Raw genomic sequence first — 230,686 nt, 5'->3', positions numbered from 1 at the left:
GGAAGGTCGGCGGGGCGATGACGTCGGGGTGTCCGGCCGCCTTGGCCGCCTCCTGGTCGCGGTAGATCGGGTTGTCGTCGCCGATCGCGTCCGCGAACTCGCGGATCTTCACCCGGCTGACCTCGTACGGCTCGCTCGGCGGGAAGGTTCGCCCGATGTAGTCACGGTTGAGTGCCATGCAATCCCGTCCCTCCGGGTGGATCGTGGTGGGGTGCGCCCGTCTCCGGACGGACGCTAACAGGACGACGTACAGCCCGCCCTCGGACTCACCGGCGAGGACGGGCTGATCAAGTCGGGGCAAGCGTGCGAAGAAGCGGCCACGCCGCGTACCTCCACGGCCCGGGTTCCCGGGTGCGGACGGTGGTTTCCGGCCCTTCGGAGAGGCGGGACCACGCCGTCCGGACGTCGGCTAGCGGGTCTCCCGGTGCGGACGGTGCGTACGGCAGTTGGGGCAGTACTTCTTGATCTCAAGGCGGTCCGGGTCGTTGCGCCGGTTCTTCCGCGTGATGTAGTTGCGGTGCTTGCACTCCTGGCAGGCCAGCGTGATCTTCGGCCGGACGTCGGTGGCAGCCACGATGGAGTGCCTTTCTGGGCTAGGGACAAAGGGACTTTCGGACGTCGTCCACCCTGTTGGGCGGGCGGCGAATCGACCCAGGCCTGCCCACCTCCGGTGGAGGTGAGAGACTTGGGTAGTAGCGAGGGCCGGACTTGAACCGGCGACACAGCGATTATGAGCCGCTTGCTCTGCCTGACTGAGCTACCCCGCCGTGATGGTCGGTGTGGACCGGAATGCAAGGATACCGGATGTCCACCGAACCCCGGAAACACGAAAACCCGGGATCATGATCGGGAATCGGCTTCGAGGGCTCCCCGAACCGTGCCTCAGGTTACCGGGTGCGCCGATGACCTGCGAAACGTCCCACTGGAACCGGTGGGACCGTACCACAGGGCCTGGTATGGAGCGAATCGGGCCGCTCGGGCCCCGGTGACGACGAAGGCCGCCGTCCCGATCGGATGGCGGCCGTGATGTCGTGAGCCCCTTTACGGAATCGAACCGTAGACCTTCTCCTTACCATGGAGACGCTCTGCCGACTGAGCTAAAGGGGCCTGCGTCGTTCGCGCAGTGAAACCATACACGCCCCGAGCAGATGGCGCGAACTCGTTCAGAGCCGTCGAAGGTTGCGACCGTCATCGCTGGTCAGCCCCGAAGGTTGCGGGCAATGCGGCCGGGATGGCCGATGCGGGGTTCACCTTTCCGCCCGCTGTGCCATGGTGATCATTCATGGCGCTCCTACACCTCGTCGACCAGATCGTCTGGGCCGCCGTCACCGAGGACAGGTCCTTCGGCGACCTCCTACCGCAGCTCATGGAGGCGTCCAAGACGGCGCCGCCCGCCGAGATGAACGACGCGATGCCGCGCATGGCGGAGGGCATCGCCGAGGCCCCCGCGAACCTCGCCGGCTGGCTCGCCATCATCTCCGGCGCCTGGATCGAGACCGGGGCCGACCCCGTCATCGCGGGCCTCGCCGTCGTCCAGCGGATCACCGATGTGATCTCCGGGGCGCTGACGTTCGCCAACGCCTGGGAGGAGGCCGCCGGGGGGAAACCACCACCCGACATGCACGAGGAAAAGCCTTCCCAGCACATCTTCGACACCATCACGCCGAGGCTCGGGGAGCGCGCGGTCGGCGCGATGCTGGCGTGGTTCGCGCTGCCGCAGTTCACGATGGCGGGGTGCACCGTCCTGCAGATGGCGCCGTCGATCCGCGCCGGACTCGCCGACCGCGACTTCCGCGCCCTCGCCGCCGGGGAGGCCGCCGAGTACCTGCCGCAGATGGACCACTTCCACGCGTTGCTGCGTGTCCTGGACGACGAGCGGCTCCTCGTCCTCGACCGCGAGAGCCGCAAGGGTTGGACGGTCACCATCGGCGGCATCGGCGACAACTTCCAACTGCACATCCTCCTCGCGGGCGCCCTCATCGGACGACCGGACGGCCTTCCCGGAGACCGCCCCGCCCCCGAGATCGTCGCCTGTTTCCTGGACGCCGACGTCCCGCCCGGACCGCCCGTGATCTCCAGCCCGTGGAACCTCGTGGACGCGCACGGTGAGTGGATCTGGAACGAGGGTGTGCCCGCCGACATCCCGGTCGTCAACGGGACCCGTGTCATCGTCATCGACCCGCCGTCCTACGAGCGGTCGTTCCCCGCCGGGCGGCGCTTCCCGCTGATGCCCGCCACCCTTCAGGTCAACGCCGACCACCTTCCCGAGAACCTCGCCGGCTGGTGGCAGCACATCGCCCCCGCCAAACATTAGAAACGGACGAGGACCGCCGTGGCGTCGTCGTACCGCTTCCCCCGGACACCTGTCGCCGAGGCCTCCGCCTCCCTGGTCCTTCTGACGAGCTCGCGCGGCCCCTCCTCATCGAGAAACTGGAGCAGTTCGTCCCACTCCAACAACCCGAACCGCTCCACCAGCCTGGACGCGCCGTCGCTCAACACCGCCGCCCGTCTCAGCCCCGCGACCGGCACCTCCCCGGTCAGCCCCTCGTACGCGGCCTCCGGTTTCGTGCTCGCGACCCAGAACCCGCCCGGGCTGTTGCGCGACCTCCGCACGCCTTCGAGGGTGTAACTGGGCAGATGATCGACCCGGTCGTCCCGGAACACCCGAACCTCACCGACATCGATCACAATGGGCGAGTCGGCCAGGACGAACCACTCCACCACCTCTCCTCGGCGCCGCAGCAGCGACACCGTCGCCGACGGGCTGTCCGGGTTCTGGAGATCGCACGTGCCCGTGTGCGCCTCCCCCGTCTCCTTGATCGCCTCGGCCACCAGGTCGGGCAGCGGCTTGCCGTCCTCCAGGGCCAGCAGCGCGGCGATCCACCCACCGAGCCTGCGCACCAGCCACGCCGGATCGTGCCGGCACCCGCTCTCCACCCCCGCGGGGGCGGTCGCCCCGTCCAGCAGCACGACCCACCCGGGGCCCGCCGCGACGAAGTCCTCGTTCTCCCGTCCCGGCGTCGCCTCACTCACATAACTCACCTGCACACAAGCAGGTCTACCTCTTCAACCGTCGCGCCGGGACGCGCTCAACCGAATCCGTCGAACACTTCAGCGCGCCCGAGCCTTCAAAATGCCGATCATTCGTCGGAGCACTTCGGCCTGTGCGGGGGGCATCTCGTCCAGCCACCGATGGTCCAGGTCGTGCCCGACCGCCAGCGCCGCCATGTCCTTCGGCACCTCGTCAGCAAGGTCCTTCGCGATCTCGGCGATTCGCGGGTCGTTCGTCGACGCGTCCGCTATCTCGTCCATGCGCGCATAGATCTGGGCGATGCGCTCCCGTGCCTCACCGAAGGGCCGCATCATCTCCACGAACTCGTCCCGTTCAGCTTCCCCGACCTTCGTGTCGACCAAGGCGAGCAGGTCCCGATCGAACTCCCCGAACCGCGACCCGCGCGGCAACCCCCGCAGCACCTCCGCCATTTCGGGCGACACCGCCGAGTCGGGGGTCAGATCCGCCTCGTCCAGCAACCGGGCCAGCCGTTCCCGTCGCGCCCTGATCGCCTTTTCCTCCGCGGCCAGATCGGCGTCCAACGCGACCAGGACCTCCCGCAGCTCCCGACCCCGATCACCGGCGAGGACCTCGCGGACCTCGTCCAGCGCCAGCCCCAACTCCACCAGCCTGCGCACCCGCGCGAGCAGGACGGCGTCCCGCAACCGATAATCCCGATACCCGTTACCGAGCCGCTCCGGCTCGGGCATCAGCCCCAGCTGGTGGTAGTGCCGCACGGTCCGGGTCGAGACCCCGACCAGCGCGGCCAGTTCACCGATCCGCATACCCCACACCATGCCACGGCGTCACGGCCAAGCCCCGCTCAAACGACAACGGACGCAATGGCGACGAACAACTCCTCTCCACTCTCAAGCTGGACGCTGAACATGCCCGTCTCGCCTTCCACGACCTCCGCCCGAACGGCCCCGGGAAAGTCCCCGGCCGCCCCCAACAGATAATCCCGAAGCTCGACGATCGTCTCCCTACCCACAACTCCTCCGTATCGCCGTCAGGGACGCTCTTCCGATAGCGGCTCGCGCGAGTTCCGCTTCGCTCGGTTCCTCAGCGTCGCGGGTCATTCGGCCACTCTCGCAGCCAGGCGCTCCCCTCGTACACCCGCCAACCGACTCGCCGCGTCCCTTTGTCGGAGACGAGTGCCACCATGAGCCGCATGACAGAGCAGGACGATCTACTGAGCAGGGTCGCCGCCCGCGCGAGGCAAGAATCCGGTGCCGCGCTCACCCCCGCCACCCCCGAGCAGATCAAGGAAGCCGAAACCTCACTGGGCTTCTCACTGCCTCCCCTGCTGGCACGGCTCTACCAGGAAGTCGGCAACGGCGGTTTCGGCCCCGACTACCAACTCCTGCCGCTGATCGCCTCGGAAGGTCAGACCGCCGTCAGCACCTACCACGCGGAACAGGCACCCCATCAGTGGCCGACGGGTGTCCTCCCCATCCTCCACTGGGGCTGCGCCATGTACGCGGCCGTCGACTGCACCGTCCCCCAAGCACCCGTCCTGCTCTTCGAACCCAACGTTATAGCGGAAGACAACTGGAGCGACGCGTGGTTCCTGGACGCGGACAACCTCTCCCACTGGCTACGCACCTGGCTCTCCGGAAAAGCCTGGTACTTGGACGAGGAAATGACAGGCGAAGGCTACTCAGCCCCCCAACCATGGCCCCAAGCCAAACACCGCCTGACCTAAAACAGCCCCGACCTCAACCGCCGCTTACGAACACAGAGCGTTCCCGTCACAGCACTATCAACCCTTCATGCGTACAGGGATCGTCAGCGGTCAGGAGTGCGGATCCCGCCCGCCGCTCGCCTCGATGAGCCAGTACAAGGAACCCGTCCCGAACGGCCACCCGGTAGTGGCGACGTCGATCCAGCCCGCTCCAGAAGCCTCGATCCCCGCGTCCCACCACCACCAACTTCGATCGTTTCCCCCACCGTCGGCCGTGGGATCGAAGCAGTACAACCAATCCGACAGCCTCCAGGGCCCCTCACAGGCCGCCCGCTTCTCCTCTGGCGTGAGCGCACGCCACCACGCCATCCACCTCGCGTTCTCCTCGGACGCATCAAGGCCTGCCCCCTCGCCCGGTTCCAGGTCCTCGGACGCGCAACGCTCAATGAACTCGGCGGGAACCACCTCGGTCCACACATCGTCGTCTTCAGGCCACGATTCGACCCGCCCCAACACGGCCGCGAGCGTCTTCCGCGCCACCGCCAAGACCGCCTCCGGGTCTTCAGCCTCGAAGACAACACGCACCAGAAAGGCACGTTCATCAGCCGACGGCCCCGACCAGATCCGCCGCAGTTCCCCCTCGTCCACCACACGCCCGAGTCTCGATGAAAACTCCACCAAACCGCAGCTCGTTAAATCGGAATCCTTCGAGACCTATCTCGGGGCTCGCCGTCCAGGTGGCCAACAGGTTCACAGCCCCAACGCCCTACCTGCGTGACCTGCTAGATCTCGTGATGAAGGACTGTCAGCGCCGAGGCGCCGGAGCAGTGTCGGCGACACTCACCTTCAACAGCGCCGAAGCCGTCAGCACGCTCCCCACGGGCGTCTTGAGGGGGCCGGAGTCGACGACGGTCCGCTCTCCCAGGTACTGATACGTCCGGGGATCAAAGATGTACTCCTCCCGGACGCCCATCGCCTTGATGGTCATGGCCGCCGCGAGCAGCGGGACGACCACCCGTCGGGGCAGCGGAAATCCACGCCGAACGGGCCGCGAGTCGGCGATGGCCGCCATCAGCCGGGCCTCCTCGACCCGCAGATCGTCCGCCTCAGGCTGCGGAACTTCCGCGCGCAGCCGCTCCACCATGGTCATCTCATCCACGAACGGACTCCTCGACAATCGGTGACATGGGATTGATGTCGCCGAGCTCCTTGCGCAGCCTGGCCCGAACGCGGTTGATCCGAGACCGCACGGTCCCGATTCGCACGCCCAGTGCCTGTGCGGTCTCCTGATCGCCCTACGACTGCGGCATCTACGCGCCACCGCATATGCCCGTCCAGACTTCGCAGAGCGAGCCGAGCAGACCCAGACCGGTGACTCGTCCGCTTTCATGTCGGCAGATGCCGCCATCCCCGGTTGGACGGAACGCACGGGCAGCATTCGTTGAGTTACCGGGGTTGAGTTGCACGCTACGGCTCTCGGTCAGATCGGCGGCCTACCGAGTGACGCCTTCGACGCCCTGGTGAGCAGGCTCGTAGACGTCACCGAACGTCCCTGGGACGCCATGGCGATCTCCACTGGCCCCCGCTTCACGCACACTCAAGCCTCTAACCGGTCGACCACCCACGGCGACGTCTGGGCCGCGACTCGGGCACTGGCCTTCACACCGGAACAGGTCGACTCCCCCCTGGCGCGGCGACCGTACGACCTTCGGCACGCGGGGTCTCGCTCTGACTCAACTCTGGGGTTCCGGCAACCGAGGTCGCCGAACGGGCGGGCCATAGCGTCAAGGTCCTGTTGCGGGTCTACGCGAAGTGCATCCTGGGCCAGCATGACCGGGCGAATCAGCGAATCGACGATGCGCTCGACGACTGATCCGACCTGCCCTCTAGGGGCTTCGGTATATGCCGGAGCCCCTTCGCCGTTCCTGACGCGAGCTGCGGGAACACACCCGGACCATTCCGCGCATATTCCGGGGATCAGTGACATCCGGTGGCTTCTGGCTGCGTGCGGGGGGGAGCTTGGGACGCGAACGGCCCCTGACCGTTGGCGCAGGTCAGAGGCCGTTCTGCGTGGGGTGGCGGGTGCAGGGTTCGAACCTGCGTAGGCTAAGCCGACGGATTTACAGTCCGCTCCCATTGGCCACTCGGGCAACCCGCCTTGGTGTCGCTGGTGCGACGGCATGGAAAGGATAGCGGACGGGGGGCGTGGGTGTGACATCGAGGTGGGGGGTCGGGCGCTAGGCTCTCTGGACCGCGAACGTTGCTGCTGAGGGGATGTGTGTTCGGTGGCTGATGCCAGCTTCGACATTGTGAGCAAGCTCGACCGGCAGGAGGTCGACAACGCTCTGAATCAGGCCGCCAAGGAGGTGGCGAACCGGTTCGACTTCCGGAACGTGGACGCTGGGATCAAGTGGTCGGGGGAGTCGATCGAGATCCAGGCGAACACGGAGGAGCGGGCGAACGCGGTGCTCGACGTGTTGAAGGACAAGCTCGTGAAGCGGGGGATCTCGCTGAAGGCGATCGACGCGGGCGAGCCGAAGTTGTCGGGGAAGGTGCACAAGCTGGGGGTGGGGCTGAAGGAGGGCATCGCCCAGGAGGACGCGAAGAAGATCGGCAAGATCGTCCGGGACGAGGGGCCGAAGGGCGTCAAGGTGCAGATCCAGGGGGACGAGCTGCGGGTCAGCTCGAAGAAGAAGGATGACCTGCAGGCGGTGATCGCACTGCTCAAGGGCAAGGATCTCGATGTGGCGCTGCAGTTCGTGAACTACAGGTAGGGCGCGTAACGCCTGGGAGCGCGCCGGCCCCATCCCCCGCAGAAGGTGGCCGGCGCGCTCTCTTGTCTTATGACGCGGCCTCGTCGGGGATGGTTCGCTCGAATTCGTCCATGTCGCGGGCGAGGGTGGTGAGGTCGAGGTCCAGGACGCGGGCCAGGGCGGCGACGGTGAAGAACGCGGGGACGGCGATGGCGCCGCGTTCGATCTTGCGGAGGGTGTCCAAGGAGATGCCGGCCTCGGCGGCGACGGCGGCGGCCGGGCGGAGGCCGCGGGCGGCGCGGAGGACCTGGCCGAGGGCCTTGCCGCGGTCGCGTTGTTCGGCGGTGAGTGGGGTACGGACCATGCGAAGCATTGTAATACTGGTATTAAAATCTTCCGCATGGTGACCTATCGGACCCCACGGGAGTGGGAGCGGATGCGGGACGCGGGGCGGGTCGTCGCCCGGGTTCTGGCGAGTGTGCGGGACGCGGCGGAGCCCGGTGTGCCGTTCGAGGAGTTGGACGTGGTGGCCGCGCGGGTGCTGAAGGAGCACGGTGCCACGTCGCCGTTTCTGCACTACAAGCCCGCTTGGGCGCCGGTTCCGTATCCGGCGAATATCTGTGTGTCGGTGAACGAGGTTGTTGTTCATGGGATTCCGCGCGGGGGTGTGCTGCGGGACGGGGACGTGTTGAGTGTTGATGCCGGGGCGCGGGTCGGGGGGTACTGCGGGGACTCGGCGATCACGTTCATGGTGGGGAGAAGCGATGCGGCGGGGCTGCGGCTGATCGAGACGGCTCGGCTTGCTCTGGAGCGGGGTATCGCGGCGGCCCTGCCGGGGAATCGGATGGGGGACGTCGCGGCCGCGATCGAGGAGACGGTGCGGGCGGGCGGTTACGGCATCGCGGACGGGTCGGGGGGCCATGGGATCGGGACGGAGATGCACGAGGATCCGCCGGTGCCCAACAAGGGGCGGCGGGGGCGCGGGCTGAAGCTCAGGGAAGGGCTGACGATCGCGATCGAGCCCATGGTCACCGAAGGGGGAAGGGATGAGACCGGGCTGCTGGCGGACGGCTGGTCGGTCGTGACCGTGGACGGCGGCAGGGCCGCCCACGTGGAGCATTCCGTGGCGGTGACGGGTGATGGGCCGGTGATCCTGACGGCGCCCTAGCGGTGGCCCGCCATGCGTTCCAGGCGGGCGATCCGGTCGGCGGTCGGGGGGTGGGTGGAGAACAACCTCCCGATCCCGGCGCCGGTGAACGGGTTGGCGATCATCAGGGAGCTGGTGGTGGCGAGTTCGGGGTCCTGCGGCAGCGGCATCGCCCGGGTGCCCGCGTCGATCTTGCGGAGGGCGGAGGCGAGGGCGAGGGGGTCGCCGGTGAGGCGGGCTCCGGCGGCGTCGGCGGAGTATTCGCGGGTGCGGCTGATCGCCATCTGGACGACCATGGCGGCGACCGGGCCGAGGATCATCATCAGCAGCGCGCCGAGCAGGCCGGGGCCCTCGTCGTCGTCGGAACGGCCGAGCGGAATGAAGATCGCCAGATGGGACAGGCAGGTGATCACGGTGGCGATGGCGGCGGCGACGGACGAGATGAGGATGTCGCGGTTGTAGACGTGCGACAGTTCGTGGCCGAGGACGGCGCGCAGTTCCCGTTCGTCCAGCATCAGCAGGATGCCGCGGGTGCAGCAGACGGCGGCGTTACGCGGGTTGCGTCCGGTGGCGAACGCGTTGGGCTGCCGGGTCTCGGAGACGTAGAGGCGCGGCATCGGCTGGTGGGCGGAGGTCGCCAGTTCCCGGACGATCCGGTACAGCATCGGTGCCTCGACCTCGCCGACCGGATGGGCCCGCATCGAACGCAACGCGATCCGGTCGCTGAAGACGTAGGCGACCCCGTTGGTGACGAGCGCGATGAGCAACGCGATCGTCAGCCCGGCACCGCCGCCGATCAACCAACCGGCGGCGAGCATCAACGCCGACAGGCTGGCGATCAGCACTGCCGTTTTGACGCCGTTGAACTGCACTTCCGATGCCTCCCCGTCGACTCCGGCATGAACATCAACGGTTTGACCTGGGTGAACGTTCCCACTAGGTGGCGTGTGACACCGTCTGTAGGACGATTTGCGGGGCCGCCGAGAGTACAAGCGCCGCGGTGGAAGTGGCGATGACCGCGGCGCGGACGGGCAGTCCGGGCACCGGATCGTAGGACGGGCCGGGCGCCGGGGTGAACAACCGGACGGCCCACAGCAGGTAGTAGTACAGGCCGATCACCGTGTTGATCGCCATAACGACGGCCAGCCAGGTGACGTCGCCGGCGACGGTGGCGCGGAACACGACGACCTTGGCGAACAGGCCCATCACGCCGGGCGGGAGTCCGGCGAGGCAGATGAGGAAGAAGGCGAGCGCGGCGGCGACGGCGGGGCTGCGGCGGGCGAGGCCGCGGTAGTCGTCGAGGGTGTCCCAGGACGGGCTGAGCGGCGCGTCGCGGCGGCGGAAGCCGATCACGACGGCGAACGCGCCGAGGTTCATGACGGCGTACAGGGCGACGTAGGCGGTGGTGGCGGCGACGGCCTCGGGCAGCCGGTCGTCGCCGACCGCCAGCGGCGCCAGCATGTACCCGGACTGGGCGACCGACGACCAGGCCAGCAGGCGGATGGCGGTGCGTTGGCGCAGGGCGACGAGGTTGCCGACGGTCATGGTGAGGGCGGCGATGACGGCGATCGTCGGGCCCCACACGTGCGCGTACGCGGGCAGGCCGAGCGCCAGGACGATCGCGAGGCCCGCGAAACCGGCGGCCTTCGACACGACGGACAGGAACGCGGCGACGGGCAGCGGCGACCCCTGGTAGACGTCCGGGGCCCAGAAGTGGAACGGGACGGCCGCGACCTTGAACGCGAACCCGGCGAGGACGAGCACGGACCCGGCGGTGGCGACCGGGTCGAGGTCGGACGGCAGCCGGGAGAGGGCGGGGGCGATCCGGTCCAGGTGCATGGCGCCGGTCGCGCCGTACACGAGGCTGATCCCGAACAGCATGACGGCGGTGGACACGACGGAGACGAGGAACAGTTTCAACGCGGCCTCGGACGCCGTCCCGTCGTAGCGGCGCAGCGCGGACAGCGCGAACACCGGGAGGGACAGGGTCTCCAGCGCGACGAGGAGGAGGACGAGGTCGCGGGCGGCGACGAGGGCGAGCGCGCCGATGACGGCGGCGAGCAGCAGGAAGTGGTACTCCCCCACCGGCATCTTCGAGTCGGTGATCTCCTGGAGGGACAGCAGCACGACGACGACGGCGGCGCCGAGCACGATGCCCTGGAACAGGAGCGTGAAGTCGTCGGCGACATAGGAGCAGGAACGGGGGCCGTCGCCGCGCAGGCCGTCCGGGACGCAGAACGTGGCGCGCCGGTCGCCGGTCGCGAGCGCGATGACGGCGAGCAGCGCGACGGCGAGGGAACCGCCGCTGAGCAGGGACAGGACGCGGCGGGGCGCGTCGAACGCGTCGGCGAGCAGCAGTCCGATCGCGGCGACGGCGAGGATCAGCGGCGGCGCGATCGCCGCGTAGTCGATGCTCTGGATCATCAGCCGCCTCCGAACAGGGCGCGGACGGGTCCGGTGGTCACGTCCAGCAGCGTCTTCGGCCACAGCCCGACCAGCAGCGTCAGCGCGATCAGCGGCACCCAGGCGGCGTACTCCTGCACGGACACGGCGGCTGCGGGGGCACGTTCGGGGGCGGTGCCGTCGGACGGGCCGTGGGTGAGTTTGGACAGCATCCGCAGGAAGTACGCGGCGGTCAGCACCGCGCCGAGCGCCGCGACGGCCATGAACGTCACGAACGTCTCGCGCGGCAGGTCGGCGTGCGGACGGTACGCGCCGAGCAGCGCCAGCATCTCCCCCCAGAACCCGGCGAGGCCGGGGAGCCCGAGGGACGCGACGGACGCGAACGTCAGGATCGACGCCAGTCGCGGGGACGTGCCGAGCATCCCGCCGCCGAGGGCGTTCATGTCGGCGGTGCCCCAGCGTTCCTTGACGGACCCGGCGAGGAAGAACAGCAGGCTGGTGATCAGGCCGTGCGCGATGTTGCCGAACAGGGCGGCGTTGACGCCGACGGGGGTGAGGGTCGCGATGCCGAGCAGGACGAAGCCCATGTGCCCCACGGACGAGTAGGCGATCATCCGTTTCAGGTCGCGTTGCGCGAGGCAGGCGAGGGCGCCGTAGACGATTCCGATGACGGCGAGGAGGCCGAGCCAGGGCGCCCAGAACTGCGCGCCGTCGGGGGCGAGCGGCAGCGCCACCCGGACGAGCCCGTACGTGCCCATCTTCAGCAGCACCCCGGCGAGCAGCACGGACCCGACGGTCGGGGCCTCGGTGTGCGCGTCGGGCAGCCAGGTGTGCAGCGGCCACATCGGCGCCTTCACCGCGAACCCGAGGCCCATCAGCGCGAACGCCGTGACCTGGAGGCCGTGCGACAGCCCGGACCCGTGCCGCGCGGCGAGCTCGGTCATGTCGAGCGTGCCCGCGTGCGCGCCGACGAGCAGCATCCCGGCGAGGAGCAGGCCGGAGCCGAGCAGCGTGTAGAGGATGAACTTGTGGGCGGCGGCGCGGCGTCCCGTCCCGCCCCACAGCATGATCACCGCGTACATGGGGATCAGGACTGTCTCGAAGAAGACGAAGAACAGCACGAGGTCGAGCGCGACGAACGTGCCGATCATCCCGATCTCCAGGACGAGCAGCAGCGCGGTCAGCAGCCGGATCCGGCCGCCTCCGGGCGGGTGGCGCAGCGTGTAGAGGAAGCACAGGAACGTCAGCAGCGCCGTCAGGACGACGAGCGGAAGGGAGATCCCGTCGACGCCGAGGTGGAAGCGCAGCCCGATCGCGGGCGCCCACGCGCGGTCGACCCGCATCTGCATGCGGGACGTGGCGCCGAAGTCGAACGCCGTCATCGCGGAGATCGCGACGAGCAGCGTCGCGCCGGACACGGCCGTTCCGAACATCCGGACGGCGACGTCGGTGCGCAGGAACCGGTTCGCGGGCACGAGCATCGCCAGCGCCCCGGCCAGCGGGATCGCCATCATCAGCACGAAGATCACAGGAAGATCACCACCCCGGCGACGATGACGACGACTCCGGCGAGCAGTCCGGTCAGGTAGTTCTGCACGTTGCCGTTCTGCGGGAAGCGGATCCGCCCGCCGAGCCAGGTCGCGCCCCGTCCGGAACCGACCACGGCGGCGTCGACCTGGCGGCGGTCGAACGTCACGACGTACCGCGCCAGGGCCCGGATCGGCCGGACGATCACCAGCGCGTACAGCTCGTCGACGTAGAAGGCCCGCGCGAACACCGGACGGGCCCGTCCGAGCACGCGTGCGGGGTCGGCGGCCGGGTCACCGTTCCAGACGAGGAACGCTGCGCCCGCCCCGACCACGACCAGCAGGAAACTCACCGACGCGGCACCCACGTGCGGGCGCAGTTCCGCCGCCCCGAGCCCGAAGAAGCCGAGGATCGCGGCGGGGACGGCCAGGACCGCGACCGTCCACGACATCAGCCTGGACGGTTCACGGATCTCGTACGAGCCGCGCTGCTCGCCGAAGAACGTCATCAGCCACGCCCGCATCGCGTACGCCGCCGTCAACGCGACCGTCAGCAACAACCCCAGATAGACCAGCCACGCGACCCCGCCCGGCAGGTTCACGACCTGCCCGTCCGGATCGACGTCCAGTGCGTACAGCCCGGGAGTTGAACCTGGCGGTGTCACTGCCGCCGACGCGACGGCGGATTCGCCGCCGTGGAGGGCGGCGTGCTGGGCGGCTTCGATGACGGAGTCCTTGCTGAACCAGCCGCTGAGCGGTGGGACGCCCGCGAGCGCGGCGAGGCCGACCGTCATCGACCAGAATGTGATGGGCATGCCGCGCCGGAGCCCGCCGTAGTGCGCGAGCATGTTCGAGCCCGCCACGACGATCACGCATCCGGCGGAGAGGAACAGCAGGGCCTTGAACGCGCCGTGGGTGAGCAGGTGGAAGATCGCGGCGGTGTCGGCGCCGACCGCGAGCCCGGCGGCCATCACGGCGAGCTGGCTGATCGTCGAGTACGCCAGGACGCGTTTGAGGTCGTCCTGCGCCAGCGCCGCGAGCGCCGACCCGACCATGGAGACCACGGCGACGACGCCGAGGACGACCAGCGAGGTCGGGGCCTCGACGAACACCTCGTGCAGCCGCGCGACGACGTACACGCCGGCCGCGACCATCGTGGCCGCGTGGATGAGGGCGCTGATCGGGGTGGGGCCGGCCATCGCGTCCGGGAGCCAGGTGTGCAGCGGGAACTGGGCGCTCTTGCCCGCGACTCCGGCGAGGAGCAGCAGCGTAGCCGCCGTCGCCGTCGCGGCGGACAGCTCGTCGACGTTCCGCAGGATCTCGTCGATCTCGAACGTGCCCGCGCCGACGCCGAGCACCAGCACGCCGAGGAGGAACCCGACGTCGCCGAGCCGCGTGACCAGGAACGCCTTGACCGCCGCCCGCGAGTTCGCCCGGTCCTCCCAGTGGTGGCCGATCAGGAAGTACGAGCAGATGCCCATGACCTCCCAGCCCGCGTACAGGACGAGGAGGTCGCCGGAGTAGACGACCAGCAGCATCGCGGCCGTGAACAGCGACACGAACGCCGCGTAGGACGAGTACCGCCGGTCGCCTTTCAGATAGGCGACCGAGTACACGTGGACGGCGAGCGCGACACAGCAGACCATGAGGCCGACGAAGGCGGACAGCCAGTCCACCTGCAACCCGACCTCGATCAGCACCGAACCGGTCTCGATCAGCGTGAGCGAACCGGTCCGTTCGTCCACGTCCTGCCACGCGACGAACGCGACGATCGCGGCGAGGACGAGCGAGACGGCGATCGGCAGGCACGCGATCAGCGCGGGGCCGTTGCGGAGCGGCGGGGTGTCCGTGCCGGAACGTCCGCCGAGGAGGCGGGTCAGGGACGGCCCGAGCAGCATCCCCGCGAACGCGCCGAGGAACGGCAGCAGGACGACCAGCGAGGCGAGCCAGATCACGGCGCCGCCTCCTCGACCGCCCCGGCCTTCTCGCCCCCGGGCTCGGGCTGCGGACCGGCCTCCAGGGCCGCCGGACGGGTCGAGTCCTCCGCCAGGGCGCGGAGGCGGTCGACGTCCACCATCCGCCGGTTCCGGTACACCAGCAGGACGATCGCCAGACCGAGCCCGATCTCCGCCGCCGCGATCACGATGGTGAACAGCGTGAGGACCTGCCCGCCGTGCAACCGGTCCCGGTACCAGATGTCGAACGTGACGAGGTTGAGGTTCACCGCGTTCAACATCAGCTCGACCGACATCAGGACGAGGATGGCGTTGCGGCGCGCCAGCACCCCGTACACGCCGACGGAGAACAGCAGCGCTGCGACGATCGTCGGGTAGGCGAGATGCATCAGCCGCCGCCTTCCTCGTCCGGCCGTGTGCCCTGCCGGGCTTCGGACTCGGGGCGCGCCCGGATGTCGGAGCGGGACAGCACGATGGCGCCGATCAGCGACGCGAGCAGCAGCACCGACAGCACCTCGAACGGCAGCACCCAGGTCCGGAACACCGCCGCGCCGAGTTCCTCGGCGGACCCGCCGCCGTCCCGCAGCGGCATCCGCTCGTCCCGGAAGCCCATGACCATCACGGTGACCAGGACGGCGGCGGTGGCGACGGCGACGGCAGCCGCGGCCCACCGGTTGCCGGAGTCGAGGTCGGTGGACTCGCCGATCGGCGCCCGCGTCAGCATGATCCCGAACAGCAGCAGCACGACCACCGCGCCGACGTAGATCAGCACCTGTACCCAGGCGACGAACTCCGCGGTGAGGACGAGGTAGCCGCCCGCGAGCGCACCGAACGACACCACCAGCCACAGCGCCGCGTGGACGAGGTTGCGCGTCGTCACCACCAGGATCGCGGACCCGACGGCGACGACGCCGAGCAGCGTGAACACGACCTCCGGGCCGCTCATGTCCGTCCCCCGCGCGGGGGGCGGGCGCCGCGGGCCGCCGCCTTCTCCGCCGCGGCCACCTCCTTCGGCGGCTCGGCGGACGGGTCGTGCGCCTGCGGCGGCGGGACCGTCCACATCCACTCCCGCAGCCGTTCCTTCTCGTGCGTCAGCTCCGCGATGTCGTACTCGGCGTACTCGAACTCCGGTGACCAGAACAGCGCGTCGAACGGGCACGCCTCGATGCAGATCCCGCAGTACATGCAGAGCGCGAAGTCGATGGCGAAACGGTCGAGGACATTGCGGGTCCGGGCCCGTCCACCGCCCTCGGCGGGCAGGGTCTCCTTGTGCGAGTCGATGTAGATGCACCAGTCGGGACACTCACGGGCGCACAGCATGCAGACGGTGCAGTTCTCCTCGAACAGCGCGATGACGCCCCTGCTGCGCGGAGGGAGGTCAGGCTGCACTTCTGGGTATTGACGCGTTATGGAACGCCGCGTCATCGTTCGCAACGTGACCGCCAGCCCCTTGGCCAGCCCGCCTCCTGGTAGCCGTCCCACGCGCCCCATGATTGCGCAGGATCGTCTCCGGGGGAACGCGGTGGGTGCCGCGTTCGTCGAACCATACGTAGAACCTGTGGGTGGCGCCGGGTTCAGGGGGAGGGACAGCGGGTGAATCCGCATGGAGACCATCTCGGGCGTCGGCCCACGCCCCATCCGTTGGGCGACGTGTGGCAGCCGCCGTTCCCGCGGTCGCCGTTCCAGCCGATGTCCCCCGTTCCGCCGCCTCCCGTGCCCGCGCGGCCAGAGGATACGGCGCGCAGTTTCCTGTGGGCGTCGGTGCCCCTCATCACCCTGGGGTACGGGACGCCGTTCTCGTTCCTCTACGCGGCGATCCGGCAGAAGTCGGTGGGCCTCGGCGTGACCGCGGCCGGGTACGGCGCCGGGACGGCCACCGTCCTGATGCTGATGCAGTTGGGCAGCCCGGTGTTCTTCGTCCTCGCCGGATTCATCGCGATCATGCTGTGGATCGCGGGCACCGCCCACGCGTTCGCCGTCCGGACGTCGGTGTTCCCGCGGGGCGTGCCGCGCAGCCGCCTCAACGAGCACGCCGTCAAGATCGCCAAGTATCGGCGGGAGCTGCGCGAGCAGGCCCGCGCGCTGGCCGCCGAGGACCCGGCGCTCGCCCGCGAGTTGCGGATCGGCCGTCCCGACATGCCCCGCACCTACGACGACGGCGGTCTCGTGGACGTCAACTCCGCGCCGCCGCAGATCCTCGCCGCGCTGCCCGGCATGAAGCCCGAGTTCGTGGAGCGCATCGTCCGCCGCCGCGAGGAGCAGGGCGGTTTCGTGTCCGCCGAGGAGATGGCGGTGGACGCCGACCTCCCGCCGGACGTCCTCCCCGCGATGGCCGAGTTCACCCTCTTCCTGAGGTGACGCCCCGGGCCCTCAGAGGACGACCTTCAGCACGCCGGTGAGGGCGAGCTGCGCCAGCGACAGCGGCACCAGCCACGCCCAGGCGAGTTTCTGCAACTGGTCCTCGCGCATCCGCGGATAGCTGACCCGCAGCCAGATCACGCAGAACGCCAGCGCGCCGACCTTGAGCATCGTCCAGAGCCAGCCGAGTTCGGTGTCGAGGAACGGGCCCTTCCAGCCGCCGAGGAACAGCACGGCCGTCAGCCCGCACAGCACGACGATCCCGGCGTACTCGGCCAGCAGGAACAGCGCGAACCGCAGCCCGCCGTACTCCGTGTACGGGCCGAAGATGATCTCGGAGTCGGCGACCGGCATGTCGAACGGCGGGCGGCGCAGCTCGGCGAGGCCCGCGACGAAGAACACCACGGCCCCGACCGCCTGCCACGGCAGCCACCACCAGCGCCACTCCTCCACGACGCCCTGGAGCGACAGGGTGCCCGCCGCCATCGCCACCGACGAAGCCGCGAACACCATCGGCAGCTCGTACGACATCAGCTGTGCCGCGACCCGCATCCCGCCGAGCAGGGAGTACTTGTTCGCGCTCGCCCAGCCCGCCATGATCGCGCCGATGACGCCGACGCCCATCACGGCCAGCGCGAAGAAGATCCCGGGCCCGAGGTCGAGGGCGACCTGCCCGCCGGGCCCGATCGGGATCACGAGCAGGACCAGCAGATACGGGACGAGCGCCACGCCGGGGGCGAGTTTGAACACCCACTGGTCGGCGTCGCGCGGGACGACGTCCTCCTTCTGCGCGAACTTCACACCGTCGGCGACGAGCTGCGCCCAACCGTGGAAGCCGCCCGCGTACATCGGGCCGAGACGGCCCTGCATGTGGGCCATGACCTTGTGCTCGGCCTGCCCGATCAGCAGCGGCAGCAGCGCGAACGCGGCGGCGACCAGCGCCAGCTTGACGACGACCTCAAGCATGGGGACCCCAGTCATCCGGCACGCCGGGCGGGCGGACACGGCGGCGGCTCGGCGCGCCGTGCCCCGACTCGCCCGGTTCCTTGGCGCCCGGCCACGGCTTCGCGACGCGGGCGGCGAGCACGAAGTCCTTGCGGAGCGGGTGGCCTTCGAACCCGTCCGGGAGCAGCAGCGGGACGAGGTTCGGATGGCCCTCGAACAGCACCCCGAACATCTCGGACGTCTCCCGTTCGTGCCATTCGGCCCCCCGGTACACGCCGGTGGCCGTGGGCAGCACGGGCGCCCGCTTCGGAACACGCGTCCGGATCAGCAGATGGTGGCGGCGTTCCAGCGAGTACACGTGGACGACGACGGCGAAGCCCTCGTCGAGTTCGTCCACGCCGGTCAGCCAGTCGAAGTAGCCGCAGGACAGGTCGTCGCGGGCGAAGGTCAGCGCGTCCAGCCAGTGCTCGGGCGGCACACCGACGGCGCGGCCGCCGAACGTCTCCTCCGTGGTGATCTCGTCGCCGAAACGGGCCGTCCACGCCTCGGTCAGGGCCTGCGCGGCCGGTTCGGGGCTCACCGGTCGCGTCCGATCTCGTCGTCGTGGCCGTCTTCGGCCAACCCCGGGATGATCGACGGATCGTGCTCGTTCCGGTCGGCACGGTCGGGCGTCCCCTCGTCCTCGACAGGTGGGACGGGCTGGGTGACGTCCTCGGTCGGACGGACCACCGGCGTCTCCCGCGTCGGCGCTTCGGCCGTGCTCTCCTCCGCGGGCGGCTCTTCGGCGGGCGACTCGTCGGCGAGCGGTGGCGGCAGCGGCCGGGTCTCGCCCGCGTCCGGAGGCGGCTGGACGGGACGGCGCAGCACCGTGGCCGAGAGCGGACGCGGCGCGGGCGGCGGAGCGACCGGTTCGCCCCCCACCCCGTTCGACGGGGCGTACCGGTCGCCGAGCGACTCACCGGCGATCTTGTCCTGGAGGCGGACGATGCCGTGCAGCAGCGCCTCGGGACGCGGCGGGCAGCCCGGCACGTACACGTCCACCGGGATGATCTGGTCGACGCCCTTCGTCACGCAGTACGAGTCCCAGTACGGCCCGCCGCAGTTGGAGCAGGCGCCGAACGAGATGACGTACTTCGGTTCGGGCATCTGCTCGTAGAGGCGGCGGACGGCGGGCGCCATCTTGTCGCTGACGGTGCCGGAGACGACCATGAGATCGGCCTGCCGGGGGCCGGGCGCGAACGGGATGACACCGAGCCGGATGAAGTCGTGCCGGCTCATCGACGTCGCGATGAACTCGATGGCGCAGCAGGCCAGGCCGAAGTTGAAGACCCACAGCGAGTAGCGGCGGCCCCAGTTGAGCACGAACTTGACGGGCTTCGGCGCCAGCCGCGACAGCGGTCCCACGCTCGGCGGCGGTAGATCGATGGTGCCCACGAGAGCATTGTTACAGTCCCGCGCGGTCTGGGCAGAGGCCCGGCCGGATCAATCCGAACCGGCTCGGATCGCCGGACCGGGTCAGACCCAGGACAGCACGCCCTTCTTGCCCGCGTAGGCCAGGCCCGCGGCGAGGAACGCGAGGAAGACGAACATCTCGCCGAGCGTCGTGGCCCCGTAGCCGGGCGCGGAGAACACCGTCGCCCAGGGGAAGAGGAAGACCGCGTCCACGGCGAACACGACGTACAGGTAGGCGAAGACGTAGTACCGGACGTACGAGTGCGCCCAGTTCTCCCCGACGGGGTCGACGCCGCACTCGTAGGTCGTGAGCTTCTCGGCGGTGGGACGGTGCGGACGCAGCATCCGGTTCGCGGTGAGGCCGCCGCCGACGATTCCCGCGCCGACGAGGAGGAGTACGACAACAACGACATACGTGTCGAAATAGTTATGCACCGAAACCTCCTCGCCTGCGTCAGACCAAGTATCCCCGCTCAACGGCGTCCGGGGGAGTGTGACCATGTACCTCCACATCGGAGGCGCGCGATGTCACGGTTTTACTGCACACTAGGTTAGGCATTGGGGTCAGTTGACCTGGAAGGACGTGACCAGATGAGCAACCCTCCACCGCCACCGGGGTGGGAGAACCCGGGCGGTGCCTCCTGGCCGCCTCCACCCCCGCCCGCAGGTCCGGGCGGACCGGGCGTCCCCGGTGATCCGGGGGGCGTGGGAGGCCCGGGCGGACCGCCTCCGCCCGGAGGTTTCGGCGGGCCCGGAACACCCCCGCCGTTCTTTCCGCCGCCGCCCGGCGCCCCGATGGGCCCGGGAATGCCGCCGCCGCGGCGCGGTGGCGGCGGCGCGCTGATCGCGGCGCTGCTCGGCGGTGGCCTGGTGATCCTGGTCATCATCGGCGTCGTGGTGTTCGTCATCGCCGCGAACGGCGGCAAGACGCCGGAGGAGAAGCTGACCGCCGCGGCGACCAGCATGTCCGCGGCCCGCGCCGTCGGGCTCAAGGGCACCCTCGGCGGCACCGGAACGCTGACCGGTGAGCTGAACGTCACCCGCGGCGGCCGCGCGACCGGACCCGTCACCTGGAACGGCGACCGCGTCACCATCCTGTCCACGGACGGCAAGCTGTTCGTGAAGGCCGACCAGACCTACTGGAAGCGGGAGATCTCCGGCAGCGACGAGGCGTTCTACCTCACCTCGGGTGAGCAGTGGGGTCGCCTGGACGCCGACGAACTCAACATCGATTTCAAGCAGCAGCTGTCCCCCACGGCGCTGGCGAGCGCGATCCGCTCCGCGCGGACGTCGCGGATCAAGCCGCTGAAGACGACCTGGCAGGGCGAGAAGGCGCTGAAGTTCAGCACGTTCTCGTCCACCATCTACATCAGCGACGAGGACGACGCGGAGCTGCTGCGCTACGAGGCCACCACCCCGCGCGTGCGGGTGGACGTGACCCCGAAGAGCGCGGGCGACGCCTCGTCCATCGTCTCGCAGATGCGGACGAGCATCGGCGAGCTGAAGGACTCCTTCAACGGCTCGGCGCAGCCGAGGGTCGCCGAGTGGAAGCGCGGCGGCTGCAACGGCGACGCCGGCTGCACGGTCGAGGCGAAGATCCGTCCGCCGTACGACGTGGACACGCCCGTCACGATCGACGTCCGGTTCCGGATCACCGCCGGCACGCTGACCGGCCGTGACCTGGGCGACTGCACGACCCGGATCACGATCAGCAGCTCCCTCCCGCAGTGGGCGAGCTGCCGGGTCACCAGCGCCGCCTGGCGGAGCTGGGCCAAGGGCACGGGCGGAACGTTCTACAAGCACGCCTCCTACAAGGTGATCGGCGCCACGCCCGAAGAGGTGTCGGCGATGCAGAACGGGCTCGACAGCGAGTAACCCGACAGCGGATCGGACACCACAGGCCCGGCGGCGCCGCCCCCCGACGTGGGGGTGGCACCGCCGGGCACCCTTATGCTCAAGGAGCGCCCTCCACGGCCGACGGCTTCCCCTTATGCCGCAGAGCATCCGCCGGCCTACCCCCGGGGAGGACGCCGTCGACATCCCCTGCCTGGTGCCTGACGGTCGGGTCCGATGCGCGGACCCCGGAAGTGAGCAGAGTGATCCCCAGTGAGCGCTGAACAGGACGGGCCGTCACCGGCCCACTCCCCACCGCCGCCCGAGGCCGGCCCCCCGTTCCCGCCCTACCTCCAGCCCCCACCCCCGGGCACGGGAGCCGGGAACCCGATGCCAGGCCCGGGCCCAGAGCTGGGACCAACCACAGCACCGGGGACAGGAGCGGGAGCAGCGTCGGGCATGGGGGCGGCTTCAGAGACGGGACGAACAACGGGCCCGAACCCAGTTATCGGACCGGGCCCGGGACCAAACGCAGCACCAAGACCAGGGGCAGTGCCGGGCATGGGCGCGGCTCCAGGGACAGGACGAACAACGGGCCCGAACCCAGTTATCGGACCGGGCCCGGGACCAAGGCCAGCACCAGGGCCGGGACCAGGACTAGGAGCGCCGGGACCAGGAGCGGCTCCAGGAACGGGATCAACGACAGGACCGAACCCGGTTCTCGGGCCGCGAGCGGGGACAGGGCCGAACACGGTGCCGAGCACCGGGCGGGTGCCTGGTGCGGGAGTCGGGTCGGGTCTGGGCGTGTGGGCCGGTACGCGGAAGGGGCGGCTGGCGATCGTGGCGGGAGCGGCGGCCGTCACGGTGATCGTGGGCGCGGTGGTGGCCGTGGCGCTGTCCGGCGACGAGGAGCCGGCCGACAGGCCGGTGTCGCCGACGCGGGCCGCGGCGCCGCCCGCGTGGTCCGCCGCGGCGGGCCGGTGGCTCAGGTCCGGGACGGGCATGCGCTACGACGGGACCATGACCGTGGGCGGCAGGCCCGTCCAGGCGCATCTGCGCGTCACCCCGGCGGGCTCGGCGACGGGCACGCTCACGGCGGGTGTGCTGAGGGCGGACGTCGTCGCGGTCGACGGCGTCACCTACCTCAAGGCGGGCCCGGTGTTCTGGCGCGACTACATCGGAGAGACGCGCCACCCGGACTACTACGCCGGACGGTGGTCCAAGGCGCCAGCGTCCCTACCCGGCTTCGACATCCCGGGCGTTCTCGGCCCGAAGGCCATCACCGAGGCGCTCACCAGGGCGTCGGCGAAGGCGCCCACGGAGGACGTGAACGGCGTCCCGGCGTACCGGGTCGAGACGGCGGGCGCCGGTTACCTGCTGTCGAAGGCCGCGCCGCACCGGCTGCTGTCCGTGCGGCCCGCCGGGCGGCACGCGCCGAGGTTCGCGGCGGCGCCGGTGGTCGCGCCGGGGACGTTGTTCGCCGAGCTGCGCCCGCGCGTCGCCGGACTCGGCGGCGCCGCCGACCCGGGGCTGCGGTTCCAACCCGGGAGGTTGACGTTCCACAACTGCGACCGCAACACCAACGGCTGTACCGTGAGCGTCCCGGCCACACTGTCATCGCCTTCCGGCAAGGTGCCGTCCGGCGCGCGGGCGGCGCTGCGGGCCTCCATCACGTCCCAGGGCAGGCCGCTCGGGGCGTGCCGGACGTCGGAACCGGTCACGGCCGGCCAGTCCCTGACGCTGCGCTGCACGGTCACGAGCGGGCTGTGGCGCCGCTGGGTGCGCAGGGCCCTCGACAACCCCGGCTCCTACCCGTACGAGGCGACGGCGCACGTCATCGGGGAGGCGGTGGGTGTGAAGGACGTCCCGAAGCTGCTCTCCCTCGTCGACCGTGAGCGCCGTGCCGTCCTCAGGGCGAAGTCGCGGACGCCGGGGCCCACCGGGGCGTCGCGACCGGACGCCGCGCGGTCCGCGCCCCCGCCCAGTCCGTAGAACGGACCGGCTCGGACGTGCGGGGCGGTGCCGTCCACGGAAAATCGGGCTGACTACACTCAAGATGTGAACCTCACGCCCCCGGGGAGCCACGGCTCCTCGACCATCCCTGCGCGTCGGCTGGTCAGACGGCTGCACGTCGACCTGTGCCGACAGCGCAGCTCCCTGTGTTCCGAGTGAACTGAGGACCCGTTCAGGTCGTACCACCGGGTAGGACCTGCCCGAATCCACGAGACCCGCGTGAACCCCGCACCGAAGTGATACGTCTTGCTTTTACGGGGTCACGACCTCCCTGGAAGCGGGACGTCACATGACGGGCGGAACGGCGGCCGCGGTCCATGCCTCCCATGACCGGCGGCCACCGAGCGACGGACGACGCGGGCCCCACCCTGCCGTCGTCTCGGTGAGCAGTCCGTTCCCGATAACACCATCCGATCCCGGACATACCATGAAGGTAAGCCTAAGTAGCATCACGATCCTGGGTGCCTCCCCCAGGACGGGTGCTGCGCGTCGAGGAGGTCTTCCTCTGTGACCAAACAGGTCCAGCAGCTCGACCGCGTCATCATCCGTTTCGCCGGTGACTCCGGCGACGGCATGCAGCTGACCGGCGACCGCTTCACCCAGGAGACCGCGGCGTTCGGAAACGACCTGTCGACGTTGCCGAACTTCCCGGCCGAAATCCGCGCCCCCGCCGGGACCCTCCCCGGCGTGTCCAGCTTCCAACTGCACTTCGCCGACCACGACATCCTCACCCCGGGCGACGCGCCCAACGTCCTGGTCGCGATGAATCCCGCCGCCCTCAAGGCCAACCTCGGGGACCTCCCCCGCGGGGCGGACCTCATCGTCAACACCGACGAGTTCACCAAGCGCAACCTCGCGAAGGTCGGCTACGCGGCCAGCCCCGTCGAGGACGACTCGCTCGCCGAGTACCGCGTGCACGCGCTGCCGCTCACCTCGATGACGGTCACCGCGCTCGCCGGCTTCGACATCTCGAAGAAGGACGCCGAACGCGCCAAGAACATGTTCGCGCTCGGGCTGCTGTCCTGGCTGTACCACCGTCCCACCGAGGGGACGGTCTCCTTCCTGGAGAAGAAGTTCGCCTCCAAGCCCGAGATCATGAAGGCGAACCTCGCGGCGTTCCAGGCGGGCTGGTCCTACGGCGAGACGACCGAGGCGTTCTCGGTGCAGTACGAGATCAAGCCCGCCGAGCACGAACCGGGCCTGTACCGCAACATCACCGGGAACCTCGCGCTGGCGTACGGGCTGGTCGCCGCCGGTGTGCAGAGCGGGCTGCCGATCTTCCTCGGCTCGTACCCGATCACCCCGGCGTCCGACATCCTGCACGAGATCTCCAAGCACAAGAAGTTCGGGGTGCGAACGTTCCAGGCCGAGGACGAGATCGCCGCCGTGGGCGCCGCGCTCGGCGCCTCGTTCGGCGGGTCCCTCGGCGTCACCACGACGTCCGGCCCGGGGATCGCGCTGAAGAGCGAGACGATCGGCCTCGGCGTCGCGACCGAGCTTCCGCTGCTGGTCATCGACGTGCAGCGGGCCGGGCCCTCCACCGGTATGCCGACCAAGACGGAGCAGGCCGACCTGTTGCAGGCCATGTACGGCCGCAACGGCGAGGCACCCGTCCCGGTCGTCGCGCCGCAGTCCCCGTCCGACTGCTTCGACGCGGCGTTGGAGGCGGCCCGTATCGCGGTGAAGTACCGCACGCCCGTCATCGTGCTGTCGGACGGCTACCTCGCCAACGGCTCCGAGCCGTGGCGGCTGCCGGACGTCGCGTCCCTCCCGAAGATCGAGCCGGGTTTCGCGGCGCCGTCCGACGAGGAGTTCCAGCCGTTCCGGCGCGACCCCGACACGCTCGCCCGGCCGTGGGCCGTCCCCGGCACCGAGGGCCTGGAGCACCGGATCGGCGGCCTGGAGAAGGCCGACGGCTCCGGCAACATCTCCTACGATCCCGCCAACCACGACCACATGGTCCGGATCCGGCAGGCCAAGGTGGACGGGATCGCGAACGACATCGCCCCGCTCGCGGTGGACGACCCGTCCGGCGCGGCGCGTGTGCTCGTGCTCGGCTGGGGCGGCACGTACGGCGCGATCTCCGCGGCCGTCCGCCGCGTCCGCGCGACCGGGCAGCCGGTCGCGCAGGCCCACCTGCGCCACCTCAACCCGTTCCCCGCGAACCTGGCCGAGGTGCTGCGCGCCTACGACAAGGTCGTCGTCCCGGAGATCAACCTCGGCCAGCTCGCGCTGCTGCTGCGGGGCCGGTTCCTCGTCGACGTGATCGGCTACAACCAGGTCCGCGGACTGCCCTTCAAGGCCGAAGAGCTCCAGGGCGTCATCCAGGAAGTGATCGACAGTGAGTGACAACGGCTCGACAGACGGCGCGACGAACGGGAACGGGAACGGCGCCGTGAACGGCGGTGCCGAGGGGAACGGGAGGTCGCTGCTCTCGCTGGTCCCGAAGACCGACGTGAAGCAGACCCTGAAGGACTTCAAGACCGACCAGGAGGTGCGCTGGTGCCCCGGGTGCGGTGACTACGCGATCCTCGCGGCCGTCCAGGCGTTCCTGCCCGAGCTCGGGCTGCGCCGGGAGAACATCACGTTCGTCTCCGGCATCGGCTGCTCGTCGCGGTTCCCGTACTACATGAACACCTACGGGTTCCACTCGATCCACGGCCGCGCGCCCGCGATCGCGACGGGGCTCGCGACGTCCCGTCCGGACCTGTCGGTGTGGGTGGTGACGGGGGACGGCGACGCGCTGTCCATCGGCGGCAACCACCTGATCCACGCGCTGCGCCGCAACGTCAACCTGAAGATCCTGCTGTTCAACAACCGCATCTACGGGCTGACGAAGGGCCAGTACTCCCCCACGTCGGAACTCGGCAAGATCACCAAGTCGACGCCGATGGGTTCGCTGGACGCCCCGTTCAACCCGCTGTCGCTGGCGATCGGCGCGGAGGGCACGTTCGTCGCCCGGACCATCGACTCCGACCGCAAGCACCTCCAGTCGGTGCTGCGGGCCGCCGCGCAGCACCGCGGGACGGCGCTCGTCGAGATCTACCAGAACTGCAACATCTTCAACGACAACGCGTTCGAGCCGTTGAAGGACGCGTCGGTCCGCGACGACGTCACCGTCCGGCTGGAACACGGCGAGCCGATCGTGTTCGGCGCCGCGCGGGACAAGGCGCTGCGCAGGTCCGCGTCCGGCTCGTTCGAGGTCGTGCGGGTCGCGGACGTCGACCCGGCCGAGATCGCCGTGCACGACGCCCACAACCCCGACCCGTCGATGGCGTTCGCGCTGTCGCGGCTCGACCAGCCGGCGTTCACGCACACCCCGATCGGCATCTTCCGCGACGTGGACCGTCCGTCCTACGACGAGCTGATGCAGGGGCAGCTCGACGAGGCCGCCGCGACGCAGGGCGCGGGCGACCTCGCCGCCCTCCTCGGCAGCGGCGACACCTGGCGGATCGACTGACGCCACCTTCGTCGCGGCCCGGTCCCGGTTCGTCCGGGGCCGGGCCGGTCTCGTCGCGACCGCATTGAGGCGCCCCGAACAGGGCACGAATCCTCTCGTGTGGGGGCCGGTGCGGGACGGCGCCGCGTCCTGAAAGACTGTCGGGACAACGCGACCGGGAGGTGACGATGAGGACCAATCCGCGGCGCAACAAGGGCCGTCGGCGCAAAAAGGACGCCGCGTCGCCTCCCCCTTCCCTACCGGCCGTGGACCCGGCCCAACCGCCCTACCAGCCACCTGCGGCGACTCAGCCGCCCGGCCCCAAACAGCCGCCCGGCGCAAAGCAACCCCCCGGCCCAAAGCAACCCCCCGGCGCCATGCAGCCGCCCGGACCCGTGCAACCACCCGGACCCGTGCAACCACCCAAACGGGTGCGACCACCGGGCGTCGTCCCCCCTCCCGGCGCGGCCCGCCGACCGGTGACACCGACGGCCGTCCTCCCCACGGCCCCACCCACGGGAACCAAGCCCACCGGCCCGGCGCCGACCACACGTCCCATGGCGCCTCCCTCCACGGCCGCCGAGGAGGCGGCGCGGCGGCGCGAGCGGTTGGCGGAGCGGCGGCGCGCGGCGGCGGAGGCGAAGCGGAACCGGGCGGCGCTGCGGGAGCGGCGGCCCCGCCCCTACGGCGCGGCCGTGCCGCCCGCCACGGCCGCCGACCAGCACCGTTCGGCCCTGCTGGTCATGGTGTTGACGCTGGGACTGCTGATCGCGACCGTCGCGGTGACCGGCGCGCTGATCGCCTCCTCGATGCGAACGCGACCGGTGACCCTGGCGGCGCCGCTCCAGATCTATCCCGTCACGCAGGCGACGCCTGGGCAGTGCCCGACCGGGACGCGGGGCATCACCGGGCAGTTCGGCGCGGGGCCGATGTGCTACCGGTTGGCGCAGGGCATCGCGATCCACAAGGTCGCGGACATGCGCGTCCAGAAGTCGCGGATGCGGCAGGGCGGCTACGACGTCGCGGTCACCCTCAGGACGGTCGACCGCGCCGCGTTCGCCGACCTGACCCGCGCCACGGTCGGCCGCGACCTCGCCTTCGTCGTCCGGAACCGGCTCATCACACTCCCCCGAGTCGACATGGCGATCAACGACGGCAAGATCGTCGTGACCGGCCCACCCGACCGCGCGTCCGCCAACCGCCTGATCCGCGCCCTCAAGGGCCGTTGAGCGGGGCGGCCTCGTCCTCCCGGCGGAGCCGTTCGCGTTGGTCAGGGGTGGGGGATCAGCCTTAGGGGGTGGTAGGGAGTGCGGCCTGAGGAGGCGGCGACCATCAGGCCGGGCGGGGCGGGGAGGATGTGTGCGCGGGAGTCGTTCCAGCGGGACGGAACGACCGCCGACGTGCGTTCCTTGCCCGTGGACGGGTCGAACGAGCGCAGTTGAAGCGTGCTCACGTGGGACGTGAGCGTGAAGACGTTCGTACCGTCGAAGGCGATGGCCGCGATCGTGTTACGGCTTTTCTCGCTGGTCCACAGCAGGCGGCCGTCGCTGAGGCGGTAGCCCACCAGGGTGTATCCGCCCGCTTCGGCGCGGGCGACGGCGACGAGGGTGTCGCGGGCGACGACGATCTTCCGGGTCGGGACCGCCGACACGAACGCCCGGTCGTGGGTGTCGATGATCCGGTCGGGGTCGTCGGTGGGGACGGTCGCGGTGACGCGGCCCTGGACGTCCAACGCCATCAGAGATTTCCTGCCCCGGGTGTCGGACTCGCGCACCGCGACCACCAGCGGGGCGACGTTGGCGAGGTCGACGGTGGCATTGCCGACCACCTGGAGGTCCGTCTTCCACAACTCGCGTCCGGTCGCCGGGTCGAGGGCGCGGACGAACTGGCTGAAGCCGACCGGCGGCATGCGGGGGTCACCCGGCCGGGTGCAGCGCTCCCCCACGAGGATCTGGGTGGGCGTCCCGGCCACCCACTGAAAGGCGCAGCCGTCGAGCTTGTGCTCCGACCGCCAGAGCGTCTTGCCGTCGCGGACGGTGAAGCCCCCGATGGTGTCGTTCGTCCGGTAGACGCCCGTGGTTCCGGCGATGGCGAGGGAGTCGGCCTCCTTGTCGAGCGACGGGCGGCCCGCCGGGAGGGTCAGGGTCCAGAGCGACCTGCCGGTGGCGGTGTCGATCGCGTTGATCGAGGCGCACTGGCCGGAGCCGGGTTCGTGGGCGATCAGTCCGATGCCCTGGTCGGCCGTCCGGGTCATGGCGCAGAGGGTGTCGCGGCGGGGCAGGACGGAGTGCCATGCCCGCCTGCCGGTTCCGGCGGCGTAGGCGGTGAGGCCGTCGAAGGTGCCCCGCACCACGAGGTCACCGGAGACCCAGATGCCCTCGGTGTCGGTGTCGGAGCCCCGGTCGTGCGGCGCCGACCAGGCGAACTTCAGCGTCGGCCCGTGAACGACGTCGAACAGGAGCCAGCCGGGGTAGACGCAGACAGCCGCCGCGACCAGTCCGGCGATCCAGGCATGGCGCCGCGCCTTGTACAGCGTGTAGCAGGCCAGCGGTACGAGGATCATCAGCGGAAGGAAGGACAGGGCGAAGATCAGGCCCCAGTGGTTGGGGCAGGGGCCGCGCCGCGTCCCGCAGGAGCCGCCGGACTCGGCGCCGAGCGCCATGAAGTCCCTGACCAGCAGGGTCAGCAGCAGCCCGCAGACGGCCGCCGCGACCCACCCGACGACCGCGAACCTGATCGCGCTCGGTCGCCTCTTCTTCTGCTTCTTCTGCGCACGCGTCATCCCCGCCGCCCCTCCCACCCACCTGACCAGCGACGGGAGTATCGCATGAAGACGTAAAGATCACATGGTTACCGGCAAATCGCCGAACGACGGAACTATCGGCTGAGGGAGCCGCCCGGCGGGCTCACGCCGTCCTGCACGGCTTCGGGGACGTCGTTCCGCGTGACCGGCTTTCCGCGTAGAGGGTGTTCCTTCATGGCGAGGACGGCGAGGAAGCCGACGACGGCGATGGGGATTCCGGCCAGGAAGACGGTTTCCAGGGAGCTGGTGAAGGCTTCTCGGACGATGTCCTTGACGGTTTCGGGGAGTTGTTGGATCTCGGCCGGGGAACCGCGCAGGGCGTCGTCGGAGGAGCCGGGAATTCCGGCGGCGCGGAAGCCGGAGGCGATTTCCGAAGTGACCCGGTTCGTAAGGATCGCTCCGAAGGCGGCGACGCCCATCGCGCCGCCGAGGTTGCGGAAGAACGAGACGCCCGACGTCGTGGACGCCAGGTCGGCGGGCGCGGCGGCGTTCTGCGCGGCGAGGATGAGGATCTGCAAGGTCAGGCCCATGCCGATGCCGAGGACGGCGAGGTCCACGCCGATGAGCGTGTTCGAGGAGTCGGTGTGCAGCCGTGACAGCAGGAACATCGCGATGCCGATGCACAGCGTCCCGACCACCGGGAAGATCTTGTAGCGGCCGGTCCGGGTCACGATCTGGCCGGAGCCGGTGGCGGTGATCAGCATGCCGATGACCAGCGGCAGCGTCATCAAGCCTGAGGCCGTGGGGCTCATGCCCTTGACGATCTGGAGGTACTGCGGGACGTAGATCAGCACGCCGAACATGGCCGTGCCGATGCAGATCGAGCCGAGTGAGGCGAGCACGAAAGTCCGGTTGCGGAACAGCCAGGGCGGCAGGATCGGGTCGCGGGCGCCGCGTTCGGCGACGACCGCGAGCAGGAGGAGCGCGACGGTGACGCCGACCAGCGTGTACGTCCAGGCGGAGTGCCACGGGAACTGCTTGCCGCCCATGGACAGCAGCAGCATCAGGACGGCGGCGCCGCCGGTGATCGTGACGGCGCCGAAGACGTCGACGCGGGTGTCGCGGCGCACTCTCGGCAGCGTCAGGACGCGTTGGATGACGAAGAACGCGATGACGGCGAGCGGCACGCAGACGTAGAAGCACCAGCGCCAGCCGAGCGCGTCGGCGTCCACGATGAAGCCGCCGACCAGGGGCCCGGCGACGGTCGCGACGCCGAACACGGCGCCGATGAAGCCCGCGTAGCGGCCACGCTGCCGGGGCTCGACCACGTCCCCGAGGATCACCTGGGAGAGCGCGGACAGGCCGCCGGCGCCGAGGCCCTGGCCAGCGCGGGCCGCGATGAGCTGGCCGATGTTCTGGGACAGCCCCGCGCCGATCGAGGCGACCACGAAGAGCAGCAGGGCGGTCTGGAACATCAGTTTGCGGCCCGCGATGTCCGACAGCTTCCCCCACAGCGGGGTGGACGCGGTCATGGTCAGCAGGGACGCGCTCGCCACCCAGGACAGTCTGTCCTGACCGCCGAGGTCGCCGACGATCGTCGGCAGCGCCGTCGCGATGACCGAGTTGGACAGCATCGCGGTCAGCATCGCCATCATCAGGCCGGAGAGGAGCTTCAAGATCTGGCGGTTCGTGTACCGCGGCGCGGTTCCTACCGGGTCGTACGCCGCCACGCTCGCCTGAGCCACCCTGCCCCCATGGTTACCTGTGCTTTGCATGTATATTATGTAGACGCTTGTTTACTCCGCAACCCGGCCGGGCTGGACACCGAGGCTGACCGGTCGTCAGGATGTGACGATGCAGGTCAAGGACGAGACCGAGCACATCCGGCCGAAACGCGACCGGGAGGCGACCCGGCGGCGCATCCTGGCCGCCGCCCGCGACCTGTTCGGCGAGCACGGCTACGACGGCGTCACGGTCCGCATGATCGCGGCGCGGGCCGAGGCGAACATGGCGCTGGTCAACCGGTACTTCGGTTCCAAGGCGGCGCTGTTCGGCGAGGTCCTGGCCGGGGAGTCCACGCTGCGCGAGGTCGTCGCCGGCGATCCGGACGGTCTGCCCCGCCGGCTCGCCGAGCACTTCGTCCGGCAGACCGACCAGCGGTGCGGCACCCCCATCTCGCGGATGCTGGACCGGTCGGCCGGACATCCCGAGGTCAAGGAGATCCTGCTCCGCCATCTGGAGGACGTCTTCGTCGGGCCGCTGGTCGCGCAGCTGGACGGCCCGGACGCCCGCGCCCGAGCGCTCCTGGCGGGCACGGTCCTCATGGGCGTCGGCTCCGTCCGCCGCGTCCTCGGCCTCGACGATCTGCGCGCCGCCGACCCGGCGGAGCTCACCGACCGACTCACCACCATGTTCACCGCCGCGCTCGCCGCGCCCTCCGACCGCTGAGACCTTCCGGCTCCCTCCCCTGACCCGGCACCCGGGTGACCCAGCAAAGGAACGCATCGTGACGGAGGATCTGCACTGGCTGTCGGCGGTCGAGGCCGTCCGGCGGCTACGCGACGGTGATCTGAAGCTCGCCGATTACGTCGAGGCGCTCCTCGACCGGACCGAGCGGCTCGCCCGGCTCAACACCTACATCACCCACGAGCCCGACCTCGTCCGGCGATCGCTGACCGACCGGCCCGGCCCCCTGTACGGGCTGCCGTTCGCGCTCAAGGACATCGTCGACACCGCCGACCTGCCCACCACCGCCGCCACCCCCGCCCTCCGCGCCTGGCGGCCGCGGCGCGACGCGCCCATCGCCCGGGCGCTACGGGACGCGGGCGGCACGCTCATGGGCAAGCAGGCCCTCGGCGAGCTGTCGTTCGGGATGACCGGGAACAACCCCGCCTACGGGATCGTCCGCAACCCCTACGGTGACGACCACATTCCCGGTGGCAGCAGCGGTGGCACCGCCGCCGGTGTCGGCGCCGGCCTCGTTCCCGCCGCCATCGGCGCCGACACCGGGGGGTCCTGCCGCATTCCCGCCGCCCTGTGCGGCTGCGTCGGCTTCCGTCCCACCCACGGACGCTACGACGGGCGCGGCGTCATCCCCATCTCCGCCACCCGCGACACCCTCGGTCCGCTCGCTCGATCAGTGGCGGACGTCCGCCTCATCGACCGCATCTGCGCACCCGGTACAGCCGACTCTGAGCCGCGGACCGTTGAGCTGGCCGGTCTGCGGCTCGGGGTGCCGCGTGGGTTCTTCTACGACGATCTGGATCCCGACGTCGCTGCGGCCACCGAGAACGCCCTGTCGGTGCTCGCCGCACGGGGTGCGGTGTTGGTGGAGCAGGACCTTCCTGACCTGGAGCGGCTGAACGAACTGGTCGACCTTCCAGTGGTGCTGTACGAGGTGGGACGGGAGTTGTCGGCCTACCTGTATCAGCACGCCGCGCCGTTGACGTTGCGGGAGTTGGTCGACCAGGTAGCCATCCCCCGGGTCAAGGAGACACTCGAATCCGTCCTGGACAAGGACTGGGTGTCGGGCGCCGAGTACCGGGAGGCCCTCATCGTGCATCGTCCGGCGCTTCGCGCGGCCTACGCCCGCTACTTCGCCGAGCACGATGTGAGCGCCCTCGTGGTGCCGACGACGCCGCTGCCCGCTCGTCCACACCGTCCCATCGGGGAGGACCGCACGGTCGAACTCAACGGCAGGCCGGTGGACACCTTCCTCACCTACATCCGCAACACGAACGCGTCGAGCAGCGCGGGACTGCCGTGCCTGTCGATCCCGTCGGGGACGTCCCGCGACGGGCTGCCGATCGGACTGGAGATCGTCGGACCCGACTCGTCCGACGGGCGCCTGCTGGCCATCGGCGAGGCGATCGAGGCCGTCCTGCCGCCGCTGCCGCGACCGCGCCTCTGAGACCCGGCCCGGACTTCGGGACGGCGACGGTATGGCGGGCCGGGACCGGGAGGGGAGATCCCGGCCCGCCATGGCTGCCGCCCGCCGGCGACGGGGCCTGTGGCCAACTGCGCCCCCGCGTCAGTCGGGCCCCACGGGGAAGTGGCTCACCGTTCGCCGTACCGGGATTTCGGGTCGTTTCCCGGTACGGCAACGAAGCTAGCGGGGGGTGCCTTACCGATCGCTAACCGGAAAGAAGGCTTCCTGTTAGCCGATCATGTCCTCGGAGGTCAGCCGTTCCTCCACGGAGGAGTGGCCCGCGGCGTCGTCGATCCGGTCGAACAGCTCGCGTGCCTCCGTCCAGCTGGTGCGGGCCGCCTCGTGGTCGCCCGCGGCGGCGTACGCGTCGCCGAGGGTGCGCAGGGTCCGGGCGAGGAACGGGATCCACCCGCGGGTCCGCCAGACCTTGACCGCGCGTTCGAGGCACTCGACGGCCTCCGGCACGTCGCCCTCCGCCAGGTTCAACTCGCCGAGCACGCTCAGCGCGTCGGCGAGGTGGTGGCGGAAGTTGCCCGCCTGACTATAGGTGAGCGCCAGGTCGAGGGTCGACCGGGCCCGGCCGTCCCCGGTCGCGATGAACAGCCTGGCGAGGTAGAGCAGCGAGAACGTCTCCAAATAGCGGTCACCGAGGTTCCGCGCCATCATGATCGACTCGTCCAGCAGCTCCTTGCCGCCGACGAGGTCGCCGCACAGGGCGCGGGCGGCGCCGAGGAACTGCACCATCGTCGCGGTCTGCCGCGGGTTGCCGAGCTCCGCCGCGACGACCCGGGCCTGCTCCACGCATTTCAGGGCGTCGTGCGGGTTGCCCTCGCCGTAGGCGACGGCCATGACGTGCAGGGCCCGCACCTGCCCCCCGGCGTAGTCCGCGTCGCGTGCGACGCGGAGGGCGCGCTCCGCCATGGCCAGCGCCTCGGCCTGCTCGCCCGCGGCGACCTGCGCCCACACCATCGCCACCATCGCGTCGGCGATCCCGACCGGATCGTTCTGCTCGGTGAACAGGTCGAGGAGCAGGACGGCGAGCCTGCGCATACGGCCCATCGCCGGGGCGGACCCGGTGTTGGACGACCAGGTGGTGACCTCCAGCAGCCCGCGCAGAACCACGGCCGCGCCGCGCCTGTTGTTCGTCTCCCGGCACAGCTTCAGCGCCGCCTTGTGGATGTGGCGCCAGTCGTCGTACAGGCCGCGGACGTCGCAGTACTTCTCCATGGACGTGGCCAGGTCCCACGCGTAGTCCGTCAGCCGCAGCTCGCAGGCCTGACCGACTTCGGCCACCAGCGCGGCCCGTTCGGCGTCGAACCACTTCATCGGGTCCGCGAGCAGCCGTGACGTGACGGCGCCCGGCGGTGACCAGCGTGGCGCGGGGCCGTGGATCGCGGCGTAGCAGGGCCCGGGGACGTGCTCGGCGGCCTCCTCGGCGAGCGCCAGCCAGCCGCCGAGGGCCCGCCGCAGCGCCGCCGCGCGCTGCGGCGCGGAATCGTCGCGTTCGGCCAGCTCACGCGCGTACAGGCGGAGCAGATCGTGCAGCCTGTACCTGAGCTGCCCGGTCGCGTCCAGACCGGTGACGCCCACCAGGTGCGCGTCGATCAGCGTCTCCAGATGCCCCTGCGCCTCGTGCATGGGACGTTCGAGGAGGGCGGCGACCGTCCAGCACGCGAAGTCGGGGGCGTCGAGCAGCCCCATCAGCCGGAACGCGCGCCGGGTCTCCGCGGGCAGCAGCCGGTAGCTCATCTCGAACCCGGCCCGCACCTCCAGGTCACCGGCGACGAGTTCGTCGAGGCGGCTGCGCTCCTCCCGCAGGATCTCGGCGAGGCGCGACAGCGTCCAGTGGCCGCGGCCCAGCAGCCGGGCCGCGGCGATGCGCACCGCCAGCGGCACCTGACCGCACAGCCGGGCGATCTCCACCGCGGCCTCCGGTTCTGCCGCGACGCGCTGCTCGCCGATGATGTTGGTGATCAGCTGGACGGCCTGCGCGGACGGCAGCACGTCGAGGTTGAGCGGTTTGGCGCCCTCCAGCCCGATGAGGGCGTTGCGGCTGGTGATGAGCACGGCCGCGTCCGCGGTGCCGGGCAGCAGCGGGCGCACCTGGCGTTCGTCGGCGGCGTTGTCGAGCACGACGAGGACCTTGTTCCCGGCGAGGCGGCTGCGGTAGAGCGCGACCCGTTCGTCCAGGGACGGCGGGATGCCCGCCCCGGACATGCCGAGCGTGCGCAGGAACCGGCCGAGCAGCTCCCCCGGGTCGGCGGGGGTCACCGAGTCGCCGTGCAGGTTCGCGTACAGCTGCCCGTCCGGGAAGAAGTTCGCCACCTGGTGGGCGACGTGCACGGCCATCGTGGTCTTGCCGACCCCGCCCATGCCCGCGACGGTGGCGACGGCGACCGTCCGGTGCGGGGGCGTGCCGCCGCCTCCTATGAGGATCTCGGCCAGCTCCACCACCTCGGCGCTCCGGCCGGTGAAGTCGGGAATGTCGGGCGGAAGTTGGGCGGGTGGCGGGACCGGCACCGGGGGCCCGGGGTCGGCTTCCGCCTCCTCGACCGTGCGGGTGGCGGACAGGACCCGCAGGTGCGCGCGCTGGACGTCCTCGCTCGGTTCGACGCCGAGTTCGGCGGAGAGATGCTCGCTGAGCCTGCGGTACGTCTGAAGGGCCTCCGCCGGACGTCCGCTCGCCGTCAGCAGGTCGATGAGCGCGGCGTGCAGCGGCTCGTCGAACGGGAGCTCCGCGCTCAGCGCGCCGACCGCCTGGACCGCGCCCTCCGGGGTGCCCGCCTCCATGGCCGCGGCGGCGAAGTCCATGGCGGTCCGCCGGATCTCCTCCTCGATGCCGCGGACGAGCGCGTCCTCCCGGTCGATGCGCGACAGGCCCGCCAGGAGCGGCCCCCGACGTTCCGCGAACGCCGACGACAGCGTCCGGTACAGGCGGTCCGGCTCGGTCAGCCCGCGGGCCTCCTCGGCGAGCGAGAGGAACCGGCCGATGTCGGAGCGGTCCGCCGTGCAGTGCAGGAGGTAGCCGTCCTGGTAGCGGATCTCGATCCGGCACGACCGACCGGAATCGAGCCGGGTCAGCCACTTGCGCAGCCGTGACACGCCGACGTGGACGGACTCGCGGCTGGTCTCGCCCGCGCGGTCCGTCCAGACCAGCTCGGTGAGCCGACCGGTCGTCAACGGCTCTCCCCGTGCCAGGAGCAGCACCCCGAGCAGCCCTTGCAGGACGGGCGAACGCGGCGGCGCGACGGCGACCCCACCGACGCTGACCGCCAGCGGCCCGAGGACCCGGAAGAACACACCTTCCGTTGTCATGTCTTCCACACCCCCGTCGAACACGGCTCAGACGCCCCTCATAACGAGCCCTTCATGGAACCGATTTGATCGGCTGAACCAACAGGCCGCCCAGGACGGCCACGACGGCCGCCAAGAGGAACAGCGCGGCGTAACCGCCGATGTGGACGCTGCCCGCGGCGACGACCGGCGCGATCGCGACCGCGCTGCTCCCCGCCATGTTCATCAGTCCGAGGTTCTTGCCCCGGTCGTCGTCGCCGCGCAGGAGCTGCGTGGCGAGCGCCTGGTCGACGGCGAGGTAGGCGCCGTATCCCCCGCCGAGCGCGGCGGCCGCGACGACGGCCACCGCCCAGGTCGACACCAGCCCCATGGCCGTCAGACCCGCGGCCATGAGCATCGCGGCGAAGATCACGAACGCCTTGCGCCGGCCGACCCGGTCGGAGGCGCGCCCGACCAGGAGACCGACCACGACGATTCCGGCGGTGAACATCAGGCTGAGCACGGCCACTCCCTGTGCCGGGTCACCCACCTTGATCTCGTCCCGGAGAAAATACAGCAGATAGACCGTGGCCAGCGACGTAGCGAACTGGGCCGCGAACCGGCCCGCGCAGGCCCAGCCGAAGTCGGGGCCGAGGGACGCCAGGTGCGGCGCCCACCCGCGAGCGGGCGACGTCCGGACCGGGACGTCCCGCCCGATCAGGGCGTACGGCACCGCGAGCACGACGACCAGTGCACCGACCAGCAGGTAGCCGACCCGGACCGAGACACCGGACACCAGCAGCGTCCCGAGGACGAGCCCGACCGGCTGCGCGAACCCGACGACGGCGAACACCGTCCCGCGCCGGTCGACCGGGACCCGGTCCGAGACCACCGCGAACAGCGCCGCGGAGATGCCGCCCACCCCACCGTGGACGAGCACCCAGCACAGGCCGACGCCGACGAGCGACGTCTGCCAGGGAAGGAGAAGAAGAGCGACGGCGCATAAACCGGAACCGCCGACCGCCCATGACCGGCGTTTCCCGAACCGCCAGGTGGTCCGGTCGGAGAGAGCGCCGACGAAGGGCCCGCTCAGCGCCGCCGCCACGGCGCCGACGGTGGTCACCACACCCATCGCCCAGACCTTCTGCCCCGGGGCGATCGCCTCGATCTGGCTGGGCAACAGGACCTGCGCGGACGCGAGAAGCCCGACCCACATTCCAAGGGTGACCGCGAACAACGCCAGCACCCACCGATGAGGGGGTGGCGCCAAAGTCGGGGCCCTTGTGGGGGGAGACGGCCTTACAGCAAGGGGTTCATCCATTGCGAGTCCACGGATCCCGTAACCTCGGCATGGTGGGCAGGCCTACGTGGCCCACAAGGTAGCACAAATAGGCCCAACCACCCCTTACCTGACCACCCAGAGTCAAGGGTTGTGGTCATGCCGTCCGAGCGGACCCCCGCGTCCCGCTCGTCGACGTTCTCCCAGGCCACCACGGCACCGCCCATAACCACACATGAAGAACATCCGGCACTGTTCGGGACGCCGCCGCCCGGCCGCACCTCCCCAACCGCCACACGCGCAGACCGAATCATCGCGCGTGCGGACGGCACGCTCTCCCCGTCCAGTCGGCGGCAAGAAAAGCCGAGAAGCTGTCGGATCGACCTGCCACCCGTTCGTCTAGGGGGTGAGATGCCGGACGCGTCAGGAGCGTGTGAGGGAGCCCACTTCACAACCTCATCGACCTGCACCGTCCGCTGCCCGTCCGATAGCCGCCACGGAAAAGGAACCGCCATGAAGTACGTGCTGATGTTCGCCGAGACCGAGGAGTTCGCCCGCGACCTGGAGGCGATGAGCGAGCCGGAGCGGCAGGCGGCGTTCGAGGCGGTCGGCCGCTGGTTCGCCGACCACTCGGCCATGATCACCCACCATGCCCATCTGCGTCCCGCCGAGACCGCGACCACGCTCCGGCTGACCGGCGGCGACGCGCTGATCACCGACGGGCCGTTCGTGGAGGGCAAGGAGGTCGTCTCCGGCTACGCCGAGATCGACGTCGCCGACCTGGACGAGGCCCTCGCCGTCGCGCGGACGTGGCCCGGCTGCCCCGTCGTCGAGATCCGCCCGATCACCTGATGGAGACCCCGGAGGCGCACGCCGAGCTGGCCCGCGTGGTGCGCGAGCACGCGGGCCGGCTGACGGCGTGCCTGGTGCGCGTCCTCGGTGACTTCGCCGCCGCCGAGGACGTCGTGCAGGACGCCGTCGAGACCGCGCTGCGCCGCTGGCCGGACGAAGGCGTCCCCGACCACCCCGACGCCTGGCTGCTGACCGTCGCCCGCCGCCGCGGCCTGGACGTGCTGCGACGCCGGGAACTCCACCGCGAGAAGCTCGCCCGCCTGCGCTGGCCCGTCCACTCCGAACCGGACGACCGACTCAAACTGATCTTCACCTGCTGCCATCCCACGCTGCCGCGCGCCGCGCAGGTCGCCCTCACCCTCCGGGCCGTGTGCGGGCTCACCACCGCGCAGATCGCCGCGGCGTTCCTCGTCCCCGAACCGACCGTGGGGCAGCGCATCACCCGCGCCAAGCGGAAGATCCGCGACGCGGGCGTCCCCTACCGCGTCCCCGCGGACGCCGACCTGCCCGACCGCGTGAACCAGGTCCTGGCCGTCATCTACCTCCTGTTCAACGAGGGCTACCTGTCCACGGCCGGCGACCGTCCACACGCCCGCGACCTCGCCGACGACGCCGAATGGCTCACGGCCCAGCTCGCGTGGCTCCTCCCCCGCCAACCCGAGGTCCTCGGCCTGCTGGCGCTCATCCGCCTGCACCAGGCCCGCACCCCGGCCCGCTTCACCGCGGACGGCCACCTCATCTCCCTCCGCGACCAGGACCGCGCCCGCTGGGACCACGACGCGATCACCGACGCGACCCACCTCCTCGAACGCGCCGCCGCATCCCGCCGCCCCGGCCCCTACCAGTTGCAGGCCGCCATCGTCGCCTGCCACGCCGAGGCCCCCACCTGGGCGGACACCGACTGGCCGCAGATCGTCGTCCTCTACGACATGCTGCTGGGCCTGGCGCCCTCACCCGTCCACCGGCTCCACCGCGCCATCGCCCTGCACCACCACCCTGGCCCCGGCGGCGGGCCCCGCAACGCACTGACCACCCTGGACGCCCTCACCCCCACCGACAAACAGGCCCTGGCCCACTACCCGCTCTACCACGCCACCCGCGCCGAACTCCTCCGCGCCCTAGGCGACTTCGTAGCCGCTCACACCGCCGACCAGCAGGCCCTGGCCCTCACCACGAATTCGGCCCAACGAACCCTCCTAGAACAACGCCTCACCGAGCCCTGAGGCCAGAATCTCAATAGATCGCGTTTCCATCAGGCCCAAGGTAGTAACCGGGTGCCGCCAGGAGGACGGATGAGAAATAGCGTCCATCCTCATCATCGGGACGCTCGGGAAGGTGAGTACGCGAAAAGGCGAGTAGGAGTTCCGGTGCCACGACGAACAGCCCGTCGTCGACGATGTCCAATGCGTGCCGAGCGGACACCGTTTCCATGACCTGATCCGCTGTGACGTCGAAGACGGAGAGCCCCTGGTAGACGACGACGTCTCTCTCCTCAGGCCGGAAGACCTCGACCGCCTTGACCCGTCCCCGCTCCGCGTGAACCGAGATCGACAGCTCGGACTCATAGTGCGCGAAGCCCAGCGCTTCTCGTCGGCCGAGGGGCGGCGGGCGATACCCGGGCAGCTCGATGAGCGTCTGGTGCGCGGCGTCGAAGTCCATCCCGATGATGAGCGGACCAACGCGTTCCGGCGGAACGAGTTCGAGCTGCATACGAAATCGGTGCTCCGCTCGAATTGCAGGCGTGATGGTCACGTCCGGCTCGCGGGTGGGCGGAAGCGGGCCAGGTCGCTGCCGAATGCGACGATCAGGTCTCCCTCGTCGGTCACGTTCAGTGTCTTCGGTCGGCTCGGCAGGAGCAGCCGGGGGCAAAGGTCGCGGCCGGTCTCCAGGTCGGTCAGGGTGACGGTGCCGTCCGCGCGTCCGATGAACGCCGTGGGCCAGGTCCGCACCGCCACCGCCGTGACGTCGGCGGTACCGCGCAACTCCGCCCCGAACCGATCGCCGGACACGGTGAAGACACGGACGGTCCGCGGGTTGCCGTATTCGTGATCACGGTGTCCGTTGACGATATATGGACTGACGATGTCGAAGACGACGTCGTCACCGGCCTCCGGCACGATGACCGGTGTAGCAGCCAGATCGTCAAGAGCGTGGATTCTCACGCACCTGCCGCTGGTGGAGACCGCCACGACCGGCCTGCCCTCGTCGTGCCCGATGGCGAAGCCGGTGACATGGGACGACATGCCCGTCATGGTTTCGGCGATCAGCGCGCCGTCGGCGGGACGCCATAGTTTGATCTTCCTGTCGGGGCCGAGCGTGACCAGGACGTCCTGGCCTTTCACTCGCACGCGGGCCATGCAGTGCAGGTAGGTGGGATCCGCCTCGATCCGTGTTCCGTACCGGTCTCCGGTGGTCAGGTTCCAGCGGCGCAGGTGACCGTCGGGAACGTAGCGGGAGCCGCCGCCCGTCGCGGCGAGCACGTCGCGACCGTCCGTCCAGGTGGTGACCACGTGCGTGCACTCGATGCCGGTCTCCAGTGGTGGAGAGACCAGTCGTCCGGTCGCCGCCTGGCGGGCCACGATCGTGCCGCCCGCGTCGACGCTGACGGCGGCATCGCCGGCCAAGGAGACGCTGACGACATGTTGGCCGTGGCCAAGTGGGCGAGTCACGGGCCGATCCAGGTCCCACAGGGCCACCACACCGTCATAGGACGACCCGGTGAGCAGCAGTTCACGGCCCTGCCATCTCACCGCCCGAGTCACGGAGCGGGCGACCGGCCCGGTGAGCGGCGGGTACCGTTCCTGCGACGTCTCCAGATCCCACAAATGCACCCGTTGCGGCGTCGGCACCACGAGCGTCCCCGACACGGCGAACAGGTCCGCCCCGGGGCCTGGTTCGTCCCAAATCTGCATCAGCCCGTCCGGCCTGTCGCAGACATGCGCGGTTATGGGTGTGCTCACCTGGGCACCGGTCGCGAAGTCGTAGGCGACGACTTCGTAGGACTCGCTGACGAGCGCGACACGATCGCGGCCGCCCGACGTGAACAGGATGACCTCCTTGACTCGCCTCGGTTGCGGTAGCCGCCGCGGCAGCGGCAGCCGGACGCCACGTTCGAGGTCCCACAGGGTCATGCCTTGCCCGGCTGTCAGAAGGACGTGCCGCCCGTCGGCGAGACGGCCGCCGCGGATCGTGTACGCGACTGGGACGTCCAGTTCACCGGCCCATCTCCCGTCCGGAAGCGACCAGAGGCGGACACGGCCACGCGCGTCCCGGGTCACCGCCAGCGCCCGGTCGCCGAACACCGCCGCATGAAGGCCGCACAAGGCGTCCCGGCCCGTTTTCACCACCCTCCGCAGCGATCCGTCCGACACATTCCAGATTCTCAGCTGTCCCTCCTCGTGCCCCGAGACGAGCACGGGCCCCTCCGCGGTCATCGCGAAGGCGAGGCACCGGGCATGCTCGGTGCACGGCAGGTCATGCGACTGACCGGAGAGCATGTCCCACAGTCGTAGCCGGCCGCCGGTTGCGAACCCGGCATCGTCCAGGTCGCAGGCGCCAACCGCTATCAGCGGACGATCCCCGACTTCGCCCCAGGCAACGGTCTCCATGGACCCGACCTGCAACTTGAGGACCAGCCTCGGATCGAGGTCCGTCCCGCTCGCCCACGCCGCCCGCCAGAGCGCATCAGCGGTATCCGCACCCGCCGGGTCATCGGCGGCACCGCGACGCACGGCGTCGAGGTGAAGCAACTGACGCCGGTCGACATCGCTCAAACCCGGTCGCCCCGCCGCGCTGTCGCATACTTCGGTCGACCCCATCCGTTGTCCTCACTGCTGTCAGCCCGTCGTCGACGATGTCCAAGGCGTGCCGGGCGGACACCGTTTCCATGACCTGATCCGCTGTGCAGCCCAACAATCCCTCCTCGAACAACGCCTCACCAATCCCTGACCATGCACATCGCACGGCGATGAACTCGCCGAGCACCCACTGGACATCACTCAATATCCGGAACACTCGATTGGTCACCGATCACCGCCGGGCCGATTCCCGCCGGAAGAATCGACGCCAGGTAGGAGATCGCCGATTGGGCGGAAGAGGTCTCCGTCAACAGGTCGTCCCCTCTTCCCAATACCACGAATTTCTCGCCTCTTCGGCGAGCATGTGGCTCAATCAATGCGTAGGGCGGGGCAGTGCAACGACTGAAGAACAGGTCGTCATGGCTGACGACCGGATAGAGGTTGCGCAGCCGAGGGACGGCGTGAGCCTCCACAAGCAGTGGCCGTATGTCCGCGAAGTCGGCATCCTCAAGAATTTCCCTCCAGTGGACGGCCACGAGATCGCCATACTCTCGTTCGTCGGCATACATATCGACATCAACGAACTTCCAACGCGTCCCAAGCCGACTCAACGCAAGGCCCGATCGCCACTCATCCATCACTCTTGCGATAAGCGACAACTCGCCACTACGCCCCCCGAGCACCCGAATATCGCGGCTGACCACCCAGAAGGTAAAGTGGCGAGCATCAGGGTCGGATATCACTTTGAAGACTCCGCGCTCGGACCGCAGGGACGCGCTGCTCAGTCGCATGGATGCCGACGCGGGCAAAAGCCGTCCCAGGTCGATCCCTTCGGCGGCGGCGGCTTCCTCGAGTCGGCCGATGAGTCCGCCCTCGTCGAAAAGGTCACCGCACGAGGCGGGATCGGGTTCACAACCTGGGTCCTGCTCTGCATGCGAGGCCGCCATGTCAACGAGTCTACCTTTCGTCTGAACGTCACGTGCGGTCTACCGCGCCGCTGCGTCTGCGCCGACTCTAGACTTCGACGCAAACGCAGCGGCCAAGCTATTCTCAGAGCGGATCATCTCTCAGTCGCGACACCTCGCCGAACTTATCCGTTCTTGTGGGCCACTCACTTCTCCAGTTCGGCTCCGGAAAATTAACCCGAGTGTCGCCGCTGTAGAATTTAATGGAACCCCAGGCTCTCTGTCCGTGGCTCACAGCCCTCGCTATCCAGGACATTTCTCGATCTGTAGCGTCATCGCGAAGGCGAGGCACCGGGCATGCTCGGTGCACGGCAGGTCATGCGACTGACCGGAGAGCATGTCCCACAGTCGTAGCCGGCCGCCGATTCCGAACACGGCATCGTCCAGGACGCGGGCGCCAACCGCTATCAGCGGACGATCCCCGACCTCGCCCCAGGCAACCGTTTCCATCGACCCGACCTGCAACTTGAGGACCAGCCTCGAATCGAGGTCCGTCCCGCTCGCCCACGCCACCCGCCAGAGCTCACCAGCGGTATCCGCGCCCGCAGGGTCATCGGCGGCACCGCGACGCAAGGCGTCGAGATGGAGCAACTGACGCCGATCGGCATCGCTCAACCCCGAACGCCCCGCCGCGCTGTCGCATGCTTCGATCGAACCCATCCGTTGTCCTCACTGCTGTCCAAGACCTACGAACTGCTCGGGTACCTCGTGAAGGGTTTCCAAGCCCTTGGTTCGGGATCCGGCAGGCCATGCTTGGCAAAGGCAGCTCGCGAGATCTCTTCCAAATCCATGTGACCGGGCAGCTGCTTGGGCCAATAGTGACCCGAGAAATTCTGGAAGAATTCGATTTTCCCTACCTTATTGACATCGAAGACCCCTGCCATGATAACCGGCCCGTGATCGGCGAGACTGGCGTGTCCCGCACCGAGTCTGCCCAGGTCATCATCGTGCATCGCGCGAAGCGATCCGTCTTCTCTGACTATGAATTCGTACCTGCCGGGGCGCAGCTTCTCTCCCGGGCTGATTCCGGCTCCCGGCGGCAGGTCGGGCTGCCGCGAGCGATCCGGGCCTGGGCGGCTGGGGCTGCCTGGCTCGTACACCTTGGCGGGAAGGGTCGGCTGGGCGTTGTCCGCGGTGTCTCGGGGGGTCTTCTTCCGGAAGTTGTTCGCGATGGCCTTGATCAAGCGCGGAATCTTGGGGGCGGCTCTGAGACCGCGAAGGCCGATGGCTCCGGGGGTGGGAATGCCGATGATCTCGCCGACGATCTTGCCGACACGGTAGGTCTTGGTCTTGGGGTCTCCGCCGAGCGGTACGTGCACCTCCGGGGGAGCCGGGGGTTTGCCGGTGGCCGCGCAGGCGGACCCGTAGCCCTTCGAAGCACAGTGGTTCATCATCGTGGCGCCGGCCATGGAGGTGCTGACCTGGCCTGGGAAGGCCACGATGCCGGTGAACGAGTTCACGGCGCCGTCCACGAAGCCGTTGAAGGCGTTGGTCGCTCCGCCCGCGGCCTTCTGCCACCACTTCTTTTTCTTCTTGACCGGCGCGGGTGCCGGGGATCCGCTGGTGGGTGGGGCGGGACTGGCGTCGCAGTTCTTGTTGGCGTAATAGCACTCGGTGTTGCCGGTGAGCGGGCCGTCCGTTCCGGTGGGGTCGGCGCTGGTGGGGACGTTGTTGTCCGCGTAGGAATAGCCGTTCCAGCTTTGCGGCCAACCGAGGTCGAATTCAGGGTCGACGGTCGTGAACCGTCCCGTGTTGGGGTCGTATTCTCGGGCGCCCAGGTGGGTGAGGGACGTGGTGTCCTTGGTGCCGCCGACGAAGCCCTTGTCCATGCTCGTGGGCCAGGTGCCGGTGGTTCCGCGTTCCTGGCCGAAGGGCGTGCTGCGGCGTTGCGCCAGGACTTGGCCCGTGGCGCCGATGGTGAGCAGGCTCGTGCCCTGGTGGTCGGGGGCCAGGAAGGTGACGCCGGCGGCGGCGGTTCGGGTGGCGATCGTCTGGCCTGCGTGGGCGTAGTAGCGGGTGGCGGTGGGACGGGTGGCGCCGGTGGGGAGTTTGACCTCCATGCCGGGCAGGTACAGCGTGACGCCCGTGGCGTCCCGTTTGATCAGGCGCTGCCCGTCCGCGTCGTAGACGAAACCGTGGTTCTCCTCGGGCTTTCCGGTCTGCTGTTGGCTGATGGCGCTGATTTCGCCTTCGGTGTCGTACTCGAAGGTCTGGGTGCGGGTTGTGGTGGCGCCGTTCTCCGTGAAGGTGCGTGTCCGGGCGGTGGTGTTGCCCGTCTTGTCGTAGGCGTAGGTCTCCTTCCCCGCGGCGCCGCTGAAGGGGCTCCCGCCGGTCTGGGCGACCTCGGCGAGTTGGTGGCCGGTGTAGCCGGTGACGTTCGGGTCGGAGGCGTACTTGTAGGAGCGGGTGGTCGTCTGGACGTCTCCGTTGGCGTTCTTGTAGTACTGCTTCTCGTCGGTACGGCTGCCGTCGGTGGCGTACTTGTATTGGAAGCGGTAGGGGGCGGGACCGCCGATGGTGGGCTCGGCGTCGCCGGACGGGCACCCGGTCCCGCCCTGTGACCATGCGTCGGTGAGGCGGCGCATGTGGTCGTAGCGGAAGCACTGGGTGTCCTGCCCGGCGGGCGAGGCGTCGGCGATCTGGCGGATGTTGCCCGCGTCGTCGTAGGAGTAGGTGGAGTCGAGGTCCGGTCTGGCGGTGGCGCCCTCGCGGGTGACCTGCAACCTGGACGGCCGTTGGGTGACGTCCTGGTACTGGTAGGACAGCCAGGCCTTCTTCTGCCCCGCGGACAGCTCGTACTGGAGCGGCTTTCCGGTGGGTGAGTAGGTGCTGCCCGTGACGTAGCTGGAGAGGGTGCTTCTGAGTTTGGTCGGGCGGGCGAGGTCGTCGTACTCGTGGGTGATGGTCTCGGCGGGCAGGTCTCCGGCGGCGGGGAGTGTGCTGGTCTTGAGGGTGCCGTCGGCGTTGAAGGTGCTGGCATAGGTGAACTGCGTGCCGACGCCCTCGGAGCCGGGGATCGTCACGGTCGTGCTGGTCGGCCGGTACAGGTCGTCGTAGCCGCCCACGGTCGAGGTGTAGTCGGAGACGGCTCCGCTGCGGTCCCTGGCTCGGCGGGTGTTGGACGTCAGCTGGCCCTTGGCGAGGGTGTCGTAGACGTTGCTGGTCAGGACGTTCCCGGCGCCGTCGGTGGTGCGGGTGACGCGGCCGAGCGGGTCGTAGTGGGTGGAGACCTTCTGACCGCGTGCGTCGGTGGTGGTGGTGAGCCGGTCCAGCTCGTCGTAGGCGTAGGTGGTGACGCCCTTGTCGGGGTCGTTGGACTTGATCTTGCGTCCGACCTGGTCGTAGTAGGACTTCCAGGTGGCGGTGGGGTCGCCGGTCGCCTTGCTGTTCACCGGGCCGGTGACCGTCTTGACCTGGCCGCCGGGGGCGTAGGTGTAGCGGGTGACGTCGTAGTCGTCGCCGGTAGGGGAGTCGGCGTGGTAGTGACGCACCTCGGTCATCTGGCCGCGGGCGTCGGCGTAGGTGACGCTCGGGGTGCCGCCGGTCGGCGGGTCGACGGTGACGCGGCCGCCGCCGTAGCCGGTGGTCGTCGCCCACAGTTGCGGGCCGTCGCCGCCGCCGTCGATCAGCGCTTGTTTGGTGACGCGGCCGAGGCCGTCGTAGGTGTACTCGGTCTGGCTCTCGATGTCGGACGGTGTGGTCGCGCCCCACAGTGACGGGCTGGGAGCGCCGTCGGCGTAGTACGGCTCGTAGACGCGGTGCGGCTTGCCGGTGCTGTTGTAGAGCGTCTCGGCGACGAGCTTGTCGCCGCCGGGGCCGTGGATCTGGGTCTGGCGGGGACGCAGCAGCCCGTCGTACAGCGTGTAGGTCGGCGGCCGTTGCTCACCGGCCGCGTTCAGGTCCCGGGCGCCGATCGCGACGATCTTGTTTTCCTGGACCTGGTAGCTGTACTCCACGGAGGGGGTGAAGCGGCTCTTGGGGCGGTCGGGGAACCAGACCTTGGTGACGCGTCCGAGGGCGTCGTAGGCGAGGTCGGTGCGTTTGCCCGCCGGGTCCGTCTTCGTGAGCGGGCTGCCGTACGCCGGTTCGTAGTCGGTGACGGTGGTGTGCGCGGTGGAGGGGTCGCCCGGGTCGGTGCGGGGGCTGGTCACCCTGGTGCGGCGGGTGAGTCCGTCCTGGTCGGTGTAGGTCGTGGTGGTGACCTGGCCCTTGGCGTCGGTCACCGCGGTCTGCCGCCCGTAGCGGTCGTACGCGGTGGAGACGGTCCGCTGGTAGGTGGGCTCGGTGCCGTCGTGCGCGACGAGGCGCTCCACCACGGTGCCGTTGCCGCGCGTCGGCGGGGTGTTCCAGCCGTTGCCGTCGTAGGACGTGCGGACGTCGGAGATCACCTGACCGGGTTGACCGTCCTCCTTGGTCTTCCGGTCCGGGGTGACGGAGCACTTGACGGCGACGGAGTCGACCCGGTTGGGGTAGGTGAGGAGCCAGTCGGACGTGTTGTCCTTGTAGGTCGTGCGGGTGCAGCGGTCGTCGGCGGGGTCGGTGACGTCGCCGAGGTCGTCGCTCATCGTGATGCGGCCGACGGGGACGTCCGTGCCGCCGTTGCCGCCGGTGTCGAAGGTGTTGTCGACGCGGGTCTCGCGCCAGGTGCCGTTGTCCATCGCGGTGAACGAACGGTTGCGCGCGGTTCCGGTGAGGTTCGCGGTGACCGTCCCCCAGTCACGCGTCCGGGACGCGGTCTGGTGCCGCCACGGTGTGTCGACCGACTTGCTGACCACGTCACCGCTCGGCCCGTTGTAGTTGACCGTGCGGTACTTGTATCCGGCCCACGCGTTGTGGTCGACGATCGTGCCGCCCTCACCGTCGGGGACGGTGACGTTCTTGGTGCCGCCGTCGGGTCCGGCGCGGTCGCCGTCCATGCCGCGCAGGTAGTAGGAGTCGGTTCGCGTGGACGGGCTGTCCGGGCTGCCGGCGGTGACCCGCACGTGGTCGTAGCCGCGCCACTGTGACCAGGTCTTGTTCTTCTCCCGGGTGAGGCCGTCGTCATCGTCGAAGTGCCAGGCGGCGCCGCCGAGGTAGTCGTAACGCGTCGCCATGTCGGGAGCACGGCCGGTGCGGTCTCTCTGGACCACGCCGGTGACGACGTAGGTGTTGAACCAGTCGGTGAGCGGCTCGGTCCTGTCCGGGAGATGCCACTTCAGCGGATAGCAGCGTCTGGTGTTGCTCTCCGGCTTCGGCAGCGACGTCCGGGCACAATCCTGCCCCGAGTATGTGATGTTCAGTTCGCCACCGGACTCGTCGAAGATCTTGTCGACGCGGTAGCGGGTGTAGGACGGCAACCCGTCCCCGGCCTGGTCCACCCGGTTCGCCCTGGGGACATGGGTGAAGGTGACCTTGGGCAGCGCGATGTCGTCGGCTTCGGTCGGGCCCGCCTTACCGGTGTGCTGGATCTCCTTGAGGAGGAGGTCGCGTTCGTCGGTGACGGCGCCCCACCGGTGGTCCAGCGTCCAGGAGTCGATGGAGCGGTATCCCCAGCCCGACCCGCGGTTGTACTCGGTGGTGATCTTCTTGAGTCGGTAGCGGCTCCAGAAGGTGGGTGAGGTGGAGCCGTGCCCGTCCTCGCATCGGGTTCCGGCGTCGCAGTTCATGTCCCACGGGACGTCCCGCCACTGCTCGGGATTCGTCTTGATCTTGGCGGGGGCGCAGTCGAAGGTGTCGGTGGGGATGCAGCGTTCGGCCTTGTCGAACACGATGCGGGCGGGGGGCGCGCCGGCGAAGACGTTGTCGCCGCGGAGGCCGTACTCGATGGTCTTGAGGTAGCCGCCGCGGGTGTAGGGGGTGGCGTCGGCCGGTTTGAGATTGCGGCCGTAGTGGTTGATCTCCTTCTCGTAGATGTAGATGGCGGCGTTGTCGTCGGGGTCGACGACCATGTCCAGGTTCCAGCGCCACGCCTGCTGGCACCACGAGTCGGCGAACGACGCCTTGTGGCACGGTTCGCGGTCGTCGTCGCCGAACACGGGGACCGTCCACGCCGAGTTGGTCTCGGGCCCGCCCGAGCCGAACCCGGGAAGGCGGTTGAGGCCGAAGTAGTAGCGGGTGCCGTCGGTCGTGGTGACCTTCCAGTACTCGCCCTCGTGGTCACCATTGCCGGTCTCGGTCGAGGTGAGTTTCTCGAACCGGGTGCCGTCGTCGTTCTTCAATCGCCAGGTGTTGTCGGCGGCCTTGACCAGCTCGCCGCCCTTGCCGTTCCAGGTGATGGTCGCGTTCTCGTAGCCCCAGCACAGGTCGCCGGGTGACTTTCCCTGGTTGTTCTTGGGCGCGCCGTCATCGGCGCACGCCTTGTATCGCTGCTCGATGAAACCCGGCCAGTAGTCGAATCCTTCGCCGGCCCAGGACGGCTGGCTGTTGGTGTTCACTGTGCGGCCGTCGACGCTTTGCGAGGAGTAACTGAGGCCGATCTCAGGTTCGAGTCCGCTCGGGACCGGAACCACCCTCATGGGATATGACCAGTTGAAATCACCGGTGTTCCCGGATGTCCCCCAGGTGGCGGACGCCGTCAACTTCGTGGCCGAGTAGTCGCCCTGTGGCCCTTCCGGCGCCGCGACCGCCGCGAGCACCGCCGGGCCGTTCCGCGCGTCCGTGTTCACGTCCGCGGTGAGGGTTTCGGTCTCGCCGTCGTTGAGGGTGGGGATCGGCGTCGCGGTCCGGCACTCGGCCTTCGCCGGCGCGGACAGGACGCAGGCGGGCAGCTGGACGAGACGCAGCCGGGTGCCGTAGGAGCCGCCGAACGCCTGCGCGAACGCCGCGTAGTCGACGCGGACGCCGACCCGTCCCGAGGCGCCCTGACCGGCCGGTGCCAGGGTGAACATCAAGCCTTCGACGCCGGCACGCCGGGCGGTCGCGCGGTCCAGGACGGCCACCTTGACCTGGCCTTTCAACGCTGGAACCGCCTGTGCGCCGCCCGCCGCCGGGCCCGGTGCCGCCAACGCGACCGGCAGACCCTTCGCCCGGACCAGTCCCTGGGACGTCCCGGAACGCCCGGCCTGGCGACCCGACGCCTCCAGCTCGGCCGTCCCCGGCTTCGGCCACGCCGCCCGGGTCGCGGGTTCCGATCGCGTGGCGGGGTCCTGCGCTCGGGGACGGACCTTCAGGTGCTTGCCGTCGACCCTGCGCTCACGGTCGGTGACCTCCGGACGTCCGGAGAGCGGCAGACCGGCCTGCGCGGCGGGGGCCGTGGCCAGTCCGGCCGTCAACGTGACCGCCAGCCCCGCGGCCACGATCCGCAATGGACGTCCCGTTCGCAGTAACCGCCGCCTGCCCATCACGTCACCACACCTTCCGCAGCGAGGGGGACGGCGCCCGCGGGACGCCGACCATCGACCGCAATCGACGATGCGATCAGGAGCAAAAAGCATCAATATTCGCGGTCCGTCACCGTGCGTTGCCGAGTACAGAACGGCAGGCCAGCCACAAGGTCAAGTCCGAGTTCGGACAGCATGACAACCATCCGTCATTCGAAAGCGTCCGCGCGCACCAGAGATAAGCGCCCCCCGTATCAACAAATGAGATGACCGCAAACCACTAAATGGGTCATTCAGATCTTGCCCGCGGTGGAGCGAAATGTGATGATCACTGCGGACGAAAGGAAGCCGGATCGTGGCTTACAGCAACCGTTCACGACCGACGACGCAATTACGGCGAAGACTGCCCGCGGTGTTCGCCCTGGCGGCATCGCCGCTGGCGATGCTCGTGCCGCACGCGGGCGCCGACACCAGGCCGCCGCCCGGCGTGCCCGTGACGATCACCGCGGATCCGCTGCCGACGTGGCAGACCGACGGCGTGGTGTGGTCGCTCGCGGTCGTCGGCGACGTCATCTACGCCGGGGGGAACTTCGACCGCATCCGTCCGCCCGGCGCCGATCCCGGCGACCCGCGCGAGCAGGTACGCCACAACCTGGCCGCCTTCAACGCGGCCACCGGCGAGCCCCTGCCCTGGGCGCCCAAGGTCGAGGGCACGCCCTTCGACAGCGGCACACCGCAGACCGACTGCGACGACCTCGGCGGCGACCGGTGGGTCTGCGACGCGGTCTGGAAGGTCGCGCCGTCACCGGACGGCACCCGGCTGTACGTCGGCGGCGACTTCACCAAGATCAACGACCAGCGACGCGGCAAGATCGCCTCGTTCGATCTGCCGGCCGGCACGCTCACCACGTTCCGGCACGAGTTCAACAGCCGCGTCAAGACGCTCGCCGTCACCCGCGACGCCGTCTACGCCGGTGGCTACTTCACCACCGTCGACGGCACCGCGCGCCAACGCCTGGCCGCCTTCACCGCCGCCACCGGCGCGCTCACCGGCTGGGCGCCCACCGCCGACCGCGGCGTGCACGCCATGCTCGCCGCACCGGACGGCGGCCGCATCATCCTCGGCGGCGACTTCCACCGCGTCAACGGCAGGGGACCGCACGGGCTCGCCGCCGTCCGCACCGACGCCACCGGTACGAGCGCGCCCTGGGAGACCGGCGTCGAGTACTTCGATGACAAGCGCCGCTCCTGGGTGACCGACCTGGTCACCGACGGCGAGGCCGTCTACGCCTCCGCCAACGGGGAAGGCACCTTCGACGGTCGCCTGGCCCTCAACATCGACGACGGCACCCGGCGCTGGGTCGACAACTGCGAGGGAGCCACGCAGGCCCTCACCATCCTGGACGGCCTGCTTTACAGCGGCTCCCACGCCCACAACTGTTCCAGCCAGCCCGGCGGCTTCCCCGATAGTGTCCCGAACCACACCTACCAGCGGCTTCTCGCCGAACCCACCAACCCCGACCCCCAGTACGACACCCCGCCGATCCTGCACTGGTTCCCCACCACCAACGGCGGCGCCACCGCCTACAACCAGGGGCCCCGCGCCATGGACAACGACGGCAGGTACGTGTGGGTCGGCGGCGACTTCACCACCGTGAACCAGCAGCCGCAACAGGGCCTGACGCGCTTCGGCTCGCTGGCCGTCGCCAAGGACGTCAACCCGCCTGAACCAGTCCGCAAGCCCACGGTCACCAAGCCGGACGGAACCACCGGCACCCTCACCATCAACTGGACCCAGACCTGGGACAGGGACAACGCCCAACTCACCTACCAGGTCATCCGCGACGACAACACCGTCGTCCACACCGTCACCGAGACGTCCACCTACTGGGACCTCAAGAGCCGCACCTTCACCGACACCGGCCTCGCGCCCGGGAGTACTCACACCTACTCGGTCCGTGCCGTCGACCCGTTCGACAACCGCTTCCGCTCCGCGCGGAGCGACCCCGCGCAAGCTGGGTGACCTGACCTCGGGTGGTCTGGACGGCGCCGTTCGTTCGACGGTGCCGTCCAGGCTCAGTCACGTTCGGCGAGCCGCCGGAGCAGGTCGACGAGCTGTCGCCGCTCGTCCGGGCGGTAGCCGCCGAACAGCCGGTCGCCCACCTCGACGGCGACGCGCCGTGCCCGCGCCAGGGCCCGTTCGCCGTCGGCGGTCAGCGTGATCGAGTAGGCGCGCCGGTCCGTCGGCGCTCGTTCCCGCCTGACCAGCCCGTCCCGCTCAAGCTCGTCGACGACCCGGACCATGGTGGACTTGTCGATGCCCGTCACGTCGATGAGGCGCCGCTGGCTGGACGGCCCGTACAGCTCCAGCGCGAACAGCATGGAGAGCCCGCGCACGGCGATGCCCGCGGGGCGCAGCGCCTCGTTCATGATCTCCCGGCTCCGGTGGTGCGCGGTGGCCAGCAGCAGGCCGAGCCCCACATGCCGGATCGCCGGGTCCTCGTCCTCGGACAGCATCCGTCCGAGCAGGTCGTCGAGCATGAGCTCATGATAGATCTTGGCTGATATACTCTCATGTGAGACTTTCTCAGGAGAGAAGTGTGGGCGGCGCTTCGATCAGCAAGGGGAGAACCATGCCCGAAACGTCCCGCCGCCGCGCCCTCCAGGTGTCCGCCCTGACCATGGCCGCGGCCGCCCTACCCGCCACCGCTCTACCCGCCGGCGCCGACGGCCCGCGGCCCGGCCGCCGACCCAACCGTCGACCCGACCGGATCGACACCCACCACCACGCCGTTCCGGACGAGATGCGCAGGTGGGCGATCGAGCACAAGCTGATCGAGGAGGACAAGCTTCCCCCCTGGGCCGAGTGGACCCTGGAGGACGCCCTGGACCTCATGGACGACAACGGGATCGCGGCCGGAGTCGCGTCCGCCCCCATCCCCGCCGAGGCGTTCAAGGACAAGCGCGAACTCGCCATCTCTGGAATCAAGGTGTGCAACGAGTCGATGGCGGGGCTCGTCCGTGACACTCCCACCCGGTTCGGCTTCTTCGCCAACGTGGCGATGCTCTTTCCCGACCTCGCCGTGCAGCAGATCGGCCACGCGCTCGACGACCTCGGCGCGGACGGCATCCTCCTCAACACCTCGGCCGACGGGAAATACCTCGGCGACCCGATGTTCGAGCCGATCTTCGCCGAACTCGACCGGCGCCGCGCGGTGGTGTTCACCCATCCGCTCCAACCCAAGGGCATCGTCGATGTGCCGCACATCGACGAGTGGGTCGTCGACTTCCTGGCCGACACCACCCGCACCGCGCTCAGCCTCATCGCCGCCGGAACCCTCGAACGGTACCGTCACATGTCCGTCATCCTGTCGCACGCGGGCGGGTACCTGCCGTACATGCTGGGCCGCGCCGAGCGCTGGGGCCGGCTGAAGGGCAGCCCCACCACCGACGAGAAGGTGCGGCGTGCGATGCGACGTTTCTACTACGACACCGCGCTGCCGATGTCGCCGTACGCCACGCCGACCCTGCTCGGCATCGTCGGAGCCGACCGCGTCCTCTTCGGCACCGACTGGCCCGCCATCTCGGCGGAAGACGTCCTGCGCGGCACCGAGGCCTACGAACTGGACCCGGTACTCGACGAACGCGCTCGCCGCGCCATCGACAACGGCAACGCGCGGCGCCTTTTCCCGCGCCTCGCCGCACGCATCGGCCGGTGAACGCGGTTCATGGCCATTCAGGATGGACTGAAATTTCAGTTACGGCTTGAAATCTGTCGTCAACAGTTTCCTCGAAGTACCTTGCTCCCACGCGACGCCTTTATTCACGTGGCTCGCACCAGCGCGCTCTCGCGAATAAGGGCAAGCCCCCCGCCAACCCCCGAGATGCCGCCGGCGCCTACAGGTGAACGGTGGCGAAAGGTGGACACAAGTGAACCGTGCAACGCACCTCAAACGCGTGGTACCCCCACTGTTGAGTGCTGCGGCGCTGATCACGCTCCCCGTGTTCGGGACCGTTCCGGCAACGGCCCAGACGCAGCCCGTCGGGACCGTCCAGCGCGCACACCTCCCCCTCGTCGAGCTGGCCGACCGGGTCACCGGCCAGCTTGGCCCCTCCCAGCACGCGGGCTCCTATGTCGATGGTGACGGCGACCTCGTCATCAACGTCACGAACGCGGCCGCCGCCCAGAAGGTCAGGGCCGCCGGGGTCCAGGCCCGCATCGTCAAGCACGGCATGCAGCCGTTGACCGACACCAAGAACAAGCTCGACCGGTTCGCGGGCACCGCCGCGGCCACCGGGCTGACCTGGGGCGTCGACATCATGACCAACTCGGTCATCGTCACCGTTCCCAGGAGCGACAAGGACGCCGCCACCAAGGCGCTGCTCAAGCGCGTCCGCGCCACGAGCGAGACCGTCCGGATCCAGCAGGTGGACGGGACGCCGCAGCTGACGCTCGGCCCCGGCGACGCGATCCACACCAGTGGTTCGCGCTGTTCGGTGTCGGCGATCGGCGTCGGCGGCGGCACCGAGTACGTCATCACCGCCGGGCACTGCACCGCCATCGGCTCGCGGTGGACGACCGCGGGCGGCCAGGTGGTCGGCAACCGGCAGGCCAGCAGCTTCCCCGGCGACGACTACGGAACGCTCCGCAGCTCCGGCCAGGTGCAGCTGGACAACGCCCAGCTGACCGAGGTCGGACGGCCGGCGGTCGGAACCCAGATCCAGAAGAAGGGCTCCACCACCGGCACCACGTCCGGAGCGATCCGCGGCTACGGGCGCACCGTCAACTACCAGCAGGGCGCGGTCAGGGACCTGATCGCGACCAGCGCGTGCGCGCAGCCCGGTGACAGCGGCGGCTCGCTCCAGGGCGGCAACGTCGCCATCGGAGTGACGTCCGGCATCAGCAGCCAGAACTGCAACGCCAGTGGCTTCGAGTCGTTCTACCAGCCTCTGGACGAGGTCATGCAGACCCAGAACCTCACCCTGAAGTAATCACCGCGCGTGTGGGGCTCCCGGTTCACCGGGGGCCCCACATCCGTGTCCGGACACGATCGCTTACCGGGCGGCGCCGAAGATGGGACGGTCCGGCGACTCCACCTCGTCGTCGGGCACGGCCATGTTCTGGCAGGCGGTGAGGCGCCACCGACCGTCCTCCTTCGCCAGGATCCACAGCGGGGTGCCGACGTCCGGTCCGTCCGGCGTCTGGTAGAGCTGGCGCAGTTTGACCGCGGCGACGTCGGGACGGATGAACAGCACGTGTTCCAGCTCGAACGTGACCGTCATGTCCCGCATCCCGCCGGGGAGCACCTGGCGGGTGAACGCCGAGATCTCGTCCAGGCCGTAGAGACGTCTGCCCGCGCCGGTCGTCCAGATCGCATCGGCGCGGAACAGGGCGAGGAATTCGTCGGTGAGCTCGTTGTTCTGAACATATTCGACCGTTGCGACCAGCTGCTCGATCGCCTCGATCTCCGCCTGATCGGTAGTACCCGTTGGGCTCATGGGACCACCCTCGAACATCAAGTTCGCTTGAGGTCAAGGCGTCCGGCGGGTCACCACGCCTCGTCGAGGACGCCCTCGACCGCGTCGGGGGTCAGGGGACGGGGGTTCGGGTACGGGGCCGCCGCCACCCGCTCGGCGACGCCGCGCAGGTCCTCGCGCGGAACGCCCAGGTCGGACAGGCGGGTCGGGCCCTCGTGGGCGCGGGCCAGTTCGGCGACCGCGTCGACCGGGTCGCGTCCGGCGATCCGGGCCAGCCGGGACGCGGCGGCGGGCGCCGACGGCAGGTTGAACGCCATCACGTGCGGCAGCAGCATCGTGTGCAGTTCGGCGTGCGGCAGGTCGTAGGCGCCGCCGAGAACGTGCGCGAGCTGGTGGTGCAGGCCCGTCCGGATCTGCGACAGGCAGAGCCCGGCCAGCCACGCGGCGGACTGGAGGCGGCCGCGGGCCTCCGGGCCGGTCGGGTCGGCGAGCACCTCGGGCAGCGCGCTCAGGACGCCCGCGGCGGCCTCGGTGGCCAGCGCGTCGGTGATCATCGTGGCGTCCGGCGACCACAGGGCCTCCACCGCGTGCGCGAGCGCGTTCACGGCGCTGGTCCTGGTCAGACCGGAGGGCATGGTCAGCGTGAGGTCGGGGTCGTAGACGACCGTGCCGGGCGTCAGCGCCGGATCGCGGTGGGTGGTCTTCACACCGTTCTCCGTCTCGCCCACGGTCGGGGTCGCCTCCGAACCCGAGTACGTGGTCGGGACGGCGATCTGCGGCATTCCCGTCCGGCGCGACACGGCCTTGCCGAGACCGATCGCGGACCCGCCGCCGATCGCGACCACGCAGTCGGCGTCCGCGTCGCCGACCAGCGCCATGGCCTGCGCGGTCACCTCGACCGGCACGTGTTTCACGGGCCGTCCGAAACGCGCGGCCAGCCGTTCGCCCAGCGCCGCGGCGACACGGTCGGCGGTCGCGGCGGCGGACGGCGTCGAGACCAACAGCACCCGCCGCGCGTCGAGCCGCGCGGCCTCGTCGGCGATCCGGTCGGACGCGCCGCGCCCGAGCAGGACGCGGACGGCGAAGGTCTCGTGCACGGCGATATCGGCGGCGGACGCGCCCGGCTCGTTGGTCACCACGGTGCTACCTCCCGGTGTCAGCAACGAACAGGTTAGACGCACCCGTACAGCCGGGTCAGAGCGGCAGGGGTTGGTGGCGGGTGAACGCGGCCACGTCCGCCTCCAGGTCCCGTGCCGTCGCGCGCAGTTCGGGCAACAGCCGCTCGCGCATGGCCTCGACCGGTTCGGGGGCGGCGGGCGCGGCGATGTTGAGGGCGGCGACGGTCCGTCCGGCGGCATGGATCGGCACCGCGATGGACCTGAGCCCCATTTCCAACTCCTGGTCGACGACGGCGTACCCGTCGTCGCGTGCGACGGCCACGGCTCGTTCCAACTCGCCGGCGCCGGTCATGGTGCGGCCGGTGAAGGCGCGCCGGTCGGAACGGGCGATCAGCTCGGACGCCTCGGCGCTCGGCAGTTCGGCGAGCAGGACGCGTCCCATCGCGGTCGCGTACGCGGGGAACCGGGTCCCGACGGTGATCTCCACCCGCATCAAGCGGGACGCCTGCGCGCGGGCGACGTAGCGGATGTCGGTGCCGTCCAGCACCACGACCGACGCCGAGTCATGGACCCGCAGCACGAGATCACGCAGATGCGGGCGGGCGAGCTCCTCGAACGTCAGCCCGCTCACCTGCCGGTATCCGAGGTCGAGGACACGCGGCAGCAGCGCGAACCGGCCCTCGCTCTCCCGCGCGTAGCCGAGCGCGGTGAGGGACAGCAGCGCGCGGCGGGCGGTGGCGCGGGCCTGCCCGGCCGCGGCGGCGGCCTCGGAGATCGTCAGCCCCTCGGCCCGGGTGCCGATGGCGTGCAGGACGGCCAGCCCCCGGTCGAGCGACTGGAGGAACCGAGCCCCCAGCCTTGCCTTCACGTCGCCGTTCTCACCGGCGGCGCGGTATCCGTTCGGGGGTGACGGCCGCGCCGGAATCCGCTCCAGGTCGGCGACGCACGCGGCGACCGGTGGCCGGACCCGCTCGCGCAGGGACGCCGCCGCGTGGCCGACCACGACCAAGACGAGGGGCCCCACCGCGGCCCGGACGGGCGTCGCGACCGCGACGAGCCCCGGTTCGATGAACTCGTCGTCGAGCGAGGGCCCGGTGGGCAGCAGGTCACCGACCCTGACCGCGATCGCCAGGGAGCCGCCGGGACGCGACTGGCTCACCACGCGGACGCCGTCCCGGTCGGGCACGCCGAGCAGCACGGTCTCGCCGAGCTCGTCGGCCAGCCGCGCGACACGGGCCGCGAGCAGCCCTTCGGGGTCGAGGCCGGACAGATAGAGGTTGCCGACGTCCATAGCCTGAGGCGTGGCCACCACATCACGGCCCTGCCAGCGCAGGCAGCCGGTCTCCGTCAGGGTGCTGAGCACGCGGTCGACGGTCGAGCGGGCCAGCCCGCACTCCGCGACGAGGTCGGCGGGACGCAGCGGCCCCCCGGCACGGCCGACGACCTCCAAGATCTCCAGACCGCGTTTGAGCGGCCCGACCTCCTGCATGAACTCTCCAGCGGTTGACATGGCCGGGGGCGACCACGGACACTGCAACGACACTATTATGAAGCAAAGTTCACTAGGCGAACAGGATTCCGGCATGGACAAGGTGGTGGCGAACGCCGCGGCGGCCGTCGCGGACATTCCGGCCGGCGCGTCGCTGGCGGTGGGCGGGTTCGGGCTGAGCGGCGTCCCGAACGTCCTCATCGAGGCGTTGCACGCGGCCGGGCCCGGCGAGCTGAGCGTGGTGTCGAACAACTGCGGCGTCGACGGCGGCGGGCTCGGCATCCTGCTGGAGGCGGGCCGGATCGTCCGGGTGACCGGCTCCTACATCGGCGACAACAAGACGTTCGCCCGCAAGTACCTGGCCGGTGAGGTCGAGGTCGAGCTGATCCCGCAGGGCACGCTCGCCGAGCGGCTCCGCGCGGGCGGCTGCGGCATCCCCGCCTTCTACACGCCCGCCGGTGTCGGCACCCCCGTCGCCGAGGGCGGCCTCCCCTGGCGGTACGGGCCCGACGGGACCGTCGCGGTGGCGTCGCGGCCCAAGGAGGTCCGCGAGTTCGACGGCACCCCCTACGTTTTGGAACGCGGCATTCGCACCGACTTCGCCCTGGTGCGCGCCCGCCGCGGCGACCGGCACGGCAACCTCGTGTTCGGCAAGGCGTCCCGGAACTTCAACCCGCTCGCCGCGATGGCGGGCCGGATCACGATCGCCGAGGTCGAGGAGCTCGTGGACGCCCTCGAACCCGACGAGGTGCACCTCCCCGGCGTGTTCGTCCAGCGGGTCGTGGAACTGACGCCCGAGCAGGCCGCGGCCAAGGGAATCGAGAAGAGGACGGTGCGCGCCTGATGGCCTGGACCCGCGACGACATGGCGGCCCGCGCCGCCGCCGAACTGACCGACGGTTCGTACGTGAACCTCGGCATCGGGCTGCCGACCCTCGTCCCCGGCCATGTGCCGCCGGGCGTGCGGGTCGTCCTGCACTCGGAGAACGGCATCCTCGGCGTCGGGCCTTACCCGACCGAGGACGGGGTCGACCCCGACCTGATCAACGCCGGTAAGGAGACCGTCACCGTCCTGCCGGGCGCGTCGTACTTCGACTCCTCGCTCTCCTTCGGGATGATTCGTGGCGGCCATATCGACACCGCGATCCTCGGCGCCATGCAGGTGTCGGCCGAGGGCGACCTGGCGAACTGGATGGTGCCCGGCGCCCTGGTCCGGGGCATGGGCGGCGCGATGGACCTCGTCCACGGCGCCCGCCGCGTGATCGTGCTGACCACGCACACCACCAAGAAGGGCGACCCGAAGATCGTGGAGAAGTGCGATCTGCCGCTCACCGGCCGCGCCTGCGTCGACCGGATCATCACGGATCTCGCCGTCCTGGACGTCACCCCGTCCGGCCTCGCCCTGGTCGAGACCGCCCCCGGCGTCACCGTCGACGAGGTCGTGTCCCGTACCGCCGCCCCTCTCATCACCTGACCCGAAGTGACGAGCACGCTCAGCCCGGTCCGCCGTCGACCGGCCCGTCCATGCCCGCGGCGCCACCGTCCGCGCGGGAGTGGGCGGTGCCGGTACGTTCGCGGCGTCACGCGTCACCACCCGGTCGAGCGCCGCGAAGTCCCCGCCGTGGATCCCGTGCTCGCGGACCCGAACCACCCCGAGGAGGGACGACGCCCGACCCCCGAGGACGAACGACGCCCGAGGCGCCGCCGTCACGGCGTCCCGAGCGTCCGGAACGCCGTCCCCTCGCCCGCGGACCAGGATCGCGACGGCCACCTCACGGCCACCAACGTCGCGATCTTCCCGGACTCCCCGTTCCTGCCGCGCTCCTGCTTATTACCCCGGCCGCCGCCGGGCGGTCGTGCTCAGGCGGCGCAGAACTCGTTGCCCTCGGGGTCCCGCATGACCCACCAGTGTCCGGCGGGGCCCTTGTCGAATTCCTGGACGCGGGTCGCGCCGAGCTTCTCCAGGCGGGTGACGAGCGCGTCCAGGCCACCGGGCTCGCTGTGGACGTCGATGTGCAGGCGGTTCTTGCCGGACTTGCGTTCGGGGACGTCCTGGAACAGCAGGCGGCGACCCTGGCCGACACCGCTGGTCTCGTCGAACGGGTCGTCGGGGTGGCGGATGGCGGCGTAGCCGCGGAAGGTCTTGCGGCCGTGGTGTTCGACGACCGCGTCCTCGGGGAGCCGACCGGCGGCCAGGAGCCCCTCGATGAGCGGGGACGGGTCCTCCACCTCGTAGTCGAGGGCCGCGGCCCAGAAGTCCGCGAGCGTGGACGCGTCCGTGCTGTCGATGACCAGCTTCCAACCCAGTGCCATGTGATCAGTTATACGTCGTCGCGGGCGCGGCGGGCACGGCGGCCTGGGCGGATGCGGCCCCAGGGCTTGGCGACCGCGAGGACCGTCGCGAGGGTCAGCGCCGTCAGGGAGACGGCGGGCGGGTAGAACAGGTCCGAGATCGCCGCGGGTTCGGACGCGCCGCCCGGCAGGTCCCGGCCGTAGTCGCCGACCTCCCCCATCCCCGGTCGCAGCGCCACCAGGATGAGCGTGCACAGGACGAGGTTCAGGACGAGCTTGACGGCCACCCACCAGTAGCGCAGCAGGCCCCAGCGCGTGCCCAGGCCCAGGATGAGGCCGGTGAGCAGGCAGATCAGCCCGCTGCCCAGCATCGGCCACACGACGAACGTCGCCAGGGCCTCGTAAGCCAGCCCGCGCACCTCGACGTCGGTGCCGTACTTGCCGGTCAGCACGAGCACCGCGACCATCACGTCGATCCCGATCCACGCCCCGGCGGACACGATGTGCGTGACCAGCACCGTCTTGCGCCAGCGCCGCCCGAGGTCGAACCAGGCGCCGGTGCGCCGCACGGTTCTGGTCGCCGTCATGTCGTCACGTCCCTTCCAAGGTGCCGTCACCCCCGACGATCGCGGCTCGGCGTCCGGATGCCGTCCCCTGGACGACGACATTCGAGGTACGACGATCGGCGCAGGGCAGGGCCCGCGGCTACGCCGGGCGGGGTAGCGGAATGCCAGGATGGTGACCATGGACTTCGCCGAACCTCCGGTGAGCGCGGCCTGGGAGCATCGGGGCGCGCGTGCCGGCTTCGAGGTGCTTATGACGAGCCACGGGCCCGGCGGCCGGACGTTGCGCGGCACGACCACGGCCGTCGAGGACGGCGTGGCCTGGGTCGTGGAGTACGTGATCGAGGTCGATGACGGGTGGCGGGCGCGGCGGGCCCGTGTCCGTCACCCGCACGGAGACGGCGAGGTGGTTCTGGAGAAGGCGCCCGACGGTCGGTGGCTGGTGGACGGCCGCCATGATCCGGCCCTCGACGGGTGTGTCGACGTCGATCTCGAATCGTCCGCGGTGACGAACGCGCTGCCCGTGCACCGGCTGCGGCTGGGCGTCGGCGAGGTCGCGGACGCGCCGGCGGTGTACGTCCGGGCCGCCGATCTGACCGTCGGCCGCCTCGACCAGTCGTACGCGCGGGTGGCCGACACCGACGGGCGCCAGTCCTTCGACTACGCCGCCCCGGCCTTCGATTTCGCCGCGCGCCTGGTCTACGACGAGTCAGGGTTCGTCGTGGACTATCCCGGGCTCGCGGTCCGGTATCCGTTGACGCCCTGACCAAGGAGATGATCGTGACTTCCGCCTGGCCGATCCGTGTGCCGGACGCCGTGCTCGTCGATCTCAGGGCGCGGCTGGACTCGACCCGCTGGCCCGACGACGTCGGCAACGACGACTGGTACTACGGCGTGAACCGCGCCTACCTTCAGGAACTCGTCGGGTACTGGCGGGACGGGTACGACTGGCGCAAGGCCGAGACCGCGATCAACGCCTACGAGCACCACCGTGTCGGCGTCGACGGTGTGCCGGTGCATTTCCTGCGCAGGGCGGGTGTCGGGCCCGCGCCGGTGCCGCTGATCCTCACGCACGGCTGGCCCTGGACGTTCTGGCACTGGTCCAAGGTCATCGACCCGCTGGCCGACCCGGGCGCGCACGGCGGCGACCCGGCCGACGCGTTCGACGTGATCGTCCCGTCGTTCCCGGGGTTCGGGTTCTCGGGGCCGTTGCCGAACCACCCGGACATGAACTACTGGAAGGTCGCCGACCTCTGGCACACGCTCATGACCGGCGTCCTCGGCCACGAGCGGTACGCCGCGGCGGGCTGCGACGTCGGGGCCCTCGTCACCGGGCAGCTCGGCCACAAGTACGCCGACGAGTTGTACGGCATCCATATCGGTTCCGGGTTGCGGCTCGACTTCTTCAACGGTGACCGGGCCTGGGACTTCAGCGGCGGACGGCCCATTCCGGACGGCATGCCCGCCGACGTCCGCGCCCAGGTCGTCGCGTTCGACAAGCGGTTCGCCGCCCATCTCGCCGCGCATGTGCTGGGCCCGAGCACCCTGGCGTACGGCCTGTCCGATTCCCCCGCCGGGATGCTCGCCTGGATCCTCCAGCGGTGGGTGAGCTGGAGCGACAACGACGGCGACATCGAGTCCGTGTTCTCCAAGGACGACCTGCTCACCCACGCGATGATCTTCTGGGTGACGAATTCGATCGGCACGTCGATCCGCACCTACGCCAACAACAACCGGTATCCGTGGACGCCGTCGCACGATCGGTGGCCGGTCGTCGAGGCGCCCACCGGCATCACTTTCGTCGGCTACGAGAATCCGCCGGGCGTGAGCACCGCCGACCGGGTTCGGCATTTCCTCGACAGCGACCGCGCCGCCTGGTACAACCACGTCAATCTCACCGTGCACGACAAGGGCGGCCATTTCATTCCCTGGGAGATTCCCGGTGAATGGGTCGACGATCTGCGGCGGACGTTCCGGAGCCTTCGGTAGCGGTTGCGCGGCGGAGTGCGGGGAACGGTCCGGGGATGCGCGCCGCGTTGGTGACGCCGCTCTCGGGGCCGCTCGCCGAATTCGGACGGGCGGGCGCGGCGGCTCTGCGCCTGTGGGCCCGCTCGGCGGGACGGGTGGAGCTGAGCGTCCACGACTCGGCACCGGACGTGGCCCGGGCAGTGGCCGGGGCCCTGGAGGAGCGCCCCGACCTGCTGTTCGGCCCCTACGGAACCGGGCCTACGGTCGCGCTGGCCCGGCGGACCGACCGGCTGATCTGGAATCACGGCGGGGCGGGCGACCGGCTGAGCCGCCATGCCCATGTGGTGAGCGTGCTGTCGCCGTGCTCGTCGTATTTCACGGGCGCGGTCGAACTGCTGTACCGGGAGATCGCGTCGGTGACCGTCCTGCACGGGGAGACCGCGTTCGGACGTGACGTCGCGGCCGGAGCCGAACGCGCGGCCACCCGCCGGGGCCTGACGGTCCGGCGGGCCGGGTTCGCGCCCGGGTCGGCGGAGGAGGCGGTCCGGGACGCCCCGGAGGCGGACGCGGTCATGATCGCCGCCGGGTTCGCGGACGAGCGCGCCGCCGCGCGCTTACTGCCGGAGCGGCCGTGGCGGGCGTGCGTCCTGGTCGGCGCGGGCGAGGAGAACGTGCTGGACGTAGCGCGAGAAGGGCTGATCGGCCCGGCGCAGTGGCTGGCGGAGGACGCCTGGGAACCGGACGAAGGCCCGGACGCGGAATGGTTCGTCCGGAACTACATCGCGTCGACGGGCACCCACCCGCCATATCCGGCGGCCCAGGCGTTCGCGGCCGGGCTGATCGCATCCAGGTGCGCCCGAGACGCCGGTGACCTCGACGACCAATCCCTCCGAGCAGCGGCCGCCACGCTGACGTGCACGACCATGTTCGGCCGGTTCGAACTGGACGCGTCGGGCGCCCAGGTCGGGCACCAGATGCTCACCGTCCAGTGGCAGGACGGCCGCAGGCGTACCGTCTGGCCCGCCGAAAAGGCTCGCGGGCGCCGGTTGCGGGCGCGTCGCGGGCACCGCCGCGTTCCGCACACCGCCGACCTGCGGATCGAGGCATGGGCTCCGACACGCGAACAATGCGTCGCCGAAGCCGTGTCCGGACTGGTCGGAAGTTTCGCCGACACCGCCGGCCTCCGGCCGCACCGCACCGCCGTCCTGAACGTCCCGCCGGAGCCGGACGCGGACCTGCTCGTCGCCGTCCTCGACGACGTGATCTACCGGCTGGAGGTCCACGGCGAACTGGTCCTCGACACAGAGATCACCACGGCTCCCGACGGCGGGCTCACGGCCCGGCTGAAAGTCGGCGACGCGACGGAGGCCACCGCCATCGGCGCGATACCCAAGGCCGTGTCCCTGCACGACCTACGCCTGACCCGCGACTCCGCGACCGAAGCCTGGTCCTGCGCGGTCACGATCGACGTGTGACGGTCACCCCGTAACGCCCCCACCGGTTCCCAGGCGAGCGATCCTCCGGCAGAGTCCCGCACCCTCTCCGACCACGACGGCCGTGTCACTGCACGAATCGCGCTAAAGGCGCGACTCGGCGGCGGGAGGGCTGGTCCCACAGAGGCACGATCGACGTGAGACGGTCAGCCCTTGACGACGCCGACCGGTTCCAGGCGGGCGATCTTGCGGCAGAGCCCGGCGCCCTCACCGGCCTCGACCACGGCGGACACGTCCTTGTAGGCGTCCGGGGCCTCTTCCGCCAGGCCCCGCCAGGACGAGGCGCGCACGGCGATGCCGTCCGCCTCCATCCGGGCCCGCAGCGTCCTGCCGTCGACGCCGCGTGCGGCCTGGTGGCGGCTCCGCGTCCGTCCGGCCCCGTGGCACGTGGAGTAGAACGCCCGCCCGTCCGGGACCCCGGCGAGGACGTACGACGCCGTGCCCATCGTCCCCGGGATCAGCACCGGCTGGCCCGCCTCGCGGAGGTCGGGCGGCAGGTCGGGATGGCCGGGCGGCAGCGCCCGGGTGGCCCCCTTGCGGTGCACGCACAGGCGCCGCCGCCCGCCGTCCACGTCGTGGTCCTCCATCTTGGCGAGGTTGTGGGACACGTCGTAGACCAGGTCGAGGCGCGCTCCGGCGGCCCGCCGGAACACCCGCCGCGCCGCCTGCGCGAGCAGTTGCCGGTTGGCGCGGGCGTAGTTGGCGGCCGCCGCCATGGCGCCCAGGTAGGCGCGACCTTCGGGCGAGTCGACCGGCGCGCAGGCGAGCTGCCGGTCCGGGACCTCGATGCCGTACCGGGGCATCCGCGCCTCCATCGCGCGGACATGGTCGGTGCAGATCTGGTGCCCGAGCCCCCGCGACCCGCAGTGGATCATCACGCAGATCTGGTCCCCGCTCAGCCCGAACGCCGCCGCGACGTCCGCGTCGTACACCTCGGCGACCCGCTGCACCTCCAGGAAGTGGTTGCCGGAGCCGAGGCTGCCGACCTGCCCGGCGCCGCGCTCCACGGCCCGCTCGCCGACCTGCCCGGGGTCGGCGTCGGCGACGGCGCCGCCGTCCTCGCAGCGCAGCAGGTCACGCTCGTCGCCGTGGCCGCGCTGGACCGCGTACCGCGAGCCCCCGGTGAGGATGCCGGTCAGCTCCTCCCGGCCGGACGGTCGCCAGACGGCGCCGCGTCCCATGCCGCGCGGGACGGCCGGGTCGAGACCGTCCATCACGTCCTCCAGGACGGGTGCGAGGTCCGCCGCGTCGATGTCGGCCGCCATGAGCCGGACCCCGCAGGAGATGTCGAACCCGACGCCGCCGGGAGAGACCACGCCGCCGTCGCGTGGGTCGGTGGCCGCCACGCCGCCGATCGCGAACCCGTATCCGAGGTGCACGTCCGGCATGGCGTACGACGCGTCCACGATCCCGGGCAGCGCGGCGACGTTCGCGACCTGCCCGATCGCGTTGTCGGCGGTGCTGAGCAGTTCCCGCGAGGCGAACACGACACCGGGAACGCGCATCGCCCCGGACGGCTCGATCCGGAACCGGTACGGGCCGTCCTGCACCACGGTCATGGCACGGTGGCGTGTCGGGCCAGGTACTGGTCGAACCAGCGCACGGCCATCGCGGTGACCTGCTCCAGCGTGCCGGGCTCCTCGAACAGGTGCGAGGCCCCCGCCACGATCTCCAGTCGGTGGACGGCGCCCCGCATCCGCCCCGCCGCCTCGTCGTTGAGGGACAGCACCTGCGGGTCGCGGGCCCCGACGATCAGCAGGACCGGCGCGGCGACCCGTTCCAGCGCGGCGCCCGCGAGGTCGGGGCGGCCGCCCCGCGACACCACGGCCCTGACCTGTTCGGGACGTTCCGCGGCCGTCCGCAACGCGGCGGCGGCTCCCGTGCTCGCGCCGAACAGCCCGATCGGGAGACCGGCGGTCGGCGGCGCGCCGGCGACCCGGTCGACCGCGCCGGTGAGCCGCCGCGTCAGCAGGTCGATGTCGAAGCGGAACTCGCCGGTGAAGGCGTCGGTCTCGTCCTCGTGCGCGGTGAGCAGGTCGAACAGCAGGGTGCCGATGCCCGCCTCGTTGAGACCGGCGGCGACGGCCCGGTTGCGCGGGCTGCGCCGGGAACTGCCGCTGCCGTGCGCGAAGAGCACCACGCCGAGCGGCTCGTCCGGCAGGGCGAGATCACCCGGAAGCGCCGCGCCCTGAAGGTCGATCGTCACTTCTGCGGTGTTCATACCGCCGGACTACCCGTCGGCCTGCCCGGCATTCCGTTTCCGGTGGACGGTGAAGAACCCGATCAACGCGGCGATCGCGGCCACGGCCTCCCCCACCAGACTGATCGTCTTGTCGGCGTACCAGGACGGGTCGTACATACGCGGAATTGGACCGAGCCGTCCGAAATCGACGTAGTAGTAGAGCAGCACGGCCCCGGCGGCGCTCGCCGCGACGACGAACGCGAGCGCGTACGTCCAGCGGCGCGCCCAGAACAGGACGAGCAGGCCCGCCACGGCGGCCGCCACGGCCTGAGCGCGGAAGAGGTCGTCTCCGGGGATGGTGCCGCTCGGAGTGTTGGGTCCGGGCGCCATGTCAGGAGCGAACCGCCAGTGAATGATGGCGTCCGCAGCCAACCCCCCGGCCACGAGTACACGAAGAAGAATGCCCATACCCATGGCACGGGGATACCCATTCCACGGATCAAATCCGCGCCCCGGAACCCGCCGGTGGGTACCGATGTCCCGTGACGATCATCGTGGGCCAGATCGACCCCAAGGCCACGTAACCCGTCAGCAAGATCGCCGTGAAGACCCACTCGAGGTGCGGCGCCGCGAACGCCAGCACCGTGAAGACCGCGATGACCACACCGAGCAGCCCTGCCACCCGAAGGAACAGCCGGTGACCCGGGCGGGTGAGCCCTCCCGCCTCCTGGACGGGGACGACCAGCGCGAGGACGGCGATCCCCGAGGGCAGGAGTGTGGGCGACCAGAGCGCCGCGGACGTCCCGAGCAGGACCGCCCCGCCGCCGAGGGCACCGAGGGCGATCCGCGCCGATCGGACCTCGTCGTCGTGCAGCAGCCGCCGGAGCAGGGGATCGCGACGCATCCACAGCGTGGTCACGGCGAGCGCCACCGCGTTCACCCAGAACCCGAGGGTGACCAGGGCCATGAACAGGAACCACGGCGCGAACGGCAGCGCGAGCAACCACCACACGAGCCGACGGCGCGGCAGGAGCCGCACCCGCCACAGCGCGCCGTCCAGGCTGTGCAGCGGGTTACGACTTCTGGTCGCATGGACCAGGAGGTCCGCCGCGTACCGCGGGTCCTCCGCGAGGCGCATCGCCTCGCGGAACGCCTCGATCGCGGCCTCGCGGTCACCCGCGTCCCGGGCGACCATCCCGTAGGTGCGGTGGGCGCTCGCGCTCTCGGGGTCGATCCGCAACGCCCGCGCCGCGTGCTCGCACGCCCGCGCGTGATCGCCCAATTTACTGAAGGCGCAGCCGATGATCTCGTGGAGGAAGAGGTCGTCCGGCTCCAGCCGCAGTCCCCGCTCCGCCGCCTGGACGGTCTGCCGCCACTCACCGAGCACATAATGACCACGGGCGATCCCCTCGTAGATCAGCGGCTTTTCCGCGTCGCAGGCGAGGGCGTTGTGGAAGGCCACGAGCGCCTCCCGCTCGCGGGCCGCGTGGGACAGCACGTCACCGGCGACCCAATGGCCGTACCAGAAGCCCGGATTCAGGCCGATCGCATGGTTCACCGCGTCCAGCGCCCCGGTCGTGTCGCCCCGCCGGGACAGCGCCCGAGCGAGAATCAGGTGCAGGTCGACGTTGTCAGGGTCACCGGCCAGGGCCTTGCGCACCTCCCGTTCGGCGTCGGCGGGACGGCGCAGGTCCAATAACAGGAGCGCCCGTTCCGCGAGATGCTCCGCGCCGGGTGCCGCGCTCACCGGCGTTTGCCCCCGAACCACGGCAGCAACTCGTCCCACACGCCGCTCTCGTTGGCGTGCATGACGTAGTTGCGGGCCGTGCCCATCCACTCGGCGACCGCCGTCGGACGGGCCGCACGCGCCGCGCCGAGCAGATCGGCGGTGGACAGCGGCAGCGGACGTCCGACCCGTATCGCCGCCTGCAACTTCGCCTCGACGGCCCGGTCGACGACGCCCTTGAGGTCGGCGCCCGCGAAGCCGTCGGTGGCCTCGGACACGGCGCGGAAGTCCAACTCGTCCAGCGGCACCTCGCGGCACAGCAGCGCAAGGATCGCCGCGCGGGCGGGCGCGTCCGGCGGCGGTACGAACACCAACTGGTCGAATCGGCCGGGACGGCGGAACGCGGCGTCGACGTACCAGGGCGCGTTGGTGGCGGCGAGGACCAGCACGCCCTCGTTGGCGCCGCCCTCCACGCCGTCCATCTCGGCGAGGAACTGGTTGACGATCTGCCGGTTGTGGGCGCGGTTCATGTCGGCGCGGCGCGCGGCGAGCGCGTCGACCTCGTCGAAGAACAGCACGCACGGACGGTTTCTGCGGGCCGCCTCGAACGTCGAGTGCAGATTCCGTTCGCTCGACCCGATGTACATGTCGAGGATGTCGGACAGTCCGACGCTCATGAACGCGGCGCCCAACTCCCCGGCGGCGGCCCGCGCCAGGTGGGTCTTCCCGCAGCCGGGCGGCCCGTAGAGCATGACGCCGCCGCCCGCGCGTTTGCCGTACGCGGCGAACAGCTCCGGTTGCTGGACGGGCAGCAGCAGTTTCATCCGTAAGGACTGCTTGACCTGCTCCATTCCGGCCACGTCGGCGAACGTGACCGTCGAGGATCCCTTCTCCGCGCCCGAGCCCGGACCCGTGAACGGCCCGCTCGGTAAGGACGGGACGTCCTCCAGCGCGTGCGCCATGGCGGGTTCGGGCCCCAGCGAGTGGCCGGGCGGGAGGCCGAGCCTCGTCTCGAACTCGGCGTCGGCGAGCGAGGAGTCACGGGCGACGGCCTCCCAGTACCGCGGTCGGGCGGCGGCCACGTCACCCTCGGCGGCCAGCGCCCTGGCGACGACGAGCCCGGCCTTCGGCGGGCCCTCCCCGGGCCCGACCCGCGCCAGGGCGGAGATCGCCGCGCCGTTCTTGCCCTGCCGGAGGAACGCCTCGGCGAGGCCCGTCGCGAGGTCGGCGTCACCGGGCGCGAGGGCGAGCGCCTCCCGGAACGCGTTCTCGGCGTCCATGAGGAGCCCCGCGTCCAGGAACTGTTCGGCCAGATGGCGCCGCAGGGGCAGATTGTCCGGTGACACCCGCACCGCCTCGCGCAGCGCGTCCAACGATCCCCGATCCGTCACAGTGCCGGCCTTCCATCCCGAGATGACAGAAATGCTCACTGGCGATGATGACACGGTCAGGGCCGCGGAACGATCAGTCGGAACGATCAGTTGGTGGGGGTGGCGCGGCGGGCGGCGCGGACTCGGCGGTAGCTCCAGTAGAGCAGGGCGAAGAGGATGAAGCCGGACAGGATTAGGCCGGAGCCGGTGCTCCAGCCGGACAGCGGCAGTTCCGGGACCAGGCCCCAGGCCACGCCCGCGGCGAACAGCGCCAGCCCGGTCAGGATCGAGCCCGTGAGGCGCCACCACGAGGTCACGCTCTCCTCCGCGGCCTGGACGGCGCGTGTCCGGACGGGTTCGACATAGCGATCCAGGGTCGGGAACTCGCGGGAGAGGATGAGGAGCCCCGCCAGGACGAGCAGCAGCCCCGGCCCCGGCAGAACGAGCAGCGCCACGCCGGTCAGCAGGATCAACCCGCCGACGACCAGCATCACGCCGCGTTTGGCGTGCCTCCGGTACCCCATCCTCGGCCCTCCGTCCCGTGGTGCTCCCAGCCTAGATCCACAACGGCGCACCCGGGCGGTAACCCCCGGTGACCGGCGGTTTCGCGGAGTGTGGAGGGGTTGGTCAGGTATGCTCCGGGAGCCCCTCCTCAGGAGCAGAACCATCCGATGACACAGACACCCGAGGCGTCCGTCGCGGGCGAGACCGCCGCGGGACGCTCGCCGGAGCGCCCGCCCGAGGCGCGCCGGACGGCGGGCGGCGCGGCCCCCCGGGGACGCGATCCGCACCTGGACAACGCCAAGTTCCTGGCCATCCTGCTCGTCGCGACCGGGCACGGCGTGGCGGGCCTGGACGACGTCCCGCTGGCCTCGGCGACCTACTACTTCTTCTACCTGTTCCACATGCCGGTGTTCGTCATGATCAGCGGCTATCTGTCGAAGCGGTTCACGCTGACCGACGACCGGGTCGTCCGGCTCCTCGGCGCCACGCTCGCCCCCTACGTGATCTTCCAGACGGCCTACGGCCTGTTCGCCTGGGCGTTCGGGGACCGCAAGTTCGAGATCGAGCTGCTGAACCCGTACTACATCACCTGGTTCCTGCTGGCCCTGTTCGTCTGGCGGTTGTTCACCCCGATCTGGCGGCGGGCGCGATTCCCGCTGGCGGGGGCCGTGCTCGTCGCCCTGCTGGCGTTCATGAGCGACCTCGGCGGCACGCTGGACATCTACCGAATTCTCGGGCTGATGCCTTTCTATGTGCTGGGGCTGACGCTGCGGCCGGAGATGCTGGAGATCGTCCGGCGGCCCGCCGCCCGGGTGGTGGGCGCGGTGGCGCTCACGGCGGGGTTCGTCGGCGCGTTCGTCGCGTACCCGCGCATGGACGCGCGGTGGATCCGGTGGACGCACTCCAACGCCGACATGGGCGTCGGCGAGCTGACCGGCACGGTGATGCGGATGGGGCTGCTCCTCGCGGGCGTGGTGCTCATCGCCGCGTTCCTGGCGGTCGTCCCGTCCCGGCGGACCTGGTACACCGACCTCGGCGCCGGGACCCTGTACACGTACCTGCTCCACGGCTTCCTGACGCGACTGTTCACGTTCACCGGGTGGAACGAGGCGGGCTGGCTGCACGGCGTCCCGGGCGTGCTGCTGGTCGCGGTGGTGTGCTGCGTGGTCGCGACGCTGCTGAGCACCGGGCCGGTCCGCAGGGTGACGCGCTGGGCGATAGAACCCGACATCAGGCCACTTTTCACCAAACAGTGACCATCGGGTCACCAATCGTTCGCGCCGGTCACCCGCCGATCACGAAGAGCTGCAAGATCGCTGAAAACCTCACATAACCCAGCAGACCGGGTACAGTTAGTCGGCAGTTCATCCCCGTGTGCATCCATCGCCCTGCTCTGCGCCGAGGCCCCGACGCTCCCATGGATCACCGGACACTGAACCATATTTCACCAGGTGGCCGAATCCGGTCACTGGACGGAAAAGGACGGTCGGATTGGTCATGGCGCCGCAGGGCGGACATCGCACCGTTGCCGTCATCCTGGCGGGTGGCAGCGGGCAGCGAATGGGCCTCAGCACCCCCAAGCAGTTGCTCAAGATCGCGGGTAAGACGATCCTGGAGCACACCCTGGGCGTCTTCGAGGAGTCGCCCGACATCGACGAGATCTTCGTCCTGATGAACCCCGGCTTCCTGAACGACGCCGCCGACTGCGTGAAGAAGGCCGGCTGCACGAAGGTCACCGCCGTCCTGCCCGGTGGCACGTCCAGGAACGCTACAACGCAGCTCGCGCTCGACGCGCTCGCCGACCACCCCGCCGAGACCACCAACGTGCTGTTCCACGACGCGGTGCGCCCGCTGCTGTCCCAGCGGATCATCCGCGACTGCGTGACCGCGCTCCGCGAGCACCGCGCCGTCGACGTCGCCATCCCGTCCGCCGACACGATCATCCAGGTCGACGAGGACGTCATCGTGGACGTGCCGCGCCGGGCGAACCTGCGGCGCGGGCAGACCCCGCAGGGCTTCCGGCTCGCCACCATCCGCGACGCCTACGAGAAGGCGTGGCGGGACGAGAACTTCGAGGCCACCGACGACTGCTCGGTCGTGCTGCGGTACCTGCCCGGCACCCCGATCTACGTCGTCCCCGGCGACGAGCACAACATGAAGGTCACCGAACCGGTCGACATGTTCGTCGCGGACAAGCTGTTCCAGCTCGCCTCGTCCGACGCCCCCGACCTGACCGAGGACGAGTACGCCGGCGCGCTCGCCGGAAAGACCATGGTCGTGTTCGGCGCGAGCCAGGGCATCGGCGCCGCCCTCGCGGACCTCGCCCAGCGGTTCGGCGCCCGCGTCTTCGGCTACAGCCGCGGCGCCACCCGCACCCACGCCGAGCGTCCCGACGACGTCGCCGCCGCGCTGGCGCAGGCGTACTCGGCGACCGGCCGCATCGACTTCGTCGTCAACACGGCGGGCGTGCTGCGGATCGGGCGGCTCGACGCCATCGACCCGGAGGCGATCGAGGAGGCGCTGCGGGTCAACTACCTCGCTCCCATCCACATCGCCCGCGCCGCGTTCCCCTACCTCGCCAAGACCGGCGGGCACCTGCTGCTCTACACGTCCAGCTCCTACACCCGCGGGCGCGCCGAGTACAGCCTGTACTCGTCGGCGAAGGCCGCGACCGTGAACCTCACGCAGGCCCTCGCCGACGAGTGGTCGGCCGACGGGGTGCGCATCAACTGCATCAACCCCGAGCGGACCAGCACCCCCATGCGCACGCAGGCGTTCGGGCAGGAGCCCCCGCACACCCTGCTCAGCGCCGACCAGGTCGCGCGGACGTCCCTGAACGTCCTGCTGTCCGGCCTGACCGGCCAGGTCATCGACGTCCGTCGCGAAGACCCCCTCACCGGTGGCCGCACCAGCTGACGGCCCCCGCCGTCCCCTGTCCCCCCGCGCATCCGTCGCCCCCGCGGGCGGATGCCCCGACCCCTCATCGCCGCCCCCCCGGGCCGCGCTGACCAGATGGAGGTGTACCGTGCGGCGTCCCGTCACCCGGTACTCGAAGCCCTTGCGGCTGTCCACGGTGTTGTCCCTGCCCGTCACGCTCGTGCTGCTGATCGTGGCGGCCGTGGCGGGATCCCCCGGCTGGTTCCTGGCCGCCGCGGTCGCGACGTACCTGGCCGAGCCGACCGTCTTCCGCCTGTTCGCGGAGGCCGACCGGCCGCTGCGCTGGGGTGAGCTGGGCGCCGGCGCGCGCCTCCTGATCCGGCAGGGCGCGTTCGTGCTCCTGTTCGCCCAGGCCGGCGGCGTCGGCGACGCGACGGTCGCGACCGCCGCCATCGGCCTGTTCGCCCTCGACTGGCTGCGCGCCGGAACGTTGATCGGCGCGACCGTGCTGCGCCGCGGCAACTCCCTCCCGTACGCCACCCGCAACCTCGGCGCGGGCGAACCCGCCTACCCGAAGGCCGAGCCCGCCTGGCATGTCCGGCTGGTCGCCCTGGTCGAGGGGTACGCCGACGCCCTTCCCGTCCTGGTCGGCGCCGTCGGGCTGCTGGTGGACGTCCCCGCGCTGCTGGTCGCCGGGCTGGCGCTCGCCGCCGCCGCGATGCTGGGCTCCGTCGGCTGGCAGACGCCGAGGCTGAAGCAGATGCGCCGCCTGCTCAACGGCAGGCGCGTCGGACGGGACGTCCAGCGCCGCGTGAGCGAGTACGGGCCCGAGGTCGTCCTGTACTTCACCGGCACGGCCGTGAACGCCTACCAGGGCAACATGTGGCTGGAGACCCTGGAGCGCCTCGACCGCAAGGCGATGGTCCTCGTCCGGTCGCCGGAGGTCGTGGCCGCGCTCGCCCCCACCCGGCTGCCGATCGTGTGCGTCTCCCGGGCCGAGGACATGATGAACTTCGACTGGACCACCGTCCGGGTCGCCCTGTACACCGGCAACACCGGCAAGAACCTCCACCTGCTCCGCGAGCCGGACATCAAGCACGTGTTCGTCGGGCACGGGGACAGCGACAAGGACTCCAGCTCCAACCCGGTCAGCAAGGTGTTCGACGAGGTGTGGGTCGCGGGCCCGGCGGGCCGCGACCGCTACCGCAACTCCGAGGCGGGCGTGCGCGACGAGGCCATCGTCGAGGTCGGACGCCCGCAGCTCGCGGGCATCACCGAGGGGCCGACCGGCAACGAGGTGCCGACCGTCCTGTACGCGCCGACCTGGGAGGGCTGGGACAGCGACCACAGCTACTGCTCGCTGCTCCCGATGGGCGAGAAGATCATCGGCGCGCTGCTGGCGCAGGGCCCTGGACTCCGCGTCATCTACCGCCCGCACCCGTACACCGGAACGCGCATGGCGGCCGCCGCGGCCGCGCACCGGCGGATCGTCGCGATGATCGAGCAGGCGAACCAGGCGGGCGGCGGGCACCGGGTCGTCACGGGGGCCGAGGCGTCCCTGCACGACTGCTTCAACCGGTCCGACATGCTGATCACCGACATCTCCAGCGTGATCTCCGACTACATGCCGAGCCTGAAGCCGTACGTGGTCACCAACCCGCACGGGGTGGACGACGCGCGGTTCCGCGCCGACTTCCCGTCGGCGTCCGCCGCGTACCTGCTCGGCCCCGGCTGCGCCGAACTGGCCGACATCCTCGCGGTCGCGACGACGCCCGGCCGTGACCCGCTCGCCGGCGACCGCGTCGAGCTCCGCGACTACCTGCTGGGCCCGGCGGAGCCGGACGCGATGACCCGGTTCGCCACGGCCGTCGACACGCTCGCCGAAGCGGGTCCACGATCAAGGAAGTACGCGCTACCAACTCCGCGGGTGCCCGACCCGGCATAAGGTGTCGGTTGGTGGCCGACGGACCACCGTTACCCGCCCTGACCCTGCCGAGGCCCCCATGACAAAACCGCTGGTCAGCGTGATTACCCCGGTGTACAACTGCCGGGACACGGTAGCCACGGCGCTGGAGTCGGCGTTCACCCAGTCCTTGCCCCCCGAGCGGATCGAAGTGATCGCCGTCGACGACGGTTCGACCGACGGCAGCGCCGAACTGCTGGACGAGCTGGCGCTCGCCCACGAGCAGTTGACGGTGCTGCACCAGGCGAACTCGGGTGGCGCGGGCGCGCCCCGCAACCGGGGCCTGGACGTGGCGACCGGGGAGTTCGTCTTCTTCCTGGACGCCGACGACCGGCTCGGCCCCGAGGCGCTGGAGCGGATGACCGCGATGGCGCGACGCAACGACACCGACATCGTCCTCGGCAAGCAGATCGGGGTCGGCGGCCGGAAGGTGCCCCGTGTCTTCGACGAGACGGTCGAGCGCACCCACGTCCTCGAACCCGGCTCCACTCTCTTCGGGCGCATGTCGATGGCGGCGCTCCAGCTCTTCCGCCGTTCCCTGATCGAGGACGCCGGACTGCGGTTCACCGAAGGTGTCCTGGCCCACGAGGACCAGCTCTTCACCGCCGGCGCCTACCTGCGCGCCCGAGCGATATCCATCCTCGCGGACTACGACTGCTACTACTGGTCCGCCCGCGAGGACGGGACGAGCAGCACCCAGACCGGCGGCGCCGGCGCGGCCGACGTCTACGCGATCATCAGCGAGGCGATGGAGCAGGCCGCGCGGTTCGCCGAGCCGGGCCCGGTCCGCGACCAGTTGCACAGGCGGTACTTCAACCTGGAGGTCTTCGGCCGGTTGCTGCGGCTGTACCCGGACGCCCCCGAGGACGAACGCAAGATCACCTATACCTCCTGCCGTGAACTACTGGAACTCTGGCTCACGCCCGAGCTGATGCGGGACCTCGTCCCCCTGTGCCGGGTGCTCGCCCACTGCGTGCTGCACAACCTCGCCGATGAGGTCGACACGCTCGCGCGGTTCCACCGGGACAACGGAAGCCCGCGCCTCCACTTGGAGGAGGGGCGAAGCTTCCAGAAGTACCCGTTCTTCCGGGACGCCGCCGTCGGCGTCCCGGACGACTGTTACGAGATCGAGGCGCCTCCGACCGTCCAGCATAACCTCGCTCCCCCGGCCTGGCAGGACGAGACCCTCCTCATCAGCGGAACCGTCGTGGTCCTCAAAACCGACGAGGGCACCCCCGACGTCCACCTGATCGTGGAGAACGGCGAGGGCGTCCAGCACCGGATCCCCTGCGAGCGCGACCCGTCGGAACGTACCGACGAGGGCATGACCACGACGTACACCGCCGAACTCCGTCCCATCTCCGAGGGCTGGCCCGACGGCCACTGGACGGTTCGCGTGGAAGTGGCCATCGCGGGCCATGAGCGGACGATCCCGGTGGTCAAGCCCAAGGACATGCGGGTCCCGTTCGTGATCGTCACTCGTCCGACGGACGGCGCGCGGCTCATCCGCGCCCTGCCGGTACGGGGACGCGGGGCACTGGTCCTGGCGCTGGGCGGTGACCTCGACGCCGCCGACCTCCCCGAGGCGGACGCGAGCCTGACGCCCCAGAACCGGCTGCGGGTCCGGATCGGAGCACCGGCCGTGCTGGGATCGGGCCCCGCACCGGCCATGAACCTCGTCCTCCGCCATCCCCGCGACGGTGGCGCGGACATCCGCGCCGCGCTGGAGCCCGCCGACCCGGCTCACCTTCAGGCCGACCTGTCCCTGGTTCGCGCCCGCCCCGGACGCTGGAAGGCGCATTTCGAGCTCGAAGGTGTGGGAGAGCCCATCCGGGTACGGCTCCCGAAGGCGACGGGCTCGCTGGGTCCGGCGACCGTGTCGCGGGTGCCGCCGCGCCGCGTGTCCGTGCGGCTGGACGAGAAGTGGCTGACGGTCTCCGTCACCGATCCGCTCAGGCGGCGGCTGCGGGGCCTTTGGCCGGGACGGTCCAAAAAATCGGGATAATGGGCGGGACGCCGCGAACCGGCGGCCCATGGAGCATGGCCCTGGAAAGGCAGTGAATGACGCACCGCATCCTCCCGAGCGCTCAGGTGGACCCGTCCGCGAAGCTCGGCGACGGAACGACCGTGTGGGACCTCGCCCAGGTCCGTGAGAACGCCCGGCTCGGCACCGGCTGCATCGTGGGACGCGGCGCCTACGTCGGCGCGGGGGTGCGGATCGGTGACAACGTCAAACTTCAGAACCACGCCCTCGTCTACGAGCCCGCCGTGCTGGAGGACGGCGTGTTCGTCGGCCCCGCCGTCGTCCTCACCAACGACCGGGAGCCGCGGTCCGTCGACCCGGACGGCAAGCTGAAGCGCGGCGGCGACTGGGACGCGGTCGGCGTGCACGTCGCCGAGGGCGCCTCCCTCGGCGCCCGCAGCGTCTGCGTCGCGCCCGTGCGGATCGGACGCTGGGCGATGGTCGCCGCGGGCGCGGTGGTGACCCGCGACGTCCCCGACTTCGCGCTGGTCGCGGGCGTCCCCGCCCGCCACATCGGCTGGGTCGGCCGCGCCGGGGCCCGCCTGACCCAGCGCCCGGACGGCGTCTGGGAATGCCCGCGGACAGGCAGCACCTATATCGAAACCCTTTCTCCCACCGGTTCCGCCGCCATCCTCACGGAGACAGCGGGCTGAACGTCGATCGCCCTGTCTTCCAGCAGGCGCCGGGCCCATTGACGGGAGAAAGATCCCGCTCTGCCTTACGCTGATCCCGCTGCGAACCCCGGCTCTCATGCGAGGCTCCTGATCCCTCGCCCCAGAATCCTTCCACATTGGCCGCTTCTGGCCACTAGTCGCTCCGTTGCGCTTCGGATTGCCGAGTCACCTGACTGCCGTTCTTACTCGTGCACTCCCCCTAAGGCAAGTACACAAGGTTCGCCTTTTAGATAAGGCCATAACACGATGAACCTGCAATGTCAATACTTGTGTCAAGATCATGCCTTGTTGCACCATCGACTCACCTCGCATTCCGATACGAGCGAAGGGACTTCCATTGATCCGTCGAGTTCACGGATTCATCAGCGCTACCATCGCGACGTTACTGACCATCGGGGCGTTCATCGCCCTGGCACCGGCCGCCAACGCCTACAAACTCCTGGGCTGTAGCTACGCCGGTGGCGGTAACAACCTGAGGTGGAGCAACCTCACCACCCGACACGAGTACTCCAACCCCGCCGACTGGTCCATAGAGGACTGGAACTCGACCTCGACGCAATTCAACTTCAGAAAGTCGGACGACCGCGCCAACCTCAAGGTGACGGATGGAAACTTCGGGAACACAGAGTTCGATGGAATAGCACTCGACCCCAACCAGAATGACCCGACTACCAACTCGTGTAAGGATGGCCATTGGACTCGAACGGTCGTCGCGTGGTGGAACCGCTACTGGACCGACGACTACTCAGGAGAGAAGAAAAAGAGCGTCATGTCGCATGAGGTCGGCCATGCCCTCGGCCTCGCCCATGCCGGCGACCCGGCCAGGGAGTGTCGCGCCATTCCGCTCATGATCGAAACCACCCACACCCGCTGGGAGAGATGCGGGATCAGCAAGCCGCGGGGCGACGACATCAACGGCGCCAACTCCCTCTACTGACATCTCTCGAAGCGGAGCATCCATGCGCAAGTTCATCACCCTGGCCAGTGCCTCGGTCGTCCTTCTGTCCGGATGCGGCACAGCGGCAGTCGACTCGGCAACGAACTCCGGTCATGAAAAAGCCACATCCACCCTCCATGCCAGCCGCGTCAAGGACTACAATTCCTTAGCCGAGTTGAGAGGTGACAGCACCGCGATCATCCGCGGTACAGCCGGAGCCTCAACGGTCCAGAAAATCAACCAGATTCCCGCAACGACAACTTCAGTCCGGGTGAGTAGCAAACTCTGGGGAAGTCTCCCAGCGAAGAACATCTCTGTCCTTCAGATAGGACAGGCCGGAATGGCGCTCCACGATACTTCACAGATCCTCCAGCACGGACAGGAGTACTTGCTCTACGTGAAGCCCTTCCACCTGACGCCGGGAGATAATACGGGACGCTACATCATCACCGGCTCTCAAGGCATCTTCAAAAAGGACGGGACAGGGGGATACACATTTGCGGGCGCAGGGGAACCCGCACTTCCGAAACGGATCGCCGCAACCGAGATGAATAAGCTCTCGCGAGCATAGCGTATCGGAATACATCGACAGTATGCCCCATTGCCCAACCACTTGGCGCCAGACAACGAAGTTGGGCGCCAAGTGGTTGGGCGCCGGTTTGGTCGAGTGCGGGAGATGCCGGCCCCCGGTTAAGCTGACAGGTAAGGGCGTACGTCACCCATGAGTCGGGACACACCGGACCAAAAGTGCGGTGGTTGATATGGGACGGGGCGGTCAGGGGTTGGAGTGGAGGCTCCGGTCTTGCCGTGTCGTCACGATGAGGTCCGGGTGGCGGCGGGCCAGCCGGCGGCCGAGCGGCACCGACGTCCGGTCCATCACCACGACTCGGGCGACCTGCGTCATGTCGACGTCGCGGAGGGCGCGTCGCCACCCGATACGGGACAGCAGAAGCGGCCGGACGTGCCGGTAGAAGGGCACGAACACGCGCCGGTGAACGGCCTGGGAGCCCCGGTTCCGTGCCTTCTCCAGCGCCGCGCCGAGGCGGCCGAGCCGTGCCACCGGCCGGACGAGAAGTCTCGGCACCCTGACCACGATGGTGCGCTCCAGCCAGGGCAAGGGGTGCCTGGCCTCGGCCTTGTCGAGCCGGTGGAGGCGCACTCGCTCGTCCAGCCTCTCCCAGCCGCCGGAGTCCGCGGTCACCAGATCGACCTCTGCCCGTTCCTCTTCCACGAAGTAACCGGCCAACCCGATGATCCGCGCCTGGTGACGGCTGCGCTTCACATGCGGTTTGGGGTCCATCATCAGCCTCGGATCCATCGCCAGGACCAGCACCCGAGGGGCCCGCGCGTCGTTCACCCCATCACCTTCCACCGTGAGCACCGCGCACGCCACGCCTGCGGGCGGCCAGCTCGCTCAGCCGCTCGACGAGCGGGTCCAACGACACGGTGCGCTCGAAGCGGTCCGCGTAGGCGCGGGCCTCGGCCACCTGCCGCTCGTCGAGACCGGCCGCCGCCTTCGCCGCCTCGACCATCGAGACGGCGATGTCCGCCAGATCGAGCCCCCCGGGATTGAACCACAGCGGGTAGTCCCGCAGGAGTTCCTCGGCCGCCGACCCGGTGGCGTGCACCGACACGATGGGCCGTGCCGCCGCCATGTACTCGAAGATCTTGCCGGAGGTGACATAGCGTCCCCCGCCATTGAGGAACACCAGCACGTCAGAGTCGCGGTAGACCCCGGCGAGCTCGGTCTTGGACACGGGGCCGCGGTAGCGCACCCCCGAGGCGAAGGTCGGCTCGTCGTCCTCGCCGCCGCTCCCACCGTCCTCGGCCTCGTCCACGGCGGCGAAGCGCTTGCGCAACACCTGGTCCGAGCCCCTGAAGAACCCGAAGTAGCCGTAAAGATCCAGCTGGGCGGCCGACATGTCGGAATGCTCCCGGGCCCGGGTGAACCCCTCGACCATCTCCTCGATGGGCTGTTGGCCAGTGATCGTCCCGACGAAGGAGAACCGGGGCGCGTGCTCGCCCGCCTCCGCGCGGGCCGCCGGAGGCGGCTCCACGGTCGCCGGGAGCGTGTCGACGTCCCATCCGTTCAGGACGATCATCATGCGGTCGGCCGCCTCGGGGTAGCGGTCGGCATGCCAGGACCGCTGCCCCTCGTTGACGTACAGCGAGTTCGCGGCGGACTTCAGCACCCGGCGCTCCCAGCGCCACGCCGGATGCCCGTCCTCGAAGCGCGGCTCCTCCTTGAACTGGTCGAGAGTCCAGGAGTCGCGGTAGTCGATGATGTACGGGGTCCGCGTCAGCTTGTGGAAGAGCCACGCCGCGCCGAACGAAGCGAACGGGTTCCCCGTCGCGAGGACCACGTCGAACCTCTGGCGGGCGTGCATCCGCAGCGCCCGCCTGACGCTGTTGCGCGCCCAGGACGCGTAGTGCTCCGGGAAGACATGCTTCTGCCCCCAGGTGTACAGCGACTGGGCCAACTGGGGAAACGTCCCCCTGAACTTGCTGTAGTCGCGCAGGTTCGTCTGCCACACGAACCGGTTCAGTTCCGGCCGCACCACCGTGACCCGCGGATCGATCGTCTCCATCAACTTCTCGTCGACCGAGCCGATCGAGTCGTACAGGAACGGTAGCGGCGCCGCGAAGACGGTGACGTCCCAACCCAGCTCGGTCAGCCGGTTGGCGGTCGCCCGCGGCCGGTACACCCCGCTGGCGCGAGACGGCGGAAAGTAGAACGCGAGATAGAGCAGGCGCGGACGGCGCTCAGTCATGTCATTCCCCCCTGGCGTTGCTGGTCGGCGTCCTTTCGGGGGCGATGGAGTAGGCGAGCCGTGCTCCCGCGCCCGCTACCAGGTCCGCGAGCTCGGCCGCGGTCACGAACGACTGCGGGTCCGCGACGACGACGAGGTCGATGGACCGGCCGCGCAGCAGCTCACGGTCGACCGCCCGCGCTCGCACCGCGGCGGGTTCCCGCCGTAGGAGGCGGACCAGCCGCCGTTCGATCGGTCGGGCGACGCGTCGGCGGTACCCGGCGTACACCCGGTCCCGCGCTCCGCGAAGCGGCCCGGGAAGGCACACGCGCAGCAGCAGCCGCGGTATCCGGTACAGCAGGAATCGAGGGGCGGCTGGACCGTACCGGCGTTCGAGCTCGGCCAACTCGACCATGTCGACTCCGTCCGGAAGTGACTCCTTCGCCCACGCGGACGCTTTTTGGACGAGCACGACGGAGTGACCGCCGTCTGCGGCGACCTGCGCGGACTCCCTGAGGACGGCGGGCCGCCGGGACGCCCCGAGGGCCATGAACAGCACGTTCACGCCGCATCACTTCCATCGCCGGTCCGAGCCTCGGGGAACCAGTGCCGGTAGTGCGCTTCGGCCACCGTGCGGTACCCGAAGCGCTCGTCCAGGACCCGATGGCCCTTCGCGAGGTCGAGTCCGCCGGGGAAGCGGTCGCGCAGTCGGCGGTATCCCGCCACGATCGATTCCGGGTTCTCCTCGACGTCGATCATTTCCCCGACCGCGTCTTCTATGCCGGCCAGGGTCCGCTCCGGGCCGCCGCAGCGTGTGACGAGCACCGGCAGCCCGGCCGCGACCGCCTCGATGATCGTCACACCGAAGGTCTCCCACCGGGCCACGTGCACCAGGAGATCGTGATCCCGCATGAGCCGAGCGGCCTCGTCCGGCGCGACCGCGCCCGTGAACGTCACCGCGTGGTCGACCCCGAGTTCGGCGGCCGACTCGGCGAGCCGCCCCGCCAGCACGCCCTGACCCGCCACGGTCAACGTCAACTCGGGGTCCTCGGCGTGGCAGGTGGCGAACGCTTCCAGCAGCAGTTCGACCCCCTTACGCTCGACCAAGGTGCCGACGTACAGCCAGCGGCGCAACTCGGTGACGCGACGCGGCCGCGGCTCCTCGAAGGAGATCGGGTTGGAGATCAGCTCGATCTTGTGGGCAAGCGACGGAAAGGCCTCGGCGAGCCTGTCCCGAAGCACGTCCGTCACCGCGAAGAAGCCGGTGCAGCGCTCCAGGACCTGCTCGTACATGGCGAACGAGTCCGGCTGTTCGAGGACCTTGTCGATGAAGGAGGCGTGCTCGGTGACGAACACCCGCGCGTCCGGGCGGGCATTCTCCAGGGCCGTCCAGCCGCCGCGCAGCCCCACATGCGCGTGGACGACCCGCGCCGGGATCGGTTCGCCGTCGAGCGCCTGACGCAACCATTCCGCGTGCTGCTCGGCGAGTTCCGCGAACGTGTAGTCCGGGACCGTCGGCACCGGCAGACGCACCAGCCGGGCGCCCGCGACCGTCGGCGCGTCCCGCAGCGCGACCGGCAGGAGCCGCCGATGCGCCTCGCGCGCCGCCGCCACCACCTCGGGCGCCTGTCTCATCAGCCACGCCTCGTTGTGGTAGACGGTGACGTCATCGCAGCCCGGCGCCGTCGCCTCGACCATCGCCTGGACGAACGCCCCGGCCCACTCCTGCTGCGGGTTGGGATACCAGGGGGTGACGACGGCGACGCTTCTGTCGTCCCTGTCGCCGACTCGGTTCATCGCCATTTATCAGTCCTGCGCGCCGATCAGATGACCGTCACCGGACGCCGCCGAGGGGGATTCCGCCGGGGGCGGCGCCGTCCTCGTCGGCCTTTTTCCAGCGGAGGGCAGCAATCCGGCGTAGACGCCGTCAAGGATTTCGGCTTGCGCCTCCCACGTCCACTCGTGAAGAAGGTCGGGCCTGTCGTCGTATACGGCGCGGTACCGCCGCGGATCGCTCAGGACCGTCTCGACCGCTTTCACGTACCCGTCGAGGTCCTCGGCGCGGAAGACCTCGCCCTGCCCCGTGGCCTTCACCATGTCTCCCATCGCCTGCACGTCGCTGACGACGATCGGCAGCCGCGCGTGCGAGTACTCGAAGAACTTCGTGATCAGTGCGATCTCGTGGTTGGGCCAGTGGTGGATCGGGATGACGCCGATGTCGGCCGCCGCCAGGAACGGGACGACCTGGTCGAACGGGACGTACGGCAGCACGTGGACCCGATCGGCGACGTCGAGTTCCGCGGCACGGGCGAGCAGGCCCTTGACGTAGTCCGACCGCGCCGTGGCGACGACCAGCGCGACGTGCAGTGAAGGTAGCCGGGGCAGCGCCTCGATCATGACGTCCAGGCCGCGCTGCACGGAGGCGCTGCCGCTGTAGACGGCGATCGGGGTATCGGGACCGACTCCGCACAGTTCCCGCATGTCGGGAACCGGGCCGGGGCTCGTGGATTCGCCTGCGGTGACCGGCGCGTTGAGGACGACGGTCGGCTTGTGACGCAGGCCGTGGGTCTCGACGAGCCGGTCGGCGAGGGCCTGGGACACGGTCACCACCGCGTCGGCGGCGGCCGCGTACTCGCGTTCGTGCGCGATCATGGCGGGGAGCCACCGCGGCCCGGCGCCCCAGGGCCTGATGCCCGGTAGGAACTCGTGCGCGTCCCATACGAGTTTGGTCTGTCTGCCCTTCGCGCGTGCGCGCTGCACGGCGCGTGCGCCGACTCCCAGCATCCGGAAGTCGTTGGCGTGGATGATGTCGGGTTCGAGCTTGTCGATGGCCTTCCCGTAGGCGCTGTCCCAGTCCCACAGGTTGCGGTCGAGGACGCGCCAGGCCCGGTCACCGAGGAGCCCCAGCCAGAACCGGACCGCGAGGCGCTCCAGTGGTGAGCGCGGGTTCTCGCGGGCCTTGGTGAGCGCGTCGGTCTGGCGGACGCGCACCGCGACCCACCGCCCCTGGAGTTTCGCCGTGACACGCCGCGTCAGCAACCATCCCTTGCGCACCGGCCCGGCGGGCCCCGGGGTGAGACGACTCGCGGCGAGGTCCGCCCTCCGGGACTGGACGAGTCGGCGCCGGTAGTTCGCCACGTTCGGGTGCGCGTACGCAAGCGGTCGGCGGAGCGTGGCGCGCAAGCCGCCGTACCTGTTCCGCAGAAGCGTGTGCTGGACCTGGAGGAGACGCACGCGAGCGTTCCCGACCATCCAGGAGCGGCCCTGCTTGGCCGAGCCGCAGCCGAGCAGGTGCACCTCCCAGCCGGCGTCGGCGATCGACTTCGCCGCCTTCTGGACCCGGGAGTCGCGGACGACGTTGTTGTCGACGAGCATCACGATGCGGCCGCGTGACGCGCCGGAGACCGTCTCGTCTTGGTTCTGCAATTCGATTCTCCAGGTGTGGTGGTCGGTGCGCGGGCTCGCTCAGCGAGCCGACCTTGGGCCGGCCGCTCCCGCGTTCGGGGCGCCGATGACGACGCGGCGTACGCCGGTCCAGCGGGTCGGGTCGGTGACGCGGCGGCCGTCGACGAGGGTCTTGACGCCCGGCAGGTCGTCCGGGCCGAGGTCGCGGTACTCGGCGTGGTCGGCCTGGACGATCGCGGCCGTGACCGACTCGTCCCGGTGCGGCGGCAGGCCCAGCGCGTCCAGTTCCTCCGGCGTGTACATCGGGTCGGACACGTACGGGACGGCGCCGCGCCTGCGCAGCGCGTCCACCGTGGGGAAGACGCCGGAGAACGCCGTCTCCTTGACGCCGCCCCGGTAGGCGGCGCCGAGGACGAGGACTCCGGTGCCGGTGAGGTCGCCGTAGGCGGCGGCGAGGAGGTCGACCGCGTGTTCGGGCATCGCGACGTTGGCTTCGCGGGCGGCGCTGACGATGGTCGCGTGCGGGTCGTTCCACAGGTACATCCGCGGGTAGACGGGGATGCAGTGCCCGCCGACGGCGATGCCCGGCCGGTGGATGTGGCTGTACGGCTGTGTGTTGCAGGCCTCGATGACCTTCATGACGTCCACGCCGACCGTGTCGGCGTAGCGGGCGAACTGGTTGGCGAGGCCGATGTTGACGTCGCGGTAGGTCGTCTCGGCGAGCTTGGCGAGTTCGGCGGCCTCGGCGGACCCGAGGTCCCACACGCCGTTGGGACGGTCGAGGTCGGGACGGTCGTCGAAGTCGAGGACCTGCTCGTAGAACTCCACGCCGTGCCGGGCGGACGCGTCGTCGATGCCGCCGACGAGCTTCGGGTAGCGGCGCAGGTCGGCGAACACCCGGCCGGTCAGCACCCGTTCCGGGCTGAACACCAGGTGGAAGTCGGTGCCCGCGGTGAGGCCCGACCCCTCGGCCAGCATCGGCGCCCAGCGGTCCCGGGTGGTGCCGACCGGCAGCGTCGTCTCGTAGCTGACCAGGGTTCCGGGGCGCAGTCCCGCCGCGATCGAGCGGGTCGCGGCGTCCATCCAGCCGAAGTCGGGGACGCCCGCCTCGTCCACGAACAGGGGGACGACCACGACGACCGCGTCGGACTCGGCGACGGCCGCCGCCGTGTCCGTCGTCGCCGTGAGCAGCCCGGCGCGGACCGCATCCGCGAGATGGACGTCCAGGTCGGCCTCGCCGGGGAACGGTTCGCGTCCGGCGTTGACCTCGGCGACGACGCGCTCGTCGACATCGGCGCCGGTCACTTGGTGGCCCTTGCGGGCGAACTGCACCGCGAGCGGAAGACCGATCTTGCCGAGCGCGACCACGCAGATCCGCATGTGCTACTTACCTCCAGGGAACGTCGCGCGCCGGAGCCGCCGGGCGGCGGCTCGGGCGGGAAGGGCGGGGCGGGTCTCGATCGCCGTGTGGCCGCGTGCGTCGCCCCGCACCGACAGCCGGAAGGGCCTGGCCCGATGCCAGAGGACCGACTTGCACGGGCCGGGCAGGTCCGCCGGGACGACCGCGTCATGGGTGTCGCCGGACACCCGGACGATCAGTCTTAACGTGCGTTTGTCCTTGCCGGCCGCGAAGAGCAGCGGCATGGGGATCCGCGCGGTCAGCGTCAGCCCGTCGTCGGCGAGGGCGCGGTCGAGCGTCACCCCGGACGCCTCGTCCAGGCTGACGCGCCGGTCCCGGCCGCGCGGGGCGTAGGCGAGGCGGACCGTCCCGGGGTCTTCGACGTCGGCGCCGGTGATCCGCGCCCGTACGGTGACCTCCAGGACGTCCCCGTCGCGGCGCGCGGCGACCGTCCGGGACGCCTCCGTGACGCGTCTGCGCAGCCCCTTAGCGATCTCGTAGAGGTCGTCGGGGAGGCCCGCGTCCGGGTCGTCGAAACCGTGGTAGGCGTAGTAGGCGCGGCCGTCCCTCAGGACGAGCGGGTAGGTGGCGTCCGCGGCGTCGGCCTTGATGGACGCGCACAGCCCGGCGACGTCGCCGCGCTGCGCCATGCGGAGCCGCACCTTCCGCCGGATGGGCAGCAGGGCCAGCACGTGGTCGGGCACGTACCGGTCGACGATGGCGCCGACCCGCGCGCACACGTCCCGGCGCGCGTCCTCGTCGAGTTCGAGGAGGCTTTCGCGGATCGGCTTCGTCAGCTCCCATTTGGCGTGCCGGTGGACGATCGCGTCCCGCTCCGCCCCCGGCTCCAACAGCCCGGCGACGAACCCGAAGAGCTTCTCGGCGCACTCCAGGCGGGTGTGGATCTCCACGGCGCCCTGGGTGATGTTGCCGCCGTCGTCGCGGAGCATCGCGTAGTAGCAGGTGTAGTCGGCCAGCACCGAGATCCGTTCGGCGCGGACGCACGCCTCGATGGTGAACGGCTGGTCGCTGCCGATCCGCATGTCCTCGGGGAAGCGGAGTTTGTGCCGCTCGACCAGGTCGCGGCGGAAAAGTTTGCAGTTCGACAGCAGCCACGGGAGCGGCGAGTCGAAAAGGTCGATCTCGGCGCGGTTCTCGGCGAACAGGTCCTGCTTGACCTCCCGCCCGTTGACGCCCTCCATCTTGCCGACGAGGACGTCCGAGCCCCATTCGTCCGCCGCCGCGACCATCTTCTCCAGGGCGCGGCGCCCGAGGTGGTCGTCGGCGCCGACGAAGTACACGTACCGGCCGTTCGCGATGTCGAGGGCGCGGTTGCTGGGCGCGGCGGGGCCGCCCGAGTTGGCCTGGTGCAGGACCTTCACGACGCCGGGGTGCGCCGCGGCGAACCGGTCGAGTTCGGCGCCGCTGCCGTCGGTGGAGCCGTCGTCGACCGCGATGACCTCCATGCGGTCCGCGCCGATGCTCTGGTTCACCAGCGAGTCCAGGCAGGCGGTCAGGTACGGCATCGTGTTGTAGACGGCGACGATGACGGTCACGTCGACGGGAGAAGCGCCGTCACGGGCCTCAGACGGCACCCAGCACCCCCGACGGCCGGAGCGAGACGGTCTCACCGCGCCTCGCCGATTCCAGGACGGCCGCCGAGACCTCCACCGTCCGCAGGCCCTGCCGCAGCGTCACGATGTCGTCCCCGTCGCCGCGGACGGCGTCGCGGAACCGTTCGTGTTCGACCAGCAGCGGCTCCCGCTTCGGGATCGCGTACCGGATCATGTCCCCCTCGGAGACCCCGCGGAACGCCCGCAGCGCCTCCCATTCGGTGGACAGCTCCCCGTTCGCGTAGAACGTCAGGTCGGCCGTGAGCGTGTCGGCGACGAAGCAGCCGCGCTCGCCCGTGACGACCGTGGTGCGCTCCTTGAGGGGGCTCAGCCAGTTCACCAGGTGGTTGACCATGGACCCGTCGGCGAGACGTCCGACCGCGGCCACCATGTCCTCGTGCGGACGGCCGCTGCGCGCCACCGTGTGCGCGCTGATCGACACATAGTCCTGGCCGGTGACCCACGCGGTCAGGTCGATGTCGTGGGTGGCGAGGTCCTTGACGACGCCGACGTCGGCGATGCGGTGCGGGAACGGGCCCTGCCGTCGCGTGACGACCTGGAAGACCTCGCCCAGCTCGCCCGCCTCAAGCCGCGCCCGCATGCTCTGCAACGACGGGTTGTAGCGCTCGATGTGGCCCACGCCGGCGACCAGGCCGCGCGACTCGAACGCCTTCACCATCCGCTCGGCGGCCTCCACCGAGTCGGCGAGCGGCTTCTCGACCAGCGCGCCGACACCGGCCTCCGCCAGCGCCAGCCCGACCTCCTCGTGCCTGGCCGTCGGGCACGCCACCACCGCGTAGTCGACGCCGAGTTCCAGCAGTTCGGGCAGGGTCTTCAGTAGCGGGACGCCGTGCGGCACGCTGTCGGGCTTCGCCACCGGGTCCACGACGCCGACCAGGTCGACGCCGTCCAGGCCGTTCAGGACGCGTGCGTGGTTGCGTCCCATCACCCCGAGCCCGATCAGGCCCGCGCGCAGCGGCGCGCTCACGACGCCGCCCCGTTCACGGCGTCGGCCACGCGCGCCAGGTCGGTTTCGGTGAGGGTCGGGTGCACCGGCAGCGACAGCACCTGGGTCGCCGCCCGTTCCGTTTCCGGCAGGTCCCAGCGCGGATCCGGGCGGCCGTCCTTCAGGAACGGCCTCAGCCGGTGGACGGGCGTCGGGTAGTAGACGGCACTGCCGATCTTCTTCTCGTCCAGGTGCCGCTGGACGGCGTCCCTGTCCCCGGGCACCCGGACGGTGTACTGGTGGTAGACGTGCCGGACGCCGTCCGCGACCGGCGGCGTCACCGCGGCGGTGATCTTCGCGTCCAGGAACCGGGCGTTGGCGATGCGCCGCTCCGTCCATTCCGGCAGCTTCTTGAGCTGCTCGCGTCCGACGGCCGCCGCGACGTCGGTGAGCCGCATGTTGGCGCCGACGATCTCGTTGGCGTACCGCTGCTCCATGCCCTGGTTGCGCAGGAGCCGCAGCGTCCGCGCCGTCTCCGCGTCCGCGGTGGTGATCATGCCGCCTTCGAGCGCGTGCATGTTCTTCGTCGGGTAGAAGCTGAAGCAGCCGACCGTGCCGAGCGCGCCGGCCGGGGTCCCGTCGACGGCGGCGCCGTGCGCCTGGCACGCGTCCTCCACGACGGCGAGGCCGTGCCGCTCAGCGAGGGGGCCGATGCGGTCCATGGCCGCCGGGTGCCCGTACAGGTGCACCGGCATGATCGCGGCGGTGCGCGGGCCGATCGCGGCGGCGACGGCCTCGGGGTCGACGCAGAACGAGTCCGGGTCGATGTCGACGAACACCGGCTCGGCGCCGACGAGCCGGACGACGTTGGCGGTGGCCGCGAACGTGAACGACGGGACGATCACCTCGTCACCGGGGCCGAGGCCCAGCGCGAGCAGGCTCAGATGCAGCGCGGAGGTCCCCGAGTTGACCGCCACGCAGTGCCGTCCCGCCACGATCTCGGAGAACCCCTCCTCGAACGCGGCGACCTCCGGCCCCTGAACGACCCGTCCGCTGCGGAGCACGCGCACCGCGGCCTCGATCTCCGCCTCCCCGATCACTGGACTCGCCGCCGGGACGAGCCCTTGGGATTCCACGGGCATGCACAGACTCCTTAGGGCATCACGGTGGAGCGGGCGGCTTCCCAGCGGGGAACGGAACACGAATCTCATGCTCACAAATTGGCGGAAGCCTCGCCTGATGGGCAGATTCTAGCCAAGCCGCACTACCGTACGGCCCTTACCCGATCATAAGCCGTCGAGCGCCCAGACTGGGGCAAGGCCGTGTCTGACCTGTTTCATCGCAGGTATCAGATTGGCGACGGCACCCCCGGGACGTCCCGTCTCTCGCTTTAGTGGGATTGCACACCCTTGTCTTACATCGGAGGGGGGCGGCCGCTGTGCGAAGGCTGAGGTTCGTGGGGCGTGCGCTGGTCGTGGCGTCGCTGGCGGTGGCGGCGGGGGTGGCCGTCAACCAGATCTTCAACAACGGGAAGACGAGCTGGAGCTGGGGCTACCTGGCGCTGACGTTCACCGTCCTCGGCCTGCTGATGCAGATGACGCAGACGACGCAGACGACGACGCCGCCTCCTCCCGAGCCGCCCACGACACCGCCTCCGGAGACGACGAGACATGCCAGGTGGGCGCGACGCGCGTATCTCCGGCGAATGCGTTCGTCGGTGGACCAGATGGAGACCGTCGGGCTCATCACCCAGGCGGAGTTCGTATTGCGAACACGGCAGGTCTACGTCGATGTGATGCTCCAGCCCAAGCCGGTGACCGACACGGTGACCGACTCGGGCATCGGACCCTCCCCTCCTGGGGCAGCCGGTCGGCGGGCCCCGCTGGCGTCCTTTCTCGAACCTGGGCGCGTCCTCGCGGTCCTGGGCGCCGCCGGGTCAGGGAAGACCACCCTGGCGCGCTACACGGCGCTGGAACTGGCCGAACAAGGGTGGTGGGGTCCAGGGCTGCTTCCGGTGCTGCTGTACCTGCGCGACCACGCCGAAGCGATCCAGGGCGAGCAGCCGGACAATCTGGCGCGGATCGCTGCGGCCGCGCCGTGGCTCGACGACGCGGTTCCGGCCGAGTGGCTGGAGCGGCGGCTCGCGCGGGGCCGGTGCGTGGTGCTGCTGGACGGCCTGGACGAGGTCGCCGACGCCGATGCCCGCAGGCGCGTGGTCCGGTGGGTCGAGGACCAGATCAGCCGCTACCCGGGAAACGCCTTCGTCGTCACGTCCCGGCCGCTGGGCTACGAGGGCAACCGGCTGTCCCGGGCGGACGTCCTGCACGTCCAGCGGTTCACCAGCCAGCAGATCCAGGCGTTCCTGAACACCTGGTACCGCGCCATCGAGCACCGCTCCCGGGAGGGCGACCCGCAGCAGATCGACCGGATCGCCGCCCGCGACGCCGCCGACCTGTTCCAGCGGATCAGCGGCCGTCCCGCCCTGTACGACCTGGCCGCGAACCCGATGCTGCTCACCATGATCGCCAACGTGCACCGGTACCGGGCGGGCAGCCTGCCGGGCAGCCGGGCCGCCCTGTACGAGGAGGTCTGCAAAGTCCTGCTCCACCGCCGCCAGGAGGCCAAAGGGCTTTCGGACGCCGAGTTGGAGGGTCTGAGCGGTGAACGGAAGGAACGCATCGTCCAAGAACTGGCGTGGTACATGATGCGCCACCACTTACGCGACATCCCCGTCGCGAATGCCGAGCGCGCGATCCGCACGGTCCTGCGGCGCACCGCGCCCAATCTCACACCTCAGGCGTTCCTCAACCACGTTCGACGTAGCGGCCTGCTCCTGGAGCACCAACACGGACGGTACGGATTCGCTCACCTCACCTTGCAGGAGTATCTGGCGGCCGCCCTGGTCCCGGGGCACTCCACCCGGCGTCAGGTTCTCGTCGACAACGTCGACGACGTCTGGTGGCGGGAGGTGACGTTGCTGTGGGCCGCCCGTGCGGACGCGGGCCCGGTCGTCGAAGCGTGCCTGGCCGTCCGTACCGTCACCGCGCTCAACCTCGCCTTCTCCTGCGCGAGCGAAGCGCGAGAACTGGACCCCGCGCTTCGCGCCGACCTCGACCGGCTGCTCACCACCGAGCCGAGCGACCCCGACGAGATCCGGCTGCTGGACGGCGTCGCCGCGGCACGCGCTCTCCACGACACCCGGGCCCTCGACGACAACGGCACGCGCATCTGCGTGAACCCCGCCGGTCCGGGCGACCTCTGGAACCGCTACGTCCAGCATGGCGAAGGGAACGGCGCCGTGTGGACCCGGAACATCAAAGGCTTTCTCGGATGGCTCAACAGCCTGTTCAGTGATGGCACCAACTACCGGTTGCCCACCCTGGCCGAGGCACGCCTGGCCCTCGACAGCGGCCTGCACCCGGCCGACACAACGATCTTGTACGCCGCCGACGAGGACTGGGGCAGCGATCACGCTCAAGCCCACCTCGTCCTCGGCACGGCGGTCCGAGATCCTTACTCGCCGACCCGGCGCCAGCTCGACGTGTATCCGAACCTGATCGTCGAACACACGCGGCTCATCCGCCGAGTCCTCTCCTCGCAGGTCCCCTTCGGGCATTTGCTCGCCTACGCGCGCCCCCGGGACCTCAACGACCCGCGCCACCGACTACTGCACATCGTCGACCTGGCCTTCGAGATCGCCTGCGACGTGGCTCATGGCCGCACCATGGCACTGGCCGCCCTCGCACCCGGCTTCCGCTTTCGCTGGGACAGCGAAGGTCGGTATGACGCCGACTTCGTCCGCGAGCTGGTCAAGGACCTCGATCGTGCCCTTGACTACCCCCGCCTGGAGGGCGACGTCCTCCCCTTCATCTTCCGCAACGCCGCCGAACTGGGTGTGGTCCGCCGCCAGGCCGAATACTCCTTTCCCTCCGCCTTCGACCTGGCCATCGCCGATGTCCTCAAACTCGCCGAGCGGATCGAGGACGTCGATTCCCTGCACGCCGATATCGGGGCTCTCGCTCAGGCGTACGCTCACGACCGCACCTATCCCCGAACCGGCCGCGACCCTGACCATCTCAGCGCCTTCAGCGCCCTGTTCTTGCGCCTTCTCACCCGTGAGGCCGAAACCCGCCGTCTTACCTCCGAACCGCGCCCCCACCTCGACTTCACCGCCCCCTTCCGCGGCGCCGACCTCGACGACGATCCCGACCGTTTTCTCGACCACGCCCGATACCGCGACGACGTGGCACTCCGGACCCGGGGATCGGCCTGGTTCATCGAGGATCCCGCTGTGATGGCCATCGCGGAGGGCGTTCCCGATCTGATCCACGGGCTCAACCTCGCCAGCGACCTGGCGAATGCGCGAGCCCTCGCCGCGAGTGACGTGTGCTCCCGGCCAGCGAGCGCGGTCCTGGGCATCGGAGCGGCATGTCACGAGTTGATGCGCGAACTTTACCGGTTGCTGGAGCCGCCGGATTCGTCCTACCCGCCTGACACGAGGCTCTTCGCCGGCTTTCTCGAAGCGCAACTGAGCGCGTCCGCCGGCGAGCCTCCTGCTGACGATCCGGCCATGGCGCTGGAGCGCGCCCTGCGGATGGCGGCTTCTCTTGACGAAAGAGTCGCGGAGAGAATGATCTCGACCGCGCTGGCCTACGCGGCGCCGTTGTGGGACGGGAGCCGTCCGGTCCGGCAGAGCGACCTGGTGTTGGCGGTCACCGCGACCCTGGCGGCGGCCCCCCTCCATCAGGAGCTGACTCCGCTGCTGCACGGCGCCCTGCGTACGCTCATCGCATTGACTCCGGACACGGACCGTGAACCCGAGCATGCGACGCTCGTCCTGGTGCGGAACTAGCAGACCCGCGTTGAACGTCACAGGGAAGCGTCGTATGTGGCCTGTTTCATCGCAGGGTGCCGTGGAGAGCGACCGGCCATCTCGCCCTTGAGGACGGTGGCCTGTCGCGGCACGTCATGGCGGCGCGGCTCTGGCCCGACCTGGACGCGGTGAGCTCCGCCAAGCGCCTGCGCCAACTGCTGTGGCGGATGCGGGGTCGCTGGGACCGGCTCCGCCTGCTCGCCACCCTCGGAGCCCAGGTGGACGAGCTCGCCGAGGCCCCGCAGCGTGTCCTCGTGCAGGCGCATCCGCGGCGCGGCGACACGGTGACCGCCTACCGCGCCTACCTCGACTACGACGCCACCGTACGCCGTGAACTGGGCGTGGAGCCGGGCCCGGCGCTGCGCGACCTCGTCTCCGGGCTCCGCTGACCCGGCGTCCCGGTTCAGTCGGCTCCGCGCGGGCTGGTGAGGCCCATGTCGTAGGCGAAGATCGTGGCCTGCACGCGGTCGCGGAAGCCGAGCTTGCCGAAGATGGCGTTGACGTGGGACTTCACCGTCGCGGTGCCGATGTCCAGCGTGGCGGCGATCTCCGTGTTGTTGAGGCCCCGGGCGACGTGGCGCAGCACGACGAGTTCCCGCTCGGTGAGCAGCCCGAGTCGTTCGTCCGGACGGGGCCGTGCGCCGACCGAGCCCGTGACGAACGCGTCGATCAACTGGCGGGTCACCGTCGGGGCGAGCATCCCCTCCCCGGCGGCCACGACACGGATGGCGTCCAGCAGTTCCCCCGGTTCGGAGTCCTTGAGCAGGAAGCCCGAGGCGCCAGCGCGCAGGGCCCCGAACACGTACTCGTCGCGCCGGAAAGTAGTGAGCACCAGCACCCGGGTGGCGGGCGCCACGGAGGCGAGTTCGCGGGTGGCCTCCAGGCCGTCCATGCCCGGCATTCGGATGTCCATGAGCACGACGTCCGGACGGAGGTCCGCCACCTTCCGGAGGGCCTCGGCCCCGTCGGCCGCCTGGCCGACGACCGTCAGATCGGGCTCCTCATCGATGATCGCGGCGAATCCCACCCGGACCACGGCCTGGTCGTCGGCCACGAGGACGCGGATCGTCATGGCCGGGCCCCGGCCGCGTCCACCGTCTCGTTCATGGGCTCCTCCATCGTTTCGAGCAGTCCCCGCATGCCCGACAGGGCGGCCCGCGCCTCGGCGACCACCACGGTCAGAGCGGCCCGTTGATCGTGCGCCGAACCGTCCCGCAGAGCCGACTCACCGATGCGCGTCAGCCGGACCGTATGGTCGAGGACCGCGTCCCGCAACCCGACCGCGACCTGGTACCGCTCGGCTCGCACGATGTGGTCGGTGCGCTCGGCCACTGCCTCCACCATCGACCGCTCCCATTCGCGGCCCCGGCGCCGCCTCGACCGGACGGCCGCGCCCCACGCCCACAGCGGCAGCATCGCGAGGGTGACGAAGAAGCCGAAGAACATGACCCCGGCGATGCCGTCCGCCGCGGTGAACGGCTTCTCCGTGGGGTCGTGGGCCAGGGCCGCCACCGCGAGCAGGCCACCGGCCGTCCCGACCGCGACCGCTCCGAGGAAGCCCATGCCGGCGGACGGTCCATAGACGGTCAGCGAGTACACCGCGATCATCTCGGTCGTCCACGCCAGCCCGAGCGCCACCAGCCAGTTCGTGTCGATCGCACCGGCCAGGGTCAGCCCGCACCAGAGGACGTCGACACCGATCACCCCCGCGAGGGTCGCCACCGGCGCCCTTCGCCGTGTCCACAGCATGGCCGCGTGCGCCGACAGGAGCCCGAACAGGCCGGCCAGACCGATCGGTGGAAGGCTCAAGGCCTCGTCGTGTGGGACCATCGCGAGCATCGGCAGCCCGACGCACAGGCAGAACGCCATCGCGTCGAGCAGTTGGGGCCAGCCGAGTTCGCGGCGGCGCCGGGTCGGTGCCGGAAAGGCCGCGTGGACCGACCAGCCGTCCTCGACCGGTCCCGCGTGCAGGGTGCCGCCGACGTTCGCCACCCGGTGCCGCATGCCCTCGACGCCGCGTCCACCACTCAACTCCGCGCCGTCGTTCCAGGCCGCGCCCTTCTCGTTGCGCACGCGCACGTCGAGGGTGCCGGTCGCGTACTCGACCTGGACGCTGATGGGTGCTCCCCTCGCGTGCCGCATCGCGTTCGTCAGGGACTCCTGGACGACGCCGTAGGCGGCGGCGACCGTCTCGGCGGGCAGCGGGCGCGCGCCGCCGGACACGGTCACCGACACGGGGATGCCGAGGCGTGCCAGTCCCGCGCACAGCGGGGAGAGGAGTTCGGGGAGATCGGCGTCCGGGGGCTCCTCGGAGGGCCTGCCCACGACGTCCACCATCCGGTTCAGCGCCGACAGGACCTCCCGGCCCGCCCCGACGGCGACCGCCAGAGCCTCGCTGACCATCTCGGGTCGCCGGTCCGCCAGGCTCAGGGCCGCGGTCGAGTGCACGGTGACGGCGCTGAGATGGTGCCCGGCGACATCGTGCAGATCGCGGGCCAGGCGTTCCCGTTCGGCTGCGGCCAGCAGCACCCGTTCCCGCTCGGCCTCGTCCAGCCGGGCCGCGAGCCCGCGCCGCACCTCGACCCGCTGGCGACGCAACTGACCGAAGGCGATGACGACCACGTAGCAGGCCGTGTACAGCACGATGATGGCGACCACCTCCTCTGGCGGCGGCACCGTCAGTGCGGTGGTGAAGCATCCGGCGGCCACGGCGAACAGGCCGCCGGTGACGGCGGTCTGGGCCGACCGGTGCACGGCCAACGAGTACAGCGCCACCAGATCGGCCACCCAGAGGACGGGGGCGGCCGTGAACGAGGAGAACGTCAGTTCGGTGACGGTCCCGAGCACCACCGTGACGGCCAGCACCTCCACCGGGCGTTCCCTGCGCAGGCACAGCGCCGCCGCCACGACCGCACCGACGATCAGCCCGAGCGTCCGTTCCCGCGCGCTGAGGGACTCCTCGAACGTCGCCGCCAAGCCCGGGCCCGCGGCGAGTTGAGCCGTCAGCAGAAGCAGGGGCAGCACGACGTCATTCACACGCGGCCGATGTCGTGTCAACTCGCCGAACGAGAGCACTTCGTGACTCTAATCCTGATCAGCTCGGTGCTGTCAATGGCCGGAGCCGGACCGTCCCGGCGCCGGGGGTCAATGCCAGGGTCCAGAAGTGGCGGCGAAGTAGGCGAAGCTGCCGCCACCGGCCAGATGGAAGGCCAGAATGACGATGCGCGCCACGACTCCGCTCGTTGTTCGCAATCCCAATAGCAGAGAGTACGGCAGCGCCGCGGCCCCGACGCCCCCCAGCACCAGCCCTGCCCAGTCCGCCGCCCCACCGTTGAAATGCCGCATGACCGCATTGCCTACCGCCACCGGCCCCCAGGCCCAGAAAAGGGTTTTCGGTTCGCTCCTTTTCCCGCCATTCGCGGTACCGTGCCGCACTGATTCTTTCGGTGTCACTGCGCTCCTACCGTGCCATGAATGTTCTGTCGAAGTCGGACGAATTCCGGCCGTCACAGCGCTCGGCGGCGCACGAGCGTCAGGGCGAAGGCCAGGAGCAGTGCCGCGACGGCGACGCAGTACACCGCGCCGCCGACGGCGCCCAACGGCACTTCGATCTTCGCGGAGTCGGGGAGGGCCATCAGTACGGTGAACGGCATCCAGGAGGCCAGGGTGTCTCCGACCTTGGGGATCAGGGTGACCGCGGTCTCCGCCACCAGCATCCAGATCAGCGCCCCGCTGATGGCGGCCGCGCTGTTGCGGACCACCGTGCCGACGGCGACGCCGATCACCGCCGTGACCGTGTAGACCAGACCGACGGCCATCACCTGGCGCCATTCCGCGGCGGTGTCCAGGGTCAGGTCGAGCCCGGACGGTGCCAGCACCACGGCCAGCCCGTAGGAGGCGAACGCGAACACGGACCCGATCACCCCGCCGGCGACGCCCAGGACCGTGGCCTTGGCGGCGACCACCTGCCAGCGGCCCGGAATCGCCTGGAAGGCCAGCCGGATGGTGCCGGACCGGTGCTCGCCCGTCATCGCGAGCACCCCCAGCACCAGGAGGATCAGTTGACCGAAGAGCGCCCCCGAGATGACGTCGGCGACGGTCGTGACCTCCCCCTCCTCGGGCGAGACCCGGACCGCCAGCACCGCCTCTCCGAGGGCGAGCGACGCGGCCACGGCGAGACACCACCAGGTCGACCTGCCGGCCACCAGGCGGACCCGTTCCGCGGCGATCGCGTTCCTCAGTGTCGCCCCCTCCACCGCCGTGCCCTCCACCGCTGTGCCTCGCGCGTCGTTCATCGTTCCTCCACACCCGCCGGGACGACGTCCGCCGCCCGGTACTCCACGGCGTCACGGGTCGTCCGCATGAACGCCTCTTCCAGTGATCCGTGGTCGGTGCGCAGTTCGTGCAGCACTTCACCGCACCCGGCGGCGATCTGGCCGACGCGCCTCGCGGTGGTTCCGGTCACCGCGAGGGCCCCGTCCGGCCGCGTCTCGACCTGGTGACCCGCCCGCCGCAACTCCCCGGCGAGGTGTTCGGTGTCGTCCGCGCGGACCACGACCACGGCCTGGGCCGCGTGCTCGACGAACTCGGCGGTCGGGCCACTCGCGATGAGCCGTCCCGCGCCGATGACGACGACCTCGTCGGCGGTGATCGCCATCTCCGACAGCAGATGGCTGGAGACCAGGACGGTGCGGCCCTCCGTCGCGAACTGCCGCAGAAGCTGCCTGATCCAGCGGATGCCCTCCGGGTCCAGACCGTTCATCGGCTCGTCGAACAACAGGATCCGCGGATCGCCGAGCAGCGCCATGGCCATGCCGAGACGCTGCCGCATGCCGAGCGACAGGGTGCCGACCCGCTGGCCCGCGACCTCGCCCAACCCGACCAGCCGGAGCAGCTCGTCGACCCGCCCCGGGGATATCCCGTTCAGACTCGCGACCCAGCGCAGATGCGTGCGCGCCGAGTGCCGGGGCCGGGCCCAGCCCGCGTCCAGCAGGGCCCCGACGGTCCGCAGCGGCGCGGAGAGTTCGGCGTACGGCCTGCCGTCGACCAGCACCGAACCGGCGTCGGGCCGGTCCAAACCGACGATCATCCGCATGGTGGTCGACTTGCCCGCGCCGTTCGGGCCGAGGAAACCGGTCACCACCCCGGGACGGACGGTGAAGGAAAGCCGGTCCACCGCCCTCTTCTCACCGAAACGTTTCGTCAAACCCTCAACGACGATCAAGGACGCCTTCTCTCCGTGCGAGCCCGGTCACTCGGGCGTTCTTTCACCGTGGTCAAGTGCACCATTCATCGGCCGCCATGACTTCCTCCGGTGGAACGGAAGCCGACTCGATCCCGGGGTCGGCTCGCGAGTCCACCCCAGGGTGGAGACGCACCGATGGGACGCCCCTTGTGCGGCAAGGGAGAACTCCGTCCGGCATCGGCGTCGGCACGGAACGCATCAGGATCTAGCCGTGTGGAATTCCTTCTCCTGACCGTTCGCGGGTGTGCGTACACGGCGCGCGTTTCATCTCCGTGTCGACGAGCCTGCGGGGCGTCGCCGGCGAGAATGCGTTCGGGAACCGAACAGGACGACGTAATATGTCGGGTACAACCCCGCGCGTTATCTGACCAAGACAGGGCGACCGCCTTGGGAAGCGGGGGCCAAGCTCGGGGAAACCTGGTCGGTAATCGTCGCGTCCACGACGTCCCCTGGTGGGATGACGGCACGTGCTCCGCACCATGAGAAAGGTCCTGGACGACTCCGCGAATGGCGCGTTCCGATTTTTGGCTTTGACCGGGGAACCCGGGGGCGGGCAAAACGAGGCTGCTGGGGGGACTCGCCGCCGCGGCCCATGAGCGCGGGCTGCCGGTCTCCTCCGGGAGCGCCTCCGAATTCGAGCGGGAGCTTCCGTTCAGGGCGTTCGTCGACGCGCTGGACGACGCGCTCGAAGAACGTCTTCCGGGGCTCGTGTCGGACCTAAATCCCACCGCCGTCCGGCGGTTGGCGATGGTCTTCCCCGCGTTGTCGACCTCCCACACCGGCGATCGCGGTGACGAACGCCCGGGAGGCGGGGCCCGACAGACCGGCCGGGCTGGTGCGCTACCGGCTCTACGGCGCCGTCCGCTGATCATCAGCGTCCGGGCGGTGGAGAGCCACCTCTGCCAGATCTTCGCCAAACTCGGCGTCACGTCCCGCACGGGTGTCGCCGCCGCCGTCCACCGGGCCGAGAACTCGGTTTACGGGCCGAGAACTCGGTTTAATGGCGCCCATGCGGGAGGACGATGTACGGACATGTCTGCGCGTTCTCGCCGAGCTGGCCGACGCGCCGGGCGGCGACCCCGATCTGGAGCGGGTGCGGGCGGCCGTGGGCGTGTTCACCCGCCGGACGCGGGAACGGGAGCGGGCGGCGGCCCGGCGGCGGCGGGCGGTCGCCGACGCGGAGATCCTGGCGACGGCGACGGCGACGGGTGCTCCGGAGCGTCGTGAGGGCGTACCCGCCGAGGCGCCGCGCGAGGTCGTCGTGTCGGGGACGCCGCTCAACGGGCTGCGCTCCTGCTATGTCTGCAAGGCGCGCTTCCGGGAGGTAGACGGGTTCTACCACCGGCTCTGCCCGCCCTGCGCGCAGGAACATCACCGGCACCGGAACGCGCGGACGGACCTGACCGGGCGCCGGGCGATCGTCACGGGCGGACGGGTGAAGGCCGGGTTCGAGCTGGTGCTGAAGATGCTGCGGGACGGCGCGTCCGTGACCGCCCTCACCAGGTTCCCGGCGGACGCTCTCCGCCGGTTCTCGGAGGTCGCCGACCGGGACGACTGGTGGGACCGGCTCACGGTCACCGGCATGGACCTGCGGGACGTCCCCGCGCTCGTCCGCTGGTGCGACGCGCTGGTGGGGGCCGGGGAGCCGCTCGACATCCTCGTGAACCTGGCGGCGCAGACGCTGCGGCACCCGCCCGAGTCGTACGCGGCGCTGCTCGCGGGCGAGGACCTGCCCGCGCTCCCCGCGCCCGCGCCGCCGGTGCCGACCGGGTCGGGTGAAGTGGACGTCGCGGGGCTGCTGCCCGACCCGTCCCCGGTCAACTCGTGGACGCGGCTGGTGCACGAGGTCGATCCCGTGGAGCTCATCGAAGTGCAGCTCATCAACGTGTCGGCGCCGTTCCTGCTGCTGGGGCGCCTGCGCCCGTTGCTTGAGGCGTCCCAACATCCTCGCCGGTACGTGGTGAACGTGTCGGCGGTCGAGGGGCAGTTCGACCGCGTCTACAAGGGCGCGGAGCATCCGCACACCAACATGGCGAAGGCCGCGCTGAACATGCTGACCCGGACGACGGCGTCCGAACTGGCCAAGAGCGGTGTGTACGTGACGAGCGTCGATCCGGGTTGGTTCACCGACCAGCAGCCGGAGCCGGACCGTGAGCGCCGCGCCGCCGCCGGGTTCCGTCCGCCGCTGGACGTCGTCGACGCGGCGGCCCGCGTCTACGACCCGATCGTGCGCGGCGAACGCGACGGCGATCCTCCGCACGGCTGCCTGCTGAAGGACTACCGGGTCGTCAGCTGGTGACGTCCCCGGCCATCGCGAGCAGCTCGGGGAGGCTGCCGACGTAGCCGTCCTCCAGCAGGGTCAGCGCCGCGAGCCAGGCTTCGGGGCGGACGCCGAGATGCCGGTCGACGTGCTCGGCGAGGCGGCGCAGCACGCGCGGGTCGGGCAGCCCCTCGGTCGGCGCGAGAAGGGGGTCGGCGTCGGCCGCCCAGAGCACCTCGTCGGCCGTGACGACCGCCCCTTCGCGGAACAGCCTCCCTGCTTCCCTTCCGTAGGCGAGTCCGGGGCTCCAGTGGTTTCGGACGCCCGGTTCGCGGAGGCGGCGGGCGCTGCCGTGCCCGGTCTCGTCCACGAACGCCGGAGTCAGCGGGACGTCGTCGTCCAGCCCGAGCAGGACCCTGACGCGTGCGGTGCCGCGCAGGCCGGGCAGCCACAGCGCGTCGGCGACCACCCGCAGGGACTCCTCCGGGACGGTCGCGAGCACGAACTCGGCGTCGAACGTCCCCGCGACGAGGCCGTTCCCGACGACCTTGAGGATCACGTCGGCGCCCACCCTCGTGCCCCGACCACACAGGGCGGCGAGGACCTCAGGCGCGGGATCGGAGATGAAAACGGCCGACTCGGGATGCTCGGCCACCGTTCTCAGCACCAGGGCGAGCGGGGCGTCGGTGCGCTTCGCGATGAACCCGGCGACCCGGTGGGAAATCGGCCTTTCGTCCGCGTCGACGGCGGCCCAGTCGACGCGCGGGGTGCTCGGGTGGCGGCGGTGCACCACCGTGCGGACGAGCGAACGACCGTCCCGCCACGGTTCGCAGGCATCGGCGTCGGCGATCTCGGCGATCGACCGGAGCATCTCGGGACGGCGCACCCGCCCGGCCAGCTCCCGCAGCCGGCGCTCTCCGTCCCTGCTCTTCAGCGCCGCCAGGGCGTACGCAAGGACACTCGGCTCCGCTCTGTCGGGTCCCCAGCGGAACCCGGGCAGCCGCTCCTGCTCGACGAGTTCCCGGACCTCGTGCACCCGGTGGGCGTCGAGCAGGGTCCGGCACGCCCAGAGGGCACCGTGCGGGTCGGCTCCGGCGCCGAGTCGCCGCAGCGCGTCTCCCGCCAGAACCGGGTCGGCCGCGTACAGCATCGCGTGATCGAGGCTGCTCTGGCGCCGGGTGTACAGGGACGCCAGCGCCTCGTCCGGCAGCGGCACCGGCGTGACACCGTCGCGGCGCGAGGTCTGGTGGGCGAGCTGGCGGCGCAGGTTCCGCGGCAGCCGCGTCAGCATGCGGTCAGCGCTCAGCAGGCTCGCGTTGACCTGGGGGTCGTCCAGGTCCAGCAGCCGCCCCAGCAGGCTCGGCGGATCCGCGACGAGCAGGGCGCGCTGGACGAGGAAGTCGAGGTCGGCGCCGCGTCCGCGCCTCAGCAGGGCCTCAAGGACGACCCGGTTGGGCATTCCATGGCTGGTCGCGAGGTGCTGGACGCGGTGATCCGGAAGGTGGTCGAGCAGGGCGTCCATTTCCCGGGGCGTCGCGAACCGCAGGAGCCCGGCCGTGCAGCGGACGATGTCGCGGGCGCGCGTCCTCCTCCAGGACTTCCGGTGAAGGGCCATGACCGATGATCGTAGAGGACCCGACCCACTTAGGGGGAATGAACTGTTTCGTCAGGAATTGCAGGTGTCGCTGGAAAAGGTCGGGGGGACGACCAAGGTCATCTCACCGAGGAGGTCCGATGCCGTCTCCCAAGCGCCCATTCCTGCTCTCCACCGGTCTCGCCCTGCTGGTCGTCGGGCTCTCCGGCTCCCAACTGGCCGCGGGCGCCGCGACCGTGTCCGCGCCCGCTCCTCCCGCGCCCGCCTCCGCCGCGCCCGGGCCGGGCGTCCGCGACGTCGTCCTCGCGGTCCACGGCGGCGCGGGCTCGCTGCCGCGCGGCAGCCTGACGCCCGAGCAGGAGAAGTCCTACCGAGACGGGCTCACCCGGGCCCTGCGCGCCGGATACGCCCTGATCAAGGACGGTCGGCCCGCGCTCGACGCGGTCGAGGAGGCGGTGAACGTCCTGGAGGACGACCCGAACTTCAACGCCGGAAAGGGCGCGGTGTTCAACACCGACGCCGAACACGAACTCGACGCCTCGATCATGAACGGCGCCGACCGCAGGTCGGGTGCCGTGGCCGGTGTCCGCCACACCAGGAACCCCATCTCCCTCGCCCGGCTGGTAATGGAGAAGTCGCCGCACGTTTTCATGGCCGGTAAAGGCGCCGACGAATTCGCGCTCCGTAATGGCGTCCCCTACACCACCCAGGACTATTTCTGGACGCAACGCCGCTGGGACCAACTCCTGGCCGCCAAGGGCGGGCGCGGCGCCACGACCGCGGGCGGCCGAACCGAGGTCGGCGGGACGGTCGGCGCGACCGCCGTCGACGGGTCGCGCAACCTCGCCGCGGCCACGTCGACGGGCGGCCTGACCAACAAGCAGGTCGGCCGGGTGGGCGACTCCCCGGTCATCGGCGCGGGCACGTACGCCGACAACCGCACCGTCGCCATCTCCTGCACCGGCACCGGCGAGGTCTTCATCCGGGGCGTCGCCGCGTACGACGTCTCCGCCCTCATGGAGTACGCGCGCATGCCCGTCACCAAGGCCGCCGCGACCGTCGTCAACCAGAAGATCCCGGCGCTCGGCGCGACCGGCGGCGCGATCGCGCTGGACGCCCGGGGCCGTCTCGCCGCACCGCACAGCACCAAGGGGATCATCAACGGCTATGTGACGAGGGACGGCGAGATCACGACGAGGCTCTACGACGACGAGACCCCCACCGGCTAGGCGGGATGGCGTACGGGGTCGCTCGGATCGACGCCGAGGATCTCCTCGGTGTGCTCCCCGATCGAGGGCGGCCCCGACGCGAACGCCGAGTCGACCACCGGCAGCGGCGACCCCGGCACGACCACCTCGCCGGACCCGCTCTCCATCGGGATCGACCGGACCATCCCGCGATGCCGGACGTGCGGGTCCGCGGCCAGCGCGTCCACGCTGAAGATCGGGCTGGACGGCACGCCGACCTCGCCCATCCGCGCGACGACCTCCGCCACCGGATGCGCCCGGGTCCACGCCTCGATGACGCGGTCGAGTTCGTCGCGGTGCTCCAGCCGGGTGTCGGTATCGGCGTCGGTGAAGTAGGGCAGCAGTTGCGGCGCGTCCACGACTCCGGCGAGGGCCGTCCACATCCGCAGGGTCATCGGCGCGAGATAGACGTAGCCGTCCGCGGCCGTGTAGGTCCCGGCGTAGGAGCGCCGGACCCTGCTGCCGACCCGCATGGGGCTCACGCCGAGCTGGAGCGACTCGGCCAGGCACGGGCCGAGCAGCGACATCATGCTGTCGAGCATGCTCAGGTCGGTGAACGAGCCTTCGCCGGTGGACTGCCGCCGGGTGAGCCCGAACATCACCGCGAGCGCCGCGTAGAGGCCGGTGACGTGGTCGGGCACGAACAGGCCCGCCTGCATCGGCATGCCGTCCGGTTCCCCGGTCAGGTGCACCAGCCCCGACATGGCCTGGATGATGCCGTCGAACGCGGGCCGCTTCGCGTACGGGCTGTCGTTGCCGAAACCGCTGGCGTGGACGTACACCAGCCCGGGGTTGATCTCCCGGACCTGCTCGTAGCCGAAACCCAGCCGCTCGGGAATGCCGACCGCGTAGTTGGTGACCACCACGTCGGCCGTCCGCAGCAGCGGAATCAGGGACTCCTGGCCGCTCTCGGACTTCAGGTCGAGCATGACGCTGCGCTTGTTCCGGTTCAGCGCGTGGAAGTAGACGTCGTTGTACGACAGGGGCACGGTGCTGCGGCTGGCGTCGCCCTCCGGCGGCTCCACCTTGATCACGTCGGCGCCCTGGTCGGCGAGGATCTGGCTACAGAACGGCCCCGCGATGTAGTGGCCGAACTCCAGCACGCGGATGTCGCTCAGGGGCGCGGTGTCACTCAAGGGCGCGGTGTCACTCAAGGGCGCGGTGTCACTCAAGGGCGCGGTGTCCATGCGGTCCCCTCCTCCCTGCCGAGGCCGTCCAGGCTCGGCATCCAGATGCCCTGCTCGGCGGCGAACTCGACGGCGCGCTGGTATCCGGCGTCGGCGTGGCGGACCACGCCGCTGCCGGGGTCGTTGGTCATCACCCGGTCCACGCGCAGCCCGGCCAGCGGCGTCCCGTCGGCGACCACCACCATCCCGGTGTGGACGGACCGGCCGATCCCGGTGCCGCCGCCGTGCTGCACCCCCACCCACGTCGCGCCGCTGGACGCGTTGAGCAGCGCGTTCAGCACCGGCCAGTCGGCGATGGCGTCACTGCCGTCGATCATGGCCTCGGTCTCCCGGTAGGGGGACGCGACCGAGCCGGAGTCGAGGTGCTCGCGTCCGAGCGCGACCGGCGCGCTCACCTTCCCGTCCCGGACGAGATCGTTGATGATCCGCCCAGCGCGGGCGCGCTCGCCGTAGCCGAGCATGCAGGTGCGCGCGGGCAACCCTTGGACGCGGACATGCCGGGCGGCGAGCTTCAACCACCGGGTGACGGACGGGTTGTCGGCGAACTCGTCGAGCATCGCCGCGTCGATCGTGGCGATGTCGGCCGGGTCGCCGGACAGCGCGATCCACCGGCAGTGTCCCTTCGCCTCGCAGAACAGCGGGCGGATGTAGGCCACGATGAACCCCGGGTAGTCCAGGGCCCGTTTGAACCCGCCGAGGTCGGCCTCGACGCGGAGCCCGTTGCCGTACTCGAACACCTCGGCGCCACGGTCGAGCAGGTCGCAGAGCGCCTTGACGTGGTCGGCCATGCTCGCTCGGGCGCGCAGCACATAGGTCTTCGGGTCGTGGACGCGCAGGTCGTCGGCGTCCTCCTGCGGGATTCCGGGCAGCGCGTACAGCAGCGGATCGTGCGCCGAGGTCTGGTCGGTGGCGATGTCGACGGGCACGTCCCGGGCGACGATCTCGGGCAGGACCTCGGCCGCGTTGCCGCGCAACCCGATCGACAGGGCCCGCCGGTCGGCGCGGGCCGCGAGCGCCAGCGCGAGAGCGTGGTCGAGGTCCTCGGCCTGGACGTCGAGGTAGCCGAGCCGCATCCGCCGGTCGATCTTCGCCTGGTCGACCTCCAGGCACAGCACCACGCCGCCGTTCATGGTGATCGCGAGGGGTTGCGCGCCGCCCATCCCGCCGAGCCCGGCGGTGACGGTCAACGTCCCGGCCAGGGTTCCGCCGAACCGCCGGTCGGCCACCGCCGCGAACGTCTCGAAGGTGCTCTGCAGAATGCCCTGCGACCCGATGTACGCCCACGAACCGGCGGTCATCTGGCCGAACATCGTCAGCCCGGCGTCCTCCAGGCGGCGGAACTCCTCCAGCGTCGCCCACTCCGGCACGATCATCGCGTTGGAGATGAGCACCCGGGGCGCCCACTCGTGCGTGCGGAACACCGCGACCGGACGGCCCGACTGCACCAGCATCGTCTCGTCGTCACCGAGCCGCCGCAGCGTGGCGACGATCGCGTCGAAGTCCCGCCAGGACCGTGCCGCCCGGCCGTTGCCGCCGTAGACGACCAGGTCGTCCGGACGTTCGGCGACATCGGGATCCAGGTTGTTCATCAGCAGCCGCAGCGCCGCCTCCTGCGCCCAACCCCGACATGTCAGATCGGTGCCGTGCGGCGCCCTCACCTCCCGCGCCCCTCGCGACCGTGCCCCTGCCGTTCCCGCCATCGACTCTCCTCCGATCACGTGTGCCGCCTACTCGCCCGTCTTGGCGGACTTCGGTCCGAACGGTTCGGGCCGGAACGGCTCGTCGCGGGCGTTGAGGAACGCCCGCAGCCCGCCTTCGGCCTTCGCCTCGTTGAGCCGCTCGCGTTCCGGCCCGTAGGAGGAATGCGCCATCGCGTTGAGCGCGCCGTTGAGCAGCAGCCCGCTGTCGATCCCGGCCGCGCGCAGCCCCTGCATGGTGATGGCCTTGTTGAGCCGCACCGACGCCGCCGGGACCATCGCGATGCGCCGTCCGAGCCGCCGTGCGGTGGGCAGCAGCTCGTCGGGCGCGACGACCTCGTTGACCACGCCCATCCGCAGCGCCTCGGCGGCGTCGAAGTGGTCACCGGTCAGCGCGTAGCGGTTGGCGTTCTTCCAGCCGCACAGGGCGGCGAACAGGAAGATGGAGCTGGACGTCATCCGCACCTCGGGCTGGGCGAAGACGGCGTCGCTGGACGCGATGGTGATGTCGCAGGCCAGGCCGTACCAGAACCCGCCGCCCATGCACCATCCGTTGACCGCCGCGATCACCGGCTTGGGCAGGCTCCAGATCTCCCGGAGATGGTCGAGTTCCTCCTGGTTGCGGTCGTACCAGGTGCCGATGACGTCCGCCGGATAGCGAGGTGCGGCATTCGTCGTGCTCGCCGCGTTCGCCCCGTCGACAGCCGACATGTCGTACCCGGAGCAGAACGCCCGTCCGGCCCCGGTGAGGACGATCGCGCGGACGTCGTCGTCCCTTCCGGCGCGGCGCAGCGCGTCGTGCAACTCCCGTTCCATGTCCGCCGACAGGGCGTTCATGATCTCGGGCCGGTTGAGGGTGAGGGTGGCGACGGCGTCGTCCACCTCGTACAGGATCGATGTGTAATCCACGTTGGAGCGTTCCTAACGGGTCAGGGACGGACGGACGATCCGGAGGTCGAGGACGCGCACGCCCCGTCCGCGCGGCAGCACGGCGACCGGGTTCAGGTCGATCTCCACGGCGGCCTCGCGCAGGTCGGCGGCCAGCCGTCCGACGCGGACGACGAGGTCGACGAACGCGTCGGCGTCGGCCGGGTCGGCGCCGCGATATCCGGCGAACAGGCGTTCCAGCGGTGTCTCGGCGACCAGTGCGCGGACGTCCTCCGCCGACACCGGCAGCAGCGACAGGGCCGGGTCGGGTTGGAGTTCGACGAGCGTCCCGCCGGTCCCGAGCGCCAGCAGCGGCCCGAACACGGGGTCGAGGACGCAGCCGACGAACGCCTCCACGCCGCCGGTGACCATCTCCTCCACCGTGACCTGCGGCGCCGGTTCGCCGAGGTGCCGCGCCACCGACGACGTGACGGCCTCGTAGGCGTCGCGCGCCTCCGACGGCGTGGACGGCCCGACCGCGACCCCGCCGACGTCGCTCTTGTGGACGACCTTCGGCGACGCGGTCTTGAGCACCACCGGGAAGCCGATCGAGGCGGCGGCCGCGACGGCGTCACCCACCGAGGCGGCGGCCGCCCGGCGCGGCAACGGCAGCCCGTATCGCGTGGCCAGGTCCGCGAGCACGTCGTGGGGCACCTGGCCCGCCGGTGACGCGTCCAAGGCCCGCCGCACCGCCCGCAGGGACTCCACCGGGGTGCCGCCGAGGACGACAGGGCCGTCGTCCTCGGCGGCGAGTTCGGGGCGGCGCGCGGCGACGGTGGTCACGGCGGCGATCGCGGCCATTCCGGCGCGGGTGCCGTGCACGACGGGAATGTCGGAACCGGCCAGGGCCGAAGCGGCGAACGGGTGCAGCCCGCCGCCGTAGTTCGACAGCACGACGACCGGGGTGCCGCTGCGTTCCCGCACACCGGGCAGGGTCGCCAGCAGGCGGGTGTAGGACGCGGCGAGCCGTCCGCCCAGCGACGGCGGCGCGTCCAGGACGACCGCGAGGAGATCGACTCCGTCGTCGGCGGCGACGGCCGCCGCGAGCCGCCCGAACCGTTCGGGTTCGCCGACCAGCTGGCCGGTGCCGTCGAGCGGGTTGGCGATCGTGGCGAAGTCCGGCAGGATCGCCGCGACCTCGTCCCGGGTGCCCGCCGACAGCCGCGCCAGGTTCACGCGCCCGTCGGCGACATCGGCGACCACGCCCAGCTCACCGCCGGACAGCCCCAGAAACGCGACTCGATCCCCCGCCGGGGCGGTGCGCAGGGTCGACAGCGCCACCAGCGCCTCGGTCAGCTCGTCGAAGTCGGTGACCGTCACGATCCCGGCCCGGCGGCAGAACGCCTCGAAGGCCCGCGCGTCCCCGGCGATCGCGCCGGTATGGGACGCGACGTTGCGGGCGCCGAGCTCCGTCCGGCCGACCTTTAGGGCCACCACCGCGACGCCGCGTTCGTGCCCCTTTCGGACCGCGGCCATGACACCGTCCGCGTCGCCGAGGCCTTCCACCACGATGCCGACCGCCCGGACGTCCGGGTCCTCGACGAAATGGTCGAGATAGTCGGCCATCCCAGTAACGGTCTCGTTTCCGCTCGACACGACATAGGAGAGCCCAAGCCGTCCAGACGCGGCGAGCAGGATGCACCCCGACCCCGACTGCGACACCACGGCGACCGGGCCGGGGCGCAGGTCCGTGCCGAAGTCGCCGCCGGTCAGCCACAGGCCACGCCCGGGGTTGAAGACGCCCATGCAGTTCGGCCCGACCAGGCTCATGTCGTACCGTCCGGCCAGCTCGCGCAGCCGCTCGGCCCGCGCCGCGCCGCCCGCCGTCTCCTCGAACCCGGAGGCGTAGACGACCACGCCCCGGCAGCCCTTCTCCCCGGCCTGCTCGACCAGCCCGGCCACGGTGTCGCTCGGCGTGCAGATCAGCGCCACGGTCGGGGTGTCGGGCACGTCGGCCAGCGACCGGTACACCGTGACGGCGTCGACGTCCCGGCCGCCGGGGTGCACGCCGTAGACCGCGCCGCCGAAGTCGAACCGGCGGAGGTTGTCGAGGATCCGGCGGCCGGTCGACCCGGCACGCGGCGACAACCCGACGATCACGATGCTCTTCGGGTTCAGCAGGTCATGGAGCGCGGACCGCCGCCCACCCCCGTCGTCACCGCTCATGGGGCACCGCCGCCACCTGCGTCGTGTCGAGGTAGGCGGTCACCGTGCCGCCGTGCCGGATCGAGTCGCGGGCGTCCCGGGGCAGGACGGCCCGCAGCGTGACACCGTCGCCGGTGCGGACTGTGACGCGCACCGAGTTGCCCAGATACAGGTCGTCCAGCACATGCAGCTCAAGGCGGGCCGGTGCCGCCCCGGTCGGCGTCAGGCTCAGCGCCTCCTCGGGGATGCTGAGGTCCACCAGCTCGTCGGCGGCGTCCAGCGGCTGCCCGCACACGACCTCCATGTCGCACCCGGCGAACCCGACGCGCGCCCGGTCCCCGCTGAGGCCCCCCATCGTCGCCTCGGCGACGTTGTGCCCGCCGAAGAAGCTCGCGACGAAACCGTTGCGCGGTCTCGTGTACAGCTCCTCCGCGGTGCCGACCGCGTCGATGCGACCGTCGTGCATGATCACGATCCAGTCGGAGAGCGTCAGCGCCTCCTCACGGTCGTGCGTCACGTAAACGGTCGTCGCCGCCGCCTCCTGGTGGAGCCGCCGCAGTTCCACGGCCATCCGCATGCGCAGTTCGCGGTCGAGCGCGCCGAGCGGCTCGTCCATCAGCAGCAGGTGCGGACGGAACGCCAGCGCGCGGGCGACCGCCACCCGCTGCTGCTGCCCGCCCGACAGTTCGCGCGGCAGCCGTCCGCCCAGCTCACCCAGGCCGACCAGTTCCAGCATCTCCGCGACCCGCCGGGCCCGGTCCGCCTTCGGCCAGCGGCGCATCTTCAGGCCGTAGGCGATGTTGTCGGCGGCGGTCATGTGCGGGAACAGCGCGTAGTTCTGGAACACCATGCCGATCTCGCGGGACGCCGGAGGCACCCGCGTGACGTCACGGCCGTCGATGAGCACCTCGCCCTCGTCCGGCGCGAGGAACCCGGCGACGACGCGCAGAATCGTGGTCTTCCCCGAACCGCTGGGGCCGAGGACGGTGACGAAGTTGCCGCGCTCGGCGACTAGGTCGATGCCGCGCAGCGCCTCCGTCCCGCCGAACCGCTTGACCAGCCCGCGCAGCTCCAGCCCGGCCGGTTCGGACGGCACGGGCTCGGGCACGGCCGTGGCCTCGCCACGCGACTCCTTGGATGCCCTGACGTTCATACCTTCCTCCGCAGCATGAAGGCGAGCGAGCCGACGACACCGGTGCCCGCCATGAGCAGGGTCGCGATCGCGGTGATGTTGGGGTCGAGTCCGGTCTTGACGTTGTCGAAGATGGCCTTCGGGAGCGTCACGGTCCCCGGCCCGCCCAGGAAGTTGATCAGTACGGCCTCGTCGAAGCTGGTGATGAACGCGAAGATGTAGGACGCGCCGATCGCGGGCAACAGCAGCCGCAGCGTGATCCCGACCATGGCGCGCGGCCGGGACGCGCCGAGGGTCATCGCGACCAGCTCCGTCTCGGCGGGCAGCCGCGCCATCGCCGACCCGAGGATCAGCAGGACGAACGGCAGACCGTGCACCGCGTACGTCAGCACCAGGGCCACCATGTTGCTGGTGAGCCGGAACTGCACGAACAGGGTGTAGAGCGCCACGGCGTAGGCGACGCCCGGGATCACCAGCGGGCTCAACCCGATGGCCTGGAACAGCCCCTTCAGCGGAAGCCGCGACCGGTACAGCGCGAACACGGCCGGGATGCCGATCAGCAGGGAGATCGCCGCCGACACGGTCGCCAGCTTGAACGACAGCACCATGGCGTCGATCCAGGTGTCCGAGCCGAAGAACGACCGGTACTGCCGCAGCCCCCACTCCTCCGGCGGGAACTGGAGCACCTCGGCGTTGGAGAACGACAGCACGACGACGCACACGATCGGCACACCGAGGAACAGCACCGCGACGGCGCGCACCACCAGGTCGACCGCCCGAAGGCCGTGGGTGAGGACGCGACGTCCGGCGGTGTCGGGCACGGACCGCCGCTCGGTCCCGGCCGGGACGGACGGGGTCAGGGTGTCGGTCGTCATCCGAGGGCCCTCCGCATCCGTTCCCTGCCGACCAGACGCAGCCCGCCGAGGATGACGATTCCGGCGACGATCAGCAGCAGCACCGAGGACACGGCGGCCTGCTGCGGCTGGAACAGGTTGAAGATGTCGTCGGCGATGAGGCTCGCGGTGAACGGCGCCGTGGCTCCGCCGAGCAGGACCGGCGTCAGGTAGTACCCGATGCAGATCACGTAGACGATGACCGTCGAGGCCAGCAGCCCGGGGAGGGCCAGCGGCGTCACCACGTCCCGCAACGCCCGGACCCGGGACGCGCCCATGCTCTCGGCGGCCTGTATCAGGTTCAGGTCGATCGTCACGTACACCGCGTACATGGGCAGCACCGCGTACGGCAGCATCTGGTACGTCATCCCGGCCACCACCGCGAACTGCGTGCGCAGCAGTTGCACGGGCTCGTCGATCAGACCGATGGACGTCAGGGTCCGGTTGACGACCCCGAACCGTTCCAGCAGCACGGTGAAGGCGTAGATCTTCATCACCGCGCCCATCCACAGCGGCACGAACACGGCCATGGCGATCACCATGCGGGTCAACCGGCTCCTGGTGGTGCGCAGCGACCAGGCCAGCACGGCGCCGAGCCCCACGACGATCACCGTGACGATCAGCGAGGTGAAGCAGGTCGTCCACAGCGTGCGCCGCGCCGCCGGGCTCTTGAGGAAGTCGCCGACGTTGCCGAACCCGTTGGGTTCACCGAACGCCGTCCGCAGCAGTTCGACGAACGGGTAGACGATGAACACGGCGGCGACGGCGAGGAACGGCGCGATCAGTGCCAGCCCGGTCGGGCCGGAGAACGTCGACTGCCATCCCCGGGTGCGTGTTCGGCGCCTCATCTGACGCATGCGCTCATCTCCTGGTCATCTCCCATCCGTGCTCGCCGTCTTCGAGGGTCGAGGCTTCGGGCTCGTCCGATCGAGGGCGTGCCGGCGGCGCCCCGCGGCCACCGGCACGCGCGCCGTCAGCCGACGAGGATCTCCCGCAGCCTTTTGCCGAGTTCCTGCTGCTGCTTCGCGCCCGCCATGCCGTCGACGAGGGTGACGCCGGTCTTGTTGATGGGCAGGTTCTTCAGCACCTCGGGCGACAGGTACTTCTGCATGTCGCGTCCGGCGGTGCCGGCGCCGAGCTTCGTGGTGAACTTGGCCTGGAGTTCGCGCTTCTCGGCGTACCACTGGATGAACTTGAAGGCGGCCTCCTTGTTCTTCGCGCCCTTGGGCACGCACCAGCCCTCGTCGAAGAGCAGGCCGCCCTCCCAGTAGAGCTTCAGTTCGGGCACCGACTTCATCGCCGAGATCAGCACGGTGTTCGGCGCCTGCATGATCGCGACCTCGCCGTCCACGATGGCCTGCTGCATCTGCGCGGGGGTGGTCGCCCACACCGACACGTTCGGCTTGATCCGCTTGAGGGAGTTCATGGCACGGTCCACGTCGGCGGGGAAGTACTGCTGGGGCTGGACGCCGTCGCCCGCCAGCCCGAACAGGCTGGTGAAGATGGGGTTGTTCGCCGTGATGCCCCGCGTCCCGGGGAAGGACTTCACGTCGAAGAACTCACGCGGGTTCGTCGGACACTTCTTCACGAGCTTGGTGTTGCAGCCGATGAGGTTCACCGTGCCGCCGTGGTCGAGGTAGTACGGCTCGGCCGGGCTGGGACGGAGCGCGCCGTCCGCCACCAGCGGCGTGACCGCCTGCACCAGCGACGCGGGGAACTTCTCCAGGTTGCCGTCCAGGACCAGCTTCGAGGTGTCGCCGCCGGGCGCCTCCAGCAGGTCCCATTCGATGTTGTTGCCCGCGCGCTGCGCGGCGACCTTGGCCGCGAACCCGCCGCCGGGCGTCGCGATCGTCACCTTGATGCCCGTCTCCTTCTCGAACTGGTCGTAGAAGGCCTCCTTGTTCGCGGCCGTGAACGAGCCGCCCCACCCGGCGATGACGAGGGACTTCGGGTCGCCGCCCGAGCCGGAGCCCGAGCCCGAGTCGGAACCGCCGCAGGCGGACGCGAAGGTCGCGACGAGCGCCCCGACCATCAGCGCCGTCAGCGTGCCGGGCCGTCCACGCATGCCTCGGCGGGCGTGCGTTCTCTGGGAAGACATGTCATCCTGCCCCTTCTCGTGGTGTGTGCGATGACCGTGCGACCCTCTGGTGAGTGAGTTCTCGACACGCGAGCCCGTCGCGGACGGCGGGCGGCACCCGCAGGTGCCAGTCGGTGAGCCGTTGGTAGGTGTCGGCGACGCGCAGGACCGTGCTCTCCCCGAACGCCGGGCCCACCACCTGGAACGACAGCGGCAGCCCGGCGGAGTTGAACCCGCAGGGCGCGGCGAGCGCCGGGAGCCCGGCGGCGTTCCACAGGCCGTGGAAGCCCGGCCGGAACAGTGCCGCGGCCAGGTCCGCCGACGCGACCGGCGCGGGAGGCATGAGCGACACCGGCGTGAGCAGGACGTCGACGCTCGCGAAGACGTCCGCGAGCGCCCGCCGGAACAATTCCCGGACCCGCTGAGCCTGGACGTAGTCGGCCCCGGTGAAGAACGCGGCCCGCGCGAGCAGTTCACGCGTCGACCGCCCGTACTCGCCCCACCTTTCGACGAGGTTCGTCCGGTGGTACGCGAACGCCTCGGACAGGTACGTGATGTTGTTGGCGTCGTTCGCCTCCTGCGCGTACGGCACGACGACGTCGACGAGCGTCGCGCCCGCCCGCTCCAGCTCGTGGGCGGCGCGCAGCACACCGGCGTGGACCTCGCCGTCCAGCAGCGGCGAGTCCAGGAAGTACCGGGTCGGCACCCCGATCCGCAGCGCCTCTACCCCGCCGCCGCGGGCGGCGTCGGCGTAACGGTCGACCGGCACCGGCGCGGAGTACGGGTCACCGGGATCGTGCCCGGCGATCACGTCGAGGATCAGCGCGCAGTCATAGGCGCTGCGGGCCATCGGCCCGACGGTGTCGAGGGTGAACGCCAGCGGGACGACACCGCTCTTCGGCACCCGCCCGAAGGTGACCTTCAACCCGGTGACACCGTTCGCACCGGCCGGACCGCGCACCGACCCGCCCGTGTCGGTGCCGAGCCCGCCGAGGGTGAGCCCCGCACTGGTCGCGATCGCCGTCCCGGAACTGGACCCCATCGGTGTGTGCCCGGGATTCCACGGGTTCCGGGGAAACGGGAAGGGCGCCGTCCGGTCGGGCAGCCCGCAAGCGAACTCGTTCGTCGTGGACTTGCCAAGCAGAACACCACCCACCGCCCGCAGCCGCGCCACCGCCGGAGCATCGACGCCGCCACCCCACCCGGGTTCGAGAACCTGACTGTTGGCACGCGTGGGAGCGTCGCGGGTGGCGACGAGGTCCTTGACGACCAGCGGGATCCCCTGAAGGGGCGACCGGTCCCGACCCCGCGCGAACTCGGCGTCGGCCTCGGCCGCCGCCGCGAGCGCCGCGTCCTCGCACACGGTGACGTAGGCGCCGAGGTCGCCGTCAAGCCGCGCGATCCGGTCGAGAACGGCCCGCGTCAGAACGGTCGAGGTCACCGCACCGTCCCGCAACGCGGCGGCAGCATCCTCAATGGTCAGCGGCAGGAGCGCGGTCATCACGGCCACCCGCCTTCACCGGGAGGCGCGGCGGGGTTGATCGGCGGGGCCTCGCGCAGGTCGAGTGCGGCCAGCGCGTCGGCCTTTGCGCGTAGTGCGCCGTACCCGGCGGCGAGTCGACTGGTTTCGTCGTCGGTGAGCCGCAGGCCGGCCGCGCGTAGCGCGTGGTCCGCCGCGCGCATGTCCGCCTCCGCTGGGGGGCTCATGAGATGTCGATCCAGAGGCGGCGTAGCTTGCGCTGGTGGTCGGGGTCGGACGGGTCGTCGACGAAGCCGGTCCGTGAGTGGATGACCGTGTGGTTGTTGACGAACTCCATGTCGCCTGCTCTGAGCGCCACGTGGACCGCTGTGCCGGGACGTCGTAGCAGCGACTCCAGGTACATGAGGCAGGTCATCTCTTCGGCGCCGAGACGCGGGACGTCCTCGAACCGCATCGCGCTCATGATCCGCTTGGGGGACAGTGAGCAGGTCAGCGTGCCGCCGCCGTTGGTGGAGAAGATCGGCCGGGAGGTCCAGCCGGGTTCGCCGGGGGGTTCCTGGCCCTCGCGGTCGGTGGCGTACTCCCGGGAGACCAGGTCCAGCCATTCCGGGTGCTCGCGCGACAGGGAGTTGTAGAGCGTCGCCGCGCTGGCCAGGACCCGCGCGCCGCCGCTCCCGGCGGGTGCCAGGCACAGGTAGCTGACAATGTCGGTGGGATCGGTGTGGAACGGCGCACCGGCCTTGCTGGCGTAGGTCCCGCTGGGCTGGGCGGGGTGACGGGCGTCCTCCAGGAGGACCGACAGGTCGCCGTCGCGGTTCTGCGGGACGATCTCGCCCAGCCGCTCGGCGAGCGTCTGGTGTATCCGGGCCGCTTCCTCGGACGTGTATCGCGTCCCCACTGGGAGGCCCCGCAGGATCGCGTAGCCCATGCCGTTCTGGAGCCGGTCCAACAGGTCGGCGATCAGGTCTGTCAGGTCGAACGCGTTGTCCAGCGCGTCCAGGTCGGTTTCGGTGAGGTGTCGTACGTAGGGTTCGCCGGACTCAAGGTCGGCGGCGGTCCACACGTTCGGGCCGGTCAGTTGCCGTGTCATCGCGTCCACTCCAATCGTGCGATGCCGCCGCGCCAGTAGTGGTATTCGGGGCACACGACCCGGCCGGTGTCGGGACGGCTGATCCACAGCCGCAGGAGGTGCCGCTGGAACGTCGGGTCGTCGGGGTCGTCCTCGAAGCCGGTCCGGCTGTGCACGGTGACGAAGTTGTTGACGAACTGGATGTCGCCGACCTCCAGCGTCATGTCCAGCGCGATGCCGGGCCGGGTCGGGATCTCGTCGAGGAAAAGCAGGCACTCGACTTCCCGGGCGGTGAGGCGGGGGACGTCCGGGAATCGGGTGGCGCTGAGGATTCGGCCCGTACGGTAGGCGGCCGACAGCAGGCCGTCGACATAGGAATAGAGCCGGGAGTAGTACCAGCCTGGGCTGCCGGGCGGTTCCTCGCTGACCCAGTCGGTCGGGAACCGCTTGTAAAGGATGTCGAGCCATTCCGGGTGTTCGTCCAGCACGATGTTGTAGGCGGTCATCGCGCTGGCGACGAGGCTGATGCCGCCGCTGCGGGCCTGGTTCAGGCACATCAGCCCGACGACGTCGGTCTGGTCGGTGTGAAACGCGGCGGCCGAGGCCGTGGCGTAGCCCCGGGCGTTGTGGCCCTTGGCGCCGAGGTTCTGGATGTGCCCGATCAGGTCGCCCCTGCGGTTCTGCGGGACCAGCTCGCCCATGTGCAGGCCGATCGCCCAGTAGATCTTGGCCGCCTCGTCGACGGTGTAACGGTCGTGGATCGGGAGGCCGCGCAGCAGCACGAACCCCGTGCCGTGCTCCAGTTCGTCGAGGACGTCGCGGACCTTCTCCGCGAACATCGGCATCGGGAAGTCGCGCTTCGACAGCTCCTGCGCCGACTTGTCGCGGACACCGGCGAGCGCGCGGTCGAACTCCAGGAGGTCGTCCTCGGTGAACCTCCGCGCGTAGGAGTCCTCGGCGCCGATGTCGGCGGCCGTCCATACGCTCCGTCCGGTCACCGGTTCCATCAGTTTCTCTACCATCACGCGAACTCCAAGTAGGACGGCGGGCGCGTGAACGCGCCCCCGCACAGGCCGTCGTGAAATCTGTTCGTCGTTGAACTGGCCGGACGTCTCGAAACGGCTGGAACCGGTGGTGGCTTGTGGCTAGACCACGGTTCCGTGCCTGTCGTAGAGCCGGGCCAGGAGTTTCGCGATGGTGAGCAGCTGGATCTGCGAGGTGCCTTCGTAGATCCGGAAGATCCGGCAGTCTCGGTAGAGACGCTCGATCTCGCTCTCCTTCACGTAGCCGTAGCCGCCGTGGATCTGGAGTGCCTTGTCGACGGACTGGAAACAGTTCTCGCTCGCCACGTACTTGGCGATCGAGCCCGCCCGCCGGACGTCTTGGGACTGGTCGCGGAGCGCCGCCGCGTGGTAGGCGTGCAGGCGCCCGGAGTGGACGAGCGCGTCGATCTCGGCGAGCAGCAGTTGGACGGCCTGCAACTCGCGGATCGGCCGTCCGAACTGGATGCGCGTGGACGCGTAGCCGGTCGCGAGGTCGAGGGCCCGCATCGCGACCCCGTTGGCCAGGGCCGCCACGTCGATGCGGGCGCTGTTGAGGACTTCGAGCGCGATGCGTCCGCCGCCGCCGGGTTCGCCGAGGACGGCGTCCGGCTCGACCACGACGCCGTCGAGGGTGATCTCGTAGGCGTGTTCGCCGCGGATGCCCAGCTTCTCGATGGGTGCGGAGAACCCGAGGCCGTCCGCGTCGGTGGGGACGAGGAACGCGGTGATGCCCCGGATGCCCGCGCCGGGGTCGGTCATGGCGAACACGACGATCGCGTCGGATTCGCGGGCGTTGCTGATGAACGTCTTGTTTCCTGAGATGGTCCAGCCGTCCGGCCCGGGGGTGGCGCGGGTCCGGATCCGGCTGATGTCGGAACCGGCGTCCGGTTCGGTGAGGGCGAACGCGACCCGGAACGCTCCGGTGGCGAGGCCGGGCAGGTACCGCTCGCGTTGCTCGTCCGACCCGAACCCGCGCAGGGTCTCCATGCCGAGGTAGTGCCCGGCGAAGACCGATCCGAGGGACGCGTCGGCGTAGGCGACCTCCTCCATGGCGAGCACCTGGGTCGCCATGTCCAGGCCCAGGCCGCCGAACTCCTCGGGGATCGTGATGCCGAGAAGCCCCAGGTCGGCGAGCTGTGAGACCAGCGCGGCCGGGTACTCGGCGTCGACGTCGCGGCGGGCCGCGCCCGGCGCCACCTCCTTGCGGCAGAACTCCCGCAGGGTGTCGCGGAACTCCCGCCGCTGGTCGTCGAGAAGGTCGAACACTCGGGCCCCTCCCGCTCCTCTTCGGCGCTGGACAGTACGTCGATCATCTGCAACGCTGTCATCTAGTAAAAATCGAAGGTCACTGAATGAAAGCATATGGCCGGGGGTTGGGCAAGACCTCGGCACACGACGACCACGCACGATGACCACGCACGATGACCACGGAGGACGAAGAGGGTGTCGACAGACAACGGCCCGGCGCCGACCCGCACCGTCGAGCGGGCGCTATCGCTGCTGGTGGAGGTCGCCACCAACGACGGCCTCGGCCTGGTGGACCTCGCACGGCGCGTCAACCTGTCACCGGCGACCGCGTCGCGGCTGCTGCGCACGCTGGAGGCGACCGAGTTCGTCCGGCGCGACGAGGACGGCGCGTACCACGGCGCGAGCCGCCTGATCCAGGTGGCCGTGACGTTCACGAGCAACGTCCCGCTGTACCGGCTCGCCGAACCGCATCTCACCGCGCTGCGCGACGAGGCGGGGGAGAGCGCCTACCTGGGCGTAGCCGGTCCGCAGGACACGGTGCTGTACGCGCGGATGGCCGAGAGCGACAAGTCGATCCGGCACAGCGGCTGGCTCGGCAAGACCGTGCCGACGAAGGGCACCGCGATCGGCGGCGCGCTGCGCGACAACTGCGGCGAGCACGGCTACGTGAGCGCGAGCCACGCCCTGGAGGACGGCGTGACGGCCGTCGCCGCGCCCGTGCGCTGGCCGGACGGCACCGTCGCCGCCGCGATCAGCGTCGTCGGCCCGACGTTCCGGATCTCCGAGACGCAGGTGCACACGATCGGGAAGCTCGTCGCGGCGCGCGCCCAGGCGATGTCCCGTGAACTCGGCACACCGGATTCCACCACCGGCACGAAGGAGGGGACGTGATGGCCCCATGATCTCCGAGGACGCCGCACCACCCGTGGGCACGCGTTCGCACAGCGCTCGTCACATCACCGATCACCACGACGTGGAACTGCCCGTCCTGCTGCGGCTGCTGGAGCAGGTCCGCCCGTCCGGCGACGCGGAACTGGTGTCGTTCCGCTGGGATCGTGGCGCCTCGTCACCGAACGCCGGTACGGCCGTGCGGCTGGAGGCGACCGTCACGCGGCGGGTGCCCGGTGCGGACCCGGCGCACGCGGCGATCCACCAGTCGGTCCACGTCGTGGACGATGACGACCGCGTCCGGTCACGGTCGTCGGTGGTCTGGAGCGCTCCAGCCGACCTGTCTCCGGGCGTCGCCGCGGAGTGGGAGGCCGCCGACTTCGCGTCGGTGCGCTGGGGCGCCCGGCTGCGCGACCGGCTCTCCGCCGACCCCGCCTTCGCCCGCGCCGCGCGCAGCTTCGACGGCACGATCGCGTTCACGGCCCCCGACCGGCAGGTCCACTTCCGGATCTACCGGGGCGCGGTGGTCGAGGTCGCCCGCAAGTCCCTGGACGGCGCGACGTTCGCGATCGACGGCCCGGATCTCGCCTGGGTCGAGCTGCTCGGGGCGGCGTCCAACGACTTCGTCCGCCGCGCCAGCGAGGGCCGGTTCCGCGTCCACGGCAGCGGCTACCAGTACCTGCGCATGATCAAAACAGTGATGATCATGCTCGATCACGCCCGTGCGCCGGAGCGGGAGACGGTGAGGGAGGCGACCCGTGCATAACGCCGACTACCTGGAACTCGACGGCCGTCTGGCGTTCGTCGAGACCTGGCCGGGGAGCCGTCCGGCCGTCTTCTGCGTCCACACCGCCGGGCAGAGCGGCGTCCAGTACCGGCACGCGGCGGCGGAACTCGCCGAACTCGGCTTCGCGGTCGTCGTGCCCGACCTGCCCGGTCACGGCCGTTCCGAACCGGCGGCGGACGGCCCGATCAGCGACCTGTCCTGGTACGCCGCCTGGTGCACGCGGCTGATCGCCGCGCTCGGATTGGAACGTCCCTACCTGCTGGGCTGCTCGATCGGCGGCAGCATCGCGCTGGACATGGCCACGACGATGCCCGACCTGTCCGGCGTGGTCGCGCTCGACCCGTCCGGGGTGCTCGGCAGCGACGGCGGGCCCCCGCCGCGCCCGGTTCTGGAGGACTCCGGCTCCCCGAGCATGCGCGACCGGACGTACTTCGGCACGGTCGAGGCATGCGGCCGGTCGGTCCCCGCCGAACGGGTCGAGCTGATCGCGCAGATGCACTGCCGGGAGGACTGGCACATCACCGTCAGCGACATCCACGGCGCCCTCACCCACGACATCCGTGACGCGCTCGCCGACATCACCTGCCCGGTGCGGATCCTCGCCGGGGAGGACGACTATTTCGTCCCGCCGAGCCGGGTCAGGCGCATCGCCGACCTCGTCCCGCACGCCGTCTACGAGCTGATGCCCGGCATCGGGCACTACCCGATGGAGGAGCTGCCCGATTTCGCGGAACGCTTCGACCACTGGGTGAAGGACTTCGCCGAGGTCGTCTCGTGACGGCGTTCATCGTCGGCGCGTACGAGCATCCGCGCCGCGACATCCCCGACCTGTCGGTGGCGGAGATCCACGCCGAGGTGGCCCTCGGCGCGCTCGCCGACGCCGGGCTGGCGCCGTCCGACGTCGACGCGTACTTCTGCGACTCCGACGCGCCTGGCGTGGGGCCGCTGTCGATGGCGGAATACCTGGGGCTGCGCTGCCGGTACCTCGACACGACCGAGACCGGCGGCGCGTCGTACCTGTCGCACGTCGGGCACGCCGCCGCCGCGATCGCCCTCGGCAAGTGCCGGGTCGCGCTGGTCGTCATGGGCGGACGGCCCCGTAGCCTGCGCCGCGCGTCCGGGCCCGACCTGTCCGGGGCGCCGGAGACGCACCACGAGACGCACTGGGGGATCACGGACACCGTCCACAACTACGCGCTGGCGGCGATGCGGCACATGCACGAGTTCGGGACGACGTCCCGGCAACTCGCCGAGGTGAAGGTGGCCGCGTCGCTGCACGCCCAGCACAATCCGAACGCGTTCCTGCGCACCCCGGTCACCGTCGACGACGTGCTGTACTCCCCCATGATCAGCGACCCGTTGCACCGGCTGGACTGCTGCGTCATGACCGACGGCGGCGGCGCGGTCGTCGTGGCCGGTCGGGACGTCGCCCGGCGGCTTCAGCGCAGGTCGGTCACGGTTCTCGGGCATGGGGAGGCCGCGAAGGGCACTGGTACTGGCCGTCCCGACCTGTCCTACACCGCGGCGGTGTGGTCCGGGCCCGCGGCCTTCACGGAGGCGGGCGTGACCCCGGCGGACATCGACTACGCGTCCATCTACGACTCGTTCACCATCACGGCGCTGATGGCCCTGGAAGACCTGGGGTTCTGCGAGAAGGGGAAGGGCGGACGGTTCGTCGAGGACGGCACGCTCGTCGCCCCGCACGGCCGTCTCCCCATGAACACCGACGGCGGCGGGCTGTGCAACAACCAGCCCGACAACCGGGGAGGGATGGCACGGATGATCGAAGCGGTGCGCCAGTTGCGCGGGGAGGCCGCCCCGGAGGTGCAGGTTCCTGACTGCCGCCTGGCGGTGGTGCACGGCTCGGGTGGTCGGCTCGCCACCCGGAGTTCGGCCGCCACCCTGATCCTGGGGCGTGAGGACGCATGAACACGCGACTGCCCCGGGCCGATTTCACACCGTCCGACGCTGACGAACCGTTCTGGGCCGCCACCACCGAGGGACGGCTCCTCCTCTCACGCTGCGAATCGTGCGCCACGGTCATCTGGTATCCCCGACCGTTCTGCCCACGCTGCGGAGGCAGTGAAGTCACACATTTCCCGGCGTCCGGTGAGGCGACCGTCTACACCTACACGGTCGTCCGCAAGGCGCGTGGCGAGTACCGCGACCTGACCCCGTACGTCGTCGCCTACGTCGAACTCGCCGAGGGTCCGCGCGTCCTCACCAACATCGTCGACTGCGACCCGGCCGACGTGCACATCGGCCAACGCGTGGTACTGGCCTTCGACGCCCCCGACGGCGCCCGCGCCCGGCTCTACCGCTTCCACCCGGAAACGGGGTGAGGGAAACCCGACGTCGACCTTGGTGTTGCCGGTACTGCTCGCCGCCCCCGTCCCCGCCGATCATGGTTCGACCGAACGGTCGACCATCCGGACGAGGGGAACCATGCCGATCTCAGTACGGCGCCGTGCGACACCGGTGTTCGTAGGACTCGCGGCGCTGCTCACGACACTGGCCGTCCCGCAGACCGCGCGGGCCGAGACCGCCGATCCGGTCGTGCGCGCCATCGAGTCCGGTGCCCATCCGCTGCGCTCCACCGAACCCGCGGGCGACCCGAAGGACCTGAAGCCCCTGGGCGCGATGGTGGACGGCGCCACCGTGGTCGGGCTGGGAGAGGCCACGCACAACTCGCGAGAGTTCTTCACCATGAAGCACCGGGTCTTCCGGTACCTGGTGCGGGAGAAGGGCTTCCGGGCGTTCAGCCAGGAGGTGCACGTCGCCGCCGGGCTGCGGATCAACGACTACGTCCTTTACGGCAGGGGCGACATCCGGAAGATCATGAACGAGGAGTTCCAGGGCGGTACCGGGCTCTGGAACACCCGCGAGTACCTCGACCTCTTCCGCTGGATGCGCGCGTACAACGCACGCCACACGGACCGGCTGCACTACGTCGGCAACGACCTCGACTTCCCCGGTGAAGAACTGTTCGCGCGTGTGGACGGTTACGCCGAGCAACACGACCCCGCTTTGCTCCCCCAACTGACCGAGTTGTACCGGGGGCTGCGGCCGACCACAGACATGGACACGTGGATCGAGCAGTACCCGCAGCGGCCGTACGCCGAGCGCCGTGACCAGGCCGACCGCGCCACGCGGGCTGTGAAGCTGCTGCGCGACCGTGGCGCCGACCCGATGACGGTCCAGTACGCGACGTTCATCTTCCAGGTCGCGAAGTTGTACTCCTACGACTTCGAGGACGAGGCCGAGATGCTGAAGGCGACGCAGTACCGCGAGGAGGCGATGGCCGACAACACCGTCTGGTGGAGCCGCCAGACCGGCCGGACGCTGCTGTCCGCGCACAACGGCCACGTCGCGTACGGCAACTCCTTTCCGCAGTTCCCGCGCCGCATTCAGGGCGACCTCATCCGCGAGCAGATCGGCCGCGGCTATGTCAGCGTCGGGTTCACCTTCTACCGCGGCGGGTTCAACGCGTCCCCGCCCGGCGGCGGCCCGTTCCGTGAGGTCGTCGTGGGCCCCGCCCCGGCGAACTACAACGAGTCCACGCTCGACAAGGTGCGCTACCGCGACTTCGTCTTCGACACCCGAACGGTCGCACCCGTGGCCCGCGCCTGGCTCGGCCAGTCGCGTCCCGCGTATGACTTCGGCACCGAGTACCCCGACTCGTTCAACTCGACCGTCGCCCTGGGCACCTTCTACGACGTCGTCATCCACCTGCACCGGGTACGCGCCGCGCGACTCCTGTAGCGCGTCCCCCTAAGGGGCCTGGTCGCCATGCGCGGCCAGGCCCAACGCGCGTAGGGCCTCGGTGATGTCCCCGCTGGTCAGTGCCCGCTCCGGGTCGATCAGCCAGTGCATCATCAGCCCGGTGAGCAGGGTCTGACACAGCGACCCCACCAACCTGGCGGTCTCCGGATCACCGGACGCGGCCGCCCCGCCGAAGATCTCCGCCAGCCCCGCACGCCCCTCGGCCATGCTCGCCGTCAGGGCGTCGCGCAGCTCGGGGACGTGCTGCGCCTGCACCATCATCTCCGCCAGCACCGCCCACAGCGCACGGTCGGTCTCGAACGACGCGGTGATCTGCGCCCAGGCGACCTCGAACCGTCGCGCCGGTGACGGGGCGCGCTCGACGGCGTCCTCGATCATCCGCTCCAGCCGGTCGCCCCACTCCTCCATCGCCTGGTGCAGGGCGGTGTTGAGCAGCGCCTCGGTCGAGCCGAAGTGGTAGCCGATGGCGGCGAGGCTGGTCCCCGCCGTCTCGGTGAGGTCGCGGGCGGTCGTGCGCGTGTAGCCCTTCCGCTCCAGGCATTCCCGGGCGGCGAGCAGCAGTTTCTCTCGGTTTCCCACCGCTGGATGATATCAGCGTCTTAGACAAACGTCTTGAAATTTGTCTAAGACGCTGTATACGTTCGGTGGGCCGCGACCCACGCGGCCTGGAAACAGGGGGAACCCATGTCACGACCGATCTCACGCCGAGGCGTCCTCATCGGCGGCGCCGCCGCGGGCGCCGCACTGACGCTGGGGGCACAGCGCCCGCCGAAGGCCGACCGCGCCCGGCGACGCCTGGCACTGCGCGGCGTCACCGTGATCGACGCCACCCGCCGACGTCCCCGCCCGAACTCGACGATCCTGATCGAGGACGACCGCATCGTCGCCGTGGGAGGACGCGACCAGATCCCCGTCCACCACAACGTCACAGTCGTCGACCTACCGGGCAAATACGTCATCCCCGGGCTAAGCGAGATGCACGCGCACAGCATCGGCACGCACCGCATCTCCCCGCCGCTCTACCTCGCCAACGGCGTGACGACCGTCCGGGAGATGAGCGGTTCGGACGTGGTGAGCCAGTGGCGAAAGGACATCGATCGCGGCGCCTTGGCGGGTCCCCGCTGGACGATCGCCAGCACGATCATCGACGGCTCCCCGTCCCTGCTGGCCGGACCGGACGATCCGGACAGCGCCCTCCTGGTCACCCGGCCGTCCGAGGCACGCGCGGCGGTCCGCCGGGTCAAGGCCGAGGGCGCCGACTTCGTCAAGATCTACTCCCGGCTGAGCCCCGAGGCCTTCGCGGCCGTCGCGCACGAGGCCAGGCGGCAGGGCCTACCGCTGGCCGGACACTGCCCCGACCGAGTGGCCCCCGCGCAGGCCGCCCGCCTCGGCCAGCGCAGCATCGAACACGTCCACTCACTCTGGTGCGCCACGTCCACCCGCGACCGGCAGGTGCGAAAGGCCCTCGACGCCATCACGATCGGGCCGGGCGACTACGCCGCCTGGTTCCGCCAGTTCCACCCGGCGGAATGGCTGGCGACCAGCCACTACAGCCCGCGCCGCGCCGCCGCGCTCTTCGACCGCCTGAAGACAAGCGGCACGTGGGTCACACCCACGCTGAGCATGCACCTGATCGTCGACCGCCCCGAGGACCTCGTCCGGAACGATCCGCGACTCAAGTACATCCCCGCCGCCGACCAGGAGTGGTGGCAATGGGCGGTCGACAACATCTACCTCCCCGGCCGCAGCCCCGCGGAGATCAAGCAGCAGCGCGAACTGTTCGACCGCAGACTCCGCTTCATCGGCGCGATGCGACGCGCCGGGGTGCGGCTCCTCACCGGCAGCGAGGCGGGCTTCATCTACGCCTACCCCGGCTTCAGCCTGCACGAGGAACTGGCCCTCCTGGTCCGCGCAGGGCTGACGCCCCTGGAGGCCATCGGCACGGCCACCCTGGAACCGGCCCGCTACCTCGGCGCCGAACGAGACCTGGGATCAATCCACCCGGGCAGGCTCGCCGACCTGGTCGTCCTGGACGCCGACCCTCTCGCCGACATCCGCAACACCACCAAGATCAACACCGTGGTCGCGGGCGGCCGCCTGATAACCCCCACTCAACGCAGGCGGATGCTCGCCGATGTCGAACGCGCCGCCGCCACACCGGACGGCACCCTCGCCACGGCCGCCGTCGGCTGCGGCTGCCACGCCCCTCGTCAAACGGCCTTCCGGACGGTGTAACGCAGAAGCTGCGTACCGGTCGGGCTGGTACGCGCCGACTGGAGTTCCAGCGCCCCGGTCGGCGCGCCGTCGAACAGGCGTCGGCCCTTGCCCGCCAGGTACGGGGTCATGACCAGCGCCAACTCGTCCACGAGACCTTCGGCCAGAAGGGACTGGGCCAGGGACACGCTGCCGTGGACGCCGATGTCGCCGCCCGGGGCCTCACGCAAAGGCGCGAGCCGTTCCGTGAGGGACTCCCCCGGCTCCCCGGCGAGGACCTCGGCGCCCTTCCACTCCGTCTTCAGCGGTGTGGAGGTGACCACGACCTTCCGCACGTTGTTGATGAAGCTCGCGAACGGTTCCTCGCTGGCGGTCGGCCAGTGGAACGCCCAGTCGTCGTAGCCGCCACGGCCGATCAGCACGGTGTCCTGGGTGCCGATGACCTCCCCGAGGTTCTCCCGCATCATCTCGTCGAAGTCGTGGACGAACACCGGCGGGTCCTCGATGACACCGTCCACGGAGATGAACCCGTAGTAAACAATCTTGCGCACGAAACAACGTCCTTCCAGTTCCGAACCGGGCGTCACCCGGCCTCGACCTGGAACGTTAGGAGGACGCGAACACTCAGGTCTTGTACAGCAGCGACAGCGGCTCCGCCGAATTCCCGTCTTTCAACCGGGTCGCCGTCCACCCGACGTAGCGGGTCAGCGACCGCGCCAGGTGCGCCTGGTCGAAGTACCCGAGCCCGTGGATCACGTCGTGGACAGGCGCGCCCCCCTGGATCAGGAGCGCCGCGTGCCGGGCACGGTCGATCCGCTGGATGGCGCCGTGCGCGAATCCGGTCGTCGCCGCGAAACGCCGCTGGACGGTGCGTTCCGACACGTCCGGCGTCCGTCCGTTGAGCACCGTGGCGACGATCGGATCACGGACCAGGACACCTTCGCGCACCATCCGTCGGACGAACCACTCGGCGTTGTCATAGTCAGGGAGACACCAGGCGGAACCCTGCAACCAGAACGATCTGCGCGTCACATCAGGAATCTCCACGAACCCGTCGACGAGCCGGTCGATCGGAAGGTGCGGCATCGTCGTGCCGAGCGAGAAGCTGATGCCGAAGAACACGGCGTCCTCGGGCACGGGGGCCGTACTCGCCCTAGATTCCGGCCCTTGGACGGCCGCGCTGACCCGCCCGGCCTGCTCCCAGAACACCAGATTCCATTCGGGAGACGCGATCGACATCATCCGGTCGACACCGTGGCTACGACTCCGCCACACCCGCTGAACATACGGCGAATCCGACGGTCGATGCTCGAATTCCAACCCCATGACAGGCATCCCCAATGCCATCGACTTCCGCCCGAACCCCGAGTCTGGCACACACCAGGTCAAGCAGCCACCGACCCGACCGAGCAGCGCGAACCCCGCTGACCTGGCCAGACGCGCCAACGACGCGGGGGCGCGCCTGGAGCCTGTGCGGGCAGGCACCGGGCGCGCGCTGACCGGAAAGGACGAAGACCCTAGCTGTCGGGGTCGTAGAACCTGCCACAGCCGTAGCCGAGGCGCGACCTTTGTGGATGTTCGGCCGTCTGCGCCGCGGTCCGCATGGGACGGCGTACCGTAAGTAACAGGTGTCCGGACTACCAGAGGGTTGTCATGGCTGGACAGGACGACGGCGCGCGGCGCATCGGCGAGAACGTCCGGGCCGCACGAACTTTCCGAGGCATGTCCCTGACGGCCGTCGCGGGCCTGGTCGGCCGCTCGAAGGGATGGCTGTCCAAGGTCGAGAACGGCCAGGCACGACTCGAACGACGCTCCGACATCCGAGCACTTGCCGAAGCACTCCAAGTCTCCGCCGCCGACCTGCTCGGCGAACCCACACCGGCCATCCGCCCCCGAGAACGCGCCTACGGCGACGTCGTACGACTGCGAGAAACGCTGTTCGACACGTCCCTGGACGACCCGCTCGACCTGCCGACGCGCCCCCTGAACGCTCTCGCGCAACTGGCCGAGGGCGCGATCGCGGACCAACGCAGAACGGGCGACTTCTTCCAACTCGCCGCAGGGCTCCCGTCGGTCCTGGCCGAACTCCACGTGCACGCGGCCGGACCTGGTGAGCGAGAGCAGATCACCGCACTACGACTGCTGGTCGACATGTGCACAGCCGCCACGTTCCTCCTGCGCCACCTCGGTCAGACCGATCTCGCGTGGATCGCGGCGGACCGCGCGGCGCGGGCCGCACGGCGTCTGGACGACCCGGTGATGATCGGAGCGGCGGCGTTCGCGCAGGCAGGGGCCCGGCCGTCCGCGACGATGACCCGGCCGTTGCGGGAGACCGAGCGCATCGCCGGAGGCCTCGAAGACAAGGTCGGTGACGACCGCACCGCAAACGAGGTGTACGGGATGTTGCTTCTCTTCTCGGCGCTGGCCCGCCAGATCGAGAACGACCCGGAAGGGGCGTCCGAGCGGCTCAACGAAGCCCGCATGGTCGCCGACCGCCTCGGCGAGCAGCCCGACGATTCCTCCGGCTCGGGCTGGCAGAGCTTCGGCCCCGCGAACGTCGGGGTCTGGCACACCCTGATCATGGTCGAGGCCGGAGAACCCGAACGAGCACTTCAGGCGGCCGGAGACGTCGATGTAAACGCACTACCCTGCCGCACGCGCAAGGCCGCTCACGCGATCGAGCAGGCGCGCGCACTGGCGATGCTCGGCCAGAACGAAAGCGCCGTCCGCCAAATCCGCCGCGCCGAGAAACTATCCCCAGCCAGAGTCCACAAGAACCCGCTGGTCCGAGACCTGGTCGCCGACCTCCACAACCGTGCCGCCGGACGGGAGTTGCGCGGCCTCGCCTGGCGCATGAACCTGGCCTGACACGGATTTCCGAAAGGAAAGACTACGACCGGCTCAATTCGCCGCATCGAGCGGGCCGCAATCACACTGACCGAGAACGTATCCATCAATGGTCCGTGCGGTCCCTGAAGCCACACGCTCTTCCGTCGGTCAAGCGCGGAGCGGCGTACCGTGAGTAGCAGGTGTCCGGACTACCAGAGGGTTGTCATGGCTGGACAGGACGACGGCGCGCGGCGCATCGGCGAGAACGTCCGGGCCGCACGAACATTCCGAGGCATGTCCCTGACGGCCGTCGCGGGCCTGGTCGGCCGCTCGAAGGGATGGCTGTCCAAGGTCGAGAACGGCCAGGCACGACTCGAACGACGCTCCGACATCCGAGCACTGGCCGAAGCACTCCAAGTCTCCGCCGCCGACCTGCTCGGCGAACCCACACCGGCCATCCGCCCCCGAGAACGCGCCTACGGCGACGTCATCCGACTGCGAGAAACCCTGTTCGACACGTCCCTGGACAATCCCCCGGACATGCCCGTTCGTCCGTTGCCCGCGCTCGTGGAGCTGGTGAACGGCCCGATCCGGGAGAGGCGCCGGGCGGCCGATGACGCCCATCTGTCAGCCGTGCTGCCTCCTGCGCTGGCGGAGTTGCATGTCCACGCGGCCACCGGAGACGAGCAGCAGCGGATCACCGCGCTTCGCCTCCTTGTGGATCTCTGCATGTCGGCCGGGCATGTGCTACGACACCTTGAACAGGTCGACCTCGCGTGGATCGCGGCCGACCGCGCGGAGCGCGCGGCCCGCCTACTCGACGATCCGGTGATGATCGGGGCGGCGGCTGTCACGCAGGCACTGGCACGACCGTCCGCGTCGATGTCCCGGCCGTTGCGGGATGCCGAGCAGACCGCCAGGAGAATCCAGGGCGAGATCAGCGACGACCGAACCGGGCTTGAGGTGTACGGGATGTTGCTGCTCTTCTCGGCATTGGCGCGCCAACTGGAGAACGACCAGCAAGGAGCGTCCGAGCTGCTCGCCGAAGCCGCGGTGGTCGCCGACCGTCTCGGCGAACAGCCCGCAGACTCTTCGGGAGAGGGTTGGCAGAGCTTCGGCCCCTCGAACGTCGGCCTCTGGCGTGCCTCCCTGATGGTCGAGGCAGGCCAGCCGGAAGCGGCCCTGAAGGCCGCCGGTGAGGTGGACATGCAGTCGCTCCCCCGGCGTACCCGCAAGGCATCACTCGCGATCGAGCAGGCTCGCGCCCTGGCCATGCTCGACCAGGACGAGAGCGCCGTCCGGCAGATCCGCAGGGCGGAGAAGCTGTCGGCCACCACCGTCCACAACAACCCGATGGTCCGAGAGTTGGTCGCCGACCTTCACAACCGTGCCGCCGGACGGGAGTTGCGCGGCCTCGCCTGGCGCATGAACCTGGCCTGATGGCAGTTTCCGTAAGGAAACCGCTACGGAACGTAGTGCGTAGTGTGCCGCCCTCAGGTGTCGCAACGACACACAGGGCGGCCCCGGACGGCGTTGCAGCGCCGCTCCCCGGGGCCTTGGCCGGAAAGTGGTCCGACCCATGGCAAAGCGTACGAGTTCCCTGGACCGGCTCGCCGCGTTGGGGGCGCATCTGTCGGCCCGGCGGCTTGAGGTCGAGCTGACCTGGCGCGGGCTGCGCGTCGCGATGCCCGGCGCCGACCCCGAAATGATCGCGTGCCGCGCCCGCCCGGACGACGACTGGCGGCACTGGTTCTTCACGTCCAGGGGCGAACCCGTGGCCGAGGCGACCAACATCGTCGAGGCCGCCGTGTTCATCATCGGCCGTCTGCAGTGCGGGCCCGAGGGGCGGGCACGGTGAGGGCGGACTGGGCGGTGGCCGAGCTGGAGCGCAGGTTTCCCGGCGTATCGGCGTGGTGGGGTGAGTTCACCGGTCGCTGGTGGGCGGTCACCCGCGACTGGACGGGACGGTACCGCCTCGTCGAGGCGTCCACACCGGGGGAACTGGCGGTCCTGATCGCCGAACTGCGGCGGCCCATCCCCCACCACGTGCCGAGGTACTCCCGGGATCAACTGCGCGCCGCGCCACCGCCGCGCCCCACCCGGCGCAGGCGGGCCGTGCGCCAAGGTTGGCTGTGCAGCGTTCTCGGCGGCCTCATCACCACCTGAACCGGAGGAGAGACATGCTCAAGAGCGAGGTGTCCGCCGAGCGGCTGCACGCCGCCGTCCGCAGGCGCGCGCCGCGGATCGCCACCTCCGTCGTCCGGGACGAGGAGTTCACCCGCGTCAGCGTCACCTACCGGGACGCGGGCCCGCTGCACATCGGCTGGGACGGCTCGTCCTACACCTGGCACAACGGCCCCGACCGGGGCACCTCGCTGGGCACCGACCCCGACAAGGCCGCCGACCTCATCGCCACCACTCTCCGCGGGAGCCCCCGATAAAGCCGGGGCGGCGCGGCGGCATCCCCCCGGCCGTCGCACCGCCCCACCTCGGGTACTTCAGCGAGGGTTACGAGCGAAAATCGCTCCAGTCTTCAACGACCGCGTTCCAGTCGGCTCTGTTGAGGAAATGGCAGTAGGGCAGCCGTGAGTTTGGTAGGCGTAGCGGCCTATGGCCAGACCAGCAGGCGACCTCCATGTGGCAGAGCCGAAGCTCCTTGATCACTTCTATGGCGGGCAGGAGGTCCGTGTCCCCGGAGAACAGGACGAGGGCGTCGTACTCCCTGCGAAAGGCCAGGTGCATGAGATCGACGGCGATGGCGACGTCAATGCCCTTCTCACGCGGTGGGTCCTTCGGCCAACCCCGGTAGTTGAGCTGACGGCGAATCACCTCGACCCGAGGATCGCGTGACCACTGTGCGGCCTGGGCGTCGTTGGCCGACGCGGGCGTAGGTTGGTGATTGGGGTCCGGTCTCCCCCTGTAGACACGGATGTCCGTGACTTGACTCGTCCGAGAACGACGCTGCTCGACGATGGAGGCGACTCGCCTTGGATCGGGCACACAATTAAAAGGAGGGGTCCCGAAGCTCTCATAGAGACCGTGTCCGACAAGGTGAACGTTCTGGTAATCAAGGAACAGCGCTACGCGCTCGCTCACCGAGGCTCTCCAATTAAAAAGCCCCGCCAGTCCCGTAGGACGGCGGGGAGTAATGAATTGATGGTACCGGGCTCAGCCGCCAACGTCAAACGCGAGCCTGCTATGCCCAACACCCCGACCAGGTCGCCTCAGCCTAGCCGTCATCACCTTCCGCTGCCTCTGTTCTACGTAACGTGAGGATGGCGCGCGACCTTTGGGGGATGTTCGGGGGCTGGGTGGGAGGGAGGATGGGGGCGTGTTGTCACAGGTACGCCGCCCGTCCATCGCCGATCTGGTGATAGCGGCGGTGGTTCTTCTGCTCACGGTTCCGGTTTCGGTGGGGCTGATGAGCCAGGCGGCGCCGTGGGTGAGCGTCGTCTTCGCGGTGCTTCTGGTCGTGTTCGCGGGATGCATGGTGTTTCGGCGGGTGTATCCGACGGGCGGCTTCTGCGTCGCATGCCTGGTGATGCTGGCTTCGCTCGCGCTGCCCAACCTTCCGGACGGGCCGTCGATGATCTTCGCGCCGGTCAGCCTGCTGTACCTGGTCTCGCTCTACACCGTGGTCGTCGAGACCGGCGCGCGGGCGTTGCCTCTCGCGGCGTCGGTCGTCGGGCTCGGTCTGGCCGTCGGGCGGACGGTCGTGGACCCGCCCGAGCCGCTGGACTGGAGCGCGCTCCTGGCGTTCATTCCGGTGGCCGGGGTCGCGGTGGGCGGGACGTGGGCGTTCGGGGCCTACCACCGGGCCCGCGCCGAACTGCGAAGGCGGAGAATGCGGGAGGGGCTGCGGCGGGAGCGGGAGCTGATGGCCCGGGAGCTGCACGACGTGGTGGCGCATTCGCTGGCGGTGGTCGTGGCGCAGGCGGACGCCGCGTTGATGGTCCTGGACCGCGACCCGAAGAAGGCGCGGGCGATGATCGATACCGCTCTGACGACCGGGCGGGAGGCGATGATCGAGATGCGGCGGGTGGTGAGCACGCTGCGGGAGGAGCCCTTGGCGGAGCCGCCGGTGCGGTCGCTGCACGACCTTGAGGCGTTGGTCGACACGTTCCGGACCGAGGATGTGCGCGTGGAGCTGGTTCTCTCTGGTGAGGTCGAGATGGTGGACGGCGAGACCACGCGGGCGGCGTACCGCATCGTGCAGGAGTCCCTGACGAACGCGCTCAAGCATTCGCCGAGGCCGCTGCGGTGCCGGGTGGAGGTCGCCATCGAGTCCGGCGGCGTAGTCGTGTCCGTGCGGGACGACGGGCCGGGGTTCCGGGCCACCCGGCGGTCGGGTACCGGGCACGGCATCGTCGGGATGCGGGAGCGGGCGCGGGGTCTCGGCGGTCGCCTGGACGTCACCAGCGGCCCGTCCGGTACGCACGTCTCGGCCCACCTTCCCCGACCGTGATCCGCGTTCTGATCGCCGATGACCAGGAGCTGATGCGGTCGGCCCTGGAGACCGTCATCGACGTGCAGGACGACATGGAGCTCGTCGGGTCGGTGCCGAACGGTGAGGCCGCCGTGGCCATGTGCGTCGAGCGCCGGGTCGACGTCGCGTTGATGGACATCCGGATGGGCGCGTTGGACGGGATCGAGGCCAGCGCGCAGATCAGGAGGCTCCGGCCGGAGACCCGTGTCCTGATCCTGACCACCTTCGATCTCGACGAGAACCTGTTCCGGGCGGTGGCCGCCGGGGCGGGCGGGTTCCTGACGAAGGACACCCCGGGCTCGGAGGTCGCCGCCGCGATCCGGGAGGTGCACGCGGGCCGGTCGGTGGTCTCGCCCCGGGCGACCCGGGCGCTGATCGACAAGATCGCGGGCCGGGGGTCCGGGGGCGGCGCGGCCGTCGCGTTCTCCGAGCGGGAGCGTGAGGTTCTCGCCCTGCTGGCGCGCGGCTTCTCCAACGCCGAGATCGCCGACGAGCTGTTCATCGCCGAGTCCACGGTGAAGACGCATGTCGGCAGCCTGATCCGCAAGATCGGTGTGCGGGACCGGTTGCACATCGTCGTCTGGGCCTACCAGAACGGTGTCATCTGACGCGGTCGCGACGTCCGGTGGAGCCGACCGGTACTTGTGGTGGAGCCGCCGAACTGGCCCGGATCGCGAGCATCGAAACCATGATGAGACTTCGCGACGGCCTGTTCGTCCTCCTCGCTCCACTCGCGCTCGTCGGGTGGACGGTGAGTGCTCTCGTGTCCGGTGGCCCGCATCCGTTGGCGGACGCGGACGACAACTTCGGTCAGTCCTTCGAGCCGTTCGGTGGGGTGGTCGCCGGTGGCTGGTGCCTGCTCGCCGCGTTCGCCTTCCTGGTGGCGGGCCGGTCCTTGACGGGCCCGCCGTCCACGTGGCTCGCTCGGCACAGGCGCGGCGTGTGCCTCGCCGCCGCGGTCGTGGCCCTCATCGGCCTCGACCACACCCTGCTGATGCTGCTCGGGTACCTGCCGATGTTGATAGGTCTTCTCCTCACCGGCAACACCGGACCGTTGGACGACCTGGCCTCCCCCGGGCTCGGAATGCAGGTCGCCGTGGCGGCGGGCGTCATCGCCCTGCTGCGCGTCCTGCGGGCCTCGTCCGCCACCGCCACTCCTGAGAACGCGGCGTACGACCCCACCGCGGTGGCCGCCGCGACCGACCAGACCCGGCGGTGGACCCGCATCGCGATGGAGGCGCCGCTGGCGTACGCCGTGACGCGCCTGCTGATATTCGTGGAGGCGCCCGGCTTCCGCAACGCCGACTTCGGTTCGGAGCTCCGGGCCGCGGCCCTCGGCCTTGCCATCGTGTCCATCGGGGGCGCGGTCCTCACCTGGGGGCTGACCCGGCCGTGGGGTGAGCGGTTCCCCCGCTGGATGGTGGGGCTGTCCGGGCGCCGCGTCCCGGTGGACCTCGCGGTCATTCCCGCGCTCATCGTCGCCGCGCTGATCCTGGCGGCGTCCCGCGCCATCGTCGTCGGCGCGATCGGCGCGGACTCCGAGGAGTGGCAGGAGCTGAGGGAGACCCCGCTGGTCGGCCTGCCGCATCTTCTCTGGCCGCTGTGGGGTGTGGCACTGGCCAAGGCGGCGCTCGCGTACCAGCGTCGGCGTCGGCTGTCCGAACGAGCCTTCGCGGACCCCGCGCCCGTCACCGTCCACTGAGCAGGGAGCGTCCCCCGGCGTCCGCTGCACGCCGGGGGACGCTGGTGCGGCCCCGTCCCGGGTGGGCGGGACGGGGCCGCGAGCCGTGCGGGGCCGGGCGACTTCGCCCCGCGCGGCGGGTCATTGAGCCTTCGCGTCCCCCGAGCCTTGGGGAGGAGGGCTCGGGGCACACGCTGGACGAAAAAGGCTCAATGGTGGGTGGCGGACTCCGCGCCCGCTCCGGTGAGGGAGCGGACTTCGATCTCGGCGTACTTCTCGGCGTTGCGCTCCTTGCTGAGCATCGCGCCGAGCCAGCCGCACAGGAATCCGATCGGGATGGAGATGATCCCCGGGTTGCTCAGCGGGAACCAGGCGAAGTCCACGTCGGTGAACAGGGCCTTGTCGGATCCGGACACGACCGGCGAGAACGTCACGAAGAAGATCGCCGAGCCGAGACCGCCGTAGATGGCGGCGACGGCGCCGGTGGTGTTGAACCGCTTCCAGAACAGGCTGTAGAGGATCGCGGGCAGGTTCCCGGACGCGGCCATCGCGAACGCCAGGGCGACGAGGAACGCGACGTTGAGCCGCTGCGCGTAGATGCCGAGGACGATCGCGACCGCACCGATGACGAACGCGGAGATCCGGGCGACGCGCACCTCGTCCCGCTCGGTGGCCTTGCCCTTGCGGATGACGTGCGCGTACAGGTCGTGGGCGAACGACGACGACGACGCCAGGGTGAGGCCGGCCACGACGGCGAGGATCGTCGCGAACGCGACCGCCGCGATGACGGCGAGGAGGATCGTGCCGCCCGCGTCGCCGAAGACGATGTCTCCGATCTTCTCGGCGAGCATCGGCGCGGCGGTGTTGCCCGCCGGGTTCTCCTTCGCGATCTCCTTGCTGCCGACGAGCGCGGCGGCGCCGAAGCCGAGGACGAGGCTGATCAGGTAGAAGCCGCCGATGATGCCGATGCCCCACAGCACCGACTTGCGGGCGTCGCGGGAGGTCGGGACGGTGTAGAAGCGGATCAGGATGTGCGGCAGCCCGGCGGTGCCGAGGACGAGCGCGAGACCGAGGCTGATCAGGTCGAGCTTGCCTTCCAGGCCCTGCTCCTCGGTGCCGTAGCGAAGTCCGGGCTCCAGGAACGCGTCGCCCTTGCCGCTCTGGTCGGCGGCGTCCTTGAGCAGCGACGACAGGTTGAAGCCGAACTCGCCCATCACCAGGACCGCGACGAGCACCGCGCCCGTCATCAGCAGGACGGCCTTGACGATCTGGACCCAGGTGGTGCCCTTCATCCCGCCGAACACCACGTACACGATCATGAGGACGCCGACCAGCGCGATCGTGGCGCCCTTGGCGAACTCGCTGGTGAAGCCGAACAGCAGCGCGACCAGGGCGCCCGCGCCGACCATCTGCGCCAGCAGGTAGAAGATCGACACGACGATGGTGGAGACACCGGCGGCGGTGCGGACGGGACGGGGACTCATCCGGAACGCCAGTACGTCCGCCATCGTGAACCGGCCCGAGTTCCGCAGCAGCTCCGCGACCAGCAGCAGCGCCACCAGCCACGCGACGAGGAACCCGATCGAGTACAGGAACCCGTCATAGCCGTACAGGGCGATCAGTCCGGCGATGCCGAGGAAGGACGCGGCGGACATGTAGTCGCCGCCGATCGCGAGACCGTTCTGGACGCCGGAGAAGGACCGTCCGCCCGCGTAGAAGTCGGTGGCGTCCTTGGTGTTCCGGCTCGCCCACACGGTGATCGCCAGTGTCGCCGCGACGAACCCCAGGAACAGGATGATCGAGAGGGTCTCGTTGCTCATCGGGCCTCCTCCGCGGTCTCGGGCGCGCCGGAGTCGTCGGCCTCGATCGCGGTGCGCAGCTTGGCGGCGACCGGGTCGAGTTTGCGGTCGGCGTGCCGCGCGTACAGCCACGCGATGACGAACGTCGACACGAACTGGAGGAGGCCGAACACCAGCGCCACGTTGATGGAGCCGACCACTTCGGTTCCCATGAAGCCGCGCGCCCACCCGGACATGACGACATAGAGCAGATACCAGCTGAGGAATGCCGCGGTCATGGGGAAGGCGAAGCGGCGGAATCTCCGCCGGAGTTCCTGGAATTCCGTGTTGCCCTGGAACCGTTCATAGACGGTGCCGGAAGCACTCTTATCGACGGACACGACCGCCCCTCCTCTGTTGTGACGGTAGTCACGCGCCACGGTAAGGAGGGTGTGCCGGACGGGCGAAGAGGACTGGCCGTGAGGTGCGGTCAGTTGCCGCTCATCGTCGCCGGTCTGCGGGCCGTGTCGGTGAACGGTCCATCCTGCGCGACGAACGGTCAGACCCTCTTCGGACGCCAGGTGCCACGGTCGACGTCCAGCGTCTCAGGGGTGTGCAGGCGCACCATCATCCGCGCCACCCCGGGCGGGACGCGTCCCGGCGTGCACCATGACACGACGATCATGACGGTGAACGCGACGGGGACCGTCCAGGCGGCGGGCTCGGAGAGCATCGCGCCGAGGGCACCGCCCGGTGGCCCGGTCGCGATCGTCACGATGACGGCGGTGCCCGCGAGCAGGCCACCGGCGGTGAGTCCGGCGAACGCGCCCGGCACGGTCAGCCGCCGCCACCACACGCCGAGGACGAGCAGCGGGCAGAACGTGGACGCGGCGACCGCGAAAGCGAGCCCGACGACGTCGGCGACGGCGAGATGCCGGGCCGCGATGGCCAGGGCGAGCGGCACGGCGAGCGCGAGCAGCGTCCCGGCGCGGAACGAGCGGACACCGCCGCGCAGGATGTCCTGCGCCAGCACCCCGGCGACGGACACGGTGATCCCCGACGACGTCGACAGGAACGCCGCGACCGCGCCGCCCGTCACGAGCGCGCCGAGCAGGTCGCCGCCGACACCGCCGATGAGCCGCCCGGGGAGGGTGAGGACGACGGCGTCGGCCCGTCCCGTCATCAACAGTTCCGGTGTGTAGAGGCGCCCGAGCACCCCGTACAGGGCGGGGAACAGGTAGAACGCGCCGAGCAGCGACAGGACCAGCACGGTCGTTCGGCGCGCGGCCCGCCCGTCGGGGTTGGTGTAGAAGCGGACGAGGACGTGCGGGAGCCCCATCGTCCCGAGGAACGTGGCGAGGATCAGCGAGTACGTGGCGTAGAGGGAGTGTTCGCGGCCGTCCAGCGGCAGCGCCCATGCCCGGTCGGTGGTGGCGGGCCTGCCGGTGACGTGCGGGACGGCGGCGCCGCCGGGAAAGGTGACGGACGTGTCCTGGTCGAAGTGGTGCTCCCCGGTGTTCAGGGTCAGCGGCGTGTGTTCGTAGGTACGGCCGTCGACCCGTCCGTCGACGACGACCTGAACAGGCGCGGTGACGTCCACGGTGACGCCCATTTCGACCGACACGGTCGTGCGTTCGTCGAACGCCGGCGGGGTGTCCGACGCCAGGCCGGGCGCGCCGTCGTACCGCCACGCCAGCAGCAGGAAGATGAGCGGGACGGTCAGCGCCGTGAGCTTCATCCAGTACTGGAACGCCTGGACGAGCGTGACACTGCGCATCCCCCCGACGAGGACGTTGACAGCGACGACGACCGCGACGAGGACACCGCCCGTCCACACCGGGGCGCCCGTGACCGTCCGCAGCACCAGCCCGGCGCTCTGGAACTGCGGCAGCAGGTACAGCCAGCTGATCAGCACGACGAGGACGGACGCGACGCGCCGCACCGCCATCGACTCCAGCCGCGCCTCCGCGAAGTCCGGCAGCGTGTACGCGCCGGAGCGGCGCAGCGGCGCCGACACCAGCACGAGCAGGACGAGGTACCCGCCGGTCCAGCCGACGGGAAGCCACAGCATGTCGGCGCCGTAGACGAGGATCAGGCCCGCGATGCCGAGGAACGACGCGGCCGACAGGTACTCGCCGCCGATCGCCGACGCGTTCCGCAGCGGCGTCACCGTCCGGGACGCGACGTAGAAGTCCGACGTCGTCCGGGAGAACCGGACGCCGAGCACCCCGATGAGCACGGTCGCGACGACGACCAGTACGACGCCCGCGACCCCGTACGCGGCGCTCATGGGTCGTCCGCGCGGTCACCGGCGGAGGGCGAACGGTCGACGAGTTCGGCGAAGTCGGCCTCGTTGCGTTCGGCCTGCCGGACGTACCACCAGCCGCAGCCCACGAACCACGGGTAGATCAGCCCGCCGAGCACCACCCACGGCAGCGGCACCCCGAACACCTCCTGCTCGCGGACCGCCGGGACCATCGCGAACAGCAGCGGCAGCCCCGCCACCACCACCGCGAGGACCGCGCAGAGCCGCACCGCGAGCCGCAACTGGGTGCGGACCAGCGAACGCATGTACGCCTCGCCGAGCCCGGTCTGCTCGTCGATCTCCCGCGTGACGGGGTAGCGGGGGCGGCGGACGGCGCGCGTCCGCGGCCCGGTCACCAGCACCCGCTGCGGCGTGTCACGCGCCGGGCGTCCGGCGCCGGGCCGCTCGCCGGAACTCAGGAGGATCGCCTCGCCCTGCGGACCAGCAGATCGCGCAACTCCCGGACGTGTCTGCGGCTCACCGGCAACTCCGTGCCGCCGACCAGCACCGTGCAGCGTCCCGAGTCCAACCGCAGCTCCTTGATCGCCGACAGGGCGACGAGGTGGCTGCGGTGCACCCGGACGAACCCGGCGCCGCTCCACCGCTCGTTCAACGCGGCCAGCGGAATCCGCACCAGGTGGCTGCCGCCGGACGTGTGCAGCCGCGCGTAGTCGCCCTGCGCCTCGACGTACAGCACCTCGGCGGGCGTGACGAACCGGGTGACGCCGCCGAGTTCGACGGGCATCGGCTCCGGCTCCCCCGACGGTGTCGAGGACGGCGACGCGGCCGTGGACGGCGCGGACGACCCGTCGTCCATCCAGTCCTCCGCCGCCTCCGTGACACGCCTGATCGCCTCGTTCAAACGTTCCGGCCGTACCGGCTTGAGGATGTAGTCCGTCGCCTTGATCTCGAACGCGTCGACGGCGTGCCCCTCGTACGCTGTGACGTAGACGATCTGCGGCGCGCGGGCGAACTGCGCGAGGACCCGGCCGAGGACGGTGCCGTCGATGCCGGGCATCCGGATGTCGAGGAACACGGCGGCGATGGGACGCCCTTCGGCGAGGGCCCGGTCGAGTTTGCGCAGCGCGGCGGCGCCGTCCCTGGCCGTGTGGATCTCGCCGATCCTCGGGTCGGCGCGCAGCAGGTGGACGAGATCGTCCAATGCGGGCGCCTCGTCATCGACCGCAAGGACACGCAGGCCCACCACAAACCCCGCCCTTCGTGTGCCGCCCGCCACATTTCAGTAAAAGGACGGCCATGAGTCAAGGCCCGGCACGCGGTCGGACCTGGTCGATGCCTCAGGACGCGGTCACTCCCGGCCGGTATTTCGGGACGCGGACGGTCACCTTCGTCCCCGCGCCCGGCCCGGTCTCCACGGCGAGACCGTACTCGTCGCCGTACACCTGCCGGAGCCGCCCGTCGACGTTGGCGAGGCCGATACCGGCCGCGTCACCGTCGGGTTCGCCGAGCGTGGGCGTCTCACCGGACAGCAGCCGCCGGACGTCGTCGGGCTCCATGCCGATCCCGTCGTCGTCCACGCTGATCACGCAGTCGGACCCGGCGTCCTCCGCGATGATCGTGATGAGGCCGGGCGCCGACCTGTCCTGGAGCCCGTGCCGGACGGCGTTCTCCACCAGCGGCTGGAGGCACAGGAACGGCACCGCGACCGGCAGCACCTCCGGCGCGATCCGCAACGTCACCCGCAACTGCTCCCCGAACCGTGCGCGCTGGAGCAGCAGGTACCGGTCGATGGACCGCAGTTCCTCCGCCAGCGTGGTGAAGTCGCCGTGCCGCCGGAACGAGTACCGGGTGAACCCGGCGAACTCCAGCAGCAGCTCCCGCGCCCGCTCCGGGTCGGACCGGACGAACGACGCGATCGTCGTCAACGAGTTGTAGATGAAGTGCGGCGAGATCTGCGCCCGCAGCGCCCGCATCTCCGCCTCCATCAGCAACGTCCGCGAATGGTCGAGTTCGGCGAGCTCCAGTTGCGCGTCCACCCACTGCGCCACCTCCTCGGCGGCGCGGATCAACCCGGCGGGCACGTCCTCCCCGTACGCGGCGAGCGTCCCGACGACCCGGTCGTCGGTGGCGAGCGGCACCACGACGACCCGCCGGATCGGGCAGTCCAGCCGGTCGCAGTCCACGTCGTGCACCTGGGTGCGGCCGCTCGCGAACGTCGCCTCGGCGTGCCGGGGACCCTCGGTCGCGTGGTGGTCGTGCTCACCGTCCCAGGCGAGCAGCCGCTCCCCGTCCGTGATCGCCAGCGCGGCGCAGCCGAGCAGCGCCCGCAGATGCCGCGCCGCCTTCTGCGCCCCCTGCTCGGTCAGCCCGGCCCGGAACGCGGGCGCCGCCCGCGACGCGGTGTGCAGCGTCTCGAACGTCGCGCGCCGCGCGGGCCCGCCGAGATCACCGCCCCGGCCGCGCCACCGCCACCACACCAGCGCCGGAACCCACGTCACCACCAACGCGACAACGACCCCCACGCCCACATCCATACGGCGAAGCTACGCGCCGAACCACCTCCCTCCGCAACCCATGCGTCAGGAGACGGCGCCTAGTGCCAGCGAACCCGCCGCCGTCAGAAGGAAGGGAAGGGGGTACGGGATATGGGAGTAGAAGCGGGCACGGATGACGGTGACGATGGCCCCCAGGTAGAAGAGGACCAGCCCGGTCGCGGCGACGATCGCCACGGGCCGGTAGGCAAGGCCGATCAGAAGACCGGCCACCCCCGCGGCCTTGAGGACCCCCAGCGGGGGAAGCCAGGCCAGGGGGACGCCGTATCCGGTGAAGTTCCGGACGATCCACTCCGGGCGGACGAAATGGTTGACGGTCGAGTACGCGCTCGCCGCCGCGGCGACAACGGTAACGACGATAAAGGCGATTTCCACTGTACCGACTCTGGCGAGGGTGCCCCTGCGCCGTCCAATAGCCGTAGTCATAGCCTGGCGGCATGGACATCGACACCCGCCTGCTCCGCTACTTCGCCGCGGTGGCCGAAGAGGGAAATCTGACGCGGGCGGCGGAACGGCTGTTCGTGGCACAGCCGACCCTGACCAAACAAATCAAGCAGTTGGAGAACCTGCTGGAGGTCGAACTGTTCGTACGGTCGAGGACCGGAATGACCCTCACCGAAGGCGGACGGATACTGGCGGACCGGGTCGGCGCGCTCCTATCCGACTGGGACGACGTACTACGGGAGACCCAGAGCGCCGCGGGCCAGGCCAAGCGGGTGCTGCGCGTCGGTTTCATCGCCAACGCGGCCGGCGAGGCGACGCAGCGCATCATCGCCGCGTTCATGCGGATCCGTCCGGGCTGGCAGGTCGAGATGCGCAACTCCGACTGGACCGACCCGACAGCCGGGCTGGCCGACGGCACGGTGGACGTCGCGCTGGTCCGGTCCCATTTCCCAGTGCGGGGACAGTTCCGCACTGAGGTCCTGTTCACCGAGCCTCGCTGGGTCGCGCTCAAAGACGACCACCCGCTGGCCGCGCTCGATCAGATTCCCCTCAGCGCCCTGCGGGACGAGCCGTTCGTCGCCGCTCCCCGCGCAACGGGCTCATGGCGGGACTACTGGATGGGCGCCGACGAATGCGAGGGACACCAGGCACGGATCGGGGCCGTCGCCCGCAACTCCGACGAATGGCTGACCGCGATCGCCAACGGCTACGGAATCAGCCTCACCCCGGCATCCTCGGCCCGCTTCTACCAACGGCCCGGCATCACCTACCGACCCTGCTCCGGCATCAGCCCCAACACCGTGGCCGTCGCCTGGGCCGTCCACTCAGAAGACAATCCCGCCCTGCGAGACTTCGTCCGCTGTTGCCTCTCGGCCGGGTCAAAGCCCACAGGCGGCCAGATGGGGTCGTCACCCCCCGCCTAGCGTTTCGGCGCGTGTTAGCGAGCGTGGCCATATACTTCTTTGTATAAGCGGAGCGTGAGCGCGCTGTGGCACATCGAAATCGAGCCGGAGGTTCGGCAATGGTTGCCCCTCCTCACCGACCGGCACCATGACAAGGCGAAGCCGAGCATGGCCTCGCCGAGCACACCTACGATCGGAGCAAGGAGGAGACGCCGTGAACCACGCCCAGTGGAAGACTCGCCGGACCAGAAGACTTCTCGGCGAAACGGTTCAGGAGCCCCCCGCCTACGTCGAGGCCGGACACGCGCTCGCGCTCGGCCAGGCCGTCCATGACCGTCGCGTCGCCCTCGGCATTTCCCAGGCCGAGCTGGCTCGTCGTGCGGGCATGACTCAGCCGCAGATCTCCAATATCGAGGGCGGCGACTCGGTGCCGACGCTGCCTTTGCTCACCCGCCTCGCCGACGCGCTGGACGCGTCCCTGACCATTCACCTAGAGGGCGGCGAATCCGATTTCCGTTTCACGCCCCACCACTCTTCCGGCCCCGCCGCGTCGTCCGATGGTGGGGCCACCTCGGTGGCGTGAGCGGGGCGGTCAGGGGAGGTTGAGGGTGGTGGCGAGGGTTTCGTAGTGGAGGTCGCCGTCGCCGAAGGCCAGGGACGTGGCCATGGCGTGGCGGGAGAAGAGGTGCAGGTCGTGTTCGGCGGTGAAGCCGATCGCGCCGTGCACCTGGTGGCCCAGGGCGCAGACGCGTTCGTAGGCCTCGCTCACCCACGCCTTGGCCATGGACACCTCCTGTGTCGCGTCCCGGTTCGCCGACAGGAGCCAGATGGCCTCGAAGGCGATGAAGCGGGAGCCGAGCACGTCGATGGCCATGTCGGCGCAGTGGTGTTGGACGGCCTGGAACGACCCGATGGGACGGCCGAACTGTTCTCGTTCCGTCGCGTACTGGACCGTCATGTCCAGGACGCGTTGGGCGGCGCCGACCATTTCGGCGCAGGTGGCCGCCGCGCCGAACAAAGGGATGGCGTCGGCGGCTTCTGTGTTGAGCACGTTGGCGGCAGGGACGCGGACGTTCGGCAGGTCGATGTGGCAGGGACGGTCTATGCCGACCGTTTCGAGAGGGCGGATCGTCACTGACGAGGCGTCCACCCAGAAGGCGTGTGGTTCGCCGTCCAGGCGGGCCGCCACAAGGATGTTCTCGGCGGACGCCGCGTAGGGAACGAACGTCGCGGTGCCGTTCAGGACGAAATCGGTGCCGTCCCGGGTCGCTGTCGGGCCTTCGTCGGGACGGTCCCAAGGGAGCGGCGCGGCGGCGGCGATGTGGCCTTCTGAGATGGCGTTGAGCCAGTCTTCCTTTTGCTCGGACGTCCCGGACCGGGCGATCGGCATGCCGCAGGACGCGACGGAGGTCAGCAGCGGGCTCGGGACCTGGGCGTAGCCGAGTTGCTCGAACAGCAGGCAGACGTCGAGGAAGTCACCGCCCACGCCGCCGTGCTCCTCGGGGAACGCGAGGCCCGTCCAGCCGAGGTCGACCATCTCCTTCCACAGCGCGGCGGAGTATCCGGCCCGGTCGCCGTCCATCGCGCGTGCCCCGGCGGTCGCGGCCCGGGTCTCCAGGAGTTCGCGGGCGGTGGAGACGATCAACTCCTGGTCTTCGGTGAGGCTCAGGTCCATCGCGGCGGCACCTTGTCAGAGCGGACCCACACACCCGGCCGTTCCTCCCAGAACAACTGGACCAGGACACCGCCGGTGTGCTTCGGGTGGATGAACGTGTCCTTCCACGCCGCGCCGTCCGTGCTGCCCTCGTTCTCACCGAACGTCGGCGTGTCGTGGTGGTCGCAGGCCGCCATCGCCGCGTCCCAGTCGTCCACCTCGAACGTGACGTGGTGCGCGGCGGCGCCGTTGCGGTCCCAGAACCGTTCGATGAACGAGTCCTCGCCGCGCGGCATGATGACTTCCCAGCAGATCGAAGAGCCGGGAATGTTCAGGACGAGGTCGGCCATGTCGGGATGTTCGTCGTCCGCCGTCCGCCACACCTGCACGAAACCGGCGAGGTCGTGGTACCAGCGGGCGAGGACGTCGCGGTCGGGGAACGCCTGGCAGATGTGGTCGAGGGCGACGATGCCGAGGGACGGGCCGTCCACGGTCGTCGACTCGGCGACGGAGTCGGCGGAGTCTCCGCACATGTCGAGGCTGCCCGGGCCACGGAAGCGGAACAGGACGCCGGGGCCGTGTTCGGGTGGGCTCAGCGACGCCTCCAACCAGCGTCCCCGCGTCCCGTCGGTCGGTTTGACGCCGCGCACTTCGAGTTCGGCGCGGACGGCCTCCAGGTCGGGCACCTCCGCGCCCACGTGGTGCAGGCCGGGGCGTCCCCCGTGGTCGTCCAGGAACGTCTGGAGCGCGGAGCCGTCACCGGCGGGGGCGACCACCTCCCACGCCTGCCCGCGGCTGCCGGGGATCTCCAGCCGGGTGCCGCGCGTCCCTTCCGCCGGGTTGTTCCAGCTCCGGACGCGCCGGAACCCGAACAGGCCCTCCAGCAGCGCCACCTGCGCGTCGAGGTCGGGGGTCACCTGCGCGACATGGTCGATGCGGTAGATCTGCACGGGTCCTCCTAGCTCGGGTGCGGCTCGATCCAGTCGTAGCCGTAGGTGACCAGTTCCTTGACGAGGCGCAGGTTGTAGCGGTTCATCGCGGCGATGCGTTCGGCCAGCTCACCGACCCGCTTGTCGAACTCGTCCGCCGGGTACACGTCGTTGACCAGGCCCAGTTCGAGGGCGCGTGCGGCGTCGATCCTGGCGCCGGTGAACAGCAGTTCCTTCGCGCGGGCCTTGCCAATGCGTTCCGGCAGCCGCTTCACCCCGCCCCAGCCGGGCGCGGACCCGCCGAACTCGGGCTGGTCGGGGTCGCCGTCCTCGGTCATCTTCGGCCGGTACGGCGGGCGCGCCGACAGTGTGATCTCGACGAGGCCGACCTTCGCGTTGTCGGACGCGACGATGAAGTCGGCCGCCAACGCCAGTTCGAGGCCGCCGCCGACCGCGTACCCGTGCACGGCCGCGATCACGGGGACCGACAGGCGTTCCATCATCGCGAACGTCTTCTCGCCGAGCCGTCCCTGCTCGATCCGTTCGCGCGGCGTGAGTTTCTCCGACCAGCCGAGGTCCATCCCGGCGCAGAACGCGCGATCTCCGGCGCCGCGCAGCACCACCACGCAGACGTCCTCGTCGTCGTCGACGCGGGTGAAGATGTCGCGCAGTTCCGTCATCGTCGTCGGGGTCAGCGCGTTGAGCTTCTCCGGCCGGTTCAGCGTCAGCCAGGCCACTCGTTCCTCGATCCGCAGATCGACGGTCTCGTAGTCGTCGGGCATGGGGTTCCGCTCCTCCTCGTGGTCGACGAACCGGTCGGTGTGCTCAGCTTCGGGGCAGGTTCAGGCCCCGGGTGGCGATGACGTTCCGCTGGATCTCGGTGGTGCCGCCGAGGAAGGTGGACGCGACCGAGTCTCTGCGCATGTGCGTGAACAGGGCGTTCATGGGGGCGCCGTCGCGTTCCCACAGCGCGGCGGACGAGCCGAACGCGCGGGCGCCCGTCGCGGCGAGCCGCTGGTGCAGTTCGGCGCCGAAGAGCTGGTTGATGGACGCCTCGAAGTCGGGTTCGGCGCCCGCGGCCTGACGCGACACGGTGTAGCGGGCCAGGTTGTACAGGACCCGGATCTCCGTCTGGCGGCGGGCGATCTCCTGGCGCAGCGCGGGGCTCGTGCGGGCGAAACGGCGTCCGTCCGGGGAGCGCAGATAGGTGACGAGTTCGGCGAGGGCCTGCTCGTACTTGATGGTCGCGCCGATTCCGGCCCGTTCGAAGCCGAGCGCGGACATGGCCACGTACCAGCCTCGGTTCTCGTCCCCGACGCGGTTCGCCACCGGCACCCGGACGCCCTCGAAGAAGATCTCGCAGAACGGCGCCGCGCCCCTGATGTCGGTGATGGGACGGATCGTCACGCCCGGCGCGTTCGCCTCGACGAGCAGGAACGTGATGCCGCGGTGCGGACGTTCGGCGTCGGGATCGGTGCGGACCAGGACGAACAACCAGTCGGCGTACTGGCCGAGGGACGTCCACACCTTCTGCCCGTCGACGACGTACTCGTCACCGTCCCGGACGGCCCGGGTGCGCAGCGACGCCAGGTCGGAGCCGGAGCCCGGCTCGGAGAAGCCCTGCGCCCACGTCGCCTCGCCCTTCGCGATAGCCGGGAGATGCGCGGCCTTCTGCTCGTCCGTGCCGTGCACCAGCAGGGTCGGCCCGAGGAGGAACGCGCCGATGCCGTTCACGACCGGCACCCGCGCCCGCATCATCTCCTCGTGCAGGATGAACTCCTCCATGGCCGACAGTCCGGCGCCGCCGTACTCCTCCGGCCAGTGCGGCGCGATCCAGCCGCGCTCCGCCAGCGCCGCCGCCCACGCGCGGGCGCCCTCGCGCCGCTCCGGGTCGTCGGCCACCCGGTCGACGGGCCAGTTGTAGCCCGCGACGTCCTCCGGTTCGAGGCTCTGCTCCTCGTCTCCCGCCGGACGGTACGACGCGGGGAACCTCTCCTGAACGAAGGCGCGCACCTCTTCGCGAAAGGCGGCCTGTTCCGGCGTGTCGTCCCAGTTCACTGCGCCTCCCGATCCCAGGTCGTCGCGGTGACGCCGTGCTCGCCCTGGGCCCGGAGCTTGTACTTGGCGACCTTGTCGGTGGGCGTGCGCGGCAGCGCCTCCACGAACTCGACGTAGCGCGGCACCATCGACCGTGGCAACCGCTCCTCGCAGTACGCCACCAGCTCTTCCGGGTCCAGCCCGGTGTCCGGCTGCACCACGATCGACACCTTGATGTCCTCGTCCTCCAGTTCCGAGGGCACGCCGATCGCGGCGCACTCCAACACCGCCGGATGCTGATTGATCTCCGTCTCCAGGTCGAAGGCGGAGATGTTCTCACCACGCCGACGGATCGCGTCCTTCATCCGGTCAAGGAAGTAGAAATAGCCGTCGTCATCGCGCCATACCCGATCTCCGGTGTGGAACCACATGTTCCGGAAGCACTGCGTGGTCGCCTCCCAGTTGCCGTAGTACCCGGTCGTGAGGACGAACGGCTGTTTCGGCCGCAGCACCAACTCCCCCGGCTCACCTGGGCCTAGTTCCCGGTCGTGCTCGTCGACCACCGCGACCTGGAACCGCTCCTCGTGCGCCTGCCCGCACGACCCGACCCGCCACTCCCCGTACGGGCTTCCCGTCGCGATCCCGGCCTCCGTGCTTGTGTACGTCTCCACCGACCGCACTCCGAACCGTTCCCGCATCGCCTCGTCCAGGCTGGACTTGCCCATGTAGAAGGTCTCCAGCCGGTGGTCCTTGTCCCTGGACGTCGGCGGACGGTTCAGCAGGATCGGAATCATCGAGAACACGCTCATACAGACCTGGGCGTCGAAGCGGCGGACGTCGTCCCAGAACCGCGACGCGCTGAACCGTTCGACGATCGCGATGGACCCGCCGCCCAGCAGGGCCGACAGCATTCCGTCCCACAGCGCCGCCGCGTGGAACAGCGGCAGCGGGCAGTAGATCGTCTTGCCCCACCTATCCAGAAAGTCCAGCGAGTCGTAGGCGCAGGTCAGCGCCAGGGCGTGCGGCACCATCGCGCCCTTGGACGGGCCCGTCGTCCCGGACGTGTACATGATCGCCTGCATGTCGCCGAAGCCGACCGGCACGTCCACGCGGCCGTCACCGTCCGGCGGCAGGGCGGCGAGTTCCCGCGCGGGCTTGCCGAGCCGTTCGAGCAGCACGCCGTTCTCGGCGGCGTCCCGGACGATGACCCCGCCCAGTTTCGGCAGCCGTCCCGCGACCTCGGTGAGCCGTTCGGCATACGGCCCGTCCACGATGAGCCATGCGGCGTCGGAGCTGTCCAGCACATGCCGCAGCAGTTCCCCCCGGTACGCGATGTTGATCGGCACGGCCACGGCCCCCAGCCGCGCCAACGCGAAGATCAGATGGACGAAGTCGGCGCAGTTGGGCAGCATCAGCCCGACATGGTCACCGTGCGTGATGCCCGCCCCGCTCAGCGCGCGGGCCATCCGGTCGGCGGCGGCGTCGACCTCGCCGTAGGAGATCTCGCCGTCACGGAACTTGAGGAACGTCTGGGTTCGATGGGCCTGCGCCTGTGACCGGAGAACGTCCCCGAGGACGAAGCTCTCCAGCGTCTCCTTGCGCATCCGGACCTCCGCTGTCGCTGCGTTCTGCGTGCGTGCGTCGTCGGTGGTGGGCGGGCGAAATCGACGGATGGCGTGTCTCAACCGGACATCACCGTAAATAGATGAACATGAAACACTGAACCCGGCAACAGTCGCGGACATCAGCAAAGCTGCACTTCTAGGGCCTTACTGGGGCAACCGCCGCCCTGTGTGACGAGTGCCACACCCCATTACGGCCGCTCTTCCCTTACCCACCACTCGGCCCGAAAACGGCTCGCGTCCTCCGCGCACGACCCGTCATCGTGGGCTTCATGCTCGATGCCGCCCAGCTCAACGCCTTCATCGAGAACGGCTTCGTCCCCGTCAGGGAGGCGTTCCCCCGGGACCTCGCGGACGAGTGCCGCGCCGTCATCTGGGACGACCTCGGAGCCGACCCGGACGACCCGTCCACCTGGCCCGGCCCGATCGTCACCCGTCCCGGCTACGCCCTGCCGCCGTTCGTCGCCGCCGTCACCACCCCGCGCCTCCATGGCGCGTTCGACGCCCTGGTCGGCGAGGGCCGCTGGCAGCCCCGCACGTCTCTCGGCGGCTTCGTCGTCCGTTTCCCCGGCGGCGAAGCCTCCGTCGTGGACAACTGGCACGTCGACGTCAGCTTCCCCGGCCCCGACTCCGCCCCGACCGACTACCTGACCTGGCGCGCGAACGTCCGCTCCCGGGACCGCGCGCTCCTCATGCTGTTCCTGTTCTCCGACGTCACCGAACACGACGCCCCCACCCGCCTGCGCGTCGGCTCCCACCGGGACGTCGCCCGCGTCCTGGCCCCGCACGAGGAGGACGGCCTGGACGCCCGCGCCCTGGCAGCCCAGGCGGACGCCGCCTCCGCCCACCGCTCGACGGCCTTCGCCACCGGCAGCGCGGGCGACGTCTATCTATGCCACCCGTTCCTCGTCCACGCGGGCCAACCCCACCACGGCATGACCCCCCGCTTCCTGGCCCAACCCCCACTCCACCCGACCGTCCCGCTCAACCCGGAGGAACCGACCGCCCCCGTGGTAACCGCGATCCAGAGGGCCCTCACCCCCTGATGGCCGAATGTTCTACGACGACTCACATTTCCTTATGGTCGGCCCCAAATAAGGGTTGAGCAGGGTTTGCAACCACCCGGACAAGGGGGACCTTCCGGTCATCAAAACCGCGGCCGGACCCGGCTGCGGGGTGGGGAGGCCCGAAATGACGAGCAAGACGACCCCTGGCAGGACCTCGGCGACGGCCCACCGGCAGTACCGGACGTCCGGGTGGCTCGCCTTCGCGGGCACGGTGGCGCTGGTGGTCGGCGCGTTCAACATCATCGACGGACTGGTGGCCCTGTTCAAGGACGACTACTACCTCGTCGCCGACAACGAGATCATGGTGTTCGACTACACCGCGTGGGGCTGGATCTGGCTCATCCTCGGCATCATCCAGATCGGGGTCGGCGCCGCGATCATGAGCGGAAAGATGTGGGCGCGCGCCATCGGCGTCGTGTTCGCCTTCCTCGCGGCCATCGGACACCTCGCGTTCCTGGTGGCGTTCCCGCTCTGGTCGGTACTGACCATCTCCCTGTGCGTCCTGCTGATCTACGCGCTCACCGCCCCACCCCCCGGCGCCCGCGCAGACTAGGAGGCTTGTTCATTGCAGGAGCGGCCCACTTCGCTCGCCTGACGGCTCGCTACGTGACCGTCCCTGAGGCGAACGCGACATCGCTTCGCGATCCACCCGGCTCCGCTCGCCTCCGGCATCGCTGCACCGGGCGGGTAACGCGTTCGCGTGCGGGCTGTGTTGATTGCAGAACCGGCCCACTTCGCTCGCCTGACGGCTCGCTACGTGACCGTCCCTGAGGCGAACGCGACATCGCTTCGCGATCCACCCGGTTTCGCTCGCCTCCGGCGTCGCTCCACCGGGCGGGTCACACGTTCGCGTGCGGGCTGTGTTCATTGCAGGAACGGCCCACTTCGCTCGCCTGACGGCTCGCTACGTGACCGTCCCTGAGGCGAACGCGACATCGCTTCGCGATCCACCCGGCTCCGCTCGCCTCCGGCGTCGCTCCACCGGGCGGGTCACGCGTTCGCGTGCGGGCTGTGTTCATTGCAGGAACGGCCCACTTCGCTCGCCTGACGGCTCGCTACGTGACCGTCCCTGGGGCGAACGCGGCATCGCTTCGCGATCCACCCGGTTTCGCTCGCCTTCGGCGTCGCTGCACCGGGCGGGTAACGCGTTCGCGTGCGGGCTGAGGCCACATCGAAACAAGGTTCTGGACACGCGATCCGATTCGGGGCGGCCTGCCCGTCCACAATGCCTCGCGATCGGGCCGTGGAACGCGTCCACACCGTGACCTCGGCCGAAAAGGCCGAGGTCATCCCCGTTGGCCGCATTGGTGGGTGCTGTCGGATTACTCGTCCGTGAAGCTGAGAAGGCATCTTTCGGGAATGACTCAGGGTTATGGAGAGCCAACAGAGCGGATTCGGGGAGGGGGACGATGAACCCGGCGGTTTTCCCCTGTCTCTGGGTAAGGGGCGGGCGCGCACCGACTGGGTCGTCTACGGCCTCACCGCGGGTCTGTCCACGGCGTTCGTGCTCTGGGGTGTCGTGTGGACGGACAACCTCAGCTCGACGACCCAGTCGGCGCTCGACTGGCTCCTCGCGAACGTGGGGTGGCTGTTCGTCCTCGCGGCGACCGGGTTCGTGATCTTCTCGTTGTGGCTGGCGCTCAGCAGGTACGGCCGGATCCCGCTGGGCCGGGAGGGCGACGAGCCCGAGTTCCGGACCGTCTCATGGATCGCGATGATGTTCAGCGCGGGCATGGGCATCGGGCTGATGTTCTTCGGCGTCGCGGAGCCGCTCACGCACTACGTGCACCCGCCGCCGGGCACCGACCCCGCGCAGAGCGAGCCGGCGATCGAGACGGCGATGGCCACGACGATGTTCCACTGGACGCTGCACCCGTGGTCGATCTACGCGGTGCTCGGCCTCGCGATCGGGTACGGGCACTACCGCCGGGGCCGCAGCCAGCTGATCAGCTCGGCGTTCGTGCCGCTGATCGGCAGGCACGGCGTCGGACCCGTCGGCAGGCTGATCGACATCCTCGCCCTGTTCGCCACGCTGTTCGGCTCCGCCGCGTCGCTCGGCATCGGCGCCCTCCAGATCAGGACGGGCCTGCAGGAGGCCGGCTGGATCGAGACCCTCGGCACCGGCGTCCTCGTAATGATCATCGTGGTGCTGACGATCTGTTTCGTGCTGTCGGCGGTGTCCGGCATCGCACGCGGCATCCAGTGGCTGTCGAACATCAACATGGTGCTGGCGGCCGTCCTCGCGGTCTTCGTGTTCGTCGTCGGCCCGACCGTGTTCGTCCTGCAACTGCTGCCGACCTCGCTCGGCGTGTACCTGCGGGACTTCGGCGAGATGGCGTCCCGCTCGGGCGCGACGGGCGGCACCGCGATGCAGGACTACCTCGCCGACTGGACGATCTTCTACTGGGCGTGGTGGATCTCCTGGTCACCGTTCGTCGGCATGTTCCTCGCCCGGATCAGCCGCGGCCGCACCATCCGCCAGTTCGTCGCCGGTGTGATCATCGTGCCGAGCACGGTCAGCCTCGTCTGGTTCGCGATCTTCGGCGGCACGGCCATCGGCCAGCAGCGGGACGGCCTGAACCCGTACGGCGACGGCTCGGAGGAGCAGATCACCTTCAACGTCCTCGGAAACCTGCCGTGGGCGACGCTCACCGCGATCGTCGTGATGGTCCTGGTGGCGATCTTCTTCGTGTCCGGCGCGGACGCGGCGTCGATCGTCATGGGCACGCTCTCGCAGCGCGGTTCGACCACGCCCGCGCGCTGGATCGTCATCTTCTGGGGCGCGATGACCGGGAGCGTCGCCGCGATCATGCTGGTGATCGGTGGGGACAAGGCGCTGTCCGGCATCCAGAACATCACGTTCATCGGCGCGCTGCCGTTCGCGGTCGTGCTGATCCTGTTGTGCTTCTCCGTGGCGAAGGACGTCCGCGACGACCCGATGATGCGGCGGCAGCTCAAGGGCGCCGAGGTCCTGGAGGACGCGGTCGTCTCCGGCAGCGTCCAGCACGAGGGCGACTTCGAACTGGTCACCCGCCCGTCCACCGACGGCGGCCCCTCCGAGCCGCGGGAGGGTCAGCCGTAGGGGTTCTCCCCGGATTTGACGCGGGTCGCGAACTCCTTCAGTGCGTCCAGGGCCCGCAGGTAGGGCATCGGACCGTAGGAGACGCGGGCGACTCCGGCGGAGGCCAGGTCGGCCAGGGACGAGCCCGGCATGTTGTTCGCGTTGATCGGGCCCGGCAGGCCCTTGACCAGGGCCGGGACGGCGTCCAGGGGCGCGGCGATCGGGTAGACGCAGTCGGCCCCGGCCTCGAAGTAGAGGCGACCCCGGGCGATCGCGGCGTCCACCGGATCCGGCACCTTGGCGACGAACGTGTCGACCCGGGCGTTGATGACGAGCCGGTCACCGGCGGCGTCGCGGACGGCGGCGAGAAACTCGGCCTGGGTCTCGGGCTCGGCGAGTTCCCCGGCGTAGGTGTCCTCCAGGTTGCAGCCCGCGGCGCCGATGGCGAGGAGCCGTTCGACGAGTTCGGCGGGCTGGAGCCCGTACCCGGCCTCGGCGTCCACGGTGACGGGAACGGTCGCGGCCCCGATGACGCGGCCCGCGGCGGCGAACATCTCCTCGGCGGGCGCCCCCTCGTGGTCGGGATGGCCGAGCATCGCCGAGACGGCGGCGCTGGCGGTGGCGAGGGCGGGAAAACCCGCCTCCTGGACGGTCTTGGCGCTTCCGGCGTCCCACACGTTGGGCAGCAGCAGCGGATCACCCGGGCGATGCAGGTCGCGAAGCACGGCGGCGCGGTCGGTCATCTCGATCCCCTTCCCTCCCCGAGGGAGACTGCACAGGCCGTCGAAGTGTGACATCCGCCTACGACACTCTCGCCGCGCCGGGCATGGCCGGGTTAGCGTCGCAAGTGATCAACAGCAAACCGCGACAAAGGAGTGCGCATGCTGCCGTGGTCGGTCGAGTTCGCCGGACGCCTGGAGGAGCACGTCGTCAGCAGTGAACTGCTGCGCGACAACCCGCTGAACGACCCGCACGAACGGCCTGTCCTGGTGTACGTCCCGCCGGGCTACGACGACGAGCCGGGGCGCCGCTACCCCAGCGTCTACGTGATCATGGGATACACCGGGCACGTGGGGATGTGGGGCAACCGGATGCCGTACCGGCAGCCGTTCCCTGAGACGGCGGACGCGGTGTTCGCGTCCGGGGAGGCCCCGCCCGCGATCGTGGTGTACGTGGACGCCTGGACGGCGTACGGCGGCAGCCAGTACCTCGACTCGCCGGGCATGGGCCGCTACCACTCCTACCTGTGCGACGAGATCGTCCCGTGGGTGGACGCCCGCTACCGGACACTGGACGCCCCGGAGCATCGGGCGATCAGCGGCAAGTCCAGCGGCGGCTACGGCGCGATGATCACGCCGATGCTGCGTCCCGACCTGTTCGGCGCCCTGGCGACGCACGCGGGCGACGCCCTGTTCGAGTACTGCTACCTGGCCGAATTCCCCAAGTGCGTCCGGCATCTGCGCAAGTACGACGGTGACATCTGGCGCTGGTGGGAGGACTTCACGTCCCGCGCCTCCTTCACCAAGGAGGCGGACATGGACCTGCTCAACATCCTCGGCATGGCGCTGTGCTACTCCGCCCGCGACGACGGCACGCCCGAGCTGCCGTTCGACCCGGTCACCGGCGTGATCCGGACGGACGTCTGGGAGCGCTGGCTGACCTTCGACCCGGTGCGGATGGCGCCACGGCACGCCGACGCGCTGCGCTCGCTGCGGGCCGTCTGGATCGACGGCGGCACCCGCGACGAGTGGTTCCTGGACGTCGGCGCCCAGGCGTTCCGTGACGCGCTGCTGGACGTCGGAGTCTCCGAAGACGTCATTCATTTCGAACTGTTCGACGCCGGCCACGGCGGTATTGATTACCGTTATCCCCTCGCTCTCTCCTGGATCTGCCGCGCCATAGCCCCCTGACGGAGCGCCACCACCCGCACACCCGGACGGCCGGGCCGAATGTTCGGCCCGGCCGTTCGCGCTGCTCAACACCCCTTTTTCGACGTTCTACTCGTCGGCCTTCTAAATATTGAAAATCCAATACCAAATGGATTCATTGACACTATTCATATCTAGGAGTGCACTTCGGGACAGCTCATCCGCATGAGCCACCCAATCCCAAAGCCCGCCGGACGGGCGGCGGTCGCGTGGAGCGCTCCCCTTCGGCTCCGCGTGCCGCGCCATGCCCGGCACGTGGAAGGAGCACCCCTGTGAGACACCAGACCGCGATCGGGGCGGCGGCGCTGTCCGTCGGCCTCGCCGTGGCGATGTCCGCCCCCGCCACAGGTGCGACGTCCCGCACCGCTCCGGCTCCCAAGCCGGACCCCCGCAGCATCGCCGCCGGTTCCGCGGACCGCGCGATCGCGGCGCAGCCGTCGACGTTCAAGCTGGCCGCCGAGGACAAGATCGTCGACCTGGGCGTCACGTCCGGCCTGAACGGGCTCCAGTACGTCGCCTACACGCGGACGCACGCCGGACTGCCCGTCCAGGGCGGTGACTTCGTCGTCGTCACCAACGCCGCCGGCGGCGTGCTGAGCACCCACGTCAACCAGACGAGGGAACTCGACGTCGACACCAAGGCGAAGATCTCGGCCGCGGCCGCCGCGAAGACCTCCCGCGCCCACGTGGCCAAGGTCGAGAAGGTCTCCGCGCCGAAGCTGACGGTGCTGGCCAACGGCGCCGGACGCCTCGTGTACGAGACCGTCGTCACCGGCACCAAGAAGAACAACGCCCCCACGATCATGCACGTGTACGTCGACGCCAAGAGCGGCAAGGTCGTCGAGTCGTGGGACCAGGTCCGGGACGCCGCCGACGACCGGAGCCACTACCACGGCACCGTCGACATCAGCACCGCCGCCACGACGATGTCCGACCCGCAGCGGGGCAACGTCCAGTGCGGTGGCCAGAACGGCCGCGCCTACACCGGCGACAGCCAGTGGGGCAACGGCAGCGGAACCGACATGGAGACCGCCTGCGTCGACGCCATGTACGCGCACCAAAAAGAATGGGACATGCTGAAGGAGTGGCTCGGCCGCAACGGGATCAACGGTCGCGGCGGCGGCTTCCCGATGCGCGTCGCCCTCAACGCGGTCAACGCGTACTGGAACGGCAGCTACACCACCTACGGCCACAACCAGGCCAACAACAGGCAGGCCACGTCGGTGGACGTCGTCGGGCACGAGAACGGCCACGCCATCTTCACCACCACCCCAGGTGGCGACAGCGGCGGCGGTAACGAGAAGGGCGGCTTGAACGAGTCGACCGGTGACATCTTCGGAACGCTCACCGAGTTCTACATGAACGAGCCCGCGAACCTCGACCCGCCGGACTACCTCGTCGGCGAGGAGGTCGACCTGGTCGGCCAGGGCCCGATCCGCAACATGTACAACCCGCAGGAGAAGCGGCACCCGAACTGCTACTCGTCCTCGATCCCGCGCACCGAGGTGCACGCGGCGGCAGGCCCGCAGAACCACTGGTTCTACCTGCTCGCCGAGGGGTCGAACCCGGGCGGCGGCAAGCCGACCAGCCCGACGTGCAACAGCTCGACCGTCACCGGAATCGGTGTCCAGAAGGCCGGCAAGATCTTCATGGAGACCCTGAACCGGAAGACGTCGTCCTGGACGCACTCGACCGTGCGCGCCGCCTCCGTCGCGGCGGCGAAGCAGCTGTTCCCCGGTTCCACCACCGAATGCCAGACGGTGAAGGCCGCCTGGAGCGCCGTCAGCGTCCCGCAGGCGTCGGGCGAACCGGCCTGCTAGCCGACCGGCACCCTTCATGATCGTCATTCCCTGACCGCCCCTCGCCCGCGGCCCGTGACGGGGCCCGCTCCCCCGTCACGGGCCGCTTCCATTTCCCCCGGAGGACAACACTCATGAGATCGCGCACGATGGCGACGGTGGGGGCGGCTGCCCTGACCCTGGCCGCCCTGCTCCCCAACGCCGCCGCGTCGGCGTCCCCGCCCGCGTCGATGCCCGCACCCCCCACGGTGCGCGCCGCCGCGCCCGACATTCCCGTCGCGAACGTCAAGGCTCACCTGGCGCAACTCCAGAGCATCGCCACTTCCAACGGCGGCAACCGTGCGCACGGCCGTCCCGGCTACCGCGCCTCCGTCGACTACGTGAAGTCCAAGCTGGACGCCGCCGGATACCAGACGTCCATCCAGTCGTTCAGTTACAACGGCGCCACCGGCTACAACCTGATCGCGGACTGGCCCGGCGGTGACACGTCCAACACGCTGATGGTCGGCGCGCACCTGGACAGCGTCACGGCGGGCCCCGGCATCAACGACAACGGCTCCGGCTCGGCCGCGAACCTCGAGGTGGCGCTCGCCGTCGCCAGCACCGGCTACAAGCCGGCCCGGCACCTGCGGTTCGGCTGGTGGGGCGCCGAGGAACTGGGCCTCATCGGGTCCAAGTACTACGTGCAGAACCTGCCGTCGGCCGAGCGGTCGAGGATCAAGGGCTACCTGAACTTCGACATGGTCGGCTCGCCCAACCCCGGCTACTTCGCCTACGACGGCGACGGCTCCAGCGGACGCGGCGGCCCCGCCGGTTCCGCCGAGATCGAGCGGGTGCTCCGCGCCCACTTCGCCACGATCAACGTGCCGGTGGAGGACACCGCGTTCGACGGACGCTCCGACTACGGCCCGTTCATCCAGTACAACATCGCCGCCGGAGGCCTGTTCACCGGCGCGGAGGGACGCAAGACGGCCGCGCAGGCGCAGAAGTGGGGCGGTCAGGCGAACGTCGCGTACGACCGGTGCTACCACGCGCGCTGCGACACGACGACCAACATCAACGACACGGCACTGGACCGCAACTCCGACGCCATCGCCCACGCGGTGTGGACGCTCGGCGGCGGCACCCGCCGGTAGTTCACCCCGGCTGAGATCCGCGCAGGTCAGAGGGTCTTTTCAGAGATTTCCAGAGACCCGTTCAAAACATTGAAAATCCAGTGGCTCATGGATCCGTTGACACCTGACCGGCCTGCGCGGTCCAATTTTGGACAGCCAATCCCCCTCCCCAAGGGCTGACCGAAGGCGGTTCCACGGGACGAATCTCGGCCCGGCCCGTGCGGCGCGCCGCCTTCCTTCCGGGGCCCCCGCCCCCCGCCGGGCCCCTGGCGCCCTCGTCCGACGCTGCTCCTACGGACGAGGGCCCGGGGCCCTCAGCCCGACCTCGGCCCGACCTCGGCCCGATCTCGGCCCGCCCCTCCGCCCGGTGCGGAACGTCGGACCCACAGGTCACAATGGGGATATGTGCCGCAGCATCAAGACACTCCGCCCGCCCTTCACCGAGGACGTGACCGACACCGACGTCCGGGCGGCCGCGCTCCAGTACGTCCGGAAGATCTCCGGGTTCCGCGCGCCCGCCGCCCACAACGCCGAGGCGTTCGACCGGGCCGTCGAAGAGATCGCCCAGAGCACCGCCGCCCTCCTGGAGTCCCTGGAGGTCCGGGGTCGCCGCGCGAGCTGAGCGTTACTCGGCGGCGACGAGCTCGGCGATCTGGACCGTGTTGAGCGCCGCGCCCTTGCGGAGGTTGTCACCCGAACAGAACAGGGCGAGACCGTTCTCGACGGTCTCGTCGCGGCGGATGCGGCCCACGTAGGTCGGGTCCTGCCCGGCGGCCTGAAGCGGCGTCGGAACGTCCGACAGCACGACACCGGGCGCGCCCGCCAGCAGCTCGCTCGCCCGCTCCGGGCTCAGCGGACGCTCGAACCGGGCGTTCACCTGCAACGAATGTCCGGTGAAGACGGGAACGCGCACGCACGTGCCCGACACCTTCAGCCCCGGAATTTCCAGGATCTTGCGGCTCTCGTTGCGGAGCTTCTGCTCCTCGTCGGTCTCGGCGAGGCCGTCGTCCACGATCGACCCGGCCATCGGCAGGACGTTGAACGCGATCGGCCGCACGTACACCGACGGCTCGGGGAACTCCACCGCCGAACCGTCATGGGTCAACCTCTCGGCGTTCTGGACGACCTTGGACGCCTGGTCGTGCAGCTCGGCGACACCCGCGAGCCCGCTCCCGGACACGGCCTGGTAGGTGGACACGACGAGCGCGGTCAGCCCCGCCTCCTCGTGCAGCGGACGCAGCACCGGCATCGCGGCCATCGTCGTACAGTTCGGGTTCGCGATGATCCCCTTGGGGCGGCGCGCCGCGGCGTGCGGGTTGACCTCGGCGACGACGAGGGGGACGTCCGGGTCCATCCGCCAACCCGACGAGTTGTCGATCACGACGGCGCCCGCCGCGGCGACCTTGGGCGCCAGCTCCTTGGACGTGGTCTTCCCCGCCGAGAACAGCACGATGTCGAGGCCGGAGTAGTCGGCGGTCGCCGCGTCCTCCACGGTGACCTCCGAGCCGTTCCACGGCAGCTTCCGTCCCGCCGACCGCGCGGAGGCGAACAGCCGCAGCTCGTCGACCGGAAATCCGCGTTCGGCCAGGATCTCGCGCATCACGCCCCCGACCTGGCCGGTGGCCCCGACGATCCCGATTCTCATGCCGCTCCCTCAGGTAGATCACTCGACCCGGGGAGTGTCACCCAGGCCGTACAGGTCGTCCAGTGAATAACCCTACGCAACAGGTTCAAGCGCTCCTTAACGGAACGCGTCCAGGCCCGTCACGGCCTTACCGAGCGTGAGGAGATGGACCTCCTGCGTCCCCTCATAGGTCAGGACGCTCTCCAGGTTGTTCATGTGCCTGATCACCGGATAGTCGAGCGTGATCCCGTTGGCGCCGAGGATCGTGCGGGCCTCCCGCGCGACGTCCAGGGCCGCGCGGACGTTCGCCAGCTTCCCGAACGACACCTGCTGCGGCGTGACGTTCCCCTCGTCCTTGCGGCGACCGATGTGCAGCGCGACCAGGCCCGCCTGGCCCAACGCGACCTCCATCCAGGCCAGTTTCTCCTGGGTGAGCTGGAACGACCCGATGGGCCTGCCGAACTGCTCCCGGGTCTTGGCGTACCCGACGGCCGCCTCGTAGCAGGCCCGTCCCGCGCCGATCGCCCCCCACACGATGCCGTACCGGGCCTCCGACAGGCAGCCGAGCGGCCCCTTCAGGCCCCGCACACCGGGCAGCAGCGCGTCCGCGGGGACCCTGACGTCGTCCAGGACGAGCTCGGACGTGACCGACGCCCGCAGCGACATCTTCCGGTGGATGTCACGGGCCATGAACCCGGGCGTGCCCCGCTCGACGAGGAACCCGCGTATCCCGTCGTCGGCCTGCGCCCACACCACGGCGACGTCCGCGAGCGACCCGTTGGTGATCCACATCTTGGAGCCGGTCAGGACCCAGTCGGAGCCGTCGCGCCGGGCCCGGGTCAGCATGTCGCCCGGGTCGGAGCCGCGGTCGGGCTCGGTCAGGCCGAAGCAGCCGAGCGCCTCCCCGGCCGCCATTCTCGGCAGCCACGAGGCTTTCTGCTCCTCCGTCCCGTACTTGTGGACGGCCGTCATCGCCAGCGACCCCTGCACCGACACGAAGCTGCGCAGCCCCGAATCGGCGGCCTCCAGTTCGCGACACGCCACCCCGTAGGCGACGGCGCTTGTCCCGGCGCAGCCGTACCCGTCCAGATGCATGCCGAGCAGGCCCAGCCGCCCCAGTTCGGGGGCCAGTTCCCGGACGGGGAACGTCCCGTCCTCGAACCAGCCCGCCACGTGCGGCACGACGTGCTCCGCCACGAACTCCCGGACGGTGTCGCGCACCATCCGTTCCTCGTCGGTGAGCTGATCGTCGACGCGCAGCACGTCCATCCGGGTCTCCTCCCGCGGTTTCGCCCATGAGCGTACGTCGGGGCCGTCACCCTCGGCGGGCCAGGGTGCGCTCAGGGACGACTCAGGGCGAATCCGGATGTCATACCGCCCCGCCACTGGGCAGTATCTAGGGCATGGACATGAACAAGGACACCACGAGCACCCAGAAGAAGCTCCGCCGCACCCGCGACGACCGCGTCGTCGCCGGTGTTTGCTCGGGCGCCGCGCGCTTCTTCGACGTCGACGCCAACATCATCCGGATCGCCCTCGCGGTGTTCACCGTGTTCGGCGGCGCCGGGATCGCCCTGTACGTGATCGGCTGGGTGCTGATACCCGAGGAGGGCGCCGAGAAGGCCATCGCCGAGGACATGATCAAGAAGGCGAGCGACTCCCCGGCCTTCCAGGACGCCGTCCAGAAGACCCGGGACGCCTTCAACAAGCAGCGCACGCACGCCTGATCAGGACGCGGAGCGGCCCACCCCCGACAGCTCGTCGTCCCCCGCCGGGGAGACGACGACCGGTTCGACGCGCTCCCGCGTCCGGGCGATGACACCGCCGCGGACCTGGTTCCAGCCGAACGTGAGCATCGCCGAGACCGACAGCCCGAGCGCGCCCGCGAGCGCCACCACCGTCTCGGGCCCGAGCACCTGCGCCGCGGCGCCCCCGACGAGGATGCCGACGCCCTGCCCGGCGAGGATGCCGGACTGGGCCAGGCCGAACGCGCGTCCCCGCCCGGACGGCGGCACCGCGGCCACGAACGCGGCGTTCGCCGCGAGCTGGTAGGCGCTGCCGACGCCCGACAGCGCCCACAGCGCCACCACCGCCCACAGCGGCGGATGCAGGCTCGCGCCGACCAGCGGCAGGCAGGCGAGCATCGACATCCACCCCATCGCGTGCAGCCGGTTCGCGGGACGGACGAACCGGCTGAACAGGAACGCGCCGACGACCATCCCCGTCGGCATCGCCGACAGCAGCAGACCCACCGTGGCCGCGCCCCCGCCGAACGTCGCCGCGTACGGCGCGGCCAGGCCCTCGGGGATCACGTAGAACGCGCACAGCCACGCGAACAGCACCAGCGACCGCAGCACCGGGTCGCCGAACACGAGCCGCGCGCCGTCCCGCGTCCCGCGCCACAGCCCGAACGACGCCCGGTCCCGCCGTCCCGGGGCCTCCCTCCCGCGCAGCCCGGCCAGCAGGATCACGGCCGAGGCGCCGAACGTCAGCGCGTCCAACGCGAGCGCCTCCCGCGTCCCCACGACGGCGACGATCGCGCCGCCCGCGAGGAAACCGAGCATCTGCGTGGCCTGATGCGTGATGTTGGTGATCGCCGACCCGGCGACATAGCGGTCGCCCTCCAACACGTCCGGCAGGACCGCCGCCCGCGCCGCGGAGAACGGCGCCCCCAGCAGCACCGTCAGGAACACCAGCGCCGACAGCCCACCGATCGGCAGCGCGACGACCGCCATCAACGCGACCAGCCCCGCCCGCAGCACATCGCAGACGATCATGACGGTGCGCCGGGGGAACAGGTCCGCCAGCCCGGACAACACCGGCCCGCCCACGATCGGCGGAAGGTACGTCAGCGCGTACACCAACGCGGTCAGCAGCGCCGACTTCGTGCTGTCGTACACGAGCACGGCCAGCGCGACCTGCGCCAACTGGTCGCCGACGAACGACAGCGCCTGCGCCAGCCACAGGGCACGGAACTCGCCCACCGCGAACACCTCACGGTAGGTCGCCTGCCGCTCCGGCGGACGCCGATGCCTGCCGGTCTGCCTTCCCGCCACACACGCTCCAGTTCGGCCCTATGAACAGCCTCCCCATTAACTCACGCTGCGTGGCGTACAGGTGACCTACAGTGCACAATTCAAGGACTTAGTAGCCGAGCTCGTGCAACCTCTGGTCATCGATCCCGAAATGGTGGGCGATCTCATGGACCACGGTGATCCTGACCTCCTCCACCACGTCGTCCGGGGTGTCGCATATTTCGAGAATCTCATGACGGTAGATGGAAATGTGATCGGGCAGGACGCCGCCGTACCAGTCACCCCGTTCGGTGAGGGGTACGCCCTGGTACAAACCGAGTAGTCCGCGCTCGGGCGCCTCGTCCTCGACGACGATGACGACGTTGCGCATGTGCGCGGTCAACTCAACGGGGATGGTGTCGAGGGCCTCGGCCACGAGGTCCTCGAACTCATCGCGCGACAACTCCATCACGCCGACAATTCTGCTCGACGGAAGGGGAACACGTGCGCCAGGTCCGCGCCGCGTTGACCGAAGCCATCACGACCCGCATCCCGCCGAGACTCACGGCCCGCGCCCGGGCCGTCGTCACCAGCCGCTGGTCCCGCCTCGCCCTCACCGCCGCCATCGGCCTCGCCGCCGGCTACGCGGGCCTCCTCCTCGGCGGGCACGCCGTCACCGCCGTCGGCCCCACCGACGTCCAGTTCGCCCTCCGCCCGTCCCTCCACGGCGGAACGACCCTCGAACTCCCACCCCTCGGCTCCCTCCGCCTCGACACCCACTGGGGCCCCGTCGCCCTGGAGGCGAGCCTCACCGACGTCCGTCCCGACCAGGCCCAGAAACTCATCGAGAACGACGCCGAGGTCGACCGCCTCACCGACCAGATCGCCGACCAGATCGCCGGCGGCGTGACCACCCTCCTCGTCCGCGCCACCCTCCTCGCCCTCCTCACCGGCTTCGCCGCCGCCCTCGTCCTCTTCCGCTCCCTCCGCCACGCCCTCCTCGGCCTCGCCTCCACCGCCCTCGGCCTCGCCGCCCTGACCCTCCTCACCTGGACGACCTTCAACCCCCAGTCCATCGCCGAACCCCGCTACACCGGCCTCCTCGCCAACGCCCCCCAGATCGTCGGCGACACCCGCAGCCTCGTCGAACGCTTCTCCGCCTACCGCGCCCAACTCGCCCACCTCGTCGGCAACGTCTCCGAGCTGTACGCCGCCACCTCCACCCTCCCCACCTACGAACCGGACCCGTCCACCCTCCGCGTCCTGCACGTCTCCGACATCCACCTCAACCCCGCCGCCTGGAACGTAATAAAGTCCGTCACCACCCAGTTCAAGGTCGACCTCATCATCGACAGCGGCGACCTCATGGACCACGGCAGCAAGCCCGAGAACCGCTTCGCCGACGCCATCGCCGACCTGAAGGTCCCCTACGTCTACGTCCGCGGCAACCACGACTCCAAGGACACCCAGAAGGCCGTCGACCGCCAGAAGAACGCCATCGTCCTCGACGACGACACCCGCCAGGTCGAAGGCCTCAACATCTACGGCGTCGGCGACCCCCGCTTCACCCCCGACAAGAGCACCCGCGACGACTTCGTCGGCGCCGACCAGATGCGCGCCGAGGGCCTGGTCCTCGCCGAGAAACTCCGCGCCTCCCGCACGACCCCCGACCTCGTCGTCGTCCACGACCCCGCCGAAGGCGAAGCCTTCTCCGGCCTGACCCCCCTCATCCTCTCCGGCCACGCCCACGCCCGCTCCACCAAACTCCTCCCCACCGACACCCGCCTCTTCATCCAGGGCTCCACCGGAGGCGCCGGCCTCCGCGGCCTGGAACACGAAAAACCCACCCCCATCGAACTCTCCGTCCTCTACTTCAGCCGCGCCACCCACCGCCTCCAGGGCTGGGACGACCTCCGCCTGGGCGGCCTGGGCCTCACCTCCGCCCAAATAGAGCGCCACCTGGAACCCGACCCCGACCGCACCCTCAACCCTCGCCCCCCGTCCACCCCACCCACGTCCCCCACCTCCCCCTTCCCGTCCGAGTTCCCCTCCGACTGGCCGTCCCGCACCCCCACCCCCAGCACCCGAACCCCCACCCCCCGCTAACGGTTTGCGCGCCGCCCCACAACGTCCTCTACACTGACCAGGTCGAGTGGCGACCATCTCCGCCACCACCGGGCCCCCTTCGTCTAGCGGCCTAGGACGCCGCCCTTTCAAGGCGGTAGCGCCGGTTCGAATCCGGTAGGGGGTACCACGCGCACGGCTGCATGATCGCCATCCGCCCCGTCACCATCCCCCGCAATCGCCGCGTGCGCCGCCCGTAGTTGGGTGTCCGCCGTTTCGGGCGTGATCGTGACCTGCACGGCGACCTGATCACCGTCCAGGTCGTGCCGCATCTGGACGGCGAAGGCGTCCAACAGCCGCCGCAGAGTCACCTCCGGCAACAACCCGAGATCGACCGCCCCGGTCGGGCAGCGATCCAACAACTCAGGACACGGCGCCACCGGAACCGCCTCCCGCAACTCCCGCAGAACCGCCTGCTTACCCTCCAACTCCGCCCCGATACGCGTCGTGCGTTCGTTGATGGAATTGACGAACGCAGGCGAGGGCTGATCAGCGGCCTCCAACGAGTCCAGGACACGTTCCTTACGGCGCTTGAGTTCTACGATCTGCCCCTCGACCGCCGCCAGCCGTTCCCGGTGCTCATGAAGGTGGCTGTCATCCAGCCGGGCGAGCAAGACATGCAACCGTTCACAACGGTGAGGGCCAAAGATTTCACGGTTGAAGAACTCGGTCAGGCCCGCCATGAGGGGCTCCTCACGAACCCAGATACTCGCCGGATGCCCTTCGGGACGGTAGGCCCGAGCGGGACGACAGATGTAGTAGATCCGGCCCCGGCTCTCCTTGCCGAACATCCGCCGCCCGCACAACCCGCAGACCATGTACGAGCGCAGCGCGTAGGAACGACGGGCGCCGGTCTGCGCGGTGTTGGGCCCCGGACGGCTACGCGACCCCTCCCGGTCACGCGCCACCTTCTGCGCGTCGGTGAAGGTCTCGACGCTCACCAGAGCGGGATGAGTGGGCGCGCTGGACCAGACCCACGCCTCGGGCGGGTTGTTGCGGCCCCTGGCCGAGGTGGTGGCCTTACGGTTCCACACCATGTAACCGGTGTACTTCGGGTTGGTCAGCACCTCCCGCACCGAGGAATAGGTCCACCGACCCACACTTCTGTGCTTCGCGGTCGCGACGGGCGGCGGGTACCGATCCAGATCACGGTTGAGCCGGTCGGCGATGGCCTGGTAACCGAGACGCTCCCCGGCACGGATCTCGAAGATGGTTTCCACGACCGGGCCGCGTACCGGGTCAGGCGCCAGCACATGCTTGGTGGCTCCCTGCTCACGGCGAGCGGCGACCGGGTGCGGAACCTTCTGCGCCAGATACCCGTACGGAGGCCGCCCAACGTTGAAGCCCTGCTCGGTGTGGACCTCGAACCCGCCCCACGCCTTCTCCAACATCTCCAGCACATACCACTCGGCCACCCCCTGCTTCACCCGCCGCGTCAACACCTGAGACGAGCGTTTCCCGTTCAGAGCGATCGGCTCATCGGACGCCCACAACGGGATGCCGAGCTTCTCCAGGGTGTTCTCGATCTGGGTACCGACGTAGGTCCGGCGCGCGATCCGGTCGACCGACTCACAGATCACCGCGTCGAACCGCCGATCGGCCTGGGCCGCCTCCAGCAGCAGGTCCTGAATGCCGCCGTCCCGAGGAATCGGAATGGTGAACCGCTCGTGCCCGCGCCCGAACCCGCGAGCGGCCAGGTCCTTGCGGCCGGACTCGATGTCATAGAAGTGCGCGACGATCACCGCGCGTCCCGGAAGGGCCGTGTGCAGGGCGGTCTGGCTGTTGGCGAGCTGACGCGGCAGCGACAGGGTCGGGTCCTGCTTGTCCTCGGTCGAGGTCCGTCCCGCGAACGCCACTCGTAGCGGACCATCCGACCGGACTCCTCCGCCGGGTCCGGTCAGTCCTGCGGATCGGCTGCTGTGGGTTCCTCGGGTGAAGACGTCGAGCGGGATTGGGCTACGTGTCTGGTCCACCATTGCAGTACCTCCTTGATCGCGAGCGCCTGCGCGCGCTCCAGGTGTGCGGCCACGTCACCCTCGGCGGTGACGATCGTCCACGCCAAACCGGGACGGCGACCGGCCGCTGACCGGCCTGCCGTCCCGGTTGCGGAACGACGACATGGACGCTCGTCTCGTCCGTCCTGGTCAAGGCCGGGACCGCTCAACGCCCTCCTCCGTCACCGAGGCTGGACGCTGGTCGGAACACCAGTAGGTCTTCGTGGGCGACGGCCATCGCGGGGATGCCGTGTTCACGCAGACGGCGGGCCTCGACCATCTGGAAGAACGAGGCGCGAGTGACGATCTGGCCGTCGCGTAGGCCGCACAGCAGCGCCGCGATCCGGTCGACCAGGACCAGGCCGTGGTCTTCGGCGGTGGTGATTATCTGGCCGGGCAGGTCGACCAGTTCTCCGGCGACGCGGAAGGGGCGGGCGGTGACGGCGATGACGCCACTGGGGCATAGCAGCGTGGCGCATCCGTTGAAAATCTGCCCGAACCCAGCCAACAATTCAGCGGTTGAGCGGTGGGCGAGGTTCGCGCGGTCGGTGGAGTAGCGGCTGTGAAACTTGTCGACCCTTCCGCCGCCGTTGTCTCGGCCGGTGCGTACCTGCCCGTGCGTGGCCGCCCCGTAGGGCGGAGAGGTCAAGATGAGCGCGGCGGTACCGGCAAGGTCGGGCAGGGCAGTGGTGATGGTGCGGGCGTCGCCGTGGACGACCTCGCTCGCGGCGCTGGCGCCTTGGGTGCGGGCGTGGCGGAGGTTACCGGCGGCCATCCGCGCAAAGCGGGCCTCATACTCCACCCCGATCGCGGGGCGCCCTTGGTGGACGGCTTCGACCAGGGTGGTTCCGATGCCGCACATGGGGTCGATGACCAGGTCACCGGGCTCGGTGTAGGCGGCGATCACCTGCGCGGCGATCGCGGGCAGCATCTTGGCCGGATGCGCCATCGACTCCGGCGTGTACCGGCCCTTGCGCTGCAGCCGTGAGGGACGCTGCCCGGTGCACAGCACGGACGTGAACACGCCCGGCCTGGTGCGGCTGTTCATGTTCATGTTCGTGTTCATCGGCCCTCTTCCTGGCTGCTGGTGCCGGCGCGGGTGAGCAGGCAGACGTCGGCGTGGACCCGCGCCGCAGGTGGCAGGGCACGGGAGCGGACGTCGCGGAGCTGACCCAGACCGCCGGGTGTGGCCTGGACCAGGAGGGTGTCGCCTTCGACGGGGACGCGGACGGCGATGGCGTGCTGGCTGTAACGGAATCCGGCCGCGCGGGCCTGCCGAATGATCTCCGGTGCCGGGTCGACCAGGCGGCCGTGGTGGTGTCTGGCTGTGGTGACGACCGCTAGGTGCCCGCCCGGCCGCAGGAGGCGGAACGCTGCGGGCAGGAATGAGCGGGCCTGGAAGGCGCTGCCCGCCAGGACGTCGGACAAGCACGCCGGGCACCCGCCGGGGGCTCTCCTGGTTCCGGTGCGGTCTTGGGCGCTCGTTCCGGATACCGGTGGGGTGGCGATCACGAGCGCGACCTGGCCGAGGTGGTCGGCGACGCCACGGTGCATCTGGTCGGCGCGGCACGGCCGCATCGCCACCCGGTCCAGCCGTTCACGGGGAAGTGTCGCGCGGAGTTGCGTGCCGATGTGCCGGGCCATCGGGGGGTGCGGGACGCAGGCGACGGCCCTGCGGCCCAGTTGCGCGGCAGCGGTCAGGGTGGCGTGGTTGGGGGTGAACGCCTCGGCGATCACCTCGCCTTCGTGGGTGGCGGCGTTGATGATGTGGCGGGCCAGCGCGGTGCTGATGCTCGCGCGGTGCCGGTCGCAGATTCTGGTGGGTGCGGCGTGGTGGGCCGGTCCCTGGCATGGCTGGCCGCTGGGTTTGGTGGGCTGGTCGGTGGTGTCGTCGGGGCACAGCCAGACGGTCAGCGGCAGGAGCTGCCGCGCGTGGGTGGCAGGTGTCGGAGTCGGTCCGTTGGTGCTGTTCATGATGGGTGACCCGTGATGGTCGCCCGGTCCCCTGTCTCACTAAGGAACAGACCCACCACGCCTGGGACTTGGACAACGAACGTCTCCGACCGCCTGCTGGGCCACGTCGCACCAGGTGAAGGATGGTGCGGTGTGGGGGCGACAGCGAGCAACCAAAGGTCCCTGTCACAGCGTTCTGGGGGGCAGTCGCCTCGGCCGGCTGGGGGTACCGCAAGGGGGCGATTCAGGGTTTTGAATTTCCTTTGCAGCTCACGCTATGGCCCGGTGTTTATGCAGGTCAGCGCAGTTTTAGACAGTTGCCGCGCCTTGACTCACGGAGGGGGCCTCCGGTGTGCTCATGGTGAACACCTCGTGTTCTGGCTGGTCACCGCGATTTTGTGCAGATCGTGAGCAGGTCCGAGGCCGGTCCGGGTGTGGGGCTGTGCACGGCGTCGACCCGGTTGGTGCTCATGATCTGCACATGGCCTCTGAGGAGATGTCGGCGTCCGATCCGCAAGCCGACCACTCAGGGGGTCCACATGCACACCACCACTCGCTCGGGCGGCGCTGTCCGTCTGGCCGGCCGCCCGGGCACCAGCCAGGGACCGCGTTCTCGTGGCCACTCCTTCCGCACCGTCGAGGAGCGTCCCGGCCGCGCCGGTGCCGAGATCCCGCACGTCCTGGACGTGGCGGAGAGGAGATTCGAGGCGTTGACGCGGGGACCGGCGCCGTTGACGGTGGACGGCGCGGCGCTCGGGCACGGGTTGCCCGCGCGTCTGATCGGGCTCGATGAGCTGCGGGCGATCCTGCTGCACCCGGCGACCATGCCCGGGACCCGCGACCTGGTGTGGAGGGACCTGGTCACGCGCGCCCGCCGCCACGGCCCGGCCTGGGTCGTCGGGTGCGTCGGCGTCGTCTTGCCGGGACTGAAGGCGGCTGTACGTGACCAGCTCGCCCATCTGGACACCGGCGCCCAGGCCGGGACCGGGAGGGTCGCGGGTGATCTGCTGGCGGCGTTCTTCCACGCGTTGCCGCGCATCGATCTGGACCGGCCGAGGATCGCCCAGCGGCTGGTGTCACGGTCGGTCAAGGCCGTGGTGCGCGCCGACCAGGCCCATGTGCGGACCGTGCGCGTCGACCCGTCCATCATGGCCGCGCTGGAACCCGCGGCGACCTCGACCAGTGGGCACCCCGAAATGTTGCTGGACGCGGCGGCCCGCCAAGGCGTGATCACTGCGGAGGAGGCCGAGCTCATCGCGGTGACCCGGTTGGAGCGCGTGCCCCCGGCCGTCCTGGCCGAGCGCTCGGGGACGTCCTACGAGGCGTTGATGAAGCGCCGTCGCCGGGCCGAGATGCGGCTGGTCGCAGCGATGCGCCGCGACGACGGTCTACGGGACGACTACGAGTACCTGATGTCCACAACCGGGGTCTGAACGGTCTCTTCCTTTACGAGAGGAGCCCCAGGGGCGAGGCGGGCGCCGGGGCCGGATGTTCACCCGGTCCCCACCGTCCGACCATCCGCCGAGTGCCCTTGAAGGAGGACACCCGCAAGGCCCTGGTCCCGCCCTCCCCTGGGGCACCTCTCACCGGACGAGATCCGCCGTCCACACCCTTATCCGTGCTTCGCGTTCGCCGTACCCATCCGCCGCGTCATGTTCGTACTTGGAGGGCTCTCAGTTGAGCATCCGTCCACCGTCCTGGCTTCTCCCGTCCCGCTCTCGGTCCTGTCGCGTCCGCGTGAGCAAGACCCGCGTTGCCGCCGCCGTCCTGGTCGGCTGTATCGGTTTGCTGCTGTCCACCGCGGTGCTGGCGGTCACGCTGAACTCGGCGGCCCAGGCCGGAAGCGGTCCCGTCGTGCTTGCCGACAACGCCCGGCTTGAGCAGGTCATCGGGAATCTCCGCAACGTCATCGTCGGTCTGCTGGTCGCGCTGGCGACGCTGTTCGCCACGATCGGCGGTGTCCGTTACCTGCTGGCCGGGGGTGACCCTGGCGAGGCCGAGGCGGGTAAGCGCACCCTGCGCAACGCGGCGATCGGGTACGGCATCGCGGCCCTGGCTCCCGTGCTGGTGCAGATCCTGCAATACGTCGTCGGAATCTGACCGTGCGCGCCTTCCCGCCCAAGGGTTCGCGCGTGGCCGTTGTCGTCGGGGTCGTGTTGATGGCGGGTGGCTGCGTGCTGGGCCTGGCCCATCACGCGGACGCCGCCGCGCCACCGCCTTCGCCCGCCCCAGCGCCGAGCGTGACCGCGCCCTCGACAACACCGGGAGCGCCCTCGGGTCCTGCGACCGAGGCACCATCCACCACCCCGTCCGAGGTGCCATCGATGACGCCCGGTGGTGACATGGATGAGGGATCCCCGACTGCGGAAGGCGAGGACGACTGCGGCTGGGCCGATCTTGGGTGTAAGGCCAAGCAGGCGATCACGGGTTGGTTCCAGACGCTGGCCAGCGCCGCTTTGGAGCCGGTGATGGGCACGCTGGCCGTAACGCAGTTCGCCACACCGGAGATCGGCTCGGACCCGATGAAACGGACCGAACAGATCTGGACCACATCGCTGGCGATCGCCGACACCTGCTTCGTACTCCTGGTGACCTTCGCCGGTGTGCTGTTGATGACCGGTCAGACCTTCGCGGGCGAGACCTCGCCCAGCCAGGTCGTCCCGCGTCTGGTGCTGGCGTTCGTCGCGATGAACACCAGCCTCATCTGGATCGGCTACGGCATCCGGCTCGCTAACGGTCTCGCCTCAGCGATCTTGATGAACGGCACCGACAGGATCAACCCCGACCAGGCCGGAGCGGCGCTCGCCGGAGGCATCGAAGCCTCCATCAACACCGGCGGCGCGTTCTACACCATCGTCTCGCTGATCGTGGTGGTCCTCGCGGCGATTCTGCTGTTCCAGTACGTGACGCGACTGGCGATCACCATGGTCTTGATCGCGGTGGCTCCGATCGCGTTGATGTTCCACGTCCTGCCTCTCACCGATGGGTTGGCTCAGCTGTGGTGGCGAGGTATCTCCGGGACGTTGGCGATCCAGGTTTGTCAGTCGTTCGTGTTCATCACCGCGCTGCAACTGCTGCTATCCCAGGAAAGCGACAGCGAACAGTTCTTCGTCGGGCTTCCGACCAATCAGGCCGAGCTGGTCGACCTCCTGTTGATCATCGCGCTGCTGTTCATCTTGGTTCGCATTCCGCGTTGGGTCGCGCGCACCGTGTGGCAGTCCACGCAATCGCGCACGCTCCGCCAACTCGTCAAGACGCTCGTCCTCTATAAGGCGGTCGGTGCCGTCACTCGCGCGACCCGCCGAGCCACTCACGGCGGGTCGGGGCCGCGGCCCTCGACCAGGAACGCGGGAGCCGGGCGCCCTCGCCCCGGCCCGGGGCCGGGTGGGCGAGGTCACGGGCGCGGCGGGCCGCAGGGCAGCCCGAACGGCGGGCCGAACGGCGGGCCCGGTCCCCAACCCGATCGGGCCGGTGCCCAAGGTGGTCGTTCCGGTGAACGGCACAACCCCGACCGGAACCGGGCACGTCACGCGGCCATTCCGTCGCCCCGCAACGGTCAGCACACGGCAGGACGCACGGGCACCGGCGCGCCCCATAGGCCCGGCCACGACGCCGCGTCACAGGCCATTCCACGGCCCCGCCCGTCCGGCCTATCCGGGCCCGGCCGCCCCACCGGCGACGGACGCCCACGGCCGCCTGTCCCGCCGCGCCAACCGGCCCGCCCCTACCGGCGCGCCGACAGCCCGCACCGTCCGGCACCGCGCACGTTCGTGCGTCTGGATCCACCGCAACAGCGCCGTCACGCCAGGAGACATCGATGAACGACGCCCACGAGCCCTTGTCGGCGCGCATCCCCGCCGACATCGAGCAACCCGACAAGATCATGTACGGGCTCACCGGCCGCCAGGTCGCCATCCTCGGCACGACCGCCGTGGTGACGGTGTCGGTCTTCATGGCGGCGGCGCCGGTCCTACCCGTGCCGATCGTCGTCGGACTGTGCTTTCCGCTGGTGGCCGCCGGTTGCTCGTTGGCGCTCGGCCGCCGCGACGGCATGAGCCTGGACCGGTTCGCGCTCGCCGCCTTGGAGCATCTGCGCCGCCGCCGGACGCTGGTCTGCGCGCCCGAAGGAGTGTCGGAACCTCCGGCGTGGTGCCAGGTACGCGGCAGGCTCCCCGGACCGCTGCGATTCCCGGTTCGCGCCATCCGACAGGACGGCGTCATGGAACTGGACGGAGGTGGAACCGCCGCGCTCGTCCGGGCGGGAACCATCTCGCTCGGGCTCCGTACCGCCGCCGAGCAGACCGCGCTCGTCGGATTCTTCGGCCGGTGGCTCAACTCCCTGGAATCCCCGGTGCAGATTGTTGTGCAGGCGCGTCCGGTGGATCTGTCCGAACTCACCGACCGGGTCGTGGAAGCCGCGTCCGGGCTGCCGCACCCCGCCTTACGACAGGCCGCCGAGGGACACGCCGCCTACCTCGCCGAACTGGGCACGTCCCGAAATTTGCTGGTGCGTGAGGTGCTGATCGTCCTGCGCGACCAGCCCGCAACGCCTGGCACGGGCCGTCGAGGACGGGGCAGAGCACGGCAGGCCAGCGCCGTGATCGTCGCGCGCCGCGCCGTCGACACCGTCCGCGCACTGACCGGTTTCGGGGTCACCGCCCAAGCCCTCGACGCCGACGAGTGCGTTCGCGTCCTGTCCGAAGCGTTCTCGCCCAGCCAGACGCGCCCTTTCCCAGCCGCTGATCTCGACCAGCCCGTGACCGGCGACCACACGACCGAAGGACCCCAGACATGACCCGGCCCCGCCGCCAACTGCCGCAGGCCAACCTGATCAGCCTCGACCGCGGCGCCCTCACAAAGGTCCTCATCGCGGACGACGCCCGCGGGGAGATCTGATGACCGCCGCTCATCCTTCGCTGGTCCGCACGGTGTGGTCTCGGATCACCTGTACCGCTGTGCGACCCCGCCGAGTCACCGGCGAAGAGGGTTCCACTGGATTGGGTGACCTGCTCGGGCCGTCCGCGCTGCGAATCAACGCCTCGTCGTTGGATCTGCCGGACGGGTGCTGTGCGTCGTTCGCGGTCGCCGGGTTCCCGCGTGAGGTCGGCGCGGGCTGGCTGGAGCCGCTTCTCACCTATCCCGGACGCCTGGATGTCTCGTTGCACGTCGAGCCGATCCCGCCCATGGTCGCTGCGCAGCGTCTCCGGCGGCAGTTGGCGCGGCTGGAGTCGGGCGCCCGCGCGAATGCCGAGGCGGGACGCTTGGCCGATTTCAACGCCGAGGCCGCCGCCGATGACGCCGCCGAGTTGGCCTCCTCGCTGGCGCGCGGTCACGGTCGCCTGTTCTGTGTCGGGCTGTATCTCACCGTCCATGCGCTGGACGCCGCGGAACTGGAGGCCGAGGTCCAACAGGTGCGAGCCTTGGCCGCGTCGCTGCTGCTGGACGCCCAGCCCACCACCTTCCGCGCCCTTCAAGGCTGGACGACCAGTCTCCCTCTCGGCGCCGACGCGATCCGGCAACGCCGCACCTTCGACACCCAGGCGTTGGCCGCCTCGTTCCCGTTCGCCTCACCCGACCTCAACGCCCCCGCAGGACCGACCGGCGTCCTCTACGGCGTCAACGTCGCCAGTTCCGGGGTCGTGGTCTGGGACAGGTTCGCCCAGGACAACCACAACTCCGTCGTCCTGGCCCGGTCCGGCGCGGGCAAGAGCTACTTCACCAAGCTCGAAGTGCTGCGGCTGCTCTACCACGGGGTCGAGATATCGGTGATCGACCCCGAAGACGAATACCGCGCCCTGGCCGACACCACCGGCGGCGCCCACCTCGGTCTCGGCGCTCAAGGGGTCGCGTTCAATCCGTTCGACCTGCCCACCGACCAAGGTGACGACACCCTGATTCGACGGGCGCTGTTCACCCAGACACTCGTCGCGGCCATGCTCGGCGAACCGCTGAAACCGTCCGCACGGGCCGTCCTCGACCGTGCCGTACTCGCCGCCTACGCCGCCCGAGGCATCAACTCCGCCCCGGCGACATGGTCACGCCCGGCGCCTCTCCTGGCCGACCTCGTGGAACACCTTTCGGCCGCTTCACACCCCGAAGGCGCGGCGATCGCCGACCGCCTCATCCCGTACGTCTCCGGCTCCTACAAGGAACTCTTCTCACAGGCCACGACGACACGCCCGGACGGGCACCTAGTGGTGTTCTCACTCCGGGACCTACCCGAAGAGATCAAGTCGGTCGGCGTCCTGTTGGCACTGGACGCGATCTGGCGCAAGGTCGCCAACCCCGCCGACCGCCGCCCACGCCTGGTCATCGTCGACGAGGCGTGGATGCTGATGAAGGAGGCCGAAGGCGCCCGCTTCCTCTACCGGCTCGCCAAGTCCGCCCGCAAACACTGGGCCGGGCTGACTGTCGTCACCCAGGACGCCGCCGACCTGCTCGCCTCCGACCTTGGCCGCGCCGTCGTCGCCAACTCCGCGACCCAGATCCTGCTCCGCCAGGCACCCCAGGCCATCACCGCCGTAGGCGACGCGTTCGGCCTCTCCGAAGGCGAGCGGTCGTTCCTGTTGTCCGCCGAAAGGGGCGAGGGCCTCCTCTGCGGCGGAAACGCCGGTGATCGGGCCGCCTTCGCCGCCATCTCCTCACCCGCCGAACACCAGGTCATCACCACAGATCCCGCCGAGCTACTCGACCACTACGACGGAGAGGGCGACCCGCTGTGATCACGCTCAACGACGTCCCGAACTGGACGCACATCTTCGACAAGACCGAGCGCATCCCGGCACTCGTCGCGCACTACGGGCCGGCCCTCGCGTTCGGGACAGGAGTCGTCGTCCTGGCGTTCCGGGTCGCGCGTGCAATGCTGTGGCGCTGGCAAGCCCGGCGACTCGAACCCGACGCCCGCCTGATCACAGTGTCGGTGCCACCGCAGGTCGACCCGGCGAGCGCGCCCGCATGGTGGACCCACCAGACCGGCCTACTCGTCCCGGCCTGGAAACGGTGGCTGTTCGGCCAACCGCACCTGGTCTTCGAGTACATCGCCGACGCCGCCGGGGTCCGCGTCCAAATCTGGGTTCCCGGGACGGTGCCGCCCGGGATGGTCGAGGAGACCATCCGGGCCGCCTGGCCAGGAGCCACCACCACAACCGGCCCCGCAACGTCTCCCATCCCGTTGGACCGTCCGGCGGTCGGAGGCCGTCTCGTACTCTCCCGGGACGACTCGCACCCACTGAAAACCGATCACCACACCGACCCGATCCGCTCGCTCCTCGGCGCGGTGTCCGGGCTGGACGAAGGCCAGTACGCCGCCGTCCAGATCCTCGCCCGCCCCGTCACCGGCCGCCGCCTCGCACGGGCCCACCGCGTCGCGGCCTCTCTCAAAGGCGGAAGCCCCGCGTCCTCACGAGCCTTCTTCTTCGACCTCATCACACCCGGGGCCCGCACCAGCTCACCCGGCTACCCGCCCCACCACCTCCAGGCCAGCGCGCACCCGGAACGCGCCGAACAGGTCCGCGCGATCCTCGCCAAGGCAACGCAACCACGCTTCGCGGTCGACATCCGATACGCCGTCGCCGCGCCCGACACCGAACGCTCACGCAAGTGGCTGCGCGGACGAGCCCACGCCGTCGCCGCGGTCGCCGCACTGTACGCCTCCGGCCACCAGCACCTACGCCGCCAGCGGCTACGAGACCCCGCCCTCACCCTGCACGAACGGCGGCCAGGACGCGGCTACCTGCTCGGCGCCGACGAGCTGGCGGCACTCGCGCACCTGCCCCTGGACCCGGACGCGCCCGCCATCGTCCGCGCGGGCGCCCAACCCGTCGCGCCGTCGCCGAACGTGCCCACCGGCCCGAACGCCATCACCGGGCCCGCACGACCACTCGGCGACGCCGACGCGGGCCACCCGCGCCCCGTCGCACTACCGGTCACCGGGGCCCGGCAACACGTCCACGTCCTCGGCCAGACCGGCGTCGGCAAATCCACCCTTCTCGCCTCCCTCGTCCTAGCCGACGCACACGACGGACGAGGCGCCCTGGTCATCGATCCCAAAGGCGACCTGATCGCCGACGTCCTGGACCGGCTCCCGAACCGCATGGCAGACCGAACGGTCGTGTTCGACCCGTCCGACCCGGCGCCGCCGCCCTCGGTCGGAATCCTGTCCGGCCCAGACCCGGCGTTCGCCGTCGACTCGGTCGTGTCGATCTTCCACCGCTGTTTCCGGTCCTCCTGGGGGCCGCGCCTGGACGACCTGTTGCGCTCGGCCTGCCTGAGCCTCATGCGCGCCCACGGCTCCCGAGCCACCCTCGCCCAGGTCCCGCAACTCCTCACCGACTCGGCTTTCCGTGCTCGCGTGGTCGGACGCCTCTCCGACGATCTTCTACGCGGCTTCTGGGCTGGATACGACGAACTGTCACCGGCCGGACGAGCCGCCGCAATCGGTCCCGTGATGAACAAGCTCCGCGCCGTCCTGCTACGCCCGTTCGTCCATCAAGCCCTTTCGGCAACCGGCTCGACCGTCGACCTGGCCCGCCACATCGACAACGGCGGCCTCGTCCTGGCCCGCCTCCCCAAAGGCGTTCTCGGCGAGGACGCCGCCCGGCTCATGGGCTCGCTCCTGCTCGCGCACACCTGGCAGGGCATCACCCGCCGCGCCGCGCTGCCCGAACACCAGCGCCCGGACTCGTCCGCCTACATCGACGAGTGCCACAACTTCCTCAACCTGCCCGGCTCGGTGAGCGACATCCTCGCCGAGGCCCGCGGTTACCGGCTCTCGCTCGTCCTAGCCCACCAGCACCTGTCCCAACTGCCCAAGGACCTACGCGACGCCGTCTCCGCCGACGCCCGCAACAAGATCTACTTCGCAGTCTCGCCCGAGGACGCCACAGACCTCGCCCGCCACGTCGGCCCCGTCCTGTCCGCACACGACCTCGCCCACCTCGGCGCCTACCAAGCCACCGGACGCCTCGTCACTGCGGCGGGCCACCCCACCCAGGCGTTCACCTTCCGCACTCGTCCACTCAGCGCCCCGATCCAGGACCGCGCCGACCAGATCCGCGCCGCCTCACGCGACCGCTTCACCCCACGCATGACGACTTCCAGACCCACCACCGGCAAGACCAAACCGCTCTCAGGCGACCCGCGCACCGAGCACCCGACCGCCACGGAGGGCCGGCCACAGTGAAGAAGACGATCCGTCACCGCCGAACGCCCAGCACGCCCCTGCGGGCAACACCTGAACTCTTCCTCGAACTCCGCGCACGCCTCACCGACCGCGACCGGGCCCTCCTGGAGCTGGTCTGGGAACACCGCGTTCTCACCACGCACCAACTCGCCGCCATCTTCTTCACCACACCCGGCAAGGCCCGCGACCGCCTCTTGAGACTCTTCCACCTCAAGGCCCTCGAACGATTCCAACCCTGGGTGCCCGTGGGAGCGGCGCCCTACCACTGGGTCATCGGCCCCCTAGGCGCCCAGCACCTGGCGGCGCATCGCGACACCACCCTTGCCGGACTCGGCTACCGCCGCGCCACCGTCCTACAGATCAGCCATTCCCGGCACCTGGCCCACCAGGTCGGCGTCAACGAGTTCTTCACCCAACTCCACGCCCACGCCCGCCGGACACCAGGCGCCCACCTCGACAAATGGTGGCCCGAGCGCCGCTGCACCCAACTATGGGGAGACCTCGCCCGCCCAGACGCCTACGGCCGATGGACCGACACCACCCCAGACGACAAGAGCCCGACAACGATCGACTTCTTCCTCGAACATGACACCGGCAGCGTCACCCTCGCCAAAGTCGCCGCCAAACTCAATGGCTACGAGGCCCTCACCGAGGCCACCGGCATCACCACCCCAGTCCTGTTCTGGCTACCCAACGCCCGCCGCGAAGCCCACCTCCGTACCCTGCTGGGAACACCGCCGATCCCGGTCGCCACGGCCGTTCACACTTCCGCCAACACCACAACCGAGGGCCCCGCTGGACCGGTATGGCTCCCAGCGGGGAAGGACGGCCCCCGCCGCCGACTGACCGACCTCAAGCTCGCACCGCCACCACCGGAAACCCACCCCGCCCAAACGGAGGAGCCGGGTTGCCAGTAATCGCACTCGTCATCGCCCTTGTGCTTCTAGCGGTCGTCTTCATCGGCGCCATCACCAGCCTCGCGCCCACATCCGACGCTTGCGCGCCGCAAACCATGGGGCCACCAGTCGCCGGGATACCCGCCAACTACCTTGCCCTCTACCGCAAAGCCGCAGCCGACTACGGCATCCCTTGGGAGATCCTCGCCGCCATCGGGTCCGTCGAGTCCGACCACGGACGTTCGACCGCACCGGGCGTCCGTTCCGGCGCGAACCACGCAGGAGCCGGTGGCCCCATGCAGTTCCTACCCGCCACCTGGACCGCCTTCGGCGTCGACGGAAACCACGACGGCAGAAAAGACCGCTACGACCCCGCCGACGCCATCCCCGCAGCCGCCAACTACCTCCGCCACAACGGCGCACCAACCAGATTGCGCACAGCCCTCTTCGCCTACAACCACAGCAACACCTACGTCGACAACGTCCTCGGCCGCGCCCACAAATACAAGACCACACCCACCACCAACAACAGACCGACCGCGACCACCCCACCCGCCGAGTGCGCCGAAGCCGCCGCCATCACCGCACCCAACGAGACCATCGCGAAAATCATCGCCTTCGCCATGGCCCAACGCGGCAAGCCCTACGTCTTCGGCGCCACCGGCCCCAACGCCTGGGACTGCTCCAGCCTCGTCCAAGCCGCCTACAAAGCCGCGGGCCTTACCATCCCACGCACCACCTTCACCCAATGGCCCTTCGGCGTCCGCATACCCAACAACCAAGCCCAACCCGGCGACCTCGTCTTCTTCAACTCCGGCCCCGGCACCTCCACCAACCGCCCGGGCCACGTCGGCCTCGTCATCGGACACGGCCGAATGATCGCCGCCCGCTGCTCCACCTGCCGCCCAGCCATCGGCGTAGAGCCCTACAACCGCCCCGACTGGACCGGCACCACCCGCCCCATCCAACGAATCAGCCAAGGCCACAACAACCACACCTAACACCTGTGGCTGTAGCTCAAGGCTCGGTACCGTGTGCGCGAAGCTCGGGGGTCGGCACCACGCGGACGGCTTAGCGTGGATCGGCCAGCACTGGTATTACGCTGGTTTGTCAAGAATGGGATGCTCTCGGACATCTGCCTCACGGCGATACAGGGCATGGACCCGGTGGACTTTGTGGTTCGTCTCGGTGCAGACCGTCGCATGGCCGAACGGCCCGTGCTGTTCAAAGATTTCGACCAGCGGAGCGTGGAATTGGCCGACAGTGTGGCGATGTTTTGCCGCAGCGGCAACTGGTCGTACATCTCGGAGGTCGAACAGTCCACCTGGCGCCTGATCTTCCTGGACCCGCAGGGCCGGGAGACGTTGGAGAGGCAGGGCGACGAAGTTGTCCGCCTGGACCGCTTTCAGCACGAGCACCCGTGGGTGTGCTATATCGATGCCGCCAGCGAACTGATTTCCGCCGATCCCAGGGAGAGCCTGCTGGAGACCCCGATCCCCCTCGAGGACCGGCTCGGGGCGCTCGCCGTGCTGGACGCGGCCATGCGTCAGGCCAGTACGGTGCGCGAAACCTTCCCCGGCTGCGAGGGTTCCGAGGACGAGGACAAGGGAGTTGGCCAGGCAGCTGTTCAGCGCGGTGGGCGAGCATCTCGGGCTGTCGCTGCCGTGTCGGGAGATCGAACAGGGACTGCTGCCCGCGGTGCATCTGCCTTGCCACTGTGAACAGTGACAGTGTGGCCGCCGCGCCCCTGCGGATCTAGTCGATCCGGCTGCCGGACCCCGGCGTCACGCACCAGCTTATCCAGCAACAGACTCCTCGCCGTACCGCCATACCACGCCTGCTCCCGGTAGGGGCGAACGCGCAATCAACCAGCCACAACCACAAACGCTAGGTCAGACACTCCCTCAGCAAGAGCGTCACCGCCACAAGCCGCATGACCAGAACCGGTGAACGTTCGTGCTTACCGCACTAGACTAATCCGGTGCGTGACCCTGCCGTTACGGAGGGCGTTGATCGCCGCGTCGGCGATTCGCGTGGTGTGGCTTTGAAAGGAAAACCACGTGGTACTGGAGATTTTCGTCGGCTTGTTCGTCGAGCAGATGCTCTCCGCTGGGCTCGGTCAGGGCAGGGGTGCGCTGACCAAACGGCGGGAGGCGAACGCGCTGGTAGACGAGACGATGGCTCGGGTTCGAGAGGAACTGCCCGAAGGACCGGACGCGAACTCGATCATCGATGCGTTGAGCAGGCAGTTGCGCGCCCCGGCTGCCGATTTGCCGCACCTGCCGGCACAGCCACTGGAGGCGCTGCGCCTGCAGCTCGAGCCGCTGCTGGTCCAGCCGTTCACCGACGGTCGCGATACCGGTGCGCAGATTCTTGACCGGCTAGGTCTCGACTTGGATCGCCTCGTCGCGATGACTCACTCGGCCCTGCTGGCTTCCGCCCGCCAGCTCGTGTTGGAGCAGGGCGGCCTGCCGGAATTCGTTCGGCAGGGCTTCGAGCAGTGGGTGCGGGATCAGCTGGCCGAGATACGGCGGCACCTCGTGGCGGGAAACGGCGCCTCGGGCGCCGTCGACACCTTGGTCGGGCCACCAGAGCTGATGGTGGGCCGCCAGGAGGAACTGGCCCGGCTGGAGCAGCTGAGCGTCCAGCCCGAGGGCACTGGCGGGTCATCGGTAGTGCTGACCCTGCATGGCATGGGCGGCGTCGGCAAGACCACTCTCGCCAGTGCTTTCGCCGCACGCATCTCGGAGCGGTTCCCAGATGGCCGCCTGTGGGTCGATTTCCACGGCTTCACCCCCGGAGAGGAACCACGGTCGACCGATGATGTGCTCGCCGGCCTGCTGCGGCAGGTCGGCCATCCCCCCGACGTCCAAACCCGCAATCTGGCGGAGAAGTCGGAACTGTGGCGGGCGTGGCTGGCGGACCGAGCCGTACTGTTGGTGCTGGACAACGCGCTTTCGGAACACCGCGTGGAGCCCTTGCTGCCGGGGGCCTCGTCCAGGTCGCTGGTGCTGGTCACCAGCCGCAAGCGGCTTGACGGCCTCGGTACCCGGCGTTCGGTCGACGTCGACACCTTTTCCACCGCGGCCGCGATCTCCCTGCTTCGACGGTACTTGCCCGACCACGGTGAACACCCGTCCGACGAGCCTCTGACGGAGATCTCTGAGCTGTGCGGGCACCTGCCGCTGGCACTGTGTGCCGTCGGACCGCTCCTCGACACCGTTCAGCCAGCCGACCTGATCGACCGGATGCACCGGGCCGCGTACCCGCTGCAGGATCTTGACGACGCGGAACGTCCGGTGCGGGCGGCGTTCGAAGTCTCCTACCAGCACCTCGGCCACAGGCAGCAGCAATCGATGCGCCTGTGCGGTGCGCATCCCGGCCCCGACTTCGACGCCGCGTCACTCGCCGCACTCTGGGGCATCCAGCGGTCCGATGCTGCGGTGCGGATCGCCGAGCTCCGAAAGTACAGCCTTCTGGTGACTGTCGACCACGTGGGCCGTCGGTTCGCGGTGCACGACCTCTTCCTCCCCTACGTCAGGGAGTTGGCTGCCGTATGAACTCCACCGCCGAAGCGCAGCAACGCCTTCTCGCGCATCTTCTGGACACGGCGCGTTCGGCAGCCGCACGGGGCGGCCGTGGGCCGGACGGCCAGCCGGGCGGCATCTGGCTGGCCGAAGCCACCGACGAACTCGAACGATGCGCCCATGTGGCGCTCGACCTCGGCTGGGTGCACGGCCCGACACTGGCGGCCCTGGCCGGGCACTGGCTCCGGTCGACGGGCCGCCCCAGACGGGACTTGTGCACCCGCCTGAACGAGGCCGCCACGGAACAAGGCGACCCGCAGGGACGGGCGGCGGCCCAATGGGGCTTCGGCTGGCACGCGTTGGGCGACCTTGACGTCCACGAGGCCGCTGACAGGTTTAACGAGGCCCGGTCCGTTGTTGACGACGATGAATACGGGCAGGCCGAAGCGGACCTGGGGCTGGCCACGGTGGCGCGGCTGCGCGGCGACCTCGCACAAGCGGAGACACTGTTCGAACAGGCCGCAGCGTGTTACCGGCGAGCCGGAGACGACCGCGCTGAGGCGGACGCGGCATGGGGCCTGGCAATCGTGGAACTCGAACGGGGCAACGGCGCGCAAGCGATGGCTCGATTCGAGCGCGCGTCCGATCTGTGCCGTCAAGCGCGCGGCCGTCCCGGCCGCCCTACACGGGGAGATCTGGTCGCTGCGGCGGTGGACGCCGGACTTGGCCAAGTCGGCCGCGACCTACTGCAAATAGCATCCGTGACCGTACCGGAACAGCACCACGAGATGGACTCGACCGTTGCCGACGCGGTTGCGAACATCACCGGAGTGCTCGAAGACGCGGCCACCGGCTCACAGGCCGCGAAGGACGATCCCTTCTCGGAACTGGTCGAAGCGATCTCCCGCATCGGAGACCAGATGGCCGAGGGCATGAGCCGAGCGTTCCAGAGCATCACCGTGCAGATCGCGAGTCCTGCCCTGGCCTTCAGCCTGTACCAGGAGGTCGGGGATAACGGTCTGCAGGCGGCAGCAGCGTACGCGGTCGCCTCGGCGGCGGTCGAGACCAGTCACCTGGCGGCCGCGGCGGCGGGATACGACGTCGCCCTGGAACTCTTCACCCGGACGGGTGACGCCCGTGGGCAGGCGGCCTCCAGGCGGGTCCTCGACGACATCGCCCGGGCGCTGGCTCCGTTGGACCACCTCCGGGCAGGGGCCGACGCCGGCGACAGTCAGGCAGCCCGCCGACTCGCCAAGGCACTCGCGCAACAAGGCGAGGTGGCGGAGCTGAGACAGCGCGCTGACGCTGGCGACAAGGATGCCGCCTGGCGGTTCGCCGATCTTCTCGTTCGCACCGGCCAGCAAGCGGAACTACGAGACCGCGCCGAGGCCGGGGATGAAGACGCCCGCCGCCGGTACGCCGAACTGCTCGACGACGAGGGGCGCGAGGCGGAACTGGTGGCACGCGCCGACGCCGGTGATGAACATGCCGGTTGGAGACTCGCCCGACTTCTGGTGGGGAGCGGTCGGCTGCAGGAGTTGTGTGCCCGAGCCGACGCCGGTGATGGGCCCGCCCGTAGCGAGTACGCTGACCTGCTCACGAAGAGGGGCCATCTCGACGAGTTGCGCGCACGGGCACACGGCGGCGACCTCATCGCGGCCGATCGCCTTGTAGAGGTTCTCTTGGACGACGAGAACCAGTCGCCACCGGCAGGACGAGACGAACGGATACCGGAGGCCATCGACCTCCTACGGATGCTGGCCGACGCCGATGACTCAATGAAGCTCGCCGGGTATTCACTGTTCGCTGGGAACTCAGAGAAGCTCTGCGACCTGCTCGCCGAGGAAGGGCGGCTGGAAGAATTGGCCGCCCGCGCCACTGCAGGCGACTACTGCGCCTGGTACCTCTTGTACCGACAGGGGCTATCCGAAGATCTCCCCATGCCCACCGACGATCCGTAGATGCAAGTGCCGCTACGCCGAGCACTATCCGCCCCCAAGAGGACAGTCGCCGGAACTTGCGTCCTGGCGGCTGGAGGCCCATCAAGCCTTCGTGGGATCCAACGCTCGAAAGCGAAGGGACTTGCTCTTCGTTTCCCGGCTCGAGGCAGAGGAGCCGCGGCCCGACAATCTACGTGGCGTCGACGTTGTAGGCCGCGACGATCACGTCCTTGACGTCGAACGTGTCGCAGTCGTCCCTTGTCGAAGGCGTCGATGGCGCTGCGTGTGTCGGCGCACCTCCTGTGGAAGCCGTTGACCTGGACACCACCGACACAAACACTGACGCCAAACTGGACCGCATCGAACAGGTCGCGACCCGGTTCCCGGACCGATGCTTCGCCTTCGATGAGTTCGGGCCCTTGTCGATCCAGACCACCCCGGCACCGGATGGGCCGAGCAGGGCAGCGACCGACTGCCGACGACCTACCACCACCTAGACAACTTGTCATCCAACAAGATCCCCGCCATGAGCGCCTGGACGCGCAAGAACAAGGTCGAGCTGTGCTTCCACCCCCGACCATCACGTCCTGGGCCAATTCGATCGACGCCCAGTTCGGGCCGCTACGCACCTTCGTGACGGGCAATCCCGACCATCCCAACCACACCGCGCTCGCCTGGGATATTTATGCCTACCTGCGGTGGCGCAACGCCCACGCCCGCCACCCCGACGTCCTGGCCGCCCAGCACCGCGAATGCACCCGGAACAACCACACTGGGGACGTCCGCACCCCAAGGGCCGCATGACCAGAACCGGTGGACGTTTATGGTCACCGCGCTAAATGTTCTTGAGGGTCTCAGTGAAACGCCGGAAGTCCTCGCGGCCTACGAGGATCATGGAGCCATGGGGGTCTTTGCTGTCACGAATTGCCATCATGTTCGGAACGCTCGCGACCTCGACACAGTGACCACCGTTGTCACCGCTACGCGAAGCCTTGCGCCACTTGGCGTCACTCAAGTCCATTTTTCTTTCGCCACTTTCTCTATTAGAGCTGCAGACTGGCTCAGTGGATACGCATGTGCTTGAATGAGAGCAAAGGTCTCAGTGAGGCTCGTGATGTCCCCACGGTCGGTAGTTGTGTCGCCTCGTAGGACACCGTCTCGATATGCTACCTCGCTACCATCGGTAAGCGTACCGATTACGAAGCCGCCTGACAGTCCACCGTGCTGAATACTGGGCACGACCTGGATTCTCACCTTTGGTGATGACACCTCGATGAGGTGCATGAGCTGCTCGTGCATGACCTCCTGTCCGCCAACGTCGCGGTACAGAACCGAGGCATCGAGCACGCACAGCAAGGTGGGGGCGTTCTCTCGCGCCAGGATTTCCTGCCGCGCCATGCGAGTCTCTACCGCTGCCTCGTTTCCATCGAGCAACGCACGGGCGTAGGCGGGGGTCTGTAGTAGACCGTCCACAACGAGCGGCTGATAGCTGCGGATGTACGTCGAGTCCGGCTCATGCTTGTACCAGTCCGTGAACCAGATGGGCACTGCTCCCGATCCCTTGAAGAGCCCGTCCCAGAGACGGGTGAGGGCGTTGCGTGTGTCGAGAACCGGATCGGCCGCGACCGCGAGACTGCGGTCACACCGAAGCTCGGCCCTTTCTACCGCGCTAATCGTGCTCTTCGAGAACGGAATCTTGTTCGCGAGTTGGGCGCATGACAACTTTGCCGCCTCCCGGTAGTACCGCAGTTCGCTCCCGAACAGTGCTTCCGGCGACTCCCATGGGTGGAGATCTCTCGGACGCTGCGGCATCTTTCCACGCTCGCTTTCTGCATGTCTCGGCTTCTGACGGCCAGTGATGGCTAGCGATGGCCAGCGACGGCTAGATCATTAAGGGGATCGACCCGGGTTCGGCTGGTCATCGTGAACACTTCACCACTCAGCGTGCCACAGGGGCAATGATTCGACTAGCCGTTACGGCGCAATCCAAACAAGTGCGCGCAATCGAGCCCGGAGGCGACTGGCCATGATCGATGTAGGGGGTAGGACCGTGGTGCACGAGCTGGTCGTAGATTCCACCGCCCACGCGCCGCGTCTCTCCAGAGACTTCCTCGCAAAGTGCTTCAGCGATCTCGGAATCGAAGACGACTACGCGGGACGGACAGTCGTCAACGAATTGGTAACCAACACTTACGAACACGTCGAAACTGGACAGATCGTCATCCGAATATTCGAGGACGAGCGCGACGGCGCGGTGGTCGTGGAGGTCTGGGACCAGAGCAAAAATATGCCGGTCATTCAGGAGATCGAAGAAACCGCCGAGTCAGGGCGCGGACTTTTCATGATGTCACTTCTGGTCCGGGAGTGGGGCGTGCGACCAATCACTGGAGGGGGAAAGATCGTATGGGCCAAACTCGACCGCTGAGCGTCCGGGTTGAGCGGCGCGTGCTACGGCTGCGCACGCACCTCGGACGATCGACGGCCGTGCGGTACCTGGACACGCTCAGCGCGGCACTCAAGCCTCTGGGTTACCGGGCCATCCGGCTCTACCGCCCCGAAGAGTTCCCGGTCCCGGTCGCCCTTCCCGCGCTCTGGGAGCCGTTCCTTTGGGTGTACGTCCCGGGCCCGCACAGCCACGTGGGGACCGTCGTAAGCGCACGAGCCGTTTCGGGCGGAATGTGGGCCTACCACGAGGCTCAGCGCGGAAGGTTCGGCTACCTCTCACCGTGCGGAGACGTGAAGGCGGCGGCCGACCAGACCGACAAGCTGCTCAAGCACAGGATGTTTCCGGGCAACGCCTGGTGAGACCACACGAGGGACGCGCGCGCCTGTCGGGGTGGGAAGGCCCCTCCCTCTCCCCGAGTTGACGCAGTAGATCCCTAGCAAGGGGACAGAGGGTGCTGCGTCCACTCAGCCTCGTCCCTCTCTTCCTCCCCACGGGAGAGAGGGACGAGGCCGTACACGAACCCCCTGATCTCGCTGAAGGCGCGCGGCGAAGATCAGGGGGTTCTTGGTGTCCGGCAGCAGAAGCGACAGGTGGGGTCGCGGTCTCACCCCGAAATGACATTCTCGTCAATAGTCCGGGGCCTGACGGCGCTTGCGGTAGACATCCAGCGAGTGCGCGAGGAACCGATCGCACCAGAGGGCGATCTCATCGAGCTTCTCATCAGAGATCACGAACCGTATCCACGCACCGCCGTCGATGGCGACCGCGCCGGTGGGTTCAGAGGCTCGCAGGTTCGGCCAGACGCGCCCGTGCACGAACCCGGAGGCCATCCGCCACGCCGCGACGGGCTCACTGGGTGTGAAGCCCGCATCTTCGGCAGCTCTCTTGATCATGTCCACCATGTTGAGCTTGGCCCCGACCCGGTTATCCGGCAGACCCAGATCTTTGGCGAGCTGAAGGATCTCGCCCCGACGCTCACTCCCTCGCTTGGCAGGCGGTTCCGGGGCGTGCCCGATTTCATCCTCATACTTCCCGCGCTGTTCGAAGTCGTACGCCCAGGTCTGCAGGGCCCGGGTACGTCGTTCGTCTCGTGTCTTACCGTTGAGCAGCCATGCAACGTGCGCGAAGTTCTCCAAGGCGCTTCTGAGTAGCGCGTAGGGGTAGACCGTCCCGAGCCATTCCAACTCTGTGATGTTACGCCGCAGAACGTAGACCTGCTCGACACCAGCCCCGAAGGACGTGTAGATGGGCGTCGTGAACCACTTGCCCTGAAGAGTGTTCGCATCCGCCGCCAACGAACTGCGAGGCTCGGGGGGCGGCGGATAAACGACGTTCTCTTCCCCGGCGTACCCTTCGATCCGCCCGAACAGCTTGGACAGGTTCGGGCAGGTGAGCGTCTGCTTCGTCATAAGCACACAGTGTGGGGAGGCGATCACCTAAGCGCCACCCGGTTTATGGCCCTGCACGCCCGGCGGCGCGTGCGGGGCCGCGCGGACGGCGGCGCGTGCGGGGCCGCGCGGACGGCGGCGCGTGCGGGGCCGCGCGGACGGCGGCGCGTGCGGGGCCGCGCGGACGGCGGCGCGTGCGGGGCCGCGCGGACGGCGGCGCGTGCGGGGCCGCGCGGACGGCGGCGCGTGCGGGGCCCGGGTGGCGTTCCGCCTACCCGGGCCCCTTTGTCGCGCGTGGCGCGGTGTGCTGTCCCTGCCGGTCCCTACCAGCGGCGCCGGACACTGCCGCCCATGAGGCGGCATGCGCGTTCGTCGTGGGCGTCCAGGAAGATGACCGGCAGTTCGGCGACGCCGGTTTCCCGCGCCTTGTGGATCCGGTGCCATCCGTCGATCACGATGGGTGTCCTCACCTCGGGAAGTGGCACGGCCAACAGCGGTCGGGACAGATCCACCGTCTCCGCGTAATCGGCGTCGACGCGGATGAGCGCGCCGAGCGCGCCGATCTCTGACACGTTCGCGTGCGTGACCGTGTAGCGGGTGGACGCCCGTGCGGCGGCAGCGACGTCCCATGCCCAACCGAGCAGGACGAACACCTGGTCATAGGGGCCGTGTTCGGTGTCGTGCGAGGTGGTGCCGGTCGCATCACCGGACATGTAGCGTCTCCTTGGTCATGACAGCCTCTTTCAGCGTTGGGGTAGGGGTCGTGAGACCCGGGTCATGACGGGGCGGACGGGGCGCTACCCGTCCGCCCCGCCTACGGTTCACGGGGTATTCGCGCTGTCCGCGTCGGCGCTAGCAGCGGCACGGAAGCGGCGCGGACTTTCACAGGTCAGGACCGCCTCGCCACGTGAGACGAGGGTGTCGAGGGCATTGGCGACCGCACCGGATGACCGGTCCAGGACCTTGGCGATCTCACCGGGCGTGAATTCCTTGTCCGGGTAGGCGATCAGGTGCTCGGCGACGAGGGGGCGCAGCGGTGACGGCGCGCTACGGTCGCCGGTCGTGCGTGGCGTCCGCGTCCCGGTGGTGGCGCGATTGGTGCGGCGGACGCTACCGGCGTAGCGCGCTATGTCTTCCATGCCGCGCGTGATGCGCTCCTCGTCGTCGGCCGCTATCGCGGCGAGGGTGGTGGTGACCGTGCTCAGAAGGTCGGTCAGGATGACCCGGGCGGTTTCGCGCTGTTCGGCCTTACGAAGCTCGGCGTCGACCCGTGCGCGCCGTTCCGCCTCCTCTTTCTGCGCCTTGCGCAGTGACTCAGCCGCCGCCGCGCGCCGGTCGGCCTCATCTGACAGCACCTGCATGGCGTTCGCGAGGGTGTCCGGTGAGATGACGCCCGTCCCGGTGGCGTCCGGCGGCGGAGGGGCGTCGGTGCCTGCCGCGTCGTCCGTCGGGACGGCCGTGGCGGGGTCAGCGGCCCCGGTGGCGGCCGTGGTGGGGACCGGGGCCCACACGTCCGGGGTGCGGCCCCGTCCGGTGCCCTGACCGGGCGTCCGGGTGGCTAGTCCGGCGTCCGCGAACGCCGTCAGTGCCTTGGTCACGGTCGCGCGGCTGGTTCCGGACGCGTCGGCCAACGCCGCCACGGTCGCACCGTCCGGCGCGGCGTTCAGCGCGTCCCACACGGCCCCGGACGCGCCGCCCGGCCGTCCGTCCGCCGTGCCGTTCGCCGGGGCGGTAGTGGCCGCGTCCGGGGTCGCGGTGGTGATGATGTTCGCCATTGTTTCTGCCTCCTGAAATGACGACCGATTCGGCGGGACTTTCCCGCCCGGCGTCGTCCGCCATGACGACCATTTCTCGATGACGCGGCGAATGCAACACGGAGCGCCGACTAATTTGGTAGCCGGAACGGCTGGAGAGGCTTACCTAGGTAAACAATGTTTTATTAGTTCGGGCTGCCCCGGCGTGCGCGCCCAACCCCGGCGCCTACCACGGAATTTGGCGACGCCGGGCTCGCGCGTTTCAGCCTCGGCCTTTTGGGATGTCGTTCGCCTCGGCCCGGTGCGAGGCCGCCTTGTCGCCGCGCCTTCATGCGACGCGGGGACGGCCTGTGCGCGGGTGTGGTTTGGCGGTTGGCTTGGGAGCGGAAAGGAAATTGCTTGTTGGGGGATCGACGAAGTCCTCATCCCGGCGAGCGACCACACCTATCCATGCCCCCTTTGGGGGATATCCGGGCGCACCGTCACCCCACCCGATCAGCGCCGTGACCTGCGTAGACACCGGTGTGAGACAGGGGCGTCCATAGACAACCCCCCGGTCACTCCCCCGATCACACCCCCGGTCGCCTCGTCCGTCCACGGAACCGTGAGTGAGCAAGACCCCGCCCGCGCTTGACTCGGTGTGCGGGCGGGGCCTGAGCTTGGCCCTTAAGCTGAGTGTGGGACCAGCCTGGTAAGGACAGGCTGGTCCCGCCTACGCAGCCGGAGTCTTCGGCGTGACCAGCGCCGGTTCCTCTCGCCGGTTGTCGGTACAGATCAGGTCCGCCCAGACGATGTGCCCTGTGCTCGGGCTTCCATGGACACCCATCGTTGCGGCCACCCGCGAGACCGCCCGTAGACCCCGACCGCCCTCATTGTCGAGGGGGCCGTCGATCGGGTCGTACCGCACCGTGGGGTATCCGCCGCCGCCGAGGTCGCTCACACCGACATAGGCCAGGCCGCCGACCACCAGCTCGACCGTGAACCAGCCCCCGCGCTCGCCCGACCGGGTGTGGCGGACGGCGTTCGAGGACAGCTCGGTCACCACGAAGCCCACGTCCGAGACGATCGAGGTCTCAGCGAACAGGAACATCGCGAACTGTCGCGCCATCGGAATCTGGTCCACCCGCCCCGGAAATGCGCGCCGCCAGGACATCGACGCGCAACGCAGCGGGCCCGCGGATTTGAGATCGAGTGTCGCCATTCCTTGCATCCTCCTGACCGGCCGCCCCGCCGCCGCGTTTCCATTAGCAGCGAATTAGCGCGGCGGACCGACCGCCATCAAGGAACACCTCGCATCGATTTGTCAAGCCTACTAACTTTCGGCCGCCAAACCCGTTCAATAGATACATCTGCTGCTTCTAGCGAAAAGCACCTGGCATGGCCGCGGCGAGTGAATCCATCGCCCACGAACTGGGTCCTGGAGTCTACGGTCGCCACGCGAGGGCCTGTTGGCCTGACAGCCATGAGGTGTCGGACGTCGAAGTTTCGGCCTCCTCATGACAGTGTGAGGTTGCTGAAGAAAGAACGAGGCGGCCCGTAGATTGGCGGGGTGAGTGGCTATGACTTGATCGCGTACGCGGGGAATGCTGAGGATGTTGTGCTGATGCGCGCCTTCGCTGGCCAGCGGGGTGGGTTCTTTGTGGATGTTGGGGCCGGCGAGCCGGTCAGTGGGTCGCTGACCAAGAACCTGGTGGACGGCCTCGGGTGGCGGGGTGTCAACATCGAGCCGTTGCCCGAGCGCCACGCACGTCTTGAGCGGGCTCGGCCGGGTCATGTGAACCTGCGTGTGGCTGTGGGAGACGAGCCGGGTTACGCGTCGTTCTTCCGCGTCGTTCCGGGTGCGGGGATGGCTGGTGGTGGTGGGCTTAGCACGTTGCGCAGGGATGTTCTGGAGGGGCATCTGGCGGACGGTTGGCGGTATGAGGAGTTGCGCGTCGAGGTCGTCACCTTGGAGGCGGTTCTGAACGCGTATGCCGAACCGGGGTTCGACCTGTTGAAGGTTGACGTGGAGGGGGCGGAGGCCGCCGTGTTGCGGTCGGCCGATCTGAGGGTGTGGCGGCCGCGGGCGATCGTGGTTGAGGCGACCGTTCCGTTGACCACGCAGCCGAGTCACCAGGAGTGGGAGCCGCTCGTTCTGGCGGCCGGATACAAGCTGGCGCTGTTCGACGGCCTCAACCGCTTCTACGCCCGCGACGACGAGGACGAGCTTCGCGGGCGGCTTTCTGTGCCCGCAAATGTGCTGGATAACTACATCCCGTATGCGTGTGCCCGTCGGGCCGGGCTTATTGGGCCAGGGTGAGCAGGTCGGGATGGTGGTCGCGGAGCCATCGTGTGAGCCATGCGCCGTCGGTGTCGGCGAGGCCCAGGGACGGGGCGTCGATGAGGCGTCGCAGCATCATCAGTGGCAGCAGCGCGGCCAGGGCGTCGTGGTCGACGGCGTCGCTGCCGTAGCCGTCGATCAGCGGGCCGGGCTGGGCGCCGCGTGGCATGTCGACGGCCAGGGCCCAGGCGAGGTCGAGCATCGGTGGCCCGGCCTCGGTCGCGCCCGGGTCGAGTAGTCCGGTGAGGGTGTCGCCGTCGAACAGGGTGTTGTGGCAGACCGCGACGTCGCCGTGGATCGCGGTGATGGGGAGTCCTTGGCAGGCCGCGGCGATGTGCTCGGCGAGGGCGGGGTAGGCGTCTGGGGCGGTCGATCGGGCCCAGCCCAGGAGGACGCCCAAGGCGCCAGAGTCGTCCAGGCGCAGGCCATCGCCGGGAGGCTGTGAGTGCCATTGGCGCAGTTGGCGGCCGAGCTGGTGTTGGCGCGCGGGGGTGGGGTGATCTGCGGGCGTGCCGGGGAGGCGTTCCAGGACCGCCCACCACGCTTCTCCTGCGGTTCCCGTGTCCAGGAGTCGTGGGGCCTTTATGCCTGTCGTGGCGCGCAGCTTGTCGAAGTTGCGGACGGTCTCCAGCCGTTCGTGCATCCGTCGACGCACTTTCACGACCGTCCGCTCGCCCGACACGACGCCGTCGGTGCCGAGCGTCCCCACCGCGTCAACGGGCTCGCGTGGGCCGTCGAATGCGGGGCTTCGCAGGGCTTCGCGGATCGCCGTCTCGACGAGCGCGTCGGGCACCCGGCCGGTTGGGATCAGCGCGCGGTGGTCGCCGACGTCCAGCGGCCCGCAGATCGGTTTCCGTAGCCGTGTCAGGGCCTGTGACCAGCGGCGCCGGGCCGCGTCCGGGTCGTCCAGCCAGGCGATGGCGGTGAAGTCGGCGTCCAGCCCTGCCCACGCGCGGGTCACCGGTGCCCACACAGGGAGGCAGTCGTCGGTCAGGTTTCGTGCCGTGCGGGTGGCTTCCGCCATTCGGCCGCCGGAGGCGTCCAGGAGGACTTGGAGCGCCTCGACGGGCAGTAGCTCACGGGAGGCGCCGAGTTCGCCGAACCGGCGTGCCGCTGCTTCTAGGAGGGCGGCGGCCGCGTGGTGTTCGCCGCGAAGGGCGCGGGCCATCGCCTCGGCCATGTCGCACTGGGCGAGGCCGATCGGTTCCCCGGCCGAACCGTTCAGCTCCCGGGCCCGGCCGAGCAGTGACATGGTGCGGTCCGGGTCGTACCACATCAGCGCCAGTAGGAGGTGTCGTAGTGCGCGCGCTTCCCACAGGGGGGCGTTGGCTTCGCGGGCCGCGTCCAGGGTCGTCTCGAAGAATTGGGCCGCTTCGGCGAAACGGGCGTTGTGCAGGTGGGTGTGGCCGAGCAGGTCAGCGGCGCGCACCTGGTCGGGGCCCGCTTGTGAGGCGCCGTCCATCAGCCGCGCGACTGAGCGGTAGTCGCTGCGGCGTAGCGCGTTGTCGGCCAGCCCGAAGCGGCCGCTTGCACCGATCAGGGACGCGGGCTCGATCCCGGACAGGTGGGCGGCTGCCTCCTCGACCTTGCCGATGATGTGCGCGCGGCTGGCCAGCTCGTGCCGGTAGTAGTCGGCGTACGGGCCTTCCGGTTCACCGATCAGCTCGCGCAGCGCCTGGTAGCGGTCCTCAGCGTTGACGTCCGCGCGTGCGGTCAGTCGCGCAACCGCGGTCAGCCGATTCAGTTCCGGCGAGTCCGGTAGTTCAGGCAGGGACACCAGCACCTGCCAATGGCCGAGCACGGTGAGGCTGTAGGCGAGATCGCCCAACGTTCGCGGTGTCAGCCGGTGCTCGTGGGCGGCATGCAGGACGAGCAGGAACGCCGCCACGCATCGCCTGCTACGCACCCCCAACGGAACCGGATGGTCGGCGTCGTCGTCCCAGACCGTCAACGCGGCGCGTGTCAGGTGCTCGATGGCTCGTTCGGCGTTGTGCGCGCGTTCGGCCGGTGTCCAGCCGTCGTCGGTGTCGGCGTCGCATTCGGCCACGCTGCGGCGCAGGTTCTCGTGCAGCCGGTACGGCGGCCACACCGTCTCGTCTTGGCGGACGAACGGGCGTTGTACGAACCGTTCGATCTGCCTGAGCCGCATCTGGGGTAGTACGGCGTGCAGGACGTCTTCGTCGAACGCCTCCAGCAGCGCCGCCGCCCGCAGCAGGTCGCGGTCGGGGGCCGAGAGGTCCCGCATTGTTCGCAACACCAGCTCGGGGAACCCGAGCCCGAATGCCTCGGCGGGCGGTGCTTCCCCGCGTGCGAGGTACTGCCCGAACAGCCCGGCCGACAGATCGAGGTAGAGCGGAGATCCACCGGATCCCGCGACGATGCGGCTTCGGATGCCGGGCCCGATCGCGGGAGTCCCGTCCACGGTTAGTCGCGCGGTCAGGTACGCCTCGGCTGATGCTCGGTCGAACCCGTCCAGGCCGAGCTGGTCGCGTCCGGCCAGGCCCGGCCAGCGGCGTTCGCCGCCGTAGGTGAGCGCGACGGCCTTGGCCTCTTCGTGCCAGCGCACCGCCAACCGTCCGGCCGCTACGAAGACGACGTTCGGCATCAGGTACACCAGCCGCGACACCAGGTCCTCAAGACCGCCGCGCTCGGCGGGCAGGCGCTGCACGTTCTCGAACGTGTCCAGCACGCACAACGCCAACGCCGGACGCTTACGACGCGCCTGCTCCAGGTCGGCGGCCAGCAGGACCGGCATGTACCCGAGCATCCGATCGGGGTCCTGCTCGGACAGGATCGGATCGAGCGCGGGTAGATCGGCCCGCAGCCGCTTCAACCGTGCCTTCTGCGTGGCGGTCCGGCCCAGCAGGTTCAACGCCCGGTACGCCACCGACAGCGCGCCGAACCCGCCAAGGAGCTGATCGACGGCGGTACCGACCTGGTCGGCGACCCCGAACGAATCCGCCGTGTTGTCCTTGCGGAGGAAGGCCGTCAGCGACTCGCCGGGGTGCTTGCGCTGCCAGTACACCGCCAACGCCACATCGAACGCGGGCCACGACCTGGCCAGCGGCGCCAGCGCCGCACGAAGCCGCAGCAAGACAGCCTCGAAGCTCGAACTGGCAGGGTCGGCGAAATCCAGTACCGCGTGCGCGCCACGTTGCGGCAGGCCGTCCAGTTCGCCGCTCACCGCCAGACCCGCGACGTGCCTGGCCAGCGTGGACTTACCGATCCCGCCCTCACCGCACACGGCGATGAGGTTGGACGCCGGACGCTGGAAGTCGAGCAGCTCATCGACAGTCCATGACCGTTCGGCCAGATGGGCGAAGCGGTCACGGAAGTCCCTAATCTGGGCTTCCCGGTTAGTGAAGACATTTCGTACTTCGAATGGAGCGCGCGGCCCGTAGCTGAAGAACTGGTCGACGTCCACCCCGATACCCGATCACATCCCCTCTGTCGTGACAATGCGTCTTCCCAGCTCGAGCGCTGGCCGGATGATCGCGCAGAACCGCCGTTCGCGCGTTCGATGTGCGTTGTCCCTAGTCGTCAGTTTCGTTTGGAAGTCGAGGTTGGGGCATCCACGAGCTTACGAGTCTCCTCCTCGGGTTCGGCATCGAGGTCATCGAGTCGTGCCGCGAGAAGCTGGTAAGTACGGCGGACGGCGTCCGGACGGTCGAGGCGGGCTTGTGCAGCCGCGGTAATCAGGGACCCGGACCAGTTGCGGCATCGGTCGGACTGGTCACAGCAGTGGGGGCCTGGATCGTCCGGCCAGCAGGGATCGCGGGGGTGGGCGTGGTCGAAGATGGCCGAAGGCCTAGTTAAACATGGTGTCGGCGTCGTGGACCACTGAACCGCGCGGTGTCGTGGGAGCCGCATCACCTCGGCCACAATTAGCGGGTCAACCCGGCTGAGTGCCGCTGGCTCGGCAGCAAAAACGCCACGTCGGCTGGATACAGGTTGCAAGCCTGGGCCCGCCAAGAGGGTCACCGCCCCCAGAACCAGTAAGAACACCAACTCCACTCGGCGCCGCACCACGCCGTCGCCCCCGACCGCACCTGCACCGTGGGCGCGTAAGCGCACGACACCGCCTGCTCTCGCGTCGCGCCCGCAAGTAAAGGCACACCCGCGGTTACCGTCACAGCTTACGAGTAGTCCCTCCAGGCGGTCATGGGCGAAGGGAAGTTGCTCGTCATCGCGGACGCGGACGTTTCGACCGACGGTGTGAGAAGGCCGTCGACCGGGTGACGGCCAGAACCAGGTGGGCTGTCGCGTACCGGCACGTCAACCGGCTCACCGCTGCGGCGACCGCGCGAAGCTCGCAGGAGCACGCCTGAAAGCAGAAGTTGGGCAGTCGAGGTCGTCGTGCTGGGGGCAGCTTCCGAATCCGCCGTTCCTCGGAGATGGAATGCCCGTACTGGGTCGTTATATATCAACCGATCCTTCCATCGAGCCAACGAGAAAGCCCGGCATTGCCGGAATCTTATAATTCAAAAGGGTCTTAGTACCGAAAAGTGGCGAATGGCGCGTCTTGTCAACCTGGGAGACGCAAGTGCAGCGCTTGTGACAGATGCCGGTGACATACTGGTGACAAGGGGCTTCGAAGTCGGGAAGGGGGCGCCGTGTGACTGGCGATGAGACTGTGCCGGGGACAGCGGATGACGCCGCGGTGCCGCCCCTGGCCCGCAAGGTCGATTTCCTGTTCCGCCAGGTGCATCCGAGTGGACGCGGGCCATACTCACTTCAGGAGGCCGCCTCCGCGATCGAGAAGCTCACCGGGGAGAAGATCTCGCACAACACCCTGTGGAAGCTGCGGACCGGCAGGCACGACAACCCCACCAAGCGGGTATTGGAAGCCCTGGCCACCTTCTTCGGAGTGCCGCCCTCGTACTTCTTCGACGAAGAGGTGTTCAGGGCCGTCGAGGAACAGATCGAGTTGTTGACCGTGCTGCGCGACACCGGGGTGCGCGGCGCGCACCTGCGCGGGTTCCTCCGCTTGTCGCCCGAGGCTCAGCAGATGGTCGGCGAACTGATCGAGTCGACCGCTCGTCTGGAGCAGCACCGCAGGACGGACGATGCCGATTCTTCCCCAGGGAGCTGAGAGACCTGTGACACAATCACAATCAGTTAGGAGAGCATTGCACTGAGTCCGGTTGGGCGGGCGCGAGTGCCGGGCGTGGAGACCGGGAGGTGGCCGCAGGGTGCGCGGAGGAACACTGCGACGGAGGTGTCGTACTCGTGTTGAGGCGCTGGGCGTCCCCGATCCTTGGAACTTTGAGGAGTTCTGTGCCCGCGTCGCCGCCCATACAGGTCGCGAGCTTCGGGTGATGCAGGTCCCGGCCATGCCGGACGGCTTGTGCGGGATGTATGTCTCGACCATTAGTACCGACTACGTCTACACGACGTTGAGAACCACGACGTTCCACCGTGAACACATCGCGCTGCATGAGATCGGCCATCTGCTCGCCGACCACCAGAGCGTGGTGGCCGTCCAGGACCTGGCCATGATGTTGCTGCCTGATCTGAACCCGGCGCTGGTACGCACGGTGCTGAAACGCACCTCCTACACCAGCGAGCAGGAGCGCGAAGCCGAGTATTTCGCCTCCCTGATTGCGAAGCGGTCGCGGCCCGGCCGAGACCGGGTCATCGCCGCCGACCCAGCCGTTGCCGCCGTGCTCGGCCGTCTGGAGGAGACCTGGGGGCACCGCTCGACGCTGCGGCGCACCGAGCCGATCTCGCCCGCCGTGGCTATCGGGTCGACGACGGGGCGCACGAGCGGGGAGCCGAGCCGCTAACTGCGGTCACGAGCGAATGGCACGTACGTTCGGGGGCCGCCGGTGATTGATCTGGTGTTCTGCACGGTGGCTGCATCGGCGTTCGTCGCGGCGGGGGGAAAGGTACGCGGCCTCCGCGGACCTGATCCGCCACCTGGCCTGGGCTCGACATGCCTGCTGCTGGTCACGATAGGGCTGGCGTTGGTGTTGCTCTCCAGCGGGGCACAGCGGGTGGAGAACGAGGTGTACCCCAATCTGGGTCGTCTGCTGTCTAACCTGTGTACGACGGTCGCCGCCTTCGCCATCCTGGCGCACCTGCTGAGCATCACCTGTCCGCCGGAGGAGGCCCGGGCGCGCATCCGCCGGTGGTTCGTGGCGCTGCTGGCCGTAGTGAGCGCGATGACCAGCCTGTTCCTGGCCACCCCGCTGCCACCGGTCATCGGGGACTTCGGTCCCTTGTACCGCGACCGTCCCGCACTGGTCGGCTACATGTTGGTCTTCGACACCTTCTTGGGGTGGGCTCTCACCAGCCTGGCGGTGATCACCTTGCGGTACGCGGGACCCGCCGCACGGCCCTCGCTGCGCGGCGGCCTGCGAATCGTGACCGTTGGCTGCGTTTTGGGGATCGTCTATCTGGTCGAGAAGACGGTGATGTTGGTCGCGCAATGGTGGCGGCTGGACCCGCCGGTGCCGGGGCACGATGGGCCGTGCCCCGGCCTCGTGCATCCTCCCGGGTGCCTGTTCTCGGTCGGGTTGCCCGTGTCCGCGGCCCTGGCGATCACGATCGGCATGACCCTGCCCGCATGGGGACCGGCCGTGGCGGCCCCGTTGCGGTATCGGCGGACCTATCAACGGCTTAAACCCCTGTGGACGGCGCTGGCCACGGCGATGCCGCAAATCGTGCTTCCAAGAAGCGGACGTGATCGCTTCAGCTACCACTATGGGGTGCACCGGAGGGTGATCGAGATCCGCGACGCGCTGCTGATCTTGGAGCTCTACCGTGACGCCGGTGCGGAGCGCCGGGCCGAGACCGCTGCGCGTGGTGCCGGGCTCGACGCCCTACGTTCAGCGGCAATGCGGGAAGCGATCTCAGTCCGCATGGCCCTGACCGCCTACCAATGCGGACGACCTCCCGAAGGACACACCCCTAGCGCGCCCCTCACCGAGCCCCGCCTCCTCACCGGTCAAGAGGGCGTGGACGCGGTGAACGGCGAGCCCGGAGTCGATCTGGACAGCGAAGCCGACTGGCTGATGCAGGTGTCCTCGGCCTTCTCCGCCTCGGCAGACCTGGTCGACCTAGTCGACTGGCAGGACGACCCGGGTGAGGACACGCCTGGGAAACGCCTATAACCGCCCATCGTCCCCTGATCTGGATCGAGGAGCCTCTTGTGTTCGACGCCGACTTCCATCGCGATCCGTACCGGGTCTACGACAGGCTGCGCGGCCAGGAACCGGTGCAGCGGGTGAAGGTCTCCTCTCGCGGTCATCACACCTGGCTGATCACCGGATACGCACAGGCCCGCGCGGCACTGACCGACCCCCGGCTGAGCAGGGACACCCGCCGCTTCGGGCACCTGTTCGGGGACCGCCGCGACATCGCCCCAGCACTGCGGGACAGCATGCTGGCCACTGACCCTCCCGACCACACACGGCTACGCCGCCTGGCCGCACCGGCGTTCACCGCCAGCGCCGTGGACCGCCTGCGCCCCCGCATCCAGCAGATCACCGACCAACTGCTCGGCGCCATCGCGCCCAAAGGCGCCGCCGACCTCATCAACGAGTTCGCCGTACCGCTCCCGGTCACCGTCATCTGCGAACTCCTGGGCGTTCCCGAACACGACCGCCCACAACTGCGCCGTTGGTCCAACGCCCTGTTCACCACCGCCGACGCCGCCACCCGCGACCAGGCCGCCCACCACATCAACGACACCATGGCAGTCCTGGTCGCCCACAGACTTCACCGCTTCGAAACCGGCGCGGCGCACCAGGGCGAGGACGGAGACCTCCTCGACGCCCTGATCACCGCCCGCGCAAACGGCGACCTTCTCAACCAGCAAGAACTGGTATCGCTGGCAGTGCTGCTACTGATCGCCGGGCACGAGACCACTACCAACCTGATCGGCAACGCCGTCCTCGCCCTCCTGCTCCACCCCGCCCAACACACCGCCATAGCCGACCATACGGTCAGCGATTCCGACGGACTCGTCCCAGCCATCGAGGAGTTCCTGCGCTACGACTCGCCCCTCGGGATCGCGACCGTCCGGTTCACCACCTGTCCGGTCGCCTTCGGCCCCGTCACGATTCCCGCCGAGCAGATCGTCATGATCAGTCTCGGCGCGGCCAACCGCGACCCGGCCCACTTCACCGACCCCTCAGCTCTCGACCTCACCCGCACCCGGCCTCGGCAGGGTCACCTCGCCTTCGGCCACGGCCCCCACTACTGCCTGGGATCCGGACTGGCCCGCACCGAAGCCCACATAGCGCTGACCGGCATCCTGCGCCACCTCCCCCACCTGCACCTGGACACCCGACCCCAACAACTGGCCTGGCGCCCCAGCCGCATGATGCGCGGCCTGCTCACACTCCCGGTCCGCTGGCAGCCCCACACCCGCTGACCCCTTCGCCCGAGCGGACGAACAACCTCGCGCCGCAGCTCCCCACAGCTCGTATCCGCTGAGCATCCATCACTTTTACTCCAAGCCAGACCGACACTCCGACCTAATGACGTTGACGGAAACGACTCATCCAACTACTCTGCGTATTGCTCTTCACTTATAAGTGAAGAGCATCGTTCGAAGGATGAGCCACGAGGAGGAAGCCCATGGACCACCACGCTCCCGCAGCGCAGGGGCCGGACGCGGAGAACACCGGTACTCGTTCGATCCTCGACGCGGCTACGCAAGCCCTGACGCGAATCGTGCACACCTACGCACCAGGACGGACGGCGGCGTTCCGGCCCGATCACTGGAGGGGCCTACAGCCCTACCCCTACACCCTGCACCGAGTAAGAGACGCACTGGCGGCGTGCGCGTGCCACGACCTCGAACGGACGGCTACCAAAATCGCGACCGAGGCAATCGCCCTCAGCCCCGAACTGCTCGGCGCCACCATGACCGCTTGTGGCGGTGCCCGAAAGGGCGTGAGTTGGATCAAGAGTTCGGCACCACCGGCCACCAAGCCCGCCGTGCTGATCAGTGCCTACAGGCTGCTCGCCGAAGCAAGCGCCGCAGACGACAACCTACGCCGCCGAGGCTTGCTGAACACGCTGTACGCAGTCCGAGCGACCTGACCGTCGACCACCTGGTGCCGGGCGCGCGGAGCCGACGAAAGCGCAGCGGGGACCGTGTCCCACGCGGCTGATCGGCGAAGCGGGCAGTGCGTCGGCCCGAGCGACGGCCGCACGATCCCGGCGCCTGGTGCTCGGACATCGCCTCACCGCTCCCGCCAAAAGATCTCGACCGCGATCCGTAACGCGGACGCGCCAATCCCCTGCACCGTCGCCCGCCGACACCAAAAGGGTGGATCACCCCTTGAGGGCTGACGACCACCCCATCGAAGTGACATCGCTCGTCGACGGTGGCCCGCGTCTGACCCCGAGGAGTGTGAGCACCATGACCACAACGTTGACCTGTAGGGCCAGAACACACCACTACTCTGCCCAGCGCTCAGCCGTCGGGCTGGCCCGCGACGAAGCGGCCGCCGCACTCCGTGAATGGCGCGTTCCGGTCTCGGGGGACGACCTGGCGTTGGTCGTCAGCGAACTGCTCACCAATGCTCTCCGAGTGTCCGGCCCTACCGAGCAACTCGCTCTGCATCTGCGCTGGATCGGCACCGGTTTGACGATCGGTGTCTGGGACTCCTCTACGGAAATGCCGACCGTGGGCGCGGTCGGTGATCTCACGCTGGACGATATCGCTCCAGACTCTGAAGCCCTGGGGCTCGACGGAGATCGGGCGGGCGGATGGGGCCTCCCGATAGTTCAGGCAGTGGCCTCCTCCTTACAAGTGGCGCGAACCCACTCGCCGATCGGCAAATGGGTGATCGCGGTACTCCCCGTCATTGCCGTGGCAACCAGAAACGAACGCGGTGGTGTCACATGAGGTGGCCGAACTCGGGTCGATGAGATCGTCGCGTCCTGCGCTCCGGCCGTCCAGGCGATGTGATCGGACGGGCACACCGATTTCACCTTCAGCGTCACACCACCCGCTATTAGTACCAGTGAGCCATCTGCGCAGGGCCGTGGATCCGGCTTGCCGTTGGAGGATGTCAACTTGAGCGAGCACCGAAGAGCGGCCAAATCCCTTTCCCGCCTGCGCGGATTGTCCGTCGTTACCATGCTGCTCCTGACGGGATGCGGCACCGGTGAAGCCGACAGTCCGATGCCGACCGTTGCCGTCTCGGCACCGGTATCGCCGCCGCCCGAATCCCAGACTGAAGCGATCAAACGTTCCTACATCGCGTTCGTCGCGATTCTCGATCGCGCCGACTCCCTGCCAGCAAGTACGCGCAGGCAGAAGCTCGGCGTTCACATGACCGATCCTCAACTGACGCAGGTGCTCGACAGGGTTGAGGAGATGAAAAGAACAGACATTGCCACCTACGGGACAGTGGCCACCCACATACAGAGCGTCCGAATCGTTGGCACGGGTGCCACGCTTCGTGACTGCCAGGATTCCAGCGGAGCCGGACTTCTGAACGTGCGTACTGGCAAGAAGATCAATCGGGGCGTCGAAGAAGAGACCATCAAGGCTTACCTTGCTGAGGGTTCTGATGGTCGATGGCGTGTCACGAAATCGATCTCCTACGGGAAGGGATGCTGAACGATGCCTGCCTTTCTCGCGCTCTGCTTTAGCGCGGCGCCGCTCGGCCTCATGTTGGCCGCGTCGCCCCCTCATGAACCAGTTCCACCGACCGCCAGTGGAAACAGTCGCAGTTACTGGTTCGGCGCCGAACAGGACGGGAAACCCGCCGAGCCCAAGAAAGACCCCGGCGAATCGGTAAAGAGCCCCGCTCCCTCGGATGGCGAGGAGGAGCAGTCGATCGGACCTCATGAATGCAGGTCCGTGAAGGACGACGTGCAAGTCTGCACTCCCGTCCGTCGCGAGGGAGGCAGTCCGGAAGTGTCGCCTGCGGAGCTGGCGATGGCGAAGTGGGCTCGGTTGCCGATTCCCGCTCCGCGTGTGCGTACGGCTCCGCCCCGTCGTAAGGCCGGGCTGGTCGGGTTGCCGGAGTGGTTCTGGGTGACGAACTGGCGGTCGCTGAGCGGGCGCGCGTCGGTCGGTGAGGTGTGGGTCGAGGTGACCGCCGTCCCGCAGCGGACGACGATCGAGCCGGGCCAAGGGCACCGCGTCGTCCGTTGCTCGGGTCCTGGGACGGCGTACAACCCGACCAAGTCGGCGGCCTCGCAACGCACGAACTGCTCGTACGTCTACGCGCGTTCGTCAGCGGCCCAGCCGGGTGGGGCCTATCGGGTGCGAGCGACCGTGCTGTGGGGCGGAACGTGGAGGGGCTCGGATGGCTCCGGCGGAGTGCTGCCGCCGTTGAGTCGCTCGACGAGTCTCCGACTGCGGATCGCCGAGGCTCAGGGTTTGTACGGATGAGGAGCGTCATGAATTCGAGTAGCAGAATCTTCAGGAGGCCGGGCTCCGCGCCTTCGTCCTCGACGCCACGTGAGGACGCGGGCGGCGGGCTGCGGATGCGGGTGGCGCGTCAGCGGCGGTGGGGGTGGATCGCAGCCGGAACGATGCTCGTCGCCTTCGCGGGCCTGGCAAACGTGTCCATGCTCCGCTCCTCGGACCAGCGGGTCTCGGTGGTGCGGGTGGCACGTGACGTCCCGGTCGGGCACCAGATCGTGCCTGCCGATATCGACACGACCTGGGTGACGGTGGAGTCGGCCGTGGCGACGGTGCCTGGTCCCCGGCTGGCGACGGTCACGGGGATGTGGGCTGCGGTGGGGCTGCGCAAGGGGACATTGTTGGCGGCGTCGCAGTTGACGGCGCGGGCGATCCCGGGAGACGGGCAGGCGTTGGTGGCGGTGCCACTCAAGCCCGGTGCGGTGCCGCCGGGACTGGCGCCTGGCTGGCATGTGCGCGTGGTGTTCACCGCAGGCGGCCAAGGCCAGGTGGCCGGAACCGCCCCCGCGCCGACAACCGCATCGCACGACGTCCCGGCCACCATTGACCAGGTTGGCGAGGCGGGCGCCGATGGGCTGGTGACGGTGTCGTTGCTGGTCCCTGAGGCGGACGGCAGTTCGGTTGCGCGGCAGGCGGCGGCCGAGCAGGTCGTGCTCGTTGTGACCGACAGGCGAGGCTGATCATGGCGCTGTACTGCCTGGTCTCGCCCGGTGGCTCGCCAGGGGTGACGACGACCGCCCTCGGCCTGGCACTGACCTGGCCGGGAAGAGTGCTGCTGGCCGAGTGCGATCCGATGGGTCGCCGGGTACTGCCTGGATACCTGGCCGATCGGATGCGCGAGCCCGCCGGGCCAGGGCTTCTCGGAATCACGACCACGGACGCAAACGACTCGAACGTGTCCGTCCGGCTGGAACAGTGCGTCGTCCCGTTGGACGACGACGGCCATGCCGAGCTCCTGCACGGCATCCGGGATCCTCGGCACACCGCGCGGCTCACCGCGCTCTGGCCCCTTGTCGCCGGAGCGCTGGCAACCCGCGACGGAGACGTGATCGCCGATCTAGGGCGGGTCGGCGGCGCGGAGACGCCAGTGGCGCTGCTGGAGGCGGCCAACGTCGTGATCGTCGTGCTTAAACCCACGCTGGCGCAGGTCGACGCGGTCAGACCGCGCCTGGATGTCCTGCGGTCCCTGGTGAGCAGTCGTGGAGAGATCGGCCTGTGCCTGATCGGGGACGGCCCCTACAGCGCGGCGGAGATCAAGCGCTTGTTGAGAGTCCCCGTGCTGGCCGAGCTTCCCCACTCGCCAGCCGACGCACAGGTGCTGTCAGACGGCGCGCGCCCACGGAGGACCTTTCGAACGTGCCTACTCGTACGGTGCTTCAACCGCATGGGGCATCGGTTGCGCGTGCCGACGGAGACGACCCCCATGCCGAGTGGGGCCGCTGACACTACCGAAGTGGCCCGACGAGCGGAGGCCCATCCCATCCGGCGGAAGGAATCTAATGACGGGAACGCCTTGGATCGCTCCAGCATCGCCCACTCCCGTCGATCCCACCAGTAGTGCGGCCCCAACTGCTCCGTCTTACGGAACCCGCGTGTGGGCGGCCGCGCGTGAGGTGTCGACACGGCTGGCGGACGTCCTGACCGACGGCCCGGATCGGGAACGGGCGTGGCAACTGGTCGAAGCGCAGGCCCAATTGTGGGCGCACGAGCAGATGTCGGCAGGACGAGAGGTGCCGGTCGAAGTCCAGCGGCAGGTAGCGCGGGTGGTGTTCGATCGCCGGTTCGGGCTGGGGCCGTTGCAGCCGTACCTGGACAGCCTGGATGTGGAGAACATCGTCGTCAACGGCTGTCGGGAAACGTGGGTGACTTACACCAGCGGAGTGAAGGAGCCCGGCCCGGCGGTCGCCGAGTCCGACGAGGACCTGATCGAGTGGGTGCAGTTGCTGGCACGGCGCGGCAACTCCGGCCGGGAGTTCTCGCACGCCTCTCCGCTGCTGGACGTCGCGCTGCCCGGCGGGGTGCGGCTGGCGGTCGTGGGCTGGGTGTCGCGGCGTCCCCACCTGGCGATCAGAGTGCACCGCCTGGTCGACGTCACTCTGGAGCAGCTCACCGACCGCGGGACGCTGTCACCTACGTTGCGCGGGTTCCTGTCGGCAGCGGTGCGGGCGCGGCGGAACATCATCGTGTGCGGAGAGGTCAACACCGGCAAGACCACGCTGGTGCGCGCTCTGGCGGGAGAGATTCCTGCCTCCGAGCGGGTGATCACACTGGAGAGCGACTTCGAACTGTTCCTGGACGACCCGAGCCTGGCGCACCGGCACCCGGACGTGGTCGCGCTGGAGGCGCGTCAAGCCAACGCCGAAGGGGCGGGGCAGGTGCGGTTGCAAGATCTGGTGCCAGCCTGCCTCCGGCTGAACCCAGACCGGGTGATCGTGGGCGAGGCACGGCACGGAGAGCTCGCGCCGATGCTGGAAGTGATGTACTCGGGGGCACGCGGCTCGATGTGCACACTGCACGTCCACCGTCCCGAACACGTCTTCACCCGGGTGGTGCAACTCGGTCGCCGTGCCGACCTCGGCATGTCCGCCGCAGATCTACACCTGATGTTCGGCCTGGCCGAACCGCTGGTGGCGTACCTGCGGCGGGATCCGGTCAGCAACGACCGGTTCGTCTCCCACGTGATGGAGGTCGGACCGCCCGCGGACTCGGCGGAACCGACTCGCAACCACATCTTCGTCCCCGGCGAGGACGGACGCGCCACCCCAGCGGGCGGACACCTCAGTGCCGCCCTGCTCGCCGACCTGACCGAGCACGGTTTCGACCCAGACCTGCTGGCCGCCGAACCGGCCGTGATGGGCGGTGGCTGGTCATGACGGATCTGTTGGCCGCGCTCACCGGCTGCTGCGGTGCCCTCGGCGTCGCCGCGCTCGCCGTCGGCGTCCGAAACACCGATGCCGATGCCCCAGCGTCGCGTCCGCTGTCACGGTCGCTGGCGCTGGCGAGGTCCGCGGCTTCACCGGAACGCCGGAACCGGTGGCTGGCCGGGGCCGTCGCCGGGTTGGCGGTGTGGTGGCTGACCGGATGGCCGGTGGCCGCCCTTGCGGTCGCCTGCGGAGCGTACGCGTTGCCGCCGATGCTGTCGGGACACGCGCCGCAGCAACGCATCGCCCGGCTGGAGGCGCTGGCGCAGTGGTCGCGGCGGCTGGCGGAGATGATCGGTGCCAGCCGCGGCCTCGAACAGGCCCTCGCCGACAGCCTCCGCGTCGCTCCCGTCCCCATCCGTCCCCAAGTTCAAGCGCTCGCGGGCCGTCTGAACAATCACGCCGGGACAGAGCAGGCGCTACGAGCGTTTGCCGACGAGCTCGACGACTCGATCGGTGACCTGATCGCCTGCGCATTGATCCTGGCCGCACGCCGTCGCGGCCCCGGAACCCGCGAAGCACTGAGCCTGCTCGCCACCGCCGTCGAGCAGGAGGTCATCGTCCGCCGCGATGTGGAGGCCGAACGCGCCGGTCTGCGCACCACCCTGATCGTGATCGTGACGTCCGTCGGCGGTCTGAGTCTGCTGTTCGCCACCTCGCGGACGCTCGCCGGCCCGTACGACACCCCGCTCGGGCAGCTCGTGCTGGCGGTCGTCGCCGCCATCTACGCGGTGGGGTTGTGGTGGATGAGGCACCTGTCGGTCCTGTCGACCGGTGCCCGCTTCCTCCACAAACCCCGGGAGTTCGCGAAATCTGAAGGGTTTTCCAGCCCGAACCCAGGAAGGGCGAGCTTTAATGAGCGGGCCTAGACCCTTCGGGTCATGGAGTTGGCTGGGGTGTGTAGTTGCTCGGCCAGGTCGTCGTGGCGTCGTGGACCGCGCCGGACAGGTTGGTGCCAGCGAGCACGGCCCCTTCCATGTTGGCTCCCCGGAGATCAGCACCTCGCAGATCTGCACGACTGAGGTTGGCTCCTTGGAGATACGCGTTGCGGAGTATCACGTTGGCCATGTGAGCACCTCGGAGGCTCGCTCCGCGAAGATCGGTGTCGTAGAGGTTGCTGTTTTCAAGCAAGCATCCGTCCATCTGGGCTCTGGCGAGGTTTGCGTGGCGCATCTGTGTGCTGGGCAATGTTGCTCCGGCCAGGCCGGCGCTTCGCAGATCACACCGGGACAGGTGCAGGACAGGCTGTTCTTTGGAGGGTGGACGGCGCCCAAGGATGGCTACGGCGGTTTGGATATCAAAGGCACGAATTTGCAGCCATGGAATCGACTCGTCTACGTCAGGGGTTGGATGCTCCGGTCCGTCAGGTGCACCAACTGGCCAGGCGGCATTGTTTCGAACAAAGGCCCCGATCGTGCGCTGGATCGTTGCCCGATCACTGGGCGAGTTATTCGCGATTCTTTCGAGCGCATAGAGTCCGCCGATCCGTATACCGCGGTTCTCGTCGCCGAGGTGTTCGATCGCGCGAGTGAACCGTTCGGTGATTTGCCCGTCGCGAGCGACTCTGACTTGCTGCCACGCTGCTACCGATCCGGCGATGATGAACAGACCAGCGAGAGCTTGCAGCAACTGGCCACGGAACGCGCCTTGGAGTTGGCCTCGGGCGTGTTGGAGTTCGATGCGTTTGTCGGCGGCGCTTACCCCTTGCAACTCCGTGGCCGACAGCGGTGGGTAGGCCATGCGTGGAACGAAGAGAACGATCGCCAAGAGCAGCAACACCAGCCCCAGAGCGGCCAGGACAACTTTCCACGATACGAGCCGTTCCATCATATCTCTACCTTCCCAGCTCCGGGCGAATCGGATCGGGAGCCCACCGCCTTCAGCCTGGCAGTACAAAGACTGTGTCGAAGGCCTTTTCCAGTTGAAGGCTGCTGGGCAGGGGGCTTCAGTAGGTGGCTACTCGCCGTGTTGAGTGACCGGGACTTCGGTTTGGGAACTCGTGCTGGGCCCGTCGGTAGCCAGGCAAGGATAGTTGAGCACAGCGGCATAGTGCTCGGCGGTGGCGATGGTCACGCTGAACAGGTCACAGAGGCGGCGCAGGTCGCCGCCGGTGGCGAGGGCTTCGTCGACGATGCGGTCCTGGCATCCGGCTCCGGCAAACACATTGAGGCGCCTGTTGATCCAGTTACGGCTGACCGGGCCAACGTCCGAGGCGCTCAGCAAGTGCAGGAGAAAGTGCGGGTTGAGACTGCCAGGCCAGCGGCGGTGGCGCTCGTGTTTGGGCTGCAACAACAAGATCGAACTAAACCGCCACTACCAGGTACCCCGCCCTGCCAGCGCACCTCGCGCCACAGAGAACTCAAAGCAGTAGAAATGAACCGTGCGGCAAAGGTTCTTCCAGGGGTCCCGCGATGACCGCGATCGCCGCGCTGCTCGGCTGTCTGGGGGCGCTGGGCGTGGTCGTGATCGTGCGCGAGCTGTGGCCCGCGCCGCCACGGCTGGACGCCGCCCTGGCTCGGATCCAGCCCACGCCGCTGCCGTCCGCCCTTCCGCCGACCAAGGCGGACAGCGGCAGCGAGCGCCTGGGACGGTGGCTGGCCGAGCACCTGGCCCGTCCGGCCGGTGTGCTCGCCGTCCCTCGCGCCGACCTGGCCCTGCTGGGACGCAGCGTCGAGCGGTTCATGCTCGACAAGCTCGTCCTCTTCCTCGTCGGCCTTGCCGTACCCGCACTGCTCACCGCCCTGGCGACCGCGGCCGGGCGAATACCGTCCTGGACGTTCCCTGCGGTGGCAGGGCTGGTGCCTGCCGTGGTATTCGCGATGGTCCCGGACCACAGGGTCCGCTCGGCCGCCCGGCAACGCCGCCGGGACTTCCGCTACGCCTTCACCTCCTACCTACAGTTGGTCGTTCTGGAGCGCGAGGCGGGCGCCGCCCTCAACGCCGCTTTGGAGGAACCGGCGAAGATTAGCGACGGGTGGCCGTTCCAACGCGTCCATCACGCGCTCACCCGCGCCCGCCATGCCCAGCAGCAACCCTGGCGCGCGTTGGCCGACCTGGGCGAACAGATCAACGTGTCCGACCTGATCGACCTGGCGCACACCGCGCAGATCGCCGGGAACGAGGGCGCCAGAATGCACGACGTCCTGGTCGCGAAGATCACCGCGATGAGGCACGAGGCGTCGGCGGCTGCGCGGTCGGAGGCCAACGCCCGCACCACCGCGGCGTGGGTGCCGACCTCCCTGCTCATGCTCGGCTTCGTGATCCTGATCGGCTTCCCGTTCTTCTCCAAGCTCCTGGGAACCGGCTGAACCACCGCACACTTCGGGGGGAACCATGCACAAGCTCACCACTGTGACCGTGAGGCTCGCGGTCGCGGCGCTCAACAATCGCCAACGCCTGCTCACCAGGCTGCACGAGGACCCTGACCGGGGTTCCAGCACAGTCGAAACGATCATCATCGTGGCCGGGTTCGCCGGGCTCGCCTTTACCGTCTACCTCACCGCCTCGGAGAAGGTCGAAGGCTGGATCGACAAGATCCCCGGAGCCACCGGCCCATGACCCCGCACATCCCCACGTCCACAGCCCGGCTCAAGGCCTGGTGCCGCCGGGACGCCGGATCGGCGACCATCACCACCGCGATCCTGTTCCCGGCCGTCGGCCTACTGGTCCTCGCACTGGTCCAGGCGGCGCTGGTGTCGGTCGCTCGCGACGTCGCGCTCGCGGCCGCCGAGGAAGGACTGCGCGTCGCCCGCGCCTACGAGCACACTCCCGCTCAGGGACGCGCCGCGGCCTTGGCCTTCGCTGACGCCGAGCCCGTCCTGCGAGCCCCGAGCGTCACGCTGTCGGCCGGAACGACCGTGACCGTTCGCGTGAACGGCCAGGCCCCGTCCCTACTGCCCGGCGTCCACATAGGCATCAGCCGCACGGCTCGCGGCGCCCACGAACGATTCACTGTCGAAGCTCGCGAGCCCACTCGTTCCGGAGAGCCCCCGAAACTAAACCCGGGAGGCGTGGTCCCCGATGGATGAACCCCAGTCCCCGAGCCCGGCAGGCGGGACCCGGGCAACACCGACAGCCGGTCTCAGACGCCTCAAGTCGGCCTTCGCGCCGGACGCTGGAAACGCCGCGGTCGAAGTCGCCATCATCGCACCGTTGTTCGTCGCGTTCCTGGCCGGTCTGCTGATGGCGATGCGGGTTCAGCAGGGCGGCGCCATCGTGACCCAGGCCGCCGCTGACGCCGCCCGCCACGCCTCCATCGCCCGGACCGCCGCCCAAGCACACAAGGACGCCACATCCAGTGCGATGACCACGCTGCGTGACCGAGGTCTGCACTGCACCCCGACCGTCCGGCTCGACCTTGCCGGGTTCCATCGACCCGTCGGCAACGCCGGATCGGTCGCGGCGCGTGTGACCTGCGTGATCAGGCTCACCGACATCGCCCTGCCCGGCATGCCCGGCGCCCGGATCGTCACCAAGACCCACCGGTCCCCGATCGACATCTACCGGGCGCGGTGACCACCATGGCCCTCGCTTCCACACACGCGGCTCATCCAAGGCCCACCAGCGCGGGGATGACAGCACCGTGAGCATCTTCGCCATGATCCTCACGTTGGCCGTGGTGGTGTTCTTCGGCGCGGTCGTCGACATCGAGCAGAAACTCCAAGCCCGCCATGACGCCGGGACCGTCGCGCAGGAGGCGGCCCGAGCCGGTGCGAGCCGCATCGATCTCGACCGCGCCTACACCGACGGCACCTTCACCGTCGACCGTCGCGCCGCGATCCACGCCGCCCGTGCCTACCTTCGGACGGGCGGCTACACCAGCACCGTGACCATGTCGGGGACACGTGCCATCCAAGTCCACGTCACCATCACCCGGCCCGCACGTTTCCTTCCCCTCATCGGGATCAGCCACCTGCGCGCCGAAGGAGCCGCGACTGCGAACCTGATCACCGGAGTACAAGGACCTACCCGGCCATGACTGTTGCCCCTCCCACCCGGATCACCGAGATCCTGCGAGGATTCTGCGCTCTGCTGATCTGTGCCGTACTGCTGGTCGGTGTCCCGATCGGGTTGTACGCCGTGGCCGGCTCCCCGCTACCAGACCACGTTCCATCCTGGGAGCAGGTGACGGCCACGCTCATGCGGCCCGACACCGGCAACCGGCTGTTCCTGTCGGTGGTGCGGCTTCTCGGGTGGTCGGCGTGGGTCGTGTTCACGATCGCGACCTGCACCGAGGCCGTCGGCTGCCTGGCCGGGCACACCGCGCCCGCGCTGCCGCGTCCAGTCCGGCCAGCGCAACAACTGGCACGGGACTTGCTCGCCGCCATCACTCTCATCTTCAGCAGCGCCACGGTTCTCACGACTCCCGCGTCGGCCGCCACCCAGGTCGTCACCGCTGACACGCCACCCACCGACGGGCCCAGTACGTCCCCCTCCCGGAGCCCCGAGTGGGAACCGCTGCTCGGAGACGACACGCCGCCCACCCCGCCACCCGAACAACCCGCAGGGCGGACCCAAATCGTCCACCGTGGCGACACACTGTGGAGCCTGGCCCGCCGCGCCTACGGCTCCGGCGGCCGTTACACCAAGATTTTCGCTGCAAGCCGGACCATCGACCAGCCGCCCGGAGTACCGGCCCTCACCGATCCCGACGAGATCAGCCCCGGCCAGCGAATCCGACTCCCACCCGCCCGCACGAATATCGAAGACCCTCCGCCAGAACGCGGCTCCCACTCCGAACGTCTCCCGACGTCCGAGCGACACCGCTCTTACGACCGCCCGACGCACGCTCCCCGGGAAGGTCGCGGCACCCCTGGGAACCGGCCTTCGGAAGTACCGGCCCCGGTCGTCGCATCGCCCGTAGAGAACCCGCCGTCCACCCCAGTGCCGACGACAGCGCGTTCCGGAAACCCAAACAATCCGGGCATCACCCTGCCGTCCGGCTCCCACATCGGTATCGGTCTCGCCGCCGCGCTCAGCCTCGCCGTCGCCGCCACCCGCCTGCACCGGCGCCGCCAATACCGCAACAGCGCCCAGGACGCTCCCGCTGACCAGCCCGCACCCGCCCCGGTCGCCCAGGCCCGCAAGGCCCACCTGGACCGCACCTACGCCGCCCACGACGCCCCCGTCCCCTCCGACGCCGACCTCATCGCACTCGACCGCACCACACCGCCACCCGACAGCATCACTCTGGGCACCCGCGACAACACCACCATCACCCTGCCGTTCGCCGGACTCACCCTCGGCCTGACCGGCGACGGCGCGCACGCCGCAGCCCGAGCCATCACCACTGAACTCCTCGCCAAGGCACCCCGCGACCGCGCCGAGCTCCTCATCCCCCAGCCAGACGCCGACACCCTTTTCCCGGGCACCGCCCTCGACGGCATTCCAGGACTCACCCTCACCCCCACTTGCTCCACGGCCATCCCCGAACTGGAGGCCGAGATCGCGCACCGCGCCCAGCTCATGGAAGCCGCCGACCAACCCGACCTGATCGCACTACGCGCCACCGACCCCGCCGAACCCTTGCCCACCCTGCTCCTGACCGCCACCGTCCCCGACCCCACACCAGGCGCTCTCCAGGCCGTCACCCATCTCGGCCACCGCTACGGCTTCGGCACACTCATCCTCGGCCCCGCCCCCACGGGCACCACCCTGCACCTCACCGAAGACTCCACCGTCACCCGCGCCGAAGGACCATTCGCCGACACGCTCACCGGAGCACACCTGTTCCACCTGACCAGCGATGACGCCAACGCCATGCTCCACACCCTCCGCACCGCCATCGGAGCACCCGAGCCAGAAACGTCCACCGCCCCACCCCCAACACCCAGGCCCGCCACCACACGAGCAACCACCCACAGCGAGAACGCGTCCACCGAGACACTCACCCTCGCTCCCACCGGCCAGGACCAGACTCGCCCAATCCGTCTCCAAGTCCTCGGCCCCGTCCGCCTGCACACCACCGACGGACCCATCACCACCGGAGTCCGCCGCAGCGCCCGCGACCTGCTCGCCTACCTCGCCACCGAGCCCCGCGGGATCACCCGCGAGCAAGCCATAACCGCACTGTGGCCCGACCACCAACCCGACGCCGCGACCAACGCTTTCAACACGGCCGTAGCCAACATCCGCAAGACACTCCGCACCGCAACCGGGGTACGCGAGCCCATGTACCTCATCCGCACCGCAGGCCGCTACCACCTCGACCCCAGCTACATCGACGTCGACCAACAGCACCTCAACACCGCGCTCACCCAAGCCCGCCACGCCGACACCGACACCGCACGCATCGACGCACTGAAACGCATAGCCGATCTCTACACCGCCGAGTTCGCCGCCGACCTCACCTACGACTGGGTCGAGAACCACCGCGAACACCTACGCCGAGCCGTCATCGAAGCCCTGACCCGCCTCGCCCAGCTCCTCCGACACAGCCACCCAGAGCAAGCCCTCGCCGCCCTCGAACAGGCCATCACCCACGACCCCTACGCCGAACCCCTCTACCAATCCATCATGAAAATAGAGACCGACCTTGGCCGCCTTGATGCCGCCCGACGCACCTACCAACTCCTGACACTCCACCTCGCCAACATCGACACCGAACCCGACGACCGAACCCACAAGCTACTCACCGACCTACCCTCGCAGGGGCGATGAGGTCCCCGGCGCATGAGTCGGTGAATCCGGACCACGTGTAGTGTTACGACCCCTCGCAGGGGCGATGAGGACGCCGAGGCTGCCGACGCCAGGCACGGCATGACCCTGTTGCGACCCCTCGCAGGGGCGATGAGGACTTCCCGTCTCATCTGTGTCCAGGCCCCAACGGGCAGGTTGCGACCCCTCGCAGGGGCGATGAGGACTCTGAGATCTCCGCTTCCGGCGCGAACATCCGCAGCATGTTGCGACCCCTCGCAGGGGCGATGAGGACTCGTGTAGTGCTCGAACACCCGGCCCGCGGCGGCGTTGCGACCCCTCGCAGGGGCGATGAGGACGTGGTGTCGGATCTGCCCTACCGGCTCGCCTACATGTTGCGACCCCTCGCAGGGGCGATGAGGACGCGTGCCTTGTCGGTCAGGTAGGGCCGGAGCAGGACCGGTTGCGACCCCTCGCAGGGGCGATGAGGACCCCAGAGTAAAGCTGCTGGTCATGAGGAGCGGGGCGAGCGGGATCTAGGGGTGGTTTTCAGCAGACCTCCGGTAGTGCGGGAGAGCCCGGTGTGTCGCTGAAATTCGGTGCTGTGGAGTTGTCAAGGAGCGACTTCCGAAGATAACAGTGGGTTCGGATTGGTGGCTTTGGGTTGTGTTCGTACCGTTGCTTGCTTGCGGCCCCTCGGAGGGGCGATGAATCACGGGGTCTCGTGTCTGCAGAACAGGAGAACCAGTCTGTTGCGACCCCAGGAACCGCCGGTGGGCTCAGGGAATGACTGTGCGTCATGGTAACGGCTCCTCTGCGACCTTTGTCGGGGTTGCCGATCAAGATCGAGACTAGTTTTCCTGTTTCTCTGACATGCCAGGAGTGGGGCGTTAGCGTGGGCGCCGTCACGCAGGAGTGCTTGGTGGTCACTGTTCCAAAGGGTGCCGACATTTCTGTCTTGAGCCTGTCGAGTGGTCGGGGAGGGGCATGTTGCGGCTGCGGTTAGACATCCACACGGAGGCGCGGGAGCTGGCCTGGGGGTCGGTGATCCGTCCTGGGCGGGCGTTGGCGTATTCGCTGCTGGATCGGGTGGCTCCGGAGCTCGGAGCGGAAATCCATGCTCAGGGGTGGAAGCCGTACGGCATGGTGCCGTTCGGCTACTCGGCCCCGGTGTTTCCTGGGGCGCCGCGGCGGCGTGGGGTCTATGCGCTGGGTGGGCCCGGGATGTGGGAGTTGGGTAGCCCGGCGCTGGAGTTGGTGGAGGCGTTCGGGGCGGCGCTCGCGGGGATGCCGGTCCTAGCGTGGGGGGCTACGGCGTTTTTCGTTGATGCGGTCCATGTGGTGGAGGCTCCGTCGTTCTCTTCGGGCCGGGCCGTTTTTCGTACGGGGACGCCGGTGGTTTTGAAGGGGCCCGGGCTGGGGCCCTCTGGGGTGCGCGAGACGCGGCAGGACTGGTTGCTGCCCGGGGAGGCCGGGTGGGATCTGGCTTTTGAGCGCAATCTGCGGCGCAAGGCAGAGAGCCTGGGACTGGATTCGGAGGTCGTCCTGGAAAGGGTGACCTGGATCGGGCCCAAACGGTCGTTCGCCGTCGCGGGCAGCACTGGGGCGGGCGGGAGCAAGCCGGGCGCGTGCGTGGAGGTGGAGATCAGCGCTGATCCGGAGGTTCTGCGGGCCTTGTGGGTCTGGGGGTTGGGGCAGGCGAACAGCACCGGCTTCGGGTGGGTGTGCGCATGACCTCGGAGCAGGCGCGGCTTGTGTTGACGGCGCATCCGTTGCAGCAGGTCGGTGCGTACGCGGTGGCCGCGGTGGCCGGTGACCTTGACCCGGAGGAACTGCCGCCCGAGGACTTCGAGCAGGCCGTGAAGACGATGACGCGGGATGCGGTTCGGGCTGCTTTGGTTCGGAACAGCAAGATTGCCGAGGGGTTCTGGTTAAAGGCCAGTTATTCCTTCAGTCCGAACTCCCCGATGAACCATCCCAGTAACGCGAAGAAGTCCGAGGACGTCATCAAGGCGGCGATTGAGAGCTGGAGGGATCCGTCCGAGAGGGGCCTGCTGGAGGGTGTCGATTGTGTTCTGTGCGGGCGTTCGGCGGTCGGGTTCTTCGGCAAGCTCGACGTTCCCCTGGCCGAGAGTGACGCCTACCGCAACAGCACCCCGCGCGGGCATGAGGGGATGGCGTTGTGCAGGCCGTGTCTGGTGTGTTTTCACGCGCTGCCCTACGGGAGCCATCTGACGGGCGGTGCCTCGTACGCGCTGCACAGTTGGGATGCGCGGTTCATGCGCAGGACCGTCCAGCGTCAGGTGGACCGCAACCTGATCATCGCCGAGACCGGCAAGGTCACCGAGGGGTACGCGGCGGTCCGTGAGGTGGTGACGTTGCGGGCGTTGCAGAATTACGGCGAGCGACTCACCGCCGGGGTGGACCTGCTGGTCTTCAACAACAATAACCGCGGCCAGTCCCTGGAGGTTCATTCCCTGGACCAGCCACTGGCCGAGTGGCTGCGCAGCACTCTTCGTCCGGTGAACAGGAAGGGTTTCGCTTTCCTGGTGAAGGCACACGTCACGGCCTATTCGCCTGGGGTTGTGTTGCTGGCCCGCAATGTCTTCGGCGAGCCTGCGCGGCTGTTCAACACCGCGGTCCGCTACCTGGGGCGGGTCGTCCCGCATCCCGACCATGACCGTGAGCAGGCGGCCTCCGTGTCGGACCTGCTCTATTCCTTCGTCACCGAGGTGATGCAGATGAACGAGAAGGATCTCGCCGAGATCAGGTCGGCCGCGCACAAGGTGGCGGGTCTGCTGAGCAAGCAGGAGACCGGCGGGAAGTTGAACACGCTGCGCGCCGCCATGCGGGACCCGCGCAAGATGCGGGCGTGGCTGACGCGGCACAGCATGGAGTGGGCGATACAGCCGCCGAAGGGCGCTGAGGGACCCCTGGTGACCGAACGCGCGTTTGTTCTGCTGTTCGGTCCGGGTCAGGACAACCCCGCCTGGTTCCACCGCGACGTCTTCCTGTTCGGCGTGCTGGAGAAGCTCTCCGAGCTCGGCTGGAGTTCGAAGAAGGTCGAGGAAGACCTGGAAGAGATCGAGAACGCCACCGACGCCGAGTTCGTCACCAAGGAGGAAGAGCAGTGAGCTACCTGGCCGGAAAGATCGTCCTCGACATCGTCGCGGGTGCGCCCAACAACGGTGAGGGTGAGGACAACATCGGCAAGGCCAAGGCGCTGCGGGTGGGACGGGACGTCTACCCGTACGTGTCGGCGCAGGCGGTGCGCCGGTGGCTGCGTGACTGTCTTCCGTCGGACGAGCCCCGTTCCGGAGTGACCCGCTCGGGGTCGGGCAAGAAGCAGCAGGCTTACACCGAGGGCCGTCCGGACCGCTACCTGGACGATGACCTGTTCGGCTACATGGTCGCGGTGAGCAAGCAGAACTATCAGCGCGACACCGTGCTGGCCACCGGCACGTTCGTGTCACTCACACCGCAACGGCCCACCGAGGACTTCGGGACGATGAGCCGGAACTTCCCGGCCGGGGAGCATCCCGTCATCCACCAGCACGAGTTGTACAGCGCGGCCCTGGCAGCCGACGTGCTGCTGGACGTCCCGCGGGCGGGCGTGTTCGAGACCGACGGCAGCGGCCTTCGCGTCGCGCTGAGTCCGGTCGCCGCGCAGGAGGCCGAGGCCGAGGGTTCCGAGCCGACGGTTCTGCGCGGCACCGACGCGCTACGCCTGCCGCAGGAGGAGCGCCGCCGCCGGATCGCGGTGCTGTTGGAGACGTTGGCGAAGCTGCGGGGCGGCGCCAAGCAGGCCCTGCACTACGGCGACCGGACGCCCGCGCTGGTGTTGCTGGCGCCGGTGAAGGGAGGCATCAACCCCTTCACCCGTGTGGTGGGCGCCCGTGACGGCAAGCCCGTCTTCGACTCCGACGTCCTGCGCGAGGAGATCAACGCCTGGGCCGACGAGTTGGACGGACCGGTCAGGCTGGGGTGGGCGCCGGGGTTTCTCGGGGATCAGCGCGACAAGGCGATGCGTGAGTTGAAGGACCTAATCGATGACGGCACGGTGACCATCGAGCATCCGCGCGTCATGCTGACCAAGCTTGCGCGGGAGGTACGGCAGGGCGACCACGACGGCTGGTTCGAGGACCCGGCGTGACCACAACGCAGTCCGTTGCGCTGGAGGCGACGTTCACCGCGCCCGTCGCCTCCTTCCGCAACCCGCTGTATGCGGGCGTACAGGTCACCCTGCCGTGCCCGTCACCGGCGACCGTCGGCGGTCTCCTGGCCGGGGCCGCCGGGGGATGGGACGCCGTCGACCGGGGATTGCGGTTCGCGATGGCGTTCCGGTCAGGTGGGAAGAACGTCGACTACGAGACCTACCATCCGCTGGACGCCTCCGGTAAGAAGGCGTCTCCCACCCCGCGGCATCGTGAGTTCCTGGCCGCGGTCGTCCTGACGGTGTGGTTGCTGGAGGACGTCGATGGTTGGTGGCGGCGGCTTCGGCGTCCGGTGTGGCCGTTGCGTCTGGGGCGCAGCCAGGACCTCGTCGGGGTCTCGCTTCGCCGGGTGACGCTCGCCCCCGAGCCGGGGGCATTGCGTTTGGCAATCGTCCCCGACGCGGCTGGAGTGTCGGGAGGAACGCCGCTGCGACTGCCGACGGCCGTCGGCTCTCGCCGGGACCGGACGAAATGGGACACCTACCGATACGACTCGACGGGCCTCAGCCGGACGCAGGTTCCGGAGAGCTGGTCGACCGAGGAGGGGCAGGCGGTGGCTCTGCTGCCCGTCTGCCATCCCGACTCCTTCGCCTGGCGGTGATACCGGTGGTACTGGCGTCCGTTAACGCCAAGAGCAGCCGGGACGGACGTCCGCCGGAGCCTCTCATCGACCACTTGGCGGCGGCGCGTGAGGCCGCCCACCAACTCTCCCGTCGAGTGGGGACGCTCCCGAATTTGGACGACGGCCTAGGGCCGCTGTTCTGGCCGGTCGTCGAACTCGCCGCGCTCACTCATGACGGCGGGAAGATCCCCACGGGCTTCCAGGACATGCTCGCTGGACGTATCCGGCTGTGGGGGGAACGGCATGAAGTCCTGTCATTGGGATTCCTGCCGTCCCTCGTCCATGACCCGGACCTGTTGTTATGGGTGGCCACCGCCGTGGCCACCCACCACCGGCCGCTCCGCGGTGAACCCGGCCGCGACCTGGCGGGACTGTACGGCGACTGCGACATCGCCGAATTGCGGAAAAGAATCGGGCCGATCTCGCCCCAGGCCGTCCCCGAATTAGAGAAATGGTTCCACCACACGGCACCGGCGATCGGCCTGCCGGCGGCCGACTCGTCGCGGGCGTCGCTGACCACCGAGACACTTCTGGAGGCCGCGCACGGGCTGCTCAACATGGTGCTGGAGCGGTGGGACGAGCGAGCCGCGCCCGACCTCGGGCTCACCGCCGTTCTTCTGCAGGGCGCCGTCACTCTGGCCGACCATCTGTCGTCCGCGCATGGACGGTTGTCCCTCGCCCAGCCCTTGGACGGTTCCTTCCGTACGCTCCTCGACCAGAGGTTCGCCGGTCAGGGCAGGACGCTACGCCCCCACCAAGTGCGGGCCGAGGCACGGCTGGGGCATCTACTACTGCGGGCGCCGACCGGCAGCGGCAAAACCGAGGCCGCCCTGCTGTGGGCCGCCGCCCAGGTCACTGACCTGGCTCGCCACACCGGCGGAGTGCCTCGGGTCTTCTTCGCCCTCCCATACCTGTCGTCCATCAACGCGATGGCCGACCGTCTCAAAGAACTTTTCCAAGCACCCGAAACGGTCGGAGTAGCACACTCCAAAGCCGCCTCCTACCACCTGGCCGCATCGATCGCCCCCGAGGACGGCGACGAGACCGACCAGGACAACGACCCATGCCGCGTCAACGCAGCGACCAAAGCCATTTCCCGCGCCGCCGCCACCAAGCTGTTCCACGAAAGCGTCCGAGTCGCCACCCCGTACCAGTTGCTGCGCGCCGCCCTGGCCGGCCCCGCCCACTCCGGCATCCTCATCGATGCCGCCAACTCCGTCTTCGTTCTCGACGAACTCCACGTCTACGACCCCAGGCGGCTCGGCTACATCCTCGCCTCCGCGCGACTGTGGGAACGCCTCGGCGGACGCATCGCCGTCGTCTCTGCCACCCTCCCCGAGATGCTGTCCGAACTCTTCAGCCAGACACTCGCCCACCCCGTTGGCCTCGTGGACGCCGAAGGACTCGACCTCACACCACGCCATCGCCTCCGCATCAGGGATCACCACCTCACAGACCCGGCGGCGCTCGCCGAGATTCGTTTCCGCCTGTCTCAGAACGAGTCCGTCCTGGTGGTGGCCAACAACGTTGCTCAGGCACTGGAGCTCTTCGAAGAACTCGCCCCAGAGACCGAGGAACGCCACGGCCAAGGCTCCGCGCTGCTGCTGCACTCTCGGTTCCGCCGTGGAGACCGCAACGGCATCGAACAAAGCATCAGGGAAAGATTCGGCGCAGAACTACCGGGACGGCACCCGGGACTCCTGGTCGCAACGCAATGCGTCGAAGTCAGTTTGGACCTGGACTTCGACGTCCTGCTGACGGCCGCAGCCCCTCTTGAGGCCCTGCTCCAACGATTCGGCCGCGTCAACCGCCTCGCCGCCCGGCCCCCCGCCGACGTCATCGTCCACCACCCCCACTGGACGACCCGCCGCAATGCCCCAGGTCTCGACTACGCCGATGGCATCTACCCCCGCGAACCCGTCGAAGCCGCCTGGCAACTATTGACCGCCCACACCGACACCATCGTCGACGAACCCGACGCCACCACCTGGCTCAACCACATCTACAGCACCCCATGGGGAGCCACCTGGCGCGAGGAGGTCAACGACCGCTGTGAGCAATTCACCCGCAGGCTGCTCACCTTCCGCCGCCCCTTCGACTCCCGCTCCGACCTCACCGCCGTCTTCGACGAACTCTTCGAAGGCACCGAAGCGATCCTCACCCAGGACCACGACGACTACGCCGACGCCTTGGCCCAAGCCCCCGGCCAGTTCAAAGCCGGTCGTCTGCTGGCTGACGAATACCTGATCCCCATGCCGTACTGGGCTGGCGCTCTCGGCGGCTACGACAAGAAGCTCCAGGTGAACGTCGTCGACGGCGATTATGACGAGCATCTGGGCCTGCGCGCCGTTCGCGGCCCCGCCCAGTCCACCTACCAGCCCGGAGAAGTCCTGTGATCGAAGCCGAAGACGTCGGTGGCACTCACATCAAATACCTCTACCACTGCCGCCGACAACTCTGGCTCTTCCTGCGGGGCATCCGACCCGAGCATCTGAACGCAACCGTGCAACTAGGCGAAGCCGTCCATGACACCACCTACAGTCGCCACTCCCCCGTGGACCTCGGCGCAGCCCGCCTCGACTTCGTCGACGGCCAGAAATGGGTTCACGAGGTGAAATCGTCCAGCAGACCGACCGCCGCAGACGAAGCCCAAGCACGCCACTACTGCCACCGACTCCACCGCGTCGGAGTCGACGCACAAGGGGCTGTCCTGCACTACCCCAAGACCCGCCGAACCAAAAAGCTGATTTACACCGAGCAGGACGCGACACAAGCGGAAGCCGATATCACCGCCGTCCTGGCAACCGCGGCTCTACCCGTCTCCCCACCCCGCCTCGCCCGCAGCGCCTGCCGCGGATGCAGCTTCACCGACTACTGCTGGACGGAGTGACCTTGCCGACCGCTGCCCGTACCTACTGGCTGACAAGCCCCTGCCGGATCCGGCGCAAAGACCAGTCACTGCTGATCGAACGCGAGAACGCCTCCGCCGTCCATATCCCCATCACCGATGTGCGCGACATCGTCGCCTGTGCCGAAACCGACATCAACACCGCGGTCGTCTCCCTCCTCAACCGGCACCGCATCAACGTGCACATGCTCAGCTACTACGGCGACTACGCAGGGTCCCTGCTGACCTCTGACACCAGCACCTCAGGTGAGACCGTCCTCGCCCAGGCTCGGCTCGCCGGCAACCCCGACGCCGCCCTGAAAATCGCCCGCGACATCGTCGACGCCACAGCCTTCAACGTCCGCCGCACCGTTGACCGCAAACTCCTCGCCCGCCCCTACGCCGCCCTACAAAACTCCATAGCCGAAGCCGAAAGCGCCGCCCACCTCATGGGCGCCGAAGGAACCTTCCGCCGCTCAGCCTGGGCCGTCATCGACACCAAACTCCCCGAATGGCTTCAACTCGACGGACGCAGCCGCCGCCCACCCAAGAACGCCGGGAACGCCTTCATCAGCTACGTCAACGGCATCGTGTACGCCCGCATCCTCACCGCCGTCCGCCTCACCCCGTTGCACAGCGGCATCGCATTCCTGCACAGCAGCATGGAACGCCAACGACACTCCCTCGTCCTGGACCTAGCAGAAATGTTCAAACCGCTCTTCGCCGAGCGCCTTCTCCTGCGCATGGCCAGCCGCAACCAACTCAAAGAACACCACTTCGACAGCGACACCAACCAGGCAATGCTCAGCGAAGCAGGTCGCAAACTCGTCGTCCAAACCGTCCGGGACGAGTTCGCCGTCACCGTCACCCACCGCACCTTGGCACGCCCAGTGGCCTACGACGAACTCCTCTACCTCGACGCTCTGGCCCTAACCCGCCACTGCCTGGAGAACACCACCTACAAGCCCTTCCGAATCTGGTGGTGACCCCATGTACGTCGTGGTCGTCTACGACACCGCAGTCGAACGCAACCCCGTAATACTGCGCACGTGCCGCCAATACCTTCACCACGTCCAACGCAGCGTCTTCGAAGGACAACTAACCCCAGCCCAACTACGCCGCTTCAAAAACGCCGTCCACACCGCCCTCGACCTCACCTACGACAGCGTCATCGTCTACACCTTCCCACCCGGCACCACTCCCCAGCGCCTCGCCTGGGGAGCCACCGAACCCGAGCCCACCGACATCCTTTAACCTCGATCCTTGACACCTCCACAGCGCCAAACTTTCAGCGACACACCGGGCTCACCCGCACTACCGGAGGTCCACTGAAAACCACCCCAAAAACCCACTGACCCCACCACCTATGACCAGCAGCTTTATCGTGGGGTCCTCATCGCCCCTACGAGGGGTCGCAACATTTCCCCAGCTGCGGCGGCGTCACGATGATCAGGCCGTCCTCATCGCCCCTACGAGGGGTCGCAACAGGGAGAGTTCCGCGCAGAACGCGCGGATGATCTCAGGTCCTCATCGCCCCTACGAGGGGTCGCAACATCAGTTCCTGCCGGGTCTCCTTGCCTGTGATGCTGAGTCCTCATCGCCCCTACGAGGGGTCGCAACGCGCTGCGATGGTCGGGCTGCTGGCGTTCGGGGCGACGTCCTCATCGCCCCTACGAGGGGTCGCAACCTCTTCTGGCCGTCCGGCGGCCCTCGATCGCCTGCCCCGGTCCTCATCGCCCCTACGAGGGGTCGCAACGCGAAGGCAAGCGCGCCTACCCCGAGTACGTCATGTCCTCATCGCCCCTACGAGGGGTCGCAACGTGATGTGACCCCACAGCAGGGTCTGGGCGGTCAGTGTCCTCATCGCCCCTACGAGGGGTCGCAACGACCGGGAGGCAACCCGGTCGAGGTCGGCCGCCAGAGTCCTCATCGCCCCGACGAGGGTTCGCAACGCGGCCACGCGCTCGCGGACCTGCCGATCGTGGGCAGGTCCTCATCGCCCCTGCGAGGGTTCGCAACACCGCAAGACGACCTCCGCCGATGAGCGGGAGGCGGGTCCTCATCGCCCCGCGACGACATCCTGGCCTTCGCCGCGTTCCCCGAGGCCGTCTGGCGCCAGATCTGGTCCAACAACCCTCAAGAGCGGCTGAACAAGGAGATCCGCCGCCGCACCGACGTGGTCGGCAACTTCCCCGACCGCACCGCCATCATCCGGCTCGTCGGCGCCGTACTGGCCGAGCAGAACGATGAATGGACCGAGCAACGCCGCTACATGGGAGTGGAACTGCTGGCCGCGTGTCAGAGAGTAGGCCAGAAACCGACACCAATGATGCCGACATGACAATTGAGGCAATAGGTGCTTAAGTAGCCGATAGATCACGAGGTGGCCTTCTTATACACCACCTGCTGGACGTAGCCGTTGGTGATGTGGATCGATATTAGTTTGAGCCGTTCTCTCTCCTTCTGACCGGGTGGAGCTGTAACGTTGCCGCAGTTGAGAGGAGTGCATGGTGGCCACAGCGCTTCCCTCCGCAACATGGAGACCTGGACAGGAGAGGTGGTTGGGGCGTGGGGATAAGAAACGCCAGTTCGATCCAGGGTTCCGCGCGGGAGCAGTATGGATCGTCAAGGAGACCGGCAAGCCCGTGGCGCAAGTCGCGCGGGATCTGGGGATCAGCCGCTACACGCTGCAAAACTGGGTGAAGAACGACAGGGGGCAGGCTCAGGGCGGAGAGTTGGGCGAGTCCGAGCGCCAGGAGTTGGCCCGGTTGCGGGCTGAGCGGGCCGCATGGGAGAGGGAACGGGCTGAGCTTGAGATGGAGCGTGACGTGCTCAAGCGATCGGTGGTCCTGTGGGTGAAGGACTCGATGAGCCAGTGATCGTGGCGCAGTTGATCGCGTTCGATATCCCGCATGTGATCGCCTGCCGCGCTAGGGGCTTGCTGCCCTGGTTCTACAAGTGGACAACTGTGAGTCGACTCCACGCGTACAGCGAGTGCGAACTGGATGAGGAGGTCAAGCTCCTTTTTACCCGCCTCGGGCGGGCGTACGGGTCCTCGCGGATCACCCGTCGCCGCCCGAGGTGGGAAGGAAGGTCTTCCCCCAACACCGTCGCGGCGCGGATGGCCGAGTTGGCTTGGCCGGGCGTCCGCCCAGGCGTAGGCAGTCACTGACCTGGCTGGGCCAGCGTCGGTCGCGCCCGACCTGGTGCACAACTTCACGGCCGTAGCGCCGGACGAGTTGTGGTGCTTGGCGTCACGCAGATCGACACCGCCGAGGGGCCGCTGTATCTGGCGATGGTGAAGGATCTGTTCTCGCGCTGGATTCTCGGCCGCGCCATGTCCACCCACCACGACACGAACCGGTCACACGTCACACAGGCCTCATACACCACTCCCGTGGACGTGAACTCACCAACCCGCCCAGGCCCCAGAGGTGCCGCTACTATGACCTGCAGTTTCATTCCCTGGGCCTGCAAGCGGCCCCTGGGGTTGCAACAGATTGGTTTTCGCCGTCGGCAGACACGGGAACCTGACACTCATCGCCCCTACGAGGATCGCAACACCTGCACGGTGAACGACACGTGCCAGCGGTGCGCGGGTCCTCATCGCCCCTACGAGGGGGCGCGACGGAGCACGCCGTGGGACTGCGTGGTCGGGCGTCTTCCCATCCCCCTGTAAGCGGGATACCGAGATCCAACGATGGTTTTAGCCTCTTGGGTTAGTTTCTCAAGCTAATCCAGCTCCTTAGCGCGGGAGCCCGTGCGCATGGTGCCCCGCGTACGGGCTCGGATCGCGGTCATGTAAGTGTGGCCTGAATGGCTCAGCTACCACCATTACGCCGTAGACATCGCCGATCGAGGTTGAGGTCGGTAAACGATCAACCGTCGGCACAGCCCGTGTGGTCAGGGGATTGGGAAGTGGGATGGGATTGTTAGTTGGCAGCGGTGGGTGGTGGGGTTGTGGGTGCAGCCATGCGCGTGGTTTTCCGTAGGGGGTACATCACAGATAGGAGGGGCCGTCCCCGCAGGGCAGTTGGTGATCAGCGGGACGTTTTCCCTCGGCTCCTAAGCTGCTTGTCACGGTTGACGTGGATTTCGGTTGTACGAGCCTCGATGTCCCACCGGGCTGCCGACACGCTGCCGCCTCGCGATTCCGACCGTGACACCCGCGTGTGGTTGGGGTTATCCGTGGAGCGTCATTGCGCGGGTTTGGGCCCTCTTGGGGGAAGCCCGGGCATGGGGGAACGCCCATCGTGCCTAACGGCAGCCTGACCACTACCGGCTCGTTAGGCCCACGACGCATTCGAGTCCGGCGCAGACTCTCTTGACGATGGTCTTGCTGGTGGTGGGCGGGCAGGCTGCGGTAGCGCTCAGCGGTTGGACGAGGTTGTCAGTGGCGGATGGTAGGTCTGTTGCTCTGTCGATCAGCTTCTCGGGGGAAGGACGGGCAGGCATGGCGGGAGAGCGCTACGTTGACCACGAGGTCCTCAAAGCGTTCGCGCAGTCCAAGGTGAACGTGCCGAAGGAGGAGGCAAAGGAGCGCCGCCGTCAGGTTAACTACCTGCGGGAGCGGCTCGAGGACTACATCGCGGACCACCCGGACTTTGACCTGGTGAAGCTCCGCGCGTCTGGCAGCACAGCCAAGCACACGGCGATCCGGCGCAGGAGTGGCACGGGGTCGGACGCGGACGTTGCCGCCTACCTACGGACCACGGACACCGATATCGAGGTCTCGACGATGCTGAGCTGGCTGCGAGAGCGCTGCATCGAGGTCTATGGGGCAACGAAGGAGGCGGAGGACTTCAAGCTGTCGGACCACGCCGTTGGGATCACTATGCGCGGCAGTGGTTTGAAGATCGACGTCGTGCCGGTGCTGTACACCGGCGAGCCGGATGACCGGGGGTACCTGGTCACCTCCGACGGCATCAAGGTGCTCACCTCGGTCACGCTGCACCTGCAGTTCATCCAGACGCGCAAGGACAAGGCCGGTGACGGTTACCGGGAAGTGATCCGGCTGCTGAAGGCGTGGATCCGCGAGAGCAAGGAGGCCGACCCGGAACTGCGTTGCAAGTCGTTCCTGCTCGAACTCCTGGTGGCCCACCTCTGGGACGCCGGCTGGAACGGCAAGCCGCTCCAGGTCGACGACTACCCGGCAGCGATCGAGCAGGTTCTCTCCTACATCGTCCGCACCGGCTTGAGGACGCCGATCGTCTTCACCGACTACTACAAGGCGGAGGCGGTGAATGCCACGGCGCACCCGATCCAGGTCTGGGACCCGGTTAACCCGGAGAACAATGTCGCATGCGGCTACACCGAGCAGGACCGCCAACGGCTGATGAACCACGCCAAGACCGCCCTCGAGACCATCTCGATGGCCGCCTACGCGCCCACCAAGAGTGAGGCGCTCGATACCTGGCGCGAGCTGTTCGGCCCTACCTTCCCGGGAGAGTGATCATGACCGGCTCGTACACGAGATCCGCCTCCGCTTCGTTCACGATCACCGACGCCCGGTATGTCGGAGGCAGAGTCGGCGCCGATCTGCGTCTACTGCACAACCTCTACGGCAAACCCGGCCTCGACAACATCGAGAACTACGCCGAGGAAGTCGCGATCCTCTTGGACCGCGGATTTCTCGACACCGTCGACTATGGCTTCCGCGACACAGCGACCAACGCTTGGAAGTTCCGCCTGCGATACAAGGCCACGGTCGGAGGCCAGCTCACGGACTCACGGCCGGGCAGCTTCCCGGACCCGGTCGACCTCACCGGCTACGGCTTCCACAGCCACCTGACCTACAGCTCTGCCTTCTGGCTCCTGCCCAGCAGCGAGCAGGCCGGGGTCAAGGAGAGCCTCCCGATCTCCCGGACGACCGGCACCGCCCCGAGCGCTCTCACGGGCACCACAACTACGGGGCACGGCTACGCCCGCAACGGCGCTGGCGTGTCCCGCGACGTCTACGTCGCCTACTAGTCCAGCGTCATCGGCAGGAAGAATAAATACGTGACCAGCCAGGACGACCTGTTCCACCCCGTCATCGAACTGCCCGAGCCCACCCGCCGTGCGCGCTACGACCGCCTGGTCGGCCTCGACGACACAAAACTCCGCCTACGCAAAGAAACCGCGCTCCTTGCGGACCCCCACCGGCTCCGGGCTTGGGCCGCCGCCTATCACGACGGCGATGTCGCTGCTCTCACCCTTTTCGAGGACCGGGCGCCGCTGTTCATCTTCGGCGGCGACGTCGGCTCCGGTAAGTCGGCCCTGGCCGAGTCCTTCGGCTGCGACCTCGCCGACTTTCTCGAACTGCCCGTATACTTGTACCGGCTCAAGCTCGCCACTCGTGGCAGCGGCCTGGTAGGTGAGATGACCTCACTCATCGGCGACGCCTTCACCCACATGCACATGATGGGCAAGCGCGTCTCCGACTCTCACGGTGCGCGCGCCGTGCAAATCCTCGTCGTCGACGAGGCCGATGCCCTGGTGCAGTCCCGCGAGGCCCAGCAGATGCACCACGAGGACCGAGCCGGCGTTGACGCGTTCCTGGCCGGCATCGACAGCCTTGCCGGTGCCCGACTCCCGGTCGTCGTGGTGCTGTGCACTAACCGGCTCGCCACTCTCGACCCCGCCATCATGCGTCGCGCAGCGGCCACCTTCACTTTCAGTCGCCCCAGCGATGAGCAGCGCTACGCGGTCCTCAGCCAGGCACTCGACGGGCTCGGCATCCGCCCGGAAACCGTCCGCAAGGTCGTGGAACTCACCGGCCCCAACGGTGACCAGCCCGGCTACACGTTCTCCGACCTAACCCAGCGACTGGTCCCGGCCGCCGTCTTCCGCGCTTTCCCCGACCGGCCGGTCACTGATGAAGACCTCCTCGACCTCGCCGAAGAACTGGAGCCGACCCCCGTCTTCACCGAGAGACGCCGATGACCCATCTGCCCGCGGCCGGCCCTACCAGCGTCCGCACCACCGGCGACTACTACCAGTGGCTCGTCGCATGGGAGGCCTGCCTGACCCTCCTTCGGGAGACCGCCGCTCGCTCACACAACCCCGTCCGCGCAGTCGGTGTCGAACTCGAGGGTGTGGGCAACCTCGACGACGTTGTCCTGCTGCGGGACGCTCCTCCAAACACCTACAAGCAGGTCAAGTACGCGGTTGACAGCGCTACACCGGTCAACGAGGACTATTTGACCAAGCCCAGCGCCAACGGTGGGCCGTCGATCCTCACGAAGATCGCCAGGACATGGAAGATGTTGACGGCGGACAGCGGCAGCGCCGACCTGCGCCTGGTCACCAACCGGGCGGCCGACCCCGAGGACGTCTTAGACGTCATCTCATTTGGGTTGGCGCCGGTAGTCTGCGGCCGTGGAGATGGTCGAGCGGCTGGTGCCGGAGGAGTTGTGGGAGCTGTTCCAGCGGGTGGTGCCGCCCGCTCCGAGGAGGCCGCAGGG

Annotated in this window: 204 protein-coding genes, 4 tRNA genes, 3 pseudogenes and 2 CRISPR repeat arrays (1 of these 213 cut by a window edge); of the genes and pseudogenes, 107 read left to right on the top strand and 104 right to left on the bottom strand. The window is 69.4% G+C overall.

The genetic code is table 11. The features are described from left to right. The 4 genes from D0T12_RS05720 to D0T12_RS05705 form a co-directional block, all read right to left on the bottom strand. Positions 1–178, bottom strand: partial view of a MaoC family dehydratase N-terminal domain-containing protein gene (locus D0T12_RS05720; protein ID WP_117398295.1) — the 5' end (the start) only. Its footprint begins 260 nt before the window's first position; 178 of the gene's 438 nt are visible here — the first part of the coding sequence; it begins with the start codon at positions 176–178; the stop codon falls past the left edge of the window. Between the two features lie 231 nt (positions 179–409). Then, positions 410–574 carry a 50S ribosomal protein L33 gene (gene rpmG, locus D0T12_RS05715; RefSeq protein WP_026404241.1) on the bottom strand — a complete coding sequence of 55 codons (165 nt, stop codon included), beginning with the start codon at positions 572–574 and terminating at the stop codon, positions 410–412. Positions 575–693: 119 nt separating this feature from the next. Then, positions 694–767 (bottom strand) — tRNA-Met (locus D0T12_RS05710). Positions 768–1,034: 267 nt separating this feature from the next. Further along, positions 1,035–1,107: transfer RNA gene (locus D0T12_RS05705), tRNA-Thr, on the bottom strand. Between the two features lie 175 nt (positions 1,108–1,282). Here D0T12_RS05705 and D0T12_RS05700 point away from each other — a divergent pair. Beyond that, positions 1,283–2,314, top strand: a complete 1,032-nt coding sequence (locus D0T12_RS05700) for a hypothetical protein (protein ID WP_117398294.1) — start codon at positions 1,283–1,285, stop codon at positions 2,312–2,314. Here the strand turns inward: D0T12_RS05700 and D0T12_RS05695 are convergent. The 3 genes from D0T12_RS05695 to D0T12_RS35250 form a co-directional block, all read right to left on the bottom strand. Next, entirely contained in the window at positions 2,311–3,033 is a 723-nt protein-coding gene (locus D0T12_RS05695; RefSeq protein ID WP_233525863.1) for a protein phosphatase 2C domain-containing protein, read from the bottom strand. The genes D0T12_RS05700 and D0T12_RS05695 overlap by 4 nt on opposite strands. 78 nt (positions 3,034–3,111) lie before the next feature. Further along, the gene (locus D0T12_RS05690) at positions 3,112–3,837 is read right to left on the bottom strand and encodes a MerR family transcriptional regulator (RefSeq protein ID WP_117398292.1); all 726 of its coding nucleotides are present in this window, start codon (positions 3,835–3,837) and stop codon (positions 3,112–3,114) included. A gap of 38 nt (positions 3,838–3,875) precedes the next feature. Next, positions 3,876–4,043, bottom strand: coding sequence for a hypothetical protein (locus tag D0T12_RS35250; RefSeq protein WP_158581423.1), 168 nt, complete (start codon positions 4,041–4,043; stop codon positions 3,876–3,878). 180 nt (positions 4,044–4,223) lie between these two features. Between D0T12_RS35250 and D0T12_RS05685 the strand changes: the two genes are divergently transcribed. Next, entirely contained in the window at positions 4,224–4,757 is a 534-nt protein-coding gene (locus D0T12_RS05685) for an SMI1/KNR4 family protein (protein ID WP_117398930.1), read from the top strand. Between the two features lie 90 nt (positions 4,758–4,847). Here D0T12_RS05685 and D0T12_RS05680 read toward each other — a convergent pair whose 3' ends face one another. From D0T12_RS05680 to D0T12_RS05660, 3 genes are all read right to left on the bottom strand, one after another. Then, a complete protein-coding gene (locus tag D0T12_RS05680) occupies positions 4,848–5,387 on the bottom strand; it encodes a hypothetical protein (RefSeq protein WP_117398290.1) in 540 nt (179 codons plus the stop codon). Positions 5,388–5,541: 154 nt separating this feature from the next. Continuing rightward, positions 5,542–5,895 (bottom strand): hypothetical protein, encoded by a 354-nt coding sequence (locus D0T12_RS05675; RefSeq protein ID WP_117398288.1) that lies wholly within the window; start codon positions 5,893–5,895, stop codon positions 5,542–5,544. Between the two features lie 917 nt (positions 5,896–6,812). Further along, positions 6,813–6,894, bottom strand: a tRNA-Tyr gene (locus D0T12_RS05660). A 127-nt stretch (positions 6,895–7,021) separates the two neighbouring features. On the opposite strand from D0T12_RS05660, the gene D0T12_RS05655 reads away from it, so the two are divergent. Next, positions 7,022–7,510, top strand: coding sequence for a YajQ family cyclic di-GMP-binding protein (locus D0T12_RS05655; protein ID WP_117398286.1), 489 nt, complete (start codon positions 7,022–7,024; stop codon positions 7,508–7,510). A gap of 67 nt (positions 7,511–7,577) precedes the next feature. Here the strand turns inward: D0T12_RS05655 and D0T12_RS05650 are convergent, their stop codons facing one another. Continuing rightward, positions 7,578–7,853 carry a helix-turn-helix domain-containing protein gene (locus D0T12_RS05650; RefSeq protein WP_117398284.1) on the bottom strand — a complete coding sequence of 92 codons (276 nt, stop codon included), beginning with the start codon at positions 7,851–7,853 and terminating at the stop codon, positions 7,578–7,580. A gap of 36 nt (positions 7,854–7,889) precedes the next feature. On the opposite strand from D0T12_RS05650, the gene map reads away from it, so the two are divergent. Next, entirely contained in the window at positions 7,890–8,657 is a 768-nt protein-coding gene (gene map / locus D0T12_RS05645; protein ID WP_117398282.1) for a type I methionyl aminopeptidase, read from the top strand. On the opposite strand, the gene htpX is transcribed toward map, so the two are convergent. The 7 genes from htpX to D0T12_RS05610 form a co-directional block, all read right to left on the bottom strand. Then, complete coding sequence (htpX, locus tag D0T12_RS05640) at positions 8,654–9,508, bottom strand: zinc metalloprotease HtpX (protein WP_117398281.1); 855 nt, start codon at positions 9,506–9,508, stop codon at positions 8,654–8,656. The two genes, map and htpX, sit on opposite strands and share 4 nt — an antisense overlap. 64 nt (positions 9,509–9,572) lie before the next feature. After that, positions 9,573–11,060, bottom strand: coding sequence for an NADH-quinone oxidoreductase subunit N (locus D0T12_RS05635; protein ID WP_117398279.1), 1,488 nt, complete (start codon positions 11,058–11,060; stop codon positions 9,573–9,575). Next, positions 11,060–12,568 carry a complex I subunit 4 family protein gene (locus D0T12_RS05630; protein ID WP_325050737.1) on the bottom strand — a complete coding sequence of 503 codons (1,509 nt, stop codon included), beginning with the start codon at positions 12,566–12,568 and terminating at the stop codon, positions 11,060–11,062. Before D0T12_RS05630 ends, D0T12_RS05635 begins: the two co-directional genes overlap by 1 nt. Continuing rightward, complete coding sequence (locus tag D0T12_RS05625; RefSeq protein WP_117398277.1) at positions 12,565–14,520, bottom strand: NADH-quinone oxidoreductase subunit 5 family protein; 1,956 nt, start codon at positions 14,518–14,520, stop codon at positions 12,565–12,567. The genes D0T12_RS05630 and D0T12_RS05625 overlap by 4 nt, the downstream gene beginning before the upstream one ends. Beyond that, on the bottom strand, positions 14,517–14,909 hold the full coding sequence (gene nuoK / locus D0T12_RS05620; RefSeq protein WP_117398275.1) for an NADH-quinone oxidoreductase subunit NuoK: 393 nt from the start codon (positions 14,907–14,909) through the stop codon (positions 14,517–14,519). Before nuoK ends, D0T12_RS05625 begins: the two co-directional genes overlap by 4 nt. Further along, the gene (locus D0T12_RS05615) at positions 14,909–15,466 is read right to left on the bottom strand and encodes an NADH-quinone oxidoreductase subunit J family protein (protein WP_117398273.1); all 558 of its coding nucleotides are present in this window, start codon (positions 15,464–15,466) and stop codon (positions 14,909–14,911) included. Before D0T12_RS05615 ends, nuoK begins: the two co-directional genes overlap by 1 nt. Next, complete coding sequence (locus D0T12_RS05610; protein ID WP_233525862.1) at positions 15,463–15,909, bottom strand: 4Fe-4S binding protein; 447 nt, start codon at positions 15,907–15,909, stop codon at positions 15,463–15,465. The genes D0T12_RS05615 and D0T12_RS05610 overlap by 4 nt, the downstream gene beginning before the upstream one ends. A gap of 372 nt (positions 15,910–16,281) precedes the next feature. Here D0T12_RS05610 and D0T12_RS05605 point away from each other — a divergent pair, with 372 nt between their 5' ends. After that, on the top strand, positions 16,282–16,878 hold the full coding sequence (locus D0T12_RS05605; RefSeq protein WP_158581422.1) for a ComEA family DNA-binding protein: 597 nt from the start codon (positions 16,282–16,284) through the stop codon (positions 16,876–16,878). A gap of 12 nt (positions 16,879–16,890) precedes the next feature. On the opposite strand, the gene D0T12_RS05600 is transcribed toward D0T12_RS05605, so the two are convergent. From D0T12_RS05600 to D0T12_RS05585, 4 genes are all read right to left on the bottom strand, one after another. After that, entirely contained in the window at positions 16,891–17,844 is a 954-nt protein-coding gene (locus tag D0T12_RS05600) for a complex I subunit 1/NuoH family protein (RefSeq protein ID WP_117398267.1), read from the bottom strand. Beyond that, positions 17,837–18,403 (bottom strand): NADH-quinone oxidoreductase subunit C, encoded by a 567-nt coding sequence (locus D0T12_RS05595; RefSeq protein WP_233525861.1) that lies wholly within the window; start codon positions 18,401–18,403, stop codon positions 17,837–17,839. Before D0T12_RS05595 ends, D0T12_RS05600 begins: the two co-directional genes overlap by 8 nt. Next, positions 18,400–19,257, bottom strand: coding sequence for an NADH-quinone oxidoreductase subunit B (locus D0T12_RS37510; protein WP_117398265.1), 858 nt, complete (start codon positions 19,255–19,257; stop codon positions 18,400–18,402). Before D0T12_RS37510 ends, D0T12_RS05595 begins: the two co-directional genes overlap by 4 nt. 81 nt (positions 19,258–19,338) lie before the next feature. Beyond that, a complete protein-coding gene (locus D0T12_RS05585; RefSeq protein WP_233525860.1) occupies positions 19,339–19,710 on the bottom strand; it encodes an NADH-quinone oxidoreductase subunit A in 372 nt (123 codons plus the stop codon). Positions 19,711–20,070: 360 nt separating this feature from the next. On the opposite strand from D0T12_RS05585, the gene D0T12_RS05580 reads away from it, so the two are divergent. The 5 genes from D0T12_RS05580 to D0T12_RS05555 all read left to right on the top strand — a co-directional run bounded on the left by D0T12_RS05580 (position 20,071) and on the right by D0T12_RS05555 (position 27,789). Beyond that, positions 20,071–21,150 carry a hypothetical protein gene (locus D0T12_RS05580; protein WP_233525859.1) on the top strand — a complete coding sequence of 360 codons (1,080 nt, stop codon included), beginning with the start codon at positions 20,071–20,073 and terminating at the stop codon, positions 21,148–21,150. Between the two features lie 729 nt (positions 21,151–21,879). Further along, positions 21,880–23,100: a LolA-like protein gene (locus D0T12_RS05575; RefSeq protein WP_147339406.1), complete on the top strand. Its 1,221-nt coding sequence runs from the start codon at positions 21,880–21,882 to the stop codon at positions 23,098–23,100. 528 nt (positions 23,101–23,628) lie between these two features. Continuing rightward, positions 23,629–25,470: a 2-oxoacid:acceptor oxidoreductase subunit alpha gene (locus D0T12_RS05570; RefSeq protein ID WP_117398260.1), complete on the top strand. Its 1,842-nt coding sequence runs from the start codon at positions 23,629–23,631 to the stop codon at positions 25,468–25,470. A gap of 46 nt (positions 25,471–25,516) precedes the next feature. Next, positions 25,517–26,581, top strand: a complete 1,065-nt coding sequence (locus D0T12_RS05565) for a 2-oxoacid:ferredoxin oxidoreductase subunit beta (protein ID WP_117398927.1) — start codon at positions 25,517–25,519, stop codon at positions 26,579–26,581. Between the two features lie 536 nt (positions 26,582–27,117). Next, complete coding sequence (locus D0T12_RS05555) at positions 27,118–27,789, top strand: SecDF P1 head subdomain-containing protein (RefSeq protein WP_117398258.1); 672 nt, start codon at positions 27,118–27,120, stop codon at positions 27,787–27,789. Positions 27,790–27,830: 41 nt separating this feature from the next. On the opposite strand, the gene D0T12_RS05550 is transcribed toward D0T12_RS05555, so the two are convergent. Together D0T12_RS05550 and D0T12_RS05545 are read right to left on the bottom strand one after the other, a co-directional pair. After that, positions 27,831–29,342: an outer membrane protein assembly factor BamB family protein gene (locus D0T12_RS05550; RefSeq protein WP_117398257.1), complete on the bottom strand. Its 1,512-nt coding sequence runs from the start codon at positions 29,340–29,342 to the stop codon at positions 27,831–27,833. A 95-nt stretch (positions 29,343–29,437) separates the two neighbouring features. Continuing rightward, positions 29,438–31,048, bottom strand: a complete 1,611-nt coding sequence (locus D0T12_RS05545; protein ID WP_233525858.1) for an MDR family MFS transporter — start codon at positions 31,046–31,048, stop codon at positions 29,438–29,440. Positions 31,049–31,157: 109 nt separating this feature from the next. Between D0T12_RS05545 and D0T12_RS05540 the strand changes: the two genes are divergently transcribed. Continuing rightward, on the top strand, positions 31,158–31,751 hold the full coding sequence (locus tag D0T12_RS05540; RefSeq protein ID WP_117398254.1) for a TetR/AcrR family transcriptional regulator: 594 nt from the start codon (positions 31,158–31,160) through the stop codon (positions 31,749–31,751). A gap of 58 nt (positions 31,752–31,809) precedes the next feature. Next, positions 31,810–33,213: an amidase family protein gene (locus tag D0T12_RS05535; protein WP_158581421.1), complete on the top strand. Its 1,404-nt coding sequence runs from the start codon at positions 31,810–31,812 to the stop codon at positions 33,211–33,213. A 246-nt stretch (positions 33,214–33,459) separates the two neighbouring features. Here D0T12_RS05535 and D0T12_RS05530 read toward each other — a convergent pair whose 3' ends face one another. Together D0T12_RS05530 and D0T12_RS05525 are read right to left on the bottom strand one after the other, a co-directional pair. Further along, complete coding sequence (locus tag D0T12_RS05530) at positions 33,460–36,546, bottom strand: AfsR/SARP family transcriptional regulator (protein WP_147339404.1); 3,087 nt, start codon at positions 36,544–36,546, stop codon at positions 33,460–33,462. Positions 36,547–36,598: 52 nt separating this feature from the next. Further along, positions 36,599–37,750 carry an MFS transporter gene (locus tag D0T12_RS05525; protein ID WP_158581420.1) on the bottom strand — a complete coding sequence of 384 codons (1,152 nt, stop codon included), beginning with the start codon at positions 37,748–37,750 and terminating at the stop codon, positions 36,599–36,601. A gap of 546 nt (positions 37,751–38,296) precedes the next feature. On the opposite strand from D0T12_RS05525, the gene D0T12_RS05520 reads away from it, so the two are divergent. Both D0T12_RS05520 and D0T12_RS05515 read left to right on the top strand, forming a co-directional pair. Then, positions 38,297–38,635, top strand: coding sequence for a YciI family protein (locus D0T12_RS05520; protein ID WP_117398246.1), 339 nt, complete (start codon positions 38,297–38,299; stop codon positions 38,633–38,635). After that, positions 38,635–39,858, top strand: coding sequence for an RNA polymerase sigma factor (locus D0T12_RS05515; RefSeq protein WP_117398244.1), 1,224 nt, complete (start codon positions 38,635–38,637; stop codon positions 39,856–39,858). Before D0T12_RS05520 ends, D0T12_RS05515 begins: the two co-directional genes overlap by 1 nt. A gap of 10 nt (positions 39,859–39,868) precedes the next feature. Here the strand turns inward: D0T12_RS05515 and D0T12_RS05510 are convergent, their stop codons facing one another. The 5 genes from D0T12_RS05510 to D0T12_RS05490 all read right to left on the bottom strand — a co-directional run bounded on the left by D0T12_RS05510 (position 39,869) and on the right by D0T12_RS05490 (position 50,716). Continuing rightward, a complete protein-coding gene (locus tag D0T12_RS05510) occupies positions 39,869–40,345 on the bottom strand; it encodes a hypothetical protein (RefSeq protein WP_117398242.1) in 477 nt (158 codons plus the stop codon). Between the two features lie 38 nt (positions 40,346–40,383). Then, positions 40,384–42,132, bottom strand: a complete 1,749-nt coding sequence (locus D0T12_RS05505; RefSeq protein WP_158581419.1) for a WD40 repeat domain-containing protein — start codon at positions 42,130–42,132, stop codon at positions 40,384–40,386. A gap of 497 nt (positions 42,133–42,629) precedes the next feature. Next, positions 42,630–43,379, bottom strand: coding sequence for a DUF6193 family natural product biosynthesis protein (locus D0T12_RS05500; RefSeq protein ID WP_117398238.1), 750 nt, complete (start codon positions 43,377–43,379; stop codon positions 42,630–42,632). 261 nt (positions 43,380–43,640) lie between these two features. Beyond that, entirely contained in the window at positions 43,641–44,057 is a 417-nt protein-coding gene (locus D0T12_RS05495) for a hypothetical protein (protein WP_117398236.1), read from the bottom strand. 26 nt (positions 44,058–44,083) lie between these two features. Next, positions 44,084–50,716, bottom strand: coding sequence for an RHS repeat domain-containing protein (locus tag D0T12_RS05490; protein ID WP_233525911.1), 6,633 nt, complete (start codon positions 50,714–50,716; stop codon positions 44,084–44,086). Between the two features lie 391 nt (positions 50,717–51,107). Between D0T12_RS05490 and D0T12_RS05485 the strand changes: the two genes are divergently transcribed. Then, positions 51,108–52,718 (top strand): fibronectin type III domain-containing protein, encoded by a 1,611-nt coding sequence (locus D0T12_RS05485; protein ID WP_117398232.1) that lies wholly within the window; start codon positions 51,108–51,110, stop codon positions 52,716–52,718. 53 nt (positions 52,719–52,771) lie between these two features. Here the strand turns inward: D0T12_RS05485 and D0T12_RS05480 are convergent, their stop codons facing one another. Beyond that, a complete protein-coding gene (locus D0T12_RS05480) occupies positions 52,772–53,236 on the bottom strand; it encodes a MarR family winged helix-turn-helix transcriptional regulator (RefSeq protein WP_117398230.1) in 465 nt (154 codons plus the stop codon). A 92-nt stretch (positions 53,237–53,328) separates the two neighbouring features. Here D0T12_RS05480 and D0T12_RS05475 point away from each other — a divergent pair, with 92 nt between their 5' ends. Then, on the top strand, positions 53,329–54,414 hold the full coding sequence (locus D0T12_RS05475; RefSeq protein ID WP_147339402.1) for an amidohydrolase family protein: 1,086 nt from the start codon (positions 53,329–53,331) through the stop codon (positions 54,412–54,414). Between the two features lie 211 nt (positions 54,415–54,625). Beyond that, positions 54,626–55,687: a S1 family peptidase gene (locus D0T12_RS05470; protein ID WP_147339401.1), complete on the top strand. Its 1,062-nt coding sequence runs from the start codon at positions 54,626–54,628 to the stop codon at positions 55,685–55,687. Between the two features lie 63 nt (positions 55,688–55,750). Here the strand turns inward: D0T12_RS05470 and D0T12_RS05465 are convergent, their stop codons facing one another. Genes D0T12_RS05465 through D0T12_RS05455 form a run of 3 tightly spaced genes read right to left on the bottom strand, consistent with a single transcriptional unit; the run spans position 55,751 to position 58,780 of the window. Further along, positions 55,751–56,194 (bottom strand): SgcJ/EcaC family oxidoreductase, encoded by a 444-nt coding sequence (locus tag D0T12_RS05465; RefSeq protein WP_199487313.1) that lies wholly within the window; start codon positions 56,192–56,194, stop codon positions 55,751–55,753. Positions 56,195–56,244: 50 nt separating this feature from the next. Then, positions 56,245–57,312, bottom strand: a complete 1,068-nt coding sequence (locus D0T12_RS05460) for a maleylacetate reductase (protein WP_233525857.1) — start codon at positions 57,310–57,312, stop codon at positions 56,245–56,247. A 55-nt stretch (positions 57,313–57,367) separates the two neighbouring features. Further along, a complete protein-coding gene (locus tag D0T12_RS05455; RefSeq protein WP_199487312.1) occupies positions 57,368–58,780 on the bottom strand; it encodes an IclR family transcriptional regulator domain-containing protein in 1,413 nt (470 codons plus the stop codon). Between the two features lie 94 nt (positions 58,781–58,874). Between D0T12_RS05455 and D0T12_RS05450 the strand changes: the two genes are divergently transcribed. Together D0T12_RS05450 and D0T12_RS05445 are read left to right on the top strand one after the other, a co-directional pair. Continuing rightward, complete coding sequence (locus D0T12_RS05450) at positions 58,875–59,624, top strand: CoA transferase subunit A (RefSeq protein ID WP_117398219.1); 750 nt, start codon at positions 58,875–58,877, stop codon at positions 59,622–59,624. Then, positions 59,624–60,253 carry a 3-oxoacid CoA-transferase subunit B gene (locus D0T12_RS05445; protein WP_117398217.1) on the top strand — a complete coding sequence of 210 codons (630 nt, stop codon included), beginning with the start codon at positions 59,624–59,626 and terminating at the stop codon, positions 60,251–60,253. The genes D0T12_RS05450 and D0T12_RS05445 overlap by 1 nt, the downstream gene beginning before the upstream one ends. Positions 60,254–60,639: 386 nt before the next feature. Here the strand turns inward: D0T12_RS05445 and D0T12_RS05440 are convergent, their stop codons facing one another. Both D0T12_RS05440 and D0T12_RS05435 read right to left on the bottom strand, forming a co-directional pair. Beyond that, on the bottom strand, positions 60,640–61,092 hold the full coding sequence (locus D0T12_RS05440; protein ID WP_117398216.1) for a VOC family protein: 453 nt from the start codon (positions 61,090–61,092) through the stop codon (positions 60,640–60,642). An 8-nt stretch (positions 61,093–61,100) separates the two neighbouring features. Then, positions 61,101–61,658 carry a hypothetical protein gene (locus D0T12_RS05435; protein ID WP_117398214.1) on the bottom strand — a complete coding sequence of 186 codons (558 nt, stop codon included), beginning with the start codon at positions 61,656–61,658 and terminating at the stop codon, positions 61,101–61,103. 157 nt (positions 61,659–61,815) lie between these two features. Between D0T12_RS05435 and D0T12_RS05430 the strand changes: the two genes are divergently transcribed. From D0T12_RS05430 to D0T12_RS05420, 3 genes are read left to right on the top strand one after another with little or no spacing between them, the layout of a single operon-like run. After that, positions 61,816–62,400 carry a putative glycolipid-binding domain-containing protein gene (locus D0T12_RS05430; protein WP_117398926.1) on the top strand — a complete coding sequence of 195 codons (585 nt, stop codon included), beginning with the start codon at positions 61,816–61,818 and terminating at the stop codon, positions 62,398–62,400. A 14-nt stretch (positions 62,401–62,414) separates the two neighbouring features. Next, on the top strand, positions 62,415–63,623 hold the full coding sequence (locus tag D0T12_RS05425) for an epoxide hydrolase family protein (RefSeq protein WP_233525856.1): 1,209 nt from the start codon (positions 62,415–62,417) through the stop codon (positions 63,621–63,623). A gap of 35 nt (positions 63,624–63,658) precedes the next feature. After that, positions 63,659–65,077, top strand: a complete 1,419-nt coding sequence (locus D0T12_RS05420; RefSeq protein ID WP_117398210.1) for an archease — start codon at positions 63,659–63,661, stop codon at positions 65,075–65,077. Between the two features lie 164 nt (positions 65,078–65,241). Here the strand turns inward: D0T12_RS05420 and D0T12_RS05415 are convergent, their stop codons facing one another. From D0T12_RS05415 to D0T12_RS05390, 6 genes are all read right to left on the bottom strand, one after another. After that, positions 65,242–66,654 (bottom strand): RtcB family protein, encoded by a 1,413-nt coding sequence (locus D0T12_RS05415; protein WP_117398208.1) that lies wholly within the window; start codon positions 66,652–66,654, stop codon positions 65,242–65,244. Further along, positions 66,651–67,316 (bottom strand): dienelactone hydrolase family protein, encoded by a 666-nt coding sequence (locus tag D0T12_RS05410; RefSeq protein ID WP_117398206.1) that lies wholly within the window; start codon positions 67,314–67,316, stop codon positions 66,651–66,653. Before D0T12_RS05410 ends, D0T12_RS05415 begins: the two co-directional genes overlap by 4 nt. Before the next feature lie 9 nt (positions 67,317–67,325). Further along, positions 67,326–67,667, bottom strand: coding sequence for a hypothetical protein (locus D0T12_RS05405; protein WP_117398204.1), 342 nt, complete (start codon positions 67,665–67,667; stop codon positions 67,326–67,328). Positions 67,668–67,776: 109 nt separating this feature from the next. Beyond that, positions 67,777–69,024: a tetratricopeptide repeat protein gene (locus D0T12_RS05400; protein ID WP_158581418.1), complete on the bottom strand. Its 1,248-nt coding sequence runs from the start codon at positions 69,022–69,024 to the stop codon at positions 67,777–67,779. After that, on the bottom strand, positions 69,021–70,394 hold the full coding sequence (locus D0T12_RS05395) for an ATP-binding protein (protein ID WP_117398200.1): 1,374 nt from the start codon (positions 70,392–70,394) through the stop codon (positions 69,021–69,023). The genes D0T12_RS05400 and D0T12_RS05395 overlap by 4 nt, the downstream gene beginning before the upstream one ends. Before the next feature lie 86 nt (positions 70,395–70,480). Further along, complete coding sequence (locus D0T12_RS05390; protein WP_117398199.1) at positions 70,481–70,897, bottom strand: PGPGW domain-containing protein; 417 nt, start codon at positions 70,895–70,897, stop codon at positions 70,481–70,483. Positions 70,898–71,044: 147 nt separating this feature from the next. Here D0T12_RS05390 and D0T12_RS05385 point away from each other — a divergent pair, with 147 nt between their 5' ends. The 7 genes from D0T12_RS05385 to D0T12_RS34765 all read left to right on the top strand — a co-directional run bounded on the left by D0T12_RS05385 (position 71,045) and on the right by D0T12_RS34765 (position 79,922). Continuing rightward, the gene (locus D0T12_RS05385; protein ID WP_117398197.1) at positions 71,045–72,133 is read left to right on the top strand and encodes an acyltransferase family protein; all 1,089 of its coding nucleotides are present in this window, start codon (positions 71,045–71,047) and stop codon (positions 72,131–72,133) included. 241 nt (positions 72,134–72,374) lie between these two features. Beyond that, entirely contained in the window at positions 72,375–73,793 is a 1,419-nt protein-coding gene (locus tag D0T12_RS05380) for a bifunctional cytidylyltransferase/SDR family oxidoreductase (protein ID WP_117398195.1), read from the top strand. Between the two features lie 109 nt (positions 73,794–73,902). Beyond that, entirely contained in the window at positions 73,903–75,699 is a 1,797-nt protein-coding gene (locus D0T12_RS05375) for a CDP-glycerol glycerophosphotransferase family protein (protein WP_117398193.1), read from the top strand. 58 nt (positions 75,700–75,757) lie between these two features. After that, a complete protein-coding gene (locus D0T12_RS05370; protein ID WP_117398191.1) occupies positions 75,758–77,722 on the top strand; it encodes a glycosyltransferase family 2 protein in 1,965 nt (654 codons plus the stop codon). A gap of 56 nt (positions 77,723–77,778) precedes the next feature. Next, positions 77,779–78,393, top strand: a complete 615-nt coding sequence (locus D0T12_RS05365; protein WP_117398190.1) for an acyltransferase — start codon at positions 77,779–77,781, stop codon at positions 78,391–78,393. 358 nt (positions 78,394–78,751) lie between these two features. Further along, positions 78,752–79,351: a matrixin family metalloprotease gene (locus D0T12_RS34770; RefSeq protein WP_147339400.1), complete on the top strand. Its 600-nt coding sequence runs from the start codon at positions 78,752–78,754 to the stop codon at positions 79,349–79,351. A gap of 22 nt (positions 79,352–79,373) precedes the next feature. Further along, complete coding sequence (locus D0T12_RS34765; RefSeq protein WP_147339399.1) at positions 79,374–79,922, top strand: hypothetical protein; 549 nt, start codon at positions 79,374–79,376, stop codon at positions 79,920–79,922. 204 nt (positions 79,923–80,126) lie between these two features. Here the strand turns inward: D0T12_RS34765 and D0T12_RS05360 are convergent, their stop codons facing one another. Genes D0T12_RS05360 through D0T12_RS05320 form a run of 9 tightly spaced genes read right to left on the bottom strand, consistent with a single transcriptional unit; the run spans position 80,127 to position 90,606 of the window. Then, a complete protein-coding gene (locus D0T12_RS05360; RefSeq protein WP_117398188.1) occupies positions 80,127–80,708 on the bottom strand; it encodes a hypothetical protein in 582 nt (193 codons plus the stop codon). 4 nt (positions 80,709–80,712) lie between these two features. Then, positions 80,713–82,122 (bottom strand): glycosyltransferase, encoded by a 1,410-nt coding sequence (locus tag D0T12_RS05355; protein WP_199487311.1) that lies wholly within the window; start codon positions 82,120–82,122, stop codon positions 80,713–80,715. 1 nt (position 82,123) lies between these two features. Continuing rightward, positions 82,124–82,666, bottom strand: a complete 543-nt coding sequence (locus D0T12_RS05350; RefSeq protein WP_117398186.1) for a hypothetical protein — start codon at positions 82,664–82,666, stop codon at positions 82,124–82,126. Next, entirely contained in the window at positions 82,663–83,904 is a 1,242-nt protein-coding gene (locus D0T12_RS05345) for a glycosyltransferase (RefSeq protein ID WP_199487310.1), read from the bottom strand. Before D0T12_RS05345 ends, D0T12_RS05350 begins: the two co-directional genes overlap by 4 nt. A gap of 3 nt (positions 83,905–83,907) precedes the next feature. Beyond that, positions 83,908–85,527 (bottom strand): glycosyltransferase family 4 protein, encoded by a 1,620-nt coding sequence (locus D0T12_RS05340; RefSeq protein ID WP_199487309.1) that lies wholly within the window; start codon positions 85,525–85,527, stop codon positions 83,908–83,910. Between the two features lie 39 nt (positions 85,528–85,566). Next, the gene (locus D0T12_RS05335) at positions 85,567–86,886 is read right to left on the bottom strand and encodes a nucleotide sugar dehydrogenase (RefSeq protein WP_117398185.1); all 1,320 of its coding nucleotides are present in this window, start codon (positions 86,884–86,886) and stop codon (positions 85,567–85,569) included. A gap of 3 nt (positions 86,887–86,889) precedes the next feature. Further along, positions 86,890–88,500: a glycosyltransferase family 2 protein gene (locus D0T12_RS05330; protein WP_147339398.1), complete on the bottom strand. Its 1,611-nt coding sequence runs from the start codon at positions 88,498–88,500 to the stop codon at positions 86,890–86,892. Beyond that, the gene (locus D0T12_RS05325; RefSeq protein WP_117398183.1) at positions 88,490–89,506 is read right to left on the bottom strand and encodes a Gfo/Idh/MocA family protein; all 1,017 of its coding nucleotides are present in this window, start codon (positions 89,504–89,506) and stop codon (positions 88,490–88,492) included. Before D0T12_RS05325 ends, D0T12_RS05330 begins: the two co-directional genes overlap by 11 nt. Then, positions 89,503–90,606 (bottom strand): DegT/DnrJ/EryC1/StrS family aminotransferase, encoded by a 1,104-nt coding sequence (locus D0T12_RS05320; RefSeq protein ID WP_117398182.1) that lies wholly within the window; start codon positions 90,604–90,606, stop codon positions 89,503–89,505. The genes D0T12_RS05325 and D0T12_RS05320 overlap by 4 nt, the downstream gene beginning before the upstream one ends. 314 nt (positions 90,607–90,920) lie before the next feature. On the opposite strand from D0T12_RS05320, the gene D0T12_RS05315 reads away from it, so the two are divergent. Together D0T12_RS05315 and D0T12_RS05310 are read left to right on the top strand one after the other, a co-directional pair. Beyond that, positions 90,921–94,316, top strand: coding sequence for an NACHT domain-containing protein (locus tag D0T12_RS05315; protein ID WP_117398181.1), 3,396 nt, complete (start codon positions 90,921–90,923; stop codon positions 94,314–94,316). Positions 94,317–94,372: 56 nt separating this feature from the next. Beyond that, positions 94,373–94,726 carry a bacterial transcriptional activator domain-containing protein gene (locus D0T12_RS05310; protein ID WP_117398180.1) on the top strand — a complete coding sequence of 118 codons (354 nt, stop codon included), beginning with the start codon at positions 94,373–94,375 and terminating at the stop codon, positions 94,724–94,726. Positions 94,727–94,740: 14 nt separating this feature from the next. Here D0T12_RS05310 and D0T12_RS05305 read toward each other — a convergent pair whose 3' ends face one another. The 5 genes from D0T12_RS05305 to D0T12_RS05290 all read right to left on the bottom strand — a co-directional run bounded on the left by D0T12_RS05305 (position 94,741) and on the right by D0T12_RS05290 (position 99,561). Beyond that, positions 94,741–95,409 (bottom strand): response regulator, encoded by a 669-nt coding sequence (locus D0T12_RS05305; RefSeq protein WP_117398178.1) that lies wholly within the window; start codon positions 95,407–95,409, stop codon positions 94,741–94,743. Further along, positions 95,406–97,412 (bottom strand): sensor histidine kinase, encoded by a 2,007-nt coding sequence (locus D0T12_RS05300; protein WP_117398176.1) that lies wholly within the window; start codon positions 97,410–97,412, stop codon positions 95,406–95,408. The genes D0T12_RS05305 and D0T12_RS05300 overlap by 4 nt, the downstream gene beginning before the upstream one ends. Before the next feature lie 69 nt (positions 97,413–97,481). Then, entirely contained in the window at positions 97,482–97,790 is a 309-nt protein-coding gene (locus D0T12_RS34760; protein WP_147339396.1) for a hypothetical protein, read from the bottom strand. Between the two features lie 53 nt (positions 97,791–97,843). Continuing rightward, positions 97,844–98,632, bottom strand: a complete 789-nt coding sequence (locus D0T12_RS05295; protein ID WP_117398175.1) for an ABC transporter permease subunit — start codon at positions 98,630–98,632, stop codon at positions 97,844–97,846. Continuing rightward, on the bottom strand, positions 98,629–99,561 hold the full coding sequence (locus D0T12_RS05290) for an ABC transporter ATP-binding protein (protein ID WP_117398173.1): 933 nt from the start codon (positions 99,559–99,561) through the stop codon (positions 98,629–98,631). Before D0T12_RS05290 ends, D0T12_RS05295 begins: the two co-directional genes overlap by 4 nt. 1,030 nt (positions 99,562–100,591) lie before the next feature. Between D0T12_RS05290 and D0T12_RS05285 the strand changes: the two genes are divergently transcribed. Next, entirely contained in the window at positions 100,592–101,881 is a 1,290-nt protein-coding gene (locus D0T12_RS05285) for an SDR family NAD(P)-dependent oxidoreductase (protein WP_233525855.1), read from the top strand. Here D0T12_RS05285 and D0T12_RS05280 read toward each other — a convergent pair. Next, entirely contained in the window at positions 101,871–103,457 is a 1,587-nt protein-coding gene (locus tag D0T12_RS05280; RefSeq protein WP_117398169.1) for a hypothetical protein, read from the bottom strand. The two genes, D0T12_RS05285 and D0T12_RS05280, sit on opposite strands and share 11 nt — an antisense overlap. Positions 103,458–103,576: 119 nt before the next feature. Here D0T12_RS05280 and D0T12_RS05275 point away from each other — a divergent pair, with 119 nt between their 5' ends. Then, positions 103,577–104,665 (top strand): isoaspartyl peptidase/L-asparaginase family protein, encoded by a 1,089-nt coding sequence (locus D0T12_RS05275; RefSeq protein ID WP_117398168.1) that lies wholly within the window; start codon positions 103,577–103,579, stop codon positions 104,663–104,665. On the opposite strand, the gene D0T12_RS05270 is transcribed toward D0T12_RS05275, so the two are convergent. The 13 genes from D0T12_RS05270 to D0T12_RS05210 form a co-directional block, all read right to left on the bottom strand. Beyond that, the gene (locus D0T12_RS05270; RefSeq protein ID WP_117398166.1) at positions 104,662–105,870 is read right to left on the bottom strand and encodes a CaiB/BaiF CoA transferase family protein; all 1,209 of its coding nucleotides are present in this window, start codon (positions 105,868–105,870) and stop codon (positions 104,662–104,664) included. The two genes, D0T12_RS05275 and D0T12_RS05270, sit on opposite strands and share 4 nt — an antisense overlap. Beyond that, positions 105,852–107,570 carry a urocanate hydratase gene (hutU, locus tag D0T12_RS05265; RefSeq protein ID WP_117398164.1) on the bottom strand — a complete coding sequence of 573 codons (1,719 nt, stop codon included), beginning with the start codon at positions 107,568–107,570 and terminating at the stop codon, positions 105,852–105,854. The genes D0T12_RS05270 and hutU overlap by 19 nt, the downstream gene beginning before the upstream one ends. Positions 107,571–107,597: 27 nt before the next feature. Continuing rightward, on the bottom strand, positions 107,598–108,476 hold the full coding sequence (locus D0T12_RS05260) for an enoyl-CoA hydratase/isomerase family protein (RefSeq protein ID WP_117398162.1): 879 nt from the start codon (positions 108,474–108,476) through the stop codon (positions 107,598–107,600). A gap of 12 nt (positions 108,477–108,488) precedes the next feature. Next, a complete protein-coding gene (locus tag D0T12_RS05255) occupies positions 108,489–110,660 on the bottom strand; it encodes an acetate--CoA ligase family protein (RefSeq protein ID WP_117398160.1) in 2,172 nt (723 codons plus the stop codon). Beyond that, positions 110,650–111,792 carry an ABC transporter ATP-binding protein gene (locus D0T12_RS05250; RefSeq protein WP_117398159.1) on the bottom strand — a complete coding sequence of 381 codons (1,143 nt, stop codon included), beginning with the start codon at positions 111,790–111,792 and terminating at the stop codon, positions 110,650–110,652. The genes D0T12_RS05255 and D0T12_RS05250 overlap by 11 nt, the downstream gene beginning before the upstream one ends. Next, positions 111,789–112,646, bottom strand: coding sequence for an ABC transporter permease (locus tag D0T12_RS05245; RefSeq protein WP_117398157.1), 858 nt, complete (start codon positions 112,644–112,646; stop codon positions 111,789–111,791). Before D0T12_RS05245 ends, D0T12_RS05250 begins: the two co-directional genes overlap by 4 nt. Continuing rightward, positions 112,643–113,521 (bottom strand): ABC transporter permease, encoded by an 879-nt coding sequence (locus D0T12_RS05240; protein ID WP_117398155.1) that lies wholly within the window; start codon positions 113,519–113,521, stop codon positions 112,643–112,645. The genes D0T12_RS05245 and D0T12_RS05240 overlap by 4 nt, the downstream gene beginning before the upstream one ends. 116 nt (positions 113,522–113,637) lie before the next feature. After that, positions 113,638–114,762: an extracellular solute-binding protein gene (locus D0T12_RS05235; protein ID WP_117398153.1), complete on the bottom strand. Its 1,125-nt coding sequence runs from the start codon at positions 114,760–114,762 to the stop codon at positions 113,638–113,640. Position 114,763: 1 nt separating this feature from the next. Beyond that, positions 114,764–116,242, bottom strand: coding sequence for an amidase (locus D0T12_RS05230; protein ID WP_117398922.1), 1,479 nt, complete (start codon positions 116,240–116,242; stop codon positions 114,764–114,766). Continuing rightward, complete coding sequence (locus D0T12_RS05225; protein WP_147339395.1) at positions 116,242–116,448, bottom strand: hypothetical protein; 207 nt, start codon at positions 116,446–116,448, stop codon at positions 116,242–116,244. The genes D0T12_RS05230 and D0T12_RS05225 overlap by 1 nt, the downstream gene beginning before the upstream one ends. Continuing rightward, entirely contained in the window at positions 116,445–117,311 is an 867-nt protein-coding gene (locus D0T12_RS05220) for a TauD/TfdA family dioxygenase (RefSeq protein WP_147339394.1), read from the bottom strand. The genes D0T12_RS05225 and D0T12_RS05220 overlap by 4 nt, the downstream gene beginning before the upstream one ends. Then, positions 117,308–118,312 carry a TauD/TfdA family dioxygenase gene (locus D0T12_RS05215; RefSeq protein WP_117398150.1) on the bottom strand — a complete coding sequence of 335 codons (1,005 nt, stop codon included), beginning with the start codon at positions 118,310–118,312 and terminating at the stop codon, positions 117,308–117,310. Before D0T12_RS05215 ends, D0T12_RS05220 begins: the two co-directional genes overlap by 4 nt. Positions 118,313–118,435: 123 nt before the next feature. Continuing rightward, complete coding sequence (locus D0T12_RS05210) at positions 118,436–119,599, bottom strand: acyl-CoA dehydrogenase family protein (RefSeq protein ID WP_199487308.1); 1,164 nt, start codon at positions 119,597–119,599, stop codon at positions 118,436–118,438. A gap of 177 nt (positions 119,600–119,776) precedes the next feature. Here D0T12_RS05210 and D0T12_RS05205 point away from each other — a divergent pair, with 177 nt between their 5' ends. The 6 genes from D0T12_RS05205 to D0T12_RS05180 all read left to right on the top strand — a co-directional run bounded on the left by D0T12_RS05205 (position 119,777) and on the right by D0T12_RS05180 (position 125,018). Then, positions 119,777–120,472 (top strand): IclR family transcriptional regulator, encoded by a 696-nt coding sequence (locus D0T12_RS05205; protein WP_117398148.1) that lies wholly within the window; start codon positions 119,777–119,779, stop codon positions 120,470–120,472. A 7-nt stretch (positions 120,473–120,479) separates the two neighbouring features. Further along, positions 120,480–121,235, top strand: coding sequence for a hypothetical protein (locus D0T12_RS05200; protein WP_117398147.1), 756 nt, complete (start codon positions 120,480–120,482; stop codon positions 121,233–121,235). Further along, positions 121,228–122,034, top strand: a complete 807-nt coding sequence (locus D0T12_RS05195) for an alpha/beta fold hydrolase (protein ID WP_117398146.1) — start codon at positions 121,228–121,230, stop codon at positions 122,032–122,034. The genes D0T12_RS05200 and D0T12_RS05195 overlap by 8 nt, the downstream gene beginning before the upstream one ends. Then, entirely contained in the window at positions 122,031–123,185 is a 1,155-nt protein-coding gene (locus D0T12_RS05190; protein ID WP_117398145.1) for a thiolase domain-containing protein, read from the top strand. The genes D0T12_RS05195 and D0T12_RS05190 overlap by 4 nt, the downstream gene beginning before the upstream one ends. Further along, on the top strand, positions 123,182–123,598 hold the full coding sequence (locus tag D0T12_RS05185; protein WP_117398144.1) for a Zn-ribbon domain-containing OB-fold protein: 417 nt from the start codon (positions 123,182–123,184) through the stop codon (positions 123,596–123,598). Before D0T12_RS05190 ends, D0T12_RS05185 begins: the two co-directional genes overlap by 4 nt. 103 nt (positions 123,599–123,701) lie before the next feature. Further along, on the top strand, positions 123,702–125,018 hold the full coding sequence (locus tag D0T12_RS05180; protein ID WP_147339392.1) for an erythromycin esterase family protein: 1,317 nt from the start codon (positions 123,702–123,704) through the stop codon (positions 125,016–125,018). Positions 125,019–125,027: 9 nt separating this feature from the next. Here D0T12_RS05180 and D0T12_RS05175 read toward each other — a convergent pair whose 3' ends face one another. After that, positions 125,028–125,618, bottom strand: a complete 591-nt coding sequence (locus D0T12_RS05175) for a TetR/AcrR family transcriptional regulator (RefSeq protein WP_117398141.1) — start codon at positions 125,616–125,618, stop codon at positions 125,028–125,030. A 105-nt stretch (positions 125,619–125,723) separates the two neighbouring features. On the opposite strand from D0T12_RS05175, the gene D0T12_RS05170 reads away from it, so the two are divergent. Next, positions 125,724–127,274, top strand: a complete 1,551-nt coding sequence (locus D0T12_RS05170; RefSeq protein WP_117398140.1) for an amidohydrolase family protein — start codon at positions 125,724–125,726, stop codon at positions 127,272–127,274. Here D0T12_RS05170 and D0T12_RS05165 read toward each other — a convergent pair. Beyond that, entirely contained in the window at positions 127,250–127,804 is a 555-nt protein-coding gene (locus D0T12_RS05165; protein ID WP_117398139.1) for a dihydrofolate reductase family protein, read from the bottom strand. The two genes, D0T12_RS05170 and D0T12_RS05165, sit on opposite strands and share 25 nt — an antisense overlap. A gap of 73 nt (positions 127,805–127,877) precedes the next feature. Next, positions 127,878–128,495, bottom strand: coding sequence for a helix-turn-helix domain-containing protein (locus D0T12_RS05160; protein WP_199487307.1), 618 nt, complete (start codon positions 128,493–128,495; stop codon positions 127,878–127,880). A gap of 411 nt (positions 128,496–128,906) precedes the next feature. Between D0T12_RS05160 and D0T12_RS05155 the strand changes: the two genes are divergently transcribed. The 5 genes from D0T12_RS05155 to D0T12_RS05135 all read left to right on the top strand — a co-directional run bounded on the left by D0T12_RS05155 (position 128,907) and on the right by D0T12_RS05135 (position 132,523). Continuing rightward, positions 128,907–130,121 carry a helix-turn-helix domain-containing protein gene (locus tag D0T12_RS05155; protein WP_117398137.1) on the top strand — a complete coding sequence of 405 codons (1,215 nt, stop codon included), beginning with the start codon at positions 128,907–128,909 and terminating at the stop codon, positions 130,119–130,121. A gap of 186 nt (positions 130,122–130,307) precedes the next feature. Further along, positions 130,308–131,522, top strand: coding sequence for a helix-turn-helix domain-containing protein (locus D0T12_RS05150; RefSeq protein WP_117398136.1), 1,215 nt, complete (start codon positions 130,308–130,310; stop codon positions 131,520–131,522). 139 nt (positions 131,523–131,661) lie between these two features. Continuing rightward, entirely contained in the window at positions 131,662–131,940 is a 279-nt protein-coding gene (locus tag D0T12_RS05145) for a hypothetical protein (RefSeq protein ID WP_117398135.1), read from the top strand. Continuing rightward, positions 131,937–132,248 (top strand): hypothetical protein, encoded by a 312-nt coding sequence (locus D0T12_RS05140; protein ID WP_147339391.1) that lies wholly within the window; start codon positions 131,937–131,939, stop codon positions 132,246–132,248. The genes D0T12_RS05145 and D0T12_RS05140 overlap by 4 nt, the downstream gene beginning before the upstream one ends. 14 nt (positions 132,249–132,262) lie before the next feature. After that, positions 132,263–132,523, top strand: a complete 261-nt coding sequence (locus tag D0T12_RS05135; RefSeq protein WP_117398133.1) for a hypothetical protein — start codon at positions 132,263–132,265, stop codon at positions 132,521–132,523. 67 nt (positions 132,524–132,590) lie between these two features. Here D0T12_RS05135 and D0T12_RS05130 read toward each other — a convergent pair whose 3' ends face one another. Beyond that, the gene (locus tag D0T12_RS05130; protein ID WP_117398132.1) at positions 132,591–133,178 is read right to left on the bottom strand and encodes an NYN domain-containing protein; all 588 of its coding nucleotides are present in this window, start codon (positions 133,176–133,178) and stop codon (positions 132,591–132,593) included. A 235-nt stretch (positions 133,179–133,413) separates the two neighbouring features. Here D0T12_RS05130 and D0T12_RS05125 point away from each other — a divergent pair, with 235 nt between their 5' ends. The 3 genes from D0T12_RS05125 to D0T12_RS05115 all read left to right on the top strand — a co-directional run bounded on the left by D0T12_RS05125 (position 133,414) and on the right by D0T12_RS05115 (position 136,270). Next, positions 133,414–134,547, top strand: coding sequence for a sensor histidine kinase (locus tag D0T12_RS05125; RefSeq protein WP_117398131.1), 1,134 nt, complete (start codon positions 133,414–133,416; stop codon positions 134,545–134,547). Beyond that, the gene (locus D0T12_RS05120) at positions 134,544–135,176 is read left to right on the top strand and encodes a response regulator (RefSeq protein WP_117398130.1); all 633 of its coding nucleotides are present in this window, start codon (positions 134,544–134,546) and stop codon (positions 135,174–135,176) included. Before D0T12_RS05125 ends, D0T12_RS05120 begins: the two co-directional genes overlap by 4 nt. Positions 135,177–135,256: 80 nt before the next feature. Continuing rightward, complete coding sequence (locus tag D0T12_RS05115) at positions 135,257–136,270, top strand: hypothetical protein (protein WP_147339390.1); 1,014 nt, start codon at positions 135,257–135,259, stop codon at positions 136,268–136,270. A gap of 188 nt (positions 136,271–136,458) precedes the next feature. Here D0T12_RS05115 and D0T12_RS05110 read toward each other — a convergent pair whose 3' ends face one another. From D0T12_RS05110 to D0T12_RS05080, 7 genes are all read right to left on the bottom strand, one after another. After that, positions 136,459–138,069 carry a solute symporter family protein gene (locus D0T12_RS05110; protein WP_117398128.1) on the bottom strand — a complete coding sequence of 537 codons (1,611 nt, stop codon included), beginning with the start codon at positions 138,067–138,069 and terminating at the stop codon, positions 136,459–136,461. After that, complete coding sequence (locus D0T12_RS05105; RefSeq protein WP_117398127.1) at positions 138,066–138,428, bottom strand: DUF485 domain-containing protein; 363 nt, start codon at positions 138,426–138,428, stop codon at positions 138,066–138,068. The genes D0T12_RS05110 and D0T12_RS05105 overlap by 4 nt, the downstream gene beginning before the upstream one ends. A gap of 158 nt (positions 138,429–138,586) precedes the next feature. Beyond that, the gene (locus D0T12_RS05100) at positions 138,587–140,317 is read right to left on the bottom strand and encodes a sodium/solute symporter (protein ID WP_117398126.1); all 1,731 of its coding nucleotides are present in this window, start codon (positions 140,315–140,317) and stop codon (positions 138,587–138,589) included. Then, positions 140,314–140,694 carry a DUF485 domain-containing protein gene (locus tag D0T12_RS05095; protein ID WP_199487306.1) on the bottom strand — a complete coding sequence of 127 codons (381 nt, stop codon included), beginning with the start codon at positions 140,692–140,694 and terminating at the stop codon, positions 140,314–140,316. Before D0T12_RS05095 ends, D0T12_RS05100 begins: the two co-directional genes overlap by 4 nt. A 53-nt stretch (positions 140,695–140,747) precedes the next feature. Then, positions 140,748–141,539 carry a LytR/AlgR family response regulator transcription factor gene (locus D0T12_RS05090; protein ID WP_117398125.1) on the bottom strand — a complete coding sequence of 264 codons (792 nt, stop codon included), beginning with the start codon at positions 141,537–141,539 and terminating at the stop codon, positions 140,748–140,750. Between the two features lie 91 nt (positions 141,540–141,630). Continuing rightward, complete coding sequence (locus D0T12_RS05085) at positions 141,631–142,827, bottom strand: sensor histidine kinase (RefSeq protein WP_117398124.1); 1,197 nt, start codon at positions 142,825–142,827, stop codon at positions 141,631–141,633. A gap of 45 nt (positions 142,828–142,872) precedes the next feature. After that, positions 142,873–143,220, bottom strand: coding sequence for a DoxX family protein (locus D0T12_RS05080; RefSeq protein ID WP_117398123.1), 348 nt, complete (start codon positions 143,218–143,220; stop codon positions 142,873–142,875). Between the two features lie 62 nt (positions 143,221–143,282). Here D0T12_RS05080 and D0T12_RS05075 point away from each other — a divergent pair, with 62 nt between their 5' ends. Together D0T12_RS05075 and D0T12_RS05070 are read left to right on the top strand one after the other, a co-directional pair. Beyond that, complete coding sequence (locus D0T12_RS05075; RefSeq protein ID WP_117398122.1) at positions 143,283–144,212, top strand: LysR family transcriptional regulator; 930 nt, start codon at positions 143,283–143,285, stop codon at positions 144,210–144,212. 193 nt (positions 144,213–144,405) lie between these two features. Next, a complete protein-coding gene (locus D0T12_RS05070; RefSeq protein ID WP_117398121.1) occupies positions 144,406–144,774 on the top strand; it encodes a helix-turn-helix domain-containing protein in 369 nt (122 codons plus the stop codon). 9 nt (positions 144,775–144,783) lie between these two features. On the opposite strand, the gene D0T12_RS05065 is transcribed toward D0T12_RS05070, so the two are convergent. From D0T12_RS05065 to D0T12_RS05045, 5 genes are read right to left on the bottom strand one after another with little or no spacing between them, the layout of a single operon-like run. Then, complete coding sequence (locus D0T12_RS05065) at positions 144,784–145,866, bottom strand: acyl-CoA dehydrogenase family protein (protein ID WP_117398120.1); 1,083 nt, start codon at positions 145,864–145,866, stop codon at positions 144,784–144,786. Further along, the gene (locus tag D0T12_RS05060) at positions 145,857–146,795 is read right to left on the bottom strand and encodes a VOC family protein (protein WP_117398119.1); all 939 of its coding nucleotides are present in this window, start codon (positions 146,793–146,795) and stop codon (positions 145,857–145,859) included. The genes D0T12_RS05065 and D0T12_RS05060 overlap by 10 nt, the downstream gene beginning before the upstream one ends. A gap of 8 nt (positions 146,796–146,803) precedes the next feature. After that, positions 146,804–147,556, bottom strand: coding sequence for an enoyl-CoA hydratase/isomerase family protein (locus tag D0T12_RS05055; protein WP_117398118.1), 753 nt, complete (start codon positions 147,554–147,556; stop codon positions 146,804–146,806). 43 nt (positions 147,557–147,599) lie between these two features. Further along, complete coding sequence (locus tag D0T12_RS05050; protein WP_117398117.1) at positions 147,600–148,832, bottom strand: acyl-CoA dehydrogenase family protein; 1,233 nt, start codon at positions 148,830–148,832, stop codon at positions 147,600–147,602. Continuing rightward, positions 148,829–150,415 carry an AMP-binding protein gene (locus tag D0T12_RS05045; protein WP_117398116.1) on the bottom strand — a complete coding sequence of 529 codons (1,587 nt, stop codon included), beginning with the start codon at positions 150,413–150,415 and terminating at the stop codon, positions 148,829–148,831. Before D0T12_RS05045 ends, D0T12_RS05050 begins: the two co-directional genes overlap by 4 nt. 290 nt (positions 150,416–150,705) lie before the next feature. On the opposite strand from D0T12_RS05045, the gene D0T12_RS05040 reads away from it, so the two are divergent. The 3 genes from D0T12_RS05040 to D0T12_RS05030 all read left to right on the top strand — a co-directional run bounded on the left by D0T12_RS05040 (position 150,706) and on the right by D0T12_RS05030 (position 154,582). Continuing rightward, the gene (locus D0T12_RS05040) at positions 150,706–151,479 is read left to right on the top strand and encodes a phytanoyl-CoA dioxygenase family protein (RefSeq protein ID WP_117398920.1); all 774 of its coding nucleotides are present in this window, start codon (positions 150,706–150,708) and stop codon (positions 151,477–151,479) included. A 145-nt stretch (positions 151,480–151,624) separates the two neighbouring features. Further along, positions 151,625–152,053, top strand: a complete 429-nt coding sequence (locus tag D0T12_RS05035) for a DUF7144 family membrane protein (RefSeq protein WP_117398115.1) — start codon at positions 151,625–151,627, stop codon at positions 152,051–152,053. Positions 152,054–152,872: 819 nt separating this feature from the next. Beyond that, positions 152,873–154,582, top strand: a complete 1,710-nt coding sequence (locus D0T12_RS05030; RefSeq protein WP_117398114.1) for a BCCT family transporter — start codon at positions 152,873–152,875, stop codon at positions 154,580–154,582. Here D0T12_RS05030 and D0T12_RS05025 read toward each other — a convergent pair. Beyond that, positions 154,573–155,304 (bottom strand): isocitrate lyase/PEP mutase family protein, encoded by a 732-nt coding sequence (locus D0T12_RS05025; RefSeq protein ID WP_117398113.1) that lies wholly within the window; start codon positions 155,302–155,304, stop codon positions 154,573–154,575. The genes D0T12_RS05030 and D0T12_RS05025 overlap by 10 nt on opposite strands. Positions 155,305–155,442: 138 nt before the next feature. Here D0T12_RS05025 and D0T12_RS05020 point away from each other — a divergent pair, with 138 nt between their 5' ends. The 4 genes from D0T12_RS05020 to D0T12_RS05005 all read left to right on the top strand — a co-directional run bounded on the left by D0T12_RS05020 (position 155,443) and on the right by D0T12_RS05005 (position 160,025). Continuing rightward, positions 155,443–156,471, top strand: a complete 1,029-nt coding sequence (locus D0T12_RS05020) for an alpha/beta hydrolase-fold protein (protein ID WP_117398112.1) — start codon at positions 155,443–155,445, stop codon at positions 156,469–156,471. Positions 156,472–156,761: 290 nt separating this feature from the next. Further along, on the top strand, positions 156,762–158,309 hold the full coding sequence (locus tag D0T12_RS05015) for a M4 family metallopeptidase (protein ID WP_233525854.1): 1,548 nt from the start codon (positions 156,762–156,764) through the stop codon (positions 158,307–158,309). A gap of 113 nt (positions 158,310–158,422) precedes the next feature. After that, positions 158,423–159,424 carry a M28 family metallopeptidase gene (locus D0T12_RS05010; RefSeq protein WP_117398111.1) on the top strand — a complete coding sequence of 334 codons (1,002 nt, stop codon included), beginning with the start codon at positions 158,423–158,425 and terminating at the stop codon, positions 159,422–159,424. 382 nt (positions 159,425–159,806) lie between these two features. Continuing rightward, positions 159,807–160,025, top strand: coding sequence for a DUF2277 domain-containing protein (locus D0T12_RS05005; RefSeq protein WP_117398110.1), 219 nt, complete (start codon positions 159,807–159,809; stop codon positions 160,023–160,025). 3 nt (positions 160,026–160,028) lie between these two features. Here D0T12_RS05005 and D0T12_RS05000 read toward each other — a convergent pair whose 3' ends face one another. Further along, the gene (locus D0T12_RS05000; protein ID WP_117398109.1) at positions 160,029–161,048 is read right to left on the bottom strand and encodes an aspartate-semialdehyde dehydrogenase; all 1,020 of its coding nucleotides are present in this window, start codon (positions 161,046–161,048) and stop codon (positions 160,029–160,031) included. A 96-nt stretch (positions 161,049–161,144) separates the two neighbouring features. Beyond that, positions 161,145–162,296, bottom strand: coding sequence for an acyl-CoA dehydrogenase family protein (locus D0T12_RS04995; RefSeq protein ID WP_117398108.1), 1,152 nt, complete (start codon positions 162,294–162,296; stop codon positions 161,145–161,147). Positions 162,297–162,430: 134 nt separating this feature from the next. On the opposite strand from D0T12_RS04995, the gene D0T12_RS04990 reads away from it, so the two are divergent. Next, positions 162,431–162,754 (top strand): PspC domain-containing protein, encoded by a 324-nt coding sequence (locus D0T12_RS04990; protein WP_117398107.1) that lies wholly within the window; start codon positions 162,431–162,433, stop codon positions 162,752–162,754. On the opposite strand, the gene D0T12_RS04985 is transcribed toward D0T12_RS04990, so the two are convergent. Together D0T12_RS04985 and D0T12_RS04980 are read right to left on the bottom strand one after the other, a co-directional pair. Beyond that, on the bottom strand, positions 162,755–164,083 hold the full coding sequence (locus D0T12_RS04985; RefSeq protein WP_117398106.1) for an MFS transporter: 1,329 nt from the start codon (positions 164,081–164,083) through the stop codon (positions 162,755–162,757). It abuts the gene before it with no gap. An 88-nt stretch (positions 164,084–164,171) separates the two neighbouring features. Further along, entirely contained in the window at positions 164,172–164,513 is a 342-nt protein-coding gene (locus D0T12_RS04980) for a metallopeptidase family protein (RefSeq protein WP_117398105.1), read from the bottom strand. A gap of 32 nt (positions 164,514–164,545) precedes the next feature. On the opposite strand from D0T12_RS04980, the gene D0T12_RS36975 reads away from it, so the two are divergent. Then, the gene (locus D0T12_RS36975; protein WP_267900389.1) at positions 164,546–166,147 is read left to right on the top strand and encodes a metallophosphoesterase family protein; all 1,602 of its coding nucleotides are present in this window, start codon (positions 164,546–164,548) and stop codon (positions 166,145–166,147) included. 72 nt (positions 166,148–166,219) lie between these two features. Then, positions 166,220–166,295 (top strand) — tRNA-Glu (locus tag D0T12_RS04970). Here the strand turns inward: D0T12_RS04970 and D0T12_RS37330 are convergent. The 3 genes from D0T12_RS37330 to D0T12_RS04955 form a co-directional block, all read right to left on the bottom strand. Continuing rightward, entirely contained in the window at positions 166,255–167,556 is a 1,302-nt protein-coding gene (locus D0T12_RS37330; RefSeq protein WP_407642052.1) for a recombinase family protein, read from the bottom strand. The genes D0T12_RS04970 and D0T12_RS37330 overlap by 41 nt on opposite strands. A 769-nt stretch (positions 167,557–168,325) precedes the next feature. After that, complete coding sequence (locus D0T12_RS04960; RefSeq protein WP_117398104.1) at positions 168,326–169,225, bottom strand: TRM11 family SAM-dependent methyltransferase; 900 nt, start codon at positions 169,223–169,225, stop codon at positions 168,326–168,328. Then, positions 169,222–170,133, bottom strand: coding sequence for a class I SAM-dependent methyltransferase (locus tag D0T12_RS04955; protein ID WP_117398103.1), 912 nt, complete (start codon positions 170,131–170,133; stop codon positions 169,222–169,224). Before D0T12_RS04955 ends, D0T12_RS04960 begins: the two co-directional genes overlap by 4 nt. Positions 170,134–170,651: 518 nt before the next feature. Between D0T12_RS04955 and D0T12_RS04950 the strand changes: the two genes are divergently transcribed. From D0T12_RS04950 to D0T12_RS37325, 12 genes and pseudogenes are all read left to right on the top strand, one after another. Then, the gene (locus D0T12_RS04950; RefSeq protein WP_117398102.1) at positions 170,652–171,545 is read left to right on the top strand and encodes a hypothetical protein; all 894 of its coding nucleotides are present in this window, start codon (positions 170,652–170,654) and stop codon (positions 171,543–171,545) included. A 304-nt stretch (positions 171,546–171,849) separates the two neighbouring features. Further along, entirely contained in the window at positions 171,850–172,212 is a 363-nt protein-coding gene (locus tag D0T12_RS04945) for a pilin (RefSeq protein WP_199487304.1), read from the top strand. A gap of 224 nt (positions 172,213–172,436) precedes the next feature. Then, complete coding sequence (locus D0T12_RS04940) at positions 172,437–173,933, top strand: type IV secretion system protein (RefSeq protein WP_147339389.1); 1,497 nt, start codon at positions 172,437–172,439, stop codon at positions 173,931–173,933. Further along, positions 173,930–174,907 carry a PrgI family protein gene (locus D0T12_RS04935; protein ID WP_117398100.1) on the top strand — a complete coding sequence of 326 codons (978 nt, stop codon included), beginning with the start codon at positions 173,930–173,932 and terminating at the stop codon, positions 174,905–174,907. The genes D0T12_RS04940 and D0T12_RS04935 overlap by 4 nt, the downstream gene beginning before the upstream one ends. A 202-nt stretch (positions 174,908–175,109) precedes the next feature. Then, complete coding sequence (locus D0T12_RS04930; protein WP_233525853.1) at positions 175,110–176,834, top strand: VirB4 family type IV secretion system protein; 1,725 nt, start codon at positions 175,110–175,112, stop codon at positions 176,832–176,834. Next, positions 176,831–179,293, top strand: coding sequence for a type IV secretory system conjugative DNA transfer family protein (locus D0T12_RS04925; protein ID WP_117398098.1), 2,463 nt, complete (start codon positions 176,831–176,833; stop codon positions 179,291–179,293). The genes D0T12_RS04930 and D0T12_RS04925 overlap by 4 nt, the downstream gene beginning before the upstream one ends. Then, entirely contained in the window at positions 179,290–180,210 is a 921-nt protein-coding gene (locus D0T12_RS04920) for a replication-relaxation family protein (protein WP_117398097.1), read from the top strand. Before D0T12_RS04925 ends, D0T12_RS04920 begins: the two co-directional genes overlap by 4 nt. 20 nt (positions 180,211–180,230) lie before the next feature. After that, positions 180,231–181,190, top strand: a complete 960-nt coding sequence (locus D0T12_RS04915) for a C40 family peptidase (protein ID WP_233525852.1) — start codon at positions 180,231–180,233, stop codon at positions 181,188–181,190. A gap of 120 nt (positions 181,191–181,310) precedes the next feature. Next, positions 181,311–181,910 (top strand): hypothetical protein, encoded by a 600-nt coding sequence (locus D0T12_RS04910; protein WP_199487303.1) that lies wholly within the window; start codon positions 181,311–181,313, stop codon positions 181,908–181,910. Positions 181,911–182,249: 339 nt separating this feature from the next. Further along, positions 182,250–183,749, top strand: coding sequence for an NB-ARC domain-containing protein (locus D0T12_RS04905; protein ID WP_117398095.1), 1,500 nt, complete (start codon positions 182,250–182,252; stop codon positions 183,747–183,749). Continuing rightward, positions 183,746–185,677 carry a tetratricopeptide repeat protein gene (locus D0T12_RS04900; RefSeq protein ID WP_117398094.1) on the top strand — a complete coding sequence of 644 codons (1,932 nt, stop codon included), beginning with the start codon at positions 183,746–183,748 and terminating at the stop codon, positions 185,675–185,677. Before D0T12_RS04905 ends, D0T12_RS04900 begins: the two co-directional genes overlap by 4 nt. A 314-nt stretch (positions 185,678–185,991) precedes the next feature. Then, a pseudogene (locus D0T12_RS37325) lies at positions 185,992–186,460 on the top strand (IS630 family transposase); the annotation flags it as partial. A gap of 31 nt (positions 186,461–186,491) precedes the next feature. Here the strand turns inward: D0T12_RS37325 and D0T12_RS04885 are convergent. Further along, positions 186,492–186,677, bottom strand: a complete 186-nt coding sequence (locus tag D0T12_RS04885) for a DUF397 domain-containing protein (RefSeq protein WP_117398093.1) — start codon at positions 186,675–186,677, stop codon at positions 186,492–186,494. Continuing rightward, positions 186,668–187,468, bottom strand: coding sequence for a helix-turn-helix domain-containing protein (locus D0T12_RS04880; RefSeq protein ID WP_117398092.1), 801 nt, complete (start codon positions 187,466–187,468; stop codon positions 186,668–186,670). Before D0T12_RS04880 ends, D0T12_RS04885 begins: the two co-directional genes overlap by 10 nt. Positions 187,469–187,706: 238 nt before the next feature. Between D0T12_RS04880 and D0T12_RS04875 the strand changes: the two genes are divergently transcribed. Together D0T12_RS04875 and D0T12_RS04870 are read left to right on the top strand one after the other, a co-directional pair. Then, positions 187,707–188,081 (top strand): ATP-binding protein, encoded by a 375-nt coding sequence (locus D0T12_RS04875; protein ID WP_158581417.1) that lies wholly within the window; start codon positions 187,707–187,709, stop codon positions 188,079–188,081. A gap of 59 nt (positions 188,082–188,140) precedes the next feature. Beyond that, complete coding sequence (locus D0T12_RS04870; protein ID WP_147339388.1) at positions 188,141–188,461, top strand: hypothetical protein; 321 nt, start codon at positions 188,141–188,143, stop codon at positions 188,459–188,461. A gap of 267 nt (positions 188,462–188,728) precedes the next feature. Here the strand turns inward: D0T12_RS04870 and D0T12_RS04865 are convergent, their stop codons facing one another. The 4 genes from D0T12_RS04865 to D0T12_RS04850 all read right to left on the bottom strand — a co-directional run bounded on the left by D0T12_RS04865 (position 188,729) and on the right by D0T12_RS04850 (position 192,445). Next, positions 188,729–189,511, bottom strand: coding sequence for a hypothetical protein (locus tag D0T12_RS04865; RefSeq protein ID WP_117398089.1), 783 nt, complete (start codon positions 189,509–189,511; stop codon positions 188,729–188,731). 302 nt (positions 189,512–189,813) lie between these two features. After that, positions 189,814–190,203, bottom strand: a complete 390-nt coding sequence (locus D0T12_RS04860; protein ID WP_117398088.1) for a ParB N-terminal domain-containing protein — start codon at positions 190,201–190,203, stop codon at positions 189,814–189,816. Between the two features lie 108 nt (positions 190,204–190,311). Next, positions 190,312–191,265 carry a MarR family transcriptional regulator gene (locus D0T12_RS04855; protein ID WP_117398087.1) on the bottom strand — a complete coding sequence of 318 codons (954 nt, stop codon included), beginning with the start codon at positions 191,263–191,265 and terminating at the stop codon, positions 190,312–190,314. A 691-nt stretch (positions 191,266–191,956) separates the two neighbouring features. Then, the gene (locus D0T12_RS04850; RefSeq protein WP_117398086.1) at positions 191,957–192,445 is read right to left on the bottom strand and encodes an ATP-binding protein; all 489 of its coding nucleotides are present in this window, start codon (positions 192,443–192,445) and stop codon (positions 191,957–191,959) included. Positions 192,446–192,793: 348 nt separating this feature from the next. Between D0T12_RS04850 and D0T12_RS04845 the strand changes: the two genes are divergently transcribed. Then, complete coding sequence (locus D0T12_RS04845) at positions 192,794–193,543, top strand: FkbM family methyltransferase (RefSeq protein ID WP_117398085.1); 750 nt, start codon at positions 192,794–192,796, stop codon at positions 193,541–193,543. Here the strand turns inward: D0T12_RS04845 and D0T12_RS04840 are convergent. Beyond that, the gene (locus D0T12_RS04840; protein ID WP_117398084.1) at positions 193,527–196,988 is read right to left on the bottom strand and encodes a hypothetical protein; all 3,462 of its coding nucleotides are present in this window, start codon (positions 196,986–196,988) and stop codon (positions 193,527–193,529) included. The two genes, D0T12_RS04845 and D0T12_RS04840, sit on opposite strands and share 17 nt — an antisense overlap. 1,191 nt (positions 196,989–198,179) lie before the next feature. Here D0T12_RS04840 and D0T12_RS04835 point away from each other — a divergent pair. From D0T12_RS04835 to D0T12_RS04800, 12 genes are all read left to right on the top strand, one after another. After that, positions 198,180–198,656, top strand: coding sequence for a helix-turn-helix domain-containing protein (locus tag D0T12_RS04835; protein WP_199487301.1), 477 nt, complete (start codon positions 198,180–198,182; stop codon positions 198,654–198,656). Positions 198,657–198,882: 226 nt separating this feature from the next. Next, a complete protein-coding gene (locus D0T12_RS04830) occupies positions 198,883–199,350 on the top strand; it encodes a hypothetical protein (RefSeq protein ID WP_147339387.1) in 468 nt (155 codons plus the stop codon). Between the two features lie 42 nt (positions 199,351–199,392). Continuing rightward, positions 199,393–200,679, top strand: a complete 1,287-nt coding sequence (locus tag D0T12_RS04825; protein ID WP_147339386.1) for an MAB_1171c family putative transporter — start codon at positions 199,393–199,395, stop codon at positions 200,677–200,679. A gap of 38 nt (positions 200,680–200,717) precedes the next feature. After that, complete coding sequence (locus D0T12_RS04820) at positions 200,718–201,944, top strand: cytochrome P450 family protein (protein ID WP_199487300.1); 1,227 nt, start codon at positions 200,718–200,720, stop codon at positions 201,942–201,944. 206 nt (positions 201,945–202,150) lie between these two features. After that, positions 202,151–202,618 carry a hypothetical protein gene (locus D0T12_RS34755; protein ID WP_147339385.1) on the top strand — a complete coding sequence of 156 codons (468 nt, stop codon included), beginning with the start codon at positions 202,151–202,153 and terminating at the stop codon, positions 202,616–202,618. Positions 202,619–202,940: 322 nt separating this feature from the next. Beyond that, on the top strand, positions 202,941–203,429 hold the full coding sequence (locus D0T12_RS34750; RefSeq protein ID WP_147339384.1) for an ATP-binding protein: 489 nt from the start codon (positions 202,941–202,943) through the stop codon (positions 203,427–203,429). 171 nt (positions 203,430–203,600) lie between these two features. Beyond that, positions 203,601–204,149, top strand: a complete 549-nt coding sequence (locus tag D0T12_RS34745; protein ID WP_147339383.1) for a hypothetical protein — start codon at positions 203,601–203,603, stop codon at positions 204,147–204,149. 321 nt (positions 204,150–204,470) lie between these two features. Beyond that, positions 204,471–204,929, top strand: a complete 459-nt coding sequence (locus D0T12_RS34740) for a hypothetical protein (protein ID WP_147339382.1) — start codon at positions 204,471–204,473, stop codon at positions 204,927–204,929. A 143-nt stretch (positions 204,930–205,072) separates the two neighbouring features. Beyond that, the gene (locus D0T12_RS04815) at positions 205,073–205,642 is read left to right on the top strand and encodes a hypothetical protein (protein ID WP_117398079.1); all 570 of its coding nucleotides are present in this window, start codon (positions 205,073–205,075) and stop codon (positions 205,640–205,642) included. 2 nt (positions 205,643–205,644) lie between these two features. After that, complete coding sequence (locus D0T12_RS04810; protein WP_117398078.1) at positions 205,645–206,520, top strand: ParA family protein; 876 nt, start codon at positions 205,645–205,647, stop codon at positions 206,518–206,520. Positions 206,521–206,554: 34 nt separating this feature from the next. Beyond that, positions 206,555–207,835: a CpaF family protein gene (locus D0T12_RS04805; protein ID WP_158581416.1), complete on the top strand. Its 1,281-nt coding sequence runs from the start codon at positions 206,555–206,557 to the stop codon at positions 207,833–207,835. Beyond that, positions 207,832–208,752, top strand: coding sequence for a type II secretion system F family protein (locus D0T12_RS04800; RefSeq protein ID WP_117398076.1), 921 nt, complete (start codon positions 207,832–207,834; stop codon positions 208,750–208,752). Before D0T12_RS04805 ends, D0T12_RS04800 begins: the two co-directional genes overlap by 4 nt. 10 nt (positions 208,753–208,762) lie before the next feature. On the opposite strand, the gene D0T12_RS04795 is transcribed toward D0T12_RS04800, so the two are convergent. Beyond that, positions 208,763–209,713 carry a pentapeptide repeat-containing protein gene (locus D0T12_RS04795; RefSeq protein ID WP_117398075.1) on the bottom strand — a complete coding sequence of 317 codons (951 nt, stop codon included), beginning with the start codon at positions 209,711–209,713 and terminating at the stop codon, positions 208,763–208,765. Positions 209,714–209,839: 126 nt separating this feature from the next. Then, complete coding sequence (locus D0T12_RS34735; RefSeq protein ID WP_147339380.1) at positions 209,840–210,178, bottom strand: hypothetical protein; 339 nt, start codon at positions 210,176–210,178, stop codon at positions 209,840–209,842. Between the two features lie 116 nt (positions 210,179–210,294). Between D0T12_RS34735 and D0T12_RS04785 the strand changes: the two genes are divergently transcribed. The 20 genes and pseudogenes from D0T12_RS04785 to D0T12_RS04680 all read left to right on the top strand — a co-directional run. Beyond that, positions 210,295–211,191, top strand: coding sequence for a hypothetical protein (locus D0T12_RS04785; protein WP_117398073.1), 897 nt, complete (start codon positions 210,295–210,297; stop codon positions 211,189–211,191). Positions 211,192–211,216: 25 nt separating this feature from the next. Further along, entirely contained in the window at positions 211,217–211,441 is a 225-nt protein-coding gene (locus D0T12_RS04780) for a hypothetical protein (protein ID WP_117398072.1), read from the top strand. Continuing rightward, entirely contained in the window at positions 211,438–211,911 is a 474-nt protein-coding gene (locus D0T12_RS04775; RefSeq protein WP_117398071.1) for a TadE family protein, read from the top strand. The genes D0T12_RS04780 and D0T12_RS04775 overlap by 4 nt, the downstream gene beginning before the upstream one ends. Beyond that, the gene (locus D0T12_RS04770) at positions 211,904–212,398 is read left to right on the top strand and encodes a TadE/TadG family type IV pilus assembly protein (RefSeq protein ID WP_117398070.1); all 495 of its coding nucleotides are present in this window, start codon (positions 211,904–211,906) and stop codon (positions 212,396–212,398) included. Before D0T12_RS04775 ends, D0T12_RS04770 begins: the two co-directional genes overlap by 8 nt. A 67-nt stretch (positions 212,399–212,465) precedes the next feature. After that, on the top strand, positions 212,466–212,861 hold the full coding sequence (locus D0T12_RS04765) for a pilus assembly protein TadG-related protein (protein WP_117398069.1): 396 nt from the start codon (positions 212,466–212,468) through the stop codon (positions 212,859–212,861). Next, on the top strand, positions 212,858–215,542 hold the full coding sequence (locus tag D0T12_RS04760; RefSeq protein WP_117398068.1) for a BTAD domain-containing putative transcriptional regulator: 2,685 nt from the start codon (positions 212,858–212,860) through the stop codon (positions 215,540–215,542). Before D0T12_RS04765 ends, D0T12_RS04760 begins: the two co-directional genes overlap by 4 nt. A gap of 42 nt (positions 215,543–215,584) precedes the next feature. Then, a CRISPR array of direct repeats spans positions 215,585–216,010; the repeat unit is 30 nt; unit sequence GTTGCGACCCCTCGCAGGGGCGATGAGGAC. Between the two features lie 495 nt (positions 216,011–216,505). After that, positions 216,506–217,252 carry a CRISPR-associated endoribonuclease Cas6 gene (locus tag D0T12_RS36970; RefSeq protein ID WP_117398067.1) on the top strand — a complete coding sequence of 249 codons (747 nt, stop codon included), beginning with the start codon at positions 216,506–216,508 and terminating at the stop codon, positions 217,250–217,252. After that, on the top strand, positions 217,249–218,652 hold the full coding sequence (locus D0T12_RS04750) for a hypothetical protein (RefSeq protein WP_117398066.1): 1,404 nt from the start codon (positions 217,249–217,251) through the stop codon (positions 218,650–218,652). Before D0T12_RS36970 ends, D0T12_RS04750 begins: the two co-directional genes overlap by 4 nt. Further along, positions 218,649–219,671: a type I-B CRISPR-associated protein Cas7/Cst2/DevR gene (gene cas7i / locus D0T12_RS04745; RefSeq protein WP_117398065.1), complete on the top strand. Its 1,023-nt coding sequence runs from the start codon at positions 218,649–218,651 to the stop codon at positions 219,669–219,671. The genes D0T12_RS04750 and cas7i overlap by 4 nt, the downstream gene beginning before the upstream one ends. Continuing rightward, a complete protein-coding gene (gene cas5, locus D0T12_RS04740; protein ID WP_233525851.1) occupies positions 219,668–220,333 on the top strand; it encodes a CRISPR-associated protein Cas5 in 666 nt (221 codons plus the stop codon). The genes cas7i and cas5 overlap by 4 nt, the downstream gene beginning before the upstream one ends. Next, entirely contained in the window at positions 220,330–222,750 is a 2,421-nt protein-coding gene (cas3, locus tag D0T12_RS04735) for a CRISPR-associated helicase Cas3' (protein WP_233525850.1), read from the top strand. Before cas5 ends, cas3 begins: the two co-directional genes overlap by 4 nt. Beyond that, positions 222,747–223,244, top strand: a complete 498-nt coding sequence (locus D0T12_RS04730; RefSeq protein WP_199487298.1) for a CRISPR-associated protein Cas4 — start codon at positions 222,747–222,749, stop codon at positions 223,242–223,244. The genes cas3 and D0T12_RS04730 overlap by 4 nt, the downstream gene beginning before the upstream one ends. 2 nt (positions 223,245–223,246) lie before the next feature. Beyond that, positions 223,247–224,227: a type I-B CRISPR-associated endonuclease Cas1b gene (gene cas1b, locus D0T12_RS04725; protein ID WP_117398912.1), complete on the top strand. Its 981-nt coding sequence runs from the start codon at positions 223,247–223,249 to the stop codon at positions 224,225–224,227. Positions 224,228–224,231: 4 nt separating this feature from the next. Further along, a complete protein-coding gene (gene cas2, locus D0T12_RS04720; protein WP_117398064.1) occupies positions 224,232–224,495 on the top strand; it encodes a CRISPR-associated endonuclease Cas2 in 264 nt (87 codons plus the stop codon). Between the two features lie 135 nt (positions 224,496–224,630). Beyond that, positions 224,631–225,260: a CRISPR direct-repeat array (repeat unit 30 nt; unit sequence GTCCTCATCGCCCCTACGAGGGGTCGCAAC). Positions 225,261–225,309: 49 nt separating this feature from the next. Then, positions 225,310–225,582: pseudogene (locus D0T12_RS04715) on the top strand (transposase); the annotation flags it as partial. Positions 225,583–225,802: 220 nt separating this feature from the next. Further along, entirely contained in the window at positions 225,803–226,120 is a 318-nt protein-coding gene (locus D0T12_RS04710; RefSeq protein WP_117398063.1) for a transposase, read from the top strand. Positions 226,121–227,571: 1,451 nt separating this feature from the next. Then, the gene (locus D0T12_RS04700; protein WP_199487297.1) at positions 227,572–228,693 is read left to right on the top strand and encodes a CBASS oligonucleotide cyclase; all 1,122 of its coding nucleotides are present in this window, start codon (positions 227,572–227,574) and stop codon (positions 228,691–228,693) included. A 2-nt stretch (positions 228,694–228,695) separates the two neighbouring features. Further along, entirely contained in the window at positions 228,696–229,211 is a 516-nt protein-coding gene (locus D0T12_RS04695; protein WP_117398060.1) for an HORMA-1 domain-containing protein, read from the top strand. Positions 229,212–229,241: 30 nt separating this feature from the next. Then, positions 229,242–230,165 (top strand): AAA family ATPase, encoded by a 924-nt coding sequence (locus D0T12_RS04690; protein ID WP_117398059.1) that lies wholly within the window; start codon positions 229,242–229,244, stop codon positions 230,163–230,165. A gap of 435 nt (positions 230,166–230,600) precedes the next feature. Then, positions 230,601–230,686, top strand: a pseudogene (locus tag D0T12_RS04680) (IS5/IS1182 family transposase); the annotation flags it as partial.

The organism is Actinomadura spongiicola, assembly GCF_003432485.1.
GTDB classification, from domain to species: domain Bacteria; phylum Actinomycetota; class Actinomycetes; order Streptosporangiales; family Streptosporangiaceae; genus Spirillospora; species Spirillospora spongiicola.
The sequence above is the reverse complement of the archived record's forward strand: the minus strand, read 5'-3'. Positions and strand labels throughout refer to the sequence as shown.

What these genes read in the sequence shown, in the direction of transcription:
- D0T12_RS05700 (WP_117398294.1), top strand. Translation starts at nt 1,283, where the DNA reads ATGGCGCTCCTACACCTCGTCGACCAGATCGTCTGGGCCGCCGTCACC.
- D0T12_RS05690 (WP_117398292.1), bottom strand. Translation starts at nt 3,837, where the DNA reads ATGCGGATCGGTGAACTGGCCGCGCTGGTCGGGGTCTCGACCCGGACC.
- D0T12_RS05685 (WP_117398930.1), top strand. Translation starts at nt 4,224, where the DNA reads ATGACAGAGCAGGACGATCTACTGAGCAGGGTCGCCGCCCGCGCGAGG.
- D0T12_RS05650 (WP_117398284.1), bottom strand. Translation starts at nt 7,853, where the DNA reads ATGGTCCGTACCCCACTCACCGCCGAACAACGCGACCGCGGCAAGGCC.
- map (WP_117398282.1), top strand. Translation starts at nt 7,890, where the DNA reads ATGGTGACCTATCGGACCCCACGGGAGTGGGAGCGGATGCGGGACGCG.
- D0T12_RS05635 (WP_117398279.1), bottom strand. Translation starts at nt 11,060, where the DNA reads ATGATCCAGAGCATCGACTACGCGGCGATCGCGCCGCCGCTGATCCTC.
- nuoK (WP_117398275.1), bottom strand. Translation starts at nt 14,909, where the DNA reads ATGCATCTCGCCTACCCGACGATCGTCGCAGCGCTGCTGTTCTCCGTC.
- D0T12_RS05615 (WP_117398273.1), bottom strand. Translation starts at nt 15,466, where the DNA reads ATGAGCGGCCCGGAGGTCGTGTTCACGCTGCTCGGCGTCGTCGCCGTC.
- D0T12_RS05600 (WP_117398267.1), bottom strand. Translation starts at nt 17,844, where the DNA reads ATGCTTGAGGTCGTCGTCAAGCTGGCGCTGGTCGCCGCCGCGTTCGCG.
- D0T12_RS05580 (WP_233525859.1), top strand. Translation starts at nt 20,071, where the DNA reads ATGGGCCCGGGAATGCCGCCGCCGCGGCGCGGTGGCGGCGGCGCGCTG.
- D0T12_RS05555 (WP_117398258.1), top strand. Translation starts at nt 27,118, where the DNA reads ATGGCGCCTCCCTCCACGGCCGCCGAGGAGGCGGCGCGGCGGCGCGAG.
- D0T12_RS05550 (WP_117398257.1), bottom strand. Translation starts at nt 29,342, where the DNA reads ATGACGCGTGCGCAGAAGAAGCAGAAGAAGAGGCGACCGAGCGCGATC.
- D0T12_RS05540 (WP_117398254.1), top strand. Translation starts at nt 31,158, where the DNA reads ATGCAGGTCAAGGACGAGACCGAGCACATCCGGCCGAAACGCGACCGG.
- D0T12_RS05530 (WP_147339404.1), bottom strand. Translation starts at nt 36,546, where the DNA reads ATGACAACGGAAGGTGTGTTCTTCCGGGTCCTCGGGCCGCTGGCGGTC.
- D0T12_RS05520 (WP_117398246.1), top strand. Translation starts at nt 38,297, where the DNA reads ATGAAGTACGTGCTGATGTTCGCCGAGACCGAGGAGTTCGCCCGCGAC.
- D0T12_RS05515 (WP_117398244.1), top strand. Translation starts at nt 38,635, where the DNA reads ATGGAGACCCCGGAGGCGCACGCCGAGCTGGCCCGCGTGGTGCGCGAG.
- D0T12_RS05510 (WP_117398242.1), bottom strand. Translation starts at nt 40,345, where the DNA reads ATGCAGCTCGAACTCGTTCCGCCGGAACGCGTTGGTCCGCTCATCATC.
- D0T12_RS05505 (WP_158581419.1), bottom strand. Translation starts at nt 42,132, where the DNA reads ATGCTCTCCGGTCAGTCGCATGACCTGCCGTGCACCGAGCATGCCCGG.
- D0T12_RS05500 (WP_117398238.1), bottom strand. Translation starts at nt 43,379, where the DNA reads ATGGCGGCCTCGCATGCAGAGCAGGACCCAGGTTGTGAACCCGATCCC.
- D0T12_RS05495 (WP_117398236.1), bottom strand. Translation starts at nt 44,057, where the DNA reads ATGGGTTCGATCGAAGCATGCGACAGCGCGGCGGGGCGTTCGGGGTTG.
- D0T12_RS05490 (WP_233525911.1), bottom strand. Translation starts at nt 50,716, where the DNA reads ATGGGCAGGCGGCGGTTACTGCGAACGGGACGTCCATTGCGGATCGTG.
- D0T12_RS05480 (WP_117398230.1), bottom strand. Translation starts at nt 53,236, where the DNA reads ATGCTCGACGACCTGCTCGGACGGATGCTGTCCGAGGACGAGGACCCG.
- D0T12_RS05475 (WP_147339402.1), top strand. Translation starts at nt 53,329, where the DNA reads ATGCCCGAAACGTCCCGCCGCCGCGCCCTCCAGGTGTCCGCCCTGACC.
- D0T12_RS05465 (WP_199487313.1), bottom strand. Translation starts at nt 56,194, where the DNA reads ATGAGCCCAACGGGTACTACCGATCAGGCGGAGATCGAGGCGATCGAG.
- D0T12_RS05455 (WP_199487312.1), bottom strand. Translation starts at nt 58,780, where the DNA reads ATGCAGGAGGTCGGGCCGCTCAAACGCGGTCTGGAGATCTTGGAGGTC.
- D0T12_RS05450 (WP_117398219.1), top strand. Translation starts at nt 58,875, where the DNA reads ATGGACAAGGTGGTGGCGAACGCCGCGGCGGCCGTCGCGGACATTCCG.
- D0T12_RS05445 (WP_117398217.1), top strand. Translation starts at nt 59,624, where the DNA reads ATGGCCTGGACCCGCGACGACATGGCGGCCCGCGCCGCCGCCGAACTG.
- D0T12_RS05440 (WP_117398216.1), bottom strand. Translation starts at nt 61,092, where the DNA reads ATGGCACTGGGTTGGAAGCTGGTCATCGACAGCACGGACGCGTCCACG.
- D0T12_RS05435 (WP_117398214.1), bottom strand. Translation starts at nt 61,658, where the DNA reads ATGACGGCGACCAGAACCGTGCGGCGCACCGGCGCCTGGTTCGACCTC.
- D0T12_RS05430 (WP_117398926.1), top strand. Translation starts at nt 61,816, where the DNA reads ATGGACTTCGCCGAACCTCCGGTGAGCGCGGCCTGGGAGCATCGGGGC.
- D0T12_RS05420 (WP_117398210.1), top strand. Translation starts at nt 63,659, where the DNA reads ATGCGCGCCGCGTTGGTGACGCCGCTCTCGGGGCCGCTCGCCGAATTC.
- D0T12_RS05415 (WP_117398208.1), bottom strand. Translation starts at nt 66,654, where the DNA reads ATGACCGTGGTGCAGGACGGCCCGTACCGGTTCCGGATCGAGCCGTCC.
- D0T12_RS05410 (WP_117398206.1), bottom strand. Translation starts at nt 67,316, where the DNA reads ATGAACACCGCAGAAGTGACGATCGACCTTCAGGGCGCGGCGCTTCCG.
- D0T12_RS05405 (WP_117398204.1), bottom strand. Translation starts at nt 67,667, where the DNA reads ATGGCGCCCGGACCCAACACTCCGAGCGGCACCATCCCCGGAGACGAC.
- D0T12_RS05390 (WP_117398199.1), bottom strand. Translation starts at nt 70,897, where the DNA reads ATGGGGTACCGGAGGCACGCCAAACGCGGCGTGATGCTGGTCGTCGGC.
- D0T12_RS05385 (WP_117398197.1), top strand. Translation starts at nt 71,045, where the DNA reads ATGACACAGACACCCGAGGCGTCCGTCGCGGGCGAGACCGCCGCGGGA.
- D0T12_RS05380 (WP_117398195.1), top strand. Translation starts at nt 72,375, where the DNA reads ATGGCGCCGCAGGGCGGACATCGCACCGTTGCCGTCATCCTGGCGGGT.
- D0T12_RS05370 (WP_117398191.1), top strand. Translation starts at nt 75,758, where the DNA reads ATGACAAAACCGCTGGTCAGCGTGATTACCCCGGTGTACAACTGCCGG.
- D0T12_RS05365 (WP_117398190.1), top strand. Translation starts at nt 77,779, where the DNA reads ATGACGCACCGCATCCTCCCGAGCGCTCAGGTGGACCCGTCCGCGAAG.
- D0T12_RS34765 (WP_147339399.1), top strand. Translation starts at nt 79,374, where the DNA reads ATGCGCAAGTTCATCACCCTGGCCAGTGCCTCGGTCGTCCTTCTGTCC.
- D0T12_RS05355 (WP_199487311.1), bottom strand. Translation starts at nt 82,122, where the DNA reads ATGACTGAGCGCCGTCCGCGCCTGCTCTATCTCGCGTTCTACTTTCCG.
- D0T12_RS05345 (WP_199487310.1), bottom strand. Translation starts at nt 83,904, where the DNA reads ATGGCGATGAACCGAGTCGGCGACAGGGACGACAGAAGCGTCGCCGTC.
- D0T12_RS05335 (WP_117398185.1), bottom strand. Translation starts at nt 86,886, where the DNA reads ATGCGGATCTGCGTGGTCGCGCTCGGCAAGATCGGTCTTCCGCTCGCG.
- D0T12_RS05320 (WP_117398182.1), bottom strand. Translation starts at nt 90,606, where the DNA reads ATGCCCGTGGAATCCCAAGGGCTCGTCCCGGCGGCGAGTCCAGTGATC.
- D0T12_RS05305 (WP_117398178.1), bottom strand. Translation starts at nt 95,409, where the DNA reads ATGACGATCCGCGTCCTCGTGGCCGACGACCAGGCCGTGGTCCGGGTG.
- D0T12_RS05295 (WP_117398175.1), bottom strand. Translation starts at nt 98,632, where the DNA reads ATGAACGACGCGCGAGGCACAGCGGTGGAGGGCACGGCGGTGGAGGGG.
- D0T12_RS05285 (WP_233525855.1), top strand. Translation starts at nt 100,592, where the DNA reads ATGCGGGAGGACGATGTACGGACATGTCTGCGCGTTCTCGCCGAGCTG.
- D0T12_RS05280 (WP_117398169.1), bottom strand. Translation starts at nt 103,457, where the DNA reads ATGGCCCTTCACCGGAAGTCCTGGAGGAGGACGCGCGCCCGCGACATC.
- D0T12_RS05275 (WP_117398168.1), top strand. Translation starts at nt 103,577, where the DNA reads ATGCCGTCTCCCAAGCGCCCATTCCTGCTCTCCACCGGTCTCGCCCTG.
- D0T12_RS05270 (WP_117398166.1), bottom strand. Translation starts at nt 105,870, where the DNA reads ATGGACACCGCGCCCTTGAGTGACACCGCGCCCTTGAGTGACACCGCG.
- hutU (WP_117398164.1), bottom strand. Translation starts at nt 107,570, where the DNA reads ATGGCGGGAACGGCAGGGGCACGGTCGCGAGGGGCGCGGGAGGTGAGG.
- D0T12_RS05255 (WP_117398160.1), bottom strand. Translation starts at nt 110,660, where the DNA reads ATGAGCGGTGACGACGGGGGTGGGCGGCGGTCCGCGCTCCATGACCTG.
- D0T12_RS05250 (WP_117398159.1), bottom strand. Translation starts at nt 111,792, where the DNA reads ATGAACGTCAGGGCATCCAAGGAGTCGCGTGGCGAGGCCACGGCCGTG.
- D0T12_RS05245 (WP_117398157.1), bottom strand. Translation starts at nt 112,646, where the DNA reads ATGACGACCGACACCCTGACCCCGTCCGTCCCGGCCGGGACCGAGCGG.
- D0T12_RS05240 (WP_117398155.1), bottom strand. Translation starts at nt 113,521, where the DNA reads ATGCGTCAGATGAGGCGCCGAACACGCACCCGGGGATGGCAGTCGACG.
- D0T12_RS05235 (WP_117398153.1), bottom strand. Translation starts at nt 114,762, where the DNA reads ATGTCTTCCCAGAGAACGCACGCCCGCCGAGGCATGCGTGGACGGCCC.
- D0T12_RS05230 (WP_117398922.1), bottom strand. Translation starts at nt 116,242, where the DNA reads ATGACCGCGCTCCTGCCGCTGACCATTGAGGATGCTGCCGCCGCGTTG.
- D0T12_RS05225 (WP_147339395.1), bottom strand. Translation starts at nt 116,448, where the DNA reads ATGAGCCCCCCAGCGGAGGCGGACATGCGCGCGGCGGACCACGCGCTA.
- D0T12_RS05220 (WP_147339394.1), bottom strand. Translation starts at nt 117,311, where the DNA reads ATGACACGGCAACTGACCGGCCCGAACGTGTGGACCGCCGCCGACCTT.
- D0T12_RS05215 (WP_117398150.1), bottom strand. Translation starts at nt 118,312, where the DNA reads ATGGTAGAGAAACTGATGGAACCGGTGACCGGACGGAGCGTATGGACG.
- D0T12_RS05200 (WP_117398147.1), top strand. Translation starts at nt 120,480, where the DNA reads ATGATCTCCGAGGACGCCGCACCACCCGTGGGCACGCGTTCGCACAGC.
- D0T12_RS05185 (WP_117398144.1), top strand. Translation starts at nt 123,182, where the DNA reads ATGAACACGCGACTGCCCCGGGCCGATTTCACACCGTCCGACGCTGAC.
- D0T12_RS05180 (WP_147339392.1), top strand. Translation starts at nt 123,702, where the DNA reads ATGCCGATCTCAGTACGGCGCCGTGCGACACCGGTGTTCGTAGGACTC.
- D0T12_RS05170 (WP_117398140.1), top strand. Translation starts at nt 125,724, where the DNA reads ATGTCACGACCGATCTCACGCCGAGGCGTCCTCATCGGCGGCGCCGCC.
- D0T12_RS05160 (WP_199487307.1), bottom strand. Translation starts at nt 128,495, where the DNA reads ATGATGTCGATCGCGTCTCCCGAATGGAATCTGGTGTTCTGGGAGCAG.
- D0T12_RS05155 (WP_117398137.1), top strand. Translation starts at nt 128,907, where the DNA reads ATGGCTGGACAGGACGACGGCGCGCGGCGCATCGGCGAGAACGTCCGG.
- D0T12_RS05150 (WP_117398136.1), top strand. Translation starts at nt 130,308, where the DNA reads ATGGCTGGACAGGACGACGGCGCGCGGCGCATCGGCGAGAACGTCCGG.
- D0T12_RS05145 (WP_117398135.1), top strand. Translation starts at nt 131,662, where the DNA reads ATGGCAAAGCGTACGAGTTCCCTGGACCGGCTCGCCGCGTTGGGGGCG.
- D0T12_RS05135 (WP_117398133.1), top strand. Translation starts at nt 132,263, where the DNA reads ATGCTCAAGAGCGAGGTGTCCGCCGAGCGGCTGCACGCCGCCGTCCGC.
- D0T12_RS05115 (WP_147339390.1), top strand. Translation starts at nt 135,257, where the DNA reads ATGATGAGACTTCGCGACGGCCTGTTCGTCCTCCTCGCTCCACTCGCG.
- D0T12_RS05110 (WP_117398128.1), bottom strand. Translation starts at nt 138,069, where the DNA reads ATGAGCAACGAGACCCTCTCGATCATCCTGTTCCTGGGGTTCGTCGCG.
- D0T12_RS05100 (WP_117398126.1), bottom strand. Translation starts at nt 140,317, where the DNA reads ATGAGCGCCGCGTACGGGGTCGCGGGCGTCGTACTGGTCGTCGTCGCG.
- D0T12_RS05085 (WP_117398124.1), bottom strand. Translation starts at nt 142,827, where the DNA reads ATGGATGTGGGCGTGGGGGTCGTTGTCGCGTTGGTGGTGACGTGGGTT.
- D0T12_RS05075 (WP_117398122.1), top strand. Translation starts at nt 143,283, where the DNA reads ATGGACATCGACACCCGCCTGCTCCGCTACTTCGCCGCGGTGGCCGAA.
- D0T12_RS05065 (WP_117398120.1), bottom strand. Translation starts at nt 145,866, where the DNA reads ATGGACCTGAGCCTCACCGAAGACCAGGAGTTGATCGTCTCCACCGCC.
- D0T12_RS05055 (WP_117398118.1), bottom strand. Translation starts at nt 147,556, where the DNA reads ATGCCCGACGACTACGAGACCGTCGATCTGCGGATCGAGGAACGAGTG.
- D0T12_RS05045 (WP_117398116.1), bottom strand. Translation starts at nt 150,415, where the DNA reads ATGCGCAAGGAGACGCTGGAGAGCTTCGTCCTCGGGGACGTTCTCCGG.
- D0T12_RS05040 (WP_117398920.1), top strand. Translation starts at nt 150,706, where the DNA reads ATGCTCGATGCCGCCCAGCTCAACGCCTTCATCGAGAACGGCTTCGTC.
- D0T12_RS05035 (WP_117398115.1), top strand. Translation starts at nt 151,625, where the DNA reads ATGACGAGCAAGACGACCCCTGGCAGGACCTCGGCGACGGCCCACCGG.
- D0T12_RS05030 (WP_117398114.1), top strand. Translation starts at nt 152,873, where the DNA reads ATGGAGAGCCAACAGAGCGGATTCGGGGAGGGGGACGATGAACCCGGC.
- D0T12_RS05025 (WP_117398113.1), bottom strand. Translation starts at nt 155,304, where the DNA reads ATGACCGACCGCGCCGCCGTGCTTCGCGACCTGCATCGCCCGGGTGAT.
- D0T12_RS05020 (WP_117398112.1), top strand. Translation starts at nt 155,443, where the DNA reads ATGCTGCCGTGGTCGGTCGAGTTCGCCGGACGCCTGGAGGAGCACGTC.
- D0T12_RS05010 (WP_117398111.1), top strand. Translation starts at nt 158,423, where the DNA reads ATGAGATCGCGCACGATGGCGACGGTGGGGGCGGCTGCCCTGACCCTG.
- D0T12_RS05005 (WP_117398110.1), top strand. Translation starts at nt 159,807, where the DNA reads ATGTGCCGCAGCATCAAGACACTCCGCCCGCCCTTCACCGAGGACGTG.
- D0T12_RS05000 (WP_117398109.1), bottom strand. Translation starts at nt 161,048, where the DNA reads ATGAGAATCGGGATCGTCGGGGCCACCGGCCAGGTCGGGGGCGTGATG.
- D0T12_RS04995 (WP_117398108.1), bottom strand. Translation starts at nt 162,296, where the DNA reads ATGGACGTGCTGCGCGTCGACGATCAGCTCACCGACGAGGAACGGATG.
- D0T12_RS04990 (WP_117398107.1), top strand. Translation starts at nt 162,431, where the DNA reads ATGGACATGAACAAGGACACCACGAGCACCCAGAAGAAGCTCCGCCGC.
- D0T12_RS37330 (WP_407642052.1), bottom strand. Translation starts at nt 167,556, where the DNA reads ATGTTGGAGAAGGCGTGGGGCGGGTTCGAGGTCCACACCGAGCAGGGC.
- D0T12_RS04960 (WP_117398104.1), bottom strand. Translation starts at nt 169,225, where the DNA reads ATGAACACGAACATGAACATGAACAGCCGCACCAGGCCGGGCGTGTTC.
- D0T12_RS04955 (WP_117398103.1), bottom strand. Translation starts at nt 170,133, where the DNA reads ATGAACAGCACCAACGGACCGACTCCGACACCTGCCACCCACGCGCGG.
- D0T12_RS04950 (WP_117398102.1), top strand. Translation starts at nt 170,652, where the DNA reads ATGCACACCACCACTCGCTCGGGCGGCGCTGTCCGTCTGGCCGGCCGC.
- D0T12_RS04940 (WP_147339389.1), top strand. Translation starts at nt 172,437, where the DNA reads ATGACGCCCGGTGGTGACATGGATGAGGGATCCCCGACTGCGGAAGGC.
- D0T12_RS04935 (WP_117398100.1), top strand. Translation starts at nt 173,930, where the DNA reads ATGAACGACGCCCACGAGCCCTTGTCGGCGCGCATCCCCGCCGACATC.
- D0T12_RS04910 (WP_199487303.1), top strand. Translation starts at nt 181,311, where the DNA reads ATGCTCTCGGACATCTGCCTCACGGCGATACAGGGCATGGACCCGGTG.
- D0T12_RS04900 (WP_117398094.1), top strand. Translation starts at nt 183,746, where the DNA reads ATGAACTCCACCGCCGAAGCGCAGCAACGCCTTCTCGCGCATCTTCTG.
- D0T12_RS04885 (WP_117398093.1), bottom strand. Translation starts at nt 186,677, where the DNA reads ATGGACTTGAGTGACGCCAAGTGGCGCAAGGCTTCGCGTAGCGGTGAC.
- D0T12_RS04880 (WP_117398092.1), bottom strand. Translation starts at nt 187,468, where the DNA reads ATGCCGCAGCGTCCGAGAGATCTCCACCCATGGGAGTCGCCGGAAGCA.
- D0T12_RS04865 (WP_117398089.1), bottom strand. Translation starts at nt 189,511, where the DNA reads ATGACGAAGCAGACGCTCACCTGCCCGAACCTGTCCAAGCTGTTCGGG.
- D0T12_RS04860 (WP_117398088.1), bottom strand. Translation starts at nt 190,203, where the DNA reads ATGTCCGGTGATGCGACCGGCACCACCTCGCACGACACCGAACACGGC.
- D0T12_RS04855 (WP_117398087.1), bottom strand. Translation starts at nt 191,265, where the DNA reads ATGGCGAACATCATCACCACCGCGACCCCGGACGCGGCCACTACCGCC.
- D0T12_RS04850 (WP_117398086.1), bottom strand. Translation starts at nt 192,445, where the DNA reads ATGGCGACACTCGATCTCAAATCCGCGGGCCCGCTGCGTTGCGCGTCG.
- D0T12_RS04830 (WP_147339387.1), top strand. Translation starts at nt 198,883, where the DNA reads ATGCAGGTCCCGGCCATGCCGGACGGCTTGTGCGGGATGTATGTCTCG.
- D0T12_RS34755 (WP_147339385.1), top strand. Translation starts at nt 202,151, where the DNA reads ATGGACCACCACGCTCCCGCAGCGCAGGGGCCGGACGCGGAGAACACC.
- D0T12_RS34750 (WP_147339384.1), top strand. Translation starts at nt 202,941, where the DNA reads ATGACCACAACGTTGACCTGTAGGGCCAGAACACACCACTACTCTGCC.
- D0T12_RS34740 (WP_147339382.1), top strand. Translation starts at nt 204,471, where the DNA reads ATGGCGAAGTGGGCTCGGTTGCCGATTCCCGCTCCGCGTGTGCGTACG.
- D0T12_RS04815 (WP_117398079.1), top strand. Translation starts at nt 205,073, where the DNA reads ATGCTCGTCGCCTTCGCGGGCCTGGCAAACGTGTCCATGCTCCGCTCC.
- D0T12_RS04810 (WP_117398078.1), top strand. Translation starts at nt 205,645, where the DNA reads ATGGCGCTGTACTGCCTGGTCTCGCCCGGTGGCTCGCCAGGGGTGACG.
- D0T12_RS04800 (WP_117398076.1), top strand. Translation starts at nt 207,832, where the DNA reads ATGACGGATCTGTTGGCCGCGCTCACCGGCTGCTGCGGTGCCCTCGGC.
- D0T12_RS04795 (WP_117398075.1), bottom strand. Translation starts at nt 209,713, where the DNA reads ATGATGGAACGGCTCGTATCGTGGAAAGTTGTCCTGGCCGCTCTGGGG.
- D0T12_RS04785 (WP_117398073.1), top strand. Translation starts at nt 210,295, where the DNA reads ATGACCGCGATCGCCGCGCTGCTCGGCTGTCTGGGGGCGCTGGGCGTG.
- D0T12_RS04780 (WP_117398072.1), top strand. Translation starts at nt 211,217, where the DNA reads ATGCACAAGCTCACCACTGTGACCGTGAGGCTCGCGGTCGCGGCGCTC.
- D0T12_RS04775 (WP_117398071.1), top strand. Translation starts at nt 211,438, where the DNA reads ATGACCCCGCACATCCCCACGTCCACAGCCCGGCTCAAGGCCTGGTGC.
- D0T12_RS04770 (WP_117398070.1), top strand. Translation starts at nt 211,904, where the DNA reads ATGGATGAACCCCAGTCCCCGAGCCCGGCAGGCGGGACCCGGGCAACA.
- D0T12_RS04760 (WP_117398068.1), top strand. Translation starts at nt 212,858, where the DNA reads ATGACTGTTGCCCCTCCCACCCGGATCACCGAGATCCTGCGAGGATTC.
- D0T12_RS36970 (WP_117398067.1), top strand. Translation starts at nt 216,506, where the DNA reads ATGTTGCGGCTGCGGTTAGACATCCACACGGAGGCGCGGGAGCTGGCC.
- D0T12_RS04750 (WP_117398066.1), top strand. Translation starts at nt 217,249, where the DNA reads ATGACCTCGGAGCAGGCGCGGCTTGTGTTGACGGCGCATCCGTTGCAG.
- cas2 (WP_117398064.1), top strand. Translation starts at nt 224,232, where the DNA reads ATGTACGTCGTGGTCGTCTACGACACCGCAGTCGAACGCAACCCCGTA.
- D0T12_RS04700 (WP_199487297.1), top strand. Translation starts at nt 227,572, where the DNA reads ATGGTCTTGCTGGTGGTGGGCGGGCAGGCTGCGGTAGCGCTCAGCGGT.
- D0T12_RS04695 (WP_117398060.1), top strand. Translation starts at nt 228,696, where the DNA reads ATGACCGGCTCGTACACGAGATCCGCCTCCGCTTCGTTCACGATCACC.